The organism is Neptunicoccus cionae, from assembly GCF_002860325.1.
Lineage (GTDB): Bacteria > Pseudomonadota > Alphaproteobacteria > Rhodobacterales > Rhodobacteraceae > Amylibacter > Amylibacter lutimaris.
Genome location: NZ_PKOJ01000003.1, coordinates 229,899 through 397,164, shown reverse-complemented (window position 1 = coordinate 397,164; position 167,266 = coordinate 229,899). Strand labels below are relative to the sequence as shown.

Annotated in this window: 143 protein-coding genes, 2 tRNA genes and 1 other RNA gene (1 of these 146 running past the window's edge); 77 read left to right on the top strand and 69 right to left on the bottom strand. The window is 57.7% G+C overall.

The genetic code is table 11. The annotated features are described in order from the left end of the window. Positions 1-144: 144 nt before the first annotated feature. The 5 genes from C0U40_RS10720 to ugpB all read right to left on the bottom strand — a co-directional run bounded on the left by C0U40_RS10720 (position 145) and on the right by ugpB (position 4,874). Positions 145-660, bottom strand: a complete 516-nt coding sequence (locus tag C0U40_RS10720) for a DUF421 domain-containing protein (RefSeq protein ID WP_101655758.1) — start codon at positions 658-660, stop codon at positions 145-147. A 111-nt stretch (positions 661-771) separates the two neighbouring features. Beyond that, positions 772-1,782, bottom strand: a complete 1,011-nt coding sequence (locus tag C0U40_RS10715; protein ID WP_101655757.1) for an ABC transporter ATP-binding protein — start codon at positions 1,780-1,782, stop codon at positions 772-774. A gap of 2 nt (positions 1,783-1,784) precedes the next feature. Next, positions 1,785-2,621, bottom strand: coding sequence for a sn-glycerol-3-phosphate ABC transporter permease UgpE (gene ugpE, locus C0U40_RS10710; RefSeq protein ID WP_101655789.1), 837 nt, complete (start codon positions 2,619-2,621; stop codon positions 1,785-1,787). A 17-nt stretch (positions 2,622-2,638) separates the two neighbouring features. Then, on the bottom strand, positions 2,639-3,520 hold the full coding sequence (gene ugpA / locus C0U40_RS10705; RefSeq protein ID WP_069301775.1) for a sn-glycerol-3-phosphate ABC transporter permease UgpA: 882 nt from the start codon (positions 3,518-3,520) through the stop codon (positions 2,639-2,641). A gap of 43 nt (positions 3,521-3,563) precedes the next feature. After that, positions 3,564-4,874: a sn-glycerol-3-phosphate ABC transporter substrate-binding protein UgpB gene (gene ugpB / locus C0U40_RS10700; RefSeq protein WP_101655756.1), complete on the bottom strand. Its 1,311-nt coding sequence runs from the start codon at positions 4,872-4,874 to the stop codon at positions 3,564-3,566. A 327-nt stretch (positions 4,875-5,201) separates the two neighbouring features. On the opposite strand from ugpB, the gene acs reads away from it, so the two are divergent. Then, positions 5,202-7,163, top strand: coding sequence for an acetate--CoA ligase (gene acs / locus C0U40_RS10695; protein ID WP_286134902.1), 1,962 nt, complete (start codon positions 5,202-5,204; stop codon positions 7,161-7,163). A gap of 82 nt (positions 7,164-7,245) precedes the next feature. On the opposite strand, the gene C0U40_RS10690 is transcribed toward acs, so the two are convergent. After that, positions 7,246-10,242 carry an aminotransferase class III-fold pyridoxal phosphate-dependent enzyme gene (locus C0U40_RS10690; RefSeq protein ID WP_101655755.1) on the bottom strand — a complete coding sequence of 999 codons (2,997 nt, stop codon included), beginning with the start codon at positions 10,240-10,242 and terminating at the stop codon, positions 7,246-7,248. A gap of 2 nt (positions 10,243-10,244) precedes the next feature. Then, positions 10,245-11,021, bottom strand: a complete 777-nt coding sequence (gene truA, locus C0U40_RS10685) for a tRNA pseudouridine(38-40) synthase TruA (RefSeq protein WP_101655754.1) — start codon at positions 11,019-11,021, stop codon at positions 10,245-10,247. A 114-nt stretch (positions 11,022-11,135) separates the two neighbouring features. Here truA and C0U40_RS10680 point away from each other — a divergent pair, with 114 nt between their 5' ends. The 3 genes from C0U40_RS10680 (at position 11,136) to ileS (ending at position 16,712) form a co-directional block, all read left to right on the top strand. Then, entirely contained in the window at positions 11,136-12,557 is a 1,422-nt protein-coding gene (locus C0U40_RS10680) for a YcjX family protein (protein WP_180957676.1), read from the top strand. Next, entirely contained in the window at positions 12,554-13,555 is a 1,002-nt protein-coding gene (locus C0U40_RS10675; protein WP_101655753.1) for a YcjF family protein, read from the top strand. The genes C0U40_RS10680 and C0U40_RS10675 overlap by 4 nt, the downstream gene beginning before the upstream one ends. Before the next feature lie 253 nt (positions 13,556-13,808). Next, the gene (ileS, locus tag C0U40_RS10670; RefSeq protein WP_101655752.1) at positions 13,809-16,712 is read left to right on the top strand and encodes an isoleucine--tRNA ligase; all 2,904 of its coding nucleotides are present in this window, start codon (positions 13,809-13,811) and stop codon (positions 16,710-16,712) included. Between the two features lie 85 nt (positions 16,713-16,797). Here the strand turns inward: ileS and C0U40_RS10665 are convergent, their stop codons facing one another. The 4 genes from C0U40_RS10665 to rbfA are packed head-to-tail and all read right to left on the bottom strand — an operon-like array spanning position 16,798 to position 19,428. Continuing rightward, complete coding sequence (locus tag C0U40_RS10665; protein WP_101655751.1) at positions 16,798-17,307, bottom strand: DUF1643 domain-containing protein; 510 nt, start codon at positions 17,305-17,307, stop codon at positions 16,798-16,800. Continuing rightward, positions 17,297-18,214 (bottom strand): tRNA pseudouridine(55) synthase TruB, encoded by a 918-nt coding sequence (gene truB, locus C0U40_RS10660; RefSeq protein ID WP_101655750.1) that lies wholly within the window; start codon positions 18,212-18,214, stop codon positions 17,297-17,299. Before truB ends, C0U40_RS10665 begins: the two co-directional genes overlap by 11 nt. Before the next feature lie 12 nt (positions 18,215-18,226). Then, a complete protein-coding gene (locus C0U40_RS10655; RefSeq protein ID WP_101655749.1) occupies positions 18,227-18,982 on the bottom strand; it encodes a phosphodiester glycosidase family protein in 756 nt (251 codons plus the stop codon). A 47-nt stretch (positions 18,983-19,029) separates the two neighbouring features. Next, positions 19,030-19,428: a 30S ribosome-binding factor RbfA gene (gene rbfA, locus C0U40_RS10650; protein ID WP_101655748.1), complete on the bottom strand. Its 399-nt coding sequence runs from the start codon at positions 19,426-19,428 to the stop codon at positions 19,030-19,032. Between the two features lie 128 nt (positions 19,429-19,556). On the opposite strand from rbfA, the gene dapB reads away from it, so the two are divergent. Beyond that, positions 19,557-20,366, top strand: a complete 810-nt coding sequence (dapB, locus tag C0U40_RS10645) for a 4-hydroxy-tetrahydrodipicolinate reductase (RefSeq protein ID WP_101655747.1) — start codon at positions 19,557-19,559, stop codon at positions 20,364-20,366. Positions 20,367-20,394: 28 nt separating this feature from the next. On the opposite strand, the gene C0U40_RS10640 is transcribed toward dapB, so the two are convergent. Beyond that, positions 20,395-20,577, bottom strand: coding sequence for a DUF1674 domain-containing protein (locus C0U40_RS10640; protein WP_101655746.1), 183 nt, complete (start codon positions 20,575-20,577; stop codon positions 20,395-20,397). 133 nt (positions 20,578-20,710) lie between these two features. Here C0U40_RS10640 and C0U40_RS10635 point away from each other — a divergent pair, with 133 nt between their 5' ends. The 10 genes from C0U40_RS10635 (at position 20,711) to C0U40_RS10590 (ending at position 33,882) form a co-directional block, all read left to right on the top strand. Then, on the top strand, positions 20,711-21,997 hold the full coding sequence (locus C0U40_RS10635) for an RsmB/NOP family class I SAM-dependent RNA methyltransferase (protein WP_101655745.1): 1,287 nt from the start codon (positions 20,711-20,713) through the stop codon (positions 21,995-21,997). A gap of 56 nt (positions 21,998-22,053) precedes the next feature. After that, positions 22,054-23,781, top strand: a complete 1,728-nt coding sequence (locus C0U40_RS10630; RefSeq protein ID WP_101655744.1) for a heparinase II/III family protein — start codon at positions 22,054-22,056, stop codon at positions 23,779-23,781. A 70-nt stretch (positions 23,782-23,851) separates the two neighbouring features. Further along, positions 23,852-25,444: a bifunctional phosphoribosylaminoimidazolecarboxamide formyltransferase/IMP cyclohydrolase gene (gene purH / locus C0U40_RS10625; protein ID WP_101655743.1), complete on the top strand. Its 1,593-nt coding sequence runs from the start codon at positions 23,852-23,854 to the stop codon at positions 25,442-25,444. A 15-nt stretch (positions 25,445-25,459) separates the two neighbouring features. Beyond that, positions 25,460-25,933 carry a signal peptidase II gene (gene lspA / locus C0U40_RS10620; RefSeq protein WP_101655742.1) on the top strand — a complete coding sequence of 158 codons (474 nt, stop codon included), beginning with the start codon at positions 25,460-25,462 and terminating at the stop codon, positions 25,931-25,933. Positions 25,934-25,982: 49 nt separating this feature from the next. Further along, on the top strand, positions 25,983-26,528 hold the full coding sequence (locus C0U40_RS10615) for a DUF3035 domain-containing protein (RefSeq protein WP_145991927.1): 546 nt from the start codon (positions 25,983-25,985) through the stop codon (positions 26,526-26,528). 105 nt (positions 26,529-26,633) lie between these two features. Continuing rightward, the gene (locus C0U40_RS10610; RefSeq protein ID WP_101655740.1) at positions 26,634-27,980 is read left to right on the top strand and encodes a M16 family metallopeptidase; all 1,347 of its coding nucleotides are present in this window, start codon (positions 26,634-26,636) and stop codon (positions 27,978-27,980) included. After that, positions 27,977-29,293, top strand: coding sequence for a M16 family metallopeptidase (locus C0U40_RS10605; RefSeq protein ID WP_101655739.1), 1,317 nt, complete (start codon positions 27,977-27,979; stop codon positions 29,291-29,293). The genes C0U40_RS10610 and C0U40_RS10605 overlap by 4 nt, the downstream gene beginning before the upstream one ends. Positions 29,294-29,389: 96 nt before the next feature. After that, complete coding sequence (mutL, locus tag C0U40_RS10600; RefSeq protein WP_101655738.1) at positions 29,390-31,273, top strand: DNA mismatch repair endonuclease MutL; 1,884 nt, start codon at positions 29,390-29,392, stop codon at positions 31,271-31,273. Continuing rightward, positions 31,270-32,487: a DNA recombination protein RmuC gene (locus C0U40_RS10595; protein ID WP_101655737.1), complete on the top strand. Its 1,218-nt coding sequence runs from the start codon at positions 31,270-31,272 to the stop codon at positions 32,485-32,487. Before mutL ends, C0U40_RS10595 begins: the two co-directional genes overlap by 4 nt. Before the next feature lie 78 nt (positions 32,488-32,565). Continuing rightward, entirely contained in the window at positions 32,566-33,882 is a 1,317-nt protein-coding gene (locus tag C0U40_RS10590) for a DUF3422 family protein (protein ID WP_101655736.1), read from the top strand. Here C0U40_RS10590 and C0U40_RS10585 read toward each other — a convergent pair. Then, complete coding sequence (locus tag C0U40_RS10585; RefSeq protein ID WP_101655735.1) at positions 33,879-34,529, bottom strand: ChrR family anti-sigma-E factor; 651 nt, start codon at positions 34,527-34,529, stop codon at positions 33,879-33,881. The two genes, C0U40_RS10590 and C0U40_RS10585, sit on opposite strands and share 4 nt — an antisense overlap. After that, entirely contained in the window at positions 34,526-35,095 is a 570-nt protein-coding gene (locus tag C0U40_RS10580; RefSeq protein ID WP_219619780.1) for a sigma-70 family RNA polymerase sigma factor, read from the bottom strand. Before C0U40_RS10580 ends, C0U40_RS10585 begins: the two co-directional genes overlap by 4 nt. 219 nt (positions 35,096-35,314) lie before the next feature. On the opposite strand from C0U40_RS10580, the gene C0U40_RS10575 reads away from it, so the two are divergent. From C0U40_RS10575 to C0U40_RS10550, 6 genes are read left to right on the top strand one after another with little or no spacing between them, the layout of a single operon-like run. Continuing rightward, the gene (locus C0U40_RS10575) at positions 35,315-36,601 is read left to right on the top strand and encodes an NAD(P)/FAD-dependent oxidoreductase (RefSeq protein ID WP_101655733.1); all 1,287 of its coding nucleotides are present in this window, start codon (positions 35,315-35,317) and stop codon (positions 36,599-36,601) included. Then, on the top strand, positions 36,592-37,356 hold the full coding sequence (locus C0U40_RS10570; protein WP_101655732.1) for a DUF1365 domain-containing protein: 765 nt from the start codon (positions 36,592-36,594) through the stop codon (positions 37,354-37,356). The genes C0U40_RS10575 and C0U40_RS10570 overlap by 10 nt, the downstream gene beginning before the upstream one ends. Then, complete coding sequence (locus C0U40_RS10565; protein WP_101655731.1) at positions 37,353-37,901, top strand: hypothetical protein; 549 nt, start codon at positions 37,353-37,355, stop codon at positions 37,899-37,901. The genes C0U40_RS10570 and C0U40_RS10565 overlap by 4 nt, the downstream gene beginning before the upstream one ends. Further along, positions 37,902-39,149 carry an MFS transporter gene (locus tag C0U40_RS10560; RefSeq protein ID WP_101655730.1) on the top strand — a complete coding sequence of 416 codons (1,248 nt, stop codon included), beginning with the start codon at positions 37,902-37,904 and terminating at the stop codon, positions 39,147-39,149. Then, positions 39,142-39,702, top strand: coding sequence for a DUF3833 domain-containing protein (locus tag C0U40_RS10555; RefSeq protein WP_101655729.1), 561 nt, complete (start codon positions 39,142-39,144; stop codon positions 39,700-39,702). The genes C0U40_RS10560 and C0U40_RS10555 overlap by 8 nt, the downstream gene beginning before the upstream one ends. Next, complete coding sequence (locus tag C0U40_RS10550) at positions 39,702-40,433, top strand: SDR family NAD(P)-dependent oxidoreductase (RefSeq protein ID WP_101655728.1); 732 nt, start codon at positions 39,702-39,704, stop codon at positions 40,431-40,433. Before C0U40_RS10555 ends, C0U40_RS10550 begins: the two co-directional genes overlap by 1 nt. Here C0U40_RS10550 and C0U40_RS10545 read toward each other — a convergent pair. Continuing rightward, complete coding sequence (locus C0U40_RS10545; RefSeq protein ID WP_101655786.1) at positions 40,430-41,503, bottom strand: saccharopine dehydrogenase; 1,074 nt, start codon at positions 41,501-41,503, stop codon at positions 40,430-40,432. The two genes, C0U40_RS10550 and C0U40_RS10545, sit on opposite strands and share 4 nt — an antisense overlap. A gap of 205 nt (positions 41,504-41,708) precedes the next feature. On the opposite strand from C0U40_RS10545, the gene fdhF reads away from it, so the two are divergent. Both fdhF and C0U40_RS10535 read left to right on the top strand, forming a co-directional pair. Beyond that, positions 41,709-44,489, top strand: coding sequence for a formate dehydrogenase subunit alpha (fdhF, locus tag C0U40_RS10540; RefSeq protein ID WP_101655727.1), 2,781 nt, complete (start codon positions 41,709-41,711; stop codon positions 44,487-44,489). Between the two features lie 114 nt (positions 44,490-44,603). Further along, positions 44,604-45,527 (top strand): HNH endonuclease, encoded by a 924-nt coding sequence (locus C0U40_RS10535; protein ID WP_101655726.1) that lies wholly within the window; start codon positions 44,604-44,606, stop codon positions 45,525-45,527. A 5-nt stretch (positions 45,528-45,532) separates the two neighbouring features. Here C0U40_RS10535 and glyA read toward each other — a convergent pair whose 3' ends face one another. After that, positions 45,533-46,855, bottom strand: a complete 1,323-nt coding sequence (gene glyA / locus C0U40_RS10530; RefSeq protein WP_101655725.1) for a serine hydroxymethyltransferase — start codon at positions 46,853-46,855, stop codon at positions 45,533-45,535. Positions 46,856-46,956: 101 nt separating this feature from the next. Between glyA and C0U40_RS10525 the strand changes: the two genes are divergently transcribed. Then, positions 46,957-47,853 (top strand): LysR family transcriptional regulator, encoded by an 897-nt coding sequence (locus tag C0U40_RS10525; protein ID WP_101655724.1) that lies wholly within the window; start codon positions 46,957-46,959, stop codon positions 47,851-47,853. Here C0U40_RS10525 and C0U40_RS10520 read toward each other — a convergent pair whose 3' ends face one another. Then, a complete protein-coding gene (locus tag C0U40_RS10520) occupies positions 47,854-48,570 on the bottom strand; it encodes a response regulator transcription factor (protein ID WP_101655723.1) in 717 nt (238 codons plus the stop codon). Then, the gene (locus C0U40_RS10515) at positions 48,567-50,504 is read right to left on the bottom strand and encodes a PAS-domain containing protein (protein WP_435673793.1); all 1,938 of its coding nucleotides are present in this window, start codon (positions 50,502-50,504) and stop codon (positions 48,567-48,569) included. Before C0U40_RS10515 ends, C0U40_RS10520 begins: the two co-directional genes overlap by 4 nt. 194 nt (positions 50,505-50,698) lie before the next feature. Here C0U40_RS10515 and C0U40_RS10510 point away from each other — a divergent pair, with 194 nt between their 5' ends. From C0U40_RS10510 to C0U40_RS10475, 8 genes are all read left to right on the top strand, one after another. After that, positions 50,699-52,666: an AMP-binding protein gene (locus C0U40_RS10510; protein WP_286134897.1), complete on the top strand. Its 1,968-nt coding sequence runs from the start codon at positions 50,699-50,701 to the stop codon at positions 52,664-52,666. 2 nt (positions 52,667-52,668) lie between these two features. Then, a complete protein-coding gene (locus C0U40_RS10505; RefSeq protein ID WP_172827920.1) occupies positions 52,669-53,478 on the top strand; it encodes an ABC transporter ATP-binding protein in 810 nt (269 codons plus the stop codon). 36 nt (positions 53,479-53,514) lie between these two features. Beyond that, positions 53,515-54,513 (top strand): branched-chain amino acid ABC transporter permease, encoded by a 999-nt coding sequence (locus C0U40_RS10500; protein WP_101655720.1) that lies wholly within the window; start codon positions 53,515-53,517, stop codon positions 54,511-54,513. Positions 54,514-54,607: 94 nt separating this feature from the next. Then, positions 54,608-55,684 carry a branched-chain amino acid ABC transporter permease gene (locus C0U40_RS10495; RefSeq protein WP_101655719.1) on the top strand — a complete coding sequence of 359 codons (1,077 nt, stop codon included), beginning with the start codon at positions 54,608-54,610 and terminating at the stop codon, positions 55,682-55,684. Positions 55,685-55,748: 64 nt separating this feature from the next. Then, positions 55,749-57,035, top strand: coding sequence for an ABC transporter substrate-binding protein (locus tag C0U40_RS10490; protein WP_101655718.1), 1,287 nt, complete (start codon positions 55,749-55,751; stop codon positions 57,033-57,035). A 74-nt stretch (positions 57,036-57,109) separates the two neighbouring features. Beyond that, a complete protein-coding gene (locus C0U40_RS10485) occupies positions 57,110-57,931 on the top strand; it encodes an ABC transporter ATP-binding protein (protein ID WP_101655717.1) in 822 nt (273 codons plus the stop codon). A 91-nt stretch (positions 57,932-58,022) separates the two neighbouring features. Beyond that, positions 58,023-59,249: a phenylacetate--CoA ligase family protein gene (locus C0U40_RS10480; RefSeq protein ID WP_101655716.1), complete on the top strand. Its 1,227-nt coding sequence runs from the start codon at positions 58,023-58,025 to the stop codon at positions 59,247-59,249. 124 nt (positions 59,250-59,373) lie between these two features. After that, positions 59,374-60,189: an acyl-CoA thioesterase gene (locus C0U40_RS10475; protein WP_180957671.1), complete on the top strand. Its 816-nt coding sequence runs from the start codon at positions 59,374-59,376 to the stop codon at positions 60,187-60,189. A 114-nt stretch (positions 60,190-60,303) separates the two neighbouring features. On the opposite strand, the gene ykgO is transcribed toward C0U40_RS10475, so the two are convergent. Further along, positions 60,304-60,429 carry a type B 50S ribosomal protein L36 gene (ykgO, locus tag C0U40_RS10470; RefSeq protein WP_072746485.1) on the bottom strand — a complete coding sequence of 42 codons (126 nt, stop codon included), beginning with the start codon at positions 60,427-60,429 and terminating at the stop codon, positions 60,304-60,306. A gap of 72 nt (positions 60,430-60,501) precedes the next feature. After that, positions 60,502-60,576, bottom strand: a tRNA-Val gene (locus C0U40_RS10465). 129 nt (positions 60,577-60,705) lie between these two features. Here C0U40_RS10465 and C0U40_RS10460 point away from each other — a divergent pair. Continuing rightward, a complete protein-coding gene (locus C0U40_RS10460) occupies positions 60,706-61,566 on the top strand; it encodes an N-formylglutamate amidohydrolase (RefSeq protein ID WP_101655714.1) in 861 nt (286 codons plus the stop codon). Between the two features lie 27 nt (positions 61,567-61,593). Here the strand turns inward: C0U40_RS10460 and C0U40_RS10455 are convergent, their stop codons facing one another. From C0U40_RS10455 to gloB, 4 genes are all read right to left on the bottom strand, one after another. Further along, a complete protein-coding gene (locus C0U40_RS10455) occupies positions 61,594-62,829 on the bottom strand; it encodes an adenylate/guanylate cyclase domain-containing protein (protein ID WP_101655713.1) in 1,236 nt (411 codons plus the stop codon). A gap of 141 nt (positions 62,830-62,970) precedes the next feature. Next, a complete protein-coding gene (clpA, locus tag C0U40_RS10450) occupies positions 62,971-65,292 on the bottom strand; it encodes an ATP-dependent Clp protease ATP-binding subunit ClpA (protein WP_101655712.1) in 2,322 nt (773 codons plus the stop codon). A 260-nt stretch (positions 65,293-65,552) separates the two neighbouring features. Then, positions 65,553-66,329, bottom strand: a complete 777-nt coding sequence (locus tag C0U40_RS10445; protein ID WP_101655711.1) for a hypothetical protein — start codon at positions 66,327-66,329, stop codon at positions 65,553-65,555. 29 nt (positions 66,330-66,358) lie between these two features. After that, complete coding sequence (gloB, locus tag C0U40_RS10440; protein ID WP_101655785.1) at positions 66,359-67,126, bottom strand: hydroxyacylglutathione hydrolase; 768 nt, start codon at positions 67,124-67,126, stop codon at positions 66,359-66,361. Between the two features lie 65 nt (positions 67,127-67,191). On the opposite strand from gloB, the gene C0U40_RS10435 reads away from it, so the two are divergent. The 8 genes from C0U40_RS10435 (at position 67,192) to C0U40_RS10400 (ending at position 75,049) form a co-directional block, all read left to right on the top strand. Then, the gene (locus C0U40_RS10435; RefSeq protein ID WP_101655710.1) at positions 67,192-67,974 is read left to right on the top strand and encodes a hypothetical protein; all 783 of its coding nucleotides are present in this window, start codon (positions 67,192-67,194) and stop codon (positions 67,972-67,974) included. A gap of 102 nt (positions 67,975-68,076) precedes the next feature. Beyond that, positions 68,077-69,261 (top strand): multidrug effflux MFS transporter, encoded by a 1,185-nt coding sequence (locus tag C0U40_RS10430; RefSeq protein WP_101655709.1) that lies wholly within the window; start codon positions 68,077-68,079, stop codon positions 69,259-69,261. A 429-nt stretch (positions 69,262-69,690) separates the two neighbouring features. Beyond that, a complete protein-coding gene (locus tag C0U40_RS10425; RefSeq protein ID WP_101655784.1) occupies positions 69,691-70,251 on the top strand; it encodes a F0F1 ATP synthase subunit delta in 561 nt (186 codons plus the stop codon). Beyond that, on the top strand, positions 70,251-71,786 hold the full coding sequence (gene atpA, locus C0U40_RS10420; protein ID WP_101655708.1) for a F0F1 ATP synthase subunit alpha: 1,536 nt from the start codon (positions 70,251-70,253) through the stop codon (positions 71,784-71,786). The genes C0U40_RS10425 and atpA overlap by 1 nt, the downstream gene beginning before the upstream one ends. 32 nt (positions 71,787-71,818) lie before the next feature. After that, positions 71,819-72,691 (top strand): F0F1 ATP synthase subunit gamma, encoded by an 873-nt coding sequence (locus tag C0U40_RS10415; protein ID WP_101655707.1) that lies wholly within the window; start codon positions 71,819-71,821, stop codon positions 72,689-72,691. 17 nt (positions 72,692-72,708) lie between these two features. After that, on the top strand, positions 72,709-74,133 hold the full coding sequence (atpD, locus tag C0U40_RS10410; protein WP_101655706.1) for a F0F1 ATP synthase subunit beta: 1,425 nt from the start codon (positions 72,709-72,711) through the stop codon (positions 74,131-74,133). Between the two features lie 67 nt (positions 74,134-74,200). After that, entirely contained in the window at positions 74,201-74,590 is a 390-nt protein-coding gene (gene atpC / locus C0U40_RS10405) for an ATP synthase F1 subunit epsilon (RefSeq protein ID WP_101655705.1), read from the top strand. A 99-nt stretch (positions 74,591-74,689) separates the two neighbouring features. After that, positions 74,690-75,049, top strand: coding sequence for an H-type lectin domain-containing protein (locus tag C0U40_RS10400; RefSeq protein WP_101655783.1), 360 nt, complete (start codon positions 74,690-74,692; stop codon positions 75,047-75,049). A gap of 19 nt (positions 75,050-75,068) precedes the next feature. Here the strand turns inward: C0U40_RS10400 and C0U40_RS10395 are convergent, their stop codons facing one another. Beyond that, complete coding sequence (locus C0U40_RS10395; protein WP_101655704.1) at positions 75,069-76,460, bottom strand: PLP-dependent aminotransferase family protein; 1,392 nt, start codon at positions 76,458-76,460, stop codon at positions 75,069-75,071. A 93-nt stretch (positions 76,461-76,553) separates the two neighbouring features. Here C0U40_RS10395 and C0U40_RS10390 point away from each other — a divergent pair, with 93 nt between their 5' ends. After that, the gene (locus C0U40_RS10390; RefSeq protein WP_180957670.1) at positions 76,554-76,787 is read left to right on the top strand and encodes a DUF1127 domain-containing protein; all 234 of its coding nucleotides are present in this window, start codon (positions 76,554-76,556) and stop codon (positions 76,785-76,787) included. A gap of 74 nt (positions 76,788-76,861) precedes the next feature. On the opposite strand, the gene C0U40_RS10385 is transcribed toward C0U40_RS10390, so the two are convergent. After that, entirely contained in the window at positions 76,862-77,872 is a 1,011-nt protein-coding gene (locus tag C0U40_RS10385) for a ribose-phosphate pyrophosphokinase (RefSeq protein ID WP_101655702.1), read from the bottom strand. A gap of 147 nt (positions 77,873-78,019) precedes the next feature. Between C0U40_RS10385 and C0U40_RS10380 the strand changes: the two genes are divergently transcribed. Together C0U40_RS10380 and C0U40_RS10375 are read left to right on the top strand one after the other, a co-directional pair. Beyond that, entirely contained in the window at positions 78,020-78,619 is a 600-nt protein-coding gene (locus C0U40_RS10380) for a 2-hydroxychromene-2-carboxylate isomerase (RefSeq protein ID WP_101655701.1), read from the top strand. Between the two features lie 2 nt (positions 78,620-78,621). After that, positions 78,622-79,413 carry an alpha/beta fold hydrolase gene (locus tag C0U40_RS10375; protein WP_101655700.1) on the top strand — a complete coding sequence of 264 codons (792 nt, stop codon included), beginning with the start codon at positions 78,622-78,624 and terminating at the stop codon, positions 79,411-79,413. Between the two features lie 89 nt (positions 79,414-79,502). On the opposite strand, the gene C0U40_RS10370 is transcribed toward C0U40_RS10375, so the two are convergent. Next, on the bottom strand, positions 79,503-80,555 hold the full coding sequence (locus C0U40_RS10370) for a threonine aldolase family protein (RefSeq protein ID WP_101655699.1): 1,053 nt from the start codon (positions 80,553-80,555) through the stop codon (positions 79,503-79,505). Further along, on the bottom strand, positions 80,555-81,025 hold the full coding sequence (locus C0U40_RS10365) for a YcgN family cysteine cluster protein (protein WP_101655698.1): 471 nt from the start codon (positions 81,023-81,025) through the stop codon (positions 80,555-80,557). The genes C0U40_RS10370 and C0U40_RS10365 overlap by 1 nt, the downstream gene beginning before the upstream one ends. A gap of 62 nt (positions 81,026-81,087) precedes the next feature. On the opposite strand from C0U40_RS10365, the gene C0U40_RS10360 reads away from it, so the two are divergent. Further along, positions 81,088-81,759, top strand: coding sequence for a DUF2161 domain-containing phosphodiesterase (locus tag C0U40_RS10360; RefSeq protein WP_101655697.1), 672 nt, complete (start codon positions 81,088-81,090; stop codon positions 81,757-81,759). A 32-nt stretch (positions 81,760-81,791) separates the two neighbouring features. On the opposite strand, the gene C0U40_RS10355 is transcribed toward C0U40_RS10360, so the two are convergent. The 3 genes from C0U40_RS10355 to C0U40_RS10345 all read right to left on the bottom strand — a co-directional run bounded on the left by C0U40_RS10355 (position 81,792) and on the right by C0U40_RS10345 (position 84,204). Beyond that, positions 81,792-82,736, bottom strand: coding sequence for a bifunctional riboflavin kinase/FAD synthetase (locus C0U40_RS10355; protein ID WP_101655696.1), 945 nt, complete (start codon positions 82,734-82,736; stop codon positions 81,792-81,794). Positions 82,737-82,761: 25 nt separating this feature from the next. Beyond that, a complete protein-coding gene (locus C0U40_RS10350; protein WP_101655695.1) occupies positions 82,762-83,217 on the bottom strand; it encodes a MaoC family dehydratase in 456 nt (151 codons plus the stop codon). Positions 83,218-83,325: 108 nt separating this feature from the next. Continuing rightward, positions 83,326-84,204, bottom strand: coding sequence for a TIGR01459 family HAD-type hydrolase (locus tag C0U40_RS10345; RefSeq protein WP_101655782.1), 879 nt, complete (start codon positions 84,202-84,204; stop codon positions 83,326-83,328). A 268-nt stretch (positions 84,205-84,472) separates the two neighbouring features. Between C0U40_RS10345 and C0U40_RS10340 the strand changes: the two genes are divergently transcribed. Further along, positions 84,473-85,231 (top strand): enoyl-CoA hydratase, encoded by a 759-nt coding sequence (locus tag C0U40_RS10340; protein ID WP_101655694.1) that lies wholly within the window; start codon positions 84,473-84,475, stop codon positions 85,229-85,231. A 153-nt stretch (positions 85,232-85,384) separates the two neighbouring features. On the opposite strand, the gene C0U40_RS10335 is transcribed toward C0U40_RS10340, so the two are convergent. Then, complete coding sequence (locus C0U40_RS10335) at positions 85,385-87,100, bottom strand: Hint domain-containing protein (protein ID WP_286134896.1); 1,716 nt, start codon at positions 87,098-87,100, stop codon at positions 85,385-85,387. A gap of 428 nt (positions 87,101-87,528) precedes the next feature. Between C0U40_RS10335 and C0U40_RS10330 the strand changes: the two genes are divergently transcribed. Continuing rightward, positions 87,529-88,533, top strand: a complete 1,005-nt coding sequence (locus C0U40_RS10330) for a hypothetical protein (RefSeq protein ID WP_101655693.1) — start codon at positions 87,529-87,531, stop codon at positions 88,531-88,533. A gap of 10 nt (positions 88,534-88,543) precedes the next feature. On the opposite strand, the gene C0U40_RS10325 is transcribed toward C0U40_RS10330, so the two are convergent. The 4 genes from C0U40_RS10325 to C0U40_RS10310 all read right to left on the bottom strand — a co-directional run bounded on the left by C0U40_RS10325 (position 88,544) and on the right by C0U40_RS10310 (position 93,156). After that, on the bottom strand, positions 88,544-91,234 hold the full coding sequence (locus tag C0U40_RS10325) for a sensor histidine kinase (protein WP_101655692.1): 2,691 nt from the start codon (positions 91,232-91,234) through the stop codon (positions 88,544-88,546). Beyond that, positions 91,231-91,479, bottom strand: coding sequence for a hypothetical protein (locus C0U40_RS10320; RefSeq protein ID WP_219619779.1), 249 nt, complete (start codon positions 91,477-91,479; stop codon positions 91,231-91,233). The genes C0U40_RS10325 and C0U40_RS10320 overlap by 4 nt, the downstream gene beginning before the upstream one ends. 9 nt (positions 91,480-91,488) lie before the next feature. Beyond that, on the bottom strand, positions 91,489-91,854 hold the full coding sequence (locus C0U40_RS10315) for a response regulator (RefSeq protein WP_101655691.1): 366 nt from the start codon (positions 91,852-91,854) through the stop codon (positions 91,489-91,491). Between the two features lie 72 nt (positions 91,855-91,926). Continuing rightward, positions 91,927-93,156 (bottom strand): helix-turn-helix domain-containing protein, encoded by a 1,230-nt coding sequence (locus tag C0U40_RS10310; protein ID WP_286134907.1) that lies wholly within the window; start codon positions 93,154-93,156, stop codon positions 91,927-91,929. Positions 93,157-93,419: 263 nt separating this feature from the next. Between C0U40_RS10310 and C0U40_RS10305 the strand changes: the two genes are divergently transcribed. From C0U40_RS10305 to C0U40_RS10285, 5 genes are all read left to right on the top strand, one after another. Then, positions 93,420-94,778 carry a substrate-binding protein gene (locus C0U40_RS10305; protein WP_101655689.1) on the top strand — a complete coding sequence of 453 codons (1,359 nt, stop codon included), beginning with the start codon at positions 93,420-93,422 and terminating at the stop codon, positions 94,776-94,778. An 88-nt stretch (positions 94,779-94,866) separates the two neighbouring features. Further along, complete coding sequence (locus C0U40_RS10300; protein WP_101655688.1) at positions 94,867-95,913, top strand: branched-chain amino acid ABC transporter permease; 1,047 nt, start codon at positions 94,867-94,869, stop codon at positions 95,911-95,913. A 4-nt stretch (positions 95,914-95,917) separates the two neighbouring features. After that, on the top strand, positions 95,918-97,105 hold the full coding sequence (locus tag C0U40_RS10295) for a branched-chain amino acid ABC transporter permease (RefSeq protein ID WP_101655687.1): 1,188 nt from the start codon (positions 95,918-95,920) through the stop codon (positions 97,103-97,105). A 14-nt stretch (positions 97,106-97,119) separates the two neighbouring features. Then, the gene (locus C0U40_RS10290; RefSeq protein WP_101655686.1) at positions 97,120-97,875 is read left to right on the top strand and encodes an ABC transporter ATP-binding protein; all 756 of its coding nucleotides are present in this window, start codon (positions 97,120-97,122) and stop codon (positions 97,873-97,875) included. Positions 97,876-97,890: 15 nt separating this feature from the next. Then, positions 97,891-98,628, top strand: a complete 738-nt coding sequence (locus C0U40_RS10285) for an ABC transporter ATP-binding protein (protein WP_101655685.1) — start codon at positions 97,891-97,893, stop codon at positions 98,626-98,628. Positions 98,629-98,708: 80 nt separating this feature from the next. Here the strand turns inward: C0U40_RS10285 and C0U40_RS10280 are convergent, their stop codons facing one another. The 14 genes from C0U40_RS10280 to C0U40_RS10215 form a co-directional block, all read right to left on the bottom strand. After that, positions 98,709-99,068, bottom strand: coding sequence for a hypothetical protein (locus C0U40_RS10280; RefSeq protein WP_101655684.1), 360 nt, complete (start codon positions 99,066-99,068; stop codon positions 98,709-98,711). A 67-nt stretch (positions 99,069-99,135) separates the two neighbouring features. Then, complete coding sequence (locus tag C0U40_RS10275; RefSeq protein ID WP_180957669.1) at positions 99,136-99,570, bottom strand: universal stress protein; 435 nt, start codon at positions 99,568-99,570, stop codon at positions 99,136-99,138. Between the two features lie 167 nt (positions 99,571-99,737). Continuing rightward, positions 99,738-100,139: a RidA family protein gene (locus tag C0U40_RS10270; RefSeq protein WP_101655682.1), complete on the bottom strand. Its 402-nt coding sequence runs from the start codon at positions 100,137-100,139 to the stop codon at positions 99,738-99,740. Between the two features lie 28 nt (positions 100,140-100,167). After that, a complete protein-coding gene (locus C0U40_RS10265; protein ID WP_101655681.1) occupies positions 100,168-100,857 on the bottom strand; it encodes an ABC transporter ATP-binding protein in 690 nt (229 codons plus the stop codon). Further along, on the bottom strand, positions 100,854-101,612 hold the full coding sequence (locus C0U40_RS10260; protein WP_101655680.1) for an ABC transporter ATP-binding protein: 759 nt from the start codon (positions 101,610-101,612) through the stop codon (positions 100,854-100,856). The genes C0U40_RS10265 and C0U40_RS10260 overlap by 4 nt, the downstream gene beginning before the upstream one ends. Next, entirely contained in the window at positions 101,605-102,588 is a 984-nt protein-coding gene (locus tag C0U40_RS10255; protein ID WP_101655679.1) for a branched-chain amino acid ABC transporter permease, read from the bottom strand. The genes C0U40_RS10260 and C0U40_RS10255 overlap by 8 nt, the downstream gene beginning before the upstream one ends. Continuing rightward, a complete protein-coding gene (locus C0U40_RS10250) occupies positions 102,585-103,505 on the bottom strand; it encodes a branched-chain amino acid ABC transporter permease (RefSeq protein WP_101655678.1) in 921 nt (306 codons plus the stop codon). Before C0U40_RS10250 ends, C0U40_RS10255 begins: the two co-directional genes overlap by 4 nt. Before the next feature lie 57 nt (positions 103,506-103,562). Beyond that, positions 103,563-104,699, bottom strand: a complete 1,137-nt coding sequence (locus C0U40_RS10245; RefSeq protein ID WP_101655677.1) for an ABC transporter substrate-binding protein — start codon at positions 104,697-104,699, stop codon at positions 103,563-103,565. Between the two features lie 45 nt (positions 104,700-104,744). Further along, on the bottom strand, positions 104,745-106,367 hold the full coding sequence (locus tag C0U40_RS10240; RefSeq protein WP_101655676.1) for an AMP-binding protein: 1,623 nt from the start codon (positions 106,365-106,367) through the stop codon (positions 104,745-104,747). 14 nt (positions 106,368-106,381) lie between these two features. After that, the gene (locus C0U40_RS10235; RefSeq protein WP_101655675.1) at positions 106,382-107,533 is read right to left on the bottom strand and encodes an acyl-CoA dehydrogenase family protein; all 1,152 of its coding nucleotides are present in this window, start codon (positions 107,531-107,533) and stop codon (positions 106,382-106,384) included. After that, on the bottom strand, positions 107,533-108,333 hold the full coding sequence (locus tag C0U40_RS10230) for an enoyl-CoA hydratase family protein (RefSeq protein WP_101655674.1): 801 nt from the start codon (positions 108,331-108,333) through the stop codon (positions 107,533-107,535). The genes C0U40_RS10235 and C0U40_RS10230 overlap by 1 nt, the downstream gene beginning before the upstream one ends. A gap of 2 nt (positions 108,334-108,335) precedes the next feature. Continuing rightward, on the bottom strand, positions 108,336-108,812 hold the full coding sequence (locus C0U40_RS10225) for a MarR family winged helix-turn-helix transcriptional regulator (RefSeq protein ID WP_101655673.1): 477 nt from the start codon (positions 108,810-108,812) through the stop codon (positions 108,336-108,338). Beyond that, a complete protein-coding gene (locus C0U40_RS10220) occupies positions 108,809-109,546 on the bottom strand; it encodes an SDR family NAD(P)-dependent oxidoreductase (RefSeq protein ID WP_101655672.1) in 738 nt (245 codons plus the stop codon). The genes C0U40_RS10225 and C0U40_RS10220 overlap by 4 nt, the downstream gene beginning before the upstream one ends. Then, the gene (locus C0U40_RS10215; protein ID WP_101655671.1) at positions 109,543-111,837 is read right to left on the bottom strand and encodes a bifunctional salicylyl-CoA 5-hydroxylase/oxidoreductase; all 2,295 of its coding nucleotides are present in this window, start codon (positions 111,835-111,837) and stop codon (positions 109,543-109,545) included. Before C0U40_RS10215 ends, C0U40_RS10220 begins: the two co-directional genes overlap by 4 nt. A gap of 144 nt (positions 111,838-111,981) precedes the next feature. Here C0U40_RS10215 and C0U40_RS10210 point away from each other — a divergent pair, with 144 nt between their 5' ends. Beyond that, positions 111,982-112,500 (top strand): REP-associated tyrosine transposase, encoded by a 519-nt coding sequence (locus tag C0U40_RS10210; RefSeq protein WP_101655670.1) that lies wholly within the window; start codon positions 111,982-111,984, stop codon positions 112,498-112,500. 32 nt (positions 112,501-112,532) lie between these two features. Here the strand turns inward: C0U40_RS10210 and ettA are convergent, their stop codons facing one another. Next, entirely contained in the window at positions 112,533-114,188 is a 1,656-nt protein-coding gene (gene ettA, locus C0U40_RS10205) for an energy-dependent translational throttle protein EttA (protein WP_101655669.1), read from the bottom strand. Positions 114,189-114,389: 201 nt separating this feature from the next. On the opposite strand from ettA, the gene C0U40_RS10200 reads away from it, so the two are divergent. The 3 genes from C0U40_RS10200 (at position 114,390) to dacB (ending at position 116,980) form a co-directional block, all read left to right on the top strand. Next, a complete protein-coding gene (locus C0U40_RS10200; protein ID WP_145991925.1) occupies positions 114,390-114,755 on the top strand; it encodes a hypothetical protein in 366 nt (121 codons plus the stop codon). Next, the gene (locus C0U40_RS10195) at positions 114,752-115,405 is read left to right on the top strand and encodes a nicotinate-nucleotide adenylyltransferase (protein WP_101655667.1); all 654 of its coding nucleotides are present in this window, start codon (positions 114,752-114,754) and stop codon (positions 115,403-115,405) included. Before C0U40_RS10200 ends, C0U40_RS10195 begins: the two co-directional genes overlap by 4 nt. Positions 115,406-115,480: 75 nt before the next feature. Further along, the gene (dacB, locus tag C0U40_RS10190; RefSeq protein WP_101655666.1) at positions 115,481-116,980 is read left to right on the top strand and encodes a D-alanyl-D-alanine carboxypeptidase/D-alanyl-D-alanine endopeptidase; all 1,500 of its coding nucleotides are present in this window, start codon (positions 115,481-115,483) and stop codon (positions 116,978-116,980) included. Positions 116,981-117,015: 35 nt separating this feature from the next. On the opposite strand, the gene rsgA is transcribed toward dacB, so the two are convergent. Then, entirely contained in the window at positions 117,016-118,068 is a 1,053-nt protein-coding gene (gene rsgA / locus C0U40_RS10185) for a ribosome small subunit-dependent GTPase A (RefSeq protein ID WP_286134893.1), read from the bottom strand. Positions 118,069-118,405: 337 nt separating this feature from the next. On the opposite strand from rsgA, the gene hisD reads away from it, so the two are divergent. From hisD to C0U40_RS10170, 3 genes are all read left to right on the top strand, one after another. Beyond that, positions 118,406-119,713: a histidinol dehydrogenase gene (hisD, locus tag C0U40_RS10180; RefSeq protein WP_101655778.1), complete on the top strand. Its 1,308-nt coding sequence runs from the start codon at positions 118,406-118,408 to the stop codon at positions 119,711-119,713. Positions 119,714-119,715: 2 nt separating this feature from the next. Then, entirely contained in the window at positions 119,716-120,702 is a 987-nt protein-coding gene (locus tag C0U40_RS10175) for an alcohol dehydrogenase catalytic domain-containing protein (RefSeq protein WP_101655665.1), read from the top strand. Positions 120,703-120,764: 62 nt separating this feature from the next. Beyond that, positions 120,765-120,998: a hypothetical protein gene (locus C0U40_RS10170; protein ID WP_101655664.1), complete on the top strand. Its 234-nt coding sequence runs from the start codon at positions 120,765-120,767 to the stop codon at positions 120,996-120,998. Between the two features lie 10 nt (positions 120,999-121,008). Here C0U40_RS10170 and C0U40_RS10165 read toward each other — a convergent pair whose 3' ends face one another. Then, positions 121,009-121,770: an IclR family transcriptional regulator gene (locus tag C0U40_RS10165; RefSeq protein ID WP_101655663.1), complete on the bottom strand. Its 762-nt coding sequence runs from the start codon at positions 121,768-121,770 to the stop codon at positions 121,009-121,011. Between the two features lie 95 nt (positions 121,771-121,865). Between C0U40_RS10165 and C0U40_RS10160 the strand changes: the two genes are divergently transcribed. From C0U40_RS10160 to argE, 8 genes are all read left to right on the top strand, one after another. Beyond that, on the top strand, positions 121,866-123,467 hold the full coding sequence (locus tag C0U40_RS10160; RefSeq protein ID WP_101655777.1) for a GMC family oxidoreductase: 1,602 nt from the start codon (positions 121,866-121,868) through the stop codon (positions 123,465-123,467). 186 nt (positions 123,468-123,653) lie between these two features. After that, entirely contained in the window at positions 123,654-124,760 is a 1,107-nt protein-coding gene (locus C0U40_RS10155; protein WP_101655662.1) for a TRAP transporter substrate-binding protein, read from the top strand. 94 nt (positions 124,761-124,854) lie between these two features. Continuing rightward, the gene (locus C0U40_RS10150) at positions 124,855-127,110 is read left to right on the top strand and encodes a TRAP transporter large permease subunit (protein WP_101655661.1); all 2,256 of its coding nucleotides are present in this window, start codon (positions 124,855-124,857) and stop codon (positions 127,108-127,110) included. Between the two features lie 81 nt (positions 127,111-127,191). After that, positions 127,192-128,451: an aminotransferase class V-fold PLP-dependent enzyme gene (locus C0U40_RS10145; protein ID WP_101655660.1), complete on the top strand. Its 1,260-nt coding sequence runs from the start codon at positions 127,192-127,194 to the stop codon at positions 128,449-128,451. A gap of 80 nt (positions 128,452-128,531) precedes the next feature. Next, the gene (locus C0U40_RS10140; RefSeq protein WP_101655659.1) at positions 128,532-129,074 is read left to right on the top strand and encodes a VOC family protein; all 543 of its coding nucleotides are present in this window, start codon (positions 128,532-128,534) and stop codon (positions 129,072-129,074) included. Between the two features lie 101 nt (positions 129,075-129,175). Next, the gene (locus tag C0U40_RS10135) at positions 129,176-129,460 is read left to right on the top strand and encodes a hypothetical protein (protein ID WP_101655658.1); all 285 of its coding nucleotides are present in this window, start codon (positions 129,176-129,178) and stop codon (positions 129,458-129,460) included. Between the two features lie 236 nt (positions 129,461-129,696). Then, complete coding sequence (locus C0U40_RS10130; protein WP_101655657.1) at positions 129,697-130,254, top strand: GNAT family N-acetyltransferase; 558 nt, start codon at positions 129,697-129,699, stop codon at positions 130,252-130,254. A 274-nt stretch (positions 130,255-130,528) separates the two neighbouring features. Continuing rightward, positions 130,529-131,683 carry an acetylornithine deacetylase gene (argE, locus tag C0U40_RS10125; protein WP_101655656.1) on the top strand — a complete coding sequence of 385 codons (1,155 nt, stop codon included), beginning with the start codon at positions 130,529-130,531 and terminating at the stop codon, positions 131,681-131,683. Between the two features lie 4 nt (positions 131,684-131,687). Here the strand turns inward: argE and ggt are convergent, their stop codons facing one another. Together ggt and C0U40_RS10115 are read right to left on the bottom strand one after the other, a co-directional pair. Continuing rightward, entirely contained in the window at positions 131,688-133,424 is a 1,737-nt protein-coding gene (gene ggt / locus C0U40_RS10120) for a gamma-glutamyltransferase (protein WP_101655655.1), read from the bottom strand. Between the two features lie 114 nt (positions 133,425-133,538). Beyond that, positions 133,539-135,275: a BCCT family transporter gene (locus tag C0U40_RS10115; RefSeq protein ID WP_101655654.1), complete on the bottom strand. Its 1,737-nt coding sequence runs from the start codon at positions 135,273-135,275 to the stop codon at positions 133,539-133,541. Positions 135,276-135,577: 302 nt separating this feature from the next. On the opposite strand from C0U40_RS10115, the gene C0U40_RS10110 reads away from it, so the two are divergent. Both C0U40_RS10110 and C0U40_RS10105 read left to right on the top strand, forming a co-directional pair. Further along, positions 135,578-136,645: a type III polyketide synthase gene (locus C0U40_RS10110; protein ID WP_101655653.1), complete on the top strand. Its 1,068-nt coding sequence runs from the start codon at positions 135,578-135,580 to the stop codon at positions 136,643-136,645. Next, complete coding sequence (locus C0U40_RS10105; RefSeq protein ID WP_101655652.1) at positions 136,642-137,154, top strand: isoprenylcysteine carboxyl methyltransferase family protein; 513 nt, start codon at positions 136,642-136,644, stop codon at positions 137,152-137,154. The genes C0U40_RS10110 and C0U40_RS10105 overlap by 4 nt, the downstream gene beginning before the upstream one ends. Before the next feature lie 2 nt (positions 137,155-137,156). On the opposite strand, the gene C0U40_RS10100 is transcribed toward C0U40_RS10105, so the two are convergent. After that, complete coding sequence (locus tag C0U40_RS10100; protein WP_145991924.1) at positions 137,157-137,828, bottom strand: TetR/AcrR family transcriptional regulator; 672 nt, start codon at positions 137,826-137,828, stop codon at positions 137,157-137,159. Between the two features lie 92 nt (positions 137,829-137,920). On the opposite strand from C0U40_RS10100, the gene C0U40_RS10095 reads away from it, so the two are divergent. Continuing rightward, positions 137,921-141,148, top strand: coding sequence for a carboxyl transferase domain-containing protein (locus tag C0U40_RS10095; protein WP_101655650.1), 3,228 nt, complete (start codon positions 137,921-137,923; stop codon positions 141,146-141,148). Between the two features lie 652 nt (positions 141,149-141,800). Further along, on the top strand, positions 141,801-147,659 hold the full coding sequence (locus C0U40_RS10090; protein WP_101655649.1) for a DUF11 domain-containing protein: 5,859 nt from the start codon (positions 141,801-141,803) through the stop codon (positions 147,657-147,659). 164 nt (positions 147,660-147,823) lie between these two features. Here the strand turns inward: C0U40_RS10090 and C0U40_RS10085 are convergent, their stop codons facing one another. The 8 genes from C0U40_RS10085 to C0U40_RS10050 form a co-directional block, all read right to left on the bottom strand. Next, complete coding sequence (locus tag C0U40_RS10085; protein WP_101655648.1) at positions 147,824-148,561, bottom strand: hypothetical protein; 738 nt, start codon at positions 148,559-148,561, stop codon at positions 147,824-147,826. 157 nt (positions 148,562-148,718) lie between these two features. After that, positions 148,719-149,432, bottom strand: coding sequence for a hypothetical protein (locus C0U40_RS10080; protein ID WP_101655647.1), 714 nt, complete (start codon positions 149,430-149,432; stop codon positions 148,719-148,721). Between the two features lie 146 nt (positions 149,433-149,578). Then, a tRNA-Arg gene (locus C0U40_RS10075) sits at positions 149,579-149,655 on the bottom strand. A gap of 100 nt (positions 149,656-149,755) precedes the next feature. After that, positions 149,756-151,357, bottom strand: a complete 1,602-nt coding sequence (locus C0U40_RS10070; protein ID WP_101655646.1) for an ABC transporter ATP-binding protein — start codon at positions 151,355-151,357, stop codon at positions 149,756-149,758. Next, a complete protein-coding gene (locus C0U40_RS10065) occupies positions 151,354-152,463 on the bottom strand; it encodes an ABC transporter permease (RefSeq protein WP_435673791.1) in 1,110 nt (369 codons plus the stop codon). The genes C0U40_RS10070 and C0U40_RS10065 overlap by 4 nt, the downstream gene beginning before the upstream one ends. Further along, positions 152,460-153,539, bottom strand: coding sequence for a microcin C ABC transporter permease YejB (locus tag C0U40_RS10060; protein ID WP_101655645.1), 1,080 nt, complete (start codon positions 153,537-153,539; stop codon positions 152,460-152,462). The genes C0U40_RS10065 and C0U40_RS10060 overlap by 4 nt, the downstream gene beginning before the upstream one ends. Beyond that, a complete protein-coding gene (locus tag C0U40_RS10055; protein WP_101655644.1) occupies positions 153,540-155,459 on the bottom strand; it encodes an extracellular solute-binding protein in 1,920 nt (639 codons plus the stop codon). Between the two features lie 195 nt (positions 155,460-155,654). Then, entirely contained in the window at positions 155,655-156,173 is a 519-nt protein-coding gene (locus C0U40_RS10050; RefSeq protein WP_101655643.1) for a c-type cytochrome, read from the bottom strand. A 153-nt stretch (positions 156,174-156,326) separates the two neighbouring features. Between C0U40_RS10050 and C0U40_RS10045 the strand changes: the two genes are divergently transcribed. Then, complete coding sequence (locus C0U40_RS10045; protein ID WP_101655642.1) at positions 156,327-157,181, top strand: prephenate dehydratase; 855 nt, start codon at positions 156,327-156,329, stop codon at positions 157,179-157,181. A 10-nt stretch (positions 157,182-157,191) separates the two neighbouring features. On the opposite strand, the gene C0U40_RS10040 is transcribed toward C0U40_RS10045, so the two are convergent. Both C0U40_RS10040 and nudC read right to left on the bottom strand, forming a co-directional pair. After that, the gene (locus C0U40_RS10040) at positions 157,192-157,662 is read right to left on the bottom strand and encodes a hypothetical protein (RefSeq protein ID WP_101655641.1); all 471 of its coding nucleotides are present in this window, start codon (positions 157,660-157,662) and stop codon (positions 157,192-157,194) included. 49 nt (positions 157,663-157,711) lie between these two features. Continuing rightward, complete coding sequence (gene nudC / locus C0U40_RS10035; RefSeq protein WP_101655775.1) at positions 157,712-158,674, bottom strand: NAD(+) diphosphatase; 963 nt, start codon at positions 158,672-158,674, stop codon at positions 157,712-157,714. 99 nt (positions 158,675-158,773) lie between these two features. Here nudC and ffs point away from each other — a divergent pair. Further along, positions 158,774-158,872: signal recognition particle sRNA small type (gene ffs / locus C0U40_RS10030), an RNA gene on the top strand. Positions 158,873-158,886: 14 nt separating this feature from the next. Here ffs and C0U40_RS10025 read toward each other — a convergent pair. Continuing rightward, on the bottom strand, positions 158,887-159,384 hold the full coding sequence (locus tag C0U40_RS10025; protein ID WP_101655640.1) for a phosphatase domain-containing putative toxin: 498 nt from the start codon (positions 159,382-159,384) through the stop codon (positions 158,887-158,889). 53 nt (positions 159,385-159,437) lie between these two features. Between C0U40_RS10025 and C0U40_RS10020 the strand changes: the two genes are divergently transcribed. Continuing rightward, positions 159,438-161,219 carry a DNA polymerase III subunit gamma/tau gene (locus C0U40_RS10020; protein ID WP_101655639.1) on the top strand — a complete coding sequence of 594 codons (1,782 nt, stop codon included), beginning with the start codon at positions 159,438-159,440 and terminating at the stop codon, positions 161,217-161,219. Between the two features lie 14 nt (positions 161,220-161,233). On the opposite strand, the gene C0U40_RS10015 is transcribed toward C0U40_RS10020, so the two are convergent. Continuing rightward, on the bottom strand, positions 161,234-162,211 hold the full coding sequence (locus C0U40_RS10015; protein ID WP_101655638.1) for an endonuclease/exonuclease/phosphatase family protein: 978 nt from the start codon (positions 162,209-162,211) through the stop codon (positions 161,234-161,236). A 159-nt stretch (positions 162,212-162,370) separates the two neighbouring features. Beyond that, positions 162,371-163,249, bottom strand: a complete 879-nt coding sequence (locus C0U40_RS10010; RefSeq protein ID WP_101655637.1) for a DMT family transporter — start codon at positions 163,247-163,249, stop codon at positions 162,371-162,373. 126 nt (positions 163,250-163,375) lie between these two features. On the opposite strand from C0U40_RS10010, the gene C0U40_RS10005 reads away from it, so the two are divergent. The 3 genes in view from C0U40_RS10005 to C0U40_RS09995 are tightly spaced (at most 3 nt apart) and all read left to right on the top strand, a layout consistent with a single transcriptional unit that may run on beyond the window. Continuing rightward, entirely contained in the window at positions 163,376-164,329 is a 954-nt protein-coding gene (locus C0U40_RS10005) for an ABC transporter substrate-binding protein (protein ID WP_101655636.1), read from the top strand. Between the two features lie 3 nt (positions 164,330-164,332). Next, positions 164,333-165,397 carry a quaternary amine ABC transporter ATP-binding protein gene (locus C0U40_RS10000; RefSeq protein ID WP_101655635.1) on the top strand — a complete coding sequence of 355 codons (1,065 nt, stop codon included), beginning with the start codon at positions 164,333-164,335 and terminating at the stop codon, positions 165,395-165,397. Next, a protein-coding gene (locus C0U40_RS09995) for an ABC transporter permease (protein WP_101655634.1) crosses the window boundary here: on the top strand, positions 165,394-167,266 show its 5' portion. 185 nt of this gene lie beyond the right edge of the window; 1,873 of the gene's 2,058 nt are visible here — the first part of the coding sequence; it begins with the start codon at positions 165,394-165,396; its stop codon lies beyond the right edge, outside the window. The genes C0U40_RS10000 and C0U40_RS09995 overlap by 4 nt, the downstream gene beginning before the upstream one ends.

Below are 167,266 nucleotides of genomic sequence, written 5' to 3'. Positions count from 1 at the left end.
GATGGTACTGCGTCTTAAGACGTGGGAGAGTAAGTCACTGCCAAACCTAGTAAGTATTAACAAAACAAAATGCTCTCAAAACGATCACAAAAACACAAACCGGCCGCCCAAAAAGGGCGGCCGTTTGCGTTCAAGGGGGGGGAGTTAGTGGTGTGTTACACCCTTCAACAGACCCTCTTCGACCTTTTCCCCTGCCAGAACTGAAATACTGCCCGTGGTTTCCAGAACGGCAGCCCTTACCTCTTTTATGCTCTCTACGCCGGCTTCGCGTAGCTTTGCGATCAGGTCATCCTCTGTGACCCTTGTGGTTTTGAGGGCCTGGTGCAGGATGACCCCGTCTTTCAATAGGAAAACGGGTGTGTTTTGCACAGCCCTATCAAACCACGGCAGGTTGTGGCGCAGCTTTGAAACGGCGAACTGAACGATGAAAAGGCTGGTCATTGCAGCAAGGCTTTGCAGAAAGCCGACGGAATCTTTGGACTGGGACGCACCCGCCAACAGCGAGCCCATGGCAACCGTGGTGACAAAATCGAAATTGGTCATTTTCGAGAACGATCGAAGGCCGACAACCCTGACCATCAGAATGATCCAGAACAATGCGAAAATGCTGAGGAGGCTGCCTTTGGTGAGGGCGTCCAGATAGGGTTCGTTAAAGAACATGGCTCTTCCTTCCGTTTCTGTCGGTGCGTGGCACGCAGAAAACCCCGCCTTCACAGGACTAACGCGGGCCACGTCCGGAAAGTTTCACCAAAACGAATAGAATAGCCGCTGTCAGCAGCGTTTGCCGTTCCGGTCGAACAACATTTCGTCGCCATCCTGCCAATCCAGACCGACCTCTGTGCCTTCCGCTGCACCGGCTTCTGTAGCGGACTGTCGTGCGGTGACCATGGTGCCATCGGCCAGTTCCAGATGGGTCAGTGTTTCAGCGCCAAGGGCTTCGGTATACATCACTTTTGCGGCAAGGCGTCCCGATCCGGAAGGCATTACATTCAGATGTTCGGGCCGCACGCCGAGTTTGACTGCATCGGGGTTCCCAATCCCTGCCAGATCTGCATTTACGAAATTGGTCGGGGGGGAGCCGATGAAACCTGCGACAAATTCGGTTGCGGGGTTTGCGTAGACTTCGAGCGGTGCGCCGATCTGGTCCGCTACGCCTGCATTCATAACGATCATCCGGTCCGCGAGTGTCATGGCTTCGACCTGATCGTGGGTCACGTATAGTGATGTCACACCGAGACGCCGTTGCAACTGTTTGATCTCAAGGCGCATTTGCACCCGCAGTTTGGCATCGAGGTTGGACAGGGGTTCGTCGAAGAGGAAAACAGAGGGTTTACGCACGATCGCGCGGCCCATTGCAACCCGCTGGCGTTGCCCGCCCGAAAGCTCTCTCGGGCGGCGTTTCAGGTAGGATTCCAGCTGCAGCAGTTTTGCGGCGGTATCCACACGTTCGGCGATTTCGGCCTTTGGCGTACCTGCGATCTTCAACCCGTAGGCCATATTGTCAAACACGCTCATATGGGGGTAGAGCGCGTAGTTCTGGAACACCATCGCAATGTCGCGGTCCATCGGTTCGCGGTCGTTAACCACTGCGCCATCAATCTGCACCGTGCCGGATGTGACGGTTTCCAGCCCTGCCACCATGCGCAAGAGCGTGGACTTGCCACAACCGGACGGGCCGACGATGACGATGAACTCCCCGTCTTTGATGTCGATGTCTACACCGTGGATCACCTCGGTTTTGCCGAAAGACTTCTTCAGGGAATCGAGTTTGACAGTCGCCATTCTTATTTCTCGCTATCTACAAGGCCGCGGATGAACAGCCGCTGCATTCCGACGACGACAATCACCGGCGGGATCATCGCAAGGATCGAGGTTGCCATGATGACGGGCCAGTCCGCGAAATCATCGCCGGAGGGGAACATTTGTTTGATGCCCATGACGATGGTGTTCATGGACGGATCGGTGGTGATCAGCAGCGGCCAGAGGTACTGATTCCAGCCGTAGATGAACAGGATCACGAACAGGGCCGCGATGTTTGTGCGGCTCATCGGGAGGAGGATGTCGCGGAAGAACTGCATCGGGCTGGCACCATCCACGCGGGCGGCCTCGGCCAGTTCGTCCGGCACGGTCATGAAGAACTGGCGGAACAGGAAGGTCGCGGTTGCCGATGCGATCAGCGGGAAGATCAGGCCGGAGTAGCTGTTGAGCATACCAAAGCCTGCCACCACTTCGTAGGTGGGGACGATGCGGACCTCTACGGGCAGCATCAGGGTCAGGAAGATCAGCCAGAAAAATGTGCGCCGACCGGGAAAACGGAAATAGACGATGGCAAAGGCGGACAGCAGCGAGATGACGATTTTGCCAAAGGCGATGCCAAGGGCCATAATCATGGAATTAACCATCATCCACGCCACAGGCGCGTTGATGCCCGAGACCAGCGCCTTGCGGTAGTTTTCAAAGAAATGGTCGCCGGGCAGCAGGGGCATTGGAGGGTCCATGATGTCGGCCTGTGTCACCGTGGAGGCCACAAGTGCCAGCCAGATCGGGAAGAAGACAAACAGCAGCCCGATGATCAGCCCCAGATGGGTCATCCACAGGCCAAAGCCGCGCTTTTCTACCATGCCCGAATGATCCGCCATCAGTAATGTACCCGTCGTTCGATGAATTTAAATTGCACGATGGTCAACAGGCCGACGATCACCAGCAGGATCACCGATTGCGCTGCAGAAGAACCGAGATCCTGCCCGACAAATCCGTCCGCGTAGACTTTGTAGACCAGAATAGTGGTGGACTGCTGCGGCCCGCCGCTGGTGATCGTATGTATCACGCCGAAGGTCTCAAAGAAGGCGTATACGATGTTTACCACCAGCAGGAAGAATGTGGTGGGGGAGAGCAGGGGAAAGACGATGGTGCGGAAACGGGTCCAGAAGCGGGCGCCGTCAATGGCGGCGGCTTCGATCACAGATTTCGGGATCGCTTGCAATCCGGCTAGGAAAAACAGGAAGTTATAGCTGATCCGCCCCCAAGCCGAGGCGACAACCACAAGACCCATGGCCTCTTCGCCGTTCAGGACATGGTTCCAGTCATAGCCGAGCAGGCCAAGATACCACGACACCACGCCAACGCGGGTGTTGAACATGAACAGCCACAAGACCCCCGCCACAGCCGGAGCCACTGCATAGGGCCAGATCAGCAGGGTGCGATAGACGCCGGAGCCTTTAATCAGCCGGTCGGCCAGCACCGCGAGATAAAGCGCGATGCCCATAGAGACCACGGTCACAAGGATAGAGAAAACCGCTGTTGTCACAAAAGAGGCGCGGTAATAGGGATTGCCCAGCAGATATTCAAAATTGCCAAGCCCAACATATTTCATCGACAGACCGAAAGGATCTGGGATGAACAGGGACTGCCAGATAGCCTGACCTGCGGGATAAAAGAAAAAGACAGCCGTGATGACGATCTGCGGCAAGACCAGCAGAAGCGGCAACCAGAGCCCTTTGAAGGTGACGCGTTTTTCCATTCAGTAAAGGGGCACCCCCGCGCCTGCGGGGATGCCCAATGCCTTAGCGGTTGGCTTGTTCAAAGCGGCGCAGCAGTTCGTCGCCCCGCTGTTTTGCGCTATCAAGGGCGGTTTTCGCGTCCTTGTCACCGGACCAGACGGCTTCCAGTTCTTCGTCGATGATCCCGCGGATCTGGTCGAAGGACCCAAGGCGCAGACCTTTGGAATTTTCTGTCGGCGCATTGGTTGTCATCTGCTTAACCGCGACATCGGTGCCGGGGTTTTCTTCATAAAAACCCTGTTCGCGGGTAAGATCCGCAGCGGCACTTGTGATTGGCAGATACCCTGTGTCCTGATGCCACTGGGCCTGCACTTCGGCAGAGCTGAGGAAGTTCAGGAATTCGGCAACACCTTTGTACTCCTCATCCGACTGACCTGCCATCACCCAAAGGGATGCACCACCGATGATGGTGTTTTGCGGGGCGTCAACCGCGCTGGCCCAGTAAGGCAGCGGGCGGACTTCGAAATCGAATTTGGCTTCGGCCTTGATGCCCGCGTAACCGGCGGAGCTTTCGGTGAAGAGCGCACAGTCACCGGAGCGGAAGTTCGCGCCGCCCTCGTTGCGACGGCCCGCATAGATGAATTTGCCTTCCTTGGCCCAGTCGCCCATCGCCTGAATATGCGCAACCTGCACATCACCGTTCAGCGCCAGTTCGGTGTCTACACCGCCAAACCCGTTGGCTTTGGTTGCAAAAGGTGTGTCGTGATAGGCAGAGAGGTTTTCCAGATGGATCCAGCTTTGCCAAGCTGTTGTCATTGGGCATTCACTGCCAGCTTCTTTCAACTGGTCAAGCACCTCGCCCACCTGTTCCCAAGTGGACATATCCGTGTCAGGGTCGATCCCCGCTTCCGACAGCGCGTCACGGTTAACCCAAAGTACCGGAGTGGAAGAGTTGAAGGGCAATGACAGCATTTCACCCTCGGATGTGGTGTAATAGCCTTTCACCGCGCCGATATAGGCGTCCGAATCGAAATCGGCTCCCGAATCGGCCATGACTTCATAGACCGGCTTAATCGCGCCTTTGGCTGCCATCATCGTGGCGGTACCAACTTCGAACACCATCAGGATGTCGGGCTGTTCGCCTGCACGGAAAGCGGCAATGCCCGCGTTCAGTGTTTCAGAATAATTACCCTTATGGGTTGCTTCGACCACATAATCGGACTGGCTGTTGTTGAAGGTTTCAACCTGTGCAGCCACCAGTTCGCCCAGACGGCCTGTGAAGGCGTGCCAGAATTCGACTTGGGTTTGGGCTGTAACAGGGGCGCCAACCATAACGGCTGTTGCCGATCCCCATAGCAAATGTTTCAATTCCATAATGAATTTCCTCCTAGTGTTGACGGTGCAACTGCAAAAACCTTACCGTTTGGTCAAAACAAAAAGCAAGCATTGTAAGTCTGGATTGCCTTTGTGTCGGGTCAGGAAAGGTGCAGCGGGGGCGCACCGGAGCGGTTTGTAAGGCGGTACTTAAGTCATGTTTCTTACAGTTTTGTGACGCTTTCCGTCATTTTCTTTACAAAATTCTTCTTCAAAACCGTTGCATTACAGACAGATTGACAGTTTTTGGTTAATTTTCCGCAGGTACTTGCAGAAGGAGAGGGTCTGCAGTCATTAATGCGGTGACTTGTTAGGAGGAGGCAAGCTATGTCAGCACACAACAGCCCTATGGAAAAACACCCGATTCCGGAAGCGATTGCGCGGAATGCGCATGTTAACGCGGATCAGTACAAGGCGATGTATGAAGCCTCTGTCACAGATCCTGAAGGATTCTGGCGTGAACAGGGAAATGCGCTTCAGTGGTCCAAACCTTTTACCAAAGTCAAAAACACCACCTTTGCCCATCCCGATGTCTCGATCAAATGGTTCGAAGACGGGGAGATGAACGTCTGCGAAAACTGTGTGGACCGTCATCTGGAGGCGCGGGGCGATCAGGTCGCGATTATCTGGGAGCCGGACAGCCCGACAGAAGCATCCAAACATATTACATACGCTGAACTGCACCGCGAGGTCAGCAAGCTTGCCAATGTGTATAAGACGCTCGGTGTGGGAAAAGGCGACCGAGTCGTCCTGTACATGCCTATGATCCCTGAAGCCGCCTATGCAATGCTGGCCTGTGCGCGGATCGGTGCGGTACATTCCATCGTTTTCGGCGGGTTTTCTCCTGATGCACTGGCGGCACGGATCAAAAGCTGCGACGCAAAGCTGTTGGTCACAGCGGATCAGGCACCGCGTGGCGGTAAGGCGACTCCGCTGAAGGTGAATGCGGATGCGGCGCTGGAAATCTGTGGAGACGTGCAAACACTGGTGGTCGAACGCACCGGCGCGGATGTGGGTCTGAAAGAGGGGCGCGACCATTCCTATTCGGCCCTGATGGCGCAGGCTTCAGACGATTGTGCTGCGGTTCCTGTGAATGCCGAAGACCCGCTGTTCATCCTTTACACATCCGGTTCCACAGGCCAGCCCAAAGGGGTTGTGCATTCCTCGGCAGGGTATCTGGTCTATGCGTCGCTGACCCACAAATATGTGTTCGATTACAAGGACGGCGATATTTTCTGGTGTACGGCAGATGTCGGCTGGGTCACGGGACACAGCTATATCGTTTACGGGCCGCTGGCCAATGGTGCGACCACGCTGATGTTTGAAGGGGTGCCAACCTATCCCGATGCCAGCCGCTTCTGGCAGGTTTGCGACGAACACAAGGTCACGCAATTCTACACCGCCCCGACAGCTATTCGCGCATTGATGGGGCAGGGGGACGAGTTTGTCACAAAATGCGATCTGTCCTCCCTGCGGATTCTTGGCACCGTGGGCGAGCCGATCAACCCCGAGGCGTGGAACTGGTATAACGAGGTGGTCGGGAAAGACCGCTGCCCGATTGTGGATACGTGGTGGCAGACGGAAACCGGCGGGCATCTGATGACCCCGCTGCCCGGCGCGATCGAAACCAAACCCGGTTCCTGTACGCTGCCGTTTTTCGGGGTGCAGCCGGTAATCCTTGATCCCCAGTCAGGCGAGGAAATCACCACGACCGAGGCCGAGGGTGTGCTGTGCATCAAGGACAGTTGGCCTGCACAAATGCGCACGGTTTACGGCGATCATGACCGCTTCGTTTCGACGTATTTCAGTGATTACAAAGGGTATTATTTCACCGGTGACGGTTGCCGGCGCGATGCGGACGGCTATTACTGGATCACTGGGCGGGTGGACGATGTGATCAACGTTTCGGGCCACCGGATGGGCACCGCCGAAGTGGAAAGCGCGCTGGTTGCCCATGAAAAAGTCGCAGAAAGCGCCGTTGTGGGCTACCCCCATGACATTAAGGGGCAGGGCATCTACGCCTATGTCACGCTGATGTCGGGCGAGGAGCCGAGCGAGGCGTTGCGCAAGGAACTGTCCGACTGGGTGCGCAAGGAAATCGGCCCGATTGCAAAACCGGACCTGATCCAATGGGCGCCGGGCCTGCCAAAAACCCGTTCGGGCAAGATCATGAGGCGTATTCTGCGCAAGATCGCCGAAGATGATTTCGGCGCGCTTGGCGATACCTCAACCCTTGCGGACCCGAGCGTCGTGGAAGATCTGATCGAAAACCGCATGAACCGCGGGTAATTCGGTTCCCGCCGGAGCCTCCGGCGGGAGTATTTTTCGGAACATTGAAACGGGTGTCAGGATGCTGGCACCCGTTTTTCGTTCAGGGCTGGCAGGCGGTTTCGCTGAAGATGCTGTCCAGTTGATGGAGGATGCGTTTTATGTCATCCGCCTCGATTGTCAGGGGAGGGCGGATTTTCAGCACGTTATGATGCGCCCCTTCCGAGCCGATCAGGATGCGGTTTTCCTTCATGCGGTTGATCACCCGGTCTGCGATTTCTGTGGCCGGTGCGCGGGTTTCGCGGTTCGTCACAAGGTCAACGCCCACAAACAGGCCCATGCCGCGAATGTCCCCGATAACGGCGTGTTTTTCCTGTAGTTTGCGCAGACCGTCGAGCAGTTCCTGTCCGCGCTGGCGGGCGTTGTCCTGCAAGCCTTCGTCGTCCACGATTTTCAGCACCTCCGCCCCGATCCGGCAGGACAGGGTCGAGCCGCCGAAGGTTGAGAAATACTCCGGTCCTTGGGCAAAGCTGGCGGCGATTTCCGGAGTGGTCACAACAACGCCGATGGGGTGGCCGTTGCCGATGGGTTTGCCGAGCACAACGATATCGGGTGTGACGCCCTGTTGTTCAAAGGCGAAATAGTACTCGCCCAGTCGCCCGAGACCGGTTTGCACCTCATCCGCGATGCAGACGCCGCCGGCGGCGCGGATTTTGGCGTAAACTTGTGGCAGGTAACCTTGGGGCGGGATGATCTGGCCACCGACTGAGGGAAAGACTTCGCTGATCCAGCCAGACACCTTGCTGCCGCGAGCTGAGACGGCTGCGATGGCCCCGTCGATCTGGGCGGCGTATTTATCGGCGCAGTCTGGGTCTTCGCGCCGGAAGGGACCGGCGAAATCATCGGCCACGTCTACCAGTTGCACCCAGTCCGCCTGACCGACCCCGCCTTTGGCGTTGAATTTATAGGCCGAGATCGCAATCGCCCCTGTCGTATTGCCATGATAGCCGTGATTGGCGGTTATGATGTCCCTGCCACCGGAATGGGCTGCTGCAAGACGCAGGGCGAGTTCGTTTGCCTCGGTCCCTGAATTCACAAAGAAGCACACCGACAGCGGGTCGGGCATTTTTGCCAGCACCGTATCGGCAAAATCGGTCTGGGCCGGGTGCAGGTAGCGGGTGTTGGAGTTCATCCGCATCAGCTGGTCCGCCGCGATCGCTTGAATACGCGGGTGGGCGTGGCCCACATGGGGGACGTTGTTATAAGCGTCCAGATGGGGGCGGCCCCATTCGTCAAACAGGTGGTGTTTCCAGCCGCGCAGGAACATGGCCGGATCGGAATAGCTGAGCTTGACGTTCTCACCGAAATGTCTGCGCCGCTTGCCGAGCGTTTCTGCCTTTGGCATCGGTTGATAGGCTACCGCATCATCCGGCAGGTTCAACAGCGCGGCAGGGTTGGGGCAGACGCCGCCCCAGAGTCCCATTTCGTCCGGATTGGCCACACCGGGCCAGTCGTGGCCCATGCCGTCTGTCGTCAGGGCAAGCTGGAAATGCACATGGGGCGCCCAGCCGCCGTTTTCGCTGGCATCGCCAAGGGCGCAGAAGGCGGTTCCTTTTGCGACAGTGTCCCCTGTCTTGAGGGAGGATAGGCTGTCAGGGGCGAGGTGGCCGTAGAGGGTGAAAAACGGCGTGCCGTCCGGTGCTTCGTGGCGCAGGATGATAACGCCGCCGTAGTCCAGATGGTTCGTGCGGTTCTCGATCACTTCGACCACACCATCCAGCGGGGCGAAGAGCGGTGTTCCGGCGGGGGCGAAAACATCGACAGCGAGATGCACCGTGCGCCGGTCGGAGGATTTCCACGGTCCCTGACGGAAGGCCGGTGCGGTATAGATCAGGCGGGGTTCACCCCACAGACCGATCCACATATCGCCGGTATCATATTCAGCGCCCAAGGTAGCGGCCTCTGCCAGAGGCATGTCAAACGGATTGCGCGGGGCGGCAACGGCGGCAACGGAAAGCGGGCCAAGGGGCGCATCGTCCAGCGGTTTGCCCATGAGCGGCGCAAAACTGCCGCGGTTACTGTTCAGATAGTCAAGTACACGATCTGCGCCTTCCACAACAGGAAGGTCGCAGGCAGCCCGCAGGCGGGCGTTCATCAATCCCGCATCAATGTCGCCCAGTTCAAGAAAGCGCCAAGCTGGCGCCTGAGAGATGGTGATATAAGGATCGTCGGGGTTCTCAGCGGCCTCGATAGTGGAATTGACCACGCTGACGGCAAGACGCATCCGCAGCAGCGGCAGAAGCAGGTCGACCTCTGCGGCGGTAAGGGGGGTTGCCTTGTGATACCCGCGCACCAGCGCTGCAAGCGCGCGTTCCGGAGTTTCGTGGTCAAGCACGACATAGGCGCCCGCTATGGCCAGATCGCAGATGCGGGGGCTGGCCGTCATATCGCCAAAGTCGATCAGGCCGGAGATGTCGCCCTCCCGCGTGACCAAAATGTTGTAATCGTTCAGATCGTTATGGATGGCCTGAGCCGGCAGCGCCTCCAGTGCCGGTTTCAGTGCGGCAAACTGCTGAAGGATCTGTTCAATGATACCGCGACGGGCGGGATCGGTTATACTATCCGTATGGGCCGCAATCCATTCGCCTGTGGGCAGGTGCCACTTGAAGGGGACCGCGTGTTGCGGGTGGGTGAAATCCTGCAATCCCGCATCCATCTGCCCGAGGTAGGTTCCCAACTGTTCGATCATCTCCAGCCGTTTGGGCATATGGTCCGCATAACACGTACCTGTCAGGCGGGTCTGTAGCCAGACCAACCGTTCCGCACCGTGCTCATCGGGTAAAGTGGTGTAGAGCGCACCGTCAACGGTCGGCACCAGTTCGGGCAGGGGCAGGTCGGGAAACTTTGTCGAAAGATGGCGGATCGCTTTGCATTGCATATCCACCAGATCAACGGGGCAGCCTTCGCGCATTACCTTGAAGATATAGTCTTTCCCATCTGCACGGGCCGTGAAGTTCAGATCGTATTCGCCATCCAGTCGTTTTAGATCGGCGGCGAGGTTGAAATGAGTCTTGAGCGCGGCTTGCCAATGGTGGGACATCGTCAGGGGTCTTTCTGAAAAGGATTTTGAGGATAAGTTACATCTGCAAGATAGAGCCCGTGGGGCGGGCAGACCGGCCCGCAGGCGGCGCGATCCGTGGCGTTAAGAGCGTCAGACACATCGTCGGGCGTCCATGATCCGGCTCCGACCCGTTCCAGCGTACCCACAAAGCTGCGCACCTGATTGTGCAAAAAACTGCGGGCGCGCACGAAAAAGCGGAATTCGGTACCATCGGGGTAGGGGTGCTGTGTCACGGTCAGTTCGTCCAGCGTGCGCACAGGGCTGTTGGCCTGACAGATGGTCGAACGGAAGGTGGTGAAATCATGCCGCCCGAGAAGGCGGTTTGCGCCTTCCTGCATGGCGCCTGCATCCAGATCGTGGCGCACCTGCCAGACGTTGCCTGCATCATGGGTGACAGGGGCGCGGCGGGACACAAGGCGGAAGATGTATTTGCGCTCGGTCGCGGAAAAGCGCGCGTGGAAGTCTTCATCCACACGGGCGGCATCCACAATGGCCACAGGATCGGGTTTCAGATGGTAGTTCAGCGCTTCGGACAGGCGAAATGCCTCCCAGTCCCGCTCCAGATCCACGTGGGCCACCTGCCCGTAGGCGTGGACTCCGGCATCAGTGCGTCCGGCGCCCTGAATGCCGTCATGGTCTTTTTGCAATTTGCGCAAGGCATCTTCAACCGCGCCCTGAACCGAGCGTAACCCGTTCTGACGCTGCCAGCCGACGAAGGGCTTGCCGTGATATTCGATTTTAAGCGCGTAACGTGGCATAGCATTGCGATACCTTGGGAAAATGACTTTGCCAAGGTCTATGAATGATCGGCATCCGTGCTTATTTAGGATCAGGGCCATAACACGAAGCAGCGGGTGGAAGGACACGGTATTCTGGGCATTGGTACATTGATTGACGGTGTAACGCGGCAGGTGGAACTGATCAGCGACGGCGTAAGTGAAACCCTGTTCGAGCCGGTGATCCGGCTGGGGGTGACGGGGCTGTCCCGTGCCGGAAAAACCGTCTTCATCACATCTCTTGTGGCCAATCTGCTGGATCGTGGCCGGATGCCCGCATTGCAGGCGGCCAGTCAGGGGCGGATCGAGTCGGCGTTTCTGCAACCCCAGCCCGACGATCTGGTGCCCCGTTTTGAATATGAAAAACATTTGTCGGCGATGACCGGCCCGAACCCGCACTGGCCTGAAAGCACGCGGGCGATTTCCCAGTTGCGCCTGTCCTTGCGGGTGGCCCCTGCCGGTGTTCTGTCGGCGATCAAATCGGCGCGGACCGTACATATCGATATTGTGGATTATCCCGGCGAATGGCTGTTGGACCTGCCCCTGATGGAGCAAAGCTTTGAGCAGTGGTCACAGGGTGCGATTGCTCTTGCGCAAAAGCCTTCGCGTGCGCCGTTTGCGGCAGAGTGGCTGGCGTTGCTGGAACTGGTTGACCCCGAAGTGGAACTCGATGAACCGCAGGCGCAGAAACTGGCAGCGGCCTTTACCGCCTATTTGCAGGCGGCACGGGAATCCGGTCTGTCGGCCTGTGCGCCGGGGAGATTCCTGATGCCGGGGGATCTGGCGGGTTCACCTGCGCTGACATTTGCGCCGCTGCCTGCGGGGAAATACCCGCGAAACTCGCTCGGGCGGGCGTTTGCGCGGCGCTATGAGACCTATAAATCCGGCGTTGTGCGGCCTTTTTTCAGGGATCATTTCTCGCGCATCGACAGGCAAGTGGTGCTGGTGGATGCGCTGGGCGCTATCCATGCGGGGCCGCAGGCTGTCGGGGATTTGCGCGATGCGCTGGCCGATATCCTGTCCTGTTTCAAAACAGGCCGGAACGGCTTTCTGTCTGCACTGCGTGGCAAATCGGTCGAACGTATCCTGTTCGCGGCCACCAAAGCGGATCATTTGCACCACCACCAGCATCCTGCTTTGACCGCCATCATGGGGGCGCTGGTGCGCAGTGCGCGGGACAAGGCGACCTATCAGGGGGCGCAGACGGATGCGATGGCGCTGGCCAGTTTGCGGGCAACCGTGGAAGAGACCCGCAGCCATGACGGGGAAACGCTGGATCTGGTGCGGGGGAAGTTGCTCTCGACCGGCAAACAGGCAGCGATGTATCCGGGGCGTCTGCCCGAAGACCCTGCGGTGTTGTTAAAACCTGCTGAACAGGGGGCTGAACGCTGGTTGGACAACGATTACGCCATCATGGGGTTTGCTCCCGCCGAGGTGTCGCTGAAGGCGGGCGATGGTCCGCCCCATATCCGGCTGGACCGCGCTGCCGAATTTTTGATCGGGGATCGACTGATATGAACCGCAAACCTACAAAGCCAGTGGTTATTGATCTGGACGCTGCCCCCGCACAAGATCACACTCCGGCCAGTGCGCCGCCGGTTCCCGATCTCGACCAGCCCCGTCATACGCCTGCTGCCGAAGTCGGGCTGCGCTTGGCCGCAAGTCGCCGCTCGGCCGTGTCGCGGGTATTCTGGTGGGCGCTCGGTGCGCTTTTGACCTTTATGATCGGTGTGTTTGTCTGGGATTTCGTCGAAACACTGGTGTCGCGCAATGTCTGGCTGGGCCGCGTGGCGCTGGGCCTGCTGGCGCTGGTTGTCGGAGCCCTTCTTGTCATGGCGGGGCGCGAGCTGGCCACCCTGTCACGGCTGCGCCGGATCGATGGATTGCGGGCCGAGGCAGAGCATCTGGTGCAGGAAGGTACACTGGCAGAGGTTCACAGCTTTCAGGACAAGCTCGAAAGCCTTTATCGCGGGCGGATCGAATTGCGTTGGGGGCTGGCACGGCTTGCGGAACAGCGGAACGACATACTGGATGCGGACAGTGCCCTTGCCCAAAGCGAGAGCCTTTTGCTGCGGCCGCTTGATGATCTCGCCCGCAGGCAGATCGAATCTGCGGCGCGGCAGGTGGCCACCGCGACAGCGGTCGTGCCGCTGGCCTTTGCGGATGTGGTTGTAGCCCTAAGCGCCAACCTGCGAATGATTCGCCAGATTGCTCAGATTTATGGCGGACGGTCCGGCACGCTTGGAAGCTGGAGACTGACAAAGGCCGTGGCCGCCCATCTTGTGGCAACGGGCGCTGTGGCCATCGGTGACGATCTGATCGGTTCTGTGGCAGGGGGCGGGGTTTTGTCCAAAGTTTCCCGCCGCTTCGGAGAAGGTGTCATAAACGGTGCGCTGACCGCCCGTGTCGGGGTTGCAGCCATAGAGGTCTGCCGCCCGATGCCGTTTCAGGTAGAACCCAAACCTCGCGTGACCAATATCATCAAGCGCAGTCTGACGGGGCTGTTCGGCAACTGATCCGTTCCTTCCCGCGCAGGGCCGTGGAAGGTGTAGCGCCATCCCCTGTTTCGGCTGCGGCAAAGCCCTTTGTTTGTGTGGCTGGACGGGCCGGAACTTGGGGGCTATAACGCGCCCATGGAACGTATATTCGGCATTACCATTCGAATTACCGGCCCGGCGCTCTGATCTGGAAGAGCCGCCGGGAAAAGGCGTATGGAACCCCGCGCCGCCCTTGTAAAATGACATCAAGATAAAGACGGAGCCACAACTCATGTGTGCCGAAACCCCTGACTACAAAGACACCCTGCGCTTGCCTAAAACCGATTTTCCGATGCGGGCCGGACTGCCGAAACGTGAACCGGAATGGCTGGAGAAATGGGCCAAGCTGGACCTGTACCACAAACAACGGGCCGAAGCGGGCGACCGCACGCCGTTCATCCTGCATGACGGTCCGCCCTATGCCAACGGCCACCTGCATATCGGCCACGCGCTGAACAAGATCCTCAAGGATTTCATCGTGCGCAGCCAGCAGATGATGGGCAAGGACGCCCGCTATGTGCCGGGCTGGGATTGCCACGGTCTGCCGATCGAGTGGAAGATCGAGGAACAGTACCGCAAGAAGGGCAAGAACAAGGATGATGTGCCGATCATCGAGTTGCGTCAGGAATGTCGCAAGTTTGCCGAGGGCTGGATCGACATCCAGCGCGAGGAGTTCAAACGCCTTGGTGTGCAGGGGAACTGGGAAGACCCGTATCTGACCATGAACTACAGTTCCGAAGCGGTAATCGCAGAGGAATTCATGAAGTTCGTGATGAATGGCGCACTGTATCAGGGGTCCAAACCCGTGATGTGGTCGCCCATCGAGAAAACCGCTCTGGCCGAGGCCGAGGTGGAGTATCACGACAAGGAGAGCTTTACCGTCTGGGTGAAGTTCAAGGTGCAGGGCGACAGCGATCTGGCGGATGCTTTCGTTGTGATCTGGACAACGACCCCTTGGACCATGCCGTCCAACAAGGCTGTGGTTTACGGTAAAGACATTTCCTATGGCCTGTATGAAGTCACAGGCACGCCGGATGAAAGCTGGGCCAATGTTGGCGACCGGTTTGTGCTGGCGGATAATCTGGCTGCTGATGTGATGACCAAGGCGCGTCTGGAAGACGGGCAATACACCCGTCTGCGCGATGTGCCTGCGTCCGATCTGGAAGGTCTGGGCCTGCTGCACCCGTTGGCTGGCGCTGAAGGGGGCAACGGTGAATGGGATGACGTGCGCGATTTCCGTGCGGCTGATTTCGTGACCGACACGGAAGGCACGGGTTTTGTGCATTGTGCGCCTTCGCACGGGATGGAGGAATATGAACTGTTCCGTGATCTCAACATGCTGGAGCAGGTCATCACCTATAACGTGATGGATGACGGTTCCTTCCGCGCCGATCTGCCGTTCTTTGGCGGGAAATACATCCTGAACCGCAAAGGCGGAGAGGGCGATGCGAACAAGGCCGTGATCGACAAACTGGTCGAAGTGGGCGGCCTGCTGGCCCGTGGCAAGATCAAGCACAGCTATCCCCATTCGTGGCGGTCCAAAGCCCCTGTGATCTATCGCAACACGCCCCAGTGGTTTGCGGCGATCGACAAACCCATCGGGGGGGACGACACCTACGGTGAAACCATCCGCGAACGGGCCTTGAATTCCATCGACCAACTGGTGAAATGGACCCCTGTCACTGGGCGCAACCGTCTGTATTCCATGATCGAATCCCGCCCTGACTGGGTGCTGTCGCGGCAACGGGCTTGGGGTGTGCCTCTGACCTGTTTTACCCGCAAGGGCTCTCTGCCGACAGATGCGGATTATATCCTGCGCGATGATGCCGTAAACGCCCGCATTGCCGAGGCCTTCCGCGCCGAGGGTGCGGATTGCTGGTACGAAGAAGGCGCCAAGGCGCGGTTCCTCGGGGATGATTACCCCCACGAGGATTGGGAACAGGTGTTTGACATCCTGGACGTGTGGTTCGACTCCGGTTCGACCCACTCTTTCGTGGTGCGGGATCGGGCCGATGGCTCGCCTGACGGGATTGCAGATGTTTATCTTGAAGGCACCGACCAGCATCGCGGATGGTTCCATTCGTCCATGTTGCAAGCCTGTGGCACCAAGGGACGCGCGCCTTACAAGGCGGTTGTGACCCATGGGTTCACGCTCGATGAAAAGGGCATGAAGATGTCCAAGTCCATCGGCAATACCATCGTGCCGGAAACCGTCGTCAAACAATACGGCGCGGATATCCTGCGGCTGTGGGTGGCGCAAACCGACTTTACCGCCGACCAGCGCATCGGGCCGGAAATCCTGAAAGGTGTGGCAGACAGCTATCGCCGCCTGCGCAATACCATGCGCTTCCTGCTGGGCAACCTCGACGGGTTCAGCGATGCGGAAAAAGTGGAACCGGCGGATATGCCGGAACTGGAGCGCTGGGTGCTGCATCGTCTGGCCGAGCTGGATCACGTGGTGCGCAACGGTTACGCGGCCTATAACTTCCAGAACGTCCTGCAGCAGTTGTTCCAGTTCTGCACGGTTGATCTGTCCTCGGTCTATTTCGACATTCGCAAGGATGTTCTGTATTGTGACGGGGTGGACAGTCTGGAGCGCCGTTCGGCCCGCACGGTTCTGAACCTGCTGTTCGAACGGCTGACAACCTGGCTGGCGCCTATGCTGGTGTTCACGATGGAAGATGTCTGGCTGGAGCGCTTCCCGGGCTATGAAAGCTCTGTCCACCTGCAGGATTTCCCCAACACTCCGGGCGAATGGCGGGACGAGGTTCTGGCCGCGAAATGGGAAAAAATCCGTCGCGTGCGCCGTGTTGTAACCGGTGCGATCGAGGTGCAGCGCCGCGACAAGGTGATTGGTGCATCGCTGGAGGCGGCTCCGGTTGTGCACGTGCGTGATGCAGACGTGCTGGAAGCGCTGAAATCCACGCCCTTCGCGGATATCTGCATCACCTCTGCGGTTGTGCTGACGGATGATCCGATCCCTGCCGAAGCCTTCCGTATGCCGGAAATCGAAGGGGTTGGCGTGGTGTTTGAAACCGCCGAGGGCGAGAAATGCCAGCGCTGCTGGAAGATCCTGCCGGATGTGGGCACGCATGAACACCCCGGCACCTGCGCGCGGTGCTCGGCCGCTTTGTAAGGCGGACAGGAAATAGAGAGAGTGTTGATTGGGGCCCTGCAGGGCCCCTTTTGAGTATTTGGGGAACATTGAAGCCTGTGGCTTCCTAGTCCCAAAGTTCCGGTTGTGTGGTGTAAGCGATGTAAAGCGGGTGTTTGGGGTGGCCTGCTTTGGACAGACCAAGGTGGTAGAGCGGTTTGTCCTGCGCCCGCAACAGTTGTTCCATCACCGCGCCGCGTCCCAGATGGGCGCCATGGGTGCCCCATGCGCAGACGATACGGTCCGCGGTTTTGGCAGCGGCAAGGATCGCGGCATCATTTTCCGGGCCGACCGGATCGGGGGCCGCCCGCATGTCGCGCGGGTCCGTGGCGCGAAAGGCGAAGATGTTGCAGACGGTAAAACCGCCAAAGCCCAAGGCGCGGGCGCGCCGTTCGCAGCGCTCTACCGTGGGATCATTCTGCACTTCGGTCGCAGTGGAGGGGTTGAGCATCACAAACAGTACATGCCCGCCCGCATCAGACCATTTGCGGGTCAGAGTGTAGCGGAAGGCTTCACAGTCGGAATAGACCGCAACTGATTCAGCATCGCCTTTGGTGTGGTGGCGTTCAATCGTCATGACGCACAAAGACGCGTGTCGGGTGCAGCTCTCCGGCTTTGTAGACGCCAATGGCGACAGGTTCGCCGTTGCAGGCCACCCATGCCTCTTCGCCGTATTCGAGATCGGAGGTGATCACCATGCCCGGATTGCCGTTGCGCAGGCGGGCGGCGTCTTCCGGGCTGCAGGATAGTGCAGGCAGGTCGCTAAGGCCGGTTTCCAGCGGCAGCAGGTATTGGTCAAGCTCCGGTGTCTTTGCCAGTGCGTCGATGGTCTCAAGGCTGATCCCGTCCGATGTTTCAAACGGGCCGGACCAGATACGGCGCAGGGTCAGAACATGGCCGTAACAGCCCAGTTTTTCCCCCAGATCACGGGCAATAGAGCGCACATAGCCGCCTTTGCCACAGACCAGTTCCAATTCCACATGATCCGCATCGGGGCGGGACAGGAAGGACAGGTCTTCCACCCAGAGCGGACGCGGCGCGAGTTCAAAATCGTCATCGCCGCCACGGGCCATTTTATAAGCCCGCTGTCCGTCCACTTTCACGGCGGAGAACTTCGGCGGGATTTGTTCGATTTCTCCGATGAAGGCGCCGAGGGCGGCTTTGATCTCTGCGTCCGTGGGGCGCTCATCGCTGCTGGCGACAACCTCGCCCTCGCTGTCGTCGGTGTTGGTCGCCTGACCGAGCCGCACGGTAAATGTATAGGCTTTCAGCGCGTCGGTGATGTATGGCACGGTCTTGGTCGCCTCGCCCAGTGCCACAGCCAGAACGCCGGTTGCTTCCGGATCGAGCGTGCCGGCATGGCCTGCTTTATTGGCATTCATCGCCCATTTCACCTTATTCACCACAGCGGTGGAGGTGATGCCGGCGGGTTTGTCCACCACCAGCCAGCCCGAGATATCGCGGCCCTTGCGTTTGCGTCCCATGTCGTTGCCTTGCTACTTGTCTGTCACAACACCGATGATCGGACCCAGCGTGGTAAAGCCGAAATCCGAACGGTTAAGGTTGGGGGCATACAGGCGGGAAATGTTGCCGTCAAAGTAAAGTGCCTGTGGCAGCTTCAGATAATCGCGAAAAAAGCTGGCAAAAGCGTGAAACGTGACCGGTGCGTTGGAAATCACGAAGGCTGCGGTCTTTCCATCACGGCTGGTGCCGACTCCGTTGCGGACATAGCGGCTGTCACTGTCGGGCAGGAAGCGGGGGTGGAGTTTGCCGTCAATCACCAGCATCGGGCCGGATTGTGTGGCATGGGTGCAGGCGGGTTGATCATCCAAATAGCGCAGGGTTTCTAACACATCGGCACGACCCGGACGGATGCAGAGCACCCCGTTGGGCAAAAGTCCGAAGTTGCCCGGACCCGCATTCGGAATCACCCGTTTCAGCTCGGTGCCGTTTTCGATGTAATGGCCCACCGGCGCGCGGTTTTCGTGATACATTCCCGCGTTCATCGCAAAGGACAGCTTCTTTCCCTTGGCCAGCAGCATCCGGTCCAGACTGGCGAAATGGCCATAGGGTTTGCCCGTGTCGTCGTACAAAAACAGGTCGAGCTGTTCCGTCCGCATGTCCACCGTACAGACCGTAAAGCTGGCGGATTGATAGCTGGCATCTTTGCAAGGGGACGCGCCGGTTTGGGCCAGTGCGGGTCCGGACAGGCCGACAGCGCAGAAAAACAGAAGGGCCAGTGTTCTAATCATGCCGTTTTGCCTTTCGTCCTGCCGTGTCCTGCTACGGCTTCATGCGATCAGTCTTTGTCCAGATCCTGCTTTACGCTGGATTGCTCCAGCAAGCGACGGGTTTCGTCCATCTGGTCAAACGTGCGGTCGTAGACGAACTTTAGCTCGGGCGAGTATTTCAGGTCGAGGTTCTTGTTGATCGAACGCCGCAGCTCGTATGTATTTTTGTTCAGTGCTTCGATTACCAGATCAGCGTTTACGCCGCCAAGGGGGAGCACATGTACAACGGCCTTGCGCAGGTCGGGTGTGGGGCGAACCTCTCCGACAGTGATAGAAACATGGGCCAGATCGGGATCGTGGATGTCGCCACGGGACAGGGTCTCCGCAAGGCTGCGGCGGATCAGTTCCCCGACACGCAACTGGCGTTGGCTCGGGCCGGCGGATGAGTCTTGTGTACGTTTGGCCATGGTATCCTCTTTTTCAGCCCATTTATGGCAGATTCACCCGGCATACAACATGGCTTTGCGTCACGGGGGCTTTGACTTTACCTGTAGGCGGGGTAAAGCCGAGCCAAGCAAATCAAAGGAGCAAGTTCATGTCAGACCAACCAGCCATTGCCATTGTAGGCGCGTCGGGACGTATGGGGCAGATGCTGATCCAGACGGTGCTGGAAAGCGATCAGGCGACACTTGCCGGTGTAACGGAACGGGCAGGTCACGCTTGGATCGGCAAGGATTTGGGCGCCTGTATGGGCGGTGCCGATCTGGGGGTTGTTGTGTCGGATGATCCACTTGAGGTGTTCGCCAAAGCGCAGGCCGTGATTGATTTCACCAGCCCTGATGCCACCGTAGAACACGCAGCTCTGGCGGCGCAGGCCCGTGCGGTCCATGTGATTGGCACCACAGGCATGGACGAAAGCCATCTGGAAAAATTGTCTGCAGCAGCCCGTCATGCGCCGATCATCCGCGCCGGCAATATGAGCCTCGGGGTGAATCTGCTGGTGCAACTGACCAAAAAGGTCGCGCAGGCGCTGGACGCGGATTTTGACATCGAAGTGGTGGAGGCCCATCACCGTCACAAAGTCGATGCGCCAAGCGGTACTGCCCTGATGCTGGGCGAGGCGGCTGCACAAGGGCGCGGCGTTGCGCTGGGCGATGTGGCGGATCGGGGCCGTGACGGGATTACGGGCGCACGAAAGCGGGGCGACATCGGGTTCAGCGCCATTCGCGGAGGCGATGTGGTCGGGGAGCACGATGTGATCTTTGCCGCTGACGGGGAACGCATTGTGCTGCGCCACCTTGCCACCGACCGGCGCATTTTTGCACGGGGCGCGGTTAAAGCTGCCCTTTGGGGGCAGGGCAAGAACCCGGGCGAATATGATATGATGGACGTGCTGGGCCTGTAACAGACGCAGTCAGGGTGTCGGGTACGGTTCAGAAGTCCGACACGATGCCCTTCTTTTCCCAATCGCCAAAGCGGGTGGGTTCCGGCCCGTCGCGCCCGCCAAGTTCGGACGGCAGGTTCAGCGGTTCCGCTTCGGCCTTGCGGGCGGCGGCTTCGGCCAAAGCCCGTTTCGCGGCTTCTTGCAGTTTTTTCTGTTTTTGATCGTCGCTCATTTGTGTCTGCCTGATGACTGGTCTAAAGCTGTCTTAACACTTTATCCGATCCGGATTGAATGTAAAAACACCCGATCCGCACCGACGATCCGCCAAAGGCGGGCAGGGGCGGGACACAACAAAGGGATACCGGATGGCAAAATCCTCTACCTCGGCCCGTTTTGGTGCTGTTGCGCTGATACACGGGGTTCTGATGGACCACCAGATGCTGGGCGATTCGGTTCAGCGGGAAGATGGTCCTCTGGCCAAACTGGTGCCTGCCGATCGGGCGCGTGCGCAGTCGCTGGCGGCGCTGACCTTGCGACACATGCCCCGAATTGATGCGGTACTGGCAGAGTTTATGGATCACAAGCCCCCTTTGCGTGCGCTTAACGCGTTGCGGGTTTGTGCGGCAGAAATCGTACTGGATGGTATACCTGCCCACGGCGCTGTGAATGCTGCTGTGGAAATCGCGCGGGCAAGCCAGAAGACAAAACACCTTGCCGGAATGGTAAACGCGGTAGGGCGCAAACTGGGAGAGCTGGACGTGTCCGCGCTAAAGGATATGCCGGTTCCGCAACTGCCCAAAGCCCTGCGCGGCGCGATCGTCAAAGCCTTCGGGCCTGAGGCCACCGAAGCGATGGAGCGGGCCCATCTGGAACGCCCGCCGGTGGATCTGACCCTGCGCGATCCCGCAAAAGGGGCGGAATGGGCCGAGAAACTGGGCGCCGAGTTGTTGCCGACAGGCAGTTTGCGCCTGCACCAGCCCGGACAGATTTCCGCGCTCGACGGGTTTGAGGACGGCGCGTGGTGGGTGCAGGATGCCGCCGCTGCCATGCCGGTGCGCCTGATGGGTGATTTGTCGGGTAAACGGGTGCTGGATCTTTGTGCGGCACCCGGTGGCAAGACCATGCAGCTTTGCGCGGCCGGGGCGGATGTGACTGCGCTCGATCTTTCGCCCGAACGGATGCACCGCGTGATGGAAAACACCCGCCGCATGGGGTTCCGTCCGCGCATGGAGGTGGCCAATGCGATGCACTGGAAACCGGATGCGCCGTTTGACGCCATCCTGCTGGATGCGCCCTGTTCGGCCACTGGTACCATCCGGCGCCACCCCGATCTGCCTTATGTACGGCCTTCGCTGGATTTGAAGCCGCTGCTTGATTTGCAACAGAACATGCTGCAACGGGCAGCAGGCTGGCTGAAACCGGGCGGACAGATGGTCTATGCCACATGTAGCCTGATCCCCGCTGAAGGGGAACGCCAGATTGCCCGCGCACTGGAACAGACGGATCTGGTCGAGATGCCAGTTGATGTTACCCCGCTGGGACTCGATCCGGAGTGGCTGGTTTCTACCGGCGCAATCCGTGTGCGACCCGATTACTGGCCGGAACGGGGCAGTATGGACGGCTTTTATATGGCCCGCTTGCACAAGCAGTGATGACAGCATGTCGCTAACTCCCTATATCTTGTGGAAAATACGGGCGTGGGGCTGACATGACAGAGGGTGCGCGACTGCACTGGTATCCGATGGCGATAGGCACGGCCTGTCGCCGCCGGTGGTTGCGGTGGCGGGATTACCTTGCCCTGCGCATGGCCCGTTTTGCTGCCCCTGCCAAGGCCTTCAAATCCCAACCCGATCCCCGTTCTTATGGTCTGGCGACCCGCGGCTTGCAGGTTCTTGCAGGCAACCATCTGGTTCAGGGGGAAGTGATCGAACAGGGCAAGGGCATCCTGTGGGGGGCGGCGCTGGATGATCCGGACACCGCGGCCGCGCTGCACGGCTTCAACTGGATCGATGATGTGGTGGCAGTGGACACGCCCGAGGCTCGCAAGCAGGCGCAGCTCTGGCTGTTTGAATGGATCGAACGGTTCGGCGGGGGGCGCGGCAACGGCTGGGCACCCGATGTCACCGGGCGGCGGGTGGTGCGCTGGATCAACCACGCGATACTGATCCTGCATCAGGTCGAACCGAACCAGTCACGTGCCTATTTCGCTGCCCTTGGCCACCAGTCACGCTTTCTGATGAAGCGCTGGAAGTCCGCCCACGCGGGCCTGCCCCGCTTTGAGGCGCTGACAGGGTTGGTCCATTGCGGGCTGGCGCTGGAGGGGCAGGACCATGTTCTCAAACCGGCGCTGCGTGCGCTGGGACGGGAATGCCAGCGTGAGATCGGAGAGGACGGCGGTATATCCAGCCGCAATCCCGAAGAACTGGTCGAGATCTTTACCCTGCTGTCTTCGGTCAATCAGGCCGTCAGTTCGGATGGTGATTATATCAACCCCGAGATCATCCGTGCCTTGCAGCGTATGGCTCCTGCGATTCGCGCGTTGCGGTTCGGCGATGGTACGATGGCACGGTTTCACGGCGGGGATGCAGGCCATCCCGACCGCATTGATCAGGCGCTGGCGGATGCGGGGATCGGTTCGCCCGCGCGCGATGGGGGCGCGATGGGATTTGCACGGCTCGCTGCGGGGGGCACGGTTGTGCTGATGGATGCGGCGAAACTGCCGGTCATCGGCGCACCGGAACGGGCCCATGCCTCCACCCTCGCGGTCGAGATGTATTCGGGCAAACTGCCGGTACTGGTCAGCATGGGATCTGCGCGCGGCTTTTCGGCCAATCTGCACTGTGCGGCCCGCGCCACAGCCGCCCATAGTGCTGTGACAGTGGCAGGGACGTCGCTTGCGCGTTTCGCAGGTTCAGGTTTCGTGCGCCGGATTTATGGGCAGCAACTTATTGATGCCCCGAGAAAAATCATGCTCGAACGGGACAGCAACCAATATGGACAGGCGGTCTTGTGCAGCCATGACGGCTATGTCCCATCATTCGGTTTGACCCACAGCCGCGAAATTGCGGTACTGCACTCGGGCGCCGAAGTGCAGGGGCACGACCGCATCTTCGCCCAGAGCGCAGCGGACAGATCCCGTTTCGAAACGGTAGCGGCGGATAAAGGGCAAAACCGCGAATTGCCGTTCGAAGCCCACTTCCGTCTGCACCCTGATGCGCGGGTTGACCTTGATATGGGAGATACCGCTGCCTCGATAACGCTTCTGAACGGAGAGGTCTGGCTGCTACGGGCTGGCGGGTTGAAACTGACGCTTCACGATACGCTCTATTTCGAGCAGGGCAGATTAGGTCCCCGCGCGACAAAAGAGGTTGTGGTCACTTCCGCCGTTGTTGAGTATGAGGGCGTCATACGCTGGACCCTGTCGCGCCCGGCCTGATTGAAAACCCTGTTTCAGGGGAAGATTTCATAAGGGCGGCGGCCTTTGACACAAGGAATGATCTGCTCTCATGTCACAAAACCTGCAACCCCTGCGCCGCGCGCTGCTGTCTGTTTCCGACAAAACCGGATTGATTGAACTGGCTACGGCTCTGGACGCCAAAGGTGTGGAACTGCTGTCCACCGGCGGCACCGCCAAAGCGATCCGCGAGGCGGGTATTCCGGTCAAGGATGTGTCCGACGTAACCAAATTTCCAGAAATGATGGATGGCCGTGTCAAAACCCTGCACCCGATGGTACATGGCGGCCTGCTGGCGTTGCGGGACAATGCCGATCACAAAGCGGCGATGGAAGAACATGGCATTGGCGCGATCGACCTGCTGGTAGTGAACCTTTACCCGTTTGAACAAACTGTCGCGGCGGGCGGCGATTACGATACCTGCATCGAAAACATCGACATCGGCGGCCCGGCCATGATCCGCGCAGCGGCCAAGAACCACGGTTTTGTGTCGGTTGTTGTCGACGTCGAGGATTATGACGCCCTGCTGGCAGAACTTGACGCCAACGACGGGCAAACCGGCATTGCCTTCCGGCAGACACTGGCCCAAACCGCCTATGCCCGCACTGCGGCCTATGATGCTGCGGTTTCCACATGGATGGCAGGCGCGATCAAACAGGACGCGCCACGGCGCAAGGCGATTGCCGGTACGCTGGCGCAGACCCTGCGCTATGGCGAAAACCCGCACCAGTCTGCTGCCTTCTATACCGATGGCAGTACCCGTCCCGGTGTGGCCACAGCACAGCAGCATCAGGGCAAGGAACTGTCCTACAACAATATCAACGACACGGATGCCGCGTTTGAACTGGTGGCAGAGTTCGATCCCGCAGATGGTCCGGCCTGTGCCATCATCAAACATGCCAACCCCTGCGGCGTGGCCCGTGGCGCAACTTTGGCCGAAGCCTATCAGGCGGCGTTTGACTGCGACCGCACTTCGGCATTTGGCGGCATTATCGCGCTGAACCAGACGCTGGACGGCGCAACCGCGAAACAGATCGTGGAGATCTTCACAGAAGTGGTTATCGCCCCTGACGTGACGGATGAAGCCAAAGAGGTTTTTGCGGCGAAAAAGAACCTGCGATTGCTGACAACCGGCGGCCTGCCAGATGTGCGCAGTGCGGGTCAGATGTGGAAACAGGTGTCGGGCGGATACTTGATTCAGGACCGCGACAACGGGTTTATCACGCAATCCGATCTGAAGGTCGTAACCAAACGCGCACCGGATGCGCAGGAAATGGCCGATCTGCTGTTGGCGTGGAAAATCGCCAAACACGTCAAATCCAACGCGATTGTCTATGTGAAGGACGGGGCGACTGTCGGTGTTGGCGCCGGCCAGATGAGCCGCGTTGACAGCACCCGGATTGCCGCGCGCAAGTCGCAGGACATGGCTGACGTATTGGGACTGGATGCGCCGCTGACCAAAGGGTCGGTTGTGGCATCGGATGCGTTCTTCCCCTTCTCTGATGGCTTGCTGACCGCAGCCGAAGCGGGCGCGACGGCTGTGATCCAGCCCGGTGGCTCCATGCGCGATGACGAAGTGATCGCCGCCGCAGACGAGGCCGGACTGGCCATGGTCTTTACCGGCATGCGCCACTTCCGCCACTAAGCAAAGGATCAGGACATGCGGCGCATATTGGCAATGAGCCTTGGAATTTTTGCTCTGGACCAGATCACGAAATACTTTGTGGTCGAAATGCTGGATCTGAAAACAAGGCTTGCGATTGATGTGCTGCCGCCCCTGATCAATTTCCGCATGGCGTGGAACGAGGGCATCAATTTTGGCTTGATGTCCGGCTTGCAGGTCGACGCCATGCGATGGATATTGATTGCAGTTTCGGTTGTGATCTCTGGCTGGGTGCTCTGGTGGGGGCGCAACTTTACCGGCTGGTTTGCGGCTTTCCTGATAGGATGTATCGTTGGCGGTGCGTTGGGCAACTCCGTGGACCGCTACATATACGGGGCGGTGGCGGATTTTCTGAACATGTCCTGTTGCGGCTTCAGAAACCCGTTTTCCTTCAATGTGGCCGACATCGCTATTTTCATCGGGGCCTTTGGTCTGGTACTGTTTTCAGAGCGTCTCAACAGAAGGGCGTGACGGCGGATGAAATCTGCGATAAAACGACGAAAATTCCTTGGGTGACGATATGATGGCCTTTAAAAAGTCCGGTTTGAAATGGGTGGGCGCGCTTGCCTTGGTGACAGCCGTGGCCGGATGTGACACGTCAAAGGGCATCGGGCGGTTCTTTGCCGGTTCTGCAACAGAGGCCGGACCGGATGAATTCGGTATTGTTCCCAACAAACCGCTGACATTGCCCGATGATCTTGCCAGTCTGCCCGAACCCCAGCCGGGGGCGCGGAACCGGACGGATCTGCTGCCCGAACATGACGCAGTGGCTGCTCTTGGTGGGCAACCTTCCCGTCTGGACAGTACGGTTGTGGGGAGCGGTGAAGGCCCGCTTCTGGCAGCGGCGACCCGCAATGGAACTGCGCCTGAAATCCGTGAGGTTCTGGCCAAAGAAGACGCACAATTCCGTGAAGAGAACGGGCCGTTGTTCCTGCAACGGTTGTTCAAAGTGGACACTTACCTGCAAGACTACGAGGATCAGACCCTCAAGGCGCGCCAAACGAACGAGTTGCTGCGCCGCAGTAACATCAAGACACCCACTGTTTCACCGCAAAGTGATCGCTAAAGTCTGAACGCACAGGATGTTTACCGAATATTCATCGGCTCTGCCGTTGAATACAGCGTTTTAATACCTAAGGTTAACCTAACTTTCATTCAGAACGGGGGCCCCATGATTTTTCGGGCTTTAGCTATCGTGTGCTCAGTGGCCATTGCGCCCGTTACAGCACTGGCCGAGACAGGCAAAGTTTCCACTTTCGAATTGGACAACGGGTTGAAAGGCATTGTGATTGAAGATCACCGTGCGCCGGTCGTTACCAATATGGTCTGGTACAACGTTGGCTCCGCTGACGAGCCTCCTGGGATGACCGGTGTGGCGCATTTTCTTGAACACCTGATGTTCAAGGGTACCAAAACCCTGAAACCGGGTGAATTCAGCCAGACCGTTAAGGAAAACGGCGGGGTGGACAACGCGTTTACCTCTTATGATTACACAGGTTATTTCCAGCGGGTAGCAGTAGACCGTCTGCCCCTGATGATGCAGCTTGAGGCAGACCGGATGCGTAATCTGGTGCTGACCGAAGACGAGGTCGCCACAGAACGTAGCGTGGTGCTGGAAGAGAGAAACTCCCGTATCGAGAATGATCCGGGAAGCCTGTTCATGGAGCAACGTCGCGCCATGACCTTTATGAACCATCCCTACCGGAACCCGGTGATCGGATGGCGGCATGAGATTGAAGAGCTTAATCTGGAGGATGCGATTGCGTTCTACCGGACTTACTATGCTCCCAACAATGCAACGCTGGTGGTGGCCGGTGATGTGACCCCCGAAGAGGTTGAAGCACTGGCGAAAGAACATTTTGGCCCGTTGGAACCCTCGGACAACATTCCGCCGCGCGTGCGGCCGCAGGAACCGCCACATCTCGCGGCGGTGCGGCTCAGCTTCAGTGATCCCCGCCAGTCGCAACCTTATCTGGTGCGCAGCTACCTTGCCCCCAAACGCCAGTCCGGCAATCAGGAGGAAGCGGCAGCGCTGACGATCCTGTCTTACCTGTTAGGCGGTTCGGGGCTTTCTTCGGTTCTGGGGCAGAAGCTGCAACTGGACCAGCAGATCGCTGTTTATACCGACGCATGGTATGACTCGACCTCCTATGACCCCGAGACCTTTGGCATCTACGCCATGCCCCGTCCCGGTGTCTCGTTGGAGCAATTGGAGGCTGCGATGGACACGGTTCTGGCAGACTTTCTGAAAGACGGCGTGGATCTGGAACATCTGGAGCGTTTGAAAACCCAGATCGCCGCCGAAGACATTTACGAGCTGGACAACCAGTCTGAAGTGGCGCGCACTTATGGTCGGGCCATTACTGCGGGGTTGACAGTTGAAGACGTGCAAAGCTGGTCGAAAACCCTGCAATCGGTCACGCCGGAACAGATAATGGAGGCTGCGGCCAAGGTGCTTGATATGCGAAAATCGGTAACGGGTCTGATGCTGGCCCCGACAGAGGAGCCTGCCCAATGATACGCAAGTTAGCTGCCGTTATTTGTATGGTCATGATCGCGCTGCCTGCTGCTGCGCAGATCAAGATCGAAGAAGTCACCAGCGCAGGCGGGATCAAGGCATGGCTGGTAAATGAACCCTCGATCCCCTTTATTGCGTTGCAAATCGCCTTTCGTGGGGGAACATCGCTGGATACGCCGGATAATCTGGGGGCAACGAACCTGATGGTCGGGCTGTTGGAAGAAGGCACTGGCGATATGGACGCGGCGGCTTATCGTCGGGCCACGGAATCGTTGGCGGCGAACTTCGGTTTTGACACGGGGCGGGATTCCGTGCGGATCAGTGCGCAGGTGCTGAAGTCCAACGCGGATGAAGCACTCGACCTGCTGCGCAAAGCGCTTGTCGAACCGGCCTTTAATCCGGTTGCCATCGAACGGGTGCGCGGGCAGGTGATTTCCGGTCTGCAAAGCGCGTTGAAAGACCCGCAGGCGATTGCAGAAAAAACCATGTCCGAGATTGCTTTCGGGGATCACCCCTACGGGCGACCGTCTGACGGGACGATTGAATCTGTGTCTGCCCTGACACGGGAGGATCTGGTTGCGGCCCATAAGGCAGCACTCAGTCAGGACCATGTGGTGATTGGCGTGGTCGGGGACGTAACAGCCGCAGAACTTGGCCCGATGCTGGACAGATTGCTGGGCGATCTGCCTGCCACCGGTGCGCCACTCCCTGAAAAGGTGGAATTTGCGGCCCCCGGCGGTGTGACCGTGGTTGATTTCCCGACGCCGCAATCGGTGGCGATCTGGGCGCAGGATTCTGACATCAACATGCAGCACCCCGATTTCATGCCGGTCTATGTGATGAACCATATCCTTGGCGGTGGCGGTTTTGGCTCTCGTCTGACAGAGGAAGTGCGTGAAAAGCGCGGCCTGACCTATGGCGTTTATTCTTACCTGAACTGGATGGAGGCGACGCAATATTACGGCGGGTCGGTGGCTTCGGCCAATGGCACAGTGGGCGAGGCAATAGATGTGATCCGCACCGAATGGGCGCGGATGGCGCAAGAGGGTGTCACCGAGGAAGAGCTTGAGAAGGCGAAGAAGTATCTTACGGGCAGTTACGCGCTGCGTTTTGATGGTAACAGCCGGATCGCGCGGATTCTCGTCAGCAGCCAGCTTGATTACTTCCCGATCGATTATGCCAACACCCGAAACGACAGGGTAAACGCGGTAACGGTAGATGACATTGCCCGCGTTGCTAAAGAAAACCTGAACCCTGATGCGTTGCATTTCGTTGTGGTGGGGCAGCCCGAGGGCGTGGAAAGCACCCAGTAAAACGGTTCGGCGCTTGTGCGCCGGACCGCAAACCAACCGCCTCATTAACCAAATCCCCGTGTGCGAATCGCGGGGATTACTGCTATTTGTAGTGGTATGAGTGTAGCAGACCCCAAAATACAGGCTGAAACAGCCCCGATCCGCCGTCCCATCCGCCAGTTGGATGACGCCGCCGCTAACCGTATTGCCGCCGGAGAGGTGGTGGAACGTCCCGCCAGCGCCGTGAAAGAGCTGGTGGAGAACGCAATTGATGCGGGCGCCCGCCGGATTGAAATCGCCTACGCCGATGGTGGCAAGACTTTGCTGCGGGTCAGCGACGACGGCCACGGCATTCCCGAAGACCAGTTGCCGCTGGCGCTGTCCCGTCATGCCACATCAAAAATCGACGGATCGGACCTGTTGAACATCCATACCTTCGGCTTTCGCGGAGAGGCGCTGCCATCGCTTGGCGCGGTGGGGCGGTTGTCGATCACATCGCGGGCTGACGGCGCGGAGTCTGCGGCGCAGATCACTGTCCACGGCGGGGATATGTCCGCCGTGCGTCCGGCGGCCCTGTCGCGGGGAACCGTGGTCGAATTGCGTGACCTGTTCCATGCCACACCGGCGCGGTTGAAGTTCCTGCGCACCGACCGCGCGGAAAGCGGTGCCATCATAGATGTGATCAAGCGGCTGGCGATGGCCGAACCGATGATTGGCTTCACCCTGCGCGATGTGTCCGGCGGGGGCGAAGGCCGCGTTGTGTTTCAGGCCGAAGCCCAGAGCGGCGATCTGTTTGATGCGCTGCACGCGCGGCTGGGGAAAATTCTGGGGTCTGATTTTGCCGCTAATGCCCTGCGGATTGATGCGGAACGGGAAGGCATCGCCATCACCGGATTTGCCAGCTTGCCGACCTATTCGCGCGGCTCTGCCACGGCGCAGTATATGTTTGTGAACGGACGCCCTGTGCGCGACAAGGTGTTTTATGGCGCGATCCGTGGCGCCTATTCGGACTTCCTGCACCGCGAACGCCATCCCGCGCTGGCGCTGTTTCTGGAGTGTGATCCCACACTGGTGGATGTGAACGTGCATCCCGCCAAATCCGAAGTCCGCTTTCGCGATCCCGGTCTGGCCCGAGGTCTGATCGTCAGCGCCCTGCGTCACGGACTGGCAGAGGCAGGGCATCGGGCGTCAACCACCGTGGCGGATGCAACGCTGGGGGCGTTTCGCCCTGAAAACCGCGTTGAAGCGCCGGTCTACCAGATGCAACCGCGCAGCAGTTTCATCCCGCAGGCAACACCGCAAAGCTACGCGCCGCCGCAAAGCTATACGCCGGTCGAACCCGCGCAGGGCGGATTTGCGGAAACCGCCCCCGCCTATTCCGCACGGATGGAACCTGTGTCCGATACGCCTGTTTCGGCGGATCAACCGCTTGGTGCGGCGCGGGCGCAAGTGCATGAGAACTATGTGATTGCCCAGACACCGGACGGGATTGTGATTGTCGATCAACACGCCGCCCATGAACGGCTGGTCTATGAACGGCTGAAGAAACAGATGTTGCAGAATGGTGTCGCGGCGCAGGCGCTGCTGATTCCCGAGATCGTCGAACTGGAGGCAGGTGCGCAAGCCAGCGTGCTGGCCGCAGCTGATGAACTGGCGCAATTCGGGCTGGTGGTTGAGGATTTTGGCGGCAATGCAGTGTGCGTGCGCGAAACACCCGCCCTATTGGGGGAAGTGAACGCGCAGGCAATGATCCGCGATATTGCGGATGAACTGGCTGATCTGGACCAGACGCAAACGGTGAAGGACCGGATTGAAGCAATCCTAAGCCGTGTGGCCTGTCACGGATCAATCCGCTCGGGCCGGATGATGCGGGCGGAAGAGATGAACGCCCTCCTGCGCGAGATGGAGGCGACGCCCCATTCGGGCCAGTGCAACCACGGGCGGCCCACCTATGTGGAGCTGAAACTTACCGACATTGAAAAACTCTTCGGGCGGCGATGATTGATTTGCAAAGCCTGACGGGTGATCCCCTGCTGCTGTCCCTCGTGGCTGGCGGCATCGCCCTGTTCCTTGTTGTTATCCTGCTGTTTGTGGCCATGCGTGCTGCGGGGCGTGCGGCGCGGGCGACAGAACCGCTCGCCAGTCAGATGCTGGCTATGGGGGAGGGGCTGCGTATTCTGAACGAGAGCCAGCATGTTCTGAAAGGCGGGCTTGATAGTCTGTCCCAGTCCCAAGCGCAGACCATGCAAACAGTAGAGGTGCGGTTGTCGCAGGTGAACCAGCAAATGCAGGAAAAGCTGCATGAAAACGCAATGCGCTCGGCCCGGACAATGGCAGAGTTGCAGGGGCAGATGCGGGACACGCTACAGGGCAATTCGGAGAAGACCACCAAATCCCTGACCCAGTTGCAAGAGCGTCTGGCCACAATTGATAAGGCCCAGACCAATATCGAAAAGCTCTCCGGTGACGTGCTGTCCTTGCAGGATATTCTGTCCAACAAACAGACGCGCGGTGCCTTCGGGGAAATCCAGCTTAATGACATCGTGCGCAAGGCGATGCCGCCGGATGCGTTTTCCTTTCAGCAGACGCTGAGCAACGGAAAGCGGGCGGATTGCCTGATCCATCTGCCAAAACCGCCCGGGCCGATTGTGATCGACAGCAAGTTCCCGCTGGAAGCCTATGAAGCGATCCGCGCGGCTGACAATCCTGCGGCGGCACAGGTGGCGGCGCGGAACATGCGCACGGCGCTGCGGGCCCATATCAAAGCCATCGCAGAGAAATACATCATCGAAGGCGAAACCGCCGAGGGTGCGTTGCTGTTCTTGCCCTCCGAGGCAGTTTACGCGGAGTTGCACGCAAATTTTCCCGAAGTCGTGCGCGAGGGTTTTGCCGCCCGCGTCTGGATCGTGTCCCCGACCACCTGTATGGCCACGCTCAACACCATGCGGGCCGTGCTGAAAGACGCGCGGATGAAGGAACAGGCGGGTGCGATCCGCGCGGAACTGGGCCTGTTGCACAAGGATGTAGAACGGCTTGAAACCCGTGTGGGCAATCTGGACCGGCACTTCGGTCAGGCGAGCAAGGACATTGAGGAAATCAAGATTTCTGCCACCAAAGCCGGAGGACGGGCGCGGCGGCTGGAAGCCTTTGATTTCGATCCGGTAGAACAGGAACGAGACGATCCGCTGACTTCTCTGGCGGACGCCGGAGAGTGACGCTGCGTCAGTTTGCGTCTTGCACGAACGGCAATCCGCGGTTTCATGGCAAAACCCGTTTGAGAAGTCAGGATTTCCATGCCGCTTTCTGCCATAGCCCACCACCCCGACCGCGTTGCGCTGAGCAATGAATTACACGCCCGCCCGTTTCCCGTGTTGCGCGCCCCGAGCCGCGCGGCCTCTATCGCGATAGAGCGGGACACAAACGGATCAGACGCCTATCGGGATCATCTGCTGGCCTTGCTTGACCGTTACGGCGCGGCCCATCCGGCACCGGATGCGGCCCACCATAGTGCCGATCTCGGGATGGTGCATCTGAAGTGGGAACGGCATTCGGAATTCTGCACCTTTACCCTGTTTGCCGATGGCGTGTCCGAAGTGCCTTTTGACGGCGGGTTGTTCGATTATTTCCCGGATAGCTGGCTGGCCGATGCGCCGGGACGGTTGCTGTCCTCCATCCTTGTGCGTCTTGAACATGCCGTGTCGCAAGAGGCGGTGATCGCGCGGGTTTCCGAAGTGGGCAGCGAATGGCTCCACACCGAGGCCGTCGCGGCGTCTTTCGTGCTGGAACGGGATGCAGCGATTGTGGGGGATTTCCGGCTCGACGCCCATGAACACATCCGCTTTGCGGTGTTTCAGGTGGGCGAGACCGGCGCGAACCGTATGGGACGGATTGTCCAGCGGTTGATCGAGATCGAGACCTACAAGACGATGGCCATGTTGACCCTGCCGATTGCGCGGGATGTGTTTTCGCGCCTGTCCGATCTGGACCGCGATCTGGCGCAGGTGGTGCGGGAAATGACCGATGCCCATGAAAATTCCAAGGATGAGCTGGATCGCCTGCTGCATATCTCCGGTCGGGTGGAAAATTTTTCTGCCGATACGGCCTTTCGCTTTACCGCAGCCGAAGCCTATTCGGCCTTGGTGCATGAACGGGTCAATGTCCTGCGCGAAGAGCGGCTGGCGGGCTATCAGTTGTTTTCCGAATTCATGATGCGCCGGTTTGAACCGGCCATGCGCACCTGCCGCTCGGCATCCCGCAGGCTGGCGGATATTTCGGGCCGCGCAGCGCGGGCATCGGACCTGCTGGCCACAAGGGTCAGCGTTGATGCGGATGAGCGCAACCGGCAGATCCTAAAACAGATGGACACCCGCGCGGCCCTGCAACTGCGGTTGCAGGAAACGGTTGAGGGCCTGTCGGTGGTGGCGATCAGCTACTACGGGGTGAACCTGCTGGCCAAACTGCTGGCGCCGATTGCGGACCAGCTTGGGATTTCGCAAAAATGGTTCGGCGCCGGACTGGTGCTGCCGGTGGTGCTATTGGTGTGGCTGGGCGTGCGCAGAATTCGCAAACAGGCCGAAAAGCGTGCGACGAGCGCGCCGACCGGTCCTTAAATACGAAAGATCGGCTGGAGCAGGCGCGGGATCAGGCTGTTAAACCGCAAAGGCGCGTCAGTGGCAGCAAGGCAGATGCAATCCGCTTCAGGGCCGGCAACGGGCTGGTGGTTCAGATCCTCATCCGCGATTTCAATGTCGCCACGGGAAAAACGATCCACTTCGTCAGAAAAAGACCCTTGCAGCACCAGCGTCAGTTCGGTGCCGCGATGCCCGTGATCGGGCACGGCCACGCCCGCAGGGATCAGCAGAAGGCGGGCCTGCGCCTTGCCAGAAGTTGGCAGGATCGCCTGCTTTACGCCGCCACCCAGCGGGCGCCATTTGATTTTATCTACGTCGCCGCCCACATATTCCTGCAAGGGTTCGGGCAAGACACCGGGTCTGGTGGCTCTTACAGCGGGTTTCTCGGTGATTTCTTTGCCAGACTTGATCCGCGCCATTACGGACTCCAGCGCATGAGCGCCCATCTCGACAGATTCTGTTTCTTCCATCACCACGCCGCCTACGGCCTCGTAACCGCCCAGCATAGCGCGGCTCTCATCTGATAGGCTCAGATGGGAAGCGACAACAAGGTCAAACGCTTCGGGGAGGATGCCGGCGGCATATCCCATAAGCAGTTGTTCGTTTAAAAGGTGTTTTACAGTCATTTCACAGGCTCGTTCAGTGTCTGGCGCAGGCGATCCAGCGCCAGCCTAATGCGGGACTTGATCGTGCCAAGCGGAAGGCCGGTTTCTTCTGCCAGTTCCGAATGGGTCAAATCGCCGTAATAGGCACGTTTCACAATATCTCTTTGTTTTTCGGGCAAGGCATTTAGTGCTGTTGCCAGATGTTCGGTTTCCTGACTGAGCGCCAGCGCATCCGCTGCTTCGGGTTCGGGTTCCGGTCCCCAGGGAAGGTCTTCGGGTTCGGGCCGTGCCGCCCGGCGGAAGGCGTCGATTTTCTTGTTCCGCGCAATTGTAAAAATCCACGTGGCCGCCGACGCGCGGGAGGGATCAAACAAATGGGCTTTGTGCCACAGGGTGATCATGGTCTCCTGTGCACATTCTTCGGCCATCGTACCACTGGCCCCCGATTTGATCAGGAACCCTTTGATGCGGGGCGCGAAATGGCTGAACAGGGCAGCAAAAGCGGCTTCGTCACGGTGATTGCGAACGCGCAATATCTGCGCATTCCAATCTTTACCTTGACTGCGCGGCTGCTCAGTAGGGCCCATCTTCAACCTTCGCTTCGACAAACTACCCGAAATAGCCCTTGGACTATACTTTCGAGACAGGTCGTTTTCTTTCAACAGTGGTACAGCATCTATCATGAACTCTATACGCGCGCCAAATACAGTTGGATCATGGTAGAAAAAATAAATTAGAGCGTGGTTAATGTGATCCAATCGGATTGGCGTGGCGTATGGACTGTACACCTCAAGTAAGGAATTCCAATGCCATTTGAATTTGCCCCCGCTGCTCCGGCCAAGATCGCTGTTATAGGTGCGGGTATTTCCGGAATGGGTGCGGCGCACCTGTTGTCCAAGACCAATAACGTGACCTTGATGGAAACGGAAAAGCGGCTTGGCGGGCATGCCCGCACAGTGACAGCGGGTAAGAACGGGGACCAGCCAGTAGATACAGGATTTATCGTGTTTAATTATGCGAATTATCCGCGGTTGACCGGCCTGTTCGACGAATTGGATGTACCCGTTATCAAAAGCGATATGAGCTTTGGCGTGTCTGCGGATGATGGTCGGATCGAATACGCCCTGAACGATCTTGCTGCTCTGTTTGCGCAAAAGCGGAATATCGTGAATCCCCTGTTTCTGGGAATGCTGGTGGATATCCTGAGGTTCAATGCCAAGGCCGTTGATATGGCCGCAGATCCCGATCTGACACTGGGAGAGCTGATGCGCCGGTTGCGGATGGGCGAGTGGTTCCAGAAGTATTATCTGCTACCGTTTTCGGGCGCGATTTGGTCAACCCCGCTGGAACAGATGTTATCCTTTCCGGCACAGGCGCTGACGCGATTTTTCCAGAACCACAACCTGCTGAATATCTATGGCCAGCATCAGTGGTATACAGTGAACGGCGGCTCTGTTGAATACGTTCGCAGGCTTGAACTGGCGATGCGCAGGCATGGCTGCGAAATTCGCACCGGTGCCAATGTTGTGGCAGTGCGGCGCAATAGTGCCGGCGCAGAGGTTCGTCTTGAAGGTGGCACATGGGAGCAATTCGACCGTGTGGTTTTTGCCTGCCATTCGGATCAGGCGCTGGCGATGCTCGCCGATCCCACGCCGGAAGAAACCTCTACACTGGGCGCGATCGGCTACCAGCGCAACCGTGCGGTGCTGCACGCGGATCCGTCAATCATGCCCAAGCGCAAATCCTGCTGGGCCAGTTGGACCTATACGACAGCGCGGCAGAACACCTCTGATCCCGTGGGTATCACCTACTGGATGAACACCCTGCAATCCATTCCCCATGACGATCTGCTGCTCAGTTCTCTGAACCCGACCAGCACGATCCGTGAAGAATTGATCTATGAGGAGACCAGCTTCATGCATCCGGTGTTCGACCGCGCGGCGCTGGCGGCGCAAAGCAGGATTAAGGCGTTGCAAGGATTGAACAATACTTGGTTCTGCGGTGCCTATTTGCGCAACGGCTTTCATGAAGACGGGTATTCCAGCGCAGTGGATGTAGCCGATCATATGAAACTGATCCCGCAATGGGCGTAACCCCCGAACATATCTGCGCAACCACCTATCACGGGCGGCACGGGGCGGTGAAAAACGCCTTCCGCTACCGTGTGGATTATGTGTTGTCGGATCTGTCCGGGGATGCCCCCAAACCGTTTCTGTTTTCGCGCAACCGCGCCAACCTGACGGCCATCCACGATATAGATCACGGCGGCGCGCGCGGTGCGGGGCAGGGTGTTGAATGGGTGCGCGGGATACTTGTCGCACAGGGCATGGACGCGCGGTGTAACGGGAAAATCCTGTTGCTGGCCCAGCCGCGTATTTTCGGTCATGTCTTCAATCCGGTCAGTTTCTGGCTGGTGTTTGATGCCCAAGATACCCTGCGTGTTGTAATTGCCGAGGTAAACAACACCTACGGGGACCGTCATTCCTATCTGTGCCATCACAGTGATCTGGCGCCGATCCTGCCCACGGACCGGCTGACAGCCCGCAAGATATTTCATGTGTCGCCATTCCAGCCGGTTAGCGGTGAATACAGTTTCCGCTTTGATGTGACAGACCGGCATATCGGTATCGTGATTGATTTCCGCAGCAAGGAAAGCGGGGTGATCGCCACTTTCCACGGCAAGCGGCGGCCTCTTTCCAACCGCTCTATCCTTGGCATGGCGGTGGCGCGTCCCTTTGGCTCCTTACGGGTGCTAGGCCTGATATATTGGCAGGCACTGCGGCTCTGGTGGAAGGGGGCGGGTTTTCGCAACAGGCCGGAACCGCCGGAGCAGGAGGTTTCGTCATGAGCTTTCCAAGCATTGCTGTTGCATCCTTTCTGATTGCCGTTGTTCTTGGTTCGCTGAACACGGGGCAGGCGGTGGCGCAATCTGCACCGGGGGAGGTCGCCCGATCGCTAGGTGCTGCGTCGCTGAAAGGAATGGCCAGCGCGCGCCTATGGGGGAGGAAACTCTATGATGCAGAACTTTGGACGGCATCTGCAGGGACATTCGACCAGCGGGAGCCTTTCGCACTGAGCCTGCGCTATGCCTATCCGTTCAGCGCCGAACTGCTGGCACGAACGACGATCAAGGAAATCGTCAGGGTAGAAGGGGGCCGCGTTTCTGATCACGGCGCATTTGAACAGCGGCTCCGCAACTGCCTTGTGGATGTGGACACGGGCGTGCGGGTTACGGGGGTCTCTCATGGTCCGGATCGCGCCAGCCTGTTCGTCAACGGGCGCAAGACCTGCACGCTGGCCTATCCGCGCCTGCGGGACCGGTTTTTTGGTATCTGGCTTGCGCCGACCTCGCGGGATGCGCGGGCGGCCTCCAGATTGAAGGGGCAAAGCTGAATGGAGCGTGGCATCCGTCTTGGTCTGCACCGCTATACTGCCTTTGCAAGCGTTCTCGCTGCGGCGGGACTGCCGCTTTATATCCATGCGCCGAAATTCTATGTGGACCGCTATGACCTTAGCCTGTCAGCGATCGGTGTTGCGCTTTTGGGGCTGCGGGTGCTGGATTTCGCACAGGATCCCGTTTTGGGATGGGTGGTTGACCATCTGGGGGCTTGGCGTGGCCTGTTTGCGGGAGGAATGACTGCGTTGCTGGCGTTGGCGATGGTCGGCTTGTTCGCTGTGACCGCACCGATTGACCCGCTGCTCTGGTTCGTCATGTGTCTGGCGGTGCTTTTCACTGCTTTCAGCGCCCTGTCGGTTCTGTTTTACGCGCGCGGAATTACAAAAGGTAATACGCTCGGGCCGGAAGGGCATTTGCGACTGGCGGGCTGGCGTGAAAGCGGCAGTCTGGCGGGGATTTGTCTTGCAGCCATCCTGCCGACCCTATTCCTCTACGCGGGTTTTAGCGCCCCGTTGGCCTTGTTTGCGTTTGTTTTTTCAATCGCGGCGGCGGCGGGTGCTGCCTTGATGCGCAGCGAATGGCAGGTCCAGGCACGGCGGCCGGAACGCGGCAGTATTGCTGCCTTGCTGGCAGATCCCGTCCTACGCCGGTTGCTGCTGGTGGGCCTGTTGAATGCTGCTCCCGCAGCGGTTAGCGCCAGTCTGTTCCTGTTCTTTGTGGAATACCGCCTTGGCCATGAAACCGCGGCCGGACCGCTTCTTCTTGTATTTTTTGTCGCTGCGGCCGTTTCCGTTCCCTTCTGGGCGCGGATTGCAGCACGGCGCGGGGTGCGCTGGACGCTGCTTGCCGGCATGGGGCTGTCGATCGTTGCCTTCAGCTTTGCAATCACACTGGGGCAAGGGGATGTCTGGCCGTTTGCTTTGGTGTGTCTGGCCTCCGGCGCGGCGCTGGGCGCGGATATGACTCTGCTACCGGCTCTGTTTTCCGCACGGGTGGAGCGGGTTCACGGCGCCGGAGGCCAAGCCTTTGGTCTGTGGAATTTCTGTGCCAAGCTGACCCTTGCGATTGCTGCTGCAACTGTACTTCCGTTGCTGGATCACTCCGGTTTTTCCACTGTCCAGCCGAATCCGCCGCAGGTGCTCTGGATGTTGACCCTGACCTATGCGGCAGTCCCGTCTGTATTGAAATCCATTGCTCTGGCCGTCCTGTACTGGACCCCGATAGAGGAGAGTTGTCATGCCTGATCTGATCCTGTTCATACTGGGTGCTGGCCTGATTTTACTTTTGTGCTGGCTGAAGGAACGGTTCACCGGTTTTCAAGCGCAACGCCCGCAGGATTATGCGAAAGACGGACCCGTGTTTGACATCCGCCGTCACCTGAACGGCCCTATGTCGTGCGATGGCGTGCTATATGGCCCCTTCGGCCGCGTGTCCTCCCGTTTTACTGCACGGATGCATGGCAGCTGGCAGGGGAACACCGGCACGCTGGTTGAGGATTTTCGCTATGACAGCGGTACTGAGCAGCGGCGCGAGTGGCATTTAACCAGCGCAAATGACGGCACTTTCAAGGCAACAGCGCCCGATGTCATTGGCACGGGGGAGGGGGTGCAGATGGGATCGGCTATTCGGTTGCAATACCGTATCAAATTGACTGAAAGCGCCGGTGGCCACGAGCTTGATGTCACCGATTGGATCTATCTTCTGGACAACGGATCACTGGTGAACCGCAGCCAGATGCGCAAGTTCGGGGTGAAGGTTGCAGAACTGGTTGCAACCATCCGACCGGAGCCTGTCTGATGCAGGCGGGGCAGAAATACTGGCTGGTTGGTGCCTCCGAAGGATTGGGCCGCGCTGTGGCAGAAAAACTTTCAGCACTGGGCGTGGAGCTGGTATTGAGCGCCCGTAGCAAGGAACGGCTGAATGAATTGTCTGACAGCCTGCCGTCCGCCTCCTCGGTTCATCCGCTCGATGTGCGCAATCTGGAAGAGGTGCGTCGTGTCGCGAGTGAAATTGGCCCGATAGACGGGTTGGTGTTTCTGGCCGGCGTGTACTGGCCGATGGGCGCGGCAGACTGGGACGGTGAAGCGGTTGAGGCCATGTGTGACATTAACTTCACGGGGGCTGCGCGGGTGATCGGGGCTGTCGTGCCACAGATGATTGCACAGGACCGCGGCCATGTGGTGCTGATCGGCAGTCTGTCAGGATTTCGCGGCCTTCCCGGTGCCATCGGCTACGGGGCCAGCAAGGCCGCCGTAATGCATCTGGCAGAGAACCTGCACGCCGAGACCGTCAGAACGAATGTTAAGGTGCAACTGGTTAATCCGGGCTTTATCAAGACCCGTCTGACCGACAAGAACGACTTTGAGATGCCCTTTGTAATGGGGCCGGAACAGGCCGCTGACCACGTGGTTGCCGCCATGCAATCGCGCCGGTTCCAGACCAATTTCCCAAGGGTGTTTTCATGGTTGTTTCGCGGCGCAAACTTTCTGCCTGCGCCGCTATATTACCGGCTGTTCGGCAAGGGCTAGACCTGTGCGACGTGGGTGTCGAACAGCTGCCGTGCGCGGGCCCAGACGCCACTGTCCATTCTGTTCAGCGTCAAAAGCGACGGTAAGAGCTGGGCAGCGTAATCTTGCGAGCTTTCTACTGGAAGCATGGAAGGCAGGTTGTCGATTGCGGTCACATCCAGTGGCGGCGGGCCTTGAGTCACCCGTGTGACCGGCGCGTCAAAGGTGGAGGATTCTTCGTAGATCGGGATCGGGTTGTATGGCGAATTCGGATCGCAACTGACATCGGCAATCACGGTCAGCTTGCGAGGCGCGTCAGGGGTAGTTTCAGGAACGAATACCGGAACACCCGGACTGGCAAGTATGCAATTCACAAACAGCGTATGGTTCAGGATCTCGGGGAAAGGGCCACCATGTGCCGTTTCCGCCATATCCCATTTCGTAACCGTCAGGCCAAGGGCTGCCGCCAGATCACATGCGCCGCTGCCCACCCGTCCGAGCGCGCCGATAACGATCACATCGGGCTGACTGGCCCCGCCGGACACGGCATGATCCAGTTCGCTTTGTAATTCTGACACCAGGGCATCGCGCCCCGGATAGACCCCGATACGTTCCGGACCGGGAATAGGGCCAGCCTGCTGCGCCGCCCAGACTTTCATCCCGACCGCAGCGCCTGCAAAACCGGCCCAATACCCGAAAGCCGCAACGCGGCGCCCCGACGGTTCGGTCAGGTATTCCAGATCGTAAAGCGCCCCGCCGCCGTTCTTGAACCGGCGCAGCAGGTCCGGCCCGTCCGCCTGCCCCTTATAGGCGTGGCCGAACATGATATGCCGGTGGCGCAGGTTCGGGCCGTTCGGATCCAGTTCCTTCAGTCCGAAAACGATTACATCGTCGGGTGCTTCCTGCCAGTCACCAGCCGCTGCAATATCACAGCCTGTGGTTTGGTATGCGCTGATCGGAATGGCGCGCGCGGCGGAGTCCTCGACCGTGACTTTGAAGCCTGCGGCCAGTAGGGCGCTTACGCCTTCCGGTGTGATGCCAACGCGCTGTTCGGCGGGGCGCTGTTCTGCGCGGACCCAGAGATGTACCATGAAATGCCACTCCTTGATTTCTGGCTTCTGCTGCAAACTCTGGCGCATTTCCTGTGTCGCTTCCAGCAGGAACCGCACTTGCGGTCGGGAGGTCCAAGACGCCGTAGCGCGTAAACAGGTGCTTATTGGTCGGTTCTTCGCTTTGCGAAACCGGTCCGGTATGCTCTAACATCAGCAACTGAAGGAATACGCGGGAGGCCTTGCCATGGCAGATGCAATCGAGTTCACCCTTGACGGTCAGGTGGTTCTGGCCGCACCGGATGAAACAATCTGGGAGGTGGCAAAACGGGAAGGCACGACGATTCCCCATTTGTGTCACTCCGGCGAGAAAGGCTATCGTTCGGACGGAAACTGCCGCGCCTGTATGGTGGAAGTGGACGGCGAACGCACGCTGGTGGCCTCTTGCATCCGCAAACCCGCTGAAGGCATGGTGGTCAAATCCCAATCCGCGCGGGCCAGTTCCGCCCGCAAGATGGTGATCGAGATGCTGATGGCAGACCAGCCGGAGCGCGAGAAAGCCCACGATAAATCCTCTCATTTCTGGGATATGGCCGAACTGCAGAACGTCAGCGAGAGCCGTTTTCCCGCACTCGAACCGGACCGGATTCCGCTGCTGGATGACAGCCATGTTGCGATGCGGGTCAATCTGGACGCCTGCATCCAGTGCAACCTGTGTGTACGGGCCTGCCGCGAAGTGCAGGTAAACGATGTGATCGGTATGGCAGGGCGCGGTCACGATAGTCAGATCGTTTTTGATATGAACGACCCGATGGGTGGTAGCACCTGTGTTGCCTGCGGGGAATGCGTGCAAGCCTGCCCGACAGGCGCGCTGATGCCCGCCACAGCGCTGGATGCGCAGCAGGTCGGGGACAGTCAGGACTATGACCGCGAAGTGAAATCAGTCTGCCCCTTCTGCGGTGTCGGATGCCAGATCAGCCTGAAAATCAAGGATGAAAAAGTCGCTTGGGTAGATGGTATCGACGGCCCAGCCAACGAAGGGCGGCTGTGCGTGAAGGGGCGCTTCGGGTTTGACTATATCCACCACGAACACCGCCTGACCAAGCCGCTGATCCGGCGCGAGGATGCGCCGCCGAAAGGGTTGAACGTGCATCCCGATTCCGTGCTGGATTTCTTCCGCGAGGCCACATGGGAAGAAGCCATGACTGCCGCTGCGGGCGGGCTGGCCAAGCTGCGGGACGAAAAAGGCGGCAAATCCATTGCCGGTTTCGGATCGGCAAAATGCTCTAACGAGGAAGCCTATCTGTTCCAGAAACTGATCCGTCAGGGCTTCGGTCACAACAACGTGGACCACTGCACGCGGCTGTGCCATGCCTCGAGTGTGGCAGCACTGATGGAAAACGTCGGCTCGGGCGCGGTATCGGCCACCTTCAACGAGATCGAGAACGCGGATGTGGCGATTGTGATCGGGGCCAACCCGATTGAAAACCACCCCGTTGCGGCCACTTATTTCAAACAATTCACCAAACGGGGCGGCAAGCTGATTGTCATGGATCCGCGCGGTGTGGGCCTCGGCAAATATGCGACCCACCGGCTGAAATTCCGGCCCGGAACCGATGTGGCCATGCTGAACGCGATCATGCACACCATCGTAGAGGAAGAGCTTTACGATAAACAGTATATCGCCGCCTATACCGAGAACTGGGAGGCGCAAAAGGCCCATCTGAAGGATTTTCCGCCAGAGAAGATGGCAGAACTCTGCGGCGTAGAGGCCGAGGAACTGAAAGAAGTGGCGCGGCTGTTTGCCGGTGCCAAAGCGGGGATGATTTTCTGGGGAATGGGGATTTCCCAGCACATTCACGGTACGGACAATTCCCGCTGCCTGATCTCGCTTGCGTTGATGACAGGGCAGGTCGGGCGTCCGGGGGCGGGCCTGCATCCGCTGCGCGGGCAGAACAACGTGCAAGGGGCATCCGACGCGGGGATGATCCCGATGTTCCTGCCGGATTACCAGCCCGTTGGCGAGGACGGCGTGCGTTCCGCCTTCAACGAGATCTGGAACTCTGACGTGGATTTCGGCGCCGAAAAAGGCCTGACCGTGGTAGAGATCATGGATGCGATCCATGCCGGTGACATTCACGGCATGTATATTCTGGGCGAAAACCCAGCCATGTCCGATCCAGATGTGGAACACGCCCGCGACGCGCTCGCCAAACTGGAACATCTGGTGGTGCAGGATATTTTCCTGACAGAAACCGCGAATTATGCAGATGTGATCCTGCCAGCAAGCGCCTTTGCGGAAAAGACCGGCACTGTGACCAACACCAACCGTCAGGTGCAGATGGGACGGCCCGCTGTGCCGCCTCCGGGCGATGCGCGCGAGGATTGGGCGATTACCACGGAACTGGCGCAACGGCTGGGGCTGGACTGGACCTACACCCACCCGCGCGAGATTTTTGCCGAGATGAAAATGGGTATGCCCTCGCTCGACAATATCACATGGGAACGTCTGGAAAACGAGGCGGTGACCTATCCGTCCCTCTCCCCCACCGATCCCGGGCAGGCGATTGTTTTTGGGGACGGTTTCCCGCGCCCCGAAGGTCGCGCGCGATTTACCCCTGCCAGCATCATTCCGCCCGATGATGTGCCGGATGCGGAATATCCGATGATCCTGACAACCGGACGGCAGTTGGAACACTGGCACACCGGTTCCATGACCCGCCGTGCATCGGTTCTGGATGCGGTTGAGCCGGAAGCGAACTGCTCCCTGCATCCCAAAACCCTGCGCAAAATGGGGGTGGAGCCGGGTGGCATGATCCGTCTGACCACCAAACGGGGCACGATTGTCACGATGGCCCGCGCAGACCGCGCTGTGGCCGAGGATATGGTGTTTCTGCCCTTTGCCTATGTGGAAGCAGCGGCGAATATCCTGACCAACTCCGCGCTTGATCCTTATGGCAAAATTCCCGAATTCAAATTCTCGGCTGTGCGGGTGGAAAAAGCGGAAGACGCCATCGCAGCGGAATAAACTGCTGCGCGGCCAGGCCGAGTATTTTTGGAACATTGAAACGGGGGCGGCAGTAGTGCGGCCCCCGTTTTTTATGTTGCAGAATTTGTTTAAGCTGGGTTTTCTGTAACGAATATGGTTAATGCAATTTTTATACAAAACCCGCAGTCAATTTACGATGACCAGCCCGGTGAAGCCTACCATTTTCCCAGACAGTATCTCGGGACGGTTCAGCAGACCATTGGGGATTGGGTGATTTTCTATGAGAGTCGTCGCGGGGCTTTTGGTTACGTATCAGTCCAAAAGGTAAAGGATGTTGTGCCAGATCCGAAGAACGAAGGGCATTACTACGCTTTGCTTGATCGTGGGTCGCGCTGGCAATTTGAACGGGTTGTGCGCCGTGCCGATCCAAACGGTATCGCATATGAAAAATCATTGCGTAAGAGCGATGGGTCGCCCATGTCTGGAGGCGCTTCAGTTTCTGCTGTGCGTAAACTGTCTCCATCGGAGTTTGCTAGTATTTTGGATGCCGGTTTGACCGAGCTTGAAGGAGCCGACGTGATACCCCGGGTAGATTTGCAATCGCCGATGTCTGGGCTTGCTGAAAATCACGCCCCATTTCTTGGCTTGCAGCCGGTGGAAGACCGGTCGAAGATCCTAACCTCGCGTCCTGCGCGGGACGCTTCTTTCCAGCGTTTAGTGAAAGCGGCTTATAAGGGCCGCTGCGCCATTTCAGGTTTGCAATTACGTAACGGGGGTGGGCGGCCGGAAGTTCAGGCAGCGCACATCCGCGCTGTGGCGGATGACGGGCCGGATGTCGTGCAGAACGGATTGGCCCTGTCGGGTACGCTACACTGGATGTTCGATCGCGGTCTGATATCTGTAGCAGATGATCTTAGCATATTAATATCGCATAATAAAGTTCCCGGGGATGTTGCAGCACGGCTGATAACCCCCGGGCAGAAGTTGTTACTGCCAGACAACGCACGGGATCACTCCCATCCGGATTATCTGAAATTCCACAGAGAGAACACTTTTGGGCAAGGGGAGACAATGTAACCCCTCTATCCGTTCACATAATGCAGTTTGTTGAACCGGGCGCGCAGGGCTTTGGTTTCTGCGGCGAGTGTGTCCGGTGCGTTTGAGCGGAGTGCGCGGGCGAGCAGGTCGGCCAGTTCGGGCGTGTCCTGCGGCGTGACACCCCAGCGGACGATCTCGGGGGTGCCGATCCGCAGGCCGTTGAGGTCTCCTTCCAGTTCTGCAATCGGCAGTCCGATGCCACAGGTCAGGAAGCCGGCCTTGCGCAGTTTTTTTGCTGCGGTCTGGCCGCCGCCAAAGCCTGCGGCTTCTATAGCGAACTGATGGGAAAGGGTCGCGCCTTTTGCTGCTTGGAATACCGGAACGTCGCGGTCGCTCAGGGCGGCTGCCAGCGCCTGAGACACAGCTACCATTTCAGCAGCATAGACTTTGCCGTGGTCGCGCCAGTCCAGCAGTGACATGGCGAGCGCAGCAGATTTTGAAGCATCAAAGTTGGCTGTCATACCGGGGAAGGCGATGGCGTCGAGCCGTTCGGCAAGGTCGGGGTCGTTACTGACAATTAGCCCGCCAGCGGGCCCGCCGAGCGATTTATAGGTGCTCATCGTCATCAGATGCGCGCCTTGTTCCAGCGGATCGGGCCATGCTTGACCGGCGATGATGCCGCATTGATGGGCCGCATCAAACAACAGCTTTGCGCCGACCTCATCCGCAATGGCGCGGATTTCTGCAACCGGATGGGGGAAGAGGTTGAGCGAGCAGCCGATGGTGATAAGCTTGGGGCGGGACTCCCGCGCCAGCTTGCGTAGACCGTCCAAATCCACAGTGTAGCCGTCTGTATCTACCGGAGCGTGGATCACGTTCAGCCCGTAGAGGCCTGCGCAGCCCGCGCTGTGGTGGGTGACGTGACCGCCAATGCTGGCGGGCGGGGCGATGATCGTGTCGCCGGGTTTACAGGTGGCCATGAAAGCGTAAAGGTTGGCAATAGCCCCCGATGGTACGCGGATTTCAGCGAAGCTCGCGCGGAATATCTCGGCGGCGAGTTCGGCGCAGATCACCTCGATCTCCTCAATCGCTTCAAGCCCCATTTCGTACTTGTCGCCCGGATAGCCGAGCGAAGGCCGTTCGCCGATCCCGCTGCTTAACAGGGCGGCTGCGCGGGGATTGATTACATTGGTTGCGGGATTGAGGTTGAAACATTCCTGCTCGTGGATGGTGCGATTGTTTTGCGCCAGCGTTTCGAGCTGTGTGGCAATATCACCCGATGCGGCTTTGGCGGTTCCGGCAGCAATCTTTTGTACCAGCTTTTCGGAGTGGGCGGGCACCCAGTGCCTGTTGGTCAATGCGGTCATTACGCTATCCTGTCTTGAGTTTGTGCCAGAATGGAAGTCGCTGCTTTTCTTTGCAAATCAGAATTGCTATGGACTAGGCCTAGAAAAAATAGGTCTACGTTATGGCTGTCAATCCTCCCCGTCCCTCGCTGCCTTCGCTTAACGCGATGCGGGCGTTTGAATCTGCTGCGCGCCTTGGCGGTTTCAAGCAGGCGGCTGCAGAGCTGAACGTTTCCGCCGGGGCGGTGGCGCAGCATGTCAAAACACTGGAGGGCTGGTGCGGCGGGGCACTTTTTATGCGCCATGCTCAAGGGGTTAGCCTGTCGCCTTTGGGCCAGCAGGTGCTGCCGGAATTTATCGACGCCTTTGATGCAATCAGCGTGGCGAGCCAGAAGCTGCGCAGTCTGGCAGCACCCCGAAGCCTCAACATCGCAACACTGCCAAGCGTCGCGCAATTACTGCTGGCAGAATGGTTGCCCGACCTGCGCCGCGCGCTGCCTGAAACGCGGATTTCTGTCACGGCGATGGAAACACCACCAAACCTGTCACGCGAGCCTTTTGATTTAAGTATTTTTTTCGGCGCTGCTGCGGATGATGCGGGGGCTATCCTGCTGGCGGGGCCGGATCACCTGCTGCCGGTTTGCGCGCCCGATCTGGCGCAGGGTGTGGGCGGTTTTGAGGATCTTATGGCACTGCCCCATATCTCGGACCAGTTCTGGCCAGACGACTGGGCGCGCTGGGCGAAGGCGGCTTTTCCGGAGCAGAACTACTCCGGCACGGGGCCGAGCTATTCCCTTTACAGCGTTGCGGTGCGCGAGGCGGTGAACGGTGGCGGGGTTTTGATGGGGCATGAGACGCTGGTAGCGCCATTGCTGGCGCGGGGCGATCTGGTTCCGGTTCTGCCGGTTAAGGTGCCTCTTGAACTGAACCTGACCCTCTGGCGCAGTCCGGTGCTGGCGGACTCTGCGCTGTTGGAACAACTGGTGTCGCGGATCAGAGAATTGGCCATGCGGGGCTGATCATTGCCACTGCACATCGCCGAGAAAAATATAACCGGCGCCGTAGATTGTTTTGATCAGCTTTGGTTTTTTCGGATCGTCCCGCAGCTTGGTGCGCAGGCGCGAAACGCGGACATCCATCGCGCGGTCAAAACTGTCTCCGGCCTCTCCACCCAGAAGTTCCTGCATCTGCGCGCGGGTGATCAAACGGTTCGGGGCCTCCAGAAACAGCCGCAGGACTTCGCCTTCGGCATGGCTGAACGGGGTCGGATCACCCTGCTCGGACTGCAGCAGGAACTGATCGAAATCGGCGGACCATCCGGCGAAACGGGCGATACGTGATTTGGTTGTGGCGGTGGTGCGGCCACGGCGTAACAGGGCGCGGGCGCGGGCGACCACTTCGGCAGGATCGAAAGGCTTGATAATATAATCGTCCGCGCCCAGTTCCAACCCCGTGATCTTGTCCTGTACCTGATTGCGCCCCGAAATGATAATGATCGCAGCACCCAGATTTGTAGCCAGCCGGTGCACCAGCGCCAGCCCGTCCTTGTCCGGCAGGCCGAGATCTACAAGGCAGATGTCCGGATTCATGCTGGCCATTGCCGCTTCGAATTCCGTAGCGCGGCCAAAACCCGCCGTGCGAAATCCGGCGGCTTCAAGGGCTTCGGCCAGCATCAGGCGGATTTGCGGCTCGTCGTCCAGAATTGTGACCAGCGGGGCGGATTGTGGGGTACTCATGCCTGAACCTCGTCAAATTTCTCGGCCAGTTGGGCCTCGGCAAAGGGTTTGTTCACAAGGGGGAACTGCGCTTCGGCCTGCTGTCGGACCGGATCATCGGCGGGCAGGCCCGTCATCATAATCACCGGAACGTTTACCCCTGTATCCAGTAGCGCACGGGCCATGTCGAGCCCTGTCATCCCGTCCCCCAGCATGATGTCGGAGAGGACATGGCTGATTCCGGGGACCTGCGAAAGAACCAGCGCTTCTTCGGCATTGTCCGTTTCCAACACCACATGGCCCATCGCCCGCAGCATTTCGCGGGTCTGAACCCGCAGATCGTCCTTGTCCTCGACCAGCAGCACCATACCCAGACCGGAGGTGAGAGAGCCGTAGCGCAGCGGCAGTTGCACCGTAACCTCGGCGCCGCCCCTTGCGCGGTTGTTGATCCGGACCCGTCCGCCTGAAAGCTGGGCGAAGTCGTAGACCATCGTCAGACCCAGTCCCGAGCCTTCGGAAGCTTTGGAGGTGAAGAAAGGATCAAGTGCGCTGGACAAGCCCTCTTCCGAGAAGCCGGGGCCGCTGTCACGCACCTGAAATTCCACCCATGTGGTGCCGCGCAGGCGGGCGGTGATGGAGATTGTACCGCTGTGCTGCCCGTTGCCAATAATCGCATCCCGCGCGTTCAGTACCAGATTGAGCAACCCGTCCTGCATGAACCCGCGATCCAGCATGACGGGGCGTTCAATGCCTTCGTTTTGCAGTGTCAGTGTAATGGTTTCCGGCAGGGCAGCCTTGGCCAGCGCGGAAATGTCATCAAACAGGGCATCTATACGTACCGCAGAGACCGACAGGGCGCGGCGTCCCGAAACATCGGAAAGTTTGTCGAGCAATGCCCCGCCCCGAAGGGCCGCAGCCTTCGTCGTGGCGATGGCTTCGGCGGCTTCAGGGGGCAGGCCCGCCATACGTTCAAGTTGACCTTGTAGTCCGAGGATTACGGTCAGGAGATTGGCAAAATCATGGGCCAGCCCGCTGGTTAGCTGCGCCGCCAGTTCCCGCTTGCGGGTTTGTTGCAGGGCGGCGCGGGCCTGTGCCTCGGCAGTGATGTCCATCGACAGAACATAGGCTCCGGTGATTTCACCACTCGGGTCTATGTCAGGGGTAAAGGCGGCGCGGACACGGCGGGTGCCTTCGTGCAGGTCAAACTCGCCAACACTGGCCTCGCCGGCCAGAGCCTTGTCGAACATCGGGTCGATCAGGCGGTGGGCATCGGGGCCAAGAGCTTCCTGCGTGCTGAGCCCGATAATATCTCGGGGTGACGCGCCGATGACTTCAAACAGTTTGCGGTTGGAATAAGTGTAAATCTTGTTGCGATCCACGTGGGCTATGTGGGCAGGGGTCATTTCTGCTGTGACACGGGCGCGGGCCTCTGCGTCGATCAGATCGCGCTTGGCTTCTTCCAGTGCGCTGTTGGTGGCGGCAAGCCTGCGGTTGGTCTCGGTCAGTTCTTCGGAACGGGTGATCAGATCGGCCGAGAGCTTTTCCCCTTCGGAGCGCAACATCGCCTCTTGCCGTTTAATCTGGGTAATATCCGTGTAAACGGTTACCCAGCCGCCAGTGCGCAACGGGCTGCCCTCTACCGAGATCCAGTCCCCGTTAGCGCGCTGGCGTTCCATATAATGGGGTTCGAAATCCCGCGCCTGATCCACCCGCGACTGAACGAAACGCTCCACGTCATCGACGCGGCCATACTCTCCGCGGGACGCGAGATATTCGATGGTTTCGCGAAAACGGGCGCCGGTCTCTACCAGATGGTCGGGCAGGCCGAACATCTCCTGAAAGCGGCGGTTTGACACGGCCAGCCTGAGATCCGCATCATAAATCGTCAGGGCCTGTCCGATCAGGTTCAGGCCCGAGCGCATCATCTGTGTGGTTGTTTGATCCGTCATAACTATCGCTAACAGAGCATTCGCGCTGAAATCCAGCGAAGAATGCGCTTGTTACAATTTGATACAATTCCGTAAAATTTGAGAATAATTTTGACCGCAAGCATAGAGCAATCAATGATGATGTACGGGGAATCATGGACCCTGTGCACAAGCTCTTCACGTTTGGGAAACCGTGGAACGGGCAACTGGGAGGACATTCTGTGACATCTGGACCGACACCGACAGGTGAGCTCAACACGATTCCGCGCCTTCTGGCGCGAAATGCGTCTGTCTACGGCGACAAGCCGGCCTACCGCGAAAAAGAATTCGGCATCTGGCAAAGCTGGACGTGGAGCCAAGTGGCCGAAGAAATCAACGCACTGGCGCTGGGCCTGCTGGATATGGGGCTGGCCGAGGGCGATCACGTCGCCATTATCGGGCGCAACCGTCCCTATTTCTATTGGGCCATGGTTGCCATCCAGTCCTGTGGCGCTGTGCCAGTGCCGCTGTACCGCGATGCTGTGGCCGAAGAGATGGCCTACGTGCTGGACCACTGTTCCGCCCGCTTTGTGATCGCGGAAGATCAGGAGCAGGTAGACAAGGTACTGGAAGTTCAGGACGGCCTGAACATGCTGGAGCAAGTCATATACCTTGATCCGCGCGGAATGCGCAAATACGACCGTAGCAAATTGCACGACTACAAGGAAGTACAGGCCAAAGGCCGTGCGAGCGGTCTGCAAGGAGAGCTGGACTCCCGTCTGGCGACACAGAACTTCGATACAACTTGCGTTATGCTTTACACGTCGGGGACAACCGGACGCCCCAAAGGAGTGGTTCTGTCCAACCGCAACATCGTGAAATCCGGTCAGGCTGCTTCGGAGTTTGACAAGCTGAACGTGGATGATCGTGTGCTGGCTTATCTGCCGATGGCATGGGTCGGGGATTTCATCTTTACCGTGGGGCAGGGCTACTGGACCGGTTTTTGCGTAGCATGTCCGGAAAGCCCGGACACCATGCAGGCAGACCTGCGGGAGATCGGGCCAACCTACTTTTTCGCACCGCCCCGCTACTTTGAAGGCCTGCTGACCAATGTAATGATCCGTATGGAAGATGCGTCCAAGGGCAAGCAGCGGATGTTCAAAAAATACATGGACATAGCGCGGGAGATCGGGCCGAAGCTGCTTGATGGTAAACCGGTCACCTTCGGGGAGCGTCTGCAATACGCGATCGGCAATATTCTGGTGTATGGTCCGCTGAAAAACACCCTTGGCCTGAGCCGCACACGGGTCGGCTACACCGCCGGTGAAGCCATCGGGCCGGAGATCTTCGATTTTTACCGTTCGCTCGGGATCAACCTCAAACAGCTTTACGGCCAGACAGAAGCGTCGGTCTTTGTCACTGTGCAGCCGGACGGTGAAGTGCGCGCCGATACAGTAGGTGTGCCTGCACCGGGCGTGGAACTGAAGATTTCCGAAACCGGAGAGGTGTTCTACCGCTCTCCCGGTGCCTTTGTGGAGTATTACAAAAACCCCGAGAGCACCGCAGATACCAAAGACGCCGAGGGCTGGGTGGCCACGGGGGACGCGGGCTTTATCGAAAAAGACAGCGGTCACCTGCGGATCATCGACCGCGCCAAGGATGTGGGCAAAATGGCCGACGGCAAGATGTTTGCGCCAAAATATGTCGAGAACAAACTGAAGTTCTACCCCAATATTCTGGAAGCGGTGGTGTTCGGAAACGGACGGGAAAAATGCTGCGCCTTTATCAACATCGACCTGTCGTCGGTGGGCAACTGGGCAGAGCGGAACAATATCGCCTATTCCTCCTATCAGGAACTGGCAGGGCATCCGCAGGTTCTTGCCACGGTGCAGGAACACGTTGAGGCAGTGAATAAATCCGTCGCCGAAGACGAAATGCTGTCGGGCTGTCAGGTCCACCGCTTCTGTATTCTGCACAAGCAACTGGATGCAGATGACGGAGAGCTGACCCGCACCCAGAAAGTGCGCCGCCGGATCATCGAAGAGAAGTTCAAGGACATCATCGACGCGCTTTACGACGGGTCGGAGAAGGTCTCCACCGAGACCGAAGTGACATATGAAGACGGGCGCAAAGGCTCCATCAAGGCAACGCTGGAACTGCGGGATGCAAAAGTGTTCCCGACGGCTGCGCAAAGGATAGCAGCGGAATGACTATGGCAGAAACATACCAAACACCCGACGGCCGCACCATTGGCGGTCAGGTCATGGAAATGAAGAATATCACCCTGCGTTTTGGCGGCGTGAAGGCAATTACAGATATTTCTTTTGATATTCGCGAGGGAGAAATCCGCGCGATTATCGGCCCGAACGGGGCGGGAAAATCCTCCATGCTGAACGTGATGAACGGCTTCTATCACCCGCAAGAGGGCGAGGTCTGGTTCCACGGCAAGAAACGCGGTCCGATGAAGCCGCACCAGATCGCCAAGCAAGGCATCGCGCGGACATTTCAGAACATTGCGCTGTTCAGTGGCATGTCCACGCTCGACAATATCATGACCGGACGTTTGACCCATATGAAAACCGGCATCCTGAAACAGGCGATGTGGTGGGGACCGGCAGAGAAGGAAGAAACCGAGAACCGTGAAGTGGTTGAGAAGGTAATCGACTTTCTGGAAATTCAGTCGATCCGTAAAACGCCGGTGGGCCGTTTGCCCTATGGTTTGCAAAAGCGGGTTGAACTGGGCCGCGCGCTGGCCGCCGAGCCCAAGCTGCTGCTGCTGGACGAACCGATGGCGGGCATGAACGTCGAGGAAAAAGAGGACATGAGCCGCTTTATTCTGGATGTGAACGACGAATTTGGCACCACAATCGCGCTGATCGAACATGATATGGGCGTGGTGATGGACATCGCCGACCGTGTGGTGGTGATGGATTACGGCAAGAAGATCGGCGACGGCTCGCCTGATGAAGTGCGCAACAATCAGGACGTGATTGATGCCTATCTGGGGGTGGCCCATGACTGATTTCTCGACAATTGAAGACAAAGCGGAGACAAACCAATGAGCGCCGGTTTTTACTACGGGACAGAGGTTTTCCTCAACGGGCTGATGACGGGCGTGCTCTATTCGCTGGTGGCGCTCGGCTTTGTTCTGATTTTCAAGTCGTCCGGAATTTTCAATTACGCCCAAGGGGTTATGGCACTGTTCGCGGCGCTTACCCTTGTGGGCTTGCAAGATGGGCAGGTGCCTTTTGCCCATTTGATCAATTCGATCTTTGGCACACAGGTCCATCATTTCGGCTGGCATTTGCCGGCCCTGCTGGCAATCCTCCTGACAGCGGGTGTGATGGTGGTTCTGGCCATATTGGTCGAACGGTATATCCTGCGCCATCTTGTGAACCAGCCCGATATTATCCTGTTCATGGCAACCATCGGGCTGGCCTATTTCATGGAAGGTTTCGGGGACCTGATGTGGGGCTCCGAGATCAAGAAGCTGGACGTAGGAATCCCGCAGGGCGGTAATATCTGGATCGAGGAAAACACCGCCTTTCTGGGGGGCGATGATTTCTACGGCTTCTATCTGGACAGTCTGGATATTGTTGCGGCCGTTTTTGCCGGACTTCTGGTGCTCTCGCTGGTGCTGTTTTCCCAATACACCAAGACAGGCCGCGCGCTGCGGGCTGTGGCGGATGACCATCAGGCGGCTTTGTCTGTGGGTATTTCACTGCGGTTCATCTGGGTCGTTGTCTGGTCCATCGCAGGTTTCATCGCGCTGGTCGCGGGGATCATGTGGGGTTCCAAATCAGGTGTGCAGTTCTCTCTGTCGCTGATTGCGCTCAAAGCGTTGCCGGTGCTGATGCTGGGCGGATTTACCTCTATTCCCGGAGCAATCGTCGGTGGCCTGATCATCGGTGTGGGGGAGAAGATGTTCGAATTCCTGATTGGCGCACCCTTCCTTGGCGGCGCCACCGAGAACTGGTTCGCCTATATGCTCGCCCTCGTCTTCCTCGTGTTCCGGCCGCAGGGCCTGTTCGGCGACAAGATCATCGAAAGGGTTTGACGATGCCGCTTTTCGCAGATGCCGGAGCCTCCGGCGGGGATATTTTTAACCAGAAGAAGACCGGTGGTCTGAGAATACAAAAGGGGCAGCGCTGATGTTTTATCGTGAAGCTGGTGATTTCAAGACGACGTATGCGGACGACAGCCAGACGTTCCCGATCAAGTTCGACCGCTACCGCTATTGGGCTGTTTTGGCCTTTGCCTTTCTGGTGGTGCCCTTCATCATCAACGACTACTGGCTGAATGCAGTGGTGTTGCCCTTCCTGATCTATTCGGTTGCGGCCATCGGGCTGAACATCCTGACCGGCTATTGCGGACAGGTGAGCCTTGGCAGCGGCGGGTTCATGGCAGTAGGGGCCTATGCCTGCTACAAGTTCATGACCTCTTTTCCGGGGATGGATATTTTCTCGGTTATCCTGCTGTCGGGCTTTGTGACGGCGGCGGTCGGCATTCTGTTCGGTTTGCCAAGCCTGCGGATCAAAGGGTTCTATCTGGCGGTGGCAACACTGGCAGCACAGTTCTTTCTGGTCTGGCTGTTCAATAAGGTGCCGTGGTTCTACAATTATTCCGCTTCCGGCCAGATCAACGCGCCGGAGCGGACGGTCTTTGGCTATGCGGTGACGGGTGCCGAAACGCAGGCTTGGGCGGTTTATCTTGTTGCACTTGTCTTTGTGGTGGTACTGGCGGTGGTTGCTCGCAACCTGACACGCGGGTCATTGGGGCGCAAATGGATGGCGATCCGCGATATGGACATCGCCGCCGAGATCATCGGGGTAAACCCGATGACTGCGAAACTGTCCGCTTTTGCCATCAGTTCCTTCTATGTCGGGATCAGCGGTGCGATGTTCTTCGTACTTTACCTTGGCGCTGTGGAAGTGGGCGAAGCTTTCGGGATCGGTAAATCCTTTATCATCCTGTTTATGGTCATCATTGGCGGGCTCGGATCCATCTTCGGGTCTTTCGCAGGCGCTGCCTTTATGGTGCTGATGCCGGTGCTGCTGAAAAACGTCATGGTCGGCCAGCTTGGCTGGGCCACGGATCTGGCAGCGCATTTCGAATTTGTTATCGTGGGCGGGCTGATCATCGTGTTCCTTATTCTGGAACCGCATGGTCTGGCGCAACTGTGGCGGTTGGCCAAAGAGAAACTGAGACTTTGGCCTTTCCCGCATTAGGGCCAAATTTATTGCGCCCTTTAGGGTGTGTTTACTGTGTCAAAACCTTGGGAGGATAGAACACATGAAGTTTACGAAACTCGCAGCAGCAGCCGTGGCGGCTGTTATTACTGCGGCGCCGGTGATGGCGGATCTGGTGGTCCCGTCGCTGAGCTACCGCACCGGTCCTTACGCCGCCGGTGGTATTCCTTTTGCTGACGGCTACGCCGATTATCTGACCCTGATCAACGAGCGCGATGGCGGCGTTGGCGGTGAAAAAATCAAGATTACCGAGTGTGAAACCGGCTATAACACCGAAAAAGGTGTGGAATGCTACGAGGCCACAAAAGGCGACGGCGCGCTGGTTTACGAACCGCTGTCTACTGGTATCACCTATCAGCTGATCCCCAAAGCGACTGCGGACAACATTCCGGTCCACACGCTTGGCTATGGTCGTACATCCGCCAAGAACGGCGATGTGTTCAGCCACGTGTTCAACTATCCTGCGAACTACTGGGATGGTGCGTCCGGTATGGTGAACTACCTGCTGGAAACCAACAACAATGACATCAGCGGCAAAACCATCGCGCTGGTCTATCACAACTCTGCTTTCGGCAAGGAGCCGATCCGCACACTGGAAGAACTGGGCAAGAAGCACGGCTTCAAACTGACCCTTCTGCCTGTCGACCACCCCGGTCAGGAGCAGAAATCCCAGTGGCTGCAGATCCGCCGCGAGAAGCCCGACTATGTTCTGATGTGGGGTTGGGGCGTGATGAACCAGGTTGCGGTTCAGGAAGCGGCCAACGTGCGGTTCCCGATGGAAAACTTCATCGGCATCTGGTGGTCCGGTGCGGATCATGACGTTCTGCCAGCCGGTGCGGCTGCAGACGGCTACAAGGCTGTGACATTCCACGGTGTTGGCAGCGACTTCCCTGTTTATGATGACATCAAAAAATATGTTGTTGATGCAGGTAAGGCTGCGGGTTCCGGCGATACAGTTGGTTCGGTTCTGTACAACCGTGGTCTTTATGCAGCGATGCTGGCTGTAGAGGCGATCAAGGATGCGCAGGCGGCCACTGGCAAATCCGACATCACAGCGGGCGATCTGCGCGATGCGATGGAAGGTCTGGAAATCACCGAAGCGCGGATGGAAAGCCTTGGATTGGGCGGTTTCGGCCCCGAGTTCAAAGTGACCTGTGAAAACCACGGCGGTGACGGCCTTGTAGGTGTTGCGCAATGGGATGCGACAGCGAAAACATGGTCGCTGATTTCGGACTTCAAACCGACAGACAGCGAAGTGATTGATGCGCTGATCAAGGAAGATTCCGAAGCTTACGCCAAGGAAAACAACATCGAGTCCCGCTGCAACTAAGGCCGGACGGAAAACAATCACCGGGCGGAGTGTCCCGCCCGGTGGACCCAAATGCAAAAGCTTGGAAGTGAACGATGCTGGACGCTGGCAAAACCGAGACCCTGTTAGAGGTCAACAACATCGAAGTGATCTACAATCACGTCATCCTTGTCCTGAAGGGGGTGAGCCTCTCTGTGCCCAAAGGCGGGATTACAGCGCTGCTTGGCGGGAATGGCGCGGGTAAGACCACGACTCTCAAGGCGATTTCCAACCTTCTGCATTCGGAGCGGGGCGAGGTGACCAAAGGCTCGATCCTCTACCGCGATGACCCTGTCGCCGATCTGTCCCCCGCCGAACTGGTGCGGCGCGGTGTTATTCAGGTGATGGAAGGGCGGCATTGTTTCGAGCATCTGACCGTTGAGGAAAACCTTCTGACCGGCAGCTATACCCGCAACATCTCCCGCGCGCAGCTCGCGCAGGATCTGGAACTGGTCTATACATATTTTCCGCGCCTGAAAGAGCGGCGCAAGTCGCAGGCGGGGTACACTTCGGGCGGCGAGCAGCAGATGGTTGCCATCGGCCGCGCGCTGATGTCCAAGCCGGAAACGGTTCTGCTGGACGAACCATCCATGGGGTTGGCACCGCAACTGGTGGAGGAAATCTTCGGCATCGTGAAGGATCTGAACGAGAAGGAAGGCGTATCTTTCCTGTTGGCAGAACAGAACACCAACGTCGCTCTGCGCTTCGCCCATTACGGCTATATTCTGGAAAGCGGGCGCGTTGTGATGGACGGACCTGCCGCCGAATTGCGCGAAAATCCGGATGTGAAGGAATTCTATCTCGGCATGTCGGACGACGGACGCAAATCCTTCCGCGATGTGCGCAGCTACCGCCGCCGCAAACGCTGGCTGAGTTGATCGGGCGCGCTGCGGCGTGACGGGGATCGAGTATTTTAGGAACATTGAAGCCGGATTACATGAAGGTCGCGGTTTGAAAGAGGGCAGTCTGATGGCATTTTACGACGAGTTGGAAACACGCAGCGCAGACCAGCGGGCCTCGGATCTGGCCAAGGCCCTGCCGCGCCAGATTGCACAGGCGCAGACCAGTGCCAAAGGTTATGGCACAGCGCTGGCCGATGTAGATGCGGCACAGGTGGTGGATATGGCTGCACTGGCCAAACTGCCGGTTCTGCGTAAATCCGATCTGGTAGCAGCGCAGAAATCAACGCCGCCATTTGGCGGGTATGCAGCGCACGGCGTTGCTGGGTTTGACCATGTGTTCCAGTCTCCAGGGCCGATCTATGAACCTGGAATGCGCGGAAGCGACTGGTGGCGTATGGGGCGCGGCTTGTTTGCGGCGGGTGTGGGCAAGGGGGATGTGGTGCAGAACTGCTTTTCCTATCACCTGACCCCTGCGGGAATGATGTTCGAGAACGGCGCTGCGGCAGTTGGCGCAACCGTTTTGCCTGCTGGCACAGGTCAGACCGAATTGCAGGTTCAGGCGGCAGCGGCGCTGGGGGTGACAGCCTATACCGGCACACCGGATTATCTGAAAGTGATCCTAGACAAAGCGGCCGAGATGGGGGTGGATCTGAACCACTTGAGAAAGGCCGTGGTCGGGGGGGGAGCGCTGTTCCCGAGCCTGCGGGCCGAATATGCGGATCGCGGAATCGCCTGTCTGCAGGGCTACGGTACGGCGGACCTCGGGTCTATCGCGTACGAAACGCCTGCGATGGAAGGCATGATCGTCGATGAGGGTGTGATCGTAGAAATCGTCACGCCGGGCACTGGCAACCCTGTGGCCGAAGGGGAGGTGGGCGAGGTCGTCGTGACCACGCTCAACCTCGATTATCCGCTGATCCGTTTTGCAACCGGAGACATGAGCGCGGTGCTGGCGGGGCAATCCCCTTGCGGGCGGACCAATATGCGCATCAAGGGCTGGATGGGGCGTGCGGACCAGACCGCCAAAATCAAGGGAATGTTTGTGCGCCCCGAACAGGTGGCCGATCTGGTCGCGCGTCACGATGAAGTATCCAAAGCCCGTGTGGTTGTAAGTCGTGACGGCGAATCCGACAGCATGACCGTTCTCTGTGAAGCGGCGAATGGCGCGGATGCCGGACAGATCGAGACCTCGGTGCGCGATGTGCTCAAACTGCGGGGGCGGGTGGAACTGTATCCCGTCGGCAGCCTGCCAAATGACGGCAAGGTGATCGACGACCAGCGTAGCTATGACTAATGGCTGACGTCCCGTCACGGTGACGCGGTGTCCGAATTGTCCGTTGTCCAAGCCGTTGTTATAGCGGAGGGAGAAACGTTGCAGGCCGTGGGCATCCCCGCCTGCCCAACAGATGGACGCTGCCATGCCGGATACCCACCCCTTTGATCTCGCCACTGCTTTGACTGCCACAGACACCGGTGTGTGGACCGGTGCGCCTGCGCCGGATTATGCCAATATGGTCGGCTCTTTCGGTGGCGCTACTACGGCGACGGTCCTGAACGCTGTGCTAAGCGACGCGCGTTGTCAGGGCGATCCTGTGTCCATGACCATCAATCTGCTGTCCGCTATGGGAACGGGCGGGTTCGAGGTTGTGTCCAAACTCTGCCGTACCGGAAAATACACGCAGCACTGGAGCCTTGAGCTGCTACAGGACGCGAAGATCTGTGCCACGGCAACAGTGGTTTGCGGCCATCGCGGCGATGTTTTTGGCTACCAGCCTGTAACCATGCCGGACGTACCTGCTGCGGAAGCTGTTGGGATGCAAGACGGTCGCGGGCCTTTAAAGTGGCTGGAACGGTACCGCTTCGGTTTCGTGAAGGGCTTGCCGGACTGGACAGGAAAACCGAAAGAGGGATTCGGAGAAACGCGGACCGAAGTCTGGATCGGAGACAATCCACCGCGTCCGCTGGATTATCTATCGCTGGCGGCACTGGCGGATTGCTTCTTTTTGCGTCTCTTGCATGTGCGCGGCACGATGCAGCCGATGGGCTCTGTGTCTATCACCACCCATTTTCTGGCGAATCAGGCAGATATCAAAGCACAGGGGACTGCACCCGTATTGGGGGTTGCGGATGCCATGCGGTTTCAGGGGAATTTCCACGACCAGCAAATGCAGCTTTGGTCTTCGGATGGAAAGGTGCTGGCCACGGGCACACAGCTTGTCTGGTACCGCCAGTAGCGCCCTGCCGGTTTGTGGCGGGACACCGCCACAGCCTGCCAACAGAAGCTGTACTTCAAAAGCAAAAGGCCGCAGCGGGAGCTGCGGCCTTTTGAATATAGAATGTGTCGGAACTTAACCCTGACGTGCCTTAAAGCGGCGCTGGGTTTTGTTGATCACATATACGCGGCCCTTACGACGAACCACACGGCAATCCCGGTGGCGCGCTTTGAGCGAGCGGAGCGAGTTTTTGACCTTCATGGCCTTCTCCTTTTTCGCGGCGCGCGGGGAGGCGCCTTTTTGTTTCGGTTATACCAGACCCCGAGGGGGGAATGGTGGGCGTAACTGGGATTGAACCAGTGACCCCTTCGATGTCAACGAAGTGCTCTCCCGCTGAGCTATACGCCCGAATCCAAGCATCTGTCGAAGCTGACAGAAATTCGTGTTCGCGGTCTATAGGCGGGTTCGCGGACGGGTTCAAGAGGTTTTGCATCTCTAATCGCGCAATGGTATCAGATGATAACAAGAGAGACTGCCATGACCCCTGTAGAATACCACTTGCACCTGCCTGAAACCATTACCTGCGGGACGGTTTTTTCCTCTCCGCACAGCGGGCGGGACTATCCGGCGTCCTTTTTGCAGGAATCAGTTCTGGATTCTGTGGCGATTCGCAGTTCGGAAGATGCCTTTGTGGATGAGCTTTTCGGCGCGGTTACAAATTTCGGCGCACCGTTGTTAAGCGCATCCGCGCCGCGGGCTTATGTGGACCTGAACCGTGGCATAGACGAACTGGATTCTGCCGTGATTGACGGTGCCCGCGCTTTCAAGGGAAACCCCCGCGTCGCTTCCGGGCTGGGGGTGATTCCCCGTGTGGTTTCAGAAGGCCGTGCGCTGATCAGTGGCAAGATCAGCCTGAAACAGGCTGAGGAGCGGTTGAGGCGGTATTACACCCCCTATCATGCCCAGCTCGGCGATCTGCTCCGGACCGCCCGTGCGGCCTTTGGGCAGGTTCTGCTGGTGGACTGCCACTCAATGCCCCATGAGGCCGTTGCAAATGTCACGGGCCTGTTTGGCCGTTCGCCGGATATTGTGCTTGGCGACCGGTTCGGTTCGTCCTGTGACAATGCCTTTGTCGAGGAGATCGAGCGTTTCTTGAAACAGGAAGGGTTTCGGGTGGCGCGCAATACGCCTTTCGCGGGGGCTTATATTGCGCAGGCCTACGGGCGGCCGAGTTCGGGACAGCATTGTCTGCAGATCGAAATCGATCGCGCCCTTTATCTGGATGAGAAAACGGTGACAAAGAATGACCGGTTTGACGATGTTCGCAAAAGCTTGAGCAGGGTTTCCGCGCAGATTTGCGAGATGACCAACTGGCCGATGCAGATGGCGGCGGAATAGCAGTGAAACGCGCTTTGTCAGGGCAGCTTAACGCATACCCTCAAGATACCACAAATCCAGATCGCCCTTGCCTTTGATACTGACTTTTCCCCGTTCTTCAAAGTCGAACTGGGATTCAAGAATCGCTTTGGTTTCTGCTGTGACCTGTATTTTGCCGTTGGTTCCGAAGGTTTCCAGCCGCGCTGCCGTGTTTACTGTGTCGCCCCAGACATCATAGAACGGTTTTTTGGTGCCGATGACGCCGGCCACCACCGGTCCTGTGTGGATCCCGATGCGCAGTTCGATGTTCTCGCCCATTTCTTCCGCAAATTTGTTGGTTTCTGCCACCATATCAAGCGCCATACGTGCCACCCGTTCGGCGTGGTCCGGTTGGGCTTCGGGCATTCCGCCTGCCACCATGAAGGCATCCCCCAGCGTTTTGATTTTTTCCAGCCCGTGCCGGTTGGCCAGATCGTCAAAACGGGTGAACAACTGGTTGAGGAATTTGACCAGCATATCGGGGCTCTGGTGGCTGGCACGGGGAGTGAACCCGACAATATCGGCAAACAGGATTGTCGCTTCTTCGTGGCTGTCGGCAATCGTGCGGCCGGGATTGCGCTTCAGTTGCGCTGCAATCGGTCCTGGCAACATGTTGGAGAGCAGGGCCTCGGAGTATTCATACTCTTTTTGCAGGGCTTCCTCGGCCAGACTGGCCTGTTTGAAACCGTAGAACACCATACAGAAGATGAACAGCATCGCAGTGGGGATCGAAAGATAATAGAACACGTCCATAAATCCGTCCGAGACGACGATGAACGGGGCGGGCTGCTCAAAGTTGCGATCCGCGATGATGAAACAGGCCAGCCCGAGAAAAATCGAAAGGATTGAAAGCGGGTTTTGACGGATGCCGAATATGGCGATGGCAGTTGTGGCACCAGCCAGCAAATAGAAATGCACGCCGGACCGGGCAGAGAACATCCACGCAATTGTCGTGGCGAATATCAGCCACAGCGAGAGGTTGTACAGGCCTCCTGCATAGGGGTTGGAAGCATGGAGCAGCGGTGTAAGCTGGAAGGCGACAGCGCAGAACAGGGTCAGGCAGATCGGTATCCACAAAGCCTGAGCATCATAAAGTGCAAAAAGGATCGCATGGGGCACGGCCAGAGCGGTGATCAACATTACAAGAATGTTGGTCATAACAATCCGCCGCTTTGCCGGTCCTTCGAATTTCTCCGTGCCAAAAGAGATCCAGCCAAGCAGGCGCGATTTCAGCACATCGCCCACTTCGTCACCATTAATTTATGAATAAAAAAAACTACCCTCACGTCATGGTGACGTAAGGGTAGTTAGTGTACAAGCAACTTTTGCTAGAAAGCTGCAAACAGTGGGAAATTCACAGCGTTTTCACGGAAATTTCCCGCTGGATCAATCCGCCGTCAACAGGGGCGGCTTGGATTTCGGGATGCGCCGCTTTTCCGGTGGCTCCATCTTGAGTTCCAGTTTGCCGTCCTTGACCGAGACTTTTACCAAACCGCCTTTGGTCAGCTTGCCAAACAGCAGTTCTTCGGCCAGCGGTTTCTTGACATGTTCCTGAATGACACGGGCCAGAGGCCGTGCACCCATTTTGTCGTCATAGCCTTTCTCGCCAAGCCATGCAGATGCAGCCGGTGTGAGTTCGAATACCACGTTGCGGTCCATAAGCTGGGCTTCCAGTTGCAGGATGAATTTGTCCACAACTTTGGAGATGGTTTTCTTACCAAGCGGTGCAAAGGAGATCACCGCATCCAGACGGTTGCGGAATTCCGGCGTGAACAGCTTCTCGATTGCGGCGGTGTCTTCACCTTCGCGGCGACCGCGGCCAAAGCCGATGGCTTCCTTGGCGGCATCGGCAGCACCAGCATTCGATGTCATGATCAACACGACATTGCGGAAGTCCGTTGTGCGGCCGTTGTGGTCGGTCAGCTTGCCGTGGTCCATCACCTGCAACAGGATGTTGAATACATCGGGGTGGGCTTTCTCCACCTCGTCCAACAGCAGGACACAGTGGGGGGTCTTGTCCACACCATCTGTAAGCAGGCCGCCCTGATCAAACCCGACATAACCCGGAGGTGCGCCGATCAGGCGGGAGATCGCGTGTTTCTCCATGTACTCGGACATATCAAAGCGCAGCAGATCCACGCCGAGCGTGTCGGCAAGCTGCTTGGCCACTTCGGTTTTACCTACGCCTGTCGGGCCAGCGAAGAGGTAGTTGCCGATGGGTTTTTCAGGCTCACGCAGACCGGCACGGGACAGTTTGATCGCAGAGGTCAGCGCCTCGATCGCAGGGTCTTGGCCGAATACCACCCGCTTGAGGCTTGATTCCAGATCCCGCAGCACTTCGGCGTCGTCCTTGGAAACTGTTTTCGGCGGGATGCGGGCGATTTTTGCCACGACTTCCTCGATCTCGGACACGTCGATCTTGGTTGTACGTTTATCCTCGGGGATGATGTGCTGGTGCGCACCGGCCTCGTCGATCACGTCAATTGCCTTGTCGGGCAGTTTGCGATCATGGATATACCGTGCCGAAAGCTCGACCGCCGTGCGGATCGCTTCGGGGGTGTAGGTGATCTGGTGGTGTTCCTCGAAATGGGGTTTCAGACCTTGCAGAATTTGCACGGCATCTTCGACAGAAGGCTCGTTCACGTCGATCTTCTGGAACCGGCGTGACAGGGCGCGGTCCTTTTCAAAGTGCTGACGGTATTCCTTATAGGTTGTGGAGCCCATGCAGCGCAGTTTGCCACCCTGAAGGGCAGGCTTCAGCAGATTGGACGCATCCATTGCCCCGCCAGATGTGGCACCAGCACCGATAACCGTGTGGATTTCGTCAATGAACAGAACCGCATCCTTGTGTTCTTCCATTTCGGTCATCACTGCTTTCAGGCGTTCTTCAAAGTCGCCCCGATAGCGGGTTCCGGCCAGCAATGCCCCCATATCAAGAGAATAGATCGTGGCACCGGACAGAATTTCCGGGGTTTCACCTTTGATGATCTTATTGGCGAGCCCTTCGGCGATTGCAGTTTTACCAACACCGGGATCACCCACAAGAATCGGGTTGTTCTTACGGCGGCGGCACAGCACCTGAATGCAGCGTTCCACTTCATGGTCGCGGCCGATCAGCGGATCAATATCGCCTGCAGCGGCTTTGGCGTTCAGGTCCACGCAGTATTTTTGCAGCGCGGTTTCTTCCTTGCTGGTTTCCTCGCCCTCGAAGTTCAGGTCCTCGATGTCTTCCGATCCGCTGACAGGGCGGGTGTCGGTAAAGCTCGGGTCTTTGGCAACGCCGTGAGAAATATAGTTCACCGCATCGTAGCGGGTCATGTCCTGTTCCTGCAGGAAATAGGCCGCATGGCTTTCCCGTTCGGCAAAGATGGCTACCAGAACATTGGCACCGGTGACTTCGCTGCGACCGGAAGATTGAACATGGATCGCGGCGCGCTGGATCACCCGCTGGAAGGCGGTTGTCGGTGCGGCTTCGGACCCGTCGATTTCAGACACCAGACTGTCAAGTTCGGTATCCAGGAACTGGATGAGGGTGCCCCGCAATCCTTCCAGATCAACTTCGCAAGCGCGCATCACCTGCGCGGCATCGGTTTCGTCGATCAGGGACAGCAGAAGGTGTTCCAGCGTGGCAAGCTCGTGCTTGCGATCGTTGGCATGCCCCAAGGCTGCGTGAATTGCATTTTCCAGGCTGCTCGAAAAAGATGGCATAGATCTAGACTTTCATTTTTGCAGCGTTCCCCGAAAACGCTGGTTAACCCCATAGTTTAAACTTCGGCGAGATTGCGAAAGCTTCAAGGGGTTTTTCGAAAATTAACTGTAAAAATGTAAAAAGAGAGTCATTTACGCCGCGTTGTGGCTCTGCTCTAGGCACTTTTACAGGACCAGACGGAAATGTGTCCGATCCGGTCCGGTTTCAAGGGCGGTCCGGCTACACGCTGCCGTTACCGCACTCTTGCACTGGCGTCGCCCTAGCGTTTGACAGGCACCAGCAAGGTTTCCGGTCGTACCCGTTCAGCATCTTTAAACAGGGAAAACGACTGGTTCACATAATTCACTGCCGCAGAGGTATGGTCAATGAAACCTTCGAGTTCAGGTGTCATTTGCGCTTCTACCATAGAGACAGAGCGATCCTGCGGATTGGTTTCAAACTGGACATAGAACCAAGGCTGCCCCCGTTTCAGGATCAGGTCCTGCGCCGTGTCATGCCATTCAAACGCCCACATCAGGGGGCGCGGCCAGTTGTTGATGGCAAAGCGGCCGCCAAAGATCGTACCGGGCAGCGGTGTCTTGGTATAGTGCATGAAGGCAGAGAGTTGTGTCATGTAAACCGGCTCGTCCGCGATGAACGTATAGGGCAGGGACACCTGCACCGTGGGCCGGTCCGCATAACGCCATTCGTGTTCCGCCGTCAGATGCAGTTTTTTGGACAGAACATTTCCGCGCACCGGACTGGCATCGCCGTTCATGTTTCTAAGACCCGGCTTGCCCTTCTCGTCGCGTACAAACCGCAGGTGCAGGTCATAGGGCACGCGGATCATAAAGTAGCGGCTCTCCATATTGATGATGGCAGGGCAGCGGGACGCCGATTTCGCATGGTTGCGGTTCACTTCGGCAGAGCGGATGCGTTCAGGCGGGTAATAGACCACGCCGGAGCGCTGCTCGTTCAGCAGCCAGCCCACACGCACCGGACCGGAGCGCGGGGCGGGGTGGGCGTCTTTTGGTTCAAACCAGTCTTTGAGGGCCAATTCTTCTGTCTCTTTAAATCACGTGGTCGTTAGAAATTGTCTTTACGGGTGCGGATTTCAGCAAAAACCTCCGCGTCGCTGGCATCTTCCATTCCGAGCGCGGCTTTCACCTTGGGGTGGTTGGCGCGTAGGAACGGGTTGGTGGCCAGTTCTAGCCCGAGATTGGAAGGCACGGTCGGTTCCCCTTTGGCACGGGCTTCCTCGGTCGCTTTCATGCGGGCGATGTAGCTTTCGTTTTCCGGTTCTATGGTCATGGCGAATTTGCCATTGCTGGTGGTGTATTCATGGCCGGAATAGATCGTCATCGCGCGGGGCAGGGTATGGAACTTCTTCAAGGTGTTCCATTGCTGTGCCATTGTGCCCTCAAACACACGCCCGCATCCCCAAGCCATCAGGCTGTCTGCGGTAAAGGCAGCCAGTGCCTCGTCAAAGATAAAGGCAATATGGCCGAGCGTGTGGCCCGAGACATCAATCACACGGCAGGTTTCCGCGCCGAGCTGGAAGCTGTCACCGTCCGACAGTTGGGTGTCGAGCGGAGGCAGGCGGTAGGCATCCGGTGCCCCACCGGAGACGGAAGCGCCGGTTTCGTTGCGCAGTTCCTCTACGCCCATGATGTGATCGTCGTGATGGTGGGTCAGCAGGATATGATCCAGTGACCAGCCCTTTTCCGAAAGGACATCCAGAATAGGTTTGGCTTCGGGAACGTCCACAACGGCCACCTGATCGCTTTCGGTTTCGCGCAGGATAAAGGCATAGTTGTCTGACAGGCAAGGAACTGTAATGATCTCTAAGGGCATAGTGTTTTGTTCCTCCATATGTTTTAACTTTCAGTTTAGTCTGGCCGAACTTGCAGGGTGATGCAATGCACTTGGATGTGGTTGATCTCCATTCCTTTTATTACCGCACCAAACTGGGGCGGATTGCCCAGCGTGCGCTGCGCGAACGTATTGTTGAACTTTGGCCCAATACCAAAGGCCAAACCGTGGCGGGCTTCGGCTTTGCCGGGCCGATGCTGCGTCCCTTTTTGGCGGACAGTCGCCGCGTGCTGAACCTGATGCCCGGTCAGCAGGGGGTAATGCCCTGGCCGGACGGATTGCCAAATCACTCGGTGATGATCGAGGAAACCCGCTGGCCGATGGGGACGGGCGTGATCGACCGGCTGATCGTGCTGCACGGGTTGGAAACCTGCGAGCGGCAGGCGGATTTGCTGGACGAAATCTGGCGTGTGCTTGGTCCCGGCGGACGTGCGCTGTTTGTGGTGCCGAACCGGTCCGGTCTTTGGGCACGGCGGGACAAAACGCCTTTCGGGTTTGGTCGGCCTTACAGCTTCAGCCAACTTGAATCGCAACTGCGCAAGCACGGGTTTGTGCCCGGACGGCAGGTTTCGGCGCTATTTCCGCCGCCGAGCCACCGTGCGTCGCTGGTCCGCTCTGCGCAGGTGTTTGAACGCTTTGGCGCCAAGATGTCATGGCTTTTGCCTGCGGGCGCTGTGATGATCGAAGTCACCAAGCAGGTTCATGCGCCGACTCGCCCGGGTCTGGGAGAGGCCGTGCGCCGCCCGCTGGAAGCGCTTGAGGGTATAGCCAAGCCGGTTGGCAAGCCGGTGCGGGGCCGTGAAAACGCCAGTTCGCGCCGCCGCTGCTGACAGGACGAGTCAGGAGACAAATCCGCAGATCCGAACACGGCTTGGCAAGGCCGTCCCCGCCATTGTAGGCGGAGGCAATCAAACTGTTTATGGATTAACTCAATGTTTCGTATCGCTCTTATTCTTGGCCTGATGTCCGCTGTCGGGCCATTTGCAATTGATATGTATCTTCCCGCCCTGCCGCAGATTGCGGCAGACCTGAATGCTTCGGTCGCCTCTGTTCAGGGGACGATTACAGCCTTCTTTCTTGCTTTCGGCCTGTCGCAACTGGTTTACGGGCCTTGGTCCGATCAGGTTGGCCGCAAGCTGCCGATCTATGTCGGGCTGGCGGTTTTTGTGCTTGGCTCGCTCGGGTGTCTATGGGCGCCGACAATCGGATGGCTGACTGCCTTTCGTTTTGTGCAGGGACTGGGCGCGGCGGTTGTTATGGTGCTGCCCCGCGCGATTGTGCGCGACCTTTACACTGGCAATGACGGCACGCGTCTGATGGCGATGATCATGCTGGTGATCAGCGTGTCACCCATGCTGGCGCCTCTGGCAGGCAGCTTACTGTTGTTGATCGCCGATTGGCGGGCCTTGTTCGCAGTCTTTGTGGTTGCCGCGTTGGCAAGCCTGTCGATGGCGCGGTTCGCGCTGCCGGAGACCCTGCCGTCTGACAACCGCGTAGCAGTCAACGGGGCAAACCTGATCCGTGGATGCAAAACCCTACTGACGGATCGCGGGTTCATGGCGCTGACACTGGTCGGGGCCTTTGGAATGGCTTCCTTTTTTGTTTTTATTGCCAGCGGCTCTTTTGTTTACACCGGCGAATTCGGCCTGTCGCCTATCGGTTTCAGTCTGGCCTTTGCCGTTAATGCTATCGGCTTTTTCGGCGCCTCCCAGATGGCGGCCCCGATCGGCGAGAAGTTTGGCATGGTGCGGGTGGTGCGCATGGCTGTTCTGGGATTTGCCGGATCAACCTTGTTCCTGCTTGCGCTCGGGCTGGCCGGTTTGGTGAATCTCTACGTGCTGGTTGCGATGCTGTTCTGCGCCAATGCCTTCCTTGGGTTGGTGATTCCGACAACGATGGTTCTCGCTCTGGAAGAGCACGGAGAGATTGCCGGTCTGGCCTCCAGTCTTGGCGGCATGTTGCAAATGCTGATCGGCGGTCTGATGGTAACAGTTGTCGGCCCGTTTTTTGACGGAACTGCCCTGCCAATGGTCGCGGCGATAGCGCTTTGCGGTGTGCTGGCGCTGGGCGTCAGTGCAGCTATGATCCGCCCGCAGCGGATGCCTGCGCCTTCCTGAAAATGGCGACTGAACTCACATCTGACGGGGCGGTGCCGGAAACGGGCCGCCCTTCGTGTTTTTGCCGGTTTGACATTGCCGCAAAGAGGCCCATATCCTGAACTCCGGTGTCCCGATTGTCGCGGCCGACGGCCTTGAAACGGGAATTCACAATCGGGATTCGACGAAATTGCGACTGATTTCCTCCGGAATCGACATTTCGGGACCAAAAAAAATGCGCCTAAACGGGCGCAGATTGTCGCGTTTTTTGGTAAGTGTTTGAAAGTAAGTGATATTCCTTGATAAGCCCTGCGTAATGCTTAGTTGCGCGACGGGGATACCTTTGCTATCACCGCGCTGATTTGAAGAGGCAGGCATTCGCTTGCCTCTGACTTGTGCAAATCTGATGTCGCCGATGAGCGGTGGCAAGACAAAATCGGAAGGGTTTTCGTGTCTGACAAAGGTTCGATATCGTCAGGGATCGCCGTGCGCTATGCCACTGCTGTCTTTGAGCTGGCCAAAGAGGCCAATGAACTCCCCGCTTTGGAAAAAGATCTTGATGCGTTGACAGCAGCGTTGGAGGAAAGCACCGATTTTGTCGAGCTGATCTCCAACCCCGTCTATACACGTGACGAGATGGCCGCTGCGGTTGCCGCCATTGGCAAGAAAATGAAACTGACTTCAACTGTAGCGAACACGCTCGGCCTGATGGCGCAAAAGCGTCGCCTGTTCGTGCTGCCAGCGTTGATTGATACCGTAAAAGGTATGATCGCCGAAGAGAAAGGCGAAGTCAGCGCAGAGGTAACAGCTGCCAAAAAGCTGACCAAAGCACAGGAAGAAAAGCTGACCAAGACGCTGAAGGCGTCTGTGGGCAAGGATGTAAAAGTGAATGTGACCGTTGATGAAAGCCTCATCGGCGGTTTGATCGTTAAAGTGGGCTCGAAGATGATTGACTCGTCGATCAAATCCAAGCTCTCCAATCTTCAAAATGCAATGAAAGAGGTCGGATAATGGGTATCCAAGCTGCAGAAATCTCTGCGATCCTCAAGGACCAGATCAAGAGCTTTGGCGAAGAAGCCGAAGTGGCCGAAGTTGGCCGTGTTCTGTCCGTGGGTGATGGTATCGCGCGTGTACACGGGCTGGACAATGTTCAGGCTGGTGAGATGGTTGAATTCCCCGGCGGTATCCGCGGGATGGCGCTGAACCTGGAAAGTGACAACGTTGGTGTTGTTATCTTCGGTTCCGACCGCGACATTAAAGAGGGCGACGTTGTTAAACGGACGAACTCTATCGTGGACGTTCCGGTTGGCCCCGAGCTGCTGGGCCGCGTTGTAGACGGTCTGGGCAACCCGATCGACGGCAAGGGTCCGATCAATGCGACCCGTCGTGCACAAGCCGAAGTTAAAGCGCCGGGCATTATCCCGCGTAAATCGGTTCACGAGCCCATGCTCACAGGTCTGAAGTCCGTTGATGCTCTGATCCCGGTTGGCCGTGGCCAGCGCGAACTGATCATTGGTGACCGTCAGACAGGTAAGACAGCCATCGCGCTGGATACCATGCTGAACCAGAAGTCCTACAACGACGCTGCAAAAGACGATTCAGAAAAACTGTTCTGTATCTACGTTGCGATCGGCCAAAAGCGTTCCACTGTTGCCCAGCTGGTGAAAAAGCTGGAAGAAACAGGCGCGATTGAATACTCCATCGTTGTTGCTGCGACTGCGTCCGACCCTGCGCCTATGCAGTTCCTCGCACCTTATGCTGCGACGTCCATGGGTGAATACTTCCGTGAAAACGGAATGCACGGTCTGATGATCTATGATGACCTTACAAAACAAGCCGTGGCCTATCGTCAGATGTCCCTGCTTCTGCGTCGTCCACCAGGACGTGAAGCTTACCCGGGTGACGTTTTCTACCTGCACTCCCGTCTGCTGGAGCGCTCTGCGAAGATGAACGAAGAAAACGGTTCCGGCTCCCTGACAGCTCTGCCTGTTATCGAAACCCAAGGCGGCGACGTTTCTGCGTTTATTCCGACTAACGTGATCTCCATCACCGACGGTCAGATCTTCCTTGAAACCGAACTGTTCTACCAAGGCATCCGTCCTGCGCTGAACACAGGTCTGTCCGTTTCCCGTGTTGGGTCCTCCGCACAAACAAACGCGATGAAATCTGTTGCGGGTTCGATCAAGCTGGAACTGGCCCAGTATCGCGAAATGGCTGCCTTTGCGCAGTTCGGCTCCGATCTGGACGCGTCTACACAGGCCCTGCTGAACCGTGGTGCCCGCCTGACCGAACTGCTGAAGCAGCCTCAGTACTCTCCGCTGACAAACGCCGAGCAGGTTGTTGTTCTGTACGCAGGTACAAACGGCTATCTCGACAAAATCGCCGTAAGCGATGTTGGTCGTTTTGAAGCCGGTCTGCTGGCGCACATGCGCGGTACTGCCAAAGATGTTCTGGACTTCATTGCGAAAGAAGACCCGAAGATCAAAGGCGACGCAGAAGAAAAAGTGAAAGCCGCCGTCGAAGCCTTTGCTAAAGACTTCGCTTAAACATTGGCCCTTAGGAACAAGGAGTTTGCTTGATGGCAAGCCTTAAAGACCTAAAAATGCGGATCGAGAGTGTCAAAGGCACTCGGAAGATCACCAAGGCCATGCAGATGGTCGCAGCTGCAAAGCTGCGACGCGCCCAGGAAGCTGCCGAAGCGGCCCGCCCTTTTGCGGATCGCATGAACGTAGTGATGGGTAATCTGGCTGGCGCTTCGGCGGGCTCTGAGAGCGCACCGAAGCTGCTGGCAGGCACTGGTAAAGACGATGTGCATTTGCTGATCGTTGCAACCTCCGAGCGGGGGTTGTGCGGTGGGTTTAACTCGTCGATTGCTAAAAAAGCCCGTGTTGACGCTGAAAAGCTGCTGGCTGCCGGTAAAACCGTTAAAATTCTGACCGTTGGCAAAAAAGGCCGCGAGCAGATGAGACGGGAATTTGCGAAACACATGATCGACCACGTCGATATGTCAGAGGTGAAACGTCTGGGGTACAGCAATGCCCAGGACATCGCCAACGACGTCATGGCCCGTTTCAATGCCGGTGAATTCGACGTGGCGACGATCTACTATAGCGAGTTCAAGTCGGTGATTGCACAAATCCCGACCGCCTTGCAGTTGATCCCAGCCAAGTTCGAAGCCGACGAGCAAGCCGAGGCACCGTTTTACGATTATGAACCCGGCAAGGAGGAAATCCTCGCCGATCTGCTGCCACGTGCTCTGACAACATCGGTGTTCGCCGCATTGTTGGAGAATGCCGCATCAGAGCAGGGCGCACGGATGTCCGCTATGGACAACGCGACGCGCAATGCAGGCGAAATGATCGACAAACTGACAATTCAGTACAACCGTAGCCGCCAAGCCGCGATTACGAACGAACTGATCGAGATTATCTCGGGCGCTGAAGCGCTCTAAGAACGGAGAAACATATTATGGCGAACGCTGTAGGTAAAATTACGCAGGTGATCGGGGCGGTTGTTGACGTTCAGTTCGAAGACAACCTGCCAGAGATCCTGAACGCTCTGACTGTAGACAACAACGGCAACAAACTGGTGCTGGAAGTTGCGCAGCATCTGGGTGAAAACACTGTACGGACCGTTGCGATGGACGCGACCGAAGGTCTGGTGCGCGGTCAGGCCGTCACCGACACCGGTGGTCCGATCATGGTTCCGGTTGGAACAAAAACACTGGGCCGCATCCTGAACGTTGTGGGTGAACCAGTGGACGAAAAAGGTCCGGTTGACGCGGAAACTACCCGCGCGATCCACCAGCCTGCTCCTGAATTCAACGAGCAGTCTACAGAATCCGAAATCCTTGTAACAGGGATCAAGGTTGTGGACCTTCTGGCGCCTTACACAAAAGGTGGTAAGATCGGTCTGTTCGGTGGTGCGGGTGTTGGTAAAACCGTTCTGATTATGGAACTGATCAACAACATCGCGAAAGTGCACTCCGGTCTGTCCGTATTCGCGGGCGTTGGTGAGCGGACCCGTGAAGGGAACGACCTCTACCACGAGATGATCGAATCCGGCGTTATCGTTCCTGACGATATGGAGAAATCCAAAATCGCGCTGGTTTACGGTCAGATGAACGAGCCTCCAGGGGCCCGTATGCGTGTTGCTCTGTCCGGTCTGACACTGGCCGAGCAGTTCCGTGATGAAACCGGTGCAGACGTTCTGTTCTTCGTGGACAACATCTTCCGCTTCACACAGGCCGGTTCCGAGGTGTCCGCGCTTCTGGGTCGTATTCCTTCCGCTGTGGGCTACCAGCCGACACTGGCCACCGACATGGGTGCCATGCAGGAACGGATCACATCCACCAAGTCCGGTTCGATTACATCTGTGCAAGCGGTTTACGTGCCTGCGGATGACCTTACCGACCCTGCGCCTGCGACATCCTTTGCCCACCTCGATGCGACAACCGTTCTGGACCGCTCGATTTCGGAAAAAGGGATCTATCCTGCTGTGGACCCGCTGGGTTCGACCTCCCGTCTGCTTGATCCGCTGATCATCGGGGAAGAGCACTACAAGGTAGCAACCGACGTTCAGCAGGTTCTGCAACGCTACAAGTCGCTGCAAGACATCATCGCCATCCTCGGGATGGACGAACTGTCCGAAGACGACAAACTGGCTGTGGCCCGTGCCCGTAAGATCGAGCGCTTCCTGTCCCAACCGTTTGACGTGGCGAAAGTGTTCACGGGTTCCGACGGTGTTCAGGTTCCTCTGGAAGACACAATCGCGTCCTTTAAGGCGGTTGTTGCAGGTGAGTACGACCACCTTCCGGAAGCAGCCTTCTACATGGTTGGCGGCATCGACGAAGTGAAAGCCAAAGCCGAGAAGCTGGCAGCCGCTGCTGCTTAAGGCTATGCGAAACCCGTCTGACCGGAACAGCTCCGGTCAGACGCTTTAAACAAAGGATTGGTTCCAAATGGCTACCATGCAATTCGATCTGGTTTCCCCAGAACGCAAGCTGGCCTCGCTTGAAGCATCCGAGGTTCAAATCCCTGGTTCCGAAGGTGACTTCACTGCCATGGCCGATCACTCTCCTGTGCTGACGACACTGCGCCCCGGTGTTTTGACGGTCAAAGCAGGTTCGGATGTCAGCGAATACATCGTGACCGGTGGGTTCGTCGAAGTCTCTCCGACAGCGACATCTGTGTTGGCGGAACAGGCTGTGCCCAAGGCCGAAGCATCTGCCGATTTCGTAAACGGTCTGATCGCGGATGCCGAAGCAGCTGCGAAAAACGTGTCCGGCCCTGATCTGGACGTGGCGAACAAGCGTATCTCTGATACACGGGCTTTGCTGGATTTGATCTAAATCCTGACAAACTGTCGCCTAAAACAATAGCTAAACCCCGCCCTTGACGCGGGGTTTTGTTGTTTTAGGCTTCGCGATGAAATTAGTATGAAGCGCGATATGAAAAAACTTTATTCGTCGGTAACCGGAATAGATCAGGGCTCGGTGCAACTCTTCTCGGATTTTGAAGACGACGGCGAGATGTGGTCGGGACAGGGCGACCGGGAACGCTGGATGCCGGTGGAGTTCTCCGAACCGTTCAAAACCGTTCCTGCAGTTTTCATTTCGCTTCAACTTCTGGACCTGCACACAGGTGCCAACCATCGCACCGTTACGGTGGCCGAGAATATCACCGAGACCGGCTTTGATGCCGTCCTTCGCACATGGGGCGACACCCGCATAGCGCGGGCCACAGCTGCGTGGATGGCGATCGGAGAGGTCAAGGGCGATGAGGACTGGGACATCGACTACGGCAGTTAGGACGGCAGATTGGCGGCCTTCAAGCCATATTCATTGATGGCGGCGTTTCCAGTATCGAATCTATGGTCTCCAGCGCACTTTGGAATTCCTGATCGGTCAGTTTCGCGCCAAAGGTAATCCGCGCCGCGTTCGGGGCTTTGCCGTCAAACAGGGCAAATTCGTCTGCGGGGCGGATCAGGATATTCTTCATCTCGCAAGCCCGTTGCAAGGATGAAGCCCGCCAGCCTGAAGGCATGTTCAGCCATACAAAGGGGACAGTGGGGCTCCAGTCCAGATGCCAGTGGCCCAGAATATTCGCAGCCATTCGTGCACGGCGTTCAATAAATTGTAACATCCGCGTGCGGATCAGGGCCGCCTGTCCGCTGGTGATCAGCTCTTCCGCAAGGTCGCAGATGATCTGGGAAACCCCGTAGCAATTGGATAGCACCGTGGCGCGGGCGGCCTCTCCCTGACCGGGGGGAGACACCAGATACCCGATCCGCAACCCCGTCGCGACAGATTTGGAGAGCGCGCCAATATGCCAGACCCGTTCGGGGGCAATACTGTACATGCTTGGAATATCCGTGGTGGCAATCCCGAAGGCATCGTCGTCAATGATCTTCATATCGTACTTTGCGGCGATGCGGGACAGGGCTACGCGGCGTTTCAGGCTGGTGGTCTGGGTTGTCGGGCTGTGAACGGAAAAAGAGCTAACGAGAACCTGCGGTCCGTGCTTCCGGCAGGTCTGTTCCAGATCCTCGGGGATGATGCCCTCTGCGTCCCGTTCGACTGAAACGATACCTGCGCGCAGCATATAGGCTGCGTGCCGCAAGCCGGGAAAAACCAGTTCGTCGCAGACAATCACGGGGGAGGGGCCGGAAAGTACGGTTTGCAGCGCAATCAGCATGGCATTCTGCGCACCGTAGGTGATCGTTACATCCGCAGCATCAGGGTGAACACCCGCATGGGCCAGCCAGCCGGTCACAGCCTGTGCAGCGCCGTCAGCACGTTCGGGGTCAGGGTAATCCGCCAGATCGTGAACACCCTTTGCAGCGATCTTTTTTAGCGCCGCGCGGATGATCCCGTCCTGCCCGAGCTCGGGGGATTTGGTGCCCCGCAGGTCCATGGTTTCGTCCGGTGATCCAAGATGCAGCGAATCCCTTGGCGGCGTGCGACCCGCGTTACGGGCTTGTGCAACAAAAGTGCCCCGCCCGACAGCAGCATCAAGCAGCCCGTCATCGGTGGCGCGCCGGTAGGCACGGGCGACAGTGCCCGGTGTGATTTTCAGATCCCAAGCGAGATCCCGAACCGTCGGTAACTTGCAGCCGGGTTCCAGTTCTCCGGCAGCAATGGCTTCGCGCAGGGCGTGGACGACGGCGAGATATTTGGGGCCGTTGGTGTTTTCAAGGTCCGGTGGCCAAATTGTACCCATTACAATGTTTCCCTAGCGTTAGCTCGCGTGTGATTGTATCGGTATATTGTACCAGATGTACAAATTGTATCAACACAAATTATGGAGCGCGATATGCCACAAGCACACGCAAGTCACATCGCGCTGGCAGAGGATCTCTGTTCGCGCGCAACCATCCCTTTCACAGCAGGGCTCGCCCTGAAGCTGGCACATCTGGTGCTGGTCTGGAAGGAACGAAAGCAGGCGCGGGCGATTCTGCGAAATATGGAAAGTCACCGTCTGGAGGACATCGGCCTGAATTTTGATCAGGTCTACCTCGAAGCGAGTAAACCGTTCTGGCGCAGCTAAGGCTCCCCTGAACGAAAAAGGGCCGGACTGCGTTTACCTCCGCAGGCCGGCCCTTTTGACGTGATGCTATTCTTCTATTTGTAGTGGCCGTCGTAGATCGGGCCGAGCGTTTCTTCGTCGAACAGGGAGGAAACGCTGGTGCCGTTGGAAATGTTCATAATCGCCTGTGCCAGCATTGGCGCGGTTGGGACAATGCGGATTTTATCGCAAGCAGCAACAGCCGGTGTCGCCTCGATGCTGTCTGTAATCACCAGTTGTTTCATCGAAGAATTGGTAATCCGCTCTACCGCCGGACCGGAAAGAACACCGTGCGTGATGTATGAGTGGACCTCTTTCGCGCCCATTTCGATCAATGTGTCAGCGGCCTTGCACAGGGTTCCGGCCGTGTCGCAGATGTCGTCCACGATGATACATTTTTTGTCGGTGACATCCCCGATCACAGTCATTTCTGCTACTTCGCCCGGTGCATTGCGGCGCTTGTCCACGATCGCCAGCGGTGCGCCGATCCGTTTCGCCAGTTCGCGGGCGCGGGCCACACCGCCCACATCGGGTGAAATCACCATGACATCGGACAGGTCACCGAAGTTATGCTTCACATCCAGTGCAAAGACGGGGGCTGCATAGAGGTTGTCCACCGGAATATCAAAGAAGCCCTGAATCTGTGTGGCGTGCAGGTCCATTGTCAAAACCCGTTCAATCCCTGCTTCCGCGATTAGATTTGCGACCAGTTTGGCGGAAATCGGTGTGCGGGCTTTGGTGCGGCGGTCCTGACGGGCATAGCCGAAATAGGGAATCACAGCTGTGATCCGGTCTGCCGAAGACCGGCGCAGCGCATCAGAGATGATGAGCAGTTCCATCAGGTTGTCATTGGCCGGATTGGAAGTGGACTGGATAATGAACATATCCTCGCCGCGCACGTTGTCATAAACCTCTACAAAGATTTCCTGATCGTTAAAACGTTCGATACGGGCATCAACCGGCTTGACCGCTTTGCCGCGGTGCATGGACATACGCCGTGCAATCGCTTCGGAAAGGGTTTTGTTGGAATTGCCGGCGATCAGTTTCGGCTCGATAATGGATTTCATGGCAGAGGGTCCCTAGCAGCGGATTGGACGTTACAGACAAGCGTTACGTAACAGTTCTGTTAGGCGAGGCCATAGCAAAGCATCAGGGGTTTGCATAGGGAATATGGCGGGCTAAGCAGGGTTAAATGACTCAAAGGACGTAGCATTATGGCCCATATCGACTATTTCACAATCACCTTGTCCCCCTTTGCCTATCTCGCTGGCACCGGTCTGGAAGAAGTTGCACGCAAACATGGCGCGACGATTACTTACAAACCGTTCAATCTGATGCAGGTGTTCGAGCAGACCGGCGGTACGCCTCCGGCACAACGTCACCCCGCGCGGCAGGCCTACCGCTTGCAGGAACTGGCACGGATCGCCAAGCGCAATGACATGCCGATCAACCTGAAACCGGCCCATTTCCCCACCAACCCCGCCCCAAGCTGTTATGCGTTGATCGCGGCGCAGGATGCGGGTGGCGGTGATCTGGGCGGCCTGTGTCACAGCTTCCTGCGCGCTTGCTGGGCCGAGGAAAAAGACGTAGCCGAGGACTCTGTGATACGCGCGTGTCTGGAGAAAGCTGGCTTTGACCCGAAACTGGCAGACTCCGGCCTGCTGAGCGGGGCGCAGACTTTTGAGAAAAACACCGAAGAAGCGCTGCAACGCAACGTCTTTGGTGCACCCAGCTACGTTGTGGGCGATCAAGTGTTCTGGGGTCAAGATCGTCTGAGCTATCTGGACGATTACCTGTCAGAACTAGGAAAATAATCGTGCCGGAATGTTTTACCAGAACCGCAGGGCAGGGGCCGCGCAAATCCCTGTTCATCCATTGCTCTCTGTCATCGGGCAAAAGCCTGCTCCCGTTGATGGAGCATTTCAGCAAAGAGATGACGATGGTGGCAGTGGATCTTCCGGGACAGGGGAAATCCCCGATGCCCGATACCACGCGGGATTACCAGACCCAATGCGTTGAGGCCTGTATCGGGCTGATCGAACAGTCGGGTGGACCGCAGGATCTGGTGGGACATTCCTTTGGTGCGACAGTAGCGCTGCGTCTGGCGGCGCTACGTCCGGATCTGGTGCGCTCCTTGGTATTGTTCGAACCGGTTTATTTCGGTCTGCTTCGGGATGCGGGGCATCCGGCTTATGACAGGATGCAGGCCGAGGAAAGTGCCTTTAACGATGCCGTAGAACAAGGTGATATGTTGAAGGCGGCGGAATTGTTCCTGACCCGCTGGGGACTGCCCGGCGAATGGGAACGTCTGCCCGAAGTGGCACGCACAGCCATGTCCGAGAGGATGTGGGTGATCCCTGCCCAGCATCAGGCGATTATTGACGACAGCGACATCCGGATGCGATTGCCGGAACTGGAAAACATCGCCTGTCCGACACTGGTGATGCGCGGTGGTGACAGCCCCGAAGTTATGTCTGCCATAACCAAGGTGATTTCAAACACGCTGCCAGACGGTGCATTGGATGTGCTGGAAGGGTCGGGGCATATGCTACCGATTACCCACGCAGCGGATTGTGCAAAACGGATGCGCGCATTCTGGGCCATGTGACGGATCGGTCCCTCCCAAACGGGAGGGACGCCTGCGGCGCGGATATTTTTCCCAAAAAGAGCCCGAAAGAGTCGTCAGGTCGGGCCGGTCTAGCCCTGCACCAGCGAGATAAATTCGTCGATTTCTGCATCGGTGGTGGACCAGCTACAAACTAGGCGGCAGGTCAGGATTTCATCGGACGGGCCGGTGGCGGGGTGGTTGCCCGGCCAGGGGTGGTAGATGGCACCGCCTGCTTGGGCCCGCTCGTGGGCGGCGCGGGTCATGCCGCAGAACAGCATGTTGGCCTGACGGGGGTGGAGCAGTTCAAAGCTGTTGATACGGGTCAGGCCTGCCTCCAGCCGTGCAGCGGCAGCGTTGGCTTGTCTGGCGAGTTTCAGCCAGAGATCATCCGTCAGATAAGCCTCCATCTGGGCGGACAGGTAACGGTGTTTGGAAAACAGGTGGCCGCCCCGTTTGCGGCGCAGCTCGAATTCCCAGGCCTTGGCGGGATCAAAGATGATCACTGCCTCCACGCCCATCAGTCCGTTTTTCGTGCCGCCAAAGGAGACCACATCAATTCCGGCCTTCCATGTCATTTCCGCAGGGGTGCAGCCAAGCGCGACCAGCGCGTTGGTAAAGCGGGCCCCGTCGAGGTGGGTGCCGATGCCGAGTTCCTTAGCGGTGCTGCACAGGCGGGAGATTTCGTCCACCGTGTAAACTGTACCCATTTCGGTGACATTGGTGATCGACAGCGCGCCGCGCTGGATGTTGTGCACGCCAAGCACGCCAGTGCTTTCGGCGCGGCTGCGGAACTGGGCGGCGTCAATTTTGGCATCTGCACCGTCAAGCAGGGTCAGTTTTGCGCCGCCGGTAAAAAACTCCGGTGCGCCGCATTCGTCTTCTTCGATATGGGAATGGCGGTGGCAGAATACGGTCTGCCAGGGCTGGGCCAGAACCGACAGGGACAAGGCGTTGGCGGTGGTGCCGGTTGAGACCAGATAGACTGCGGCTTCCGGTGCTTCGAAGATGTCGCGGATGCGGGTGGTGACGCGGTCCATGATTTCGTCATTGCCGTAGGAGCTGGCATAACCTTCATTGGCCTTGGCCAGAGCCTCCATCACCTCGGGGGCGGCGGGGGCGGCGTTGTCTGATGCGAAATACATTATTGGAACCCTTCCACGATATAGTCTTCGTAATCCTCTTCCTCTACGTCATATTCGGGCACTGTTTGGCCTGCAACCGAATTGCCGCTTTGCGCCGTGCTGGCCGGATCGCCTGTCAGCAGCGGGTGCCACGGGGGCAGGCGTTTGCCTTCGTGGAGCAGGCGGTAGGCGCAGGTGCTTGGCATCCAGTGGGCGTTGCGTTCGATGTTTTCGGGGGTCAGAACAACGCAGCCCGCGACCATTTGTTTGCGCAAGGGGTAGTTGCCACAGGAACAGGTTTTGTCGTCGAACAGGCGGCAGGCAATGTTGGTATAGGCCAGATCGCCGCTGTCTTCGTCTTCCAGTTTCAGCAGGCAGCATTTGCCACAGCCGTCGCACAGCGCTTCCCATTCGGCCTTGCTCATGTCGGCAAGATCGGTGGTGCGCCAGAAATTCTTGGCCAGTTGGCCCCGTTTGATGTGTTCGCTCATAGCCCTGTTCTTGAGCCGTTGTGCCGGATTGTCTAGGGTAAACAGAAAAAACGGAGCAGTTGATGCGGGAAACCGATCTCTACGAACCAGTCAAAGCCTTTCTGGAAGGGCAGGGCTATGAGGTGAAAGCCGAGGTGCGGGACTGCGATGTGGTGGCGGTGCGCGGCGATGAAGACCCCGTCGTGGTAGAGTTGAAGTTACAGCTTTCCCTTGCCCTGTTGATGCAGGGGGTGGACCGGCAGGCAATCACCGATGCGGTTTATGTGGCGGTGCCTGCGGGGAAAACAGCCCGCTGGCGGGGGCAGGTGAAAGATGCGGTGCGCCTGTGCCGGCGTCTGGGACTGGGGTTGATGAGCATTCGCAACGGGACGGTTCTTGTGCATGTGGACCCGGGGCCATATGCGCCGCGCAAGATGAGGCGGCGGCGGGAACTGCTGCTGAAGGAATTCCAGAACCGTGTGGGGGACCCCAATACCGGTGGGCAAAGCAAGCGCAAGATCATTACTGCTTACCGGCAGGATGCCCTGCGTCTGGCGCTGCATCTGTCTGTGGCGGGAACGGTCAAACCGGCGGTGGCGCGTAAGGAATTGGGCGTGGTCAAGGCTGCGGCGATCCTGCAATCGGATCACTACGGCTGGTTCGAGCGCGTGGAGCGCGGTGTCTATTCGCTGCGGCCAAACGGGGTGGAGGCTCTGGAGACTTATGCGGATGTGGTTGCTTTGTTGAAAGCGTAGGGATTTGAGTATTTTGGGAACATTGAAGCCGTTCAGCTGTGGGCTGCCAGAATTTCGCGGGCTTTTAGGCAGTCGGCTTCCATGGCGGTGATCAGATCTTCGAGGCTGTCGAACTTCAGTTCGGGGCGCAGGAATTCTACTAGTGCCGTCGATAGGGTCGCACCATAAAGATCGCCTTTGAAGTCGAACAGGTAGACTTCGAGATTGGGGATGTCATTGTCGGCAAATGTGGGTCTATCGCCGAGCGAGGCCGCCCCGTGGTAGTGGCCCTTGTGCGGCCCGTCGAGCACATCCACCAGCACCGCATAGACGCCGTATTTGGGTAAATGCAGGTCTGTGAGCGGGATGTTGGCAGTCGGGAAGCCGAGGTCACGGCCCCGCTGGAAGCCTTTCTCCACAACGCCTTCGATGCGGTGCCAGTGGCCCAGCATCCGTGTTGCATCCTGCGGGCGGCCTTCGGAGAGGGCGGCGCGGATCGCGGTGGAGGAATAATCCCCCTGTGCATCATTCACCAGTGGTGCGATTGTGGTGCCAAAGCCGTGGGTCTTGCCCATCTCGGCCAGCAGGTCCACATCGCCGCTGCGGCCCTTGCCAAAACGGAAGTCGGCGCCGACCACCAGATGTTTGATCCCGAGGCCCTTTACCAGCACGTCTGTCACGAAGACTTCGGCGGGGAGGGCGGCCAGTTCCTTGTTGAACGGAATCTCATACAGGTGGTCGAGACCCAGTTTTTCAAACCTGTTGGCGCGGGTTTGTGCGGACATCAGGCGAAAGGCCGGTGCATCGGGCTGGAACAGGCGGCGGGGGTGGGGTTCGAACGTCACAACCCCCAGAGGCGCGCCAATTTCGGCAGCCGCGGCACGGGCGAGTGCCAGCACTGACTGGTGGCCAAGATGAACCCCGTCGAAGTTGCCCATGGCAACAGAGGCGCCTTTGGCGGTTTCGGGCAGATCGCGGAAAGTCTGATGTCTTTGCATATGGCCTTGGACGGGCCTTTGCCCGTTACGTCTGGGTGCGGCTCGGCGCGAGAACCAGCGCTTCACCTTTCAGAACAACCGTATCGCCGACTGTGCAGACACATTCAAGGGTTACACGCCGTTTTGCAGCGTCAATTGCAGCAACAGTGACTGTAGCGGTCACATTGGCATCCGGGCGCACGGGGGCCGTGAATTTCAGATCCTGCTTCATATAGATTGTGCCGTGTCCGGGCAGTTGTTCTCCGATCACAGCAGAAATCAGCGAGGCGGAGAGCATGCCGTGGGCGATCCGGCCACCGAACATCGTGTCTTTTGCATAAGCGTCGTTCAGGTGAACCGGATTGTGGTCTGTGCTGAGTTCCGCAAACATCGCGATTTCACGGTCGCCGATGGTTTTGGAAATCGCGCGGGACATGCCCACTTCCATATCTTCTACAAAGATGGTTCCGACTTGGGGTTCGATGGGCAAACTGTCTGGCATGGGTAAGCATCCTGTCGCTGTGATCCTGCCTGACTAGATTGAAATCCGGTTTCAGGCAAGATGCTTGCGCAACTTTTGTGCGGTTTTGTCGCGTATTTTGTAACTTAATTACCGGAGGTGGCCGATGGTGGCCGTCGGGCTGAGGCTGTGGGCGGTCAGGAAGGCGTCCAGTTTCTCCGGATCTGGCTGGGGCGCTGTGGCTGTCTCCTCGGCTGCGAGACCGCCGGAAATGAACAGGCTGTCCATATCCTCGTTGATGGCGCCCAGAATATCCGTGTGGATACCGTCACCAATGCAAAGGATGCGGCGGTTTTCGATCTCGCGCCCTGCGGCATCGGAAAGGCGGCGGCGGGCCAGATCATAGATCGGCGGGTGGGGTTTGCCAAAGTAATGGGAGGTGCCGCCCCGTGCCGTGTATTCTGCTGCCAGCGCGCCGGCGCAGTAGATCCGCTTGTCGCCGTGATCTACCACAATGTCAGGATTGGCGCAAAGCAGATCCAGACCGTTGTTTTTTGCCTCAAGAAAGATCGCGGCGTAATCGTCCGGTGTTTCGGTCTGGTCGTCATAAAGACCGGTGCAGACAATCGCTTCTGCCTGATCGAGCGGCACACGGTTGATATTTTCGAGGCCGGGAATTTCGGGATCGGGGGCGAAGAACGGCAGGTCCCGTTCCGGACCGATGTGGAAAACATTGGTGCCGTAATGCCCCGAGGCCAAAGCCGCGCGGGCGCTGTCGCCGCTGGTGGCCACTTCGTGATAGAGGTCGCGGGCCACGCCGATCCCGTCCAGCTGGGTCTCTACCGAATGTTTAGGGCGGGGCGAATTGGTCAGCAGCAGGACAAAACCGCCGCCGTTGCGGAAGGTTTCGAGGGCGCGCACGGCCTCTGCAAAAGGGCGCTGGCCGTTGTGAAGGCAGCCCCAGAGATCGCAGAACACCGCGTCATAGCTGGCAGAAATTTCGGACAGATTTTCGATGATACGTGTCATGGCAGGCCCTTCGCTGTTTCGCGCGATCATTGCGAGATTGCCGGTCTTGGCAAGGTCAAATCCCTTAAGATGTTGGTGCTTTGCCTGAAAATGGCCAGTAATTCGGGAAAAAACTTTAAAACGGGGCCGGATGACGTGCAGTCAGGCGGGTTGTGAGCGAAAATGAACCGGATTAGGATTTCAGCGCCCATGCCAGCGGGACTGTCCCGCTGCGTATGCCGGTTGCCATTCCCGCCCCCTTCGGGGCGCGTAAAGACAGGATAGTTCCATGACAGACCATATCACCGTTCACACCGAGGATCGTGTGACCACTGTGACCATCGCGCGGCCGGACAAGCGCAATGCGATCACGCAGGCCATGTACGGCAAGATGGCCGATGCGCTGGAGACATATACGACACAGGAAGAAGTGCGCGCACTGGTCCTGACCGGCGCAGAGGATTATTTCACTGCCGGTAACGATCTGAAGGACTTCTCCATGTCCGACCGGGACGATGACATCCCGCCAGTCGGACGGTTTCTGAACGGGATTTCCACCTGTCCCAAGCCGGTTATTGCTGCGGTGAACGGACCGGCCATCGGCGTCGGGCTGACGATGCTGTTGCACTGTGATCTGGTTTACGCCGCAGAGTCGGCCACATTCGAGACGCCTTTCGTCAAGCTGGGACTGGTGCCGGAGGCAGCGTCTTCAATGCTGTTGTCGGCCTCGGTTGGCATGGCTGTGGCGAATGATATCCTTCTTGCCGGGCGCAAGCTGACTGCGCAGGAAGCACACGACTACGGTTTGGTCTCCCGTGTGTTCGCGGATAGCGATCTTATGGCGGAAACCCGCAAGATTGCGCTACATATCGCAGCAAGCGCGCCAGTGGCGCTGAAACGCTCCAAAGCCCTGATCCGGAACCAACGGGAACAGGTCGCGGCGCAGATGGCAGCAGAGGGCAAGGTTTTTGTAGAACAGCTTAGATCGCCCGAATTTGCCGAAACAGTGGCTGCAATAATGCAAAAACGTACGCCGAACTACTCCTGATCGTGTAACCGGTGTCTGAAGACGACGACGGCCCGCTCGGATCAACCGGGCGGGCCTACGCGTAAGTGAGTCAAATATGCCGCTCCGGCAGGCCGGAACGGCTTGTCACTTAAAACCCGCCCTGCATTTTTATACTGGGCGGGCTATCTCGGATTATTTGAACATCTTGGCTTCGAAGGCCTTCAGCGACAGCCGCGAAGAGGTATAGGCTTCGCGTCCCTGTGCGCATGCGAGTTCAGGGAAGAGTTCCGTGATCTCGTCACGCTGTTCTGCTGTTACGCTGGCCATAGCCTGATCGCCGGGCTGGAAGCTTTCGGTCCATGCGCCATCGGACAGGACAACCTCGTGGTGGTCGAACATGAAGTGCACATATGTGGCTTGCGATGCGCTGACCAATGAGATGCCCTTGTTGTCATTCACCATATGCTTGGCAGCAACCAGCACTTCCGGCTCGTTGAACAGCAGGCCGACTTCGGCGTTGTTCACCAGCAGGCGGTGGTTCTGGCTGACCAGCATATCCCGTTCCGGCAGACCGTTCCCAAGCGCGCCCTTGCGGATCAGAACCGGTTGCAGATGGGGGTTGGCTTGCAGTTCCATCCCTGTCATCGGCTTGGCACCGATCCAGCGGATTTCCTGAGCGCCGTTGTCCCGCGTGATCACCCGATCCCCGACTTTGAGCATCTCTACCGGCTTCTCGCCTTGCATGGTTGCAATCAGCGTGCCCGGTGTGAAACAGGGCGGAGGAGTCGTGTCGAGAATATTCTCGATCTCGGTAAAGGTCATCTCGCCGGTGACAGAACCACCCGGATGGTCGATGAACTGGACCGTGCCAGATGTGGAGTTGCCATCCGCATCGACAGTCTCGTTGATAATTTTGTAGTGACCGACATTGGACAGGTCGAGCGTATCGTAATCGTCGCCTGCGCTGCCGCCGTCTACATGATCACCGATGGCTTCTTCTGCAGAGCTGTAGTTGAACGTATCCCTGTCGGCACCGCCGAAGAGATTGTCGACACCTTCACCACCTTCAATGATGTCTGCGCCGCCGCCGCCAAAGATTTCGTCGTCGTCTTCGCCACCAAACAGACGGTCGTCGCCGCCTTTGCCTTCGATGTAGTCGTCGCCCTTGCCGCCGAAGAACTCGTTCGTGAACGTATCAGAGGAAGAGTTGCCCTCTTGATCAAAGCCGATGAGTGTGTCGTCGAAATCAGAACCGATGGCACCGTCGATGCCGCTGGTAATGCTGTCGTTATCCGCATCTCCACCCGAGAGGGAACCTGTAGAAAGATCGACAGTTACAGCAGAACCGCTGCTGGAGTAGTCGAGGTTATCCTGACCTGCGCCACCTTCAAAGGTATCTTTGCCGGAACCGCCGACAAACACATCGTCGCCGTTGCCACCATAGAGCATGTTGCTGCCGGTGCCGCCGGCAATGGTGTCATTGCCATTGCCACCGTAAACGGTGTCATCGCCTTTGCCCGCATCAACGATATCGTTGCCTGCATAGGCGTAAATCACGTCATTGTCGCCGTCTGCGCCGTCGATTGTGTCGCATTGGTCGTCAACATAACCGGGCAGCATGATGTCATCGCCGCTGGTGCCGTCTACCGGGCCGGCCGTTTTCGTGCCACCTGTGCCGGTGCCGCCAGTACCTGTGCCACCTGTGCCGGTGCCGCCAGTACCTGTGCCACCTGTGCCGGTGCCGCCAGTACCCGTTCCACCTGTGCCGGTTCCGCCAGTACCCGTTCCACCTGTGCCGGTGCCGCCAGTACCTGTGCCGCCTGTGCCAGTGCCGCCAGTACCTGTGCCACCGGTTCCGGCAGCCCAATAAGTTTTGTCGTCTTTAGTTACGCCCGTTACATCACTCATTACAAACTCCACTCATCATGCTGGTTCGACCGGTATCGCTCCGGCGAAAAATGAAAATATCCTATAAGCAGCGCCGGTTCCGAACAGATGGACTCCTGATGCGCCGCGAATTCTCTTGTTCAGTTACACAGCACTCGGATCAAAACTCAAGGAAAACCGTCCAATTTTGCCCGATTTTGAACAAATTTCGCCACATTTCGATATTTTTTGCCTTTTTTGGGAACATTGGGGTTGAGGGGGCTTCTTTGTCTCTCAATCGTGGACAATAGCGCTAAACCTCAAGGCCATAAGGCTATTGCAAAATGCAAAAGGAGAATGTGATTCGCATTTTTTGGCGGGTTGAGCGAGTAAATGTGGCAGCATTTGCCACAATTTCGACTTAAACCCTGCCCATACAGCGCGGACCGAACTTATTCGACAGAGTCATTATGGTAGAGCAAATCTGGAACGGAGTTGACATCGCACAACGGGCAGAGCGTCTGTTTGACAAGCGTGTCTTGAAAGTCATTGCACCGGGCGGACGAAAGCGCGGGAGCATTCGGATCGTTTTTGCCGACGAGACAATCATCGCTACACGGCGTGACAGTCTGGAAGAGACCAAAGCCGAGGCACATATCCTTGAGCAACTGACGAAGCACACATCATCCTGTGCAGGATTTCTGGCCATGGACGGGGATGTAATGTTCCAGACCGATGTGGGGCAGCATCGCTTGGGGCAATACGTCCGCCTGCAAGACCCCTCCGAGTGGGAGGACGTTGCCGTTAATACGGTTCGCTCCCTGTTTGATGTACATGTAGCAGGGAATGCGTCCAGCCTGCCGCAGGACCTGAAATCCTGTTTTATGCGGTCCGGCTGGATCAAGATGTTTGTGAATGATCCTGCACGTGTGGCCAAAAAGCTGGGGCAACCGGTACCGGAGTATGACAAGGATGCATTGGCCGAGATTGTAAAGACGCCAGAACGGCGCTTTATCAAATGGGATTGCAGGGCGGGCAATGCGGCAACCGATGAAGCGGGAAAAATCCGCTGGTTCGATTTTGAATATGCCGGATTGCGCCACGGTGCCGAAGATTTTGCGTGGCTTGTTGCGGATGAAAACTGGCCACTTCCGGCGGATACGATGTTGTCGATTATCGGTCAGGAATTTGGGCGGGGGGAAACCCGTAGCTGGGACGCCTATCGAACCTATCTGGAGATCTTTGCAACCCTTCAGGCCATAAACCGGGTTTTGCAGGTATTCCGGGGTGTAAAGCGCAAAGGCTGGATCAGCGAACAGCGTGCGCTTCATTACGATGATGTGGGGATTAACCCGCGTCTCGCGATACATCTGTGTGACAACGGGCGGATACTGGCGGATCGTAACGGTGTGACCCGCCCGATTGTTCCGGTGTTTGAAGCCGCGCGCAAAGCCTTTGCAGAGACGATGAACTGAGGCGTCAGTTTCAGGCGGTTATCGGCGTCTCACTCGCTGCGAGCGGCAGCGTGATACGAAAAACCGCCCCCATACTGTTGCCCGCATAAACCAGCGTGCCGCCAAGGTTCTTTACAATTTCACGGCTGATCGGCAGGCCAAGTCCGGCGCTGCCGGAGGTGAACTTCTTTGACAGTTTGGAGAACTTCTCGAAAATCAGGTCAATGTCATCGTCGCTGATGCCCTTGCCGTTATCTGCCACCGTAATCACCAGCTTGCCGTTGTGCAGTCCGCTTAGCACACTGACCTCGGGCGGGGTGGTTCCGCAATGTTTCAATGCGTTTGTCACCAGATTGATCAACACTTGGGACAGCCTGTCCGCATCGGTATAAAGCGTGATCTGTTCGGCCGTCTTGTCTCGCCGGATTACCGCGCCAAGTTCGTTGGCTTGAGCCTGTGTGGTCGCAAGGGCGCGATCAATGATGTTTTGCAAGGGAACGGTTTCAAGGTTCAATTGCACACGCCCGTTTTCCATAAAGCTGAGATCGAGTATATCATCCAGCAACCGTGTCAGCCGGATGCTTTCGCTGTGGATGATGGTTGCAAAATGGTTGAGCTGGTCAGGTTCCAGCGTATCGCCGTCCTGAAGAATTTCGGAAAACGTGCGGATGGAGGTCATTGGCGTGCGCAACTCGTGACTGACCTGACTGAGAAACGTATCCTTCTGCGCACCCAGTTCCGTCAGTTTTGCATTTGCATGGCGAAGCTGCGCTGCTGCTTGTTCAAGCTCTTTCGACTGGGTTTCAAGGCGTGCGGAATATTCCATGATCTGGGCGGTCTCATCCGCAACGGCGATCATGTCTTCAAACGAAATCTCCGCGCCGCCTGTGACCTGTGCCATCATCGCATGGGCCGCAGCAGCACCGACCGAACCTGCAATCTCCCGTTCCAGTGTGGCGATCAGTTCGTTGGTGGCATCGGGCAGGGGAGAGTCCTTTCCCTGATGCCGCGCTTGCGCTTTGAACAGGGCCATTGCTTCCTCTCGTCCCAGAATACGCTGGGCCAGAACCAGCAGGTCCTCAATCGTTGTGTTTCGAGTAATACCGCGACGGGGGGAAACCTGACCGAACACATTGATGAACTGGACAGATTGCAGGCGTTCTATTGCGCTGGGCGTGGTCAGAAGCGACACTGTGATAAAGACCAGTGTGTTCAGCCCCAAAGACCAGAACACCGCGTGGACCAGCGGATCGGTGATGCCAACGCCCAGCAGGTTTTGCGGCGCCAGCCAAAGGATGCCAAAGGGGCCGCTTGCCAGCGTTTCCGGCCCCATCAGGGCCGCGCCACCAAAGCTCGGCACGAACAGTGTGTAGGCCCAGACGAAAAAGCCGGTGCATATGCTGGCAATTGCGGCGGGGCGGGTGGCGCTGTGCCAGAATAATCCGCCCAGCAGGGCAGGCAGCACTTGAGCCACCCCGAGAAAGGCAATCAGCCCGATAGAGGCCAGCGCGCCGGTGCCACCATTAAACTGGAAATAAACATAGCCGAGCGCGACAACGACCGCGATGCTAAGCCTGCGGGAGCGGAGAAGCAGATCACGCACATCGTCGCTCGCAGGGTTACGGCTGGCGTTCATCCGCAGCCAGAGCGGAAGGACGATGTGGTTGGACACCATGGTGGAGAGTGCGATTGAAGCGACAATCACCATCGAAGTGGCCGACGAAAATCCACCCAGAAATGCCAGCGTTGCGAGCGTCTGCTGGCCCTGATCCAGCGGCACAGTCAAAACGAACAGATCGGGGTTTGCATCAGGTGCCAGAATGGATTGTCCAGCGATGGCGATAGGCAGGACAAACAGGCTCATCAGAAAAAGGTAAAGCGGGAAGGCCCAGCTTGCGGTTGCCAGATGCCGTTCGTTCGCATTTTCGACAACGATGACCTGAAACATGCGCGGCAGGCAGATAATGGCGCAGGCAGACAGGAAATTCAGCGTCAGCCAGCGCGTGTTGAACACCTGGCTGCTTTGTAAAAGCTCGGGGTCCATCCGCGCGAAAATATCAGCAGGGCCGTTCGCAACGCCCCAAACGACAAAAATACCAACAGACAACAAGGCCGCCAGCTTTACGACGGCTTCAACCGCGATGGCGGTGACAACACCGTGATGACGCTCGTTTGCGTCCAGATTGCGGGTGCCAAAGATGATGGTGAATACCGCCAGCCCCGCCGCCACATAAAATGCGGTCACCGTCGGGGAAGGCGCGGGTGCTCCTGTGGCGGTGGTAAATACCGCAAAGCTGAGCGTCATGGATTGCAATTGCAGCGCAATATAGGGAGTGGTGCCCACCACGGCCAGCACAGTGACCAGAACCGCCATTCCGCCGCTCTTTCCATATCGGGACGACAAGAGATCCGCGATAGAGGTAATACGCTGCACCCGCCCGATCCGTACCAGTTTGTGTAACAGCAACCACCAGCCGACAAAAACAAGGGTGGGACCAAGGTAAATCGCCACAAACTCCAGCCCGTTGCGCGCTGCCGATCCAACCGCGCCGTAGAACGTCCATGCGGTGCAATAAACCGAGATCGACAGTGTATAGACCAGCGGAGAGCGCAGGATCGCAAAGCGTCCCGTTTCAGCCCAGCGTTCCGCAGCATAGGCGACTGCAAACAGCCCGAGCACATAGAGTAGGCAGATTGAGACAAGGACATTGAAACTGATCATTTGGAGATGTTGATCCGCAGTGCGCGACGGGCGAGGAACAGGGCCAGAAGGATCAATCCGGCCCAGACACTGAACACATAGACAAAAGGGGTGGGCAGGCCGAACAGACTTTCAGCGCGGGTGAATACCGTCATCACAGGTGTCATCAGCAACGCCACGCCCACCACCGGCAACAAGGTGGCCGCATCTCGAAACCGGCGGCCCGGACGGCTGGGGAGGGTGGGGCGTTTGGTCCGGTCAGCCATCAGCAGGGATCATTCCAGCAGGGCTTTGATATTGGCCACGATTTCGCGGTTTGAAAAGGGTTTGGTCATAAACATAGACGCGCCGGCGGCCTGTGCTGCGGCGCGGTCACGGGACTGTCCCTTGGCCGTCAGCATCAATACCGGCGTGTCGGCCATGCCTTCCGTTCCGCGAATTTCGCTGAGGATGTCAAAACCGCTCTTGCCCGGCAGCATAACATCAAGGATCACAAGATCCGGTGTCAGCCGCGCGGCGGTTTCGGCGGCATTGCTGCCATCGGAATGGGTGCTGACAGACAGCCCCTCCCGTGTCAGAAGAAAGCTGAGCGCCTCTACTATATGGGGTTCGTCCTCGATCAATAACACCCGTTCGTGCATTACAGCCTCCCAACTGTTTTGCAGACAGCCTCCCAACTGCCAGCTTGGTGAAACTACGGCAAGCCTGTGGTTTTAGGCAAGGATGTAATCCACCCGCCGCGCGTCGCAGTGTTTTCGCGGGCAGACGCTGCAATGAAGACCGGCCAGCACAGGTGCTGTCGGCGCTTGTGTCATGACGCGATTGTCGGCGCTGAAAATCATGGTTGAGCGCAGCAGGGCAGGCAGATCGTAACCGCCGTGATCAAGTGGCTCGGACAGCGCATAAGTCAGGACACGGTCCCCTGACGGCATTTCCAGTGTGGCGCGCAAAATCTGCCCGGGCTGGGCAAAAGCACGGTAGATCGGCCAGAGCGGACAAGCCGAGGAATAGAGCGGCAGCGCAAGTTCGGGGGTGGGTTTACGCATAAGAACCGCGCCGGACATGTCTACTTCGATCAATCCGAAGACCGGAAATCCCATGTCCGGAGGCATCTGTGCCATGCGAAACAGGATCGCCATGACGCTGGTGTCATAATGCTGCGCAAGGCTGAGAGGATCAAAGCCGTGTTTTCCGGCTGTGCTGGCAAAGGCCTCGGCAGGGATCGCGTTCTGGATCGACTGATACCGTTCCAGCGTGCTGTGGAGGACCGGTGCGTCGTGGGGGCCGGTTTTCAGGTCTGGGTTGATGTCGGGCGGGGGCACATGATCATGGCTCGCCCAGAAATCATGCGCCACAGCTGTTGCCGGTCCGCTCGGGTCGGACTTGGCTTCATGGTCGAAGAAATCCACCATCTTCTGGGCGGTCTCGGACAGGCGTTGACTGTCGCTGTGCAGGTTGGCGAGAAAGCGGGCCTGCATATCCGCCGGAATATCCCCTTCTGTGGCAAGGATGCTGGCGGTGGACCTGATCGCGGTGATGTTGGACAGGATCTGGTGCATCGTCTCTGACACAAACGGGTCATGGGCCATCTGGTCTGTCATCGCGGTCAGTGTCTCGCGCTGTTCGCGGCTGATCCGCGCCAGTTCGCTAAGCAGTTTTGCCCAGCCGGGATAGCGTCCGACGAATTCTTCGATCCGCTCCACCTCGGCGTGAATTGAGCTGTGGCTTTTGGCCGTTTCGGTCAGCGCGTTGATCAGTGAGGCATCGGCGCCTTCGGTCAGTTCGGAAGGGTGCAGGTCCAGTTCCCGCGCGATGGACAGCAGGGTCCGGCCCGCGATTCCCCGCCGGTTGTGTTCGATCAGATTGAGATAGCTCGCCGAAATCCCCACAGCACGGGCCAGCGCTGTCTGGGTCAGTTTGCGGGTCTGACGGCGTTCTCTGATGCGGGTTCCGATAAGGGTTCTGGGCAGGATTTTTTTCCTTTGATTGCTTTACGTTGCGGGAAGATCGGTCACTAAATTTACAAAATGCTGCATTGCGTCGAGAAAAACTTTACAAAAAAATTCAACCAAAGCAACTGTTTATTGTGTTTTTAACGGATCGGCGGGAAGATGCCAATGTCAATTATTTGACTTCGTGTCCGGGCGCGTGTCCATGGGAGGATGCACGGGTCGGTCAAAAAATTGAGTTCATTGGGAGGAAATCTATGACTCTGATTAAACCAACACGGCGTGGTGTCATTCAGGCCGGCGCTTTGGCAGGGGCCGGTATCGCGATGCCGACGATCCTGACTGCGGAAAGCCATGCCGGCTATCGCAATGCACCCCAAGGCAGTACCGTGACGCTGGGCTTTAACGTGCCGCAATCCGGTCCCTATGCGGATGAGGGCGCGGACGAGCTGCGCGCTTACGAACTTGCGGTCGAACACCTCAACGGCGGTGGCGACGGCGGTATGATGAATACCTTCACCGCCAACGGCAGCAAAAACGCGCTGAAGGGGAATGGTATTCTGGGTAAAGAGGTGAAATTCGTCACCGGCGATACACAGACCAAATCCGATGCGGCGCGGGCGTCTGCGAAGTCCATGATCGAAAAAGATGGCGCGGTCATGATCACGGGTGGTTCGTCCTCCGGCGTGGCGATTGCGGTTCAGGGGCTGTGTCAGGAAGCTGGCGTTATCTTCATGGCCGGTCTGACCCATTCCAACGATACAACCGGCAAGGACAAGAAAGCCAACGGGTTCCGTCACTTCTTCAACGGCTATATGTCTGCCGCTGCGCTGGCCCCAGTGCTTGAGAAAATGTACGGCAAGGACCGCAAGGCCTATCACCTGACAGCGGACTACACTTGGGGTTGGACACAGCAGGAATCCATCGCTGCGGCAACCGAGGCCAAGGGCTGGGAAACCGTCAAGAATGTTCTGACACCGCTGGCGACAACGGACTTCTCGTCCTATGTGGCACCGGTTCTGAACTCCGGAGCGGATGTACTGGTTCTGAACCACTACGGCGGCAACATGGTGAACTCGCTGACCTCTGCGGTGCAGTTCGGTCTGCGGGACAAGCAGGTAAACGGCAAGAACTTCGAAATCGTTGTTCCACTGTATTCTCGTCTGATGGCTCGTGGTGCGGGTGAAAACGTGAAGGGGATCTTCGGGTCCACCAACTGGCACTGGTCCTTGCAGGACGAAGCCTCCAAAGCGTTTGTTAAATCCTTTGGTACAAAATACGGCTTCCCGCCAAGCCAGGCTGCGCACACATGTTACGTGCAGACCCTGCTTTATGCCAACGCAGCGGAAACCGCCGGCACGTTCAACCCTTGTGGCATTGCCGAAGCGCTGGAAGGCTTGCAGTTCGATGGTATGGGCAATGGCGCTACCGAGTACCGCGCCGAGGACCACCAGTGCTTCAAGGACGTTCTGGTTGTGAAGGGTAAAGACAACCCGACCTCCGAGTTCGACCTTCTGGAAGTTGTGGAAGTTACCCCGCGCGAGCAGGTTGAATACGCCCCTGACCATCCGATGTTTGCCGGTGGTGATCTGGGTCAATGCAATCCGGGCGCGTAAGTGTAGCCTGATGCTGAACAGGACCACGGCAAGCCAATTGCCGTGGTCTTTTACAATACATCCCTCGATATAGAAGAAGGGCGGGACTATGGACGCAATCCTCCTGCAAATTCTGAACGGACTGGACAAAGGCTCCGCCTATGCGTTGATCGCCCTTGGCCTGACGTTGATTTTCGGCACTCTGGGCGTGGTGAACTTCGCGCACGGTGCCTTGTTCATGATCGGTGCATTCTGCGCCGTTACCTTGCAAAAAATCCTCACCATCAGCTCTGTCAGCATTGATCCGGAAAAGAAGGATTTTCTGGGCAACCCGATGGAGGTGAAAACACCTTATGTGGAATCCCTGTTCGGAGAGGCCACCGGCCAGTTGATCATCAACTGGTCCGTCCCGCTGGCCATTCTGTTCGCGATTCCGGTGATGCTGGCGGTTGGCTACATTATGGAACGCGGGTTGATCAAACATTTCTACAAGCGTCCGCATGCGGATCAGATCCTTGTGACCTTTGGTCTGGCGATTGTGATTCAGGAAATCGTGAAACACTACTACGGCGCAAACCCGATCCCGACACCCGCACCTGATGCGCTGCGCGGTTCCTTCGATTTCGGCGTGTTGCTTGGCTTTGACCCGAATGCAGTGATTTATCCGCTGTGGCGTCTGGTTTATTTCGCCTTCTCGGCCCTTGTCATCGGCGCGGTCTTCGCCTTCCTGCAATTCACCACATTCGGCATGGTGGTGCGGGCCGGTATGGCAGATCGCGAAACCGTAGGTCTGCTTGGCATTAACATCGACCGCCGTTTTACCCTGACATTCGGGATCGCGGCGGCTGTGGCCGGTCTGGCAGGTGTGATGTACACGCCGATTAACAGCCCGAACTATCACATGGGTATGGATTTTCTGGTGCTGAGCTTTGTGGTCGTCGTGGTCGGCGGCATGGGCAGCCTTCCCGGAGCGGTACTGGCAGGCTTCCTTCTGGGTATTCTCGAAAGCTTCGCCGCAATGAACGAGGTCAAAAGCTTCTTTGAAGCCATCTATCTGCCGTCCATTGACCAGATCATCATCTACCTAGTTGCAATTATTGTTCTGTTGACCCGCCCGCGTGGTCTGATGGGACGCAGAGGCGTGATGGAGGAATAATCCCATGCTTGGACTGAACAAAAAAGACACCGGCCTTTTCATCTTCGTGATCTGTGTCACGGCACTCGCCCCGTTCATCATGAACCCGTTTCCCGCAGACAGTGCGATGGCGCAGTTCAACGCGGGCTATCCCGACCTGATGCAGCGGTTTGTGATCTTCGGCATCTTTGCCATCGGTTTCAACATCCTGTTCGGCCTGACCGGATACCTGTCCTTCGGCCATGCGGCCTTCCTGGGGGCAGGCTCCTATGCGGCGGTTTGGATGTTCAAACTTCTCAGCTATAACATCGTGCCGGCGATCATCCTGTCGGTCATTGTTGCAGGGCTGTTTTCCGTGATCATCGGGTTTATCTCCCTGCGCCGCTCCGGCATCTACTTTTCGATCCTCACACTGGCCTTTGCCCAGATGTCCTTTGCCATGGCCTATTCGGTGCTGACACCGCTGACAAACGGGGAAACCGGCTTGCAGGTCTATAACGACGATCCGCAATGGCTGAAAGGCAACGGGCCGGATGCGACCCATTTCTTCGGGTTGGAGATGCGTTCGACCTTTGATCTGGATATCGGTGCGTGGTCGTTTTCCTTTAACGTCGGCTACTATTTCTGCGCGGTGCTGATGCTGGTGGCCTTCTATCTGTCCATGCGGATTTTCCGCTCTCCCTTCGGGTTAATGTTGCGGGCGATCAAGACCAACCAGACACGTCTGAACTACACAGGTCTGAATTCGCGCCCCTATACGCTCGCCGCTTTTGTGATTTCGGGCATGTATGCTGGGTTGGCCGGTGGACTGATGGCCTCCATGGACCCGCTGGCCGGGGCCGAACGGATGCAATGGACAGCTTCGGGTGAGGTGGTTCTGATGACCATTCTTGGCGGTGCAGGTACGCTGCTTGGTCCGCTGCTGGGTGCAGGTTTCATCAAATACTTCGAGAATATCTTCTCCAAGATTAATGAAAGTGTGTTGCACGGCTGGTTCGGCTTCCTGCCGGACGGGATCGAGAACGGTCTAATCTGGGTGATCGAGCACTTCGTCGGTTCCGGCTGGCACCTGACATTGGGTCTGTTGTTCATGCTGATTGTGATCTTCCTGCCCGGTGGCCTTATGGAAGGTGCAACCCGCATTCGTGACCGGTTCAGTGGCGACAAGAATAAAAAAGACACCGAGGGCAAATACGCCCCGGCTGGCGAATAAGGAGGGCTGGATTTATGGGAATTCTTGAAATCCAGAACGTGAACAAATCCTTTGGCGGTTTGAAAGCGTTGCAGAACGTCAATCTTAACATCGAGGAAGGCACGATCCACGCGATCATCGGCCCCAACGGAGCAGGCAAATCGACATTGTTGAACTGTTTTGTCGGCAAGCTGGTTCCGGACACGGGCACGGTGACCTTTGATGGTCACTCGTTGTTGGGAAAGAAGCCGCATGAGATCAACCAGATCGGAGTCAGCCGCGTCTTCCAGACACCTGAAATCTTCTCCGACCTCAGCGTGTTTGAAAACGTGATGATCCCTTGTTTCGCCAAACGGGACGGCGCATTTGAACTGAACGCACTGTCCCGCGTGCAGGGACAGACCGACATACGCGAAAAGGCCGAACAGATGTTGATCGACGTGAACATGATCGACAAGCGTGACATGATCGCTTCGTCCATGTCGCGCGGGGACAAGCGGCGGTTGGAAATGGCCATGTGTCTGGCGCAAGACCCCAAGCTGCTACTGCTTGATGAACCTACAGCAGGGATGGCGCGGGCGGATACCAACAACACGATCGAACTGCTGGCCCAAATTCAGGACAAGCGGCATATCACGATGGGTGTTATCGAGCATGATATGCATGTGGTATTTTCGCTGGCGCAGAAGATTTCGGTGCTCGCACAGGGGACGGTGATCGTCGAAGACCTGCCTGAAAACATCAAAGGCCATCCGAAAGTTCAGGAAGCCTATCTTGGTACGGCGCATTAAGGGGTGCATGACATTATGGAAAAGAACGCAAATCACGCAGCCACCGCGCCGGCCTATTTCTCGGCCTATGATATTCACGCCTATTACGGCGAGAGCTATATCGTGCAGGGCGTGTCGCTGAATATCCACGAAGGCGAAATTCTTGCGCTGCTGGGGCGTAACGGGGCGGGGAAAACCTCGACCCTGCGGGCGCTGGCGCGGCTGGATGATCCCATGCTGACCCACGGTGAGGTCTGGCTGGACCGCCAGCCCCTGCACCAGATGAAGGCATGGCAGGCCTCGCAGGCGGGTATCGGACTTGTTCCCGAGGACCGGCGGATCATTCAGGGGCTGACGGTGGAAGAAAACATCCAGCTGGCCCAGATCGAGAAGCCGATAGGCTGGTCGATTGACCGCATTTACGACCTTTTCCCCCGGCTCGGGGAGCGGCGCAAGCAGGAGGGTACAACCCTGTCAGGGGGCGAACAGCAGATGCTGGCCATCGGGCGCGCACTGGCGCGGGATATCAAGCTCCTGCTGCTGGACGAACCCTATGAAGGTCTGGCGCCGGTGATCGTACAGGAGATCGAAAAGACCCTGCACCACATCCGCGAACAGGGGATGACGACGATCATCGTAGAGCAAAACGCGGTCGCCGCGCTGAACCTCGCGGATCGGGCGGTGATCCTTGATACGGGGCAGGTGGTGTTTGACGGCACCGCCAAAGAGGTTCTCGACAACGAACAATTGCGCCACGAGTATCTGGCGATCTGATCGGGGCCGAGTGAATTTTCTGAAGGGCGGTCTTTTGGCCGCCCTTTTCGTTAGGAGCATTTTAAGAACATTGAAAAGCGCTAGCGGCGCAGTGCCGTAAAGAGCGTGGCTGTCGTGAAAGCCCCTGTGGCGATCCAGCCGAAGTACCATGCTGCCCCTGCAAATGCGTCTTCGCCATAGGAACTGGCAAAGGTGATCTGGCCGTATTTGGCCAAGCCAAAGCCGATGGCGAGCAGGATCAGGAAGACAAGGGTGCCCTTACTGCGCCGGAAGGGGAGCCAGCTTGCCACGTAGCCAAGGGCCAGCCCGATAGGTATGCCGATCAGGATGGTTTGCACGTCCCACCAGATATGTGCACCAAGCGCGCGTGCGCCGCCAAGAAGGGCAAAGCCCAAAGGCAGAAGGGCTGCAACGACAAGACAGAGGATCAGGTTTTTCATAGATCAACAATGCCGCAAACCCGCGTGCTGTCAGCAGGTTTACAGCATTGTTACGGTGATTTGACAGTTATTTGACCGTCAGAACCGCGCAAGTGGCGTCATGGGTAATCTTGGAAGAGGTGCTGCCAAGGAAGATGGCGGCGAGATTTCCAAGGCCGCGGCGACCACAGACGATGAGATCGGCGTCTTTGGCGGTGGCGACAGACAGGACTTCGTCAGCAGGAATGCCGCTGCCGATATAGGTGCTTTTCGGCTCTATCCCGTAGCTTTCACATGCGGTTTTCGCCTCTGCCATAACGGCGCGGCCCGCTTCTGCGATTTGCTCGAATGAAGCTTCAAGCACATAGGTTCCCGCCCCGACAGCAACGGCTGTCGTGTCCACTTGCGGGGTGTGGACCAGATGCAGTTCTGCGCCGTAGTGGCCGGCAATGTCACAAGCCGCTTTGATTGCGTGTTTGGATGGCTCGGATCCATCTACAGCAGCGACGATTGTGGTGAACATGGTTTTCTCCCGTTTTTGCGACGTGTTCATGTTGGCATGAACGCGCAAAGGTTTCTTTGATACGGATCAATTTAAGCCGGTTTTGCAGGAATTCCACTGGGGCGTATTGACCGGATATCAAATTTTCCGGTGACAGAAGCTGCCACCGGATGTAACGGCAGTTCCGGTTAACGGGGGCCAAGATAGGCGGTGGCCTCGATTTCCAGCAGCGCTTCGTCTTCGATCAGGCCAGCTACGACCAGCATGGACATGGCGGGAAAATGACGGCCCAGCACCTTGCGGTACACCGCGCCAACTTCGGACTGGCGGGCCAGATATTCGGTCTTGTCCAGAATGAACCATGTCAGGCGGGTGATGTCTGTGGCCTTTCCACCTGCGGCTTCAACCACATCGACAATGTTGCGCAGCGCCTGCTCCATCTGCCCGATGAAATCATGGGTTTCAAACTTCTGTTCGGCAGTCCAGCCAATCTGGCCGCCGATATAAAGTGTACCGTCATCCCCGAGAATGCCGTTGGCATAGCCTTTGGCCGGGGCCCAACCGTCAGGCTGGATATTTGTCTGTGTCATTGTCTCTCTCCCTTCAGAGGGGGCGTGTTCAGACGCCCAGGAATTGCTGTGTTACGTCTTCGTCAAGCTCTGCCATGGCTCCTGTCCAGACGGTTCTGCCCCGTTCGAGGATCGTGGCGCGGTCTGCCACCTGAGACAGTTCTTTCAGCGATTTGTCTACCACCAGAATGGACAGGCCTGTGTCCTGTTTCAGCGTGGCGATCGCGTTCCAGATTTCCTGCCTGACCAGCGGGGCGAGCCCTTCGGTGGCTTCGTCCAGAATTAGCAGGCGCGGGTTGGTCATCAGGGCGCGTCCGATTGCGAGCATCTGTTGTTCACCGCCCGACAGCGATGCCGCGGACTGGTCCCGGCGTTCTTCAAGGCGGGGAAACAGGGTGGCCACACGCGATAAATCCCAGTGGCCGGTACGGGCTGCGGCCGTCAGGTTTTCCTCAACGCTGAGGTTTGGAAAGCAGCGGCGCCCTTCGGGTACAAGACCTAGCCCGAGCCGTGCAGCCTTGAAAGCGGGCAGGCGGGTCAGGTCTGTACTGTCAAAGCTGATCTGCCCCGCGCTTGCAGGCAACAGGCGGCAGATGGTTTTAACGGTGGTGGATTTGCCCATGCCGTTGCGCCCCATCAGGGCGAGAACTTCGCCCTCGGCAATCTCGAGCGAGACATCGAACAGGGCTTGGGTGGCGCCGTAGGAGGCTGCAACGTTTTGGATTGAAAGCAGGCTCATGCGTCTTCCCCCAGATAGGCGCGGCGGACTTCGGGATGGGCCCGGATTTCAGCGACACTTCCGGTGGCGATAATCTGGCCGTAGACCAGTACGCTGATCCGGTCGGCCAGCGCAAATACTGCGTCCATATCGTGTTCTACCATCAGGATCGGAGCCTGTTCACGCAGGCTGTCAAGAAAGCCCGTCAGGGCTTTGGAACCGCTCGCGCCAAGCCCCGCCATCGGTTCGTCCATCACGAAAGCCTTTGGTTGAAGGGTCAGCGCTACGGCGACCTCCAACTGGCGGCGTTGCCCGTGGGACAGTTCTGCTGTGCGGGTACGGGCGTGGTCTTGCAGGCCGACCCGTTCCAGCGCCTGTTCTGCCACTTGTCGCAAGCTGGCATTGCCCAAGGCGGATTGGAACAGGTGGAAAGGGCGGCCTTGTGCACCAAGCGCACCCAGCACAGCGTTTTGCAGAACCGTGTCTTCCATCGCAAGGGCCGAGACCTGAAAGGTTCGTCCAAGTCCCAGCCGTGCCCGTTTGGCTGTTGGCAGGGTGGTAACATCCCGCCCGTTAAGATGGACTGATCCGCTGTCAGGTTTCAACCCGCCTGCGATCTGGGCGATCAGGGTGGATTTGCCTGCCCCGTTCGGCCCGATTAACGCGTGGATTTCCCCTGCACGCAGATCAAGCGAAATGTCCTGACTGGCCTTGAGGGCATCAAAGGATTTACAGATATTACGGGTTTCAAGGATCGGGGTTTGCAGGTCAGTCATGGGCTTTCTCCCGTCCGGCAAGAGTGCCGATGACACCGCCCTTGGCAAAGAGCACCACCAGCAGCAGTAACAAGCCGAGGTAGATGTGCCAGAACTCGCTCAGTCCGCCGAGGATGTGTTCAAGGATGATAAACAGCGCTGCACCCGCGACAGGGCCGAACAAACGCGCCGTGCCGCCAAGGATGATGAACACCATGATCTCGCCGCTGGTTTGCCAGCTGAACATGGTGGGGCTGACGAAGCGGTTTAAATCGGCAAACAGCGCGCCGGCCAGTCCGGTAATCATGCCCGAAATCACAAAGGCCAGAAGGCGCAGGCGGTAGGGGGACAGGCCGATGGTTTCCACCCTTTGCGGAGATTGCCGCGCGGCATTCAGGGCAAGGCCGAAAGGCGAGCGGGCCAGTCGTGCCGAGAACAGCAGGGCGGCCAGTAGCAGCACAAAAGTAATGGCGAAGAACTGGATCGGGTCGAGCGTGTTCAATCCCGGAAAACTGTTTCGCACGTATATAGACAAGCCGTCTTCGCCCCCGTAGGCGGCCCAGCTTATGGCGAAGTAATAGAGCATCTGCCCGAAAGCGAGGGTGATCATAATGAAATAAACGCCGGAGGTACGCAGGCTCAGCGCACCGATCAGCAGTGCCGTGATACCGGATGCAACAACAGCCACCAGCCATATCACCGGCATGGATTTCGTGCCTTCGATCAGGACTGGCCAGTCTGTGATTGCGGTATAGCTCTGGGCGTGGCTGGCAAGGATGCCCATCGCATAGCCGCCGATCCCGAAGAAGGCGGCATGACCAAGGCTGACCAGCCCGCCAAGGCCAAGGGCGATGTTCAGCCCCACACCGGCCAGCGCAAGGATCGCAACTTTGGTGGCCAGCGTGATGATGAAAGGTTCGTCCATGGCATAAGCCAAGAGCGGCACCAGCAGCAGCGCCAGCGCCAGCGCAGAATTTATCAGTGTTTCGCGGGTCATGCTCTGGCTCCGTAGAGTCCGGACGGTTTTACCACCAGAACGATGGCCATCAGGATGTAAATGGACATGGAGGCCAGCGCCGATCCGGTGGATGTGGCAGAGGCATTGTCCATGAACAGGCTGAAGAACAGGGGCAGCAGCAGCCCGCCCAGCGTATCGGTCAGCCCCACAAGGATCGCCCCGACCAGTGCGCCCTTGATCGAACCGATGCCGCCGATCACGATGACGACGAAGGCAAGGATCAGAACCGGCTCGCCCATGCCCACCTGCACCGACTGGATCGCGCCGACCAGTGCTCCGGCTAGTCCGGCAAGGGCGGCGCCAAGGGCAAAGACGATAGTGTAGAGTTTGGAAATATCGACACCGAGGGCCGCAATCATCTCGCGGTCGCTTTCACCGGCGCGGATCTGGATGCCAAGTCGCGTGCGCGAAATCAGCAGGAACAGGCCGAAGGCCACGACCAGCCCGATGGCGATCAGGGTCAGACGGTACAGCGAATACTGGATACCACCGGGCAGGGTGACAGGACCGGAGAGCGCCTCGGGTATGTTCAGGAACAGCGGGAACGATCCGAACAGCCAGCGCGTGCTTTCCGAAAAGATCAGGATCAGCGCAAAAGTGGCGAGAACCTGATCCAGATGCTCGCGGGCGTAGAGCCTGCGGATCACAAGGATTTCCACAAGCGCACCGGCCGCAGCAGCAGCGGCCAGCGCGGCGATCAGGGCCAGCAGGAAAGATCCGGTGGCACCGGCGACGGCGGCGGCAGCAAAAGCACCGATCATGAACAAAGAGCCGTGGGCGAGGTTGATCAACCCCATTACCCCGAACACGAGCGTCAGGCCGGCAGCCATAAGGAACAGCATGATTCCGAACTGCAATCCGTTCAGAACCTGTTCAGCCAAGAGAAGAAGGGACATGGAAAACGCCTTGCGCGAAAGGGCGGGCGCAGCATTGGCCGCGCCCGCCGGATTTGCTTACATCTTACATTCAGCGGCGTAGACATCGCCGTGATCTTCAAGGGCGACACCAACGATTTTGTTGGTGTATACATCGCCTTCCTTGATGACTTCGCGCACATAGATGTCCTGAATCGGGTGGTTGTTGTTGCCGAATTTGAAATCCCCGCGAGTGCTGGAGAAATCCGCTTCTTTCAGCGCAGCGCGGAAGGCATCTGCATCCGAAATGCTCGCTTTGCCCATCGCGCTCAGCAGCAGGTTGGCTGTGTCAAACCCCTGACTGGCGTAGAGTGACGGCAAGCGACCGTATTCGGCTTGAAAGCTTTCGACGAAGGCCTTGTTTGTGGCGTTGTCGATGTCCTTGCTCCACTGGGAGGTGTTCCGCACACCAAGAGCCGCATCGCCCACGGCTTGCAGGATACCCTGATCAAAGCTGAAGGCAGGACCGACGACAGGCAGGTCGATACCACTGTCGGCATATTGCTTGAGGAAGGAAATCCCCATGCCGCCCGGCAGGAAGAAGAACACGCTATCTGCACCGGAGGCGCGGATCTGTGCGATTTCAGAGGCGTAATCCGTCTGGCCGAGTTTGGTCAACAGCTCGCCGGACAGTTCGCCTTTGTACTGGCTTTTGAAGCCGGTCAGCGCGTCAACACCTGCGGGGTAGTTCGGGGCAAGGATAAACGTGTTTTTGTACCCTTCAGATGTCGCGTGTGCGCCTGCGGCTTCGTGCAGGTTGTCGTTTTGCCATGCCACGTTGAAATAGTTTTGGTGGCAACCCTTACCGGCCAGCGCGGATGGTCCCGCGTTCGGTGAGAGGTAGATTTTACCCTGCGCTGTGGCGCTCGGGATCACAGCCATCGCGAGGTTGGACCAGATGATGCCGGTCATAACATCTACTTTTTCCGACTGGATCATCTTGTCAGCCAGTTGAACCGCGATGTCCGGTTTGCGCTGGTCGTCCTCGATCACCACTTCGATGTCGGTATTGCCGGACTGTTTTACAGCCAGCATAAAGCCGTCGCGCACATCAATGCCAAGCCCTGCGCCGCCGCCGGACAGTGTGGTGATCATGCCCACCTTCAGGGGTTCGGCCAAGCCGGCGGTGCCGAGTGCGGCCAGCGCGGTTGCGAGTGCCAGTGTTTTGATTTTCATTATAGTTCTCCCTTGTTGTTATCGTTTCTGTTGGTTGTTGATGGGTTATGAATCCACATCCTGCTTCAAAAGGAAACGTTGAATTTTCCCTGTCTGGGTTTTTGGCAAACCTTCTGTGAAAATGATCCGTCTGGGATATTTGTACGGCGCGATCTGCGCTTTGACGAAATCCTGCAACAGTTTGGCGGTGACGTCGTCCGGCGTGCCGGACTGCAGGACAACATGGGCCTCTACGATGGAACCGCGTTCTTCGTCCGGTGCTCCGATCACAGCACATTCCGCGACCAGTTCATGGGCAAGAAGCGCGGCTTCTACTTCGGGGCCGGCGATATTATAGCCGGAGGAGACAATCATGTCGTCGTTACGTGCGGCGAAGTGTAATGCGCCGTTTTCATCCATGGAAAAGGCATCGCCGGTAATGTTCCAGCCGTCCTGCACGTATTTCGCCTGCCGCTCGTCCGCGAGATAGCGGCAGCCCGTCGGGCCGCGCACCGCCAGTCGACCCACGGTGCCACGCGGCACTTCGGCGCCGGTGTCGTCGATGATCTTGGCCTCATAGCCGGTGACGGGTTTGCCGGTGCAGGCGGGGGCGTGATCGTCAAAGCGGTTGGTAACAAAGATATGCAGCATCTCTGTTGCGCCGATCCCGTCTAGCATGGGCTTTCCGGTTTTCTCCATCCACGCCTGATATACCGGTGCGGGCAGGGTTTCCCCTGCTGATACAGCGGCACGAAGGCTCGACAGGTCGGCCCCTTCGTCCATCGCGGCCAGCATGGCGCGGTAGGCCGTTGGCGCGGTGAAACAAACGGTGGCGCGGTATTTCTCGATGATCTCGATCATATTGGGCGGTGAGGCTGTTTCCAGCAGGGTTGCCGCCGCCCCGAAACGCAAAGGAAAGATCGCCAGCCCGCCCAGCCCGAAGGTAAAGGCCAGTGGCGGGGAACCGATAAACACATCCTCGGGCGTGACGTTCAGGACTTCCTTTGCATAACCGTCCGCGATGATCAGCAGGTCGCGGTGAAAATGCATCGTCGCCTTGGGGGCGCCTGTGGTGCCCGATGTAAACCCAAGCAGCGCCACATCGTCCCGCCCCGTCTTTACTGCTTCAAACTGCACCGATTTTTCCAGCGCCAGCCGGTCCAGTTCGGCATCGTGGTTTGATGTGCCGTCAAAGCCGATAACATGGGTCAGCGTGGCGTTATCCTTGGCGCAGGCCACCATTTCATCCATCAGTCGCGTGTCACAGAGCGCATGGGTGATCTCTGCCTTGTCCACAATCTTGGCCAGTTCCCCGCTGCGCAGCATCGGCATGGTATTGACCACCACGGCCCCCGCCTTGGTCGCGGCCAGCCAGCAGGCTACCATCGCGGGGTTATTGGCAGAGCGGATCAGCACGCGGTTGCCCGGTTCAACGCCAAAATCTTCCACCAGCACATGGGCAAGGCGGTTGGTCCAGTCGGTCAGTTCCTTATACGTGCGCCGCCGCCCGTTGCCGATCAGGGCCGTGTGGTCTCCAAAGCCTTTCGCAACCATGGCATCCGTCAGTTCGACCGCAGCGTTGAGGTATTCGGGATAATCAAACCCGTCCAGCAGGAAGTCGGGCCAAGTGTTTTTCGGGGGTAGATTGTCCCGTGTGAAACGATCGGTATGTGCGCTTGGCCCTAGCATGTTTCCTGTCTCTCCTATGCGCCCAGTGTCTGGCGGGCAATGATGACTTTTTGAACATCGGAGGCGCCTTCGTAGATCCGGAGCGCCCGTATTTCGCGGTAGAGTCTTTCGACCATTTCACCGGAGCGCACCCCGTCCCCCCCGTGAAGCTGTACCGCAGCATCGATGACTTTCTGCGCCTGATCTGTAGCGAACAGTTTGGCCATTGCGGCCTCGCGGGTGATGCGCGGTGCGCCGCTGTCCTTGGTCCATGCCGCGCGATAGATCAGCAGGGCGCTTGCATCCACATTAACGGCCATGTCTGAAATATGCCCCTGCACCAGTTGCAGATCAAATAGGGGGGCACCCTGAACATGGCGGCTGGTGACGCGGGCAAGGGATTCATCCAGCGCACGGCGGGCAAAGCCGAGCGCCGCCGCCGCCACGGTAGAGCGGAACACATCCAGCACCGACATGGCAATTTTGAAGCCCTCGCCGCTGCTGCCGATCATTGCGGATTTGGGAATCCGGCAATCGGTAAACCGCAATGTAGCCAGCGGATGGGGCGCGATGGTTTCCAGCCGTTCTGCCACCTCGAAACCGGCGGTTTCAGCGGGCACGATGAAAGCGGACAGTCCCTTGGCCCCGGGCGCATCGCCAGTGCGGGCAAAGACGGTGTATACATCCGCGATCCCGCCGTTTGAGATCCAAGTCTTTTCGCCATTGAGGATATAATCGTCGCCGTCCAATGTCGCTGTCATGCTGGAACTGGCCACATCGGAACCGGATTGCGGTTCGGTCAGCGCAAAGGCAGAAATCGCCTCGCCCTTGCGGGTTTTGCTCAGCCATTCGGATTTCTGCGCGTCCGATCCGAACAGGGAAATTGCCCCCGTTCCAAGACCCTGCATCGCAAAGGCAAAATCCGCCAGCCCGTCGTGGCGGGCCAGTGTTTCGCGGATCAGGCACAATGTGCGCACGTCCAGTGGCGCGCCTGTTTGCGGATCAACCGCCGAATGGGTCAGCCAGCCCGCCTTGCCAAGGGCGGCGACAATGGACCGGCAGGCGTTGTCCGTGTCCGAATGGTCGATTGCGGCCAGATGTTCTGCCGCCCAAATGTCCAGATCATCCGCCAGTTTGCGGTGGCTGTCTTCAAAGAACGGCCAGTTCAGGAAGGTGCGGTCTGCCATCAGTTGCCCTCGAACACGGGTTTTTCCTTGGCGACAAAGGCGTTGAAGGCCCGCTCGAAGTCGGCGGTCTGCATGCAAATGGCTTGTGCCTGTGCTTCGGCCTCAATCGCTTGTTCGATGGACATGGACCATTCCTGCGCCAACATGGTCTTGGTCATCATATTCCCAAAATTCGGCCCCGCCGCGATGCGGGCAGCCAAGTTCTGCGCGGCTGTGTCCAACTCGTCCGCAGCAACTACGGAATTGTAGAACCCCCAATTCGCGCCTTCTTCGGCATTCATCGAGCGGCCTGTGTAAAGCAGTTCCGCCGCGCGGCCCTGACCGATGATGCGGGGCAGGATCGCGCAGGCGCCCATATCGCAGCCCGCCAGCCCGACACGGGTGAACAGAAAGGCGCATTTGGCTTCCGGTGTGGCGATCCGCAGGTCAGAGGCCATCGCGATGATTGCGCCAGCCCCTACGCAAACCCCGTCAATCGCAGCAATGACGGGCTTGCCGCAATTGACAATCGCCTTGACCAGATCGCCGGTCATGCGGGTAAAGGCCAGCAGTTCCTTCATGCTCATCTTCGTCAGCGGGCCAATGATGTCATGCACATCGCCACCCGAAGAAAAGTTGCCGCCGTTAGAGGCAAATACAACCGCGTTCACGTCATCCGCATAAACCAGATCACGGAACCAGTCCCGCAGTTCGGCATAGCTGTCAAAGGTCAGCGGGTTCTTGCGTTCGGGCCGGTCCAGCGCGACTGTGGCGATGCCGTCCTCGATCTTGCACAGAAAATGTTTCACATCGGTGCGCATGGTCATTGTTTCCTCTCCCGAAGGCTTGTTTCAAGTTGTTCCAGCCGGATCGCGATATTGGCGGCGTCTTTTTCGCCAAATTCGCCAAGCATCTCGTTGATCCAGCTTTCATGAGCCGCGGCTTGCGCTGCAAATTCCTTTTCGCCCCGTTCGGTCAGGCGGACCTGCCAGGCGCGGCGGTCGTTTGGTACGGCAACCCGCACCAGAAACCCGTCTTCCACCAGCCGGTCTACAATGCCGGTGACATTGCCGTTAGAGACCCGCAAAACCTCGGAAAGCTGGCTCATCTTCAGCCCGTCGGAATAGCGCGACAGGGCGGCCATCACATCAAAGCGGGGCAGGGTAGAGGCGAACTCCCGCCGCAGGTTATCCCTGATCTGGGCCTCTATCGAACGGCTCGCCTTCAGGAAGCGGAGCCAGAGCCGTAACCGCGCTTTGGAGGCGGAGTCTTCCGGCAAAGTAGCAGCGTGCTCGCTCATATCTCGCCCCCTGACAGGCTGAGCGCATGGCCGTTTACCGATCGCGCCCCTTCCGAGCACAGCCAGAGCGCCGTGCTCGCCACCTCATCCGTCTGGATAAAGCGGCGCTGCGGATTGCTTTTCTGCAAGGATTTCACGGCCTGCTCGCGGGGCATTCCGGTTTTTTCCATGATGTTGTCAATGGAACGGTCCAGAAGCGGCGTTTCCACAAAACCGGGGCAGATCGCATTGACAGTAATCCCTGTCTCCGCCAGCTCCAGCGAAAGTGCACGGGTCAGCCCGACCACGGCATGTTTCGCCGCGCAGTAACCTGCCACATAAGGGTACCCTTTCAGCCCCGCAGTGGAGGCAATGGCGATCATCCGCCCTTCGCCTGCGGCTTTCATATCCGGCAGAACCGCCTGCCACAGATGGAACACACCAGCCAGATTGACATCGGTCATGGCGTGTAAATCGGCGCCGGTCATTTTTGCGAAAGGCTTGCTAAGGGCTGCGCCCGCATTTGCGATGGCAACCGTCACGGGGCCGTTTTCTGCGCGGGCAGCGTCAATGGCCTGTTCCACCGAAGCAGGGTCTGTCACATCGCAAATCTGATAGGGCAGGGATTGTGCCTTCAGGGGGGCTTCGCTGCGTCCCAGAATCGTGACTTTTGCACCTTCGCGGGCAAAAGCCTGCGCGATTTCTGCGCCGACGCCGGTGCCACCGCCGGATATGACCACATGTTGCGGCGTCATACCTTCCCCACCATTTCTGCCTGACGGTCCGCCAGACGCCAGTGCTGGTCCCGCCCTGCGTCATAGGGATTGGGCCAGTTTTCCTGCCTGTCGCCAATCTGTGTGGCGGCATGAAGCGTCCAGTAGGGATCGGCCAGATGGGGCCGCGCCAGACAGACCAGATCGGCCCGCCCCGCCATCAGGATGGAATTGACGTGATCCGGCTCGTAGATATTGCCGACAGCCATGGTTTTGATACCGGCTTCGTTGCGGATGCGATCGGAAAACGGGGTTTGGAACATACGGCCATAGACCGGCTGTGCCTCTGTCGAGGTTTGGCCCGCAGAGACGTCGATGATATCGGCACCCGCATTTTCGAACATCTGCGCGATCAGCACCGCCTCTTCAGGGGTGACGCCGTCATCCCCCGCCCAGTCGTTTGCCGAAATCCGCACCGACATGGGCTTTTGCGCAGGCCAGACCGCCCGCATCGCGGTGAAAACCTCCAGCGGGTAGCGCATCCGGTTTTCCAGAGACCCGCCATATTCATCCGAACGGATGTTCGACAGGGGCGAGATAAAGGACGAGATCAGATACCCGTGGGCGGCGTGAAGTTCGATCATGTCAAACCCCGCAGCCTGCGCCATTTCTGCCGCTGCAACAAACTGGTCCCGCACCATATCCATATCCGCACGGGTCATGGCCACGGGGGTCGCATTGCCGTCGGACCATGCAATGGCGGATGCTGACAGGATCGGCCAGTTGCCGGTTTCAAGCGGCTGATCCATGCCTTCCCAGCCTACACGGGTCGAACCCTTGCGCCCCGAATGGCCGATCTGGCAGCAGGTCTTCGCATCGGTTTCGCCATGGATGAAGTCATTCAACCGCTGCCATGCCGCCTGATGCTCCGGCGCGTAAAGCCCCGGACAGCCCGGCGTAATCCGACCCTCAGCCGAGACACAGGTCATTTCCGTATAAACCAGTCCGGCGCCGCCCTTGGCCCGTTCCCCGTAATGGATCAGGTGCCAGTCTGTCGGGCAGCCCTCCACCGCCTTATACTGCGCCATCGGAGACACGACGATGCGGTTTTTCAGCTGCATATCGCGCAGTTGGAAGGGCGCAAACATCGGGGCGCGGGGCGGGGTGGTTTCTGCGCCGCCTGCCTGTTTCTGAAACCACGCCTCGGCGGAGGCAAGCCACGCCGGATCCCGCTCTCGCAGGTTTTCGTGGCTGATCCGCTGGGAACGGGTCAGCAGGGAATAGTTCAACTGCACAGGGTCAAGATGCAGGTAGCGTTCCACATCCTCAAACCATTCGACCGAGTTTCGGGCGGCGGATTGCAGGCGCAGCACTTCCAGTCGGCGCTGGTCCTGATACTTGTCAAAAGCCGCGTTGAGATCGGCTTCTCCGGTGATGTATTCCGCCAGCTCTATCGCGCTTTCCAGTGCCAGTTTGGTGCCGGACCCGATGGAAAAATGCGCCGTGGCCGAGGCATCGCCGAGCAGCACGACATTTTCATGGCTCCAGTTTTCGCAGAGCACACGGGGAAAGCGTATCCACGCAGACCCGCGAATGTGGTTGGCGTTGGTCATCAGGGCGTGGCCACCCAGATAATCCTTGAATATGTCTTCACAGATTTTGATGCTTTCGGCCTGGCTCAGATCGGCAAAACCATAGGCGTCGAACGTCTCTTGCGAACATTCAACGATAAAAGTCGCGGTGTCGTCGTTGAATTGATAGGCATGGGCCCAGACCCAGCCCTTATCGGTGTTTTCAAAAATAAAGGTAAAAGCGTCGTCGAATTTCTGGTGGGTGCCAAGCCAGACAAACTGGCAGCTGCGCAGGTCGATATCCGGCTTGAACGTGTCGGCAAACTCCATCCGCGTTTTGGAATTCAACCCGTCAGCGGCCACCACCACATCATATTCGGACTGGTATTCTGCGGCGGATTTCACCTCTGTTTCAAAGCGCATGTCAACGCCAAGCGCACGGGCCCGTTCCTGAAGGATCAACAGCAGCCGTTGCCGCCCGATGCCGCAAAAACCGTGACCGGTAGACAGCATTTTTTGCCCCAGATGGTGCACGGCAATATCGTCCCAGTAGGCGAAATGTTTGCGGATCTCGGCGGCGGATTGAGGATCGTTGCGATGCAGATTGTCGAGCGTTTCATCCGACAGAACTACGCCCCAGCCGAATGTGTCATCCGGCTTGTTGCGCTCCATCAGAACCACCTCGGCGTCCGGCTGGCGGAGTTTCAAGGAGATTGCAAAATAGAGACCGGCAGGTCCACCACCCAAAACAGCTATACGCATCTATTGTCCTCTCTGAGGGCCAGCACCAAAGGGCTGGATAAAGAAAGGCTAGGGTGAGTCGCGATTTCGTTCAAGCAAAAATATTTTAGGTTTGAAATAAGTGGGATTGAGGGGGTGTTAACTATTTTGCGTTTTTGTCACTGGATGGTGAATTATCGAAGACCGAAAATCTGTGGTGCGACCGTGTTCATTACCGTAGTGCTCGCCCGTCGCGGCGATGATCTGCTGCTACGCTATGTGGATGTTCTGCGGGGTGCCGTGGCGCGTACACAGGCGGCGCGCCCCTTTGTCATCAATGCTTTTGTCGTGCTGCCGGATCATTTCCACTGTGTGCTGACGCTGCCGGAGGGGGATGCGGAGTATTCACGACGGATCGGTGCGATCAAGGCGCGGTTCGTTATGGGGGTTCGCAAGGCAGGCTATGTGCCGCCAATGGATTTGCCGGTTGTGTCGCGGGGGCGGTTTGCCGGGCTGAAGCCCGGTCTACGGCTTGAAAAGCGGGAGGTCGGTATCTGGCAGCGGCGGTTTTGGGAACATCACATTCGTGATGAACGGGATTACCGTAACCATTTACAATATTGCTGGAACAATCCGGTAAAGCACGGATTTGTGGCGCACCCGAAGGACTGGCCCCATTCGTCGTATCACCGCGATAATGCGTAGGTCGGGCTTCAGCCCGACCCATTTTCGTTTTATTACCGTGTGAACTTCTTGTATTTCACGCGGGTTGGTTCCAGAGCATTTGGCCCAAGACGGCGGATTTTGTCTTCTTCGTAATCCGCAAAGTTGCCTTCAAACCATTCCACATGGGCTTCGCCTTCGAACGCAAGAATATGCGTACAAATCCGGTCGAGGAAGAAACGGTCGTGGGAAATCACCACCGCGCAGCCTGCGAAATCGACCAGCGCGTCTTCAAGGGCGCGCAGGGTTTCCACGTCAAGGTCGTTGGTCGGTTCGTCAAGCAGCAGCACGTTGCCGCCTTCGCGCAGCAGTTTGGCCAGATGCACGCGGTTCCGTTCCCCGCCCGAGAGCAGGTTCATCGTCTTTTGCTGGTCGCCACCCTTGAAGTTGAAGGCCGAGCAATAGGCCCGTGCGTTCATTTCCGCATCGCCCAGTTTGATGATGTCCTGACTGTCGGAGATTTCCTCCCAGACGGTTTTCTTGTCATCAAGGTTGTCGCGGGACTGGTCCACGTAGGACAGTTTCACCGTGTCACCATAGGTGACGGTGCCACTGTCGGGCTGTTCCTGACCTGTCAGCATTTTGAACAGGGTGGATTTACCCGCACCGTTGGGGCCGATCACACCAACAATCCCGCCCGGTGGCAGAGAGAAGGACAGGTCTTCCACCAGCAGCTTGTCGCCGTAAGCTTTCGAAAGGTTTTCAACCTCGATCACCTTGCCGCCCAAGCGGGGGCCGTTCGGGATAACGATTTGCGCACGAGTGATTTTCTCGCGCTCGGACTGGTTTGCCAGATCGTTATAGGCGTTGATCCGCGCCTTTTGTTTCGCCTGACGGGCCTTGGCCCCCTGACGGATCCATTCCAGTTCCCGCTCCAGCGTTTTCTGGCGGGTCTTATCATCTTTCGCTTCATGGGCAAGCCGTTTGGCCTTTTGCTCCAGCCAGCTGGAATAGTTGCCTTCATAGGGGATGCCACGGCCACGGTCGAGCTCCAGAATCCAGCCCGTAATATCATCAAGGAAATACCGGTCGTGGGTCACGATCAGAATGGTGCCCTTGTAATCAATCAGGTGCTTTTGCAGCCACGCGATGGTTTCCGCATCAAGGTGGTTGGTCGGTTCGTCAAGCAGCAGCATGTCGGGCGCTTCGATCAGCAGTTTGCACAGCGCCACACGGCGTTTTTCACCGCCCGAAAGATTCGCAACATCCGCGTCATCCGGCGGGCAGCGCAGGGCTTCCATCGCGATGTCGATGCTGGCGTCCAGATTCCACAGGTCCTGTGCGTCGATAATGTCCTGCAACGCGCCCATACGCTCGGCGGTTTCGTCGGAATAGTTCATCGCCAGTTCGTTGTATTCGTCAAGGATCGCCTTTTTCTCGGCCACCGCCAGCATGACGTTCTCGCGGACGTTCAGGCTTTCGTCCAGTTTGGGTTCCTGTGGCAGATAGCCGACTTTGGCACCTTCGGCGGACCAGGCTTCGCCGGTGAAATCCTTGTCCAGACCGGCCATGATTTTCATCAGTGTGGACTTACCCGCGCCGTTGACGCCGACGACGCCGATTTTTACGCCGGGAAGAAAGGACAGGCGGATGTTCTCAAAGCATTTCTTGCCGCCCGGATAGGTCTTGGACACGCCGTCCATGTGGTAAACATATTGGTAGGAAGCCATCTGGTTGCCCTTGTTACTGGTATCTGCAGTTTGGGTGTTCTTACCGAAGCAGGGCTAAAGGGGCAATGGGCGGGGGCGGGCTTTGTGCTGCCTGCGTGCTGTTTCGCTGGAATAGCGTCGCGTTATCCCTTAACCACACGGGCTATGTATAAAGCATTGCATCATATCGCGCGAACAGCAGGTTTTTTGACGGGGATGTGCGTGTTGCCTCTGGCGGCGCAGGCGGAGGAGAAGCGCCGTGTCGATACAGCCATCTGGGATCGTGTGGATACCAAAGCCATTTCAGGGGACCGGATTTTGTTCAAGGGACAGGAGTTGTTGTTGGAAAATCTGACCTGTCCGGATCCAAGCGAAACCGAAGGGCGCGACGCCAAGGCGTTGATGAACACGTTTCTGCGCCGCGCTGGGTATTTCGAATGCGAATTGGTTGAACTGCCCGATAACCGTTTGCGGGGCAGTTGCACCGTGGCTGAACGGCGCGGGCTAAAGGGGAAGAACCTGTCCACTGGCATGGTGCAAAGCGGATTATGCCACGCAGGGGACCGCACGAAGGGCAGTAAGGCGTGACAAAACAGGCGCATTTCCCGCTGGCGACACAGGGCCAGCGTATCGGGCTGCTGGGGGGATCGTTTGATCCGCCCCATCAGGGCCACTTGCATATCTCTCGCTGGGCGTTGAAATCCTTCGGGCTGGATCGTGTTTGGTGGATGGTCAGCCCGGGCAACCCGCTGAAGGCCCGCGGTCCTGCGCCGATGGAACGGCGGCTGGCGGCCTGTCGTGCGCTGGCGGATGATCCGCGTATGATTGTTACAGACATAGAGACCCATCTGGGCACGCGGTACACCGCCGCCACTCTACAAGCACTGCTGCCACGCTATCGCGGGGTACGGTTCGTCTGGCTCATGGGGGCAGACAATCTGGCAGAATTCCATCGCTGGAAGGATTGGGACTGGATTATGGAAACCCTGCCGATCGGCGTTTTGGGGCGACCGGGGGAGCAACTGGCCGCAGGATGTTCTCCGGCGGCGCGGCGTTATCGCAACTACCGGCTTCAGGCCCAGCGCGCCGAAGCGTTGCCGTTTCGCGAGGCACCCTGCTGGTCTCTGCTGACCGGACCCATGGTACGCCAGTCAAGCACACAAATCCGTGCGCGCGGGGACTGGCCCGCATCTGTCGCGCCAGTGGGAGACTCTGGCAAAACACCGCCTGAAAGCTGAGCCGCCACCTTGTCGGGGCGGGCCTGACGCCCTAAGCTTCACGGTGAACAATCCCAGATTAATGTGACCTCGAATATGTTGACCCGTCGTTTCTTCCTCGCTGCCATGCTGGCCTCTGCTGCGATGCCTGCGCTGGCATCGGCTCCGCTGACATCGCCGCGCCCGCATCACCGCCCGCTGCGCGGTGCACAAAAGGTCAAAGCCGCCAGTCCGCGGGTGACGACCGCTGACATTGTTAAGGGGGCAGGGCTCTCTGGCGAGGTCAGCATCCTTGTGGCGGACAGTCAGGGGCGGGTGCTGGAATCCTACACACCTGATAAGGAACTGCCCCCCGCAAGCGTGACAAAATCGGTCACGGCACTTTACGCCTTGCAGCATCTGGGATCGAACCACCGTTTTGCGACCAGCCTGATTGCGACGGGGCCTGTTGCAGGGGGCATCGTTCAGGGCGATGTCATCCTCGCTGGCGGCGGTGACCCCCATCTTGATACCGACGGGCTGGCCAGTCTGGCGAACAAGCTGCGCGCGGCGGGAATTACCGGCGTGTCGGGGCGTTTTCGTGTGTACAGTGGTGCCTTGCCCTATCAGCAGAGCATCGACCCGCAGCAGCCCGATCACGTCGGCTATAATCCGGCGATCTCGGGCCTGAACCTGAATTTCAACCGCGTCTATTTTGAATGGAAACGGCAGGGCAACGGCTATGCCACCTCGATGGATGCGCGGACCAACAAATATCGTCCGGCAGTGCGGGGCATTCGCATGGGGATCGTGAATCGGCAGGGGCCGCTTTTCACCTATAAGAAGTCCACCAAGAACGAGGAATGGACGGTTATGCGGGGTGCGCTGGGTAATGGTGGTGGCCGCTGGTTACCGGTGCGCGAGATCGACGCCTACGTGGGCGAAGTGTTCCGCGGTCTGGCGGCGCAGAAAGGTGTGCGCCTGCCTGAGGCCACCTCGAGCAACCGGCTGGATAATGGCACAGTTGTTGCACAGGAAGTAAGCGCGCCCCTGCAGGCACAGGTGAAGGGGATGCTGAAATATTCTACCAACCTCACCGCCGAGGTGACGGGGCTTGCCACCACGCGCAAACGGGGCAGCGCGGTGCGCAATCTGGCCGGTTCCGCACGGGAGATGACAAACTGGGTGGAAAAGGCATATGGCGTAAACGGAGTGAAATTTGTGGACCATTCCGGTCTTGGCGATGATTCACGTGTGAATGCGGGGCAGATGGTACAAATCCTCGCCCGATCCGGCTGGAACGGGCCGCTGCGCCCGTTGCTCAAGGAAATCAAGCTCGTGAACTCCAAAGGTCGTGCTGCCCCCATCGAAGGGGTGAAAGTGCTGGCAAAAACCGGAACGCTGAATTTTGCCAGTGCGCTTGCAGGCTATATTGATACCCCGAACGGACAGAAGCTCACATTCGCCATCTTTACCGCGGATATGCAGCGGCGTGCCAAGATCAGCCGTGCAGACCGCGAACGGCCCGAAGGCGGGCGGGCTTGGCGCAGGCGCTCCCTGATCATGCAGCAGAAACTCCTGCGGCACTGGGCGTTAGAGTATGGTGTCGGCTCCTGACGTGAACAGGGCGAAGAGCCGCCACCCTGTTCCGGTTACTTGCGGTAGTTTTTCAGCTTTTTTGCCTGACGGATCACCTTGGCCAGTGCCTTGTCAGACGCCCTGCGCCGTTCAAGGGCAGCCGTATTAAGCTGGTCTTCGTCGTACAGCTTGCGCCAGCGTTCCAAACGGGGGGCCTCTATTTCACCGCTTTCAAGAGCACCACGCACCGCACATCCCGGTTCCGTTTCATGGGCGCAGTCGCGGAACTTGCACTGCTGCGTCAACGCGTGAATGTCCGAAAACAAATCCGCTACCCCTGAAGCCGCCTCTGTCAGTTGCAATTCGCGCATGCCCGGCGTGTCGAGCACGGCGCAGCCGTTGGGCACAAAATGCAACTGGCGTCTGGTGGTGGTGTGCCGTCCCTTGGCGTCATCTTCGCGGATCGCCTGTGTTTCAATGTTAAGCGCGTCTGACAGGGCGTTTGTCAGGGTGGATTTCCCGACCCCCGAGGAGCCGAGAAAGGCAACCGTTTTTCCGGCCTTGCACCACGGTGCAAGTTTTTGCGTTGGTTCAGCGCCTCTGGCATCAAGCGTCACCACCGCCACAAGTTCGGAAATCGTATTGGCGGTCTCCACAAAAGATGCCGGATCGTCGCAGAGATCCGCTTTGGTCAGTACGATGACCGGTGTCACCCCCGCTTCAAGTGTCAGGGCAATATAGCGTTCCAGCCGTGCCACGTTGAAATCCTGATTGCAGGAGGTGACAATAAAGGCCGTATCGAGATTTGCCGCGATCAACTGGGCTGACCGGTCATGGCCTGCCGCCCGCCGTTTCACGAGGCTTTTACGGTCCAGCACCGCGCTGGCGCTGGGCAACTCGCTGTCATACAGCAACCAGTCGCCCACCGTGGCCTCGGGGCCGGGGGGGATCAGCGCGTCAATGGTTTCGCCGCGCACCCGCAGGCCGTTGCGGTGCACCTCTGTCACCCGCACGGGCGGTGTCCGTTCCATTTCGTCCACATCGGTTTGCTGGGCAAAGAAGTTCTGCCAGCCAAGCTGTGCAAGTGTCATTTCGGATTGTGTGTCTTGGGAAGGGTCCCGTGTCATTGGATGTCTTTCATGATCTGCACCTGTTCAGGTACGCGGTGCAGGGAAACAGAATAAGATGGAACAGACCGCATCGGATCGCGCCCCGCGCGTTACGGTCATTGAGCGGGAGCGGCCACTGGCTCCCCACCTTAGCAGGACATGAAAACTCCGTTGTTTGGTGTCCGGATTTTAGAAGGCCACAGCTCCCGTGGCAAGCCTGTTGCAAGGGAGGCAGCGGGGAAACGTGCCGGAGGGGAAAGCCAGTTTCGGATTTTCCCAAACTGGGGCAAATTTCTTGATCGGAAGGCGCATTCTGTTCAGACCTGTCGCAGAAGAACTTGTAGGGAGCCGGATCATGGCGCGTGTCTATCTGAAAAAAGCCGAGAAAACTGCCAAGACGGACAGCGCCTCTGTGCAGGATACAGTGCAGAAAATTCTGGACGATATCGAACAGGGCGGCGAAGCAGCAGCGCGGAGCTATGCGGAAAAGTTCGACAGGTACACCGGCCCGTTGTTGCTGGATGCTGAAGCGATTGAACAGGCGGCCGCCAAAGTGCCGCAAAAGCTGAAAGACGATATTGCCTTTGCCCACGAAAACATCCGCAAGTTTGCAGAGGCACAAAAGGGCTCCATGAGCGACTTTGAACTGGAAGTGCGTCCGGGTCTGATCGAGGGGCAAAAGACGATCCCGGTTCGTGCAGCCGGGTGTTACGTGCCGGGGGGGCGCTATTCCCATATAGCCAGCGCGATGATGACCGTCACCACTGCCAAAGTCGCCGGGGTGCAGACGATCACCGCTTGCTCGCCACCGCAGGGGGATGGCGGCATTGCGCCGGCGATCATTTATGCCGCGCATCTGTGCGGCGCGGATCAAATCCTGTCTATGGGCGGCGTGCAGGGTGTGGCTGCGATGACCTTCGGTCTGTTCGGTCTGCCCAAAGCGGATATTATCGTGGGGCCGGGCAACCAGTTTGTCGCCGAAGCAAAACGCATCCTTTTCGGGCGTGTCGGCATCGATATGATCGCAGGTCCAACCGATAGCCTGATCCTTGCAGACGGCACGGCAGATGCGGAAATTGTGGCGGTGGATCTGGTCAGTCAGGCCGAACACGGGTACAATTCTCCGGTCTGGCTTGTCACCGATGATGACACTCTTGCACAGACCGTAATGGCCCGTGTGCCGGAACTGATTGCGGATCTGCCGGAGCTCAACCGCGAGAATGCGACTGCCGCGTGGCGCGATTATGCCGAAGTGATTGTTTGCGCCGATCGCGAAGAAATGGCGGCGACGTCTGATGACTACGCGCCCGAGCATCTGACCGTACAGGCGGCTGACCTCGACTGGTGGCTGGAGCGGCTACAATGTTACGGGTCGTTGTTTCTGGGTGAAGAAACCACCGTGTCCTACGGGGATAAGGCTTCCGGTACAAACCATGTGCTGCCCACTTCGGGATCGGCACGCTATACCGGCGGACTGAGCGTTCACAAATACATGAAGGTCGTCACATGGCAGCGCGCTACGCGGGACGGCGCGAAACATGTGGCCGAAGCCACAGCGCGGATTTCGCGGCTGGAAGGTATGGAAGGCCATGCCCGTGCCGCGGATGTGCGGTTACACAAATACTATCCCGAAGAGACTTTCGATCTGACCGGAACCGCCTGACCATGCGCGCCCTTGTCTATACCGGCCCGGAAACGCTGGAGATGCAGGACAGGGCAGACCTTAAGGCCGGCACAGGAGAGAACCTGATCCGGGTTGACGCGGTAGGCATTTGCGGTTCGGATATGCATGCTTATCTTGGTCATGACGACCGTCGCCCTGCGCCACTCATCCTCGGGCACGAGGCCGCGGGACTGGTAGTCGAGGGGCCTATGGCGGGGCAGCGGGTGGCGGTCAATCCTCTGGTCACATGCGGGAAGTGCAGTTTCTGTCACGAGGGACGGGAGAACCTTTGTGTGGACCGCCAGATCATTTCAATGGAGCCGCGACAGGGCGCTTTTGCACAGCAACTGGTAATGCCAAGCCGCAACCTTGTGCCCGTGCCTGACACTGTCTGCGACGATCACGCGGCTTTGGCCGAGCCGCTGGCCGTGTGCTGGCACGGGGTGCGTTTGGGGCGCAATGCCCTGTTCGGCACGCTGGAACAGGCCCGCTGTCTGGTACAGGGCGGCGGTGCGATCGGGCTTGGCAGTGCCTTGGCGTTACAGGCGATGGGAGCGCGGGACATCACCGTTGCAGAGCCGAACACCAAGCGACACGGTGTGCTGGTTAATGCGGGCGATTTTGCGGTGAGTGATCCTGCTGATGTCTCTGGCAGTTTCGATCTGATCGTGGATTGTGTCGGGATCAGCTATACCCGCCGCGCAGCAAGCAAACTGGCAAAGCCAGGCGGGGTCATCGTGCATATCGGGCTGGGCGATGCTGAAGAGGGGATCGATACACGCCGGATCACCTTGCAGGAAATTACATTCATCGGCACCTATACATATACCGCACAAGATTTCCGTGACACGGCACAGGGTATTTTTGACGGTATTTTCGGAGCGCTCGACTGGGTCGAACATCGCCCTCTTTCAGAAGGTGCTGCAGCTTTTGCAGATATTCTGGCAGGGCAGGTCGCGGCTCCTAAAGTTATCCTTCACCCCCATTGATATTGCACATGGTGTACCTGCGAGGTAAGGCTTCGGGTCTGAGCAACTACAGGGCCCCCGAGATGAGCAAGCAAAACTGGATTACGTTTTTTGAAGTCGGCGGCTCGGTGCTGGCGATGATTTATGCGCTTCTGATCGCCTCCAATACCGGCAACGAGATTTTAGGCTTCTCGCTGCTGCTGGTTTCGGCGCTGCTGTTTGCGGCTTGGGGTTTTATTGACCGGCGCTGGGCGTTTTTTGCCTTGCAGTTCTTTTATGCGGCATCCGCGATAATCGGGTTGATCCGCTGGGCCTGATCTGGCCGCTTCATTCAAAAAGGCTGTCGCGAAGTTTATCCGCCCCGTCCTGAATGATCGACTTCTGGTCAATCGCTTGCGCCACCGTCAGCCGCTGGGACGGGCCGTGAAATGCAAGTGAGGCAATATAGCGTCCGGCAGGGTCCGTTACCGGAACAGCCAGCGCGACCATACCTTCCATAAATTCTCCGTTGTCGATGGCGAACCCCTGTTTGCGGATCTGGGCGAGTTCTTCGAGCAGGGCCGAAGGTGTTGTCAGCGTCGCCTCTGTTAGGGGCTTCAAATCCAATGCGGCGACAAACGCGCGGCGGGCGGCCGGTGGCATCGAGGACATATAGACTTTGCCGCTGGCGGTGCAGTGGAACGGCACATGAGAGCCGACCGGAAGCTGGATACGCAAGGGCCAGTCCGTGTCCACACGGTCCAGATAATGCATCCCGCTTTCCTGTGGCACCACGTAGTTCACTGCCTCGTTCACCCGTTGTGCAATCTGTTCGAGGATCTGGTGGCGGCTGTGGAAATCCCGTGACGATTGCATCAGCCCTGCGCCTAGCTCCATCAACCGACGTGCCGGTTTCATCCGCTTGCCGTCGGTGCAGCGGGTCAGAAAACCTTCCTGTTCCAAGGTCGTGCACAGGCGGTGAACCGTCTGTTTGGGCAGACCAAGCCGGTCATTGATCTGGGTCGGGGTCAGGGGTTCGTCCGCACGCCCCAGTATTTCAAGGATCATTAACGTGCGCAGGTTGGTCGGGATACGGTCCTCGGAAGCCATGTTTTTTCCTTTGCAATGATCTATGAACTCTGTTTAGCTCATTCTTGAGGTTTAACAAGACTATTAGTCTCATTTTTTGTTGGATTGGGGTGATTTTGGATTTCGACTACCTTGTCATCGGGGCTGGTTCCGCAGGATGCGCTGCAGCTGCGCGCCTGTCAGAGGACGGGCGCTTTACGGTCGGTTTGATCGAAGCCGGAGGCAGGGACAGCAATCCGTGGATTCACATTCCGGTCGGATACTTCAAAACCATGGGCAATCCCGGAACCGACTGGATGTATCGTACAGCCCCTGATCCGGGGTTGAACGGACGGGATATTCCTTGGCCTCGCGGTAAGGTTCTGGGCGGCTCGTCCTCTATTAACGGGCTTCTGTATGTACGCGGACAGGCCGAGGACTTTGACGGCTGGCGTCAGCTTGGCAACGAAGGCTGGGGGTGGGAGGATGTGCTTCCCTATTTCAAAAAAGCAGAAAGCTGGAAGGGAGAGCCGAAATCCCCAGACCGCGGAACAAACGGTCCCCTGTCTGTCTCGCCCACACGTCTGACGCGGGATGTGGTGGACTACTGGATGGATGCGGCCGAAGCTGCGGGCTACAAGCGCAACCCCGATTACAATAGCGGCGATCAGGAGGGGGTCGGCTATTTCCAATTAACGCTGGACGGCGGGCGGCGCTGTTCGTCGGCGCGGGCCTACCTGAAGCCTGCAAAAGGGCGCAAGAACCTGCATATCCTGACCCACGCCCAGACCGAGCGGGTGGTGATAGAGCAGGGGCGCGCCACCGGGGTTGTAATTAACCGGAACGGCCAGAGCGAAACTCTGACAGCGCGGCGAGAGGTGATCCTTTGTGCCGGAGCAATCGGCTCACCGCAGATTTTGATGCTGTCGGGGGTCGGCAACAGTGAGGATCTGGCGGAGCAGGGGATCGAAACCGTTTGCCACCTTCCCGGTGTGGGGCAGAACCTGCAAGACCACCTGCAGGCGCGACCCGTTTTCAAAACAACGCTCGGAACCATCAACACAGAGATCAACAACCTGTTCAAGCAGGGGATCATCGGGTTGCAGTACCTGCTGACCCAATCCGGGCCGATGACGATGGCGGCCAGTCTCGGGACAGGTTTTCTGAAAACCGACCCGCGCATGGCGACACCGGACATCCAGTTTCACATCCAGCCGTGGAGCGCGGACAAACCGGCGGACGGACCGCATAAATTCTCCGGTTTCACCGCGTCCGTCCTGCAACTGCGCCCTGAAAGTGCGGGGCATCTGAAGCTGGCCAGCAACAACTTTCGCGACTATCCTGAAATTCACCCGAATTATCTGGCGACAGAGACGGACCAGCGCACCTTGGTCGAAGGTATCGAAATTGCCCGCAAGATCGCGCGGACCAGCCCTCTGGCGGATCATATCTTGAAAGAACATGCACCCGGTGCAGGGGTTGCCTTGGGCGATTACGATGCAACGCTCAACTGGGCGCGGGACACGTCGGTTACGATTTATCACCCGACCGGCACCTGCAAGATGGGCCGTGACAGTCAGGCGGTGGTCGATCCGCAACTAAGGGTGCACGGGGTCGGAAACCTTCGGGTCGCGGATGCCTCTATCATGCCGATTATAACCAGCGGCAATACGAATGCGCCGTGCATAATGATCGGGGAAAAACTGGCTGCAATGGTTCTGGAGGATGCAGGCAGATGATGGAAAACACGTGTGATTTCGGGACTGATGGAAGGGTTTAATTTGAGCAAGGGGCACTACCCCCTTTGCCACAGATAATTCAGCGGATTGGGGAGGATCGAGCGATCATATCCGCATGAATAAGCCGGACCAAACGCCTTCGTGGTTTGGCAATATACTAAGAAGGCTACTTTTTGGGAGGACGTAATGTTCAATTTAAAGACGATTACCAAGGGGGCCGCAGCATCCGTTGTCGGTGCTTCCTTGCTTGTATCATCTGCTTTTGCCGAAACGGTGATCCGCGTACAGACGGTGATCTCGGCCAAGGCGGATGAAGTTGTCATGCTCAAGAACTTCGGGGATGATGTAACCGCTTTGACCAACGGCGAAGTGGTATTCGAAATTCTGCCTGCCGGTTCTGTTGTCGGCGTTGCCGAAACACTGGATGCAGTGGATGCGGGATTGATCGACGGCGGGTTTGCGTGGACGCACTACTGGTCCGGTAAACATCCTGCGGCCATGCTGTTCGGATCTCCGGTGGCGGGGGCGGGTGTTGGCATCGACAACATCGCCTTTGTGTCGTGGTTCCAGTTCGGTGGCGGCAAGGAGCTTTATGACCAGCTCTGGGACGAGATGGGCATGAATGTGAAAGGCTTCATGTTGCAACCTGTCGGCCCCGAGGCGCTCGGCTGGTTCAAAGAGCCGATCACATCTATGGACGATTTCCGCAAATACCGCTTCCGCACACCTCCGGGCATTCCGGGCCAGACCTATAAGGACATTGGCGTTGCCTCTGTTGCGATGGGCGGCGGGGATATTCTGCCCGCGCTGGAAAAAGGTACGATTGATGCCGCAGAATGGTGCTGCCCCAAGCCTGACTCGGTGTTTGGCTTTCAGAAAGTCCTGAAGCACTACTATCTGCAAGGGTTACATCAGGTCGTTGTGAACGCGGATCTTTATCTGAACAAGGATGTCTATGACAGCCTGACACCGCTGCAACAAAAGGCCATCGAAGTTGCTGCGAACGCCTCCCTGTCCAAATCCATGTCTTACCGGATTTACGAAAACGGCAAGGCGCTGAAGGACCTGACAGAAAACCACGGCGTGATCCTGCATGACACTCCGGCGGATTACTTTCCGGCCTATATGAACGCGGCCAAAGCCTCGCTTGAGAAGAACGCGGCGGAGAACGAGTTTTTCGCCAAAGTCTGGCAGTCCCAGAAGGATTTCGCCGCAATTGCGGTACCTTACTGGGCCGGTTCGCAGGCTTCTAATGCCGCGCTCGGCAAGGCGTTTGCTGACTCTGTAAAATAAACTGCTTGGGGCGCGGCCTGCGTCGCGCCCCGAACCGTCTATTTGCAAGCACCCCTGTGCAGGGTGTTTTCATATAATCACGGGGAGATTTTGCATGGCCGAAGAAGTGGAATCAGGCAAGCTGGAGATCACGGACGAGCTGATTGCCGAGCGGAATGACTTTATTCCGGGCCAGACGCCAGAGGATATGACCCCCTGGATGCGCCCGATTGTGGCAGGGATCGACGTATTGAACCTCTGGGTCGGGCGGCTTGCCTGTCTGCTGGTGATCCCGATCATCGCCGTGATGGTGATCGAAGTTGTCAGCCGCAAGCTGTTCCTCGCGCCAACCGATTACTCTTTTGAATACAGCCGGATGCTGGCGGGGGCCATGTTCATGCTCGGTGCCGGTTATGCGCTGATGCGCGGCGTGCACATTCGCGCGGATTTTATCTACCGCAACTGGAGTAAGGAAACCCAGATGACGGTAGACGGGTTGTTGTATCTGGCCTTCTATTTCCCGGCGATGGTGTTTTTTCTGTGGGTGTCGTTCGAATATACCTCAAAGGCGTGGGTGACGTGGGAACGCAGCATGGATACGGCGATGATGGCACCCCTTGCGCCTGCGCGCACGGCAATGCCGCTCTGTGCCTTTTTGTTGCTGTTGCAGGGCATTTCCGAACTGCTGAAAACCCTTTACGAGATGAGCGCAGAGCGCCGCCGGATGTTCCTGATCGCGTTACCCTTCTACATGGTCGGGCTGGCAATTATCTTCCTTGCGACGGTCTATCCGAACATGATCCCCTTGGGGGACTGGTTGCGCGGTGTTGCGGGGGGCTTGGGTGTTGGCGGGCTGTCACAGGAAGGCATCGGTCTGGTGATGATTGCTGTCATGCTGTTTTCAATTTTCGTTGGTTTTCCGATTTCCTTCACCCTGATCTTCCTTGCCTTTGTCTTCGGGGCTTGGGGGTTCAAGGCGAAGATGGCTTTCTATCTGCAAACCTTTCAGTTCAATTCCACAATGCTGGATGAGCAATTGGTGGCGGTGCCGCTGTTTGTGTTCATGGGTATCCTGATGGAGAAAGCCGGTCTGATGGAACGGCTGTTCACGGCGATCCAGTTGATGTTCTCGCGCACGCGGGGAGCCTTGTTTGTGGCGGTTCTGTTCGTGTCGATGATCTTTGCAGCAGCGACAGGCATCGTGGGTGCATCGGTGACGATCCTTGGCATTATGGCGGCGCGCACGATGAATAAATCGGGCTATGACGTGCGCCTTGCAGCAGGGACGATCACGGCGGGGGGGACATTGGGGATCCTGATCCCACCGTCCATCATGCTGGTGGTGATGGGGCCGGTGCTGGAGGTGCCTGTGACGGAACTGTTTCAGGCGGCGATCATTCCGGGGATCATGCTGGCGGTGCTTTACATGCTCTATGCGTTGATCCGCTGCTGGATCAATCCGGACCTTGGTCCGATCCTGCCGGTTGAGGATCAACCCGAAACCTCGCCCTATTACGCGTTGGAGTTTACGTCGGTCTTTGCTTCTCTGGTGGTGATGATCTGGCTGATTACACTGGGCATTCAGGGCAGTTTCGCGGGGCTGTTCCCCTTTGCCGGTCTGATTGTTCCATTGGCGTGGGTTGCGCTGATGTGGGCGGTTTACACTTGGGCGCGCAAGGTCCGGCCGGGCGGGTTTTACTACTCTGATCTCTGGTATGAGTTCTTTATGGGGCTGGTGCCGCCCACAACGCTGATTGCTTTTGCGCTCGGCTCTATCCTAGCGGGCTGGGCCACCCCTGCCGAGGCTGCGGCCTGTGGTGCCTTTGGTGCGCTGCTACTGTCACTGGCCTATAACAAACTGTCATGGGCGAGCTTTTACGACGCGCTGATCAAGACGTTGGAAATCACCGTTCTGATCATGTTCCTTGTGGCGGCCTCCAACTTCTTTGGGGCGGTGTTCAGCCGTCTTGGCACACCCACCATGCTGACCGAACTGCTGCTGGCTTGGGAGCTGGCACCGACGATGATCCTGATCATCATCATGGCGCTGGTCTTCCTTTTGGGGTGGCCGCTGGAATGGGTGCCGATTGTACTGATCATTGTACCGATCCTTGTGCCGACACTGGAGGCGCTGGAGATCAATCTGACATGGTTTGCCATTCTGGTGGCGGTAAACCTGCAAACCGCATGGCTGTCACCGCCGGTGGCGCTGTCAGCCTATTTCCTGAAAGGCGTGGTGCCGGAGTGGGATCTGAAGGACATCTATTTCGGGATGATGCAGTTCATGCTGATCCAGCTTCTGGGGCTGGTGCTGATCTTTACCTTCCCGCAAATTGCCCTCTGGCTGCCGGCCTATTTTGCTGGCCCGTAGAAGCCCCGACACAGGCGAATCCGCTTGCACATGGTTGGCTGTTCCGGTTTGAAATGGCCAACCATAATAAGGAGCCGCGCAATGTTTGCCAAAGAAGGTCTGATCGACGAAATCCGAGGGCGGTTTGCCCATGTGGACAGTTGCCCGTTTCAGGGGCCACGGGTGTTTTTCGAAAACGCAGGCGGGGCGCTGACGTTGAAATCGGCGGTTGAGACAAGCACGTTCTATGCCTCTATCCCTGACAATCAGGGGCGCGATAACGTGGCCAGCGCCGAATTGATGCGCGTCATTGCCAAGGCCAAGGACGATATGCGCGTGTTCTTTAACGCGCCAACAGGTCAGTTCTTTGTGGGCGAAAGCGGCACCGAATTGTTGTTTCGCATGATCCGCACGGCCGTAATTGAAAGCGGCGCGGGCAAGGTTCTGGGCAGCACGCTTGAACATCCCGCCAGCCGCTCTGCCGCGGTGCGCTGGGCGGGGATTGCGGGCAAGGATTACATCTCTGTGCCCCATAACAATGAAACCGGTTCCGTCAGTGCAGAGGATTATGCCCCCCATGTGACGCCCGATACGGTTGTGGCAACCATTCTGCACACCTCTCCGGTGACGGGGATGGCCGTGGATGTAGAGGGCATCGTCAAGGTGATCCGCGCCACGGCACCCGATTGTCTGATCATTGTGGACGGCATCCAGCACGCGGCCCACGGGCGGCTTGATATCGCGGCATACGACGTGGACGGTTATGCGGTCTCCCCCTACAAAGTGTTCTCCCGTCACGGCTACGGCGTGGCTTGGGTGTCGGACCGTCTGGGGGCGATGAACCATGATATGTTGATCAACGGTCAGGCGGAGAACTGGGAATTCGGCACGCGGGACACGGGTGCCTATGCCACGTTTTCCGATGTGGTGGATTACTTTGACTGGCTGGGCGGGCAAATCAGCGACAGCAGCGACCGGCGCGAACGGATCGAAGCGGCAGGCGCTGCGATCCATGCCCATGAGAAAGACCTTACCGACGCGATGCTACACGGGATTGGCAACCTGAAGGGCGTGGCGGAACTGGAGGGTGTGTCCGTGATCGGCGGTGTGGATAACCCACTGCGTGAAGGGCTGGTATCCATAACGGTTGAAGGGATGAGCGGGGCAGATGTTGTCACCGCGTTGAACGCCCAGAACATCCGCACCCACCTGCGCAAGGCGGATCATTATTCGGGCAATGTGCTGGAGCCGCTCGGTCTGGACAGTTGTGTGCGCGTGTCCATGTGCCACTACAACACCGAACAGGAAGTCTCGCAGTTTTTGGCAGCACTGCAAACCGTGGTGGACAGTCGTTCCGCCTGAACGAACAGTGAAATTCGCGGCGAAAAGGTGACACAGAAGGTGCCCCGTTCTACATTCAGATGACAGAACGGAGGCACCCCATGACCCATGTACCAGTCCAAGTCCAAGGCATTCACCACATCACCCTGAACGGCGCGGACCGTCAGACCTCGGTCGATTTCTGGGAGGGCGTGCTGGGGATGCCGCTGATTTTCGAGCAACCCAATCTGGACGCGCCCGAGATCAACCACCTGTATTTTGACACCGGCGACGGGCGCACCCTGACCGTATTCACCGAAGAGGGCCGCCAACCGCCAAGCCAGAAGCTTGCCCAGCAACCCGGTTCCCTGCATCACATCGCCTTCTGGGTCTCCCAAGCCACCATCCGGCTGGCCGAGGACCGTTTGAAAGCAAAAGGATACGGGTCCAGCGGCATTAAGGATCGGGGCTTCATGGACAGCCTTTATTTCCGTGATCCATTGGGCCTGCTGGTGGAACTGGCCAGCTACAAATTTGATCCGCCCCAAGGGAAAACCCACGGCGATGTGCTGAACCTCGCCCATAAGATCCGGCTGGAACGGGACGGTCTGGCGATCGAAACCGCGGATGTGGCGGACGCACTGGCGCGGTTGTCCGAACGCTGAGGCCGCGCAAGGTTTCTGCGTGTCAGGGAAAACGGAATAGTTTGCCCGCCGGAATGAACCATTCCCCTTTGCAGGCGTTGTACCTGCAAAGGAGAACTACCATGGCCGATAAAACCACCGACAGCACACAACCCGAATCCACCGCCGAAACGGAAGGTCTGACAGTTGTGACCCCCGGCGAAGATCGCAACATCCGCAAGGAAGCAGTCGACCGCGACGACCCGCCGGTCGCAGACCTCGCCCGCGAACTCCCACCCGAAATAAAAGAGGCCGTGCGCAGCGAAGGCACTTGGGATGGCGACGCAGGCCGCCACGACGGCGACGACGCGCAGGAAACGTCAGGGGAACTCAGCGGGATAAGGTCTGATCGCAGTCGAGAGGATTGAGGGGGGCGGTAGTGGCTGCGTGATCAGTCTAAATTTTGGCGGGATGGCAATGTCTGCTTCCAGCCCGATGCGGACCCATCTTGGAGCTGCCTTAGCTGGTGCGGCATCTGAAAGGCTGGCGAAAAGCAGACCTTAGCTGCATCATGCATAGAGGTCGGCTGTGCGGACTTTGCCGCCATTCTTGACCGGTACTGGAATGTCTGTACTCGACTCATTTTGGACAGTAGTTGTCAGGAATGACATTCAACATTGCACCTAATCTGTCCATGAGGGTTCTAGGGGAATCGGACGCTGACATCTTGTTTAAAGTTGTCGATGCAAACCGTGATCACTTGCGAGCTTGGCTGCCTTGGCTTGACCGAAACCGTTCGTCGAAAGACTCCCAGGCCTTCATCGAAGGTATCATTGGCCAAGAAGAAGACGGGCTAGGCTTTGCATGCGGTGTTTTCTGGGATGCGAATCTCGTCGGCATGTGTGGCTTCCATGAAATAGATAAGCGAGAACAATCTGTTGTCATCGGATATTGGCTTTCGGAAGGCTATCAAGGGAAAGGCATCGTCTCACAATGCACATCCTTTTTCATTAGCTACGCGTTTAATGAACTGGGACTAGAAAAGGTCTGGATACCAGTTGCAGAGGGCAATACTCGCAGCCGCAGAGTATGTGAGAGGCTGGGTCTCGTTTCAGAAGGAGTATCCAAAAATGCTGAGTGGCTATACGACAGGTGGGTGAACCATGTATGCTATTCTATTCGCCCAGAGCGATGGTATGCCCTTAAGCGAAATCGGTACTGACGACTGCTTGTAAACAAAGGTTTTGCTGTCATTCCTACCAATTGCAGCATCGGTCAAGATGGGCTCGAAGCCAACCTTCGCTGTGACTTGCAGAAAGGGCAGCTGTAGGCCGGGTTTGCAGTCAAGGGCACCCTCACGGCGTCAGTTTGCAAAGCCCGTTTCCTGCGCAGATCTGACGTTCGCACCCCCACCCCCCCACAACCCCTCCCCCCCCATTCCCCCGCTTTTCATTCCTTACCTTTCCGCGTAGCGTCCCGTTCGAAAGGAGCCTTTGATGGAACGCATGGAAAGAACACTGGAGATACTGGAGCGGCTGATTGCTTTTCCGAGTATTTCAAGCGAGAGCAATCGTGATCTGATTGACTGGATTGCCGCCTATCTGGAACCTTATGGCGCACGGTGTCAGATCACCTCGGATACGGACGGCAAGGCGAATATCTTTGCGACTATCGGGCCGGATGTGGATGGCGGGTTGATCTTGTCGGGTCATACGGATGTGGTTCCGGTAGAAGGGCAGGACTGGTCTGCGGACCCTTTTACCCTGCGTGAAAAGGATGGGTTGCTCTACGGGCGTGGGACCTGTGACATGAAGGGGTTTATTGCGGCGGCTCTGGCGCTGGCACCGGAATTTGCCGCCGCTGATCTGGCGCGGCCCGTGCATTATGCCTTCACCTATGACGAGGAAATCGGCTGTCTCGGCGCACGGGTTCTGGTGGACGAGATGGTTAAGGCGGGGCTGAAACCTTCGGCTGCGATCATCGGGGAACCAACGTCCATGCGGATCATCGAAGGGCATAAGGGCTGTTGCGAATACACCACTGAATTCACCGGCGTTGAGGGCCATTCGAGCCTGCCGGATCTGGGGGTAAACGCGCTTGAATACGCCACGCGCTATGTGACCAAGCTGATGGAAATCCGGCAGGACCTGCCCGCCCGCGCGCCTGAAGGCTCCCGTTTTGATCCGCCCCATACCACCTTGCAGATTTGCGAGTTGCACTCTGGCGTGGCCCATAACGTGATCCCGAACAAGGCGGCGGTGGGCTGGGAAATGCGGCCCATCCAGCAAAGCGACCGCGATTACGTGCGCGACCGCATCGAGAGCTTTACCCGCGACGTGCTGCTGCCCGAGATGAAGGCGAAAAACCCAGTGGCCAACATCGAAGAAATCTTTGCGAGCGAGGTCGCAGGGCTGGAACCGGACCCCGACAGCGAGGCGGTTGCCATCGTGCGCGCCCTTACAGGGGGTAATGAAACCGAAGTGGTGTCATTCGGCACCGAGGCTGGATTGTTCCAGCAGGGCGGCGTCAGCGCGGTGATCTGCGGGCCGGGTTCGATCGAACAGGCCCATAAGCCGGATGAATACGTCAGCCGCGACCAGCTTGCCGCCTGTCTGGAGATGCTGGGGCGGGTTGCAGGTCAGCTCCGCTAGCGGGTTAATGCCCGATTGCGATGCCCTCACGGCGGGGATCGGCCCCGCCTGTCAGGGTGTCTGCGATGCTGATCCCGTGCAGGCCCGAGGTGATCGCGCCACGTTTAACCTCAAACCCCATGACTTGCAGCGGTTCGGTCAGCGCCTCGGTTTCGGGGCGGTCCTCAATTTCATAAGTGCCGAAACGGTTCACAAGGCGCGGCATGGAAATCGCGCTCTGGATGTCCATGCCCCAGTCCAGCACTGCAACAATGGTTTGCGCGGTGAAGCCGATGATCCGGCTGCCTCCGGGGGAGCCGATGACCAGCACGGGTGCCCCGTCTTTCAGCACGATTGTAGGCGACATGGAAGAACGGGGGCGCTTGCCCGGTGCCACACGGTTTGCAATGGGAACGCCGTCTTTGTGGGTAGCGAAAGAGAAATCCGTGAGTTCGTTGTTCAGGATAAATCCACCAACCATAAGCCGCGAGCCAAAGCGGTTTTCCACAGTCGTCGTCATCGAGAGCGCGTTGCCATAGCTGTCCACGATGGAAAAATGGCTGGTTGAGGGCAGTTCGATAGATTGGTCATCCGCACGGTTCCACCCGTGATCGAAGGTCGGATCGCCCGCCGCTATGTCGTCCAGCGCTGTATGGCGGTCCAGCAGTTGTGCGCGGGCGCGGGTGTAAGCGGGATCAAGCAGGCCCTTGACCGGAACAGGAACAAAATCACTGTCCGCCATGTATCGGCCACGGTCCGCAAAGGCGAGACGGGAGGCATCCCCGATCAGCCGCCAGCTTTCCGGCGAGTCCGCGCCAAGTGCGGGCAGGTCGTAGGGTTCCAGCAGTTGCAGGATCTGCCCGACCGTCAGGCCGCCGGATGAAGGCGGACCCATGCCGCAGACTTCGTACCCGCGGTAGGCGGCGCAGACGGGGGCGCGTTCCTTTACGCGGTAGATCGCCAGATCCACCAGAGACAACACCCCCGGATTACCTGTCGCGCCTCGCACGGTTGCCACGATTTCCTGTGCCAGCGGGCCTGTGTAAAACACGTCCGCCCCGCGATCTGCCATTGCCTCCAGCGTGGCGGCATAGGCCGGGTTTTTCAGTCTGTCGCCGCTGCGCAGCGGCGTGCCGTTCGGTAAGAAATAGTCGCGGGTTTTCTGCCACCGGCCCAGACGCTCGGGATCGGCGGCGACAGAGTCTGCCAGTCGGGGTGAGACAGTAAAGCCTTCTCTGGCAAGTCTGGCCGCAGGAGCCAGAAGTTCGGCCCAAGGACGGTTGCCCCAGCGCTTGTGGGCGGCTTCCATCAGGGCAGGGGTTGCGGGAACCCCGACAGAACGTCCGCCAACCACCGCATCAAAGAATTTTAAAGGCGTGCCGGTTTCATCCTGAAACAGGGTCGGAGTGGCGGCGAGGGGCGCCGCCTCGCGCCCGTCGAGCGTGGTGACTTTGCCGCTGGCCTTGTCATACCAGACCAGAAACGCACCGCCCCCCAAACCGGAGGATTGCGGCTCTACCAGCCCCAGCACCGCCTGAACCGCCACCATCGCATCAGCGGCTGTGCCGCCCGCACGCAGCACGGCGGCGCCAGCTTCCGCAGCGTGGGGATTGGCTGCGCTGATCATCCAGGTATCCGCGGTTACCGATTGCCCCGCATCACGCTGTTCCAGCGCGGCGCGGGCTGTATCAGACCAGTCTTGCGCTGTCAGTGGCGTTGCACAAAGTATCAGAGCGGTCGTGATTTTTCTGAACAGGGTCATTGCATGTCTCCGTGGGGTTCTCCCCACGATACGCGGCCGCCTCATCCGCGCAACCCCCATAAAAAAGCAGCGCCGGAGGGTCCGGCGCTGCGTGTTTTTTTAAACGTGGTGGCGTTACTCTGCCGGATTGATCCGGTTTTTAATCGCCTTCCGTTCTGATCGCAGGCCCATAAAGATACAGACACAAAGCAGCAGAAGAACTGCAGCAAAGGGCAGGCCGGTCGAAATCACCATGGATTGCAGGGACGACAGGCCACCTACAGAAAGCAGCAGGACAATGGCAACCGCGCCTTCAAAGGTACACCAGAACACACGCTGTGGCAGCGGTGCATCTACCTTGCCGCCTGCGGTGATCGTGTCGATCACCAGCGAGCCGGAGTCAGAGGAAGTGACAAAGAAGACGATGACCAGAAGGATCCCCACAAAAGAGGTGATGGAGGCCAGTGGCAACGCGTCCAGCATCCCGAACAGTTTCAGTTCCAGCGGTGCGTTAACTACGGCTTCATAACCGTCCTGAACGAATTGCTGGATCGCTGTGCCGCCAAAGACGCTCATCCACAGAACGCAGACCAGCGACGGGATCAACAGCACACAGATCATGAATTCGCGCACTGTGCGGCCACGGGAGACGCGGGCGATGAACATGCCAACGAAAGGGGACCAGCTGATCCACCAAGCCCAGTAAAAGGCTGTCCAGCCCTGTACAAAGTTCGTGTCTTCCCGACCGAAAGGCATCGCCAGTCTTGGCAGATACTCGAAATAGGCACCAAGGGCACTAAAGAAGCCCTTGAAAATATCCAGAGTCGGACCCACGATCAGCACAAACAGCACCAGCAGGATCGCCAGAACCATATTGATCTCGGACAGGACTTTGACGCCGCCGTCCAGACCGCGGATGACCGAAACAAGCGCGATAGCCGTAATTGCAACGATCAGCAGGATCAGCAGGCCACCGGAGTTTTCCACGCCGCTGTCGGCGGTGTTACCAAATGGCATCCCAAGCAGGCTGCGTGTACCTTCTTCGGCAACGCCGCTGCCAAACAGCAGGGTCAGACCGTTTGCAGCCTGTGTCGCGCCGAGCCCCAACGAAGTTGCAAGACCAAACAATGTGGCAAACACCGCAAGGATATCGATAATATGACCGGTCCAGCCCCAAACCCGTTCCCCGAAGATCGGGTAAAACGCAGAGCGGATCGAGAGCGGCAAACCTTTGTTGTAGGAAAACAAGGCCAGCGCCAGTGCAACAACCGCGTACATGGCCCAAGGGTGCAGTCCCCAGTGATAAATTGTGGCGGCCATACCAAGGCGGATGGCTTCTGCCTGATCGCCTTCAGCGCCGTTTAGTGGTGCCCAGTCGGTGCGCAGCCCGTTCTCCATTGATGTACCGCCAAAGGAACTGGAAAAATGGCTCATCGGTTCGGACACGCCGTAGAACATCAGGCCAATGCCCATACCGGCGGCAAACAGCATGGCGAACCAGCCGAGATAACCGTAATCCGGTTTCGCATCCGCTCCGCCCAGCCGGACCGACCCTACAGGCAGGACAATAAGTGCGAGGCAGAACAGCACAAAGATGTTCCCCGCTGAGAGGAAGAACCAGTCAAAGTTCTTAGTCACAACGTTAAACATGGTTTTAAACATGGTTCCGGCCTGATCGGGGAGCGCCAGTGTGAAAATCACAAAAGCAATCACTGCAATGCCCGAGATCGCAAAGACAGGATTGTGGATATCAAAACCGATCCGTCCGATACTTCCGTCTACGTTATTTTCACCGATCTCGTGGTCGGTTTCGATGGGAAGGTGGTATCCGTCCGGATCCGGTATTCCCTGATCGTTATTTACATCCGTCATCGGATTCTCCTTGGTAAGTATTGTCGTAGCAAAAGCGAAAAAACGCCGAGGTTCTGGCAGGGAACCGCAGCGCAAACGCTTAAAAACGACTAAACATGAGCCACTGGTGACTATCAAAGCGGCAGAAAAGGTACAACCGCCCGCTCTGAACATGGCGGCAGGCGGTATAGTGCACTGTGACGTTTATGTACTATTGCAATTCAAGAACCGTTCATGTGCGGGCTTGTTCACCGGACAAGCAGGGTTATGTTGGGGGCTAGGTCTTTGCCGCCTTGGCCGGATCGTACAAACAAAGGCCTGCAATGAGCGTTTATCTTCATGGACTATCCACCGCCTTGCCGGAATACTGTCTGGACCAGACAGAGGTAGAACAGCGGGCAAAGCTGATTTTCGGCGGTAAATATCCCCAATTCCACCGTCTTGCGCGCAGTTTTCGCAGCGCGGGGATCAACACCCGTCATAGTGTTGTACCGCTTGACTGGTTTTCAGAGAGCCACGGTTGGTCCGAACGCAATGCTGCATTCATGATAGGGGCAACCGCGCTGTTTTGCGATGCGGCCCGCTCTGCGTTGGATGCTTCGGGCTGGAGTGCGCAAAGCGTGGATTGTGTGGTGACGGTTTGTTCCACCGGCATCGCGACACCGTCGCTGGAGGCACAGGTTCACAAGGAAATGGGGTTCCGCGATGACATAATGCGGGTGCCGGTATTCGGGCTTGGGTGTGCGGGTGGGGTCAGCGGATTGTCCCTTGCGCAATCCATCGCTGCGGGGCGTGCGGGCTTCAAGGTCTTGCTGGTGGTGGTTGAAACCTGCTCTGTGTCATTTCGCGCCGACCGTTTGCAAAAAGCCGACATCATCGCCGCTGTCCTGTTCGGGGATGGTGCCGCCGCCGCCTGTCTGAGCGATCAGGCACAGGACACGGGGCAACAGGTGCAGCTTGGGCAAGGGCATCAAAAGCTCTGGCCGGATACATTACAAATCATGGGGTGGGATATTGATGAAACCGGTTTTGGCGTAGTGTTCGACCGTTCCATCCCCGATTTTGTCACCGCCGAATTTGCGCAAGCCACCAGCGCTGCACTGACCGCGACCGGATTGGACCATAGTCAGATTGACCGCTACATTTGCCACCCCGGCGGCGCCAAGGTTGTCGCTGCCATTGAAACTGCCCTGAAACTGGAGCCGGACAGTCTGGACAGAGAGCGGGACATTTTGCGGGACGCCGGAAACATGTCTGCGCCGACAGTTATGTTCGTACTGAAAGCTGTTCTGGATGCGGGGTGCACGGGGCAGTTCATGGCTTGCGCGCTCGGGCCGGGGTTCACCGCATCCTACCTGCCAATCCGTGTGAAAACGGAGCAGGGGACATGACGTTTGGTGCGGGGCTGTTTCTGGGGTTTATTATCCTGCAAAGGTTAAGCGAACTCTTCATTGCCAAACGCAATACCGCGCGGCTGCTGGCGCTTGGGGCCTATGAGGTAGGGGCGGCGCATTATCCGGTGATGGTTGCCATGCACAGCGCGTGGATCGCCTGTCTGCTGTTTGCTGGGTATGACGAGACGGTTTCGCTTGGCTGGCTGGTGCTGTTTGCACTGCTGCAAATCTTGCGGGTCTGGATACTCGCCACGCTCGGGCCACGCTGGACGACGCGGGTGATCGTGCTTGAGGAGCCTCTGGTCGTGCGCGGGCCTTTCCGATACCTTTCCCATCCCAATTACATGCTGGTGGTGGCCGAGATTATCGTCGCGCCGATGGTATTGGGGCTGGTTTGGGTGGCGGTCTTGTTCACCGCGCTGAATGCCGCGATGTTGTGGGTGCGGATCGGGGTGGAGAACAAGGCGCTATCGGGGCTGCGTCAAGGGGCGCGCACCGGAGGCTGAAATCAGGCGAGATACCCGCGCAGGGCTTCACCCGTAACTTCTGCGCCGATCTCGCTCGGGGATTTCCCGCCCCCTTTGCGATACCAGATCCCGACCCAGTTTGCCGCGCCAAGAATAACCAGACTGGCAAGTTTCGGGTCTAGATCGGCACGCAGAGAACCGTCCGATATTCCGGCGTTCAGCATGTTGCGAAACATAACATCCAGTTTGTCACGGCTGTCCAGCACGCTGCGCTTGTCGCCGGAAGTGACCATCGGGCGGGTATAGCTCCACAGGTATTGCATGTCCGGACGCAACATGGTGACGATATAAGCCTTCAGTCCGGCGGCCAGCCGTTCTGCCGCACTGCCTGTGCCTGCCATGGCGGTTTCGACCGCGTCCACAAGCCGGTCCATCCCGAGTTCATAGCACTGCATCAGCAGGTCATTCTTGCTGCTGCAATAGTTATAAAGCGCCGCTTTGGTGACACCCAGTTCGGTCGCGATTGCTTCAAGAGTAACGTTCTCATAGCCCTCGGTGCCGAACTTTACGGTGGCGCAACGCACGATTTCACGGCGCTTTAAATCTCGGAGCTGTTTGCGGGTCGGAAAACCGGAGAGTTCTGTCATCGCGAGAGTATCGTTAACCGCCGTTTCGGGGTCAATAGAGCGAATTGTAGTTAGTTGACTTTCCAAAGGGCTGATACCTAAACTTTGGAAAGTTCAGTGACCCTCGGTTATCAAATTGCCAGGAAGTCAGTTCAGTTTGGTTAAAAGGGATTTTGTACATGATCGAAAAGTTGCTGATTGCGAATCGCGGAGAGATTGCCATTCGTGTTGCACGCACCGCCGCGGCCTTGGGCCTGCAAACTGTGGCGGTTCACACGCCGGATGACGCTACGTCTCTGCACACCAAACATATGGACGCGGTGCGCGTGCTGCCAAAGGCGGGCGTGGCGGGGTATCTCGACATTGCGGCACTGATCGAAATTGCGAAAGAAGCCGGCTGTGATGCGGTACATCCGGGGTACGGCCTGTTGAGCGAGCGTGCCGATTTCGCAGATGCCTGTGCCAAGGCAGGTATCATCTTTGTCGGGCCGGATGCAGAGACACTCCGCCGTCAGGGAGACAAGGTCTCGGCTCGTGCTTTGGCTGAAAGCGCAAGCGTTCCGGTTTTGCGCGGGTCCGGTCCGCTGGACAATGTGGACGCGGTGAAAGCCTTCTTTGAAGAACAGGGTGCAGCACCGCTGATGATCAAGGCGGTGAATGGTGGCGGCGGGCGCGGAATGCGCATCGTGCAATCCGCAGCAGAGATCGAGACCGCCTTCAATCAGGCCGGCACCGAAGCCGCCGCAGCCTTTGGCGATGGCACGCTTTATGCAGAACGCTTCCTGCCGTCCGTGCGCCACATTGAGGTGCAGATCATTGGCGATGGCCGTAATGTGACCCACCTGTGGGAGCGGGATTGCTCGGTGCAGCGGCGGCATCAGAAGATCATCGAACTCGCCCCCGCGCCGAATTTGTCAGAAGCCACCCGCAGAGCACTATTAGAGGCGGCTGTGGCGATCGGGCGGGCCTGCGATTATCGCGGGTTGGGCACGGTAGAGTTTCTGGTAGAGGAAAGCGGCGCCTTTTACTTCATCGAAACCAATCCGCGTATTCAGGTGGAACACACGATCACCGAAGAGACCACCGGACAGGATCTGGTGGAAATCCAGCTTGCGCTGGCCTCGGGGGCAACGCTTGCGGAAATAGGGCTGGATCAGCCTCCCGCAGCGCCTGTGGGCTACAGTCTGCAGACCCGTATCAATACGGAAACACTGGATCAGGACGGGGTGTTCACACCAACAGGCGGGCGGCTGAACGCATATGCTCTGCCCAGCGGTCCGGGAGTGCGGGTCGACGGATACGCCTATGCGGGGTACAGCACCAATCCGAATTTTGACTCCCTGCTCGCGAAACTGGTGGTGCATGAAAAGTCCGGCGATTTGGGGCGGTTGTTTGCCAAGGCAGAACGCGCCTTGTCAGAGTACCAGATCAGCGGCATCGACACAAACATCGCCTTCCTGCGGTCCCTTTTGCGTCTGCCGGTGATGGCAGACTGGGCGGTAGATGTTCGCACGCTGGATGCGCAGATGCCCGCGCTGTTGGCCGATAGCGGCGGGGCGGACCGGTTCTTTGAAGCCGAAACCCTAGCAGCGGAGGAAGAGGTGCAACTCCCCCAAGGGACCGAGGCGCTTCGTGCGCCGATGCAGGCGATGATCCAGCAGGTGCTTGTGGCGGTGGGCGACCAGATCGCCAAAGGACAGGAAGTCGCCGTGATCGAGGCGATGAAAATGCAGCATGTGGTCGTGGCCGAGGCTGGCGGGATCGTGGCCGAGATTTTTGTCTCCGAAGGGCAGACCGTTTCCGCCGGTACGCCGGTGCTGGCCTTTACGCGGGACGACACGCTTGCGGAAATCAGCGCACAGGACAGCGCCGTTGATCCCGATCATATCCGCGACGATCTTTCAGCACTGCAAGGCCGTCTTGCGCGGACGCTGGATGAAAACCGCCCTCGTGCGGTTGCGCGGCGGCGGGATCGCGGCCAGCGCACCACCCGCGAGATCATCAGCGGCCTGTGCGCTGGCGGCGATTTTCATGAATACGGGCAGCTCGTTCTTGCAGGTCAGCGCCGCAAGCTGGGGTTGGAAACCCTGATCGACGTGTCTCCGGCGGACGGGATCGTCACGGGCGTAGGAGCGATGAATGCGGATCGTTTCCCCAGCTGGCGTTCACAGGTGGCCTTGCTGGCCTATGACTCCACCGTGATGGCGGGGACACAGGGCTATTTCGGGCACCTGAAAACCGACCGGATGATCGAAGTCGCCCATGAACAGGGTCTTGCGTCTGTGTTTTTCACCGAAGGGGGCGGCGGTCGACCCAATGACGATGATTTTGCCCAAACCATCCAGTCGGGCCTGAAGGTCACGACCTTTGCGGAATTTGCACGTCTTAAGGGCTGGGGGCCGCGGATTACGGTCAACTCGGGGTTCTGTTTTGCCGGTAACGCGGCGATTTTCGGGGCGGGGGACATCCGGATCGCCACCCGAAACAGTTGGATCGGGTTGGCTGGTCCTGCCATGATCGAAGCGGGTGGGATCGGCAGTTTCCATCCCAAGGAGATCGGCCCCGCGCCCATGCACGCGCAAAACGGACTGCTGGATATTCTGACCGAAGACGATAAAGCCGCGATTGCCGCGACCCGTCAGGTTCTGTCCTATTTCCAAGGGGATCTGGCTGATTGGGAGGCCGCGGACCAGCGGATGTTGCGCCACGCTATCCCCGAAAACCGCAAGAAATCCTATCTGATCCGCCCCCTGATCGAAGGGCTGGTGGACAAGGACAGTTTCCTTGAACTGGGCGCACAACATGCGGCCGGCATGGTGACAGGGTTCGTGCGGATTGAGGGGCGTCCGATGGGGGTGATCGCCAATAATCCGCAACATCTGGGCGGGGCGCTCGACGCGGCGGCTTCGTCCAAAGGGGCACGATTCCTGAACCTCTGCGCCAAATTCGACCTGCCAGTTTTGTCGCTTTGTGACACGCCGGGCTTCATGGTTGGACCGGACAGCGAAGAGGAAGGCGCAGTCGCTGCGGCCTGTGAACTGATCACGGCGGGCGCCAACCTAAACGCGCCGATGTTCTTTGTTTGCCTGCGCAAAGCCTATGGCATCGGGGCGCAGGCAATGGCGGCAGGGAGCCTTGGGGAACCGGCCTTTTCGATCTCTTGGCCGACGGGGGAATTCGGGCCGATGGGCTTGGAGGGCGCGATCCAGCTTGGCTATCGCAAAGAGCTGGAGGCCGAGACAGATCCCGCCGCGCGTGAAGCTTTGTATACCCGATTGGTGGATGAACTTTACGCGCGGGGTGGGGCGATGAATGTGGCCTCGACCCATGAAATCGACGCGGTGATCGACCCTGCGGAAACGCGAGGCTGGATCGCCAAAGGCTTGCGTATGGCCGAGAGACGCTAGGCCCGAAAGGGCAGTAAATTCAGGGGAGGACGGATTAATGACAGTTACGAAAAGGAACGTAATTAAGGCCGCGCAAACGCGGGCGTTACAGGCTGAAGTTAGCGCGCCTCCTCATACATGTTCCGGCATCGCTGACTTCTGCTGACCATATCAGGAATGTGCTAGCCCAGTCGGGAAGAGTCCGTTCGACGGTTTTACAGCACTTCTGTTGCGCTATCTGGCAGGGATAGCAGGCGATAACCACCTGAGTTACATATCTACATAGCAGCTCCGGCCACATTCCAGTGAGGCCGGAGCTATTTGCTTTTGTCAGGCAAGAACGCCGCAAAATCCCCCTCTAGCGCAGAGTTTCTATCCAAAAGAGAGCGCCTTCTATTCTTCTGCAAGAATTCAAAAGGTGAATGTTCAGATACTAAAGGGTCATACCAAAGCGGTTTGCATAGAAGCTCCGCTGTCTGTGCGATGAACGATAACGAATTTGAGAAGACTGAAAGCAAACGGACCGCGCAGATTTGCTGTCCGTATCAAAAGACTGCTGCGCAGCGAAACGGGATAAATGGCGTCCAGATCCGCCTTCCTGTTTCGGCTTGAGTTGGTTCAGGGACAACTGCACGGAAGCGGTGTGGCTATATTTTGCGGGGAAGAATAGATCATGAAGTGCTTTTTTGTCTGTATGAAAGCTGTCGCAGCGCACCGGTTGGTTGCTTCAATTCTTGTTTGGCTTGGCCTGACTGTGATTGCTTTGGCCCATGGTGCTTGGCTGGGAACGGGTGTCATTGATCTGACACCGGACACAAGATCCGAAATCAAGGCCCGAGTCCTTGCCGGCGAACCGGCTGTTCAGAACGGGGATATCGTTCAGGTTTACTCCAGTTTCCCAACGATCGTAGCCGGAACCCAAGACGGTCCGGGAGGGTACGCCACCATGTATGTCCCCGAAGGCACCGAGGTGGTAGGTGCGTTTATCACGGATGCAGCCGGTAACGAACTCCCCGCACGACCGGCGCAGGCAACAACGGGCAGCGGTATTTCAAAAGGTTGGGGGCCAAAGGGCCAACTGGTTTTCGATGTGTCGGCCAACGGCTGGAACCCGGAATCCAACACGGAATGTCTGTTGGCGGGATTCGCTGCCACGACTGAAGATTGTAATGCCGGACTCGCCTATATCTATGGGGATACGGGCGTCTTCTATTCCACCCGCGCCGATACAGCGCTGTTTGCAAACGGATCACTGGTCGCCGATTTGACAAACGGCTATCTGGTAAACCCGACCAACGGCACTCCCTGGTCTTCGGTTGGCGGTTCCGGTACAGCGCGGGTTCACAACAAATGGGACGCGGTGCAGATCAATGCTTTTGGTTCAGGTGGCACCATTGATTCCAACGGGTTCAGCCCGTCTGAAGAAACCTCAATTACCGGCGGGCGCGGTGCCACGCCCTTTCGCGCGGGTAGTCCGGTTGCAGGGCCGGATTCAGGTTCGGATTGGGACCGTTACGGCACCACCGGACCATGGCAGCGTATCCAGTACCCGGGAAGTTGTAAAGCCGATGATCCACTGATTGTCGGACAGGAAGGTCCGGCGGTCAGCGCTGGATCGGTTTATCCGGAAACCAACAATGCCGATGTGAACTCCGAATTCGTGTGTACTGACGCCTCTGCTACCGGGTTCAGCCTCAACGCTTCGGATGCAACGCAGCTTCCTGCCGGAACAAATGCTGTGCGCTTTGCCTTTGGCGGTATCGCGCAGGGCGAAGTGTTTTACGCCTCGTTGCGTCTGCGGATTACGGATGTTGAGTCCTTGTCGCCTATCAACGCCGAAGGCCACGGTGGCGATAGTGCGCAGGGCGGTGCAGCCGGCAATGACAATCCCTGGCGCTATTGGGTAGCGGGGTCTTCCGTCTATGCCATTCCCTCCGGAGATGATCTCGCTGTGGGCATTAGCATCAGCGAAGTGAATGGCACAACCTACACCGGCGGAGATATCCCCCCCGCCGCCACGGTTCGCTACCGTGTCGGCTATGCCAATACCTCATTGTCCGCGATGACAAACGCCGTTCTGTCTGTGACCTTGCCTTCCCAAACGACGGGCACATCCAATTTCGAAGTGATCAGCGGCGAGGATATCCGCCTTGTAAGCAACCCGTCCGGCGGCACGTTCTCTTTCAATACAATGTCGAGCCTTGAGGGTCTTGGCTCCGGTGTGATCGAATTTGATGTAAAACTCTCTGCGGTTGGCGGTGACACCGTGACCGCAGACACCGCTTTGTCGAGCGATCAGGGCGGGCCTGCAACGGGGAGTGTTTCCGTCGCAGTTTCTCCTGCCCCGACAGAAGAGATGCCCGGTTGTTCCGGGACACGGACGCCGATTGTAGACTGGGCAAATGACGCCCCGCTGACTGTAGGTGCGACCACTGCCTTTACCAATCACGGCATCAGCGGCACCGTTACCACAACTGATATTTCCCCCGCACTGACCTCTGCAACGATCGGCACAACCAACACGCTTTATCCGGGCACTGGCGGTAACCCGATGCTGACAGCGCGATATGTTGAACTGCGCACCGCTTTTGCAACGCCTTTGAATGGTATCTACGTCTATATCGCGGATCTGAACCAGAATGAATCCGCCACAGTCTATGGGCTACTCGGCGGCACGCGGGTGTCTCCGTCTATGGCCGATGGCACGGGTTCTTTCGCAATGACACGGGTCGCCAATAACGACGGTTCTGTTACGGGTGAGCGGCAGAACGCATTGGGGTCAGGGGCGTCCCGTGCGGTTACCGTGGGCTTCAGTCAGCCGATTGATACGCTGGTTATTGAACACAAGCCACTGCAATTCAGTGCGCCGGGTTTTTCGCCGCCGGGCAGTATGGAAGTCTCGGACATTCTGACCTGTCTGGAATATTCCGATGCGCCTTCGGTTCTTGGGGATGCGGTCCACAACTTGCGCGACAGCGACGAAGTATTGCTTGGCAGTGTCATCACCGGAGATGCCGCGCCGGGCAATGCGGCAAACGCGGATAGTGACGACGACGATGGCGTGTCCATCCCGCCACTTACGCAGGGTCTAACATCTACACTGACGGCAACAGTCACCGGAACAAGCGGCTATCTGCAAGGCTGGATTGATTACAACGGCAACAACGTGTTTGAAAGCGGTACTGCCGAACAGATTGTGCTGGATTTGCAGGACGATGGTACGGGAAGCGACCAATTTGCCAATGACGGCAGGATCGATATCGAAATTGTCGTGCCCGGTGATGCAGTGCTCGATCAGACTTTTGCCCGCTTTCGCTGGTCCTCTTCACAATCTCTATCCCCGACCGGCTTTGCCGCAGACGGAGAGATCGAGGATTATGCAGTTACCATCGCAGCAGCCCCGATCGTAGACCGCGGCGATGCGCCAGCGTCTTATGGCGACCCGCAGCACATTATTGCGGACGCAGGGGTGGCAGGGACGTACCTTGGTGCCATCGCCCCCGATCCGGAGGCCGTTTCACAAGCCAGCCCTGATGCTACCGGCGATGATCTTGACGGAAGCGACGATGAAGACGGCGTTGTGTTACCCCAGTTATATGTAGGCGCGACCGGTGAAATTTCGGTGACCGTGAACGAAGTGACAGCAGGGCTCGGCCCGATCGCCTATCTCCAAGCATGGATCGACTTTGATTCAGACGGGAGCTTTGACGAGGTCGACATGATTGCTTCCAACCTGCAGGACGGGTCTGCAGGGGATAAGGACGGGCTGGTGAACGGCGTTATTGTCTTTGATGTCAACGTGCCGGCCAGCGCCAGCCAGCTTCCGACGTTTGCCCGGTTCCGCTGGTCCACAACAGCCGGTGTGGTGCAACTCGCTCTGGACGGCGAGGTCGAGGATTATGGCCTGACGCTTTCCGGCGATAGCCCCCCTCTCGTTTGCGACGCCGGCCTCTATCAGATTGCCTCTGGTGACTCGACCCTGAAACGGTTGAATTTCTCGGCGACGCCAACGGGGTATTCGCTTAACCTTCAAGACATCGGTGCTGCGGGGCAGAACCTTGAGGGAAGCTGGGGATATAACGAACTCGACGGATATATCTACGGCGTACCTAAAGGAGAGCGCAGACTGTGGCGCGTTGACGGGGCAGGGGCGTTTACACGGCTTCCGGACCCGACAGGTGGCGTGGAAAAAGGCCAGACTGCGGGCGATGTCCTGCCCAACGGGATCATGGTTTATCAAAGCGACAGGGATGTGTTCCAGCTCCTTGATCTGACGGTGGCCACTTCGGCTACCAGCGGGGGGGAACTGCGCACCAGTGACCAACTCCAAACCGAAGATATCGCCTATAACGAACTGGACGGTTTCCTCTACGGGATTGATGGGAATACCGGTCAGGTTTTCAAATTCTCTGCCAATAACGGTGCGGCCAGTGTCGGGACGGAACAGGTCACTTTCTTCGGGCCGGCGACTTATGGCGGATCTTACGGCGCAGCCTGGTTCGATGAAAACGGGTTGTTTTATGTCTATGATGACGACACCAACCAACTTTTCCTCGTGGATACGATCACCGGCATTGCCCAACTGATTGCAACAAGCTCGAATGAGGAAGGCGGCAGAAATGACGGCGCTTCCTGTCGGGGGCCTTCCGTCATACCTTTTGGCAGCGTGTCCGGGAATATCTACGTGGATCAGGATGGTTCGGACGAAAAGGACGGAGCCGAGATCAACCTTGGCGGTGGCGTTTCCGTATCGATTTATGACGACCGCGGCACACCGAATGACCTGACAGATGACAGTTTCATACGCACGGTAGAGACTTTGGCGGACGGGACTTACACCATCGGCAACCTTTCCGGCGGATCCACCTACCGGATAGAAGTGGACGAAACCGATACCGATCTGCCAGCAGGTTCAACTATCGGCACGTCTAACCCTTTGGTGTCTGTAGCAGTGGTGCCCAATGCTACGACACAGGATCAAAACTTCGGGTTCGATCCGGGTGAAAGCGACCTGTCCATAACCAAAGTGGCCTATAAGGCGAACACCAATACCGTCATTACAGAAGCCGTCGCCGGTGATTTGATCGACTGGGTGATCTCGGTCAACAACTCCGGTCCCGGCTCGCCTTCCAATGTGACAGTTATCGAAAAGCTGCCCGATGGGTTCGAGTATCTGAGCGATGACGCACCCGCCACCGGAGATTATTTTGATCCCTCCACCGGGGTTTGGTTCGTGGATGAAATTCTTTCGGGGGCTGTGGAAACCCTGACCATTCAGGTGCGGGTGCTGGAAACCGGCACGCATGTCAACGAAGTTGAAATCATCCGCTCTTCGCTGCCTGACAGTGACAGTGACGTTAACGTCGGCGCGAAAACCGACGACCTGTCGGACGGCATCGCGGATGACGATGAGGACCGCTATGAAATCAAGCTGAAATCTGGCGGGCCGAGTTTGTCAGGGCGCGTGTTTGGCGACAATGGCAGCGGCAGTGGGACGGCCCATGACGGTGTGTCAAACGGCACCGAGGCTGGCGCACCCGCTTCTGTCCTGAGCATTCTTAACGACAGTGGCGACACTATTGCCCAGCCAAAGATCCAGGCTGATGGCACATGGTCTTATGCAATGGACGATAGTTATTCCGGGCCCCTGACCCTGACTGTCACGCCTGAGACCGGCTGGATACCGGTCTCGGAAACCAAATCCGGTCTGCCGACACTGGTAGATGCCAGCACCCGTGATGGAACCTACACATTCACCCCTTCGGCGGACACGGATTACGCGGGGCTTGATTTCGGCGTGATCGAGGCACCCCGACTGACCGAAGACCGAACAGACAATATCGCCGCCGGTCAGGTCACGAATCTGGCCCATGAATATTTCGCAACAACAACAGGAGATGTCACCTTTGCCTACGGCGACAACTCGCAGACACCTGCCAACGGCTATAGCGCAGGCATATTTCTTGATCCCGATTGTGATGGCATCCCCGACACCGCTTTGACCGGTGCCATTGCAGTGGTCGAAGGAGATCGTATATGCCTTGTGTCCCGTGTCTCGGCAGGTGCCGGCGTCGGCCCCGGAGGATCATTTGTCTATGATCTGGAGGCACGGACCGCTTTGGTGAACACCCCGCTGGTCGAGGTTGCCATCAATACGGACCGGATTACCTCCGGGGCTGGCGCCGGTCTTATTTCCTTGCGCAAAACGGTCCGCAACGAGACCGAGAACACGCCGGAAGGCACAGTGAACAGCGGCGGGGTGGGGGATGTTCTTGCTTACAGGATTTACGTGGAAAACGTCAGCCCTTCTGCAGCTACGGATGTCATCATCTTTGACCGCACGCCCGCTTATACTTCGCTCTCCGAGCCTGTCTCCACACCAGTCTCTCTCGGGTCAAGTATAAGTTGTGCGCTCACCGTGCCAGCAACCAATGTCAGCGGTTACACCGGCCCGCTACGCTGGGACTGTTCGGGAAGTTACCCACCGGGCGCCGCCGGATTTGTCGCCTTCAAGGTCCAGATAGATCCGTGATTTTGACGGGCACGGCCCCGTATAAATCAGCAGAGGTACTTTTGGCGGCTCCGGTTTTCCGAAGGCTGTCGGGATGATGGAAACATGGGTCTTCGCCTGCGGTGGAGAGGCTTTTCACTAGTTCCAGTCAAGATCCTCTTTTGGAAGGTTCATTCCTTAAAATCCTATTTCGAAATACAGTCTCGAAATCTGGGGCTGGCCAAAACGGTCCGTAACGGGACCACATATCCATCCGTTTTCACTAAACATAAAAGTGCAGATTGGGGAGCTACGGGGTCTAGAAATCCAAATTCACTGCCGAACATCTCTGAGATCCGAGCAAAGTTCTGTAATTCTCCACAATTAAACCTCTCCTCACAGAGCTGTTGAAACGATTGCAACTGGATCCCGAATAGAAGATGAGAATATAGCGTGGCACGTTCAATATCACCTGATCCGCCCATCCTCATCGCCTCTTTTCTACCAGCTATTTCGGATTGCGCAAAAACAGAAACGGCGTTACCGCGGCTGACTACATCAAGCGTTAAAACCGTTGCCCCAAATGATGTGACCGGATCAATATTTTCTTTAAGAATATTTAAAAACTCAGATGTTGGCAGCTCACCGAGCTCAATGATCGCCTGATTGAACGGGTGACATGTTTCGATGTTGGCCTCATCTACAGGCTTCAATTCTAAAAACAGCTTATAGCTATCACAAGCTTCAATGTATTCAGAAATGTCTCTGTCGTTTTGCACCAATAGAGACTCATCCTGGGCCGCTGCCAGCCGGACAGCGCCGATAGAAAACATTACAGTAATGAGAAGAAGGGCAGCGCCCCCTAGAGAGAAGGGAAGAGGCGATCCCGAATTTCCCAAAAACGTAAATAAATTTTTGTTCTTAAAATATTTTTTGCGGACCATTGCTTATTTCCTGCAATTGGTTTTCAATACCTAAGGTAGTGTTAATTATTTAGTAACGGATCGCAAGTAACTCTCGTTATCGCGTTGGCTCATGAAGGTGTCGTGGAGGGTAAAAGTAGGCCATAGCGGCGGAAGCTATTTTGAAAGCGACGATGCTCTAAAGCTTCCATTTAGAAATGCAATCTCGGAATCTAGGGCTGGCCAAAACGGTCCGTAACGGGACCACATACCCATCCGTTTTCAATAAACATAAAAGTGCAAATTGTGGAGCTACGGGGTCAAGAAATTCAAATTCACTGCCGAACATCTCCGTGATCCGGGCAAAGTTCTGCAATTCTCCACAATTAAACCTTTCCTCACAGGCAGCCTGTGCCGCAAACAACTGGATTCCGTATAGCAAATGGGAATAGAGCGTGGCACGTTCAATATCAGCTGATTGACCCATCCCCATCGCCATTCTTCTACCGGCTATTTCAGAATTCAGAAAAGAAGTAATGACGTCACCGTGCCTGACTGCATCAAGCGTTAAAACCATTGCTCCCAATAGTGAAGCTGGTGGTGTTTTTTCGATCAAAGCATCGACAAAAACAAGGTTCGGCTTGTTACCGTTCTTGATTATCAATTGAGCTACCGGGTGACATTCAGTGATGTTCAAACGCCATACAGGCTTTAATTCCAAAAACAGCTTATAGCCTTCACAAGCTTCAATGTTCTCAAAAATTTCTCTTTTGTTTTTCACCAAAAGAGACTCATCCTGGGCCGCTGCCAGCCGGACACCCCCGATAGAAACTATTACGGTGACAAGAAGAAGGGTGATTGCCGTTCGAAAATAAGAGCCGGGTGCGCGCTCATCTCTGAAAATTTTGACCAAGAAGTTTTCCTCAAATTTTTCTGACAGAAAAACAGGGAGTGGTTGACTATTCAAGGTGGAAACAGGTTCAGAGACTGGCGAACTCCGGATGACAGGTTCGACACGCGACTGTTAAATCTAATGATATCAATGATACGAGGGGGAAGTGGCGGACCGAGGAGGATTCGAACCCCCGACCCCCTGATTCGTAGTCAGGTACTCTATCCAGCTGAGCTATCGGTCCGTGAGGGGCGGTTTAGCGGTGGGGCAGGGGGAATGCAAGGGACAATTTGCAGGGTTTGTCGGGTTATTTTATTTTTCTTTCGACTGCCGGTTTCAATGCCTTACTCAACGGGGATATCCACAGTCTCGACATTGAAGGCGGCAGCGATCAGGGCTTTGGCGTAATCGGTTTTCGGCGCGTCGAAGATTTGCTGTCCGGTGCCCGATTCCACGATGTCGCCTTGCCGCATGACCAGAACCTTGTGGCTGAGCGCGCGCACGACCTTTAGGTCGTGGCTGATGAACAGGAAGGCCAGTTGGTATTTCTGTTGCAGGTCCCGCAGCAGGTTCACGATCTGCACCTGCACCGTCATGTCGAGCGCGGACGTCGGTTCGTCCAGCACCACCAGACGGGGCTTGAGGATCATGGCGCGGGCAATGGCGATACGCTGGCGCTGGCCGCCGGAAAACTCGTGCGGGTAGCGGTCTATGGTGGCAGGGTCGAGTCCGACCTCAACCATGATGTCTTTTACCATCTGCCGCGTATCCATCCCACGGGTCGAGCCATGCACGCCCAGCCCTTCGGCCACGATCTGTTCCACGGTCATACGGGGCGAGAGCGAGCCGTAGGGATCCTGAAACACCATCTGCATGTCGCGGCGGATCGGTTGCAGGGCCTTGTTCTTCAGGCCTTGTATGTCTTTACCCAGAAAAATCACCGGACCTTCGGACGAAATCAGCCGCATCAGGCCAAGTGCAAGGGTGGTCTTGCCCGAACCACTTTCGCCAACCACGCCAAGGGTTTCACCCGCGCGGATCGACAGGCTGGCGTCATTCACGGCTTTTACGTGATCCACCACGCGACGCATCAGCCCCCGTTTGACGGGAAACCAGACGCGAAAATGTTCGGTGGACAGGATTTCGGGGGCGTCCCCGGGCACCGGATCAGGGGTGCCAGTGGGTTCGGCGGCCAGCAGGGTTTTTGTGTATTCGTGTTGCGGATTGCCAAAGATTTCAGCCGTCGGCCCGCTTTCGACGATTTTACCGTGCTGCATCACACAGACCCTGTCCGCAATCTTGCGCACGATGGTCAGGTCGTGGGTGATGAACAGCATCCCCATTCCTTCGGCCTTTTGCACATCCGCCAGCAGGGTCAGGATCTGGGCCTGAATGGTCACATCCAGCGCGGTTGTCGGTTCGTCCGCGATCAAAAGGTCCGGCCCGTTGGCCAGCGCCATTGCGATCATCACCCGCTGGCGCTGACCGCCTGACAGGGTGTGGGGATAGTCGTTCAGGCGGCTCTCCGGATTGCGGATACCAACCTTGTTCAGCAGGTCGAGTATCCGTTCCTGCGCGGCTTTGCCCGTCAGCCCCTGATGCAGCGCAAGGCTTTCGGAAAGTTGTTTTTCGATTGTGTGCAGCGGGTTGAGAGAGGTCATCGGCTCTTGGAATATAAAGCTGATGTCGTTGCCCCGCACACGGCGCAGGGTCGGTTCATCCGCATCGATCATTTCTGTGCCGCGGTATTTGACCGAACCTGTGACCCTCGCGCTGGCGGGGAGAAGTTTGACGCTCGACAATGCGGTGACGGATTTGCCGGAGCCGCTTTCGCCCACAAGGGCAACGGTTTCACCCGCGTGTACGGTAAAGCTGACATCTTGCACGGCAGGTGTGTTGGTGCCAAAGGCGATGGACAGGTTTTGGACGTTCAGGACTTCTTTCATTTAAACGTCTTTCGTGGGTCAAATGCGTCGCGCACACCTTCAAAGATGAACACCAGAAGGGACAGCATGATAGAGATGCTGGCGAAGGCAGAGAAGGCCAGCCACGGCGCTTGCAGGTTGTTCTTGGCTTGTAGCGCCAGTTCCCCGAGCGAGGGATAGGTGGGCGGCAGGCCAAAGCCGAGGAAATCGAGTCCGGTCAGCGCGCCGATGGCCCCTGTCACCTGAAACGGCAGGAAGGTCAGCGTGGCCACCATCGCGTTCGGCAGCAGGTGGCGGAACATGATTTTCCAGTCCGTTACTCCCAGCGCACGGGCAGCACGTACATATTCAAAATTCCGCGCCCGCAGGAATTCGGCACGCACCAGTCCCACCAGCCCCATCCACGAAAACAGGATGATCAATCCGGTCAGGATGACGAAATTCATCGTGAACATGGCCGACAGGATGATGATGACATAGAGCATCGGGGTCGAGGACCAGATCTCCAGTATCCGTTGGAAAATCAGATCGACCCAGCCGCCGAAATATCCCATCACAGCCCCTGCCGCGATGCCGATCGCCGAAGATACAACAACCACAATCAGCGCAAACACTGTCGAAATGCGGAAACCATAGATCACCCGTGCCAGTACATCGCGAGTTTGATCGTCCGTGCCAAGCCAGTGGCGTGCATCCGGTGCAGAAGGTGCGGTGTCCACATCATAGTTGATGGTGTTAAAGCTGTACCGGATGGGTGCCCAAACCAGCCAGCCTTTGTCAATCTGTTCGCCGTTTACCACACCGTCGGCGGCGTCTTCGAACGTTTCCTCGGGGGTGTCGAAACAGATATCCAGCCCGCCGCTGCGGATCAGGCAGGGGACCACGGGATCAAGGTAATCCGCTTCGGTTTCATAATCCCCGCCGAATGTAGTTTCGGGGTAGAACTGAAAAGCGGGGGTGTACAATTCGCCGTGATATGACACCAGCAGCGGTTTGTCGTTTGCCACCAGTTCGGCGAACAGACAGATGAAAAACACCACGCCGAAAATCCAAGCAGACCAGACGGCGCGGCGGTTGGCGCGGAAATTGGCGATACGGCGCTGTGCGATAGAGGACTTGAACATCATGTGTTGCGGCTCTCGAAATCAATGCGCGGGTCCACGACCACATACATCAGGTCGGAAATCAGCCCGACGATCAGTCCCATCAGGCCGAAGATGTAAAGTGTGCCAAAGAAGACCGGATAGTCGCGGTTCAGTGCAGCCTCGAACCCGAGCCGTCCCAGACCGTCGAGCGAGAAAACGATCTCGATAATCAAAGAGGACCCGAAGAACACGCCGATAAACGCGCCGGGAAAACCGGCGATGATGATCAGCATGGCGTTGCGGAATACATGGCCGTAAAAGACTTTTTGCTCGGTCAGCCCTTTGGCCCGCGCCGTCATGACGTATTGCTTGTTGATCTCGTCCAGAAACGAGTTCTTGGTCAGCAGGGTCAGCGTTGCAAAGGCCCCGATGGTTGAAGCGGTCACCGGCAGCACGATATGCCAGAGGTAATCCATGATCTTGGCGTACCATCCCAACTGGTCAAAGTTGTCCGAAGTCAGACCGCGCAGAGGGAACCACTGGACGTAGGACCCGCCAGCAAACAGCACCAACAGCAGAATGGCGAACAGGAAGCTGGGGATGGCATAGGCCGCGATGATGATCCCCGAGGACCACGTATCAAAGCGCGAACCGTCCCGTACCGCCTTGCGGATGCCAAGGGGGATCGAGATCAGATAGGCCAGCAAGGTGGACCAGAGCCCTAGCGTGATGGACACCGGCATCTTTTCAAGGATCAGATCGAGCACCTCGATCGAACGGAAGTAGCTTTCGCCAAAATCAAACCGCGCGTAATTGCTGATCATCTGCACAAAGCGTTCCAGCGGTGGTTTGTCGAAACCGAACTGCGCTTCCAGTTCCTTGATGAAATCTTCGGGCAAGCCACGGGCACCCTGATAGGTGTCATTGCCGCCACCTGTTGCCACCTCGGCCCCGCCGCCGGTGATCCGGTCAGTGGCAGAGCCTTCCTCGGACAATTGCGCAAGGATCTGTTCCACCGGACCACCCGGCACGAACTGGATAAGCGTAAAGTTGATCAGCATGATCCCGAGCAGGGTCGGGATCATCAACAAAAGTCGTCTGAGGATATATGCGCCCATTTAACGTAATGCGCCCTGTGCCTTGAGGTTCTCCAGCTTCTGCTGGTCCATCCACCATGTATCCATCACACCGCGGGCGTAAAAGGGCTTTGTTTCGGGACGGCCGAAAACATCCCAATAGGCGATGTTGTGGGCGGGTTTGAACCAATTGGGCACCCAGATATGCAAGCTGCGCAATACACGGTCCAGCGCCCGCACGGCGGTTTCCATATCTTCACGGCTTTCGGCCTGTGCAACTTTCACGATCAGCGCATCCACCACCGGATTAGACAGACCCGAGAAATTGGAACTGCCCGGGGATTCGGCGCCTGCGGTGCCAAAGGTGGTTGCCAGTTCTTCGCCCGGTGACAGGGACATCACCAGACGGCCCGGAATGATGTCAAAGTCGAAATCTTCCTGCCGTTGCTGGTATTGTGCCTTGTCGATCATGGAATAGCTCGCGTCTATTCCAAGCCGTTTGAGATTTTCCACATAGGGGTTGATGATCCGCTCGAACGAGGGGCTGTCATCGAGAATTTCCAGCGCAAGCACCTCGCCCTTGTCATTGGTGCGCTTGCCGTTGACTACTTTCCAGCCCGCTTCGTCCAGCAGTTTACCTGCAGCGCGCAGGGCCTTGCGGTCTGCCTGATCCGCCCTTGAAATGGCAGGGGTGAAAGGCGGGTCGGTAAATACGCTTTCGGGCAGTTGGTCGCGGAAGGGTTCCAGCAGGGCCAGTTCCGCCCCTTCCAGCGGGCCTTCGGCCTGCATGGTGGAGTTTTCCCAGAAGGAATCCGTGCGCTCGTACAGCCCGTAGAACAGGGTTTTATTGGACCATTCGAAATTGAACACCATGCCGATGGCCTGACGCACACGGGGATCAGAGAATTTGTCCTTCCGCATGTTGATCCATAAACCTTGTGTTCCGTTTGGCCGGTTGTCGGGGATGCTTTCGCGGATCACCCAGCCTTTGTCGAGCGCAGGGAAGTCATAGCCTGTGGCCCAGATTTTCGAGAAAAATTCTTCATGGAACAGAAATGCGCCGGCTTTGAAGGCTTCAAATGCAACAGTGCGGTCCGAGAAATATTCGTAACGGTAGCAGTCGAAATTGCCTGTGCCACGATTGTGAGGCAGGTCTTTGGCCCAGTAATCGGGGTTCTTGCAATAGCTGATGGATTTACCCGGTTTGATGTCTTTTGCGGTATAGCCGCCAGAAGTCACTGGCACGTCGATCGTGCTCTCACCGAAGTCGCGGTCGGCATAATAGTGTTTTGCTAGAATGGACAGACCGCCTGCCACGCTTGGCAGATCACGGGTGTTCGCGCCTTCGCGGAAGGTAAACTTCACACGATGTGTAGACAGGGCCTCTACTGTTTCGATGTCTTTGTAGATGATCTGATAAACCGGATGCCCTTTTTCCATCAGGATTTCGTAAGAGAAGACTACGTCTTCTGCGGTGATCGGTTCACCGTCTGAAAACCGTGCCTCGGGCCGCATGTTGAAGATAACCCAGCTGCGGTCTTCTGGGTATTCCAGCGTTTCGGCCACGTAGCCATATGCGCTGTCGGGTTCGTCGCCGGAACCGACAAGCAGGCTGTCATACATCAGGCCCAGCCCCTGTGCCGGTTCCCCTTTCAGGATAAACGGATTGAGGCTGTCAAACGTGCCGGACGCGCCGGTGCCCAGCAGCGAGATCGTGCCGCCCTGCGGTGCATCGGGGTTAACATAGTCCCAGTGAGAGAAGTCGGCAGGATATTTAAGCTCTCCGAAGGTAGAGATACCGTGGGATTTTATAATCTTCTGTGCTCCGTCATCCTGCGCCAAGGTGAACGTCGCCCAAAGGGCAAGCGTCAGAAATCCGAGACTGGCGAACATCAACTGTGCCGCCTTGGTGATCCGTTGTGATTGGGTTGCGGCACGCGCCGCTTCTCGGGATTTTTCCATCTTTTCAACCTCACTGTGGGGCACTTGTGAACGTGCTTTACCACAGTAAATAGGTATTATCCCTGTCAGGTAAACAGCTACGCGCGATACTGTGTGAAATTGTTATAAAACCCGTGCGAAAATCCGCCGGATGCTGTGGTGCCACAAAAAAAGGCCACCCCGAAGGGCGGCCTTTGATACCGGAATTTCTAAAACTTACTGAAGCGTCTGAAGATAGGCGATCAGGTTTGCGCGGTCGGTCGCTTTTTTCAGACCGGCAAAGCTCATCTTTGTGCCGCTCATGAAGCCGGAAGGTTTTGTCAGGAAACCATCGAGGTTTTCCACAGTCCAGTCGCCACCAAAAGAAGCCATCGCGTCGGAATACTGGAAGCCGTCGATTGCGCCGATTGGACGGTCAACAACCGCGTGCAGGGTCGGGCCTGTGCCGTTGGCACCGGGTTCGACCTTGTGGCAGGCTTTACATTTGGAAAAGACTTTTTCGCCTTTGCCCGCGTCCGCAGCCGCCATCAGCTCTTCAAGAGAGACTTCGGGTTCATCGCTGCCCGAATCAGAGGCTTCCGCTACTTCGATCGGGTATCCCGATGTGTGCTCTTCATCACCGTGGCCTGTTGCGCCAACGTGATAGATGGTCTCGCCTGCCCAGCCTAAAAGAAGAAAGACGAGCAAAGCACCACATGCGCCGCCCACAATCTTGGTTGTTTCCATTGTGTCCATGGTTCTACCTACCTTGAGGAGCGGGACGGGAATCCCGCACATTCTTTTCCGCGCTCGTTCTAGCGCCTTCCCCTTACCAGTTGCAAGGTGTACAAGCCGCGACGAAACGCCCTTTGGCCGGAAAAGTTACGCTTTTTAGGGAGCAAATGCAAAATGATACAAAAAGCAGGCAAAATTGCCTTTCAAGGAGAACTCGGGGCTTACTCCCATCAGGCCTGTCAGGCGGTTTATCCGGATGCAGAAGTCATTGCGTGTAAAACCTTTGAAAGCGCAATCGCTACGGTCAAAAGGGGCGAAGCGGATATAGCCATGCTGCCAGTGGAAAATTCCACATACGGGCGGGTTGCAGATATCCACTATCTTCTGCCTGAAAGCGGCCTGCATATCATCGGCGAACACTTCGAGCGGGTGCATATTAACCTGATGGGCGTTCCCGGTGCCAAGCTGGAAGACGTTAAATCCGCCAAGAGCCACACTGTTTTGCTGGGCCAGTGTCGCAAGTTCCTTAAAAAACACAGTCTCCTGCCGGTTACGGGCGCGGATACGGCCGGTTCTGCACAGGAAATCGCCGCGAAGGGCGATAAAACACAAGCGGCGCTGGCGGGGGATCTGGCGGGCGAAATTTACGGTCTGGAAGTTCTGGCCCATCACATCGAAGACAACCAGAACAACACCACGCGGTTTCTGGTGATGTCACCCGAACCGGTGAACACGCCACAATCCGACAAGGAACTGATCACGACTTTCGTTTTCCGGGTCCGCAACATTCCCGCCGCGCTCTACAAAGCGATGGGCGGGTTTGCGACCAATGGCGTGAACATGGTTAAGCTGGAAAGCTATATGATCGGCGGGTCTTTTACGGCGACGCAGTTTTATGCGGATATTGTCGGGCATCCTGACGACGCACCGGTACGCCGCGCGATGGAGGAGTTGGAGTATTTCACCACCCATCTGGAAATTCTCGGCGTTTATGAGGCTGACCGGTCTCGCGGTGAGCCCCACACCTAGAAAGACCTGACTAACCTCGGGCAGCGTTGTAGTTGTTCTCGATGTAGTTGGCATAAGTCCAGAACCGGTGATTGAATTTCCGGTTCATGCTGTTCTTGGCCAGTTTCGCCGATTGCAGGATCAGCCGCGCCGAGATGCTTTTTGGCTTCAGGACTGTCGTGGCTTTGATCCGCGACTGCTTGCGTGTCAGGGCCATGGCTTCCATCGTGACATTGGCTTCGATACCGGAAGCGGCCACCATAAATTTCAACAGGTTGTCGGGGCGGAACTCGGTCAGTTCGATTTCAAAGTTGCGGTGTTTTCCGCGGAAATCCCCTTGGATGTTCCAGCTCATACCCACGCCTTTTTGTGTCAGTTCATCCGTGCGTTTAACTTCAGCACCCACTCGCATCGCATAGGATTCGTAACTTTCAAAATCGGAAAGCTGCGAAAACACGAAGTCGAGCGGTGCGTTAACGTCTTGGACACTGGAAAACTGCATGGGGTTCTGCCTGTTGTTTGTTCTTGCCGGATGCGGGAATCAATCCGCGTCAATCTAATGTGTCGGACAGCCAGTTGTGAATTAAAAAATGGGCGATTGAGCCTTTGCGGGCCGGGCGAAGCTGCGGATTGTCCGAATGTGTTGCAGCAAAGACCTCTTCGCGGGTGAACCAGCGGGCGTCTTCTATCTCTTTGGGATCAATCACGATTTCGCTGTTTTCGGCTTCGCCTGCGCAGCCGATCATCAAACTGGACGGGAAGGGCCAGGGCTGTGACGACAGGTAGCGCACCCGCCCAAGCCGGATGCCGCTTTCTTCGAACACTTCGCGCCGCGCGGCAGCTTCCATGGTTTCACCGGGTTCCATGAAACCGGCGAGCAGGGAATACATGCCTTCGGGCCAGCCGTGGGACCGCCCCATCAGTACTGAATTGCCTTTGGTGGCCAGCACGATCACCACCGGATCAGTGCGCGGGAAATGGCTGGCCCGGCACGCGGGGCAGTCCCGCTGCCATCCGGCCTGTGCCAGTTCCGATTTCGCGCCGCATTTTGCGCAATGGCCGTGATGCCGGTGCCATTCGAACATACCCCGCGCGGTGGCCGCCAGTTCGGCATCCCGAGCAGTCAATTTCGCCATGATTCCCCGCAGTTCGGTAAAGACCTGCGATTTCTCGAAACCGGGATAAAGATTTTGCGACGGATCAAAGAAATTCGACAGAGCCGCTGCATCCAGCGCGGGGTCTTCCCAAGGTGAAATGTCATGGGCGAACACAGCCCTGCCGTCCTCTTCAATTCCGAGGTAGATCGCCGGGTCTGTGGCTTCGGACAGGACCGGATGATTGGGTGAGATACGCATCAGCGCACTGGTTTCATAGTCAAAAAGCGGTTTGCCGCGCCATAGGGCGATGGCATGGCCTGCCTTGCGCAATTCTTCAAGCTTGGCCGTGTCGCCACGATGTTGTGCGGCGCGGTCCAGTCCCGAGCCGCCGAAAGTCACCTGTTCAGCATTCAACATTTCGTCTTCAATTCCTTGTTTGCCAGTTTTGTTGCATGCCAGAGAAAGGGTTGCAATCGTGACCTTGGCAAACCGGACAGAAGACCCTATATACCCGATTGAGAGGCTGGCGCGGGCAAGCGCCTTGCTAACTCGGCCAGGTCCGGAAGGAAGCAACCGTAACGAGTCCCGTTTGGGTCGCTGTCCAGTCTCTCACTTACCCGTCATTCGCTTTATGATTTCTGCACGTGGCCCGCGGCGGCCCAGTCCCGTTGTTTGGTGTTTTCCACCGCACCGGCCCGCACCGCGCGGATTTTTGTCAGGGCAGTATCTGCCGGTTCCCCCAGTTCCACCATCAGGCGCATGACCATCATGCCGGACCGACCGCGACCGCCGAAACAATGAGACAGCACCTTGCCGCCGTTTTGTAGGACGTGGCGTGCCGCACGGGAGGCTTCGGGCCAGTATTCTTCGGTGCTGCCTTTGGGCGCACCGAAATCTGCAATGGGCAGATGTATCCACTGTACGCCAGCCTCTGCCAGGCGGTCGGGCAGATCGCTTGATCCGGCTCGCTCCATCTCGACGCGGGTGGTCATGGTCAGAACCAGATCGGGATTCCAGCGCAACAGGGCAATCATGTCGGCATCCATCCGTCCTCCGCGACCGGGAAGCTGGGAAATGCCAAGCGTTCCGCTGGAAAGGGGGATCGGGTATATGGTGAAGTCTGGCATGATGCTTTAGGGTTTTGTAAGGGATACGAATCTAACGTGGTACAGGGTAGGTCATGACGCAAGAGGCAAACACAGGCTATCAGGTTCTGGCGCGAAAGTACCGTCCCGCTACTTTTGAGGATCTGATCGGTCAGGACGCGATGGTGCGTACCCTGAAAAATGCTTTTGCAGCGGACCGGATCGCCCATGCCTTTGTTTTGACAGGGATTCGCGGAACGGGCAAAACCACAACCGCGCGTATCGTGGCAAAAGGGATGAACTGTATCGGGCCGGACGGGCAGGGCGGGCCGACAACGGACCCGTGTGGCGTCTGCGATATGTGTGTTGCTATTTCCGAGGGGCGTCATGTGGACGTGATGGAAATGGATGCGGCTTCCAACACCGGTGTGGCCAATATCCGCGAGATTATCGATTCCGTCCATTACCGCGCTGCATCTGCGCGGTTTAAAATCTACATAATCGACGAGGTTCACATGCTGTCCAATGGCGCATTCAACGCGCTGTTGAAAACGCTGGAGGAACCGCCCGAACACGTCAAATTCATCTTTGCCACCACAGAAATCCGCAAAATTCCTGTCACGGTGCTCAGCCGGTGCCAGCGGTTTGATTTGCGCCGGATCGAACCGGAAGTCATGATCGCCCACCTGCAAAAGATTGCGGGAAAGGAAAACGCGCAAGTGGCCGAGGACGCGCTTGCGCTGATCGCGCGGGCGGCGGAAGGTTCGGTGCGGGATGCCATGTCGCTGCTCGATCAGGCGATTGCCCACGGGGTTGGCGAAACCAGCGCCGATCAGGTGCGCGCCATGTTGGGGCTGGCAGATCGCGGGCGGGTGCTTGATCTGTTTGACATGATCATGAAGGGCGACGCGGCAGGGGCGTTGAACGAACTGTCGGGACAATATGCCGAAGGTGCTGATCCGCTTGCAGTATTGCGCGATCTGGCGGAAGTGACCCATTGGGTTTCCGTCATCAAGATCTCGCCCGAAGCCGCAGACGATCCCACCGTTTCACCGGACGAGCGCACGCGGGGCAAGACCGCTGCGGAATCCCTGCCTATGCGGGCGCTGACGCGGATGTGGCAGATGCTTTTGAAGGCGCTGGAAGAAGTCTCGGTTGCGCCGAACGGGATGATGGCGGCGGAAATGGCGATTATCCGGCTGACCCATGTGGCCGAACTGCCAAGCCCCGAAGATCTGGTACGCCGTTTGCATAATTCTCCGCCGCCGCCCCCGATGCCCGGTGGTGGCGCAGGCGGCGGAGCAGGCGCCCCAACGCAAGGCGGCAGCATCCCCACTGCAGGCACGATCGGCGGCGGTCCGGCGTCCGGCGCGCCGGTTGCAATGATCGCTGGCGGCGGTGCGGTGCCCGCGGGGCAGCCCGACGCCGATCAGGCGCTCGCACGGTTCGTGCGGTTCGATCAGGTGGTCGATCTGATCCGTGCACGGCGGGATATGAAGCTGCTGGTCGAGGTGGAGAACTATCTGCGGCTGGCAAAATACACGCCCGGCCGGATTGAATTCCAGCCCACGGACGATGCGCCGACCGATCTCGCCTCGCGTCTGGCGGCGCGGTTGCAAACATGGACCGGCGTGCGCTGGGGGGTGTCGGTTGTCTCTGAAGGCGGCGCGGATACAGTCTCCGAGCAAAAGGCTGCCCATCGAAGCGACCTTCAGGGCCGCGCCATGCAGCATCCGCTGGTGATGGCGGCTATGTCCCGTTTTCCCGGGGCAGAAATTCGCGACATTCGTTCTTTGGAAGAAATCACGGCCGATCCCGAAGAGGAACTCGAAGCGCAAATGCTTGACGATGATTGGGACCCGTTTGAAGACGATTGACGCCTCGTCGCCCTTTATCGTGACAGCGCCGGTTCGATATACACAGTTGCTTCCATCGGGAAATGGTCTGACCCCACATGGGGCCCGCGCCCGAAAGACACCATTTTAACTTCTTTCGTCACGAATAATTGGTCTATGGGAAAGCGCATCAGCGGGTGTGTGGCGTCAAAGCTGGAATAAAACCCCCGTCCTACACGCGGATCAACGAAACCTCCCTCCGTCTTGATGTGTTTGGAAGTGCGCGACCAAGCGACGTCATTGAAATCCCCGATGCAGATCACCGGAAGCTCGAGGTTATGGGCTATTGTTGCGGCCCTTAAGAGTTGCGCATCCCGTTCGTCGGTATCTTCGCCCGGAATAGGGGGTTTGGGGTGCAGCCCGATATAACTGAACCGTGCCCCGTTCGGGGCCACCAGTAAGGCCACGGCTGTTGGCGTGTCATCCTTGCTGAGAAGGCGGAAGGCAAACTCCTCTACCACGAGGTTGGTGGCGAAGATCATTCCATAGTGGGTTTCGTGGGGGTAGTATTCGACAGTTTTATAAAGGGACAGGACCTCTGCGAGGGACGCACGCCATGTGTCATCCGTTTCCATCAACAACAGAACGGCAGGTTGTTCCTTGCGGATGTAATCTGCAATGGGGCCGTGATCCTTGTTTTCCTTCAGCACATTGATCGACGTCACGGTGAATGTCTCTGCATCGGGGTGCAGCGGTTCCAGCGCCAGTTCAGTCGGATAAAGCGACGTGTAGGGAATGATTTTCGCCGTCTGATACACAAGGATTCCCAGACTTAGGATTGTGATCCACATAAAACCAGTTGGTCGCAGCCAGAGCGTGGCAAGGCAGCAGACTGCGGCGAGCGTAGCGATGTGAAGACGCGGGAAATCCCAACCCCTGATCCACCACTCGTTAGAGGGGATGAACGGCAAGGCTGTGGTGACAGCCACTGACAGGAACAAAAGCCAGAGCAGCGCCTTCAGGAGTGTGACCATTTACGGGGCCTTCTTTCGGTTTCCAGAGCTATATGGGCTCTACAAACTAGTGCGCATGGTGCGTTTGGGGAAGGATTTTGCTGGAAACTCCGTATAATCTCTGTTGATCCGGCCGGTTGCGGCGTCGGGGAGAGTATTTGGGGAACATTGAAGCCGGGATCAGACTGTCGCAGGCTTCTGGGCCGGGCTAACGACTTCGGTGAGGGCAGCACAGATGACCAGCGCCGATCCGGCCAGTTCGGGCCAGCTGAAGGGTTCGGCCAGAAAGATTGCGCTGGTTGCGATTCCAGAAATGATCTCTCCGGTCAAAAGGAAAGACAGCAGTGTCGGGGGCAGGCGTCTTGCAGACCAGAGTGTCGCTACCAGCATGGGCGCGATGTAGAGCATACCAATCCCCAAAGCGCGTATCGCCGGTTCCATCGGATCAGCCGGAGCGGGAAGTCCCTGACCAGAGCCGAAGGCCAAGGCGGTTCCGATAACAAGCCCGCCCGCGCAACCGAACAGGCCGAGGGTGCGGGCCCCGATATCCGGACCGGTGAATATCAGGGCGCAGCCCACTGCCCAGAAAATCCCTGACACAAGCGCCATAAGGTCACCGGAGTTCCAGTGTGACAGGCTGATTTCACCACGAAAGATAAGCGTGACACCTGCGGCAGCCAGCCCGAAGGCCAGTCCGTTGATCCAGCGCAAGCGTCGCCCCATGAACAACCATTCGATACCAATCGCCCAAGCAGGTGCGAGGTAGAACAGCAGCACGGCACGAACCACCGTGGTTTCTGTAATCGCAGCGGAGTAGAGCATCATTGCGCCGCCGATCAGTGCGCCACTTGCAATAACGCGCAGATCAATCCTTCGACGCTCTGGTCGGGTGAAAAACAGCAGCAGCAAGAGAGGCAAAGCCCCCGCATTCAACGCAGTGCCGGCCCAAGCGCCGGTCAGTCCGGATGATTCGAGCGCGCGCACCGGCAGCCACCAAAGCCCCCAGAGCAATGCACAAACAAAGGCGATCCACACCGGTAGGTAGGAAGATTTGTTCATTTTTCCTGCGCTTTCATAGCTCGAACCCGTGTATAGCCTCGTTTCCGCAATAAAAACTTGTCAGTTCGGGTGCAACGCTATTTATATTGATTCATCAGTCAATAAAAACACAACAGGGAGAAACTCATGAAAAAAGTATTGCTGTCCGCTGCATCGGTTATGGCACTTTCCGTCGGGGCGCAAGCGGCCGATCTGGGAGCTGTGGACGAACCGATCAAACTTGCGGTGAATGAATGGACCGGCCAGCACATCTCGACCCATATCGCGGGACAGATGCTGGAAGCAGCGGGTTACACGGTAGAGTACACTACTGCGGGCTATATGAACATGTGGCAGGCGATGGCAGATGGCGAGGTTCATGCCGCACTGGAAGTATGGTCTTCTAACGTATCTGACCAGTTTGCCAAACTGGAAGCCGAAGGTACCGTTACCGAGATTTCCGATCTGGGTCTGGTTGCGCGGGAAGGCTATGCCTATCCAAGCCACGTTGAAGAAATCTGTCCCGGCCTGCCCGCATGGGAAGCCCTGAAAGATTGTGCAGGCCAGTTTGCCACGGCGGAAACCCTGCCGATGGGCCGTCTGGTCGACTATCCGGCGGATTGGGGCACACCGGGTGCGGATCGTGTGACAGGTCTCGGCCTGCCGTTCAAAGCGGTTCCGGCGGGATCCGAAGGAGCACTGATCGCAGAACTGCGGGCCTCCACCGAAAAGAAATCCCCCCTGTTGATCGTTTTCTGGCAACCCCATTGGGCGATGTCTGCCTATGACGTGAAGTTTGTCGATCTGCCTGCGGCGGAAGAGGCCTGTTTTACCGATCCGGCTTGGGGTGTGAACCCGAATGAAACCAGTGACTGCGATTTCAGCGCCTCGCGGATTTTCAAGACAAGTTGGGCCGGCTTCGAAGAGAAATGGCCTGCTGCTTATGAAATTCTGAAGAACTACAAGCTTGATACCGCAACTCAGCAGCCGCTTATGGGCGCAGTTGACGTGGATGGCGGTGCCGTTGAAGAGGTTGTTTCCGAATGGATGGCGGCCAATGAGGGTACTTGGAAACCAGTCGTAGAAGCGGCGACCAAGTAAGCTATGGCAAGGACAGACGGGCCGGATGCTCCGGCGATTGCGGTGGATGGTCTGTGGCAGGTCTTTGGCGATGGCGCCAGATCTGCGCTGTCCGACCTTTTGAAACCCGGTGCGGCCACAACGGATGGTGTGGCCCGCCGATTGAAAGAGCAGGGGCTGATCCCTGCGGTGCAGGACGCCAGTTTTTCAGTGAAAGAAGGCGAACTGTTTGTGATAATGGGGCTTTCGGGGTCAGGTAAATCCACCCTGATCCGCTGCATGTCCCGTCTGGTTGAACCGACGAGCGGTAGCGTTTTGATGGCAGGCGAAGATATACTCGCCGCCAGCAAACGCCGCATGATCGAATTGCGGCGCGAAAAGCTGGGTATGGTGTTCCAGCATTTCGGCCTGTTCCCGCATATGAGTGTCATCGACAATGTCGCTTTCCCGATCAAGATGAAGGGTGTCGGGCTGAAGGAGCGCCGTGCGCGGGCGATGGAAGTGATCGAACTCGTTGGATTGGGCGGGCGCGAAGATGCCTACCCGCGCGAGCTTTCGGGCGGGCAGCGTCAGCGGGTTGGCATTGCGCGGTCGCTGGCGGTAAACCCCGACGTGTGGTTTCTGGACGAACCGTTTTCGGCGTTGGACCCGCTGATCCGGCGGCAGTTGCAGGACGAATTCCTTAATATTCAGGCCACCTTGCGCAAATCCATTGTGTTTATCACCCATGATATCGGAGAAGCGCTGAAGCTGGCGGATCGCATTGCCATCATGCGCGACGGCGTGATCGTGCAGATTGGCACGCCGAGCGAGATCGTGCTTAATCCGGTAGATGATTACGTGCGCGAATTCAGCCGTGACATCCCCAAAGGCCGCCATATGACGCTGGAGGCATTGATGGAGCCGGTTAACGGTGCGCCGGACAACGGTGGCCCCGAGTTGCGTACAGCGATGACCCTTGATGATGCGCTTAGTGCCTGCGCCCTGACCTTCGAGCCAATGGCTGTTCGCGACGGTGAGGGCAAGGTTGTTGGCCTGCTGCGCCCCGAAGCGCTGGCCCGCGCTGTGGGCGAGGCACAGTCCACATGAGCGGCCTCTCCCCTTTGAAGTCGGCGTTGGACAGCAAGGGAAAACAGGCTGCTGCTTTGGTTGTCTTTGTCGGAATGGTCTGCCTTCTTGCCGCCCCTTATGCGCCGTGGCTGGTGGCGTGGCCTTCTGTCCTGACAGTTCCGATGTCCGACTGGATCTCCCAGGGTTTAGGGGCCTTTTTTGAAACTATCAAACCGGCTATGCGCTGGGTGAGCTGGGTGCTCGGGTTCGGAATGGCAGCGGCAAACTGGCTACTGGTGTCTACGCCATGGGTGGTAGTGATCGGTGTAACAACGGCAGTTGGCTGGTATCTGGGCGGATTGAAGATGGCTGCGCTCGGGTTCTTGGGGCTCTTGTTTGTGCTGGCCTCGGGCTATTGGGTCGAGAGCATGAATACGCTGGCGCTGGTATTTGTCTCGGTGCCGCTGGCGCTGTTGCTTGGTACTGCGATTGGTATTCTGGCCTATGAAGTCCAGCGGGTGAAAAAGATTGTCGAAGCTGTGCTTGATCTGATGCAGACCATTCCGACCTTTGCCTATCTGACACCTTTGCTGCTGTTGTTCGGCTTTGGTCCGGTGGTCGGGCTGATTGCCAGCGCGATCTATGCGGCACCGCCTATGGCCCGCAATGTATTGTTGGGGTTGGAGCGGGTGGAATCCGATATCAAGGAAGCCGCTGTCATGTCCGGAGGCACACGCGCGCAGCAATTGTTTCTGGTGGAATTGCCCAGTGCCATGACACAGATCATGGTCGGCGTGAACCAGAGCCTTATGGCTGCCCTGTCGATGGTGATCATCGCCGCCGTTATCGGAGGGTTTAACGATATTGGCTGGGAAGTCCTTCTGACTATGCGCAAGGCGCAGTTCGGGCAATCCTTTCTGGCCGGTCTGGTGATTGTGGTCTTTGCCATTGTGATCGACCGTATGTCCGGTGCACTCGCGCAAGAGCGTCGCCGCTATAGTACCCGTGTGGTCTGGTGGATCATTGTGGCTTCGCTTGTCGCAGCCGTGGTGCTGGACGATCTTTTGCCCGCGGCTGACACGCTGAGCTATTTTGGTGGTGTCGCAGATTCGGTGGATCAGTCGGTAGGGGATTTTACCCGCGTCTACGGCAGCAGCCTTGATACACTGAAAAATTCGGCCATGTTTTATGTCCTTTTGCCGCTGCGTATCGGGCTGGATGATGCAGTTTTGCCGTTCACATGGGGATTCCAGTGGACTGCGGCCATGTCCGCTTGGGTCTACGCGATCGGTGTGGTTGTTGCGGCGTTGCTTGCCTGGCAGGGGCGCCTGACCCTGGGGCTGTGCCTGCTGGTGCTGATCGGGGTGATTGAAACCGGTGTCACACAATTGCCGTGGATTTTTGTGCTGGTGGGTGTTGGGGCTTTGGGCTGGGTGTCCTCGGGCTGGCGGCTGTCAGTGCTCTGTGTCTGTCTTTTGGGGCTGATCATGGTTTCCGGCCTGTGGGACCGCGCCTTGCTGTCGCTCTATCTTTCGGGTGCGGCGGTCTTTACCTGCGCGGTTCTGGGTGGCGCGCTGGGGCTTTGGGCCGCGGTGAGCACCACCGCTTGGGCGGTGATCCGTCCGGTTTGTGATATGCTGCAAACCATCCCGCTGTTTGTCTTTCTGATCCCGATGCTGATGTTCTTCCAGATCGGGGAGTTCAGTGCCTTTCTTGCGATCATCGCCTACGCCATCGTGCCGATGATCCGCTATACGCGGCACGGACTGGTGACAACGCCGGATGACATGATCGAAGCGGCTGTCTCCAGCGGGGCGACCAACTGGCAGATCATGCGTGAAGTGCGCGCACCTTATGCGGCCCCGACGATCCTGCTCGGGCTGAACCAGACGATCCTTTACGCATTTG

Bases quoted from the DNA above. Each gene is read 5' to 3' on its own strand.
- C0U40_RS10020 (WP_101655639.1), top strand. From the start codon at position 159,438: ATGACGCAAGAGGCAAACACAGGCTATCAGGTTCTGGCGCGAAAGTAC.
- C0U40_RS10215 (WP_101655671.1), bottom strand. From the start codon at position 111,837: ATGCGTATAGCTGTTTTGGGTGGTGGACCTGCCGGTCTCTATTTTGCA.
- C0U40_RS10065 (WP_435673791.1), bottom strand. From the start codon at position 152,463: ATGATGTTCAAGTCCTCTATCGCACAGCGCCGTATCGCCAATTTCCGC.
- C0U40_RS10480 (WP_101655716.1), top strand. From the start codon at position 58,023: ATGGCATTTTACGACGAGTTGGAAACACGCAGCGCAGACCAGCGGGCC.
- C0U40_RS10045 (WP_101655642.1), top strand. From the start codon at position 156,327: ATGATACAAAAAGCAGGCAAAATTGCCTTTCAAGGAGAACTCGGGGCT.
- C0U40_RS10555 (WP_101655729.1), top strand. From the start codon at position 39,142: ATGCCTGATCTGATCCTGTTCATACTGGGTGCTGGCCTGATTTTACTT.
- purH (WP_101655743.1), top strand. From the start codon at position 23,852: ATGTCACAAAACCTGCAACCCCTGCGCCGCGCGCTGCTGTCTGTTTCC.
- dapB (WP_101655747.1), top strand. From the start codon at position 19,557: ATGTCAGACCAACCAGCCATTGCCATTGTAGGCGCGTCGGGACGTATG.
- rsgA (WP_286134893.1), bottom strand. From the start codon at position 118,068: ATGACACGGGACCCTTCCCAAGACACACAATCCGAAATGACACTTGCA.
- nudC (WP_101655775.1), bottom strand. From the start codon at position 158,674: ATGTTGAATGCTGAACAGGTGACTTTCGGCGGCTCGGGACTGGACCGC.
- C0U40_RS10395 (WP_101655704.1), bottom strand. From the start codon at position 76,460: ATGGGTACAATTTGGCCACCGGACCTTGAAAACACCAACGGCCCCAAA.
- C0U40_RS10595 (WP_101655737.1), top strand. From the start codon at position 31,270: ATGATTGATTTGCAAAGCCTGACGGGTGATCCCCTGCTGCTGTCCCTC.
- C0U40_RS10135 (WP_101655658.1), top strand. From the start codon at position 129,176: ATGGCCGATAAAACCACCGACAGCACACAACCCGAATCCACCGCCGAA.
- C0U40_RS10340 (WP_101655694.1), top strand. From the start codon at position 84,473: ATGACAGACCATATCACCGTTCACACCGAGGATCGTGTGACCACTGTG.
- C0U40_RS10350 (WP_101655695.1), bottom strand. From the start codon at position 83,217: ATGCCAGACAGTTTGCCCATCGAACCCCAAGTCGGAACCATCTTTGTA.
- C0U40_RS10605 (WP_101655739.1), top strand. From the start codon at position 27,977: ATGATACGCAAGTTAGCTGCCGTTATTTGTATGGTCATGATCGCGCTG.
- atpA (WP_101655708.1), top strand. From the start codon at position 70,251: ATGGGTATCCAAGCTGCAGAAATCTCTGCGATCCTCAAGGACCAGATC.
- C0U40_RS10615 (WP_145991927.1), top strand. From the start codon at position 25,983: ATGATGGCCTTTAAAAAGTCCGGTTTGAAATGGGTGGGCGCGCTTGCC.
- C0U40_RS10295 (WP_101655687.1), top strand. From the start codon at position 95,918: ATGCTTGGACTGAACAAAAAAGACACCGGCCTTTTCATCTTCGTGATC.
- C0U40_RS10095 (WP_101655650.1), top strand. From the start codon at position 137,921: ATGATCGAAAAGTTGCTGATTGCGAATCGCGGAGAGATTGCCATTCGT.
- C0U40_RS10150 (WP_101655661.1), top strand. From the start codon at position 124,855: ATGGCCGAAGAAGTGGAATCAGGCAAGCTGGAGATCACGGACGAGCTG.
- C0U40_RS10585 (WP_101655735.1), bottom strand. From the start codon at position 34,529: ATGACTGTAAAACACCTTTTAAACGAACAACTGCTTATGGGATATGCC.
- fdhF (WP_101655727.1), top strand. From the start codon at position 41,709: ATGGCAGATGCAATCGAGTTCACCCTTGACGGTCAGGTGGTTCTGGCC.
- C0U40_RS10630 (WP_101655744.1), top strand. From the start codon at position 22,054: ATGACAGAGGGTGCGCGACTGCACTGGTATCCGATGGCGATAGGCACG.
- C0U40_RS10460 (WP_101655714.1), top strand. From the start codon at position 60,706: ATGACCCCTGTAGAATACCACTTGCACCTGCCTGAAACCATTACCTGC.
- ykgO (WP_072746485.1), bottom strand. From the start codon at position 60,429: ATGAAGGTCAAAAACTCGCTCCGCTCGCTCAAAGCGCGCCACCGGGAT.
- C0U40_RS10230 (WP_101655674.1), bottom strand. From the start codon at position 108,333: ATGCGCACCGATGTGAAACATTTTCTGTGCAAGATCGAGGACGGCATC.
- C0U40_RS10210 (WP_101655670.1), top strand. From the start codon at position 111,982: ATGGTGAATTATCGAAGACCGAAAATCTGTGGTGCGACCGTGTTCATT.
- C0U40_RS10245 (WP_101655677.1), bottom strand. From the start codon at position 104,699: ATGAAAATCAAAACACTGGCACTCGCAACCGCGCTGGCCGCACTCGGC.
- ggt (WP_101655655.1), bottom strand. From the start codon at position 133,424: ATGACCCTGTTCAGAAAAATCACGACCGCTCTGATACTTTGTGCAACG.
- C0U40_RS10565 (WP_101655731.1), top strand. From the start codon at position 37,353: ATGAGCTTTCCAAGCATTGCTGTTGCATCCTTTCTGATTGCCGTTGTT.
- C0U40_RS10005 (WP_101655636.1), top strand. From the start codon at position 163,376: ATGAAAAAAGTATTGCTGTCCGCTGCATCGGTTATGGCACTTTCCGTC.
- C0U40_RS10575 (WP_101655733.1), top strand. From the start codon at position 35,315: ATGCCATTTGAATTTGCCCCCGCTGCTCCGGCCAAGATCGCTGTTATA.
- C0U40_RS10720 (WP_101655758.1), bottom strand. From the start codon at position 660: ATGTTCTTTAACGAACCCTATCTGGACGCCCTCACCAAAGGCAGCCTC.
- truA (WP_101655754.1), bottom strand. From the start codon at position 11,021: ATGCCACGTTACGCGCTTAAAATCGAATATCACGGCAAGCCCTTCGTC.
- C0U40_RS10370 (WP_101655699.1), bottom strand. From the start codon at position 80,555: ATGTATTTCGCATCAGACAACGCCGCCCCCGCCGCCCCCGAGGTGATG.
- argE (WP_101655656.1), top strand. From the start codon at position 130,529: ATGGAACGCATGGAAAGAACACTGGAGATACTGGAGCGGCTGATTGCT.
- atpD (WP_101655706.1), top strand. From the start codon at position 72,709: ATGGCGAACGCTGTAGGTAAAATTACGCAGGTGATCGGGGCGGTTGTT.
- dacB (WP_101655666.1), top strand. From the start codon at position 115,481: ATGTTGACCCGTCGTTTCTTCCTCGCTGCCATGCTGGCCTCTGCTGCG.
- C0U40_RS10430 (WP_101655709.1), top strand. From the start codon at position 68,077: ATGTTTCGTATCGCTCTTATTCTTGGCCTGATGTCCGCTGTCGGGCCA.
- C0U40_RS10290 (WP_101655686.1), top strand. From the start codon at position 97,120: ATGGGAATTCTTGAAATCCAGAACGTGAACAAATCCTTTGGCGGTTTG.
- C0U40_RS10305 (WP_101655689.1), top strand. From the start codon at position 93,420: ATGACTCTGATTAAACCAACACGGCGTGGTGTCATTCAGGCCGGCGCT.
- C0U40_RS10165 (WP_101655663.1), bottom strand. From the start codon at position 121,770: ATGGCTTCCGAGGACCGTATCCCGACCAACCTGCGCACGTTAATGATC.
- C0U40_RS10325 (WP_101655692.1), bottom strand. From the start codon at position 91,234: ATGATCAGTTTCAATGTCCTTGTCTCAATCTGCCTACTCTATGTGCTC.
- C0U40_RS10115 (WP_101655654.1), bottom strand. From the start codon at position 135,275: ATGACGGATGTAAATAACGATCAGGGAATACCGGATCCGGACGGATAC.
- C0U40_RS10300 (WP_101655688.1), top strand. From the start codon at position 94,867: ATGGACGCAATCCTCCTGCAAATTCTGAACGGACTGGACAAAGGCTCC.
- C0U40_RS10665 (WP_101655751.1), bottom strand. From the start codon at position 17,307: ATGACGATTGAACGCCACCACACCAAAGGCGATGCTGAATCAGTTGCG.
- mutL (WP_101655738.1), top strand. From the start codon at position 29,390: ATGAGTGTAGCAGACCCCAAAATACAGGCTGAAACAGCCCCGATCCGC.
- C0U40_RS10640 (WP_101655746.1), bottom strand. From the start codon at position 20,577: ATGAGCGACGATCAAAAACAGAAAAAACTGCAAGAAGCCGCGAAACGG.
- clpA (WP_101655712.1), bottom strand. From the start codon at position 65,292: ATGCCATCTTTTTCGAGCAGCCTGGAAAATGCAATTCACGCAGCCTTG.
- C0U40_RS10715 (WP_101655757.1), bottom strand. From the start codon at position 1,782: ATGGCGACTGTCAAACTCGATTCCCTGAAGAAGTCTTTCGGCAAAACC.
- C0U40_RS10475 (WP_180957671.1), top strand. From the start codon at position 59,374: ATGCCGGATACCCACCCCTTTGATCTCGCCACTGCTTTGACTGCCACA.
- hisD (WP_101655778.1), top strand. From the start codon at position 118,406: ATGGCGCGTGTCTATCTGAAAAAAGCCGAGAAAACTGCCAAGACGGAC.
- C0U40_RS10335 (WP_286134896.1), bottom strand. From the start codon at position 87,100: ATGAGTGATGTAACGGGCGTAACTAAAGACGACAAAACTTATTGGGCT.
- C0U40_RS10485 (WP_101655717.1), top strand. From the start codon at position 57,110: ATGCTGGACGCTGGCAAAACCGAGACCCTGTTAGAGGTCAACAACATC.
- C0U40_RS10130 (WP_101655657.1), top strand. From the start codon at position 129,697: ATGACATTCAACATTGCACCTAATCTGTCCATGAGGGTTCTAGGGGAA.
- atpC (WP_101655705.1), top strand. From the start codon at position 74,201: ATGGCTACCATGCAATTCGATCTGGTTTCCCCAGAACGCAAGCTGGCC.
- C0U40_RS10570 (WP_101655732.1), top strand. From the start codon at position 36,592: ATGGGCGTAACCCCCGAACATATCTGCGCAACCACCTATCACGGGCGG.
- C0U40_RS10070 (WP_101655646.1), bottom strand. From the start codon at position 151,357: ATGAAAGAAGTCCTGAACGTCCAAAACCTGTCCATCGCCTTTGGCACC.
- C0U40_RS10285 (WP_101655685.1), top strand. From the start codon at position 97,891: ATGGAAAAGAACGCAAATCACGCAGCCACCGCGCCGGCCTATTTCTCG.
- C0U40_RS10235 (WP_101655675.1), bottom strand. From the start codon at position 107,533: ATGGCAGACCGCACCTTCCTGAACTGGCCGTTCTTTGAAGACAGCCAC.
- C0U40_RS10040 (WP_101655641.1), bottom strand. From the start codon at position 157,662: ATGCAGTTTTCCAGTGTCCAAGACGTTAACGCACCGCTCGACTTCGTG.
- C0U40_RS10435 (WP_101655710.1), top strand. From the start codon at position 67,192: ATGCACTTGGATGTGGTTGATCTCCATTCCTTTTATTACCGCACCAAA.
- C0U40_RS10220 (WP_101655672.1), bottom strand. From the start codon at position 109,546: ATGACGCCGCAACATGTGGTCATATCCGGCGGTGGCACCGGCGTCGGC.
- C0U40_RS10545 (WP_101655786.1), bottom strand. From the start codon at position 41,503: ATGGTACATCTCTGGGTCCGCGCAGAACAGCGCCCCGCCGAACAGCGC.
- C0U40_RS10500 (WP_101655720.1), top strand. From the start codon at position 53,515: ATGAGCGCCGGTTTTTACTACGGGACAGAGGTTTTCCTCAACGGGCTG.
- C0U40_RS10580 (WP_219619780.1), bottom strand. From the start codon at position 35,095: ATGGGCCCTACTGAGCAGCCGCGCAGTCAAGGTAAAGATTGGAATGCG.
- gloB (WP_101655785.1), bottom strand. From the start codon at position 67,126: ATGCCCTTAGAGATCATTACAGTTCCTTGCCTGTCAGACAACTATGCC.
- C0U40_RS10225 (WP_101655673.1), bottom strand. From the start codon at position 108,812: ATGAGCGAGCACGCTGCTACTTTGCCGGAAGACTCCGCCTCCAAAGCG.
- rbfA (WP_101655748.1), bottom strand. From the start codon at position 19,428: ATGGCCAAACGTACACAAGACTCATCCGCCGGCCCGAGCCAACGCCAG.
- C0U40_RS10560 (WP_101655730.1), top strand. From the start codon at position 37,902: ATGGAGCGTGGCATCCGTCTTGGTCTGCACCGCTATACTGCCTTTGCA.
- C0U40_RS10255 (WP_101655679.1), bottom strand. From the start codon at position 102,588: ATGACCCGCGAAACACTGATAAATTCTGCGCTGGCGCTGGCGCTGCTG.
- C0U40_RS10085 (WP_101655648.1), bottom strand. From the start codon at position 148,561: ATGGTCCGCAAAAAATATTTTAAGAACAAAAATTTATTTACGTTTTTG.
- C0U40_RS10535 (WP_101655726.1), top strand. From the start codon at position 44,604: ATGGTTAATGCAATTTTTATACAAAACCCGCAGTCAATTTACGATGAC.
- C0U40_RS10610 (WP_101655740.1), top strand. From the start codon at position 26,634: ATGATTTTTCGGGCTTTAGCTATCGTGTGCTCAGTGGCCATTGCGCCC.
- C0U40_RS10635 (WP_101655745.1), top strand. From the start codon at position 20,711: ATGGCAAAATCCTCTACCTCGGCCCGTTTTGGTGCTGTTGCGCTGATA.
- C0U40_RS10505 (WP_172827920.1), top strand. From the start codon at position 52,669: ATGGCAGAAACATACCAAACACCCGACGGCCGCACCATTGGCGGTCAG.
- C0U40_RS10385 (WP_101655702.1), bottom strand. From the start codon at position 77,872: ATGAAATCCATTATCGAGCCGAAACTGATCGCCGGCAATTCCAACAAA.
- C0U40_RS10495 (WP_101655719.1), top strand. From the start codon at position 54,608: ATGTTTTATCGTGAAGCTGGTGATTTCAAGACGACGTATGCGGACGAC.
- ugpA (WP_069301775.1), bottom strand. From the start codon at position 3,520: ATGGAAAAACGCGTCACCTTCAAAGGGCTCTGGTTGCCGCTTCTGCTG.
- C0U40_RS10360 (WP_101655697.1), top strand. From the start codon at position 81,088: ATGCGGGAAACCGATCTCTACGAACCAGTCAAAGCCTTTCTGGAAGGG.
- C0U40_RS10110 (WP_101655653.1), top strand. From the start codon at position 135,578: ATGAGCGTTTATCTTCATGGACTATCCACCGCCTTGCCGGAATACTGT.
- C0U40_RS10590 (WP_101655736.1), top strand. From the start codon at position 32,566: ATGCCGCTTTCTGCCATAGCCCACCACCCCGACCGCGTTGCGCTGAGC.
- ugpE (WP_101655789.1), bottom strand. From the start codon at position 2,621: ATGGTAGAAAAGCGCGGCTTTGGCCTGTGGATGACCCATCTGGGGCTG.
- ileS (WP_101655752.1), top strand. From the start codon at position 13,809: ATGTGTGCCGAAACCCCTGACTACAAAGACACCCTGCGCTTGCCTAAA.
- C0U40_RS10090 (WP_101655649.1), top strand. From the start codon at position 141,801: ATGAAGTGCTTTTTTGTCTGTATGAAAGCTGTCGCAGCGCACCGGTTG.
- C0U40_RS10025 (WP_101655640.1), bottom strand. From the start codon at position 159,384: ATGCCAGACTTCACCATATACCCGATCCCCCTTTCCAGCGGAACGCTT.
- C0U40_RS10415 (WP_101655707.1), top strand. From the start codon at position 71,819: ATGGCAAGCCTTAAAGACCTAAAAATGCGGATCGAGAGTGTCAAAGGC.
- C0U40_RS10550 (WP_101655728.1), top strand. From the start codon at position 39,702: ATGCAGGCGGGGCAGAAATACTGGCTGGTTGGTGCCTCCGAAGGATTG.
- C0U40_RS10055 (WP_101655644.1), bottom strand. From the start codon at position 155,459: ATGGAAAAATCCCGAGAAGCGGCGCGTGCCGCAACCCAATCACAACGG.
- C0U40_RS10170 (WP_101655664.1), top strand. From the start codon at position 120,765: ATGAGCAAGCAAAACTGGATTACGTTTTTTGAAGTCGGCGGCTCGGTG.
- C0U40_RS10355 (WP_101655696.1), bottom strand. From the start codon at position 82,736: ATGCAAAGACATCAGACTTTCCGCGATCTGCCCGAAACCGCCAAAGGC.
- truB (WP_101655750.1), bottom strand. From the start codon at position 18,214: ATGGGACGCAAACGCAAGGGCCGCGATATCTCGGGCTGGCTGGTGGTG.
- C0U40_RS10260 (WP_101655680.1), bottom strand. From the start codon at position 101,612: ATGACTGACCTGCAAACCCCGATCCTTGAAACCCGTAATATCTGTAAA.
- C0U40_RS10240 (WP_101655676.1), bottom strand. From the start codon at position 106,367: ATGCTAGGGCCAAGCGCACATACCGATCGTTTCACACGGGACAATCTA.
- C0U40_RS10315 (WP_101655691.1), bottom strand. From the start codon at position 91,854: ATGCACGAACGGGTGTTATTGATCGAGGACGAACCCCATATAGTAGAG.
- C0U40_RS10280 (WP_101655684.1), bottom strand. From the start codon at position 99,068: ATGAAAAACCTGATCCTCTGTCTTGTCGTTGCAGCCCTTCTGCCTTTG.
- C0U40_RS10365 (WP_101655698.1), bottom strand. From the start codon at position 81,025: ATGAGCGAACACATCAAACGGGGCCAACTGGCCAAGAATTTCTGGCGC.
- C0U40_RS10655 (WP_101655749.1), bottom strand. From the start codon at position 18,982: ATGATTAGAACACTGGCCCTTCTGTTTTTCTGCGCTGTCGGCCTGTCC.
- acs (WP_286134902.1), top strand. From the start codon at position 5,202: ATGTCAGCACACAACAGCCCTATGGAAAAACACCCGATTCCGGAAGCG.
- C0U40_RS10145 (WP_101655660.1), top strand. From the start codon at position 127,192: ATGTTTGCCAAAGAAGGTCTGATCGACGAAATCCGAGGGCGGTTTGCC.
- C0U40_RS10060 (WP_101655645.1), bottom strand. From the start codon at position 153,539: ATGGGCGCATATATCCTCAGACGACTTTTGTTGATGATCCCGACCCTG.
- C0U40_RS10275 (WP_180957669.1), bottom strand. From the start codon at position 99,570: ATGTTCACCACAATCGTCGCTGCTGTAGATGGATCCGAGCCATCCAAA.
- C0U40_RS10265 (WP_101655681.1), bottom strand. From the start codon at position 100,857: ATGAGCCTGCTTTCAATCCAAAACGTTGCAGCCTCCTACGGCGCCACC.
- C0U40_RS10320 (WP_219619779.1), bottom strand. From the start codon at position 91,479: ATGGCTGACCGGACCAAACGCCCCACCCTCCCCAGCCGTCCGGGCCGC.
- C0U40_RS10015 (WP_101655638.1), bottom strand. From the start codon at position 162,211: ATGGTCACACTCCTGAAGGCGCTGCTCTGGCTTTTGTTCCTGTCAGTG.
- ugpB (WP_101655756.1), bottom strand. From the start codon at position 4,874: ATGGAATTGAAACATTTGCTATGGGGATCGGCAACAGCCGTTATGGTT.
- C0U40_RS10010 (WP_101655637.1), bottom strand. From the start codon at position 163,249: ATGAACAAATCTTCCTACCTACCGGTGTGGATCGCCTTTGTTTGTGCA.
- C0U40_RS10380 (WP_101655701.1), top strand. From the start codon at position 78,020: ATGGCCCATATCGACTATTTCACAATCACCTTGTCCCCCTTTGCCTAT.
- C0U40_RS10105 (WP_101655652.1), top strand. From the start codon at position 136,642: ATGACGTTTGGTGCGGGGCTGTTTCTGGGGTTTATTATCCTGCAAAGG.
- C0U40_RS10520 (WP_101655723.1), bottom strand. From the start codon at position 48,570: ATGAGTACCCCACAATCCGCCCCGCTGGTCACAATTCTGGACGACGAG.
- C0U40_RS10390 (WP_180957670.1), top strand. From the start codon at position 76,554: ATGCCACAAGCACACGCAAGTCACATCGCGCTGGCAGAGGATCTCTGT.
- ettA (WP_101655669.1), bottom strand. From the start codon at position 114,188: ATGGCTTCCTACCAATATGTTTACCACATGGACGGCGTGTCCAAGACC.
- C0U40_RS10490 (WP_101655718.1), top strand. From the start codon at position 55,749: ATGAAGTTTACGAAACTCGCAGCAGCAGCCGTGGCGGCTGTTATTACT.
- C0U40_RS10270 (WP_101655682.1), bottom strand. From the start codon at position 100,139: ATGACACAGACAAATATCCAGCCTGACGGTTGGGCCCCGGCCAAAGGC.
- C0U40_RS10675 (WP_101655753.1), top strand. From the start codon at position 12,554: ATGAACCGCAAACCTACAAAGCCAGTGGTTATTGATCTGGACGCTGCC.
- lspA (WP_101655742.1), top strand. From the start codon at position 25,460: ATGCGGCGCATATTGGCAATGAGCCTTGGAATTTTTGCTCTGGACCAG.
- C0U40_RS10330 (WP_101655693.1), top strand. From the start codon at position 87,529: ATGGTAGAGCAAATCTGGAACGGAGTTGACATCGCACAACGGGCAGAG.
- C0U40_RS10400 (WP_101655783.1), top strand. From the start codon at position 74,690: ATGAAAAAACTTTATTCGTCGGTAACCGGAATAGATCAGGGCTCGGTG.
- C0U40_RS10140 (WP_101655659.1), top strand. From the start codon at position 128,532: ATGACCCATGTACCAGTCCAAGTCCAAGGCATTCACCACATCACCCTG.
- C0U40_RS10000 (WP_101655635.1), top strand. From the start codon at position 164,333: ATGGCAAGGACAGACGGGCCGGATGCTCCGGCGATTGCGGTGGATGGT.
- C0U40_RS10155 (WP_101655662.1), top strand. From the start codon at position 123,654: ATGTTCAATTTAAAGACGATTACCAAGGGGGCCGCAGCATCCGTTGTC.
- C0U40_RS10345 (WP_101655782.1), bottom strand. From the start codon at position 84,204: ATGACACGTATCATCGAAAATCTGTCCGAAATTTCTGCCAGCTATGAC.
- C0U40_RS10175 (WP_101655665.1), top strand. From the start codon at position 119,716: ATGCGCGCCCTTGTCTATACCGGCCCGGAAACGCTGGAGATGCAGGAC.
- glyA (WP_101655725.1), bottom strand. From the start codon at position 46,855: ATGACCGCATTGACCAACAGGCACTGGGTGCCCGCCCACTCCGAAAAG.
- C0U40_RS10050 (WP_101655643.1), bottom strand. From the start codon at position 156,173: ATGGACACAATGGAAACAACCAAGATTGTGGGCGGCGCATGTGGTGCT.
- C0U40_RS10690 (WP_101655755.1), bottom strand. From the start codon at position 10,242: ATGTCCCACCATTGGCAAGCCGCGCTCAAGACTCATTTCAACCTCGCC.
- C0U40_RS10250 (WP_101655678.1), bottom strand. From the start codon at position 103,505: ATGTCCCTTCTTCTCTTGGCTGAACAGGTTCTGAACGGATTGCAGTTC.
- C0U40_RS10525 (WP_101655724.1), top strand. From the start codon at position 46,957: ATGGCTGTCAATCCTCCCCGTCCCTCGCTGCCTTCGCTTAACGCGATG.